This window comes from Streptomyces sp. NBC_01197, assembly GCF_036010505.1.
GTDB lineage: Bacteria > Actinomycetota > Actinomycetes > Streptomycetales > Streptomycetaceae > Streptomyces.
In genome coordinates this window covers 4,765,001-4,992,808 of record NZ_CP108569.1, presented here as the reverse complement: position 1 = coordinate 4,992,808, position 227,808 = coordinate 4,765,001, and the positions used below count along the sequence as shown (strand labels likewise).

The 227,808-nt window shown below is 69.4% G+C and carries 211 protein-coding genes, 4 tRNA genes, 2 rRNA genes, 1 other RNA gene, 3 pseudogenes and 1 riboswitch (2 of these 222 only partly in view); of the genes and pseudogenes, 94 read left to right on the top strand and 127 right to left on the bottom strand.

Going from position 1 to position 227,808, the window contains the following annotated elements; genetic code table 11:
- Window positions 1-514: the 3' portion of a hypothetical protein gene (locus OG452_RS22940; RefSeq protein WP_327297465.1), read on the top strand. 59 nt of this gene lie to the left of the window's left edge; 514 of the gene's 573 nt are visible here — the last part of the coding sequence; its start codon lies beyond the left edge, outside the window; it ends in the stop codon at window positions 512-514.
- A gap of 37 nt (window positions 515-551) precedes the next feature.
- Here OG452_RS22940 and OG452_RS22935 read toward each other — a convergent pair whose 3' ends face one another.
- Window positions 552-1,415, bottom strand: a complete 864-nt coding sequence (locus OG452_RS22935; protein ID WP_327297464.1) for a spermidine synthase — start codon at window positions 1,413-1,415, stop codon at window positions 552-554.
- Window positions 1,416-1,536: 121 nt separating this feature from the next.
- Window positions 1,537-1,953 (bottom strand): hypothetical protein, encoded by a 417-nt coding sequence (locus OG452_RS22930; protein ID WP_327299739.1) that lies wholly within the window; start codon window positions 1,951-1,953, stop codon window positions 1,537-1,539.
- 235 nt (window positions 1,954-2,188) lie between these two features.
- Between OG452_RS22930 and OG452_RS22925 the strand changes: the two genes are divergently transcribed.
- Complete coding sequence (locus OG452_RS22925) at window positions 2,189-3,559, top strand: hypothetical protein (protein ID WP_327297463.1); 1,371 nt, start codon at window positions 2,189-2,191, stop codon at window positions 3,557-3,559.
- Window positions 3,560-3,618: 59 nt separating this feature from the next.
- Here OG452_RS22925 and OG452_RS22920 read toward each other — a convergent pair whose 3' ends face one another.
- Window positions 3,619-4,215 carry a histidine phosphatase family protein gene (locus OG452_RS22920; protein ID WP_327297462.1) on the bottom strand — a complete coding sequence of 199 codons (597 nt, stop codon included), beginning with the start codon at window positions 4,213-4,215 and terminating at the stop codon, window positions 3,619-3,621.
- 195 nt (window positions 4,216-4,410) lie between these two features.
- Between OG452_RS22920 and OG452_RS22915 the strand changes: the two genes are divergently transcribed.
- From OG452_RS22915 to OG452_RS22885, 7 genes are all read left to right on the top strand, one after another.
- The gene (locus OG452_RS22915) at window positions 4,411-5,322 is read left to right on the top strand and encodes a phosphatase PAP2 family protein (RefSeq protein WP_442810074.1); all 912 of its coding nucleotides are present in this window, start codon (window positions 4,411-4,413) and stop codon (window positions 5,320-5,322) included.
- Window positions 5,219-6,547, top strand: coding sequence for a hypothetical protein (locus OG452_RS22910; protein ID WP_327297460.1), 1,329 nt, complete (start codon window positions 5,219-5,221; stop codon window positions 6,545-6,547). The genes OG452_RS22915 and OG452_RS22910 overlap by 104 nt, the downstream gene beginning before the upstream one ends.
- The gene (locus OG452_RS22905; RefSeq protein WP_442810073.1) at window positions 6,538-8,205 is read left to right on the top strand and encodes a hypothetical protein; all 1,668 of its coding nucleotides are present in this window, start codon (window positions 6,538-6,540) and stop codon (window positions 8,203-8,205) included. The genes OG452_RS22910 and OG452_RS22905 overlap by 10 nt, the downstream gene beginning before the upstream one ends.
- A complete protein-coding gene (locus OG452_RS22900) occupies window positions 8,202-9,533 on the top strand; it encodes an AAA family ATPase (protein ID WP_327297459.1) in 1,332 nt (443 codons plus the stop codon). Before OG452_RS22905 ends, OG452_RS22900 begins: the two co-directional genes overlap by 4 nt.
- Before the next feature lie 429 nt (window positions 9,534-9,962).
- Complete coding sequence (locus OG452_RS22895; protein WP_327297458.1) at window positions 9,963-10,301, top strand: hypothetical protein; 339 nt, start codon at window positions 9,963-9,965, stop codon at window positions 10,299-10,301.
- Between the two features lie 330 nt (window positions 10,302-10,631).
- Window positions 10,632-11,312, top strand: a complete 681-nt coding sequence (locus OG452_RS22890; protein ID WP_327297457.1) for a bifunctional DNA primase/polymerase — start codon at window positions 10,632-10,634, stop codon at window positions 11,310-11,312.
- Window positions 11,303-11,376, top strand: a tRNA-Lys gene (locus OG452_RS22885). Before OG452_RS22890 ends, OG452_RS22885 begins: the two co-directional genes overlap by 10 nt.
- A 64-nt stretch (window positions 11,377-11,440) precedes the next feature.
- Here the strand turns inward: OG452_RS22885 and OG452_RS22880 are convergent.
- Window positions 11,441-12,691 carry a M6 family metalloprotease domain-containing protein gene (locus OG452_RS22880; protein WP_327299738.1) on the bottom strand — a complete coding sequence of 417 codons (1,251 nt, stop codon included), beginning with the start codon at window positions 12,689-12,691 and terminating at the stop codon, window positions 11,441-11,443.
- 378 nt (window positions 12,692-13,069) lie between these two features.
- Here OG452_RS22880 and OG452_RS22875 point away from each other — a divergent pair, with 378 nt between their 5' ends.
- On the top strand, window positions 13,070-14,854 hold the full coding sequence (locus OG452_RS22875) for a putative bifunctional diguanylate cyclase/phosphodiesterase (RefSeq protein ID WP_327297456.1): 1,785 nt from the start codon (window positions 13,070-13,072) through the stop codon (window positions 14,852-14,854).
- 70 nt (window positions 14,855-14,924) lie between these two features.
- On the opposite strand, the gene OG452_RS22870 is transcribed toward OG452_RS22875, so the two are convergent.
- Window positions 14,925-15,683: an SDR family NAD(P)-dependent oxidoreductase gene (locus OG452_RS22870; protein WP_327297455.1), complete on the bottom strand. Its 759-nt coding sequence runs from the start codon at window positions 15,681-15,683 to the stop codon at window positions 14,925-14,927.
- A 53-nt stretch (window positions 15,684-15,736) separates the two neighbouring features.
- On the bottom strand, window positions 15,737-16,516 hold the full coding sequence (locus tag OG452_RS22865) for an SDR family NAD(P)-dependent oxidoreductase (RefSeq protein WP_327297454.1): 780 nt from the start codon (window positions 16,514-16,516) through the stop codon (window positions 15,737-15,739).
- 183 nt (window positions 16,517-16,699) lie between these two features.
- Between OG452_RS22865 and OG452_RS22860 the strand changes: the two genes are divergently transcribed.
- Window positions 16,700-17,548 (top strand): helix-turn-helix domain-containing protein, encoded by an 849-nt coding sequence (locus OG452_RS22860; RefSeq protein WP_327297453.1) that lies wholly within the window; start codon window positions 16,700-16,702, stop codon window positions 17,546-17,548.
- Window positions 17,549-17,574: 26 nt separating this feature from the next.
- On the opposite strand, the gene OG452_RS22855 is transcribed toward OG452_RS22860, so the two are convergent.
- The 3 genes from OG452_RS22855 to OG452_RS22845 form a co-directional block, all read right to left on the bottom strand.
- On the bottom strand, window positions 17,575-18,633 hold the full coding sequence (locus OG452_RS22855) for an LLM class flavin-dependent oxidoreductase (protein WP_327297452.1): 1,059 nt from the start codon (window positions 18,631-18,633) through the stop codon (window positions 17,575-17,577).
- Window positions 18,634-18,778: 145 nt separating this feature from the next.
- A complete protein-coding gene (locus tag OG452_RS22850; protein ID WP_327297451.1) occupies window positions 18,779-19,519 on the bottom strand; it encodes a maleate cis-trans isomerase family protein in 741 nt (246 codons plus the stop codon).
- Window positions 19,516-20,364 carry a maleate cis-trans isomerase family protein gene (locus OG452_RS22845; protein WP_327297450.1) on the bottom strand — a complete coding sequence of 283 codons (849 nt, stop codon included), beginning with the start codon at window positions 20,362-20,364 and terminating at the stop codon, window positions 19,516-19,518. The genes OG452_RS22850 and OG452_RS22845 overlap by 4 nt, the downstream gene beginning before the upstream one ends.
- A gap of 151 nt (window positions 20,365-20,515) precedes the next feature.
- On the opposite strand from OG452_RS22845, the gene OG452_RS22840 reads away from it, so the two are divergent.
- Both OG452_RS22840 and OG452_RS22835 read left to right on the top strand, forming a co-directional pair.
- Entirely contained in the window at window positions 20,516-21,487 is a 972-nt protein-coding gene (locus tag OG452_RS22840; protein WP_327297449.1) for a D-2-hydroxyacid dehydrogenase, read from the top strand.
- Window positions 21,480-22,883 (top strand): amidase, encoded by a 1,404-nt coding sequence (locus OG452_RS22835; protein ID WP_327297448.1) that lies wholly within the window; start codon window positions 21,480-21,482, stop codon window positions 22,881-22,883. The genes OG452_RS22840 and OG452_RS22835 overlap by 8 nt, the downstream gene beginning before the upstream one ends.
- 31 nt (window positions 22,884-22,914) lie before the next feature.
- Here the strand turns inward: OG452_RS22835 and OG452_RS22830 are convergent, their stop codons facing one another.
- Window positions 22,915-23,415, bottom strand: a complete 501-nt coding sequence (locus tag OG452_RS22830; protein ID WP_327297447.1) for a DUF3830 family protein — start codon at window positions 23,413-23,415, stop codon at window positions 22,915-22,917.
- A gap of 201 nt (window positions 23,416-23,616) precedes the next feature.
- Here OG452_RS22830 and ehuB point away from each other — a divergent pair, with 201 nt between their 5' ends.
- The 7 genes from ehuB (at window position 23,617) to OG452_RS22795 (ending at window position 29,496) form a co-directional block, all read left to right on the top strand.
- Complete coding sequence (gene ehuB, locus OG452_RS22825) at window positions 23,617-24,447, top strand: ectoine/hydroxyectoine ABC transporter substrate-binding protein EhuB (protein WP_327297446.1); 831 nt, start codon at window positions 23,617-23,619, stop codon at window positions 24,445-24,447.
- Entirely contained in the window at window positions 24,444-25,115 is a 672-nt protein-coding gene (gene ehuC, locus OG452_RS22820; protein ID WP_327297445.1) for an ectoine/hydroxyectoine ABC transporter permease subunit EhuC, read from the top strand. Before ehuB ends, ehuC begins: the two co-directional genes overlap by 4 nt.
- Window positions 25,112-25,765, top strand: a complete 654-nt coding sequence (gene ehuD / locus OG452_RS22815) for an ectoine/hydroxyectoine ABC transporter permease subunit EhuD (RefSeq protein WP_327297444.1) — start codon at window positions 25,112-25,114, stop codon at window positions 25,763-25,765. Before ehuC ends, ehuD begins: the two co-directional genes overlap by 4 nt.
- Window positions 25,766-25,880: 115 nt before the next feature.
- Window positions 25,881-26,648: an ectoine/hydroxyectoine ABC transporter ATP-binding protein EhuA gene (gene ehuA, locus OG452_RS22810; RefSeq protein WP_327299737.1), complete on the top strand. Its 768-nt coding sequence runs from the start codon at window positions 25,881-25,883 to the stop codon at window positions 26,646-26,648.
- 164 nt (window positions 26,649-26,812) lie between these two features.
- On the top strand, window positions 26,813-27,571 hold the full coding sequence (locus OG452_RS22805; protein WP_327297443.1) for an IclR family transcriptional regulator: 759 nt from the start codon (window positions 26,813-26,815) through the stop codon (window positions 27,569-27,571).
- 117 nt (window positions 27,572-27,688) lie between these two features.
- Window positions 27,689-27,762, top strand: a tRNA-Lys gene (locus OG452_RS22800).
- A gap of 174 nt (window positions 27,763-27,936) precedes the next feature.
- Window positions 27,937-29,496, top strand: coding sequence for an MFS transporter (locus OG452_RS22795; RefSeq protein ID WP_327297442.1), 1,560 nt, complete (start codon window positions 27,937-27,939; stop codon window positions 29,494-29,496).
- A 67-nt stretch (window positions 29,497-29,563) separates the two neighbouring features.
- Here the strand turns inward: OG452_RS22795 and OG452_RS22790 are convergent, their stop codons facing one another.
- From OG452_RS22790 to OG452_RS22775, 4 genes and pseudogenes are all read right to left on the bottom strand, one after another.
- Window positions 29,564-31,222: an AMP-binding protein gene (locus OG452_RS22790; protein WP_327297441.1), complete on the bottom strand. Its 1,659-nt coding sequence runs from the start codon at window positions 31,220-31,222 to the stop codon at window positions 29,564-29,566.
- Window positions 31,223-31,300: 78 nt separating this feature from the next.
- Entirely contained in the window at window positions 31,301-31,900 is a 600-nt protein-coding gene (locus tag OG452_RS22785; RefSeq protein ID WP_327297440.1) for a lytic polysaccharide monooxygenase auxiliary activity family 9 protein, read from the bottom strand.
- Window positions 31,901-32,103: 203 nt separating this feature from the next.
- A pseudogene (locus OG452_RS22780) lies at window positions 32,104-33,135 on the bottom strand (SPFH domain-containing protein); the annotation flags it as partial.
- Window positions 33,136-33,173: 38 nt separating this feature from the next.
- Window positions 33,174-34,697: a peptidoglycan-binding protein gene (locus tag OG452_RS22775; protein ID WP_327297439.1), complete on the bottom strand. Its 1,524-nt coding sequence runs from the start codon at window positions 34,695-34,697 to the stop codon at window positions 33,174-33,176.
- A gap of 181 nt (window positions 34,698-34,878) precedes the next feature.
- On the opposite strand from OG452_RS22775, the gene OG452_RS22770 reads away from it, so the two are divergent.
- Window positions 34,879-34,952: transfer RNA gene (locus OG452_RS22770), tRNA-Lys, on the top strand.
- Window positions 34,953-35,285: 333 nt separating this feature from the next.
- On the opposite strand, the gene OG452_RS22765 is transcribed toward OG452_RS22770, so the two are convergent.
- Together OG452_RS22765 and OG452_RS22760 are read right to left on the bottom strand one after the other, a co-directional pair.
- Window positions 35,286-35,954, bottom strand: a complete 669-nt coding sequence (locus OG452_RS22765; RefSeq protein ID WP_327297438.1) for a class F sortase — start codon at window positions 35,952-35,954, stop codon at window positions 35,286-35,288.
- A gap of 1 nt (window position 35,955) precedes the next feature.
- A complete protein-coding gene (locus tag OG452_RS22760) occupies window positions 35,956-36,498 on the bottom strand; it encodes a hypothetical protein (protein WP_327297437.1) in 543 nt (180 codons plus the stop codon).
- A gap of 182 nt (window positions 36,499-36,680) precedes the next feature.
- On the opposite strand from OG452_RS22760, the gene OG452_RS22755 reads away from it, so the two are divergent.
- Window positions 36,681-37,460: an HAD-IIA family hydrolase gene (locus OG452_RS22755; RefSeq protein ID WP_327297436.1), complete on the top strand. Its 780-nt coding sequence runs from the start codon at window positions 36,681-36,683 to the stop codon at window positions 37,458-37,460.
- A gap of 59 nt (window positions 37,461-37,519) precedes the next feature.
- Here OG452_RS22755 and OG452_RS22750 read toward each other — a convergent pair whose 3' ends face one another.
- The 10 genes from OG452_RS22750 to OG452_RS22705 form a co-directional block, all read right to left on the bottom strand.
- Entirely contained in the window at window positions 37,520-39,013 is a 1,494-nt protein-coding gene (locus tag OG452_RS22750; protein WP_327297435.1) for an alkaline phosphatase family protein, read from the bottom strand.
- Between the two features lie 211 nt (window positions 39,014-39,224).
- The gene (locus OG452_RS22745) at window positions 39,225-40,283 is read right to left on the bottom strand and encodes a 2-aminoethylphosphonate ABC transporter substrate-binding protein (protein ID WP_327297434.1); all 1,059 of its coding nucleotides are present in this window, start codon (window positions 40,281-40,283) and stop codon (window positions 39,225-39,227) included.
- Between the two features lie 96 nt (window positions 40,284-40,379).
- The gene (locus OG452_RS22740) at window positions 40,380-41,177 is read right to left on the bottom strand and encodes an ABC transporter permease (RefSeq protein ID WP_327297433.1); all 798 of its coding nucleotides are present in this window, start codon (window positions 41,175-41,177) and stop codon (window positions 40,380-40,382) included.
- Complete coding sequence (locus OG452_RS22735) at window positions 41,164-42,039, bottom strand: 2-aminoethylphosphonate ABC transporter permease subunit (protein WP_327297432.1); 876 nt, start codon at window positions 42,037-42,039, stop codon at window positions 41,164-41,166. Before OG452_RS22735 ends, OG452_RS22740 begins: the two co-directional genes overlap by 14 nt.
- A complete protein-coding gene (locus OG452_RS22730; protein WP_327297431.1) occupies window positions 42,032-43,285 on the bottom strand; it encodes an ABC transporter ATP-binding protein in 1,254 nt (417 codons plus the stop codon). The genes OG452_RS22735 and OG452_RS22730 overlap by 8 nt, the downstream gene beginning before the upstream one ends.
- The gene (locus tag OG452_RS22725; RefSeq protein ID WP_327299736.1) at window positions 43,282-44,004 is read right to left on the bottom strand and encodes a phosphonatase-like hydrolase; all 723 of its coding nucleotides are present in this window, start codon (window positions 44,002-44,004) and stop codon (window positions 43,282-43,284) included. Before OG452_RS22725 ends, OG452_RS22730 begins: the two co-directional genes overlap by 4 nt.
- A 23-nt stretch (window positions 44,005-44,027) precedes the next feature.
- A complete protein-coding gene (locus OG452_RS22720; RefSeq protein WP_327297430.1) occupies window positions 44,028-45,149 on the bottom strand; it encodes a TIGR03364 family FAD-dependent oxidoreductase in 1,122 nt (373 codons plus the stop codon).
- Window positions 45,150-45,284: 135 nt separating this feature from the next.
- Window positions 45,285-46,046: a GntR family transcriptional regulator gene (locus tag OG452_RS22715; RefSeq protein ID WP_327297429.1), complete on the bottom strand. Its 762-nt coding sequence runs from the start codon at window positions 46,044-46,046 to the stop codon at window positions 45,285-45,287.
- A gap of 77 nt (window positions 46,047-46,123) precedes the next feature.
- Entirely contained in the window at window positions 46,124-47,074 is a 951-nt protein-coding gene (locus OG452_RS22710) for a hypothetical protein (protein ID WP_327297428.1), read from the bottom strand.
- A gap of 202 nt (window positions 47,075-47,276) precedes the next feature.
- Window positions 47,277-48,443: an ROK family transcriptional regulator gene (locus OG452_RS22705; protein ID WP_327297427.1), complete on the bottom strand. Its 1,167-nt coding sequence runs from the start codon at window positions 48,441-48,443 to the stop codon at window positions 47,277-47,279.
- A 56-nt stretch (window positions 48,444-48,499) separates the two neighbouring features.
- Here OG452_RS22705 and OG452_RS22700 point away from each other — a divergent pair, with 56 nt between their 5' ends.
- Window positions 48,500-49,588, top strand: a complete 1,089-nt coding sequence (locus OG452_RS22700; RefSeq protein ID WP_327297426.1) for a Gfo/Idh/MocA family oxidoreductase — start codon at window positions 48,500-48,502, stop codon at window positions 49,586-49,588.
- Between the two features lie 33 nt (window positions 49,589-49,621).
- Here OG452_RS22700 and OG452_RS22695 read toward each other — a convergent pair whose 3' ends face one another.
- A complete protein-coding gene (locus tag OG452_RS22695) occupies window positions 49,622-50,299 on the bottom strand; it encodes a TetR/AcrR family transcriptional regulator (protein ID WP_327297425.1) in 678 nt (225 codons plus the stop codon).
- A 136-nt stretch (window positions 50,300-50,435) separates the two neighbouring features.
- Here OG452_RS22695 and OG452_RS22690 point away from each other — a divergent pair, with 136 nt between their 5' ends.
- Entirely contained in the window at window positions 50,436-51,158 is a 723-nt protein-coding gene (locus OG452_RS22690) for an NADPH-dependent FMN reductase (protein WP_327297424.1), read from the top strand.
- Window positions 51,159-51,208: 50 nt separating this feature from the next.
- Window positions 51,209-52,663, top strand: a complete 1,455-nt coding sequence (locus OG452_RS22685; RefSeq protein WP_327297423.1) for a DHA2 family efflux MFS transporter permease subunit — start codon at window positions 51,209-51,211, stop codon at window positions 52,661-52,663.
- A 78-nt stretch (window positions 52,664-52,741) separates the two neighbouring features.
- On the opposite strand, the gene OG452_RS22680 is transcribed toward OG452_RS22685, so the two are convergent.
- The 6 genes from OG452_RS22680 to OG452_RS22655 all read right to left on the bottom strand — a co-directional run bounded on the left by OG452_RS22680 (window position 52,742) and on the right by OG452_RS22655 (window position 58,012).
- Entirely contained in the window at window positions 52,742-53,599 is an 858-nt protein-coding gene (locus OG452_RS22680; protein WP_327297422.1) for a fumarylacetoacetate hydrolase family protein, read from the bottom strand.
- A gap of 213 nt (window positions 53,600-53,812) precedes the next feature.
- A complete protein-coding gene (locus OG452_RS22675) occupies window positions 53,813-54,622 on the bottom strand; it encodes a YidC/Oxa1 family membrane protein insertase (protein ID WP_327297421.1) in 810 nt (269 codons plus the stop codon).
- A gap of 55 nt (window positions 54,623-54,677) precedes the next feature.
- A complete protein-coding gene (locus OG452_RS22670; protein WP_327297420.1) occupies window positions 54,678-54,992 on the bottom strand; it encodes a DUF6412 domain-containing protein in 315 nt (104 codons plus the stop codon).
- A gap of 388 nt (window positions 54,993-55,380) precedes the next feature.
- Window positions 55,381-56,910: a sodium:solute symporter family protein gene (locus OG452_RS22665; RefSeq protein WP_327297419.1), complete on the bottom strand. Its 1,530-nt coding sequence runs from the start codon at window positions 56,908-56,910 to the stop codon at window positions 55,381-55,383.
- On the bottom strand, window positions 56,907-57,131 hold the full coding sequence (locus OG452_RS22660) for a DUF3311 domain-containing protein (protein ID WP_327297418.1): 225 nt from the start codon (window positions 57,129-57,131) through the stop codon (window positions 56,907-56,909). The genes OG452_RS22665 and OG452_RS22660 overlap by 4 nt, the downstream gene beginning before the upstream one ends.
- Window positions 57,132-57,187: 56 nt before the next feature.
- Entirely contained in the window at window positions 57,188-58,012 is an 825-nt protein-coding gene (locus tag OG452_RS22655; RefSeq protein WP_327299735.1) for a class E sortase, read from the bottom strand.
- A 77-nt stretch (window positions 58,013-58,089) separates the two neighbouring features.
- Here OG452_RS22655 and OG452_RS22650 point away from each other — a divergent pair, with 77 nt between their 5' ends.
- Complete coding sequence (locus OG452_RS22650) at window positions 58,090-59,085, top strand: SEC-C domain-containing protein (RefSeq protein ID WP_327297417.1); 996 nt, start codon at window positions 58,090-58,092, stop codon at window positions 59,083-59,085.
- Window positions 59,086-59,145: 60 nt separating this feature from the next.
- On the opposite strand, the gene OG452_RS22645 is transcribed toward OG452_RS22650, so the two are convergent.
- Together OG452_RS22645 and OG452_RS22640 are read right to left on the bottom strand one after the other, a co-directional pair.
- The gene (locus OG452_RS22645) at window positions 59,146-59,472 is read right to left on the bottom strand and encodes a YrhK family protein (protein WP_327297416.1); all 327 of its coding nucleotides are present in this window, start codon (window positions 59,470-59,472) and stop codon (window positions 59,146-59,148) included.
- Window positions 59,473-59,601: 129 nt separating this feature from the next.
- The gene (locus OG452_RS22640) at window positions 59,602-61,212 is read right to left on the bottom strand and encodes an APC family permease (RefSeq protein WP_327299734.1); all 1,611 of its coding nucleotides are present in this window, start codon (window positions 61,210-61,212) and stop codon (window positions 59,602-59,604) included.
- 599 nt (window positions 61,213-61,811) lie between these two features.
- Between OG452_RS22640 and OG452_RS22635 the strand changes: the two genes are divergently transcribed.
- The 4 genes from OG452_RS22635 (at window position 61,812) to OG452_RS22620 (ending at window position 64,465) form a co-directional block, all read left to right on the top strand.
- A complete protein-coding gene (locus OG452_RS22635) occupies window positions 61,812-62,144 on the top strand; it encodes an ATP-binding protein (RefSeq protein ID WP_327297415.1) in 333 nt (110 codons plus the stop codon).
- A gap of 193 nt (window positions 62,145-62,337) precedes the next feature.
- Window positions 62,338-63,222, top strand: a complete 885-nt coding sequence (locus OG452_RS22630) for a NaeI family type II restriction endonuclease (RefSeq protein ID WP_327297414.1) — start codon at window positions 62,338-62,340, stop codon at window positions 63,220-63,222.
- An 18-nt stretch (window positions 63,223-63,240) separates the two neighbouring features.
- Window positions 63,241-63,996 carry an NgoMIV family type II restriction endonuclease gene (locus OG452_RS22625; RefSeq protein WP_327297413.1) on the top strand — a complete coding sequence of 252 codons (756 nt, stop codon included), beginning with the start codon at window positions 63,241-63,243 and terminating at the stop codon, window positions 63,994-63,996.
- A gap of 7 nt (window positions 63,997-64,003) precedes the next feature.
- Window positions 64,004-64,465, top strand: coding sequence for a very short patch repair endonuclease (locus tag OG452_RS22620; RefSeq protein ID WP_442810072.1), 462 nt, complete (start codon window positions 64,004-64,006; stop codon window positions 64,463-64,465).
- On the opposite strand, the gene OG452_RS22615 is transcribed toward OG452_RS22620, so the two are convergent.
- Window positions 64,400-65,542 (bottom strand): DNA cytosine methyltransferase, encoded by a 1,143-nt coding sequence (locus OG452_RS22615; RefSeq protein ID WP_327297411.1) that lies wholly within the window; start codon window positions 65,540-65,542, stop codon window positions 64,400-64,402. The two genes, OG452_RS22620 and OG452_RS22615, sit on opposite strands and share 66 nt — an antisense overlap.
- 158 nt (window positions 65,543-65,700) lie before the next feature.
- Here OG452_RS22615 and OG452_RS22610 point away from each other — a divergent pair, with 158 nt between their 5' ends.
- Complete coding sequence (locus tag OG452_RS22610) at window positions 65,701-66,453, top strand: HNH endonuclease (RefSeq protein ID WP_327297410.1); 753 nt, start codon at window positions 65,701-65,703, stop codon at window positions 66,451-66,453.
- A gap of 32 nt (window positions 66,454-66,485) precedes the next feature.
- Here OG452_RS22610 and OG452_RS22605 read toward each other — a convergent pair whose 3' ends face one another.
- The gene (locus OG452_RS22605) at window positions 66,486-67,112 is read right to left on the bottom strand and encodes an ATP-binding protein (RefSeq protein ID WP_327297409.1); all 627 of its coding nucleotides are present in this window, start codon (window positions 67,110-67,112) and stop codon (window positions 66,486-66,488) included.
- A gap of 216 nt (window positions 67,113-67,328) precedes the next feature.
- On the opposite strand from OG452_RS22605, the gene OG452_RS22600 reads away from it, so the two are divergent.
- The 6 genes from OG452_RS22600 to OG452_RS22575 all read left to right on the top strand — a co-directional run bounded on the left by OG452_RS22600 (window position 67,329) and on the right by OG452_RS22575 (window position 71,907).
- Window positions 67,329-68,174, top strand: coding sequence for a helix-turn-helix domain-containing protein (locus OG452_RS22600; RefSeq protein ID WP_327297408.1), 846 nt, complete (start codon window positions 67,329-67,331; stop codon window positions 68,172-68,174).
- Window positions 68,174-68,419: a DUF397 domain-containing protein gene (locus OG452_RS22595; protein WP_327297407.1), complete on the top strand. Its 246-nt coding sequence runs from the start codon at window positions 68,174-68,176 to the stop codon at window positions 68,417-68,419. The genes OG452_RS22600 and OG452_RS22595 overlap by 1 nt, the downstream gene beginning before the upstream one ends.
- A gap of 136 nt (window positions 68,420-68,555) precedes the next feature.
- Entirely contained in the window at window positions 68,556-70,187 is a 1,632-nt protein-coding gene (locus OG452_RS22590; RefSeq protein ID WP_327297406.1) for a hypothetical protein, read from the top strand.
- A gap of 101 nt (window positions 70,188-70,288) precedes the next feature.
- Window positions 70,289-70,705, top strand: coding sequence for a hypothetical protein (locus OG452_RS22585; RefSeq protein WP_327297405.1), 417 nt, complete (start codon window positions 70,289-70,291; stop codon window positions 70,703-70,705).
- A gap of 20 nt (window positions 70,706-70,725) precedes the next feature.
- Window positions 70,726-71,238 (top strand): nucleoside deaminase, encoded by a 513-nt coding sequence (locus tag OG452_RS22580; RefSeq protein WP_327297404.1) that lies wholly within the window; start codon window positions 70,726-70,728, stop codon window positions 71,236-71,238.
- A gap of 156 nt (window positions 71,239-71,394) precedes the next feature.
- Window positions 71,395-71,907 carry a nucleoside deaminase gene (locus OG452_RS22575; protein WP_327297403.1) on the top strand — a complete coding sequence of 171 codons (513 nt, stop codon included), beginning with the start codon at window positions 71,395-71,397 and terminating at the stop codon, window positions 71,905-71,907.
- Between the two features lie 42 nt (window positions 71,908-71,949).
- On the opposite strand, the gene OG452_RS22570 is transcribed toward OG452_RS22575, so the two are convergent.
- The gene (locus tag OG452_RS22570) at window positions 71,950-73,227 is read right to left on the bottom strand and encodes a lanthionine synthetase LanC family protein (RefSeq protein WP_327297402.1); all 1,278 of its coding nucleotides are present in this window, start codon (window positions 73,225-73,227) and stop codon (window positions 71,950-71,952) included.
- Between the two features lie 80 nt (window positions 73,228-73,307).
- Between OG452_RS22570 and OG452_RS22565 the strand changes: the two genes are divergently transcribed.
- The 4 genes from OG452_RS22565 (at window position 73,308) to OG452_RS22550 (ending at window position 75,739) form a co-directional block, all read left to right on the top strand.
- The gene (locus OG452_RS22565) at window positions 73,308-73,634 is read left to right on the top strand and encodes a hypothetical protein (RefSeq protein WP_327297401.1); all 327 of its coding nucleotides are present in this window, start codon (window positions 73,308-73,310) and stop codon (window positions 73,632-73,634) included.
- A 74-nt stretch (window positions 73,635-73,708) separates the two neighbouring features.
- Complete coding sequence (locus tag OG452_RS22560) at window positions 73,709-74,335, top strand: GNAT family N-acetyltransferase (RefSeq protein WP_327297400.1); 627 nt, start codon at window positions 73,709-73,711, stop codon at window positions 74,333-74,335.
- A gap of 348 nt (window positions 74,336-74,683) precedes the next feature.
- Entirely contained in the window at window positions 74,684-75,070 is a 387-nt protein-coding gene (locus OG452_RS22555) for a nuclear transport factor 2 family protein (protein WP_327299733.1), read from the top strand.
- A 369-nt stretch (window positions 75,071-75,439) separates the two neighbouring features.
- On the top strand, window positions 75,440-75,739 hold the full coding sequence (locus OG452_RS22550) for a hypothetical protein (protein ID WP_266856642.1): 300 nt from the start codon (window positions 75,440-75,442) through the stop codon (window positions 75,737-75,739).
- Between the two features lie 52 nt (window positions 75,740-75,791).
- On the opposite strand, the gene OG452_RS22545 is transcribed toward OG452_RS22550, so the two are convergent.
- Window positions 75,792-77,132 (bottom strand): DUF445 domain-containing protein, encoded by a 1,341-nt coding sequence (locus OG452_RS22545; protein WP_327297399.1) that lies wholly within the window; start codon window positions 77,130-77,132, stop codon window positions 75,792-75,794.
- A gap of 110 nt (window positions 77,133-77,242) precedes the next feature.
- On the opposite strand from OG452_RS22545, the gene OG452_RS22540 reads away from it, so the two are divergent.
- On the top strand, window positions 77,243-78,460 hold the full coding sequence (locus OG452_RS22540) for an SGNH/GDSL hydrolase family protein (protein WP_327297398.1): 1,218 nt from the start codon (window positions 77,243-77,245) through the stop codon (window positions 78,458-78,460).
- Window positions 78,461-78,548: 88 nt separating this feature from the next.
- Here the strand turns inward: OG452_RS22540 and OG452_RS22535 are convergent, their stop codons facing one another.
- Window positions 78,549-79,523 (bottom strand): ABC transporter ATP-binding protein, encoded by a 975-nt coding sequence (locus OG452_RS22535; protein WP_327297397.1) that lies wholly within the window; start codon window positions 79,521-79,523, stop codon window positions 78,549-78,551.
- Window positions 79,524-79,829: 306 nt separating this feature from the next.
- Between OG452_RS22535 and OG452_RS22530 the strand changes: the two genes are divergently transcribed.
- A complete protein-coding gene (locus OG452_RS22530; protein WP_327297396.1) occupies window positions 79,830-80,543 on the top strand; it encodes a hypothetical protein in 714 nt (237 codons plus the stop codon).
- A gap of 186 nt (window positions 80,544-80,729) precedes the next feature.
- Here OG452_RS22530 and OG452_RS22525 read toward each other — a convergent pair whose 3' ends face one another.
- Together OG452_RS22525 and OG452_RS22520 are read right to left on the bottom strand one after the other, a co-directional pair.
- Window positions 80,730-81,533: an ABC transporter permease gene (locus OG452_RS22525; protein ID WP_327297395.1), complete on the bottom strand. Its 804-nt coding sequence runs from the start codon at window positions 81,531-81,533 to the stop codon at window positions 80,730-80,732.
- The gene (locus OG452_RS22520; protein WP_327297394.1) at window positions 81,526-82,326 is read right to left on the bottom strand and encodes an ABC transporter permease; all 801 of its coding nucleotides are present in this window, start codon (window positions 82,324-82,326) and stop codon (window positions 81,526-81,528) included. The genes OG452_RS22525 and OG452_RS22520 overlap by 8 nt, the downstream gene beginning before the upstream one ends.
- 261 nt (window positions 82,327-82,587) lie before the next feature.
- Here OG452_RS22520 and OG452_RS22515 point away from each other — a divergent pair, with 261 nt between their 5' ends.
- Window positions 82,588-84,906 carry a transglycosylase domain-containing protein gene (locus tag OG452_RS22515; RefSeq protein ID WP_327297393.1) on the top strand — a complete coding sequence of 773 codons (2,319 nt, stop codon included), beginning with the start codon at window positions 82,588-82,590 and terminating at the stop codon, window positions 84,904-84,906.
- A gap of 86 nt (window positions 84,907-84,992) precedes the next feature.
- Window positions 84,993-86,213 (top strand): GDSL-type esterase/lipase family protein, encoded by a 1,221-nt coding sequence (locus OG452_RS22510; RefSeq protein ID WP_327297392.1) that lies wholly within the window; start codon window positions 84,993-84,995, stop codon window positions 86,211-86,213.
- A gap of 24 nt (window positions 86,214-86,237) precedes the next feature.
- Here OG452_RS22510 and OG452_RS22505 read toward each other — a convergent pair whose 3' ends face one another.
- The 3 genes from OG452_RS22505 to OG452_RS22495 form a co-directional block, all read right to left on the bottom strand.
- Window positions 86,238-86,558, bottom strand: a complete 321-nt coding sequence (locus tag OG452_RS22505) for a DMT family transporter (RefSeq protein WP_327297391.1) — start codon at window positions 86,556-86,558, stop codon at window positions 86,238-86,240.
- Window positions 86,559-86,587: 29 nt separating this feature from the next.
- Window positions 86,588-86,655, bottom strand: a riboswitch (guanidine-III (ykkC-III) riboswitch).
- 53 nt (window positions 86,656-86,708) lie between these two features.
- Complete coding sequence (locus tag OG452_RS22500) at window positions 86,709-87,044, bottom strand: GroES family chaperonin (protein ID WP_327297390.1); 336 nt, start codon at window positions 87,042-87,044, stop codon at window positions 86,709-86,711.
- A gap of 85 nt (window positions 87,045-87,129) precedes the next feature.
- Window positions 87,130-87,459, bottom strand: coding sequence for a DUF3618 domain-containing protein (locus OG452_RS22495; protein ID WP_327297389.1), 330 nt, complete (start codon window positions 87,457-87,459; stop codon window positions 87,130-87,132).
- A 138-nt stretch (window positions 87,460-87,597) separates the two neighbouring features.
- On the opposite strand from OG452_RS22495, the gene bcp reads away from it, so the two are divergent.
- The 4 genes from bcp (at window position 87,598) to OG452_RS22475 (ending at window position 91,377) form a co-directional block, all read left to right on the top strand.
- A complete protein-coding gene (gene bcp / locus OG452_RS22490) occupies window positions 87,598-88,065 on the top strand; it encodes a thioredoxin-dependent thiol peroxidase (RefSeq protein WP_327297388.1) in 468 nt (155 codons plus the stop codon).
- Between the two features lie 192 nt (window positions 88,066-88,257).
- Window positions 88,258-89,754 (top strand): glycine betaine/L-proline transporter ProP, encoded by a 1,497-nt coding sequence (gene proP / locus OG452_RS22485; protein ID WP_327297387.1) that lies wholly within the window; start codon window positions 88,258-88,260, stop codon window positions 89,752-89,754.
- A 154-nt stretch (window positions 89,755-89,908) separates the two neighbouring features.
- Entirely contained in the window at window positions 89,909-90,535 is a 627-nt protein-coding gene (locus OG452_RS22480; protein WP_327297386.1) for an HNH endonuclease signature motif containing protein, read from the top strand.
- Complete coding sequence (locus OG452_RS22475) at window positions 90,532-91,377, top strand: HNH endonuclease signature motif containing protein (protein WP_327297385.1); 846 nt, start codon at window positions 90,532-90,534, stop codon at window positions 91,375-91,377. Before OG452_RS22480 ends, OG452_RS22475 begins: the two co-directional genes overlap by 4 nt.
- Before the next feature lie 136 nt (window positions 91,378-91,513).
- Here OG452_RS22475 and rdgB read toward each other — a convergent pair whose 3' ends face one another.
- The 3 genes and pseudogenes from rdgB to OG452_RS22460 form a co-directional block, all read right to left on the bottom strand.
- Window positions 91,514-92,116: an RdgB/HAM1 family non-canonical purine NTP pyrophosphatase gene (gene rdgB / locus OG452_RS22470; RefSeq protein WP_327297384.1), complete on the bottom strand. Its 603-nt coding sequence runs from the start codon at window positions 92,114-92,116 to the stop codon at window positions 91,514-91,516.
- A gap of 101 nt (window positions 92,117-92,217) precedes the next feature.
- Window positions 92,218-92,943, bottom strand: a complete 726-nt coding sequence (gene rph, locus OG452_RS22465) for a ribonuclease PH (RefSeq protein WP_327297383.1) — start codon at window positions 92,941-92,943, stop codon at window positions 92,218-92,220.
- Window positions 92,944-93,039: 96 nt separating this feature from the next.
- Window positions 93,040-93,315 (bottom strand): annotated as a pseudogene (locus tag OG452_RS22460) (glucose PTS transporter subunit EIIB); the annotation flags it as partial.
- Window positions 93,316-93,502: 187 nt separating this feature from the next.
- On the opposite strand from OG452_RS22460, the gene OG452_RS22455 reads away from it, so the two are divergent.
- A complete protein-coding gene (locus OG452_RS22455; RefSeq protein WP_327297382.1) occupies window positions 93,503-94,765 on the top strand; it encodes a PTS transporter subunit EIIC in 1,263 nt (420 codons plus the stop codon).
- Window positions 94,766-94,795: 30 nt separating this feature from the next.
- Here OG452_RS22455 and OG452_RS22450 read toward each other — a convergent pair whose 3' ends face one another.
- Entirely contained in the window at window positions 94,796-95,548 is a 753-nt protein-coding gene (locus OG452_RS22450) for an MBL fold metallo-hydrolase (RefSeq protein ID WP_327297381.1), read from the bottom strand.
- A gap of 223 nt (window positions 95,549-95,771) precedes the next feature.
- Here OG452_RS22450 and OG452_RS22445 point away from each other — a divergent pair, with 223 nt between their 5' ends.
- Window positions 95,772-96,269, top strand: coding sequence for a type II toxin-antitoxin system PemK/MazF family toxin (locus tag OG452_RS22445; RefSeq protein WP_327297380.1), 498 nt, complete (start codon window positions 95,772-95,774; stop codon window positions 96,267-96,269).
- Between the two features lie 83 nt (window positions 96,270-96,352).
- Here OG452_RS22445 and OG452_RS22440 read toward each other — a convergent pair whose 3' ends face one another.
- The 7 genes from OG452_RS22440 to clpS all read right to left on the bottom strand — a co-directional run bounded on the left by OG452_RS22440 (window position 96,353) and on the right by clpS (window position 101,315).
- Entirely contained in the window at window positions 96,353-97,303 is a 951-nt protein-coding gene (locus OG452_RS22440) for a PLP-dependent cysteine synthase family protein (protein ID WP_327297379.1), read from the bottom strand.
- Window positions 97,304-97,311: 8 nt separating this feature from the next.
- Window positions 97,312-97,590, bottom strand: coding sequence for a MoaD/ThiS family protein (locus tag OG452_RS22435; protein ID WP_327297378.1), 279 nt, complete (start codon window positions 97,588-97,590; stop codon window positions 97,312-97,314).
- Window positions 97,591-97,688: 98 nt separating this feature from the next.
- Entirely contained in the window at window positions 97,689-97,853 is a 165-nt protein-coding gene (locus OG452_RS22430) for a hypothetical protein (RefSeq protein WP_327297377.1), read from the bottom strand.
- Window positions 97,854-97,947: 94 nt separating this feature from the next.
- Window positions 97,948-98,364: a M67 family metallopeptidase gene (locus tag OG452_RS22425; RefSeq protein WP_327297376.1), complete on the bottom strand. Its 417-nt coding sequence runs from the start codon at window positions 98,362-98,364 to the stop codon at window positions 97,948-97,950.
- A gap of 209 nt (window positions 98,365-98,573) precedes the next feature.
- Window positions 98,574-100,010 (bottom strand): amino acid permease, encoded by a 1,437-nt coding sequence (locus tag OG452_RS22420; protein WP_327297375.1) that lies wholly within the window; start codon window positions 100,008-100,010, stop codon window positions 98,574-98,576.
- A gap of 331 nt (window positions 100,011-100,341) precedes the next feature.
- Complete coding sequence (locus OG452_RS22415; protein ID WP_327297374.1) at window positions 100,342-101,001, bottom strand: DUF2017 domain-containing protein; 660 nt, start codon at window positions 100,999-101,001, stop codon at window positions 100,342-100,344.
- The gene (clpS, locus tag OG452_RS22410; protein ID WP_327297373.1) at window positions 101,001-101,315 is read right to left on the bottom strand and encodes an ATP-dependent Clp protease adapter ClpS; all 315 of its coding nucleotides are present in this window, start codon (window positions 101,313-101,315) and stop codon (window positions 101,001-101,003) included. The genes OG452_RS22415 and clpS overlap by 1 nt, the downstream gene beginning before the upstream one ends.
- A 167-nt stretch (window positions 101,316-101,482) precedes the next feature.
- On the opposite strand from clpS, the gene OG452_RS22405 reads away from it, so the two are divergent.
- Window positions 101,483-102,811 (top strand): nicotinate phosphoribosyltransferase, encoded by a 1,329-nt coding sequence (locus OG452_RS22405; RefSeq protein WP_327297372.1) that lies wholly within the window; start codon window positions 101,483-101,485, stop codon window positions 102,809-102,811.
- 221 nt (window positions 102,812-103,032) lie between these two features.
- Window positions 103,033-103,617: an isochorismatase family protein gene (locus OG452_RS22400; RefSeq protein ID WP_327297371.1), complete on the top strand. Its 585-nt coding sequence runs from the start codon at window positions 103,033-103,035 to the stop codon at window positions 103,615-103,617.
- 96 nt (window positions 103,618-103,713) lie between these two features.
- Here OG452_RS22400 and OG452_RS22395 read toward each other — a convergent pair whose 3' ends face one another.
- Window positions 103,714-104,019: a hypothetical protein gene (locus OG452_RS22395; RefSeq protein ID WP_327297370.1), complete on the bottom strand. Its 306-nt coding sequence runs from the start codon at window positions 104,017-104,019 to the stop codon at window positions 103,714-103,716.
- Between the two features lie 123 nt (window positions 104,020-104,142).
- The gene (locus tag OG452_RS22390; RefSeq protein WP_327297369.1) at window positions 104,143-106,557 is read right to left on the bottom strand and encodes an immune inhibitor A domain-containing protein; all 2,415 of its coding nucleotides are present in this window, start codon (window positions 106,555-106,557) and stop codon (window positions 104,143-104,145) included.
- A 393-nt stretch (window positions 106,558-106,950) separates the two neighbouring features.
- Between OG452_RS22390 and OG452_RS22385 the strand changes: the two genes are divergently transcribed.
- Window positions 106,951-107,280, top strand: coding sequence for a hypothetical protein (locus tag OG452_RS22385; RefSeq protein WP_327297368.1), 330 nt, complete (start codon window positions 106,951-106,953; stop codon window positions 107,278-107,280).
- Between the two features lie 30 nt (window positions 107,281-107,310).
- Here OG452_RS22385 and OG452_RS22380 read toward each other — a convergent pair whose 3' ends face one another.
- Together OG452_RS22380 and OG452_RS22375 are read right to left on the bottom strand one after the other, a co-directional pair.
- On the bottom strand, window positions 107,311-108,000 hold the full coding sequence (locus tag OG452_RS22380) for an RDD family protein (protein WP_327297367.1): 690 nt from the start codon (window positions 107,998-108,000) through the stop codon (window positions 107,311-107,313).
- 64 nt (window positions 108,001-108,064) lie between these two features.
- Complete coding sequence (locus tag OG452_RS22375) at window positions 108,065-109,567, bottom strand: RDD family protein (protein WP_327297366.1); 1,503 nt, start codon at window positions 109,565-109,567, stop codon at window positions 108,065-108,067.
- Between the two features lie 210 nt (window positions 109,568-109,777).
- Between OG452_RS22375 and OG452_RS22370 the strand changes: the two genes are divergently transcribed.
- Window positions 109,778-110,254: an SsgA family sporulation/cell division regulator gene (locus tag OG452_RS22370; RefSeq protein WP_327297365.1), complete on the top strand. Its 477-nt coding sequence runs from the start codon at window positions 109,778-109,780 to the stop codon at window positions 110,252-110,254.
- Window positions 110,255-110,316: 62 nt separating this feature from the next.
- Here OG452_RS22370 and OG452_RS22365 read toward each other — a convergent pair whose 3' ends face one another.
- The 9 genes from OG452_RS22365 to OG452_RS22325 form a co-directional block, all read right to left on the bottom strand.
- Entirely contained in the window at window positions 110,317-111,684 is a 1,368-nt protein-coding gene (locus tag OG452_RS22365) for an FAD-binding oxidoreductase (RefSeq protein ID WP_327297364.1), read from the bottom strand.
- An 84-nt stretch (window positions 111,685-111,768) separates the two neighbouring features.
- The gene (locus tag OG452_RS22360; RefSeq protein WP_327297363.1) at window positions 111,769-112,053 is read right to left on the bottom strand and encodes a gas vesicle protein K; all 285 of its coding nucleotides are present in this window, start codon (window positions 112,051-112,053) and stop codon (window positions 111,769-111,771) included.
- Window positions 112,050-112,280: a gas vesicle protein gene (locus OG452_RS22355; RefSeq protein ID WP_327297362.1), complete on the bottom strand. Its 231-nt coding sequence runs from the start codon at window positions 112,278-112,280 to the stop codon at window positions 112,050-112,052. The genes OG452_RS22360 and OG452_RS22355 overlap by 4 nt, the downstream gene beginning before the upstream one ends.
- On the bottom strand, window positions 112,264-113,172 hold the full coding sequence (locus OG452_RS22350) for a GvpL/GvpF family gas vesicle protein (protein WP_327297361.1): 909 nt from the start codon (window positions 113,170-113,172) through the stop codon (window positions 112,264-112,266). The genes OG452_RS22355 and OG452_RS22350 overlap by 17 nt, the downstream gene beginning before the upstream one ends.
- Window positions 113,169-113,522 (bottom strand): gas vesicle protein, encoded by a 354-nt coding sequence (locus tag OG452_RS22345; protein WP_327297360.1) that lies wholly within the window; start codon window positions 113,520-113,522, stop codon window positions 113,169-113,171. Before OG452_RS22345 ends, OG452_RS22350 begins: the two co-directional genes overlap by 4 nt.
- The gene (locus OG452_RS22340; protein WP_327297359.1) at window positions 113,519-113,770 is read right to left on the bottom strand and encodes a gas vesicle protein GvpG; all 252 of its coding nucleotides are present in this window, start codon (window positions 113,768-113,770) and stop codon (window positions 113,519-113,521) included. The genes OG452_RS22345 and OG452_RS22340 overlap by 4 nt, the downstream gene beginning before the upstream one ends.
- 1 nt (window position 113,771) lies before the next feature.
- The gene (locus OG452_RS22335) at window positions 113,772-114,512 is read right to left on the bottom strand and encodes a GvpL/GvpF family gas vesicle protein (RefSeq protein WP_327297358.1); all 741 of its coding nucleotides are present in this window, start codon (window positions 114,510-114,512) and stop codon (window positions 113,772-113,774) included.
- Window positions 114,513-114,515: 3 nt separating this feature from the next.
- A complete protein-coding gene (gene gvpJ / locus OG452_RS22330; RefSeq protein ID WP_327297357.1) occupies window positions 114,516-115,016 on the bottom strand; it encodes a gas vesicle protein GvpJ in 501 nt (166 codons plus the stop codon).
- Window positions 115,013-115,336, bottom strand: coding sequence for a gas vesicle protein GvpO (locus OG452_RS22325; protein WP_327297356.1), 324 nt, complete (start codon window positions 115,334-115,336; stop codon window positions 115,013-115,015). The genes gvpJ and OG452_RS22325 overlap by 4 nt, the downstream gene beginning before the upstream one ends.
- Window positions 115,337-115,643: 307 nt before the next feature.
- Here OG452_RS22325 and OG452_RS22320 point away from each other — a divergent pair, with 307 nt between their 5' ends.
- From OG452_RS22320 to OG452_RS22310, 3 genes are all read left to right on the top strand, one after another.
- On the top strand, window positions 115,644-116,075 hold the full coding sequence (locus OG452_RS22320; protein ID WP_327297355.1) for an Asp23/Gls24 family envelope stress response protein: 432 nt from the start codon (window positions 115,644-115,646) through the stop codon (window positions 116,073-116,075).
- 80 nt (window positions 116,076-116,155) lie between these two features.
- Window positions 116,156-116,806: a hypothetical protein gene (locus tag OG452_RS22315; RefSeq protein WP_327297354.1), complete on the top strand. Its 651-nt coding sequence runs from the start codon at window positions 116,156-116,158 to the stop codon at window positions 116,804-116,806.
- Between the two features lie 5 nt (window positions 116,807-116,811).
- Window positions 116,812-117,801 (top strand): SRPBCC family protein, encoded by a 990-nt coding sequence (locus OG452_RS22310; RefSeq protein WP_327297353.1) that lies wholly within the window; start codon window positions 116,812-116,814, stop codon window positions 117,799-117,801.
- Between the two features lie 76 nt (window positions 117,802-117,877).
- Here the strand turns inward: OG452_RS22310 and hppD are convergent, their stop codons facing one another.
- On the bottom strand, window positions 117,878-119,023 hold the full coding sequence (gene hppD, locus OG452_RS22305) for a 4-hydroxyphenylpyruvate dioxygenase (protein WP_327297352.1): 1,146 nt from the start codon (window positions 119,021-119,023) through the stop codon (window positions 117,878-117,880).
- Window positions 119,024-119,167: 144 nt separating this feature from the next.
- Here hppD and OG452_RS22300 point away from each other — a divergent pair, with 144 nt between their 5' ends.
- The 5 genes from OG452_RS22300 to OG452_RS22280 are packed head-to-tail and all read left to right on the top strand — an operon-like array spanning window position 119,168 to window position 123,521.
- Window positions 119,168-119,650, top strand: a complete 483-nt coding sequence (locus OG452_RS22300) for an Lrp/AsnC family transcriptional regulator (RefSeq protein ID WP_327297351.1) — start codon at window positions 119,168-119,170, stop codon at window positions 119,648-119,650.
- Window positions 119,647-120,294, top strand: a complete 648-nt coding sequence (locus OG452_RS22295; RefSeq protein WP_327297350.1) for an ABC transporter permease — start codon at window positions 119,647-119,649, stop codon at window positions 120,292-120,294. The genes OG452_RS22300 and OG452_RS22295 overlap by 4 nt, the downstream gene beginning before the upstream one ends.
- Window positions 120,287-121,633 (top strand): ABC transporter ATP-binding protein, encoded by a 1,347-nt coding sequence (locus tag OG452_RS22290; RefSeq protein WP_442810071.1) that lies wholly within the window; start codon window positions 120,287-120,289, stop codon window positions 121,631-121,633. Before OG452_RS22295 ends, OG452_RS22290 begins: the two co-directional genes overlap by 8 nt.
- Window positions 121,630-122,538 (top strand): ABC transporter permease, encoded by a 909-nt coding sequence (locus OG452_RS22285; RefSeq protein ID WP_327297349.1) that lies wholly within the window; start codon window positions 121,630-121,632, stop codon window positions 122,536-122,538. The genes OG452_RS22290 and OG452_RS22285 overlap by 4 nt, the downstream gene beginning before the upstream one ends.
- A complete protein-coding gene (locus tag OG452_RS22280; RefSeq protein ID WP_327297348.1) occupies window positions 122,538-123,521 on the top strand; it encodes a glycine betaine ABC transporter substrate-binding protein in 984 nt (327 codons plus the stop codon). Before OG452_RS22285 ends, OG452_RS22280 begins: the two co-directional genes overlap by 1 nt.
- 114 nt (window positions 123,522-123,635) lie before the next feature.
- Here the strand turns inward: OG452_RS22280 and OG452_RS22275 are convergent, their stop codons facing one another.
- A complete protein-coding gene (locus OG452_RS22275) occupies window positions 123,636-124,424 on the bottom strand; it encodes a S16 family serine protease (RefSeq protein ID WP_327297347.1) in 789 nt (262 codons plus the stop codon).
- Window positions 124,425-124,528: 104 nt separating this feature from the next.
- Window positions 124,529-125,170, bottom strand: coding sequence for an IclR family transcriptional regulator (locus OG452_RS22270; RefSeq protein ID WP_266856555.1), 642 nt, complete (start codon window positions 125,168-125,170; stop codon window positions 124,529-124,531).
- Between the two features lie 508 nt (window positions 125,171-125,678).
- Here OG452_RS22270 and OG452_RS22265 point away from each other — a divergent pair.
- Together OG452_RS22265 and OG452_RS22260 are read left to right on the top strand one after the other, a co-directional pair.
- Complete coding sequence (locus OG452_RS22265; RefSeq protein WP_327297346.1) at window positions 125,679-126,590, top strand: helix-turn-helix domain-containing protein; 912 nt, start codon at window positions 125,679-125,681, stop codon at window positions 126,588-126,590.
- A gap of 52 nt (window positions 126,591-126,642) precedes the next feature.
- The gene (locus OG452_RS22260) at window positions 126,643-127,380 is read left to right on the top strand and encodes an alpha/beta fold hydrolase (protein ID WP_327297345.1); all 738 of its coding nucleotides are present in this window, start codon (window positions 126,643-126,645) and stop codon (window positions 127,378-127,380) included.
- A gap of 105 nt (window positions 127,381-127,485) precedes the next feature.
- Here the strand turns inward: OG452_RS22260 and OG452_RS22255 are convergent, their stop codons facing one another.
- On the bottom strand, window positions 127,486-127,854 hold the full coding sequence (locus tag OG452_RS22255; protein WP_327297344.1) for a VOC family protein: 369 nt from the start codon (window positions 127,852-127,854) through the stop codon (window positions 127,486-127,488).
- A 63-nt stretch (window positions 127,855-127,917) separates the two neighbouring features.
- Between OG452_RS22255 and OG452_RS22250 the strand changes: the two genes are divergently transcribed.
- The 5 genes from OG452_RS22250 (at window position 127,918) to OG452_RS22230 (ending at window position 131,455) form a co-directional block, all read left to right on the top strand.
- Window positions 127,918-128,376 carry a MarR family winged helix-turn-helix transcriptional regulator gene (locus OG452_RS22250; protein ID WP_327297343.1) on the top strand — a complete coding sequence of 153 codons (459 nt, stop codon included), beginning with the start codon at window positions 127,918-127,920 and terminating at the stop codon, window positions 128,374-128,376.
- 12 nt (window positions 128,377-128,388) lie between these two features.
- Window positions 128,389-128,703 carry a Scr1 family TA system antitoxin-like transcriptional regulator gene (locus OG452_RS22245; protein WP_327299731.1) on the top strand — a complete coding sequence of 105 codons (315 nt, stop codon included), beginning with the start codon at window positions 128,389-128,391 and terminating at the stop codon, window positions 128,701-128,703.
- 225 nt (window positions 128,704-128,928) lie between these two features.
- Complete coding sequence (locus tag OG452_RS22240; RefSeq protein ID WP_327297342.1) at window positions 128,929-130,095, top strand: RNase A-like domain-containing protein; 1,167 nt, start codon at window positions 128,929-128,931, stop codon at window positions 130,093-130,095.
- Window positions 130,096-130,155: 60 nt separating this feature from the next.
- Entirely contained in the window at window positions 130,156-130,917 is a 762-nt protein-coding gene (locus tag OG452_RS22235; protein WP_327297341.1) for a contact-dependent growth inhibition system immunity protein, read from the top strand.
- A gap of 34 nt (window positions 130,918-130,951) precedes the next feature.
- The gene (locus OG452_RS22230; RefSeq protein ID WP_327297340.1) at window positions 130,952-131,455 is read left to right on the top strand and encodes a hypothetical protein; all 504 of its coding nucleotides are present in this window, start codon (window positions 130,952-130,954) and stop codon (window positions 131,453-131,455) included.
- A gap of 38 nt (window positions 131,456-131,493) precedes the next feature.
- On the opposite strand, the gene OG452_RS22225 is transcribed toward OG452_RS22230, so the two are convergent.
- The 3 genes and pseudogenes from OG452_RS22225 to OG452_RS22215 form a co-directional block, all read right to left on the bottom strand.
- Window positions 131,494-133,275 (bottom strand): DEAD/DEAH box helicase, encoded by a 1,782-nt coding sequence (locus OG452_RS22225; RefSeq protein WP_327297339.1) that lies wholly within the window; start codon window positions 133,273-133,275, stop codon window positions 131,494-131,496.
- Window positions 133,276-133,429: 154 nt separating this feature from the next.
- Window positions 133,430-133,654 (bottom strand): annotated as a pseudogene (locus tag OG452_RS22220) (type II toxin-antitoxin system death-on-curing family toxin); the annotation flags it as partial.
- A 30-nt stretch (window positions 133,655-133,684) separates the two neighbouring features.
- Window positions 133,685-135,139: an MFS transporter gene (locus OG452_RS22215; RefSeq protein WP_327297338.1), complete on the bottom strand. Its 1,455-nt coding sequence runs from the start codon at window positions 135,137-135,139 to the stop codon at window positions 133,685-133,687.
- A 202-nt stretch (window positions 135,140-135,341) separates the two neighbouring features.
- On the opposite strand from OG452_RS22215, the gene OG452_RS22210 reads away from it, so the two are divergent.
- A tRNA-Cys gene (locus tag OG452_RS22210) sits at window positions 135,342-135,413 on the top strand.
- A 258-nt stretch (window positions 135,414-135,671) separates the two neighbouring features.
- Here the strand turns inward: OG452_RS22210 and OG452_RS22205 are convergent.
- Entirely contained in the window at window positions 135,672-136,382 is a 711-nt protein-coding gene (locus OG452_RS22205; RefSeq protein WP_327297337.1) for a DUF1990 family protein, read from the bottom strand.
- 80 nt (window positions 136,383-136,462) lie between these two features.
- Window positions 136,463-136,798, bottom strand: a complete 336-nt coding sequence (locus OG452_RS22200) for a hypothetical protein (RefSeq protein WP_327297336.1) — start codon at window positions 136,796-136,798, stop codon at window positions 136,463-136,465.
- Window positions 136,799-137,001: 203 nt separating this feature from the next.
- On the opposite strand from OG452_RS22200, the gene OG452_RS22195 reads away from it, so the two are divergent.
- On the top strand, window positions 137,002-137,658 hold the full coding sequence (locus OG452_RS22195) for a DUF1990 family protein (protein WP_327297335.1): 657 nt from the start codon (window positions 137,002-137,004) through the stop codon (window positions 137,656-137,658).
- Between the two features lie 81 nt (window positions 137,659-137,739).
- Here the strand turns inward: OG452_RS22195 and OG452_RS22190 are convergent, their stop codons facing one another.
- The 8 genes from OG452_RS22190 to OG452_RS22155 form a co-directional block, all read right to left on the bottom strand.
- Window positions 137,740-138,258 carry a DUF1269 domain-containing protein gene (locus tag OG452_RS22190; protein ID WP_327297334.1) on the bottom strand — a complete coding sequence of 173 codons (519 nt, stop codon included), beginning with the start codon at window positions 138,256-138,258 and terminating at the stop codon, window positions 137,740-137,742.
- A gap of 172 nt (window positions 138,259-138,430) precedes the next feature.
- Window positions 138,431-140,632 carry a terpene synthase family protein gene (locus OG452_RS22185; protein WP_327299730.1) on the bottom strand — a complete coding sequence of 734 codons (2,202 nt, stop codon included), beginning with the start codon at window positions 140,630-140,632 and terminating at the stop codon, window positions 138,431-138,433.
- Window positions 140,633-140,859: 227 nt separating this feature from the next.
- Window positions 140,860-143,175: a xanthine dehydrogenase family protein molybdopterin-binding subunit gene (locus tag OG452_RS22180; RefSeq protein WP_327297333.1), complete on the bottom strand. Its 2,316-nt coding sequence runs from the start codon at window positions 143,173-143,175 to the stop codon at window positions 140,860-140,862.
- Complete coding sequence (locus tag OG452_RS22175) at window positions 143,172-144,980, bottom strand: 2Fe-2S iron-sulfur cluster-binding protein (RefSeq protein ID WP_327297332.1); 1,809 nt, start codon at window positions 144,978-144,980, stop codon at window positions 143,172-143,174. Before OG452_RS22175 ends, OG452_RS22180 begins: the two co-directional genes overlap by 4 nt.
- Window positions 144,977-145,873 carry an FAD binding domain-containing protein gene (locus tag OG452_RS22170; protein ID WP_327297331.1) on the bottom strand — a complete coding sequence of 299 codons (897 nt, stop codon included), beginning with the start codon at window positions 145,871-145,873 and terminating at the stop codon, window positions 144,977-144,979. Before OG452_RS22170 ends, OG452_RS22175 begins: the two co-directional genes overlap by 4 nt.
- A gap of 288 nt (window positions 145,874-146,161) precedes the next feature.
- Window positions 146,162-147,880, bottom strand: a complete 1,719-nt coding sequence (locus OG452_RS22165) for a beta-N-acetylhexosaminidase (RefSeq protein WP_327297330.1) — start codon at window positions 147,878-147,880, stop codon at window positions 146,162-146,164.
- Window positions 147,881-148,085: 205 nt separating this feature from the next.
- Window positions 148,086-148,379: a DUF3039 domain-containing protein gene (locus tag OG452_RS22160; RefSeq protein WP_164266014.1), complete on the bottom strand. Its 294-nt coding sequence runs from the start codon at window positions 148,377-148,379 to the stop codon at window positions 148,086-148,088.
- A 30-nt stretch (window positions 148,380-148,409) separates the two neighbouring features.
- Complete coding sequence (locus OG452_RS22155; RefSeq protein ID WP_327299729.1) at window positions 148,410-149,078, bottom strand: YqgE/AlgH family protein; 669 nt, start codon at window positions 149,076-149,078, stop codon at window positions 148,410-148,412.
- 279 nt (window positions 149,079-149,357) lie between these two features.
- On the opposite strand from OG452_RS22155, the gene murA reads away from it, so the two are divergent.
- Entirely contained in the window at window positions 149,358-150,704 is a 1,347-nt protein-coding gene (gene murA / locus OG452_RS22150; protein ID WP_164266016.1) for a UDP-N-acetylglucosamine 1-carboxyvinyltransferase, read from the top strand.
- Between the two features lie 672 nt (window positions 150,705-151,376).
- Here the strand turns inward: murA and OG452_RS22145 are convergent.
- The 10 genes from OG452_RS22145 to OG452_RS22100 form a co-directional block, all read right to left on the bottom strand.
- Complete coding sequence (locus OG452_RS22145) at window positions 151,377-151,658, bottom strand: HU family DNA-binding protein (RefSeq protein WP_003968811.1); 282 nt, start codon at window positions 151,656-151,658, stop codon at window positions 151,377-151,379.
- A 301-nt stretch (window positions 151,659-151,959) separates the two neighbouring features.
- Window positions 151,960-153,393: an NAD-dependent malic enzyme gene (locus OG452_RS22140; RefSeq protein ID WP_327297329.1), complete on the bottom strand. Its 1,434-nt coding sequence runs from the start codon at window positions 153,391-153,393 to the stop codon at window positions 151,960-151,962.
- A 515-nt stretch (window positions 153,394-153,908) separates the two neighbouring features.
- A complete protein-coding gene (locus tag OG452_RS22135; RefSeq protein ID WP_327297328.1) occupies window positions 153,909-156,362 on the bottom strand; it encodes a HelD family protein in 2,454 nt (817 codons plus the stop codon).
- A 39-nt stretch (window positions 156,363-156,401) separates the two neighbouring features.
- Window positions 156,402-157,085 carry a CGNR zinc finger domain-containing protein gene (locus OG452_RS22130; RefSeq protein ID WP_327297327.1) on the bottom strand — a complete coding sequence of 228 codons (684 nt, stop codon included), beginning with the start codon at window positions 157,083-157,085 and terminating at the stop codon, window positions 156,402-156,404.
- A gap of 91 nt (window positions 157,086-157,176) precedes the next feature.
- A complete protein-coding gene (locus tag OG452_RS22125) occupies window positions 157,177-157,716 on the bottom strand; it encodes a GNAT family N-acetyltransferase (protein WP_327297326.1) in 540 nt (179 codons plus the stop codon).
- 68 nt (window positions 157,717-157,784) lie between these two features.
- The gene (locus OG452_RS22120) at window positions 157,785-158,936 is read right to left on the bottom strand and encodes a uroporphyrinogen-III synthase (RefSeq protein WP_327297325.1); all 1,152 of its coding nucleotides are present in this window, start codon (window positions 158,934-158,936) and stop codon (window positions 157,785-157,787) included.
- Window positions 158,937-159,116: 180 nt separating this feature from the next.
- Window positions 159,117-160,289: an acyltransferase family protein gene (locus OG452_RS22115; RefSeq protein ID WP_327297324.1), complete on the bottom strand. Its 1,173-nt coding sequence runs from the start codon at window positions 160,287-160,289 to the stop codon at window positions 159,117-159,119.
- Window positions 160,286-162,439, bottom strand: coding sequence for a glycosyltransferase (locus tag OG452_RS22110; RefSeq protein ID WP_327299728.1), 2,154 nt, complete (start codon window positions 162,437-162,439; stop codon window positions 160,286-160,288). Before OG452_RS22110 ends, OG452_RS22115 begins: the two co-directional genes overlap by 4 nt.
- A gap of 55 nt (window positions 162,440-162,494) precedes the next feature.
- Window positions 162,495-163,058 (bottom strand): hypothetical protein, encoded by a 564-nt coding sequence (locus OG452_RS22105; RefSeq protein WP_327297323.1) that lies wholly within the window; start codon window positions 163,056-163,058, stop codon window positions 162,495-162,497.
- Between the two features lie 421 nt (window positions 163,059-163,479).
- Entirely contained in the window at window positions 163,480-164,472 is a 993-nt protein-coding gene (locus tag OG452_RS22100) for a LysR family transcriptional regulator (protein WP_327297322.1), read from the bottom strand.
- Between the two features lie 84 nt (window positions 164,473-164,556).
- On the opposite strand from OG452_RS22100, the gene OG452_RS22095 reads away from it, so the two are divergent.
- Window positions 164,557-165,870 carry an MFS transporter gene (locus tag OG452_RS22095; protein ID WP_327297321.1) on the top strand — a complete coding sequence of 438 codons (1,314 nt, stop codon included), beginning with the start codon at window positions 164,557-164,559 and terminating at the stop codon, window positions 165,868-165,870.
- A 249-nt stretch (window positions 165,871-166,119) separates the two neighbouring features.
- On the opposite strand, the gene OG452_RS22090 is transcribed toward OG452_RS22095, so the two are convergent.
- From OG452_RS22090 to OG452_RS22070, 5 genes are all read right to left on the bottom strand, one after another.
- Window positions 166,120-167,145 carry a phosphotransferase family protein gene (locus tag OG452_RS22090; RefSeq protein ID WP_327297320.1) on the bottom strand — a complete coding sequence of 342 codons (1,026 nt, stop codon included), beginning with the start codon at window positions 167,143-167,145 and terminating at the stop codon, window positions 166,120-166,122.
- 82 nt (window positions 167,146-167,227) lie between these two features.
- Window positions 167,228-167,812, bottom strand: a complete 585-nt coding sequence (locus OG452_RS22085; RefSeq protein ID WP_327297319.1) for a Uma2 family endonuclease — start codon at window positions 167,810-167,812, stop codon at window positions 167,228-167,230.
- Window positions 167,813-167,868: 56 nt separating this feature from the next.
- Complete coding sequence (locus OG452_RS22080) at window positions 167,869-168,762, bottom strand: helix-turn-helix domain-containing protein (protein ID WP_327297318.1); 894 nt, start codon at window positions 168,760-168,762, stop codon at window positions 167,869-167,871.
- A gap of 314 nt (window positions 168,763-169,076) precedes the next feature.
- On the bottom strand, window positions 169,077-169,280 hold the full coding sequence (locus tag OG452_RS22075) for a DUF397 domain-containing protein (RefSeq protein ID WP_327297317.1): 204 nt from the start codon (window positions 169,278-169,280) through the stop codon (window positions 169,077-169,079).
- Complete coding sequence (locus OG452_RS22070) at window positions 169,280-170,101, bottom strand: helix-turn-helix domain-containing protein (protein ID WP_327297316.1); 822 nt, start codon at window positions 170,099-170,101, stop codon at window positions 169,280-169,282. Before OG452_RS22070 ends, OG452_RS22075 begins: the two co-directional genes overlap by 1 nt.
- A 113-nt stretch (window positions 170,102-170,214) precedes the next feature.
- Between OG452_RS22070 and OG452_RS22065 the strand changes: the two genes are divergently transcribed.
- The 4 genes from OG452_RS22065 to OG452_RS22050 all read left to right on the top strand — a co-directional run bounded on the left by OG452_RS22065 (window position 170,215) and on the right by OG452_RS22050 (window position 171,663).
- The gene (locus OG452_RS22065; RefSeq protein WP_327297315.1) at window positions 170,215-170,442 is read left to right on the top strand and encodes a hypothetical protein; all 228 of its coding nucleotides are present in this window, start codon (window positions 170,215-170,217) and stop codon (window positions 170,440-170,442) included.
- Window positions 170,439-170,588, top strand: a complete 150-nt coding sequence (locus tag OG452_RS22060; protein WP_327297314.1) for a hypothetical protein — start codon at window positions 170,439-170,441, stop codon at window positions 170,586-170,588. Before OG452_RS22065 ends, OG452_RS22060 begins: the two co-directional genes overlap by 4 nt.
- 164 nt (window positions 170,589-170,752) lie before the next feature.
- Complete coding sequence (locus OG452_RS22055) at window positions 170,753-171,175, top strand: hypothetical protein (RefSeq protein WP_327297313.1); 423 nt, start codon at window positions 170,753-170,755, stop codon at window positions 171,173-171,175.
- A gap of 170 nt (window positions 171,176-171,345) precedes the next feature.
- Window positions 171,346-171,663 carry a hypothetical protein gene (locus OG452_RS22050; protein WP_327297312.1) on the top strand — a complete coding sequence of 106 codons (318 nt, stop codon included), beginning with the start codon at window positions 171,346-171,348 and terminating at the stop codon, window positions 171,661-171,663.
- Between the two features lie 20 nt (window positions 171,664-171,683).
- Here OG452_RS22050 and OG452_RS22045 read toward each other — a convergent pair whose 3' ends face one another.
- Window positions 171,684-172,703, bottom strand: a complete 1,020-nt coding sequence (locus tag OG452_RS22045) for a hypothetical protein (protein ID WP_327297311.1) — start codon at window positions 172,701-172,703, stop codon at window positions 171,684-171,686.
- Window positions 172,704-172,747: 44 nt separating this feature from the next.
- Window positions 172,748-173,398, bottom strand: a complete 651-nt coding sequence (locus OG452_RS22040) for a hypothetical protein (RefSeq protein ID WP_327297310.1) — start codon at window positions 173,396-173,398, stop codon at window positions 172,748-172,750.
- 337 nt (window positions 173,399-173,735) lie between these two features.
- On the opposite strand from OG452_RS22040, the gene OG452_RS22035 reads away from it, so the two are divergent.
- The 4 genes from OG452_RS22035 to OG452_RS22020 all read left to right on the top strand — a co-directional run bounded on the left by OG452_RS22035 (window position 173,736) and on the right by OG452_RS22020 (window position 177,391).
- Window positions 173,736-174,068 (top strand): hypothetical protein, encoded by a 333-nt coding sequence (locus tag OG452_RS22035; RefSeq protein WP_327297309.1) that lies wholly within the window; start codon window positions 173,736-173,738, stop codon window positions 174,066-174,068.
- Window positions 174,069-174,353: 285 nt separating this feature from the next.
- The gene (locus OG452_RS22030; RefSeq protein WP_327297308.1) at window positions 174,354-176,117 is read left to right on the top strand and encodes a DUF6571 family protein; all 1,764 of its coding nucleotides are present in this window, start codon (window positions 174,354-174,356) and stop codon (window positions 176,115-176,117) included.
- Between the two features lie 25 nt (window positions 176,118-176,142).
- The gene (locus tag OG452_RS22025; protein WP_327297307.1) at window positions 176,143-176,790 is read left to right on the top strand and encodes a hypothetical protein; all 648 of its coding nucleotides are present in this window, start codon (window positions 176,143-176,145) and stop codon (window positions 176,788-176,790) included.
- Window positions 176,791-177,034: 244 nt separating this feature from the next.
- On the top strand, window positions 177,035-177,391 hold the full coding sequence (locus OG452_RS22020) for a hypothetical protein (protein ID WP_327297306.1): 357 nt from the start codon (window positions 177,035-177,037) through the stop codon (window positions 177,389-177,391).
- A 98-nt stretch (window positions 177,392-177,489) separates the two neighbouring features.
- Here OG452_RS22020 and ssrA read toward each other — a convergent pair.
- From ssrA to ftsE, 5 genes are all read right to left on the bottom strand, one after another.
- Window positions 177,490-177,878: a transfer-messenger RNA gene (gene ssrA, locus OG452_RS22015) on the bottom strand.
- Between the two features lie 100 nt (window positions 177,879-177,978).
- Window positions 177,979-178,458, bottom strand: a complete 480-nt coding sequence (gene smpB, locus OG452_RS22010) for an SsrA-binding protein SmpB (protein ID WP_164266070.1) — start codon at window positions 178,456-178,458, stop codon at window positions 177,979-177,981.
- Between the two features lie 18 nt (window positions 178,459-178,476).
- Window positions 178,477-179,646 carry a S41 family peptidase gene (locus tag OG452_RS22005; protein ID WP_327297305.1) on the bottom strand — a complete coding sequence of 390 codons (1,170 nt, stop codon included), beginning with the start codon at window positions 179,644-179,646 and terminating at the stop codon, window positions 178,477-178,479.
- Window positions 179,647-179,714: 68 nt separating this feature from the next.
- On the bottom strand, window positions 179,715-180,635 hold the full coding sequence (gene ftsX, locus OG452_RS22000) for a permease-like cell division protein FtsX (protein WP_327297304.1): 921 nt from the start codon (window positions 180,633-180,635) through the stop codon (window positions 179,715-179,717).
- A 9-nt stretch (window positions 180,636-180,644) separates the two neighbouring features.
- On the bottom strand, window positions 180,645-181,334 hold the full coding sequence (gene ftsE, locus OG452_RS21995) for a cell division ATP-binding protein FtsE (protein ID WP_164266073.1): 690 nt from the start codon (window positions 181,332-181,334) through the stop codon (window positions 180,645-180,647).
- Window positions 181,335-181,580: 246 nt separating this feature from the next.
- On the opposite strand from ftsE, the gene OG452_RS21990 reads away from it, so the two are divergent.
- On the top strand, window positions 181,581-181,775 hold the full coding sequence (locus tag OG452_RS21990) for a hypothetical protein (protein WP_327297303.1): 195 nt from the start codon (window positions 181,581-181,583) through the stop codon (window positions 181,773-181,775).
- A gap of 104 nt (window positions 181,776-181,879) precedes the next feature.
- On the opposite strand, the gene OG452_RS21985 is transcribed toward OG452_RS21990, so the two are convergent.
- From OG452_RS21985 to OG452_RS21970, 4 genes are all read right to left on the bottom strand, one after another.
- Complete coding sequence (locus OG452_RS21985) at window positions 181,880-182,785, bottom strand: hypothetical protein (protein WP_327297302.1); 906 nt, start codon at window positions 182,783-182,785, stop codon at window positions 181,880-181,882.
- A gap of 310 nt (window positions 182,786-183,095) precedes the next feature.
- Window positions 183,096-184,202 carry a peptide chain release factor 2 gene (gene prfB / locus OG452_RS21980; protein ID WP_327297301.1) on the bottom strand — a complete coding sequence of 369 codons (1,107 nt, stop codon included), beginning with the start codon at window positions 184,200-184,202 and terminating at the stop codon, window positions 183,096-183,098.
- 109 nt (window positions 184,203-184,311) lie between these two features.
- Window positions 184,312-185,592 carry a serine/threonine-protein kinase gene (locus OG452_RS21975; RefSeq protein ID WP_327297300.1) on the bottom strand — a complete coding sequence of 427 codons (1,281 nt, stop codon included), beginning with the start codon at window positions 185,590-185,592 and terminating at the stop codon, window positions 184,312-184,314.
- 211 nt (window positions 185,593-185,803) lie between these two features.
- Window positions 185,804-187,432, bottom strand: coding sequence for a serine/threonine-protein kinase (locus OG452_RS21970; RefSeq protein WP_327297299.1), 1,629 nt, complete (start codon window positions 187,430-187,432; stop codon window positions 185,804-185,806).
- Window positions 187,433-187,940: 508 nt separating this feature from the next.
- On the opposite strand from OG452_RS21970, the gene OG452_RS21965 reads away from it, so the two are divergent.
- The 5 genes from OG452_RS21965 to OG452_RS21945 all read left to right on the top strand — a co-directional run bounded on the left by OG452_RS21965 (window position 187,941) and on the right by OG452_RS21945 (window position 196,366).
- On the top strand, window positions 187,941-191,420 hold the full coding sequence (locus tag OG452_RS21965; RefSeq protein ID WP_327297298.1) for an FHA domain-containing protein: 3,480 nt from the start codon (window positions 187,941-187,943) through the stop codon (window positions 191,418-191,420).
- 234 nt (window positions 191,421-191,654) lie between these two features.
- Window positions 191,655-193,049 carry an ABC transporter substrate-binding protein gene (locus OG452_RS21960; RefSeq protein ID WP_327297297.1) on the top strand — a complete coding sequence of 465 codons (1,395 nt, stop codon included), beginning with the start codon at window positions 191,655-191,657 and terminating at the stop codon, window positions 193,047-193,049.
- A 7-nt stretch (window positions 193,050-193,056) separates the two neighbouring features.
- Window positions 193,057-194,406 (top strand): carbohydrate ABC transporter permease, encoded by a 1,350-nt coding sequence (locus OG452_RS21955; protein WP_327297296.1) that lies wholly within the window; start codon window positions 193,057-193,059, stop codon window positions 194,404-194,406.
- Entirely contained in the window at window positions 194,403-195,329 is a 927-nt protein-coding gene (locus OG452_RS21950; RefSeq protein WP_327297295.1) for a carbohydrate ABC transporter permease, read from the top strand. The genes OG452_RS21955 and OG452_RS21950 overlap by 4 nt, the downstream gene beginning before the upstream one ends.
- Window positions 195,330-195,568: 239 nt before the next feature.
- Window positions 195,569-196,366: a class I SAM-dependent methyltransferase gene (locus tag OG452_RS21945; RefSeq protein ID WP_327297294.1), complete on the top strand. Its 798-nt coding sequence runs from the start codon at window positions 195,569-195,571 to the stop codon at window positions 196,364-196,366.
- A 104-nt stretch (window positions 196,367-196,470) separates the two neighbouring features.
- On the opposite strand, the gene OG452_RS21940 is transcribed toward OG452_RS21945, so the two are convergent.
- On the bottom strand, window positions 196,471-198,471 hold the full coding sequence (locus OG452_RS21940; RefSeq protein ID WP_327297293.1) for a glycosyltransferase family 2 protein: 2,001 nt from the start codon (window positions 198,469-198,471) through the stop codon (window positions 196,471-196,473).
- A 177-nt stretch (window positions 198,472-198,648) separates the two neighbouring features.
- The gene (locus tag OG452_RS21935; RefSeq protein WP_327297292.1) at window positions 198,649-199,272 is read right to left on the bottom strand and encodes a TetR/AcrR family transcriptional regulator; all 624 of its coding nucleotides are present in this window, start codon (window positions 199,270-199,272) and stop codon (window positions 198,649-198,651) included.
- A 98-nt stretch (window positions 199,273-199,370) separates the two neighbouring features.
- Between OG452_RS21935 and OG452_RS21930 the strand changes: the two genes are divergently transcribed.
- Window positions 199,371-200,375: an ABC transporter permease gene (locus OG452_RS21930; protein ID WP_405561329.1), complete on the top strand. Its 1,005-nt coding sequence runs from the start codon at window positions 199,371-199,373 to the stop codon at window positions 200,373-200,375.
- A gap of 46 nt (window positions 200,376-200,421) precedes the next feature.
- Window positions 200,422-201,237, top strand: a complete 816-nt coding sequence (locus tag OG452_RS21925) for an ABC transporter ATP-binding protein (protein ID WP_327299726.1) — start codon at window positions 200,422-200,424, stop codon at window positions 201,235-201,237.
- A gap of 232 nt (window positions 201,238-201,469) precedes the next feature.
- On the opposite strand, the gene OG452_RS21920 is transcribed toward OG452_RS21925, so the two are convergent.
- From OG452_RS21920 to OG452_RS21910, 3 genes are all read right to left on the bottom strand, one after another.
- Window positions 201,470-206,446 carry an NAD-glutamate dehydrogenase gene (locus OG452_RS21920; RefSeq protein WP_327297291.1) on the bottom strand — a complete coding sequence of 1,659 codons (4,977 nt, stop codon included), beginning with the start codon at window positions 206,444-206,446 and terminating at the stop codon, window positions 201,470-201,472.
- Between the two features lie 389 nt (window positions 206,447-206,835).
- Window positions 206,836-207,537 (bottom strand): HAD family hydrolase, encoded by a 702-nt coding sequence (locus OG452_RS21915; protein WP_327297290.1) that lies wholly within the window; start codon window positions 207,535-207,537, stop codon window positions 206,836-206,838.
- A 102-nt stretch (window positions 207,538-207,639) separates the two neighbouring features.
- Complete coding sequence (locus OG452_RS21910; protein WP_327297289.1) at window positions 207,640-208,146, bottom strand: DUF6912 family protein; 507 nt, start codon at window positions 208,144-208,146, stop codon at window positions 207,640-207,642.
- 346 nt (window positions 208,147-208,492) lie between these two features.
- On the opposite strand from OG452_RS21910, the gene OG452_RS21905 reads away from it, so the two are divergent.
- Complete coding sequence (locus OG452_RS21905; RefSeq protein ID WP_327297288.1) at window positions 208,493-208,891, top strand: Rv3235 family protein; 399 nt, start codon at window positions 208,493-208,495, stop codon at window positions 208,889-208,891.
- A 93-nt stretch (window positions 208,892-208,984) separates the two neighbouring features.
- On the opposite strand, the gene secA is transcribed toward OG452_RS21905, so the two are convergent.
- The gene (gene secA, locus OG452_RS21900; RefSeq protein WP_327297287.1) at window positions 208,985-211,792 is read right to left on the bottom strand and encodes a preprotein translocase subunit SecA; all 2,808 of its coding nucleotides are present in this window, start codon (window positions 211,790-211,792) and stop codon (window positions 208,985-208,987) included.
- Window positions 211,793-212,072: 280 nt separating this feature from the next.
- On the opposite strand from secA, the gene OG452_RS21895 reads away from it, so the two are divergent.
- Both OG452_RS21895 and OG452_RS21890 read left to right on the top strand, forming a co-directional pair.
- A complete protein-coding gene (locus tag OG452_RS21895) occupies window positions 212,073-212,648 on the top strand; it encodes a GNAT family N-acetyltransferase (protein ID WP_327297286.1) in 576 nt (191 codons plus the stop codon).
- 80 nt (window positions 212,649-212,728) lie between these two features.
- Window positions 212,729-213,913 carry a winged helix-turn-helix domain-containing protein gene (locus tag OG452_RS21890; protein ID WP_327297285.1) on the top strand — a complete coding sequence of 395 codons (1,185 nt, stop codon included), beginning with the start codon at window positions 212,729-212,731 and terminating at the stop codon, window positions 213,911-213,913.
- A gap of 87 nt (window positions 213,914-214,000) precedes the next feature.
- Here OG452_RS21890 and OG452_RS21885 read toward each other — a convergent pair whose 3' ends face one another.
- The 7 genes from OG452_RS21885 to mtnA form a co-directional block, all read right to left on the bottom strand.
- A complete protein-coding gene (locus OG452_RS21885) occupies window positions 214,001-214,777 on the bottom strand; it encodes a response regulator transcription factor (protein WP_327297284.1) in 777 nt (258 codons plus the stop codon).
- Window positions 214,778-214,997: 220 nt separating this feature from the next.
- Window positions 214,998-215,687 carry a ribosome hibernation-promoting factor, HPF/YfiA family gene (hpf, locus tag OG452_RS21880; protein ID WP_327297283.1) on the bottom strand — a complete coding sequence of 230 codons (690 nt, stop codon included), beginning with the start codon at window positions 215,685-215,687 and terminating at the stop codon, window positions 214,998-215,000.
- Window positions 215,688-216,036: 349 nt separating this feature from the next.
- Window positions 216,037-216,759: a ComF family protein gene (locus OG452_RS21875; RefSeq protein ID WP_327297282.1), complete on the bottom strand. Its 723-nt coding sequence runs from the start codon at window positions 216,757-216,759 to the stop codon at window positions 216,037-216,039.
- A gap of 135 nt (window positions 216,760-216,894) precedes the next feature.
- Window positions 216,895-218,718 carry an LpqB family beta-propeller domain-containing protein gene (locus tag OG452_RS21870; RefSeq protein WP_327297281.1) on the bottom strand — a complete coding sequence of 608 codons (1,824 nt, stop codon included), beginning with the start codon at window positions 218,716-218,718 and terminating at the stop codon, window positions 216,895-216,897.
- Window positions 218,719-218,803: 85 nt separating this feature from the next.
- Window positions 218,804-220,936 carry an MtrAB system histidine kinase MtrB gene (gene mtrB, locus OG452_RS21865; protein WP_327297280.1) on the bottom strand — a complete coding sequence of 711 codons (2,133 nt, stop codon included), beginning with the start codon at window positions 220,934-220,936 and terminating at the stop codon, window positions 218,804-218,806.
- Window position 220,937: 1 nt separating this feature from the next.
- Window positions 220,938-221,615, bottom strand: a complete 678-nt coding sequence (mtrA, locus tag OG452_RS21860; protein WP_014046352.1) for a two-component system response regulator MtrA — start codon at window positions 221,613-221,615, stop codon at window positions 220,938-220,940.
- 15 nt (window positions 221,616-221,630) lie between these two features.
- Window positions 221,631-222,740 (bottom strand): S-methyl-5-thioribose-1-phosphate isomerase, encoded by a 1,110-nt coding sequence (gene mtnA, locus OG452_RS21855; RefSeq protein WP_327297279.1) that lies wholly within the window; start codon window positions 222,738-222,740, stop codon window positions 221,631-221,633.
- Between the two features lie 140 nt (window positions 222,741-222,880).
- Here mtnA and OG452_RS21850 point away from each other — a divergent pair, with 140 nt between their 5' ends.
- Window positions 222,881-224,122, top strand: coding sequence for a hypothetical protein (locus tag OG452_RS21850; protein ID WP_327297278.1), 1,242 nt, complete (start codon window positions 222,881-222,883; stop codon window positions 224,120-224,122).
- A 444-nt stretch (window positions 224,123-224,566) separates the two neighbouring features.
- On the opposite strand, the gene rrf is transcribed toward OG452_RS21850, so the two are convergent.
- Both rrf and OG452_RS21840 read right to left on the bottom strand, forming a co-directional pair.
- Window positions 224,567-224,683, bottom strand: a 5S ribosomal RNA gene (rrf, locus tag OG452_RS21845).
- Between the two features lie 78 nt (window positions 224,684-224,761).
- Window positions 224,762-227,808: ribosomal RNA gene (locus OG452_RS21840) — 23S ribosomal RNA — on the bottom strand; it runs 78 nt beyond the window's last position.

Here is a 227,808-nt window from a genome sequence, read left to right as displayed (position 1 = left end):
GCTGACCTGGTGGGGGGTCCATTCGGTGATGGCGGGCACGGCCTACGACCTGCCCCGGGCGCTTCCCGTGGCGGGGAGCCCGGAGCTGCTCTCGTCGGCGACCCAGCGGCCCGAGGAAGCGGATTCCGCGTCCCCGGGGGCGGGGCAGCCACCGGAGGGCGGGTCGTCCTCCCCCGCACATTCGTCCCGGAGCGCTTCCCCGCCGTCATCCGTACCGTCCCACTCGGCGCCGGGTCCCGCTTCGCCGCCCTCTTCGGGTTCTTCCGGTACGTCCGGTACATCAGGTTCATCCGGTGACGTACGGAGCTATACGTCCTCCGGTGGCCGGGTCGTCTTCGAGCTGGGCGCGACCTCGGCGGGTCTGGTGTCGGCGACGCCTGCGGACGGCTATCAGATGCAGGTCTGGAAGCAGCCGGAGTGGATCCGGGTGACGTTCACCCAGGGGCAGCGGTCGGTGTCGGTGTTCTGCACATGGAACGGGCACAAGCCGTCGGTCCAGGTGGACGACAGCTGAGGGGCACCGGGGGGCGCTGCGTCTGCCGGGCCGTCGGCTACCCGAAGACCGCAGGCGGCGGTGGAGGTGACGGCTCCGCGTCCGCGTCCCGTACCGGCTTCGCCCCGCCCGTGAAGTCCGTGAGGCCCCGGCCGTGTTCCAGCCGCCCCGCGTGCCCGTCCCCCGCCACCCGGCGGGTCAGCTCGGCGATGGGCAGCGGGAGCGCCGACCCCACCAGTACGGCGTTCCCGAATCTCCGGCCGCGCAGTACCGCAGGCTCGGCCGCCAGGGCCAGTTCGGGGAAGGTGGCTGCCGCGGTCGCGATCTGGCCGCGCAGATACGTCAGTGGCGGCCCGTCCGTGAGGTTCGCCGCGTACCAGCCCTCCGGCTTCAGCGCCCTGCGGACCTCGGTGAGGAACTCCGTACTGGTGAGATGCGCGGGGGTGCGCGCACCGCTGAAGACGTCGGCGACGACCAGATCGGCCCAGCCGTCGGGGATCTTCGCGAGTGCGGCGCGGGCGTCGGTGGAGCGGACGCGAATCCGGGCGCCGGGGTCCGGCGGCAGCACCCGGCGCACCAGCTGGACCAACAGGCCGTCGACCTCGGCGATCTGCTGGGTGGAGCGGGGACGGGTCGCCGCGACGTAACGGGCCAGGGTGAACGCCCCGCCGCCCAGATGCACGACGTGCAGCGGCTGCCTGGGCGGTCCCGCGAGGTCGATGACATGACCGAGCCTGCGCTGATACTCGAAGTCGAGGTAGGTGGGGTCGTCGAGGTCCACATGGGACTGCGGGGCGCCGTCGATCAGCAGGGTCCAGGCGCGCGGGCGGTCGCGGTCGGGCCTGAGTTCGGCGATCCCGCCGTCCACCTGCTCGACGACGGACTCCGGTGCGGAACGGCCCTGCCGCTTGTTCTTCGCCACTCCCCCAGTATCGCGTGCCCCTGTCGCGTCCTTCCGTACCGAGTTCCCGTACCGAGTTCCCGTACCGCGACAGCGCTCAGCGACAGCGCTCAGCGAGCCAGGCTGCTCACTGGCGGCTGCTTCACCGGCGGTTGTCCGCCGCCTCGATCAGCCGTGCCGCCTCGCCGAGCGCCGCCCTGAGCACCGAAGGGTCGGTGACCGGCGCCGACTCGGGCGGCAGCAGCCAGCCGGTGCCCCGGACCGGCGGCTCGTCGGGGATCCGCAGCCCGCGCCCGTTGGTCTGCGTACACGCGCTGCCCGGCAGGTCCCAGCCGTCGGCCGTGCCGGGCGGCACCAGGAAGCCGAGGGTGTCGCAGGCGCCGTCGTGCAGGACGGGGCCGACTCCGGCCGAGTCCGCTCCCCTGCGCAGGATGTCCACCGCCTCAAGTCCCTGCCGCGCGGGGACCGTCACCAGATCGCACGGTTCGCCCACACCGTCCGGCGGTGCGCTGAACTCCTGACTGGGTGTGTGCCGGGCGGTCGTTCTCGAACCGCTCATCTCGATACCGGTCTCCAACAAGGCAACCCCTCCTCGTTCTCCGCAAGGTTCAACGCCTGCGGACGTCAAGGGCTACGGCGCAGCACCGCCGTAAAGGATGGCAGTTCATGGCAAATCGCGGGTGAGATATCCCTTTTGTAGCTATACCGGCAGTGTGTGTCTCATCACAGACGGTACGTTTTGCGCGCCGGAGCGGTCCGGGCCGGCAGCACCATCCGCCAGAGAGGGCTCGGCCATGGCGACGTCACGGGAGGTACGCAACCCGGCTTTCCGGCAGTTGCGCGGACAGCGCTCGCCCGGTGAGTTCGCGTCGGCGATCCGCCGGGCCGCGCGCGAGATCGGCGAGCAAGTCGCCTGTGACGCACGGTACATCGGGCGCGTCGAGGCCGGCGAGATCCGCTGCCCCAATTACGCGTACGAGCGGGTCTTCCTGCACATGTTCCCCGGTTCGACCCTGAAGGACCTGGGGTTCTCGGACCGGGGAGCGGTACGTGGCCGGGGCCTGTGTCCCGGCGCCGAGCAGCCGTCCCAGTTCCACACCGGCCAGATCGACACCGGCCAGATCCACACCAGCCAGTCCCACACCAGCCAGAACAACGAGGAGAGCGACGTGCTGCGTCGCGCATTCATGGCCGGCGGTTCCGCCGCTCTGGCCGCCGTCTCACTGGGCCTCGGCCCGGCCCCCGTACCGTCCCAGCGCCGTGTCGGCGAGGCGGAGGTGAGCGCCGTCGAGGCGGCCGTACGGCAGATCCGGCTGCTCGACGACCGGCATGGCGCCGCCGGTCTCTACCAGCGGGCGGCGCAGCCGCTGGCAGCCGCGTACGCCCTGCTCGACGCGGGCACCGCCCGCCGGACCACGGCCAACCGGCTGCACGCGGGCGCCGGTGAACTGGCCATCTCCGTGGGATGGCTGGCGCACGACTCGGGCCGCTTCGACGACGCGCGGTCGCACTACGCGGAGGCCCTGGCGACCGCGCGGGTCTCCGGCGATCCCGCGCTGGAGGCGCACGCCTTCTGCAACACCGCGTTCCTGGCGCGGGACGCGGGGCGCCCGCGCGAGGCGGTGCGGGCCGCGCAGGCCGGGGAGCGCGCCGCGAAGCAGCTGTCGTCGCCCCGGCTGCTCTCGCTGCTGACCCTGCGGGAGGCGGGCGGCTGGGCGGGTCTTGGCGACCGTACGGCCTGTTCGGACACGCTGGTACGGGCCAAGTCCCTCTTCGCGCAGGGCACATCGGACGCCGATCCGGAGTGGATGAGCTTCTTCGTCGAGGCGGAGCTGGAGATGCTGGAGGCGCAGTGCTGGTCGGCGCTGAGCGACTGGCCGCGCGCGGCCCAGCACGCCGAGCGCGCGGCGGAGCTGCAGGATCCGCACTTCGCCCGCAACCTGGCGCTCTACCGCGCGCAGCTCGCCGACGACCTGGCCAGGGCCGGCGCTCCCGACCGGGCGGCGGCCGCCGGACACCAGGTGCTCGACCTGCTGGACCAGGTCCAGTCGTCCCGTATCCAGGCGATGCTCGCGGGCACGGCCCGCAGGCTGCTGCCGGAGCGCCGGGCGGCCGGGGTGCCGGCCTTCCTGGAGCGGCACGCGTCGACTCCGCGGCTGGTCTGATCGGTTCCGGAGGACCGGCCTGAGCGGTTCGTTCCGAAGGGCAGGCCTGAGCGGAGGCGTTACGGCTCCAGGTGCCCGGTGTCGTTCCACCGCTCGACCGCAGGGGCGTCGTACGCCCAGCCCAGCACCGAGAGCGACGCCGGGGCCAGCCGGATCCGGGCGCCGAACGTCAGGTCGTAGCCGAGCCAGCGTGCGGCGAGCGCCCGCAGGATGTGGCCGTGCGCGAAGACCAGGACGTCGCGGCCGCCGGTACGGATCCGGTCGACCGTCTCATCGGCGCGCGCGGTGACATCGGCCACGGACTCACCGCCGGGAGCGCCGTCGCGCCAGATGAACCAGCCGGGACTGACCGCCTGGATCTCGGCCGGGGTGAGTCCTTCGTACGCCCCGTAGTTCCACTCCAGGAGCGTGTCCCACTCCTCCGCGCGGTCGGCGAACCCGGCAAGTGCGCATGTCTCGCTCGCCCGTAGCAGTCTGCTGGTGAGCACCCTGGCGTCCGGCACCGCGTCCCACGGCGACCTGTGCAGCCGCTCGCCGAGCAGCTTGGCCCCCTCGCGTCCCTCGTCGAGCAGCGGGATGTCCGTCCTGCCGGTGTGTTTCCCGGACAGCGACCATGCGGTCTGTCCATGCCGGACCAGCAGCATGCGGGGTGCCATGACGGTCTCTCCTCCGTGCGGTGATGCTTCTCCCATCATCGCGTACCGGTTCCGGGAGCAACCCGGCGGACGGCTCCGGCGTCACTCCTACCGTGCCCCGGCAAAGAGGGGCCGCCTGAACTCGTCATTCCATACGCCCTATGGTGGTACGCCGGGTGACAGGCCCCGTTTGAACAGACGATGGAGAGCATTCGGATGCCGTACACCGCGAACCGTGACCGGCCACGCTGGTGGGCAGAGCTCCTAGTGATCGCTGTCGTCTACACCGCGTACTCGTCGGGCCGGCTGCTCGCACGCGGCAGCACCGAGGACGCGGTCCATCACGGTCTTTCGCTGCTGCGCGCCGAGAAGTTCCTGCACATCAACATCGAGCACCCGCTGAACAGGCTGTTCACGCACACCCCGGCCATCGGGATACCCGCCGACTTCGCCTATGCCTCGCTGCATTACCTGGTGACACCGGGCATCCTCATATGGCTCTTCCACCGCCGCCCCGCCCAGTACCGCATGGCGCGCACCTGGCTGATGGTCTCCACCCTGCTCGGCCTGATCGGCTTCACGCTGACCCCGACCTGTCCGCCGCGGCTGCTCGACCATGCCGAGGGTTTTGTCGACACGATGGCGCAGTACAGCTCGTACGGCTGGTGGGGCGACGACGCGAGTGCGCCGCGCGGACTCGGCGGGATGACCAACCAGTTCGCCGCGATGCCGAGCCTGCATGTGGGGTGGGCGCTGTGGTGCGGGGTGATGCTGTGGCGCCACGGCCGTACGCCGCTGGCCCGAATACTCGGGGTGGTCTACCCGTTGACCATCACTTTCGTGGTGCTGGGCACGGCCAACCACTATCTGCTCGACGCGATCGCGGGGGTCGCGGTGATGGGTGTGGGGCTGCTGCTCGCCCGGCCCGTGGTGCGCTCGGCCGACCGAATACGGGACCGGTTCTCCTCCCGTGCGGCTGTCGGTCCGTCCCCGATTGTCGGTGCCGGGTGCAAGACTTCCCCGGGTGAGCGATTCCCCGGGCAGCGGACCTCCTCCGCCTCTTCCGCGTCAGCAGGCGACACCGCAGGCGACACAGTCGACGACGGCACTCCGACAGCGGCTCGCTGAGCTGCGGGGCCCGTCTGTCGCGCCGCAGCCGCTGGACGCCCGCGCGCTGGCGGCCCTCGCGGCCAACCCCGGCTGCGAGCGGCGTGCGCTGCTCGACGGCGCCGGGGTGAACAAGACGGTTCTCGCACAGGCCCTCGGCTCCCCTTCGGCCTTCGGCCAGTCCCAGTTCGCCTTCATGCGGGGCAATGCCTTCGAGGCCAGGGTCAAGGCCGACGGCGGCGCCGACCTGATGCGGCTCCTCGCGGAGCACATGGGCACGGCCGAACCGGTGGACGTGGCGGTCCCCGATCTCACGGCGGCGGGCCCCGAGGGCCGCGCCGCCCGCACGGCGCTGGCACTGCGTGAGGCCACGGAGGCCGGCGGGTGGACCCTGTTCGACCACCCGATGCTGGCGCTGGAGGTGGCGGGCTCGCCCGCCTATCTGGAGCCGGACGCGGTGGTGGTGGATCCGGCCGGGCGCTGGACGGTGATCGAGATCAAGTCGTTCCCGATGATCGACGGGTCGGCGGACGCGGCGAAGGTGGGGGCGGCCGCCCGGCAGTCCGCGGTGTACGTGCTGGCGCTGGAGCGGATCGCGGCGCACGTCAACCGCGCGGACAGTTCGGACAGCTCAGAGACAAGGGCGGACAGCTCGGACAGCGCAGGCGAGGCCGGCAAGGCAGGCAGCGCAGGCACCGCATCGGTGCACGACCGGATCCTGCTGGTGTGCCCCAAGGACTTCTCCAACCTGCCGACAGGCTCGGCCGTCGACGTACGCAAGCAACTCGCGGTGACCCGGCGTCAGCTGGCCCGGCTGACCCGTATCGAGGACATCGCGGCGGCCCTGCCCGAAGGCACCACCTTCGACCCGGGTCTGCCGCCCGCCGAGCTCACGGCGGCGGTCGAATCGGTCGGCGCTGCGTACGCCCCGGAGTGCCTGGCCGCGTGCGAGCTGGCCTTCCACTGCCGAGGCCGGGCCCGTGACACCGGCGCGGTGGAGGCGCTGGGCCGGGGGGTCCGCGGCGAGCTGGGCGGGCTGACGACGGTCGACGCGGTGCTGGCCGCGGCGCACGGGGAGCAGGGCGATCCGTCGGACCCGACGGTGGCGGCGCTGCGCAGGGCCGCGGCGCTGCGGGCGGAGGCACTGGCAGAGGCGCCGCAGCCGGTTCTGCAGCAGACAGCCGGCCAGCAGCCGGTGCATCAGCAGCCAACGCCTCAGCAGGAAGGCTCGCCGGTATGTCGCTGATCAGTACGCTCGCCCGGCTGGAAGCCGTACGGTCCGGCCGTGCGGAGCCCACCGCGACCGTCCGGCACCGCCATCTCTCCGCGCGCCCACTGGTGTTCGTCCCCCTCACCACGGCGGGTGAGGCCGGCGCCCCGCTCGGGGCGCTCGTCGGGACGGACCCCGCGGAGCCGAGGCTGCTGGTCGTGGCCCAGCCGCGCGACCGGGATCTGCGGTTCGCGTTCCTGGCCGAGCTGGCCGAGGCCGTCCTGCCGTACATCGACGGGTACGCCGACGACGTGGAGGCCGCCGAGCGCTCCGAGACCGACCCGGAGACCAAGAAGAAGGTCAAGGTCGAGACCGAGCTGTGCGCGGACGCCCCGCAGTTGATCGTGCCGGGCCGGGCGGGCATCGACTTCGTCCGGCTCCTCGGACGGTCGATGCGCTTCCGGCGTACGGCTGACGAGGATCCGGAGACGCCCTACCCGGCGCCGCCCCGCGTCCCGCTGCTCGGCCGCTGGCTGACGCACTACGGTGAGCGCGCCCGGGTCCCCGGGTCCTCGCTGCTGCTCGCCGCGACCGACCTGCTGAACCGTCACTGGGCCACCGGCCAGAGCAGCCTGGAGGACCAGCACCTCGGCGCGCTGCTCGCCTGGATCGACCCGGCAGACGGGACGTCCGGGGCCGAGGCCGCGCTCCGGGCCGAGCTGGGCCGCGACCGGGACGGGCAGCTGCTCTGCCCGCCCGCCGGGCCCGCCACCGATCCGGCTTTCGACAACAGGCTGCTGGCCCCGGCGGTGGAACGGTACGACGCGGCGCGTTCGGCACTGGCCGCCGCCGAGGACGGGCCGGCGGCCGACGACCGGCTCGGTGAGCTGACAGCCGCCGAGCGGGAGATCCGCAGGCTGCTGGCCGGGCAGCTCCGGCCCACCTGGGACGCCGTGTGGCACGGGCTCGGGCTGCTGCGCGAGCTGCCCGAGGGGGCCAGGGCGGGCGAGCGGTGGACCCGGGACCGCTGGTCGTTCACCGGCCACCGGGACCGGGTGCGGGCGGGCGAGCCGCCGCAGCCGCGCCGGGACGACGCGGTGACGGCGGCGCAGAAGCTCGCCACCCGCGAGACCGCGCAGACGCAGCTGGAGGCACAGGAGGCCCTGGACGACCCGCTGGTGATGGCGGGGCGGCGGCTCGCCGGTGAGGCGTTCGCCGGTGAGGTGACGGAAGTGGTGATGGCGTGGAGCGAGTCGAAGCGCCCGAGCCCCCGCCCCCTGGTGACGCTCCGCACGGAAGACACACCGCACATCGGGGAGCGCGCCAAGGTCCACCGCGCGCTTCCGGGCGACCCGCCGAAGGCGCAGACGGCCGAGTTCGTGCGGTACGAGGAGGACGGCTCCGTGGTGCTGCGGCTGACCAACGGCATGGGCCGCGCCAGGGAACCGGCACCGGGGACCGTGCCGGAGAAGGGTGACCGGCTGTGCTGGACGCTGTTCGAGCACAGCTCGCGGGGCGGGCCCGAGCTGCCCGCGCAGGAGGACACCCCCTGGACACACGGCGGCCCACCGGGCGCCGCCGGCCCGTCGGACGGCTCGTCCACGGTGTCCGGCGCGGCTGCTGTGTCCGCGGCCTCCGCTGCATCCGGCCCTGAGACGAGCCCCGATCCCGTCACCCCGGAGGACCTGCTGTGACCTTCGACCCCGGCGCGGAGGCGGCCCGTGCGACGCGGGCGATCCTCGACGACACGCTGAACGGCACCGCTCGCGGAGTGGTGGTCGACTCCCCGCCGGGCGCGGGCAAATCGACGCTCGTGGTGCGCGCGGCCCGTGAGCTGGCCGCCGCCGGACGGCCGCTGATGGTGGTCGCGCAGACCAATGCCCAGGTGGACGACCTGGTCATCCGCCTTGCCGGGAAGGACCCCGAGCTGCCGGTCGGCCGGCTGCACAGCAGCGACCCCGACCCGTACGACAAGGCGCTGGACGACCTGCCGAACGTCCGCAAGTCCGCCAAGGCGGCGGATCTCGCCGGGCTCGACGTGGTGATCTCGACGGCCGCGAAGTGGGCGCATGTGAAGGGCGTCGAGCCCTGGCGGCACGCGATCGTGGACGAGGCGTACCAGATGCGCTCGGACGCCCTGCTGGCTGTGGCCGGGCTGTTCGAACGGGCTCTGTTCGTGGGCGACCCCGGCCAGCTCGACCCGTTCAGCGTGGTCGGCGCCGAGCAGTGGGCCGGGCTGGCGTACGACCCGTCGTCCAGCGCGGTCTCGACCCTGCTCGCGCACAATCCGGAGCTGCCGCAGCACCGGCTGCCGGTCTCCTGGCGGCTGCCCGCGTCGGCGGCGCCGCTGGTCTCGGACGCGTTCTACCCGTACACGCCGTTCCGCAGCGGTACGGACCATGGGGACCGGCGGCTGACCTTCGGGGTGGCGTCGGACGGTTCGGGCCCCGACCGGGTGCTGGACGAGGCGGCGGAAGCGGGCTGGGGTCTGCTCGAACTTCCCGCCCGGCACACACCGCGTACGGACCCGGAGGCGGTACGGGCGGTGGCCCTGGTGGTCCGGCGGCTGCTGGACCGCGGTGGCGCGGCGGTGAGTGAGCAGTCGCCGGATCCGGTGCCGTTGACGGCGGACCGTATCGCGGTCGGTACGGCCCACCGCGATCAGGCGGCCGCGGTCCGGTCGGCGCTCACCGAGCTCGGGGTGACGGGCGTGGCGGTCGACACGGCCAACCGCCTCCAGGGCCGGGAGTTCGACGTGACGGTGGTTCTGCATCCGCTGTCGGGCCGCCCGGACGCGACGGCGTTCCATCTGGAGACGGGCAGGCTCTGCGTCCTGGCGTCACGGCACCGGCACGCCTGCATCGTGGTGTGCCGGGAGGGGGTGGCCGGGCTGCTCGACGAGCACCCGTCGACGGAGCCGGTGCAGCTGGGAGTGACGGTGAAGTTCCCTGACGGCTGGGAGGCGAACCACGCGGTCCTCGCCCATCTCGCGGAACACCGGGTGACGTACCGGCCGCTGTGACCGCCGGACGGAGTCCGGCACGCCGCCGCAGGCGGCCGAAGACACAGCCCTGACGGCTGGGAGGCGAACCACGCGGTCCTCGCCCATCTCGCGGAACACCGGGTGACGTACCGGCCGCTGTGACCGCCGGACGGAGTCCGGCACGCCGCCGCAGGCGGCCGAAGACACAGCCCTGACGGCTGGGAGGCGAACCACGCGGTCCTCGCTCATCTCGCGGAACACCGGGTGGCGTACCGGCCGCTGTGACGTGGTGCGGGGCGCTGCCGGGACGGCCTCTTGCGCGGGGCGGGACAATGGACGGTGGCCGGAATCCCACGGCGAGGATCCGACCACCGCACCACCCGGAGACCGGACCCGCCGGACCTCCGGGGAAGACGCAGTACGGCACAGCCGAACAGCACAGGCAGCACGGCACAGCAGGAGGCACACATGGCGGAGCCCGAACAACGCGAGCGGAAGCTGCGGCCTGCGCCGCTGCTCTTCGAGCCTTCCGATGCCACCGCCGACCCCGAGCACTTCTTCGACCTGGAGTCGATCGACGATCCGGCGGCGCTGCTCACCCGCGCCACCGAGCTGACACTGGCCTTCCGCGCGGCGACGGACCGGGCGGTCGAGTTCCAGGCGGTCGCCGCCGCGCAGCTCGCCGATCCGCGCCGCTTCGACCGGCTGACGGTGGCGGACATCGCCGAGCGCGCGCAGTGGACCGAGGACTACGCGAAGAAGATGGTCGAGTTCGGCCGGGACCTGCTGCGCGGAATGCCGACCTGACCAGCCGGCCGGCACACACCCGCCCACCGTGCCCCAGCCCGCCCAGCCCCCCGGGCATATGCCGATGGTCAGGGCCCGTCGGCAAGGCCGATGGGCAAGATACGCCTCCCCGCCCCTGCCTGTCCCGGTTTCTGCCAACCCAGCGGAACGGCACCCTCACTCCGGGTAGACCTGCCCGGTATGAGCGCATGGCAGCGAGACGACGACAGCACAGGAATCCGGTCCGGCAGAGGCTCCGGTCCTCGGGGCTCCGACATCCAGGGCTCAGGCATCCGAGGGGCGGGCATCAGCGGCTCGGGCATCAGCGGCTCGGGCCTTACCGGCTCAGGCATGAGCAGCCCCGGCACCAGCGGCTCCACGGCCGTCCGTTTCCCGGCCGAAAGGCCCTCCGCGGGGCTCGCGGCGCTCAGCCGGATCCTCGACGAGCAGATCGAACAGGGCGGGCAGCACGCCACAGCGGTCACCCCGGCCGGTGCGGGTTGGCTCGCCTCCGCCGCCCCGTACCCGCGCAGTGCGCTCTCGCTCTGGGAGTCCCGGCCCACCGCCCCGACCGTGCTGGACTGCGGCTCGGTCTTCGACGTGGTCAACGTCCCCGCGATCTTCGGCCGCCGGATGCTGGACACCCTGTGGTCGGAGGGCCCCGGATCGGGCCCGGTCGCGGGTCACCGGGGCCGGATGCTGCTCTTCGCCGCCCCGGGCACGGCCCAGCGGCTGCCGTCCCTGCTGCACTGGGAGGAGTGGGGCGACGCGGTGCCGCCGCTGCTCTGCCACGGCACCGGCGACGCGGTGACCGTACCGTCGCTGACCTCCTCCGTTCCCGGGTCGGGCCCGCGCTGGCTGGTGGCCCCCGACACCCGTCATCCCTGGCTGCCGGGGCCGGAGGTCATGCTCTGGGCCTGTGTCCGCGCGGCGCGTGCGGCGGCGGCACCGGCGACGAAGGCGGACGCCTTATCGATTTTTCCCCGCGCCGATCAGGGTGCTAAGGTCTACGACGTCAGCAGGCGCCGCTAGCTCAGTTGGTTAGAGCAGCTGACTCTTAATCAGCGGGTCCGGGGTTCGAGTCCCTGGCGGCGCACCGACAGAAGAAGCCCCTCGCGGAAGCGGGGGGCTTCTTCGTTGCGCACATCACGCACACCACCTCACACGACCGGCGTGATCTTGACCGTCCAGGCTCCCGACGGCGTACGGTCCGCCACCTCCACCTTCGTCCCGTTGCCGGGAACCGTGAACGTCTCCCCGACCCCGAGCGGCGCGTCGGCCAGCGGCGGGTAGACCGACTGCCCCCAGCAGCCCGAGCTGTGCGGATGGGTGTCGACCACCCGGACCGGGCCGTCACCTGAGGCCTGCTCCGCCGTCACCCGGTAGATGAGGATGCCCTCCGAGCAGGTTGACGCGTCGTTGCCGGCCGCCGTGCGCGCCTCCATGACGAGGGCGCTCTCCAGCCCGGTCCGCAGGACGATGAGCCGGGTCCCGGCCGTGTCGGTGCCGGGCGGCGGGGTCTCCTCCAGCGGTTCCAGCGTGTACATCCGGGCCTCGGTGCCGCGCACACAGCCGATCTGCCGCCGGTCCAGCCAGCCCAGCTTCCACTTCTGCCAGCCGAAGAAGTCGGGGGCCAGCCCGAACTGGCTACCCATGACGTCCCAGTCGCCCACATACGTGTCCCAGTCGCCCTTGTCGTCGGACGGGCGGTGGTAGAGGTCCGGCAGGTCGAGGACGTGCCCGGTCTCGTGGGCCAGCACATCGCGGTCCGGCGGGTGCCGCTCGAAGCCGGTGACGAAGCGCCGGATCTCCGTACCGTCGGCGTGCAGCGGGGTTTCCAGGTTGACCACCTTCGTGGCGTCCGAGTCGACACCCGGTGCGTCCGGGTCTGCGATCAGATAGACGAGGTCGTACTTGCTGAAGTCCACCGCCGGATCGGCCGCGGCCACCGCGTCCTGCAGATACGCGTCGCGCTCGTCCGCACTCCAGTCCCGCCGTATCGCGTACGCGGAGGCCGGCTTCGGCATCATCGTCCACTGCCGCATCGGGTGCGGCCGCAGGGTGAACTTCCCGTACGAGGCCCGCCGGAAGAAGGTGGTGGTCGAGGGGAAGTAGTCGGCCGCCAGCTCCTGCGGGGTGGTGTCCGGCGCGGACCCCGGGAAGGACAGGAAGATCATGACCGCGTTGAGCGCTCCGACCGGCCGGGGGTAGGCGGAGTTCCAGCTGTCGAGACCGACCGAGTGGTGGACGTCGGTGCGCGGCAGCGCGCACGGCCCCGCGCCGCCCACGGTCGCGACCGCCGGCCCCGCCACCAGGGACGTCGCGGTGAACGCCATGAACGAGACCAGGATGGCGGCGGCCTGCCGCAGACGGCGCCGGTCCACTCGCCCGGGCGCCTGCGGACGCTGCACGTGGACCTCCGGGTTCGGGGTGCGGGACACCCCACCCACCCTGGTCCGTTTATATGTTTATGTCCTGTCCAGCTGCCCCAGGCGAGTGATCGACCCGACACCCCGGTCCTTTACGGAAAGTCACAACCGATCACGTCAGAAAGACCCCGGACCACAGCCGCGCAGAAACGATCACCCTCGGGCGCGGGAAGGATCACTGTGCGCCAACGAGGCTGGAACGGTCCTTGCTTCAACCTCTATGATCGGCACACTTTCCCATGTGGACACGCGCATCCGGCGGTCCTCCACCACTCGGCCGACGAACCCCGGCCCCACCTGTTCGAGACGACTGCACCGCGGGAGCCAGCCGTGAACGGAACCCCTGAAGGACCGTCTCCGGTGCCGGGAACCGTCCGGCCACCGGTCACGGAGCGTCAGACCGTCGGCCGTACCGCAGCCGAGCTGCACGACTACCGCGCCGCCTTCAACACCGCACGGCTCGGTATGGCCGTCGTCGACCGCGAGGGACTGGTCGTCTCCGCCAACGCCGCGCTCGGCGGACTGCTCGGCACCGAGCCCGCGGCGCTGGCCAGGCAGGCCGCGGCCTGCCTCGTGGACCTCGCGGCTGACACCCGCACCTGGTACGCGTACCGCGAAGTGCTCCGGGGCCGCCGCTCCAGCTTCCGCTGCACCCGCCGTCTCAAGCACGCCGACGGCCACTCGCTCTGGGCCGAGGTCAGTGTCGCTCCTTTCCCTGACAGCTCCCAGGTGCTGCTCTCGGTCGCCGACGTCAGCGACCGGCGCGAACTCCGGGCCAGGCTGCGCCATCTCCAGATGCACGACCCGGTGACCCGGCTGCCCAACCGCACCCTGTTCTTCGAGCGGCTGTCGGCGGCGCTCGACCCGTCGGCGTGCGATCAGCCGGGCACCGGCCGGATCGGGCTCTGCTATCTGGACCTCGACGGCTTCAAGGCCGTCAACGACACGCTCGGCCACCGCTTCGGCGACCGGCTGCTCGGTGTCGTCGCCGCCCGGCTGACCCACTGCGCCGACCAGTCCGGTTACGGATGCGGCAGCGGCCATCTGGTCGCCAGGCTCGGCGGCGACGAGTTCGCCCTGCTGGTCGAGAACTCCACCGGTACGGACCAGCTCGCCGATCTGGCGGCCTCCGTACTGGCCGCGCTCCAGGAGCCGTTCGACCTCGGCGGCCAGCGGCTCTCGGTGTCTGCGTCGATCGGGGTGGTGGAGCGGCTCACCGAAGGCACCACCGCCACCGGCCTGATGCAGGACGCCGACACCACGCTGTACTGGGCGAAGGCGGACGGCAAGGCGCGCTGGACGCTCTTCGACCCGGAGCGCAACGCGCACCGGATGACCCGGCAGGCGCTCTCGTCCACGCTGCGGCCCGCCGTGGACGACGGTGAATTCGTGCTGGAGTACCAGCCGTTGGTGGATCTGGCGGACGGCGAGCTCAAGGGGGTCGAGGCGCTGGTGCGCTGGGACCATCCGCAGTTCGGCCGGCTGACGCCGAACCGGTTCATCGGGCTGGCCGAGGAGGACGGCTCGATCGTCCAGCTCGGCGCGTGGGTGCTGCGTACCGCCTGCCGGCAGGCGAGAACGTGGCAGCTCGAACACCCCTCCCGCCCGCCGCTGTTCGTGAGCGTCAACATCGCCGTACGGCAGGTGTGGGACTCCGATCTGGTCGCCGACGTCGCCGGGATTCTCGCCGAGACCGGTCTCGCGCCCGACCTGCTCCAGCTGGAACTGACCGAGTCGGCGGTGATGGGGTCGGCCGGGCGTCCCCTCCAGGCGCTCCAGGACCTCAGCGACATGGGCGTGCAGATCGCGATCGACGACTTCGGCACCGGCTACTCGAACCTCGCGTATCTGAGCCGGCTGCCGGTGTCCGTACTGAAACTGGACGGGTCGTTCGTCCACGGATTCCGCTATGACGCGGGCGCGCACCCGAACCCGGCCGACGAGATGATCGTCGAGGCGCTGGTCCAGCTCGCGCACCGGCTGGGGCTCACGGTCACCGCGGAGTGCGTGGAGACCGCGGGGCAGGCGACGCGGCTGCGCAGGATCGGCTGCGACACCGGGCAGGGTTATCTGTACTCACGGGCGGTGGCCCCGGAGGAGATCGGCGCCCTGGTGGCGGGCGCCGCCGCGCGGCGCCTGAGCTGACGCACCTGCTCCTGTCCGCGCTGCGGAAAGGGCCCGGTTACGTGAAAGGAGCCACTTCCGCGGAAAGGGCTCAGTGGGCGGTGAGGCCACCGTCGACCACGAGTTCGGAGCCGGTGACGAACGAGGACTCGTCGCCGGCGAGGAAAAGCATGGCCGAGGCGATCTCCTCGGCGCGGCCCGCACGGCGCATGGGGGTGCGCACGATGTCCGGTTGCTGGTCGCCCTGCTCGTCCAGGAGCTCCTGGATCATGGGCGTGGCGATGACACCCGGATGGATGGAGTTGACCCGTACCCCCTGGCGGGCGTATTCGACGGCGGCGGTCTTGCTCAGCAGGCGCACGGCGCCCTTGGACGCCTGGTAGGCGGCGGCGGCTCCGCTGCCCACGATCCCCAGGACGGACGAGGTGTTGATCACCGAGGCATTACCGGTGGAGCGGAGCAGGGGCATGGCGGCCCTCATACCGAGCCAGGTCCCCTTCTGGTTGATGTCGATGACCCGGTCCCACATCTCTTCCCGGGTGTCCTCGACACCCGGCCAGTCCACGATGCCCGCGAGGTTGACGAGAACGTCCAGCGTGCCGAACCGCTCGCGTACGGTGCTGAGCACTGTGTCCCACTCCTGGGCGGAGGAGACGTCCAGCACCGCGATCGCCACCTCCCCGCCGGCCCCCTCGATGCGCTGTGCCAGCGCGCTGAGGGGTTCCACGGCCACATCGGTGATGACCAGGCGGGCGCCTTCGCGGGCGAACAGCTCAGCGGTCGCCGCGCCGATCCCGCCCGTAGCGCCGGTGATCAGTGCGACCTTGCCGTCAAGTCGTTGTCCAGTCATGGTGGTGCTCTTCCTCTTTGATCGTGGTCTCGGTACAGCGGGGGGATGTCCGGTCAGGCGGCGGTGAAGCCGCCGTCGGCGGTGACAACCGCGCCCGTCATGAAGCTGGAGCGCGCCGAGGCGAGGAACCCGATGATCTCGGCGATCTCCTCCGGCTGCGCGACGCGGCCCAGCGGGTGTGCGGCGGCGAAGGAGCGCAGGTAGGCACGGCTGTCGTCACGGATGTTGTCGAGCAGGTCGGTCTCGATCACGCCCGGTGCCACCACGTTGGCCCGGATGTTGTGGGGGCCGCCTTCCAGGGCGATGACCTTCGTCAGCTGGGACAGGGCTCCCTTCGACGCGGTGTAGGCCGAGCCCTCGGGCAGCCCGACGGTGCAGGTGTAGGAGCCGACGTTGACGATCGCCCCGCCTCGTCCGTTCTCGCGCATCGTGCGGAACGCCTCCCGCGCATGGAGGAACGCGCCGCGGGCGTTGACGGCCATCAGGGCGTCCCAGTCCTCCGCAGTGGTCTCGGTGAACGGCTTGTTCAGCGTCCGCCCCGCGTTGTTGACCAGAATGTCCAGCCCGCCGAAACGCTCCCGGGCCAGTTCCACCGCCCGCAGGGCCGTGTCCTCCCGGGAGACGTCACCGACCAGGGTGGCCACGCCGTCGTACTCCGCGGTTAGGTTCTCCACCTCGGGCCGGATGTCCTCGGCCAGCACCCGCACCCCACGGGTATGCAGCCACGCCACAGTGGCTCTGCCCACGCCACGTGCGGCACCGGTCACCACCGCCACCGTGTCGCGCAAGGCGTCGTCACCCGGCACGGTACGCCGTCCGGTGTCTGTCGCCATCTTTGTTCTCCCTGTCAGAGGCTCTGCTGAGGTCTGCGGGTGGACGGAAGCAGTGCCTTGGCGGCATCGCGCGCCGTCCCCTCACCCGAGTCTGGGCGTCCGGCCGGCCGCCAACCAGGACGTCCGCCGCCTGGGTGTGCGGCACCCAGGCAGCACCTCGCAGGTATCGCCTACGCTGGGGATATGTCTGACAACGCCCTGGGAGACTTCCTGCGCGCCCGGCGCTCCGGCCTGCGGCCCGAAGACGTCGGCATGGCGAGCTATGGCGTACGCAGAGTCGCCGGGCTGCGCCGCGAGGAAGTCGCGGTTCTGGCCGGAGTGAACGCCGACTACTACACCCGGCTCGAACAGGGCCGCGAGCGCCACCCCTCTGCCCAGGTCCTTGACGCCCTCAGCCGCGCCCTGCACCTCGACACCGACGCCCGCGCGCACGCCCACCAGCTGGCCGGCACCGCACCGGCCTACCGGCCGGCGCAGCAGCGGGACGTGGTCAGCGCGGCACTGCGCCAGCTCATGGACGGGTATCCGAACACCCCTGCGTTCGTCCTCAACAGCGCCTTGGACATCCTGGCCGGCAACGCTCTGGCCGACGCCCTGTACTCGCCTTTCGACCCCGCGGACAACCTCGCCCGTATGACCTTCCTCGACCCCGCAGGCCGGGACTTCTACGCCGACTGGGAACGGAGTTCACAGGCCACCGTGGCCAACCTGCGCCAGGCGGCCGGCCTCGATCCCGACAACCCCCGGCTGCGTGTGCTCATCGAGGTACTGACCGAGCAGAGCGCCGACTTCGCCGCCCTGTGGCGGGCGCACACCGTGCGCGGCAAAACCCGGGACGCCAAACAGCTCAATCACCCCGACGTCGGTCCGCTCACCCTCACCTACCAGGCCTTCGACGTCCGCGACGCACCCGGCCTGCAACTCGTCATCTACCACGCCGAACCCGGCAGCCCCAGCGCCCAGGCGCTCTCCCTGCTCGGCACCATCGGCGCCACGCGGCGGCAGACAGCGCAGGGCCCGCCGGCCCGGTAGACAGCCCCAGCCGGCCGGACAGGGCCTTACCCGGGCAGCCCGTACGCGTCCGCGATCAGCTCGTACGAGCGCAGCCGCGCCTCGCCGCCGTGCGCGTTGGCCGTGATCATCAACTCGTCGGCGCCCGTGCGCTTCTGGAGGTCGTCGAGACCGGAGCGGACCTCGTCGGCGGTCCCGGTGATGATGTTGCTGAGCCAGCCGTCCACGAACTCCCGCTCCATCGGGCTGAATTCGTACGCGGCCGCCTCTTCGGGCGTCGGCACGAGCCCCGGCCGACCGGTGCGCAGCCGGACCATCGACAGCGCGCCGGTGAGGATCTGCCGGTGGGCCTCCTTCTCGTCGTCGGCCGCGAGGGCGGCGACGCCGATCACCGCGTACGGGCTGTCCAGCACCGCCGACGGCCGGAAGGTCTCGCGGTAGAGGTCGAGCGCCGGGATGGTGTTCTGCGCCGAGAAGTGGTGCGCGAAGGCGAACGGCAGCCCGAGCGTGCCCGCGAGCCGTGCGCTGAAGCCGGACGAGCCGAGCAGCCACACCGGCGGCCGGCCCGCCGGGCCCTGGACCGGTCCCGGCACGGCGTGGATCCGGGCGTACCGGTGGCTGTCCGGGAAGCTGTCGTCCAGGAACCTGATCAACTCGGCCAGCTGCTGCGGGAATTCGTCGGCTCCCTCGTGCAGCCGGTCGGAGCGGCGGAGCGCGGCCGCGGTGGCCCCGTCGGTGCCCGGCGCCCGGCCGAGGCCCAGGTCGACCCGGCCCGGGGCCATCGCCTCCAGCGTGCCGAATTGCTCGGCGATCACCAGGGGCGCGTGGTTGGGCAGCATCACACCGCCTGAGCCGAGCCTGATGCGGTCGGTGTGGGCGGCGAGGTGCGCGAGCAGCACGGCGGGCGACGAGGAGGCGACCCCGGGCATGGAGTGGTGCTCGGCCACCCAGTACCGGTGGAAACCACGCCGCTCGGCGAGCTGCGCGATCTCCACTCCGGTACGGATGGCCTGGGTGGCGGTGCGCCCCTCACCCACGGTCACGAGGTCCAGTACGGAGAGGGGTACGGGGGCGGTTCCGGCCGCCTTGCCTTGAATCGAGTCCACCGCGCTGGGCCTTTCTGGTTGTCGGCCAGGTACAGCGGCAGCAACAGGGGACGGTCTCCGGTTATTCCCGCGCGCACCCACCTGGGGCACGCCTTTCCGGGTCACACTCGCGCGGGGCACGCCACCCGGGGCACGCCTTCCCGGGTCACACTCGCCCGGCCCGGGTCACATCCGGGCGGGCGAACAGCTTCCCGAGCCGCTCCCCGGGGACCTTCCGGTCCGCCAGCCGCAGCCCCTCCCACACGGACACCTGGTTCGCCGTGAGCACCGGCTTGCCCAGGACCTGCTCCAGCTCCTGCACGTAAGCCGCCGTGTGCAGTGCGGTGTCGGGCAGCAGCAGCAGCTCAGCGGAGGGGTGGTCCCCCGACAGCGCCAGTTCGATGACCTCGTCCCGGCCCCAGGTGCCGACCTCGGCCGCGGTGATGATGCCGCTGCCGCGGGTCGCCGTGACGTCCACGTCCGCCGCCTTGAGGAAGGCGGCGAAGTACGCCGCCACGTCCTCCGGATACGTCGCGGCGATGGCCACCTTCTTCGCCCCGAGGTACTGGATCGCGTGCGCGAAGGCGAAGGACGTACTGGAAGCGGGCATTCCGGCCGCGAGTGCCAGATCCCTGACCTGCTTCTGCGCGCCGTCCCAGCCGTAGACGAAGCTGCCGCTCGTGCACGCCCACACCACTGCCTCGGCCCCGGAGAGCCGCAGCTCCTCGACGCCTGCCGCGAGCCGGTCCGTCGCACCCATCTCGATGAGCGCGTCCACCCGGTGCGCGTCCTCGCCGATGTCGGTGTGGACGACGGACAGTCTCACGTCGGACGCCAGGAGCTGCTCGATGCGCTCGTAGTCGTCCTCCGCGGAATGCCCCGGGTAAAGGAACCCGACCGCTGTCATGTCCAGCCTCCCTGCTCTTCGGGCGGATCTTCTGCCAGTGCGGTGGCGGGCTCCGGCGCGGCCAGGGGTGCCGGTGCCGGTTCGGGCACCGCCTCGAGCACCGGCTCGGGCGCGGACTCGATCAGCAGCCGCTGGTACGGACCGACGGCGTGGGCACCGATACAGCGCAGCGCCGCCCACATCGTGACCTGGTTCGCCGAAAGCACCGGCATCCGCAGCTCCGCTTCGAGCTGCGGGATCACGTCGTACGTCGGAAGGTTGGTACAGCTGATGAAGAGCGCGTCCGCCGAACCGATCACCGCCTGCCGAGCCATGTCCACCACATCCCGGTACGGGACCTTCCAGATGTGCCTGGTCAGGCCGAGAAAGGCCCGCCCGGTGACGACTGTCCCCGCTTCGCCGAGGTATTCCTCCAGGGAGGACGTCACAGATTCAGTGTAGGGCGTGACCAGCGCGATCCGCCGGACACCGAGCTCCCGGAAAGCCTCCAGGAGAGCGCCCGACGTGGTGATCGACGGCAGGTCGCTCGCCGCGGTCATCGCCGTACACATCGCCCGTTCACCGGCCACTCCGCCGACGAAGCTGCCGCTGGTGCAGGCGTACGCCACGACCTGCGGGGCGACCGCGCCCAGCGCCCGGACCGCCTCGCGGAGCGTCTCGTGCTCACTGACCAGCCGGGCGAGATCCAGGGAGACTTCGACCGGTACGAAGGGGGTACGTGTCAGATGGAGCGAGACGTCGTCCGGCACCCACCGCCACAGCTCCCTGTCGAGAGCGAAGTCAAAAGGGGCGACGACACCCACACCGCGTTGTGGCTGTGGTCCGCCGAGAAAGGAGATGTCCATTACTGCCCCCCAAGTGATGTGGGTGAGGCCGTTGTGCTTCTGCTGTCGACGGTAGGGTCACGGCGCGAGCCCGGTCAATCAGTACATGTCAGACGTTGCAATCTGCTTACTCCGGCGAAACCCGGCCGCCCCCTGTCGAAGGACCGCGCAGATGCCCGAAATCGCTGAACAGAGCGCCGAACCGACCCTTCTCGTGCTGGACGCCGACCCGCCGCCGCGCCTCGGAAAACTTGCCGGCCGGGCGAACATCGTGCACGCCGACGCCCACACCATCGGCGGCCAACTCCCCTATGCGGACGTCCTGCTGGTCTGGGACTTCCTCTCCGACGCGGTCCGCAGAGCATGGCCGGGCGAGGGCCCGCGCCCCCGCTGGGTGCATACCGCGAGCGCCGGGGTGGACCACCTCCTCTGCCCCGAACTGGCTGCTTCGGACACCGTGGTGACCAACGCCCGCGGGATCTTCGACCAGCCGATCGCGGAGTATGTCGCGGGCCTCGTCCTCGCCTTCGCCAAGGACCTCCCCGGCACGCTGGAGCTCCAGCGCCGCCGGCGCTGGCAGCACCGCGAGACACGTCGCGTCGCCGGGACGCGGGCGGTGGTCGTCGGTTCGGGGCCCATCGGCCGGGCGATCGGCGCCACGCTGACGGCGCTCGGGGTCCGGGTGGCGCTGGTGGGCCGGACCGCGCGCGGCCGGGTGCACGGCACGGACGAGCTGGACCTGCTGCTGCCCCGCGCCGACTGGGTGGTCTGCGCCGCGCCACTCACGGACGCCACCCGCGGCATGTTCGACGCGCACGCCTTCGGCACCATGCAGCCGTCCGCGCGCTTCATCAATGTGGGGCGCGGAGCGCTCGTCGTCGAGGACGACCTGGCCGAGGCGCTCGGGAAGCGCTGGCTGGCCGGCGCGGCGCTCGATGTCTTCGCGGAGGAACCGCTGCCCCCCGGCAGCCCGCTCTGGGACGTCCCCGACCTGGTGATCTCGCCGCACATGAGCGGCGACACCGTCGGCTGGCGCGACGACCTCGGCGAGCAGTTCCTCGATCTTTACGACAAGTGGGCGAACGGAGAGCCCCTGCCGAACGTGGTCGACAAGAAACGTGGGTACGTCCACAGCCATGACTGACCTCTGCGACCTCACCGCCCGACAACTCCTGGCCGGCTACCGGAAGGGCACCTTCACCCCGGTCGACGCGGCCCGTGCCGTGCTGCACCGGGCCGAGGTGGTCCAGCCCGGGGTGAACGCCTTCGTCCGGATCGACTCGGCCGCGGCCCTGGAGCAGGCCGAGTCGTCGGCGGGGCGCTGGCGCGCCGGTGAGCCGCAGGGGCTCCTCGACGGCGTGCCGGTCACGGTCAAGGACATCCTGCTGCTGCGCGGGGAGCCGACGCTGCGCGGGTCGAAGACCGTACGGCCGGATGGGAACTGGGACGAGGACGCGCCGTCGGTGGCCCGGCTGCGGGAGCACGGCGCGGTCTTCATCGGCAAGACGACGACGCCCGAGTTCGGCTGGAAGGGCGTCACGGACTCCCCGCTCCACGGGGTGACCCGCAATCCGCACGACGCCAGCCGCACAGCGGGCGGCTCCAGCGGTGGTACGGCGGCGGCGGTGGCGCTGGGGGCAGGGCCGATGGGGCTGGGGACGGACGGCGGGGGTTCGGTCCGTATCCCGGCGTCGTTCTGCGGGATCTTCGGCCTGAAGCCGACGTACGGACGGGTCCCCCTGTATCCGGCGAGCGCCTTCGGGACGCTCGCGCACGTCGGGCCGATGACCCGGGACGCGGCGGACGCCGCACTGATGATGGATGTGATCGGCGGCCCCGATCCGCGCGACTGGTCGCAGCTGGCGCCGCCCGACGGCAGTCTGCGCACCGGTCTCGACGGCGGGGTGAAGGGGCTGCGGATCGCGTACTCACCGGCCTTCGGCGGCCAGGTCGCTGTCGACGCCGGGGTGGCGTCGGCGGTCCGGCACGCCGTCAGCCGCCTCGCCGAGCTGGGCGCGTACGTCGAGGAGGCCGATCCCGACCTCACCGATCCGGTGGCCGCCTTCCACACGCTGTGGTTCAGCGGGGCGGCCAGGGTGGCGGAGCATCTGAGCCGCGAGCAGCGCGAGCTGCTGGATCCGGGGCTGCGGGAGGTCGTCGAGGAGGGCGAGCGGTACTCGGCGCTGGACTATCTGGCGGCGGTGGACGTACGGATGGAACTGGGCCGCCGCATGGGCCTCTTCCACCAGCGGTACGACCTGCTGGTCACTCCGACCGTGCCGGTCACCGCCTTCGAGGCGGGACTTGAGGCTCCCCGGGACTCGGGGCACCGGCGCTGGACGGGGTGGACCCCGTTCACGTACCCGTTCAACCTGACCCAGCAGCCCGCGGCCTCGGTGCCCTGCGGGACGGACGCGGCGGGGCTGCCGGTCGGGGTGCAGCTGGTGGGCGCACGCCATGCGGACGCGGTGGTCCTGCGGGCCGCCCATGCGCTGTACGAGGCGGGGGTGGCTCAATCCAGCCCGTCCGGGGTTCGATGACCAAGGGCCCTGAGCAGCACCCCGAAGGCGCCTATGTCCGGCGGAAGTTGAGTGTTTCGCCGGTCGCGCCGGAGCGCCAGAGGTCCTGGCATGCCTCCGCCATCCGGTCGAGCCCTTCCACCACCGTGCCCCACACGATCCCCGGCACCCAGCCCGTGTCCCCGTTGATGAGCAGGTTGTTCCGCTCGTAGAACAGGGCCAGGTCGACCACCGTCGTGCGCCCGCGGTGGTCGGCCGCTGTCTCGTATCCGTACGAATCCGTGCCCAACACCGTCTCGGAGAAGGTGAAATAGCACAGATCCCCGGGAATGGGGGTAACCGTCGGGTTCTCCAGTGGCGGCTCCTGCGGCGCGAAGCCGGGGACCAGGGCGTAGATCTCGTTGCGTGCGTACTTCGCGTGATAGACGTCCCCGCCCAGCGGAAGCGCGTCCCACACCGCCGCACAGGTCACCGGCGCCTTGTCGTCGAGGAGCTTCGCCGTGCAGCTCACACCGCGCTTGTCGAGGGACAGTTCCACGAATCGATCGCTCATCCCCCCATGGTTTCCCCCTGGGCCCCCACGCGGTCAAGGCCGCCTCTCCGTAACACGGGGCTGAAATTGACCGGCATACCTCGGCGGGGGGCGGGTAGCCGCGCGCCCATGGCTTCACCACCAGGGAACGACTCAGGAAGCACCACAAGACGCCTCATTCGACCCATCGAGTCCATACGCCGCCGTTCACTTCTGCTCGGCATGGCCGGTCTGGGCGCCGCGGGGGCGCTCGGGGCAGCCGGCTGCGCCCGGGTACCGACCGGGGACACCCTCGCCAGGCTCAAGTCACAGGGCACGGTCAGGCTCGGCATCGCGGGTGAGGTGCCGTACGGGTACATCAATGAGCAGGGGGACTTCACCGGCGAGGCCGTGGAACTCGCGAAGATCATCTTCAAACGGCTCGGTGTCGGCCATGTTCAGCCGGTGGCAACGGACTTCGCCTCCCTCATACCCGGGCTCAACTCGCAGCAGTTCGACTGCGTATCGGCCGGGATGTACATCAACAAGGACCGCTGCCAGCAGGTCATCTTCGCCGATCCCGAGTACCAGATGCTGGATGCCTTCATCGTCCGCAAGGGCAACCCGAAGGACCTGCACACCTACGAGGACTGCGTGAAGGCCAAGGCGAAGTTCGCCACCGGTACCGCGTACGCCGAGATCGCCTACGCCGTGGCAGCCGGTTACAAGGAGAAGGACATCGTCATTCTCCAGGACCAGGTGGCGGGTCTGAACGCCGTCGAGTCAGGCCGGGTCGATGTCTTCGCCGGTACCGCGCTGACCGTCCGCGAGGTGGTGAAGAAGAGTCACAAGGCCGAGTCCACCAAGGCCTTCGCGACCACGATCGACGGCAAGAAGAAGGTCGACGGCGGCGGGTTCACCTTCCGCCGCACCGACACCTCGCTCCGTGACGCCTTCAACGTCGAGATCCACAAGATGAAGAAGAGCGGCGAACTCTTCCGGGTGCTGCGGCCGTTCGGCTTCACCAAGGACGAGATGACCACGCTGACGGCCAAGGAGCTGTGCGCATCATGACGTCCGGACTGTGGCAGCACTGGGTGCTTCCGGGCATCTGGATCACCATCCAACTCACCATATACAGCGCCGCTCTGGCCGTCGCAGTGGCCTTCGGCATCGGCATGGCACGCCACCACCGCTCCCGCCTGGTGCGCTTCCTGGCCGGCTTCTACACCGAGATCTTCCGCGGCACCTCGTCTCTCGTGCTGATGTTCTGGATCTTCTTCGTGCTGCCGAACCTGTTCGGCTGGGCGCTGGTGCCGATGTGGGCCGCGGTGCTCGCCCTGGGTCTCTCGTACGGGGCATACGGCGCCGAGATCGTCCGCGGCGGGCTGAACGCGGTCGCCCCCGCTCAGCGCGAGGCGGGTGTCGCGCTCAACTTCACCCCGTGGCAGCGGATGCGGCTGATCCTGCTGCCGCAGGCGATACCCGAGATGATGCCGCCGTTCTCGAACCTGCTGATCGAGCTGCTCAAGGGCACGGCCCTGGTCTCGCTGCTGGGTGTCGGGGATGTGTCGTTCGCCGCCTACCTGGTGCGGCTCGCCACGCAGGAGAGCTCCAAGATCTACTCCGTGGTCCTGGTCATCTACTTCGTCATCGCGTTCGTACTCACCCGTGGGATGCGGGCACTTGAGCGCAAGACCCGGGCCAATCTCGGCCTCACGGCCACCGGAGGTGCCCGATGAACAGCTGGGACTGGTCCGCCGTCGCGGACTTCATGCCACGTTTCTGGGACGGGCTGCTCACCACCCTCCGGATTCTGGTGCTCGGCTCGGTGCTCTCCTTCGCACTGGGTCTGGTCTGGGCGCTCGGCTACCGGGTGAAGACACGTTTCGTACGGTGGCCGGTGAACTTCATCACCGAGTTCATCCGCAACACCCCCCTGCTGGTGCAGCTGTTCTTCCTCTTCTTCGTGCTTCCCGAGTGGGGCGTCCAGTTCTCCGCGCTGACCACCGGCACCGTCGCGATCGGCGTGCACTACTCGACGTACACCGCCCAGGTCTACCGGGCCGGCATCGACGCGGTACCGGTCGGGCAGTGGGAGGCGGCCACCGCGCTCTCCCTGCCCCGCGCGCGCACCTGGACCGCGGTGATCCTGCCGCAGGCGATCCGCCGGGTGCTTCCCGCGCTCGGCAACTACGTCATCGCGATGTTGAAGGACACCCCGCTGGTCGTCGCGATCAGCGTGCTGGATCTGCTGGGTCAGGCCCGCCTGCAGGGCGGCATGACCTTCCAGTACAACGAGGCGCTCACCGTCGTCGGCGTCGCCTTCATCGTCATCGCCTATCCGGCATCTCTTCTTGTACGAGCCCTGGAGCGCCGCCTTGTCCGCTGACGCGAACGCCAACAGTCCCGAGCCCACCAACAACACCGACAACACCATCAATACTGGCAGCACCGGCAGCACCGGCAGCACCGACACTGCCGGGGCCGGCAAGGCGGCCGAGGCCATCAAGACCCCGGCGAAGCCGGTCACCACGAACGAGCTGATCCGCTTCACCAACGTCACGAAGCGGTTCGGCGAGAACACCGTCCTCGACAACCTCTGCTTCTCGGTCCAGCCGGGCAAGCACGTCACCCTGATCGGACCCTCCGGTTCCGGGAAGACGACGATTCTCAGACTTCTGATGACGTTGCTCAAGCCCGACGAAGGGGTGATCACCGTCAACGGCGATCAGCTCTACCCCTCGAAGGGCGAGAAGCAGATCCGGGAGGTGCGCAAGAACATCGGCATGGTGTTCCAGCAGTTCAACCTGTTCCCGAACATGTCGGTGCTGCGCAACATCACCGAGGCCCCGGTCCGGGTCCTCGGGATGTCCAAGGACGAGGCAGCCGAACGCGCCAAGGGCCTGCTCGACCTGGTCGGACTCGGTGACCGCGCGGACGCCAAGCCCAACCAGCTCTCCGGCGGCCAGCAGCAGCGCGTCGCCATCGCCCGCGCGCTGGCGATGCGTCCGCAGGTGCTGCTGCTCGACGAGGTCACATCCGCGCTCGACCCGGAGCTGGTGGCCGGGGTGCTCGACGTGCTGCGCGACATCGCCCGGACGACCGACATCACCATGCTGTGCGTCACGCACGAGATGAACTTCGCCAGGGACATCTCCGACGACGTGCTGATGTTCGACTCCGGGAAGGTGATCGAGTCCGGTTCTCCGGAAAAAATCTTCAGCGACCCGGAGCACGAACGTACGCGCGAGTTCCTCAGCGCAGTGCTCTGACCTGAGACTCCCGGACGGAACCAGGACTCTGGCATATGCCATGGTGGCGCGCCCCAGCTTGACGGCATGGGGCGCGCCGGTAAGTCATCAACAGGCCCCCCACAACGGGCCCTTGGCGGCTATCGTGGTACGCGAGCAAGCGGTCACAACCTGTAGGGGGAACCGTGGCGCTGAAGCCCGAGCCGACCGCGCCGTTCCATTCGGTGCAGTACGCGCTCCGCGTACTGGAGACCGTCTCCAGGTACGGCGGGGGCGTGACCGATGCCGACATCGCACGTGAGACCGGCCTGCCCACCTTCCACCTCTCCGCCCTGCTGCTGATGCTGCGCCGCGAGGGGTACGTCGAGCAGGTCAGCGACGGTGCGTACGTCATCGGCGACTCGCTCGTCCTTCTCGGCTCCGGCGCAACCCGCGAGACGGCGCTGCAGGCCAAGCTCCAGAACACCCTGGACCAGCTGCGGGACTCGGTCGGTGCCGCCATCTACATCAGCCGGTACATCGACGGCGAAATGAAGATCACCCAAGTTGCCGACGGGCCACTGACGCCCGCGGTCCAGGAGTGGGTGGACTTCCGCTCGTCGGCCCACGCCAGCGCGGCCGGCAAGTGCCTGCTGAACCAGCTCGACCAGAACGGCCGCCGCGACCACATCTCACGCCACAAGATCGCCCGCCTCACCTCGAAGACGATCACCAGCGAGCGGGTCCTCTTCTCCAAGCTGGACGCCCAGCCGGCCACGGTCCCGGTGCTGGACATCCAGGAGTACGCGGTGGGCACGGTCTGCGCCGCGGTGCCGCTCACCGCGGGCTCCACCGTCGGATGCCTGGCCCTTTCACTGCCGATCGAGCACGCCCACCGGCTGCGGGCGGCGGCGGACTCGCTGAACCGGCAGGCCGCTCCCGTAGTGCTCTCGCTCACCATCTGAGGCCGGTTCCGGGGGCGATGGCCCACCATCCGAGGCCGGTTGCCGGGGCGTCCCCGACGTGATCCCGACCTGGTTTGGAGCACCCCGCCGGACCAGCTACTATTTCCGAGTCAGCAGGCGCCGCTAGCTCAGTTGGTTAGAGCAGCTGACTCTTAATCAGCGGGTCCGGGGTTCGAGTCCCTGGCGGCGCACCGACAGAAGAAGCCCCTCGCGGAAGCGGGGGGCTTTTTCGTGTCCTTTTCCGCCCGGAGCACCCTCACCTTCCTGCCGGGACCACCTTCACCTCCCCGCCGCCCCGCGCGCCATACAACTGTATTACACACACGTACTAGACAAGTGTCTATGGCGCTCGTACAGTCGCCGCCATGAGTCAGCCGACGAACGACGCGAGTTCGACGAACCCAAGCCGCACCCCACGCCCACTGCCGACAGCCGGCGCCGGCCGCAAGGAGTGGACCGCCTTCGTCGTCCTGCTCCTGCCGCTACTGCTGGTTTCGATGGATGTGTCCGTCCTGTTCTTCGCCATCCCGTCCATCACCCGGGAGCTCGACCCGAGCAGCACCCAGCAGCTCTGGATCTTCGACATCTACGCCTTCGCCCTGGCCGGGCTGCTCATCACGATGGGCTCGCTGGGCGACCGGATCGGCCGCCGGAAACTGCTGTTGTTCGGAGCCGCGGCCTTCGGTGTGGCCTCCATCGGGGCCGCGTACGCACAGAGCGCCGAGATGCTCATCGCCGCACGGGCCCTGCTCGGTGTCGGCGGAGCGACGCTGATGCCCTCCACCATGGCGCTGATCCGGAACATGTTCACCGACACCAAGCAGCGCTCGAAGGCGGTCGGCATCTGGTCGGGCGCCATGGCCGGCGGGATCGCGCTCGGTTCGGTGATGAGCGGCATCATGCTGGAGCACTTCTGGTGGGGCTCGGTCTTCCTGATCAATGTGCCCGCGATGGTGCTGCTGCTGGCCCTGGTCCCCCTCCTGGTACCGGAGTTCAAGGACCCGGAGCCCGGCAGGTTCGATCTGCTGAGCGTGCCGCTGTCGATGGGGTCCGTGCTTCCGGTGATCTACGGCGTCAAGGAGACGGCCGCGCACGGAATCAGTGTTGCGATGCTGCTGTGCGTCCTGGCGGGACTGGCCGTGGGCACGGTCTTCGTACGGCGGCAGGGCTCCGGCCGCTCCACCATGATCAGCCGCGCGCTGTTCCAGGAGCGCGGCTTCGGCGCCGGGATCACGCTCAACGCGCTGGCCGCGTTCGCCATGATGGGGTCCTCGTACTTCACCACGCAGTACCTCCAGTCGGTCCTCGGGATGAGCACGATGGAGGCCGCGCTCTGGTCCCTGGCCCCGTCGGTCTCGGTGGGGATCGCCGCGCCGGCCGCCACCGCCGTCGCCCAGCGGGTGCGGCGGTCATCGGTGGTGGCCGCCGGGTTCGTCATCGCGGCGGCCGGGTTCGTCGTGCTGAACCTCACCGGTACGGACTCGCTGTGGCTGCTGCTGGCCGGTGCCGCCATCAGCAGCTGCGGCATCGTGACCGTAATGGCGCTGGTCGCCGACATGGCACTCGCATCGGCCCCCGTCGAGAAGGCGGGTTCGGCCGCGTCACTCCTGGAGACGGGGCAGGAGTTCGGCGGGGCGATGGGCATGGCGCTCCTCGGCTCGATCGGCACGGCGGTCTACCGCGCCGACATTCCGGCGTCGGCGCCCCACCAGGTACGGGAGACGCTGGGCGGGGCGCGGGCCGCCGGGGGCCCGGGCATGGTGGATCTGGCACGGGAGGCGTTCGTGCACGGGATGCACTTCGCGGCGGCGGGCGGCGCGGCGCTGCTGCTGGCGGGGGCGGTCCTGACCGTGGTGCTGCTGCGGGGACGGAAGAACCCGGTGGGACGGGAGGCGGCCGGTGCTTCGGCGGAGCTGGCGGCGTAGGCCCGGCGGGACGGGACTCGGGGTGGATGAGGGAGATGGGGCCCGTCTGCTGGAGGGGCCGGAACCGCTACCTGGTCAGCAGGTCGGCTCGGCCCTGCGCCCCGTACTCCGCCATCAGCCGTTCCACGTCCTCCGCTGTCAGCCGGCCGTATCCCCCGTCCGCCGCCCGCCACACCGGGTCCCCGCAGCGGATGCCCTCCCGGCGCAGCCCCACACGGTGCACCTTGTTCGTCGCCGTGACCGGCATCGCGGGAACGACGCGTATGTACGACGGCGCCATCTTCGTGCCCAGGTCGGGCTGTTCGCGCAGGAAGTCCGCGAAGGCCACCGGGTCGAAGGCGGCGCCCTCGCGCAGGGCGAGCGCCGCCATCACCTGGTCGCCGGCCACCGGGTCGGGTACCGCGTAGACCGCGACCGCCGCCGCGTCCTTCCAGCGGGCGAGGATGTTCTCGATCACGGCGGCGGCCAGGTTCTCGCTGTCGACGCGCAGCCGGTCGTCCGTACGGCCCGCGAAGTAGAGGAAGCCGTCGGCGTCGCGGTAGAAGAGGTCGCCGGTCCAGTACCAGCCACCGCGCCTGCGGTCCGCGTCGGCGGCCTCGTTGCGCCAGTACCCCTCGAAGGGGTTGGCGCCCCGGTTGACCAACTCCCCTATCGCATCAGTGCCGTTGGTGAGGCGGCCACGCTCGTCGAAGACGGCACGGGGGCGCTCGTCGAGCGTGTCAGGGTCGACCACCGCCAGATCGTCACCCGGTGCCGGACGGCCGATCGCACCCGGGGGTGTGCCGGGGGTGTGCTGGACGGCCGCGCCGCCCTCGGACGACCCGTAGCCCTCGATCAGCCGCACGCCGAACCGTTCGGCGAAGCGCGCAGCGTCCACCGCCCCCGCCTCCGTACCGAAACCGGTCCGCAGCGGGTGCGCGCGGTCGTCGGGGCGCTCGGGGGTGGCCAGCAGGTACTGCACCGCGCGGCCGACATAGGTGAAGTACGTGGCGCCGTGGGCCCGTACGTCGTCCAGGAAGCGGGAGGCCGAGAAGCGGGGGCGCAGCGCGACGGCGGCGCCGGCCGCCACGGCGGGGGCCCAGTTGGCGATCACCGCGTTGCCGTGGAAGAGCGGCATGCAGATGTAGTGGACGTCGTCCTGGCCGGTCCCGAAGTGCGTGACGAGCGACTGACCGGCCGCCGCCAGCCGCCCCTGGGTGCAGATCGCGGCCTTGGGGGCGCCCGTGGAACCCGATGTGAAATAGAGGAGCATCCGCGCGGACGGGGACACCGGCGCCGCGACCGCTTCGCCGGGGACGGCGTCCGCGTACGGGGCGAGCAGCTCGCGGTAGGCGTCGGAGTCGGTGACCAGCATCCGTACGCCCGGCAGTTCCAGGCCGTCGAGCAGCGGCAGCAACTCCCGTGAGGTGATCAGTACCCGGCAGTCGGTGTGCACGATGTCGCGGGCCAGTTCGGCCCCGCGCCGCGTCGGGTTGATCCCGGCGACGGCGGCCCCCGCGAGGGCCGCCGCGCTCAGCCAGAGCGGGAACTCCGGGGTGTTGTGGAGCAGCACCCCGATGTGGGGCTCGGCTCCGGCCGGGAGCAGATCCACGAGAAGCGCGGCCCGCGCGGCAGCGCCCGAGGCGACTTGATGGTGGCTCAGGACCAGTTCACCGGAGCTCAGGCCCGGCCGCCGGTCGCCCCATTGACGCTGTACGAGCTCCGCGAAGGTGTCTGCGCTCCTCATGGCGGAGCAGGGTAACTGACAGGCCGTCAGAACTGAATGGCCGACAGCGCACCGCATCGAGCCGCCGGCACCGCACCGTCAGAAGCTGACGTCCGAGCAGGCATAGAACGCGTTGCCCGTGTCGGCGATGTTCCACACGGCCAGGATCATGTGGTGGCCGGTTTTCTGGGTGGGGATGGTGCCCTGCTGCGAGACGGTTCCCGGCGGTTGCTGACCGCCGTACGGGACCGTCATGAACGGCTGCGGTTCGAGGTCGGCCCTGGTGAGCGGCCTGGAGTCGTCCCAGCCGTTCTTGGTGATGAAGTACTCGAAGTCGGTCGTGGCGTGCCGGGCGGTGAACTGCCAGCGAAATGTGTACCCCTGGCCGCCCGTGAGCTTGGTGGTGGGCCAGGCGCCGCCGCCCGGCGTCTTCGCCCCGTCCAGCTGGGCGAAGTCGTCATGCGCGCCGGAGCAGATCTTCCCGTCGGCGGGCCCGGCGCCGGGGAACCCCTTGGGGGCCTCGACGCTCTGCGGTTCGTACTGGATGGCACCGCAGTTGGTGACGGTGCCGTTGGCACAGAGCTTCTGGCGGCTGATGGGCTGGTCGGTGTATCCGTGACTGCTGGCGCTGCCGGTGGCGAACAGGGAGACACCCGCCACGGCAAGGCCGACCACGGCCGCGCCTAACTTCTTGCGCATGCTGCACTCCTCGGAACTTGGGGGAGTTCGATGTGCCGAGCTGCGGTCTAGACCAAGGCTCAGAGTATGGACGTCGGTTCGCCGTGTCCATATCAAACACGCGTCCCTATCAAACAGAGGCCTGCACCAATTCCGAGGGCAGGCAGTCCGGGGGAGTGGGGAAGTGCGGCGAGGCGCGAGGACGGCGGCCCCTTGGAGGAGGCTCAGGAAGGAGTGCCGCTGCGTCCCGAGTAGAAGGCGACCGTCAGATCCCTGACGAGCGCGTTGCGTTCATACGCGTCCAGCTCGACGAGCCCGCGCGCGGTCAGCCGGGTCACCGTGTCGTCCACCGCGTCCACCACCGAGGTCAGCACGGCGTCCCGGTGCCGGGCGTCGATCGCGGCGACCCGGCTCCGCTGCATCGCGCCCGCGACCTCCGGGGCGTACTCGATCCGGGTCGGCTGCGCCGAGAACACCTCGATGCCGACCGGGAACAGCTCCGCCCTCACCATCCGGGTCAGCGAGTCACCGACCGCCTCGCTGTCTCGCAGCGTCGGACCGTCCTCGTGGAAGGCGTCGGCCGGCAGCTGCGAGAGCACCCGGGCCGTCGCCGCCTCCATCTGCTCGCCCAGATACGCCTCGTGGTCCTCCACCGCGTACGCGGCCCGGGCCGTGTCCCTGATCCGCCACACCACCAGGACGACGGCGCGCAGGGCGGTGCCGTCGGCGTCGACGGCGGGCAGCGGCTCGCTGCGCCAGTGCCGCAGCCGTACGTCGACCCGGTGGCGCAGCACCAGCGGGCTCACCCACACCAGCCCGGTCCGGCGCACGCTCCCCCGGTAGTCGCCGAAGAGCGAGAGGACCCACGCGTGGCCGACCCGCCCGCGTCCGAGCCCGCCGAAAGCGAGAAGCGCCAGCGCACCCAGCACGGCGAGCACCGCGCCCGCGCCGGGCCCGATCCCGTCGTACGGCACCGTGTCCAGCCGCAGCAGTGCGGCCACCGGGGCCGGAACCGCCCCGGCCCTCCACAGCACGACCGCGAAACCGGCGAGTGCGAGGGCGCCGCCGAGCAGCGCGACTGGTCCGGGCAGCGAAGGGCCGGGGCGCTCGGCGAGCCGGGGGTCGACGGACGGTGCGGACCTGGCGGAGCTCTGGACGCGGTTGTCCGTCCGGGCCGGACGCCGTTTCGGCCCGGCGGGGCTCCCGGGATGCCCCGCGGGCCGGCCCGTCGGTCCGGCAGGATCGGCCTGCCTGCCGAGCCCGGTGCGCTCACCGGCTGCTGCTGTCGTCTCGGTCATGCGAAGAGTCGCCTCCATGTCTCGGGGCCGGGATATCCGTTGGCCGCCCTGCCGGTCCATCCCTGGGCCCGCTGGAACGCCTGGACATTGCGCCGGTCCGCCTCGGTCCACCGGGGCCCGGGACCTGCCGTGTAGTACTTGCCGAAGCCCTTCTTCACCAACTGCTTGCCGAGCTGCTCCACGTGGGGCCCGGACTGCCCCCGCTTGAAGAACCTGGCACCGGGAAAGGCCGCGCCAGGCGGTGCGCCGGCATGGCGGGCGGGGGTGCTGGAGTGACGGGCCGGGGTGGTGCCGGTATGAGCTGGGGTCTTGGGGCCGGCGGGGGCTTTGATGCCAGCGGGGTTGCTGGTGCTGGAGGGGGCCGCGGGGCTCGCGTGGTCGGCGGGGGCGGCAGAGGTGATGGTGCCGGCGGGACTGCTCGCAGTAGTGGGGCTGCTGGTGCCGGCAGAGCTGGTGGTACGAGCGGGACTGCTCGCACCGGTGGAGCTGCTGGTACCAGCAGGGTTCCCCTTCCCACCGGCCCCGGTGGTGGGACGGCTGCTGCCGGTGGTCCTGCTCTTCCCAGCGGCCGGCATGTTCTTGCCGCCGCCCTTCACCAGCAGGTTCCAGGTGGTTCGGCCGGGCAGCCCGTCCGCCTCGGAGCCGGTCCACCCCTGGGCCCGCTGGAACGCCTGGGTGGCCCGTCGGTCGGCCTCGCCCCACCTCGGGCCGGGACCCCGCCGGTAGAAACGGCCGCCACCGCGCGCGACGAGCATCCGGCCGAGCCGGGTGACGTTGGCGTTCTTCGCCCCCTTCCCGAAGGACTTCGCCCCGGGGTAGGCGGTGACCGGCCGGGAACCGCCGCCGCCGGTCCTGAGCCCCTTGTAGCGGTAGGGCACATAGCGGCCGGAGTGGGACCAGTAGGCGTACGGCGTGGACTGCGCGCGGGTGTGCGGCCGCGTCTGCTCGTACGCAAGGTAGGAGGTGTGGGCGGAGTTGGTCCAGCCGCCGAAGACGGTGACGTGGGAGCCCTTGTTCGGGTTCGCCGGGTTGTGGAACAGCAGGATGTCGCCGGGCCGGAGATCGCTCTTCTTTATCCGCCTCCCGTACTGGGCCAGGTTTCCCGTCCATTCGTTCCCGTCCAGCCCCCAGGCCATCGACACGAAGCCCGAGCAGTCCTGCCGGTACCCGTCCTTCCAGTTCTTGTCCATGCGGTACGGGACCTTGGCCGCCACCCACTTCGCGGCGCGGCTGATGATCGCCGACCTGGTGGTGGCGGGCAGCTTCGCGGGCTCGACGGGCGCCGCAGCCGGCTCCTGGCCCTGACCGCCGGGGCCGGGAGAGGCAGCCGCGACCGTCCCCCCGCCGAGTACCACTCCGGCGGCGGTCACCAGCACGAGCGCGCGCCGCGCGCCGTGGGCCGCCGGGTGTCCGCCCTCTCTCAGCGAGAGGGTGTGGGAAGCCGAGCGGCGCCACTCGGCGCACCCCGCACAGCCGCAGTCGCTCGGAGGTTCGTACTCCTCGAAGACCGGAACCGTCATACGTGTCCCCTCCGCGTTGTTGAAGTTGCGCAAAGGCGCATCTGCATGATCGTCAGCTTCTCAACTATGCGGATGAATCGCATTTTGACGGGATGAATGGGAGAAAACGAACATATGACCCGTCGCCGCCATGAGGTCCGGAGCACCTCCGCCGGTCCGGTAAAGTTCTCCAGGTCAGCAGGCGCCGCTAGCTCAGTTGGTTAGAGCAGCTGACTCTTAATCAGCGGGTCCGGGGTTCGAGTCCCTGGCGGCGCACGCGATACCGAAGCCCCCCACCTCACAGTGGGGGGCTTCGGTCGTTCATCTCCTCCCCTCCTCTCCTCCCCCCGGGCCCCGGTCCGCCCCAATGCCGCCTGGACCACATGGAGTTGGCGCCCGGCCGATGCGCTGACCCCACCACCCCACTTCGCTCCCCGCCGCCGCACACGGCAGACCGGAGGGGCGCCCGGCCGGGCGCCCCTCCGGTGAATCCCCACGGTGGACCTCAAGCGGATCAAGCGAAATAATTCGGCCGAGTAGATCAAACAGGTCACAGAGGCCGGGCAAGCAGGACAGGCCGGACGGAGACAGCCCCACGCACCCCGCCGCTCACTTCTTCGGCACACCCGTGAGGTAGGCCGAGACCACCACATTGGCGCTGTAAGCCCGCGTCGTACGGTCGAACGAGCCGCCGCAGGTGATCAGCCTCAGCTCCGCGCGGCCCTGCACCCGCTCCCCATAAGCCTTCTTCGCGTTGAAGTGGCTGCGCTGAAAGACCTGGACATCGTCGATGGTGAATTCGCTGACCGCGCCGTCGGAGCCCGTCACCCGCACCTTCTCGCCGGGACGGACCGCGCTCAGGCCGTAGAAGACAGCTTTCCTGGTGTTCGTGTCGACATGGCCGACCAGCAGCGCGGCCCCGACCGCGCCCGGACGGGTGCCGCCGCCGAACCAGCCGACCTCGTCCGGCGCCTCGAACGGCGGCGGGTCGATCGCACCATGGGCGTCGAGCCCGCGCGGCACGACCGGTGCGTTGATCCCCACTGATGGGATCTGCACCCGCCGCGGCCGCTCTCCCGCGAGCGGGGCATGGGCCGGGGGCAGCGTGACGCCGAGCGGACGTCCCACCGCTGCCACATCGCCGGTCTTCGGCCCCGAGCTCCCCTCGGGGCCTTCGGTGATCTGGCGGCCCCAGAGCCACAGCCCGAGCAGCAGTACGGCCCAGGCGACCCCGGTCAGCAGCCGACCGCTTCCCGATGACGAACCCTCGGACGTCATGTCAGCTGCTGCGCCGGCGCCGCAGGCTGCGCCCGGCCACTGCCGCGGCGGCGATCCCGGCGAGCGCCAGGCCGACAGCGGTGTGCCCGGTACCCGGAGCCGCTTCCTGGGCGGCGACCGTGGCCGTGGCCCCGCCGCCCGCGTGGACGGGGGCCGTGGGGCTGATCAGAGGCATGGGACGGTGGTGGCTGCCACCTTCCCGTACGACGGTGATCGTGCCGGTCACGACGGTGCGCCCGCACCTCACCTGGACCGTGTAGTCCTTGGACGCGGCGTCGGTGCGGATCCGCGCGGCGGCGTACATGGAGCCCCGGTCGGCGGCGGGCGAGAACTCGGCCTGCGAGTCGAAGGCGTCGGACCTGCCGAACGGTTTGCCGCTCCTGCAGCTCACTCTCAGGTCCACCTCCTCGCCGGGAGCAATGACGGACGGGCTGACCGTGACCGTCCCCGAAGACCCCTCGGCCGGGGCCGCGATCGCGGCGGCGGGGAACAGGGCAGCCGCGGCCGCCGTTGCGGCACAGAGAGTGACGGATATGAGACGCATGGTGAACCTCCTGTTACGAAGGTTGCCGCCTGGGGATCCGTCCCGCATCCCGGAAAGCCGTACGTACGTCCGATCGGGGTGCTTCCCGGCCGGCGTGACGTGAATAGGATGGCCGCCTCGGAGCCCCCGTACCTTTCGGATCTCCGGTGACCATCCCGCCGAGCCGCCAGGAGCCAGCCCGCATGACAGAGCGCAAGCCCATCGAATCGTGGCTCACGGACATGGATGGCGTACTGATGCACGAGGGCGTCCCCGTGCCGGGAGCCGACGCTTTCATCAAGAAGCTGCGGGACACCGGCAAGCCGTTCCTCGTGCTCACCAACAACTCGATCTACACCCCGCGTGACCTGCACGCGCGGCTCCAGCGGATCGGCCTGGAAGTGCCGGTGGAGAACATCTGGACCTCCGCCCTCGCGACCGCGAAGTTCCTCGACAACCAGCACCCCGGCGGCACCGCGTACGTCATCGGCGAGGCCGGGCTGACCACAGCCCTGCACGAGGCCGGATACGTCCTGACGGACTCGGACCCCGACTTCGTGATCCTCGGGGAGACCCGGACGTACTCGTTCGAGGCGCTGACGAGGGCGATCCGCCTGATCAACAATGGTGCGCGCTTCATCGCCACCAACCCCGACAACACCGGTCCCTCGCCGGAGGGCGCTCTGCCCGCGACGGGTTCCGTGGCCGCCCTGATCACCAAGGCGACCGGCAAGGACCCGTACTTCGTCGGCAAGCCCAACCCGCTGATGATGCGCACCGGACTCAACGCGATCGGTGCCCACTCCGAGACCTCGGCCATGATCGGCGACCGGATGGACACCGACGTACTGGCGGGGCTCGAGGCCGGGATGGAGACCTTCCTGGTCCTCACCGGGCTGACCAGCCGCAAGGACATCGGCCGCTACCCGTACCGGCCGACCACAGTCGTGGACTCCATCGCCGACCTGGTCGACCTCGTCTGATCGGACAGATCCCGGGGGCGCCGGCCGCACCGCTCGGTGCTTCCGGCGCCCCCGGCGCGTCACCCTGCGGTGATCCTGACCGCGTCGACCGTCCAGAACCAGTTGTTGCCCCCGGTGTAGCGGAACCGCACCTGGGCGCTGGTGGCCCCGGCCGGGACCTGGAGCGTGAGGTTCTCGACGCGGGACGAGGTGTCCGCGGTGTACGTCCGCACGCTCACCGGGGCCGCGCCGTCGTAGCTGACCAGCACCTCGCCGCGCTGCGGGGCCTCCTGACGGTAGTACGTCGTGTACGTGAGGGTCGCCGTGCGCCCGCCCCGCACCCGGTAGGCCGGGCTGATCAGGGTCGAGTCGCAGGTCCCCGTGAAGGTCTTGTCCGACCACTCGTCCCCGTCGGCGACCGCGAAGACACCGCGCGCCCGGACGTTGGACTCGCGCTGCTGGTTCGGCTCGGCCTTCGTCCAGAACTCGTCGGTGGTGAAGGACCAGCCGCGCCACTCGGTGACGCCGCCGGTACCCATCGCGGAGTTGTCGACCGACCAGCCCGGCGGCGGGGTGTGGGTGAAGCCGATGACGCCCGCCCCGATGCCGCTCTCGTCGACCGGCCCGGTCAGCCGGGGCCGCAGCACGTCGAACGCGTCGTCGCCCGGCTGCTGCAGCGGCCTGCCGTCGAGGCCCCAGGCGGGGTCGATGGCGATACCGAGGTGAGCGAGGGCGGAGGCGGCGACATCCGGCATCCGGATGTCGTACCGCGTCGAACCGGCGCCGATCCCGGCACCCCGCGCGATCAGGAAGGTCTGGCGCTCCTGCCAGCTGGAACCGCCGTGGCCGCCGGGGTCGGTGTGGCCGTGGTCCGCGGTGACCATGATCAGCCAGTTCTCCGACGCGTACGTCTTACGGGACTCGATCGCGGCGACGAACTGTCCGACCGAGGTGTCTACGGCGTGAATCGCGTCGAGGTACTCCTGGCTGGCGGCGCCGTGTTCGTGGCCCGCCTCGTCCACGCCGTCGAGCTGGACGAAGTGCGCGTCGGAGCTGCCGGTGGCGAGTTGGCTGACGAGCCGCGAGGTGGTCCCGGTGTCGTACTCGGCGCTCGGGGTGTTGACGCGGGTGTCCACCTTCGAGGAGAAGATCGTGGTGGTGATCGGGTTCCACGACGCGATGGCGTACGTGCCGAGCGCGGGCCTGGCGTTCTCGACGCGGGTCAGGAAGTCCGGGTACTGAGCGAAGTTCTGCCCGGCGAAGGTGTTGTCCATCACCTTGTGCTTGTCGGGCCAGACGCCGGTGATGATCGTCGACCAGCCGGGGCCGGACAGCGTGGGGGCGAAGGGTGCCGCGTACAGCGGGGAGGCCGCGGTCAGACCGGCGGCCCGCAGCGCCTTGAGGTGCGGTGCGTCCGCCACTTCGATCTTGCTGAGCAGGGTGCCGTCCAGGCCGATGACCAGGACCTTGGGCTTTCTGTCCGCGGCGCGGGCGACCTGGACGAGGGGGCCCGCCGCGACGGCGAGGGAAGCGGCGCCGATGAGGAGGGAGCGGCGCGACAGCTGCGAAGACACGTGATCCTCCGGTGAGGGGTGGGGTGAGCGAGCGGGCAGCCCAACGCCCCTGGCGAAGCAGGGGCGTTGGGCTTAGGACTAGACCCGTTATCTTTTCGCAATAGATCGCCGACGGCCAGAGGCGTGCGGTGAAGTTCTCCCCAACACACGGTTCCCCGACGGTGCTTCGGCGGTTCTTCGGCGGTCCAGGAGCTGGCGCCGGTGCCGGTGCTCAGCTGTGGGTGGCGGACTGCCAGTCCCCGACGTACGACGTGAGGTTCTTGGAGATGTCGTTCCAGTCGGGTGCGAAGACGTCGACGCCCTTCATCAGTGCGCTCAGCGCGGTCGCGTTGGCATCGCTGGCGTTGATGTCCTTGCGGGATGAGAAGCCGCCGCTGATCTCGCTGACCTGCTTCTGGGCCTGCTCGGCGAGCATGAAGTCCAGCAGCTTCCTGCCGTTCACCGAGTGCGGCGCCTTGCTGACCAGACCGGCCGCGTACGGCAGCGCGAAGGTGGTCGGCTTGCCACCCGCCTTCGCCGGGAACCAGATGCCCAGGTTCGGCATGGTCTTCGACTGCGCGTAGCTCATCTGGACATCGCCGTTGGCGGCCAGGATCTCGCCCTTGTCGACCTTGGGCGCGAGCTTGCCGGTCGAAGCGGACGGGCCGACGTTGTTCGCCTGGAGCCTGCCCAGGAATGTCATGGCCGCCTGCTTGGAGCCGAAGTCGTGCATCGCCTTGATGAGCACGGCGGTGCCGTCGCCCGCGACACCCGGCGTGGAGTACTGGAGCTTGTTCTTGTACTTACCGCCGAGCAGTTCGTCCCAGGTGGTGGGGGCGGTCTTGAGCTCCTTCTTGTTGTAGATGAAGCCGAAGTAGTTGTTGACGACCGAGGTCCAGGTCCCGTCGGCCCCCTTGTCGGCCGGGGCGACCTGGTCCGAGCCCTTGGGCGTGTACTTCTGGAGCAGCCCCTCGGCGTCGGCCTGCTGGATGAACGGCGGGAGCGTGACAAGGACGTCGGCCTGGGTGTTGGACTTCTCGCGGACCGTGCGCTGCACGACCTCGCCCGAACCGCCCTCCACGTAATTGACCTTGATGCCCGTCTGCTTCTGGAAGTCCTTGAAGACCCGGTCGTACCAGCCGTCGTTGTTCTCGCCCTTGAGGCCGTCGGCACTGTAGACGGTGACGACCTTGGCATCGGACGCCGCGGATGAACCACCGCAGGCGGAGAGGGAACTCGCGAGGACCAGGGCCCCGGCGACGGCGGCGAGCGGCTTGATGGAGTGGCGCATGACGTTCCGTGACTCCTGGGGTAGTTCGGGGTTCGGTGTTCGGGTTCGGTATTCAGCCTCGGAGTTCAGGTCAAGTCAGGTTGAGAGCAGGGGGGTTCAGCGGTACAACGCCCTGGTCCGGATACGGGAGACCCCGGACAGCACCAGCAGTGTCGCCGCCATGAGGACCACCGCGACCGCCGCGCCCGTGAAGAGCGAGCCCCGGTCGGTGGTCGCGAAGATCTGGACGGGAAGCGGTGTCCAGTCGGGCGGGTAGAGCATCATCGTGGCGCTCAGTTCCCCCATCGACAGGGCGAAGCAGAGCCCGGCCGCCGCTGTCAGGGACGGCAGCAGCAGCGGCAGCCTGACCCGCCACAGGACGTATGAGGGGCGGGCCCCCAGCGAGGCCGCGGCCTGCTCGTACACCGGGTCGAGACGCAGGATGGCAGCCGAGACCGACCGGTGGGCGAACGCCGTGACAAGAATGGTGTGCGCCAGGATCACGATCGTGGAGGTGCCGTTGAGCAGGACCGGCGGCTTGCTGAACGCCACCAGCACAGCGAGGCCCACGACCACCGGCGGCACCGCGACCGGCAGCATGAACAGGGCGTCCATGAACCGCCGTCCGCGCTTCTTCAGTGCGGCGCCGGCGAGCGCCGCCCACGTCCCGAGGGTCAGCGCGAGCACGCTCGCGCAGGCGGCGGTGATCAGGCTGGTGGTGAGGGCCTGAAGGGAGTCCCCGCTGGTGGCGGCAGCGTAATGGCTCACGGTCGCCCCCGAGGGGAGTGCCCCCGACCAGTTGGTGGCGAACGAGGCCAGCAGGATCACCAGGAGCGGCAGGGCGAACAGGGGCAGGAAGAGGGCGAAGAAGACGACCCAGGTGGTCCACTTGCCCGTACGGCTATGCACCAGCACGGCGCGCCACCATCCGGTAGAGGGAGTAGAGCCCGACGGAGATCGCCACATTGACGACGGCGACCACGCACGCGGCCGGGTAGTCGGATTCGAGGATCGCCTTGCTGTACACGAGCATCGGCAGGGTCGTCACGCCCTTGGCCCCGGTGAAGAGCACGATGCCGAACTCGTTGAGGCACATCACCAGCACCAGGCTGCCGCCGGCGGCGAGCGCGGGCAGCGCCTCGGGCAGGATGATCCGCCGTACGATCCGGGCCGGTCCCGCGCCCAGCGACGAGGCCACCTCCAGCTGCGCGGTGTCGAGCTGGGAGAAGGCCGCGAGCAGCGGCCGCATCACGAACGGCGTGAAGTAGGTGATCTCCGCGAGGAGTACGCCCCACGGAGTGGTGAGGAACTGGAACGGCCCCTGGTGCGCGCCGGTCAGGTCCGTCCAGGCGCCGTTGGCCATGCCGACCGAGCCGTAGACGAAGAGCAGCGCGAGCGTGATCAGGAAGGACGGGAAGGAGAGGAAGACATCGATGAACCGGGCGACCGCCTTCCCGCCGGGGAACGGCACGAAAGCGATCACCACGGCGAGCACGAACCCGAGGACGAGGCAGCCGACGGTGGAGCCGACGGCCAGCCAGACGGTCGTCGTCAGTGCCCGGCGGAAGGCGTCGGACGCGAAGACCTGGGTGTACGGGGCGACGGACGTGCCGCCGGTGTCGAGGGTGAAGGACTGCTGGACGACGAGCGCCAGCGGGTAGAGGAAGACCAGCGCCAGCACGACGACGGGCGGCAGCGCCCAGACACAGCGGGGCAGTGAACGGGGCGCGGCCGGCGCGGTCCGGGCGGTCGCCACGACAGCGGTGGTGCTAGCCATCGGACGCTCCCGCCCCGGCGGACGCTCCCGCTCCGCTGTTCGCCGGTGCCACGCCGTCCGCTGTCACACCCGGAGCCCCGTCCGCCGTCACATCCGGAGCCCCGTCCGCCGTCACATCCGGCGTCCCGTCCGCCGTCACGCCCGCTGTCAGCAGCACCGCGTCGTCGGCGGCGAAGTGCAGCGTCGCCGTGTCGCCCAGCGCCGGGGTGTCGCGCAATTCGCGCACATCGGCCTTGACCCGGTGGCCGTCCACGTCGACCAGCAGCCGGTGGGTGGAGCCGCGCCACTGGACCTCGGCGATCCTGCCGCGCAGGACGTTCGGGCCCTCGCCGAGTGCGACCAGATGCGGGCGTACGCACAGGGTGGCCGTGGCGCCGTCGGCGGCGCCGTCCGCGCCGGTCACGGTCAGTTCCGTACCGGCGAAGGAGACCACGGCGCCGCCGGAGCCCGCTGCCGCGCTCCGTACCGTGACCGGCAGGAGGTTGGCGTTGCCGACGAAGGATGCGGTGAACTCGGTGCGGGGGCGCCGGTACAGCTCCTGCGGGGTCCCGCAGTCCTGGAGCCGGGCGCGGTCCATCACGGCGATACGGTCCGCCAGAGTGAGCGCCTCGACCTGGTCGTGCGTGACGTACAGGATCGATACATCGGGCAACTCACGGTGCAGCCGGGCCAGTTCGGCCAGCATCCCGGATCTCAGCTGGGCGTCGAGTGCGGAGAGCGGCTCGTCGAGCAGCAGCACCCCGGGCCGGATGGCCAGGGCCCGCGCGATGGCCACGCGCTGCTGCTGGCCGCCGGAGAGTTCGCGCGGGTAGCGCTTGGCGTAGGAGGCCATGCCCGTCATCCCGAGCGCTTCGGCGACGCGCTCCGGGATCTCGCCCTTGGGCACCTTCTGCGCCCGCAGCCCGAAGGCGACGTTGTCCTCGACGCGCATATGCGGGAAGAGCGCGTACTGCTGGACGACCATGCCGACGCCCCGCCGGTGCGGGGGCAGTCGTGTCACGTCGCGGCCGTCGATGAGGACCCGCCCGGCGAAGGGCTGGACGAAGCCGGCGACGGCGCGCAGAGCGGTGGTTTTGCCCGAACCCGAGGGGCCGAGCAGGGCCATCACCTCACCGGGCTCGACGGTCAGGTCCAGCGAGTCCAGGACGGTGGTCCCGCCGCTCCTGCCCTTGGCGCCGTACGCGACCGAGACCCCGTCGAAGCGGATGCCGCTGGTGGCTCTGGTGCTACTGGCGCCGCTGGTCATATCTCCACCGGCGGGACCAACCGGGCCAGCAGGTCCGGCAGTTCGGCGACCGAATCCAGGACGTGGGTGGCGCCGTGCCGCTCCAGCTGCCCCCGGTCGTGGGCGCCGGTGAGGACACCGGCCACGACACGGGCCCCGGACCGTACGCCGCTGAGCATGTCGTACGAGGTGTCGCCCGCGATCGCGAGCTGGTCCACTCCGTCCACGGCCCGGGTCCGGAGGAACGCGGCGAGCACCATGTCCGGGTAGGGCCGCCCGCGACCGCCCGCGTCGGCCGGGCAGAGCGTCAGCTCGACCAGGTCCTGCCAGCCGAGGACGGCGAGGATCGCGTCCTGGGTGGTCCGGGCGAAACCGGTGCTCAGGACCACCGTCCGGCCCTCGTCCCGCATCCGCTCGATGGCTTCGCGCGCGCCGGGGACGGGGGCGACGTGTCCGGCGCCGACCAGCTCGCCGTACGCCTCCTCGAAGGCGGTGTTGGCCTGCCGGGCCTTCTCCTCGTCGCCGAAGAGGTGCCGGAAGACGGAGATCTTGGACTCGCCCATGGTGGCCCGGACATGGCCGAGCATGGCGTCGGGCTCGGCGCCCATCCGCCGCGCCGCAGCGGCGAACGCCCGCTCGACGAGACCGCCGTCGACGACGGTGGTGCCCGCCATGTCCAGCACCACGAGGTTGATCGGTTTGTTTGAGTTCGCAGAGTTCGCAGTGTTCGCAGCGGTCACTTCGGTCACTTCGGTCACTTCGGTCACCAGCCCAGGTCGTTCGCGGTCTTTTCGGCTATCGCCGGGGAACAGGTCATGCCGCGCCCGCCGGGCCCGGTGACCAGCCACACGCCGTCGCGCACCTGCTCGCGGTGGACGACGCGGGTGGTGTCGGTGCACTGCGCGTACACCCCGGCCCAGCGGTGGCGGATCTTCGGCAGCGGGCGCCCGAGGAAGGACTCGGCGACGCGGGCGACGTGCTCGTACGGCTCTTCGCGCACGTCGAAGGCGAAGGGGTGCTCGTACTCATGCGTGTCGCCGATGGTCAGCCCGCCGTCCGCGCGCTGCACCATCAGCAGCTGCATCCGGTGCTCGGCGGCCACCGGGTCCTGGGCCTGCCGCGCGTTGAGCGCGTCGAGGGCCTCGGAGGCGTACGCCGGGTAGTAGCGGAAGGAGTCGGCGTCGGCCACGGACGTGGTGAGGCGCTCGCCGAGCGACTCGGTCTGCATCATCTGGAGGCGGACCCGCCGGACCGGCAGCTCGGGGGCGAGTTCGCGTACCAGACCGCCGAGCCAGGCGCCGGTGCACAGGACGACGAGGTCGCCGGTGTGCACATCGCCGTGGTCGTCGCGCACCGAGCCGGTCCCGACAACCGCACGGACCTCCCGTCCGCCGAGGTAGGTGTACCTCCCGGACGCCGGCAGGGCCTTCTTCAGCTCCAGCTGGGCGGTGCGCGGCTCCACGGCCGCGTCCTGCCCGCACCACAGGGCCGCCTCGAACTCACCCCGGAGGGCCGGGTTGATCTCGCGGGCCTCCTGCGGGGTCAGCATCCGGTACCCGCGGGCCGCCGCGTCGTCCCGCTTCAACGCGGCCTCAGCGACGTCCCGTTCCAGGGCGTTCCGCACGGGGGTGAGCGACCCGGTGGCGCGGAAGCCGATGCCCGGCACCCGCTCGCCGATCTCCTCCCACAGCTCCCGGGCACGCAGCGCGGTCGCCAGCTCCTCCCCGCCGGCCCGCCCGCTGACCCACACCTGCCCGAAGTTACGGAGCGAGGCGCCCCGCGCCTCGGTCTCGCGCTCGATCTGTACGACCTCGTGGCCGCGTTCCACTGCGTGCCAGGCGTGCATGGTTCCCACCACGCCAGCTCCTACGACGATGACTCTCACGACGGCAACGCTGCTGGGGGCTGGTGTCCCGGCGCCGACCCGGGGGCAACGGCACGGTGAACAGCCCCGCAAGACTGGACTAGACCCGTTATCTTTCTGTTATGAAAATGGTCTCCGGTCCGACCCCCTCCCGGGTCAGCCCGAGGCGAGGCGGGTGGTGAAGCTGAACCGGTCGCCCCGGTAGAGCGTCCGTACGCGCTCCAGGGGCAACCCCTCCGTGTCACGGGAGATCCGGTGGATCAGCAGCATCGGCAGCGCGGGCGGTGTCCCGATGAGCAGCGCCTCGCGCGGGGTGGCCAGGACCGTCTCGATCCGCTCGTCGGCGTCACCGAAGCCGATGCCCAGCCGGTCGCGGAGGAAGCCGTAGAAGGAGGAGTCGGGGTCGAACTCACTGTCCAGAGAAGGAACTCGGGCCACCGCGACATAGGTGCTCTCCAGTCCGACCCGTTCGTCGTCCGCGAGCAGCACCCGCTCCAGATGCCAGACCGGTTCGCCCCGGCCGAGCCCGGTCTCGGCGGCGAGCGCGTCGGGGCAGGGGAAACGGTCCAGCGAGATGAGATGGCGCCCGGGGGTCCGGCCCTGGCGGCGCACGCCCTCGGTGTAACTCGCGAGCGACAGCGGCTGTTCGAGCTTGGGCCCCGCGATGACGGTCCCCCGCCCCTGCCGCCGTAGCCGCCCCTCCAGGACCAGTTCGCGCAGCGCCTGCCGTACGGTCTCGCGGGACACCTCGTACCGTACGGCCAGATCGCGCTCGGTGGGCAGCGCTTCGCCCTCGCCCAACTCCTCCATGAGCAGCGAGACATGGGCCTTGACCGCGTAGTACTTGGGGATGCGGCCGTGCTCCGGGATGCCGGAGCGGATCGGTGCGCCAGGTGCCTGGCCGTGCGGGTAGTCCACGGGGCGATGGTCCCAGATCCGGGTGAACGGGCACGCCACGGCGGTGGTGGCGGCTGCCGCTGCCGGGAGTGGTGCTGCTACCGGCGGCGTTGGATCCTCGGACGCCGTGATCCCACGACCAGGGCCGCGCCCAGCAGGACACAGGTGCAGGCGATGGTGCCCAGTGTGCGCAGCCGGTGCGAGCCGGTCCTGGCGAGCTCACCGACGAAACGGTGGGCGCCGTTACGGGGGCCGACTTCGGGGCCGACACCGATCCGGCCTCCGATGTCCCCGTTGTGGTCACGGCCCGGAATGCGCTCGCCGGGGACGCGCTCGCCGGGGACGTCCGTCCTGGTGGGGTCGGCGGGCGGGGCGCCGGTGATGGTGAAGCGGTAGTCGCTGGACTCCCCGACCCAGTCACCGTCGTCGCCGTGCCGCCGGACGACGGCGGCGTTGGCGGTGACGTCGTCCGGGGTGGTGCCATCGGCGAACGCGAGCCGGACCGGGACGGAGACCGTCCGGCCCGCCGGAACGTCGAACCCGCCGGCCCCGTCTGCCTTGTCGGTCCCGTCGGCCCCGGCAGCCTTGTCGACCGCGTCGGCCCCGTCCCCGAACGGGCCGATGTGCTCGTCCTCGTCGGTGGTCGTGAAGGGCACGGGCCGCCAGCGGTGTGCGGCGGGGTCGTTGAACTCCAGCTGGATCTGGGGGTCCCGCAGTTTCCTGCCCCGGTCGACGAGGACCACGACCGGGTGGATGTCCCGGCAGTCGCCGTCGGAGGTGTTGGTCAGTTCGAGCGACCAGGTGTCGTACGCGCCACCGGGCACGTATGAGGTCGGACCGCCGTGGATCCTGGCCTCGACGGGGAAGGCGGAACCGTCCCGGTCGGCGCAGGCGGGCGCGGAGGCGGCTCCGTCCCGGACGGCTCCGTCCCGGACAGCCGGGGCCTGCGCGGTGGCCGGCTGTGCGGCCGCGAGCAGCAGCAGCGAGGCCAGAGCAGAGGTGGCGGCGGCCGGGGCCGCTCCGGTGCAGAGCGCACTGCGCAGTCGCATGGGGGACGCCTTTGCTGATCGCGTAGGTCCGGGCTCGTACACCGAACCGCACCGCCCCGTCCGGCCTGGTCCGCCACGACCGCGTACCGCCGAATGCCCCGTACCCTCCCGCCCGATCAGCCCATTGTCATCAGGTCCGACGTCCTCAGGTCCGACGTCCTCAGGTCCGACGTCCTCCAGTTCGGCGCAGGTCCGGGCCTCCTCAGGTCCGGCGGGCGTTGAACGGCACCGCCGCCCGCCCGAAGTGCCCGAACACCGGGGCCAGCGCCAGTTGCGCCGCCCCCTCGGCGACGAGCCGCCGCCCACCACCCGCCACCTCCACCGGGACCGCCTCCCCGCCGCCCGCGTGCCGGGCCCGCTCGGCGAGTACCGCGCCCACACCCCGTACGAAGACGTCCGGGGCGGCGTCCACCGTACGGCCGCCGAGCAGCACCCGGTCGACGTCGAGCAGCCGTACGAGATTGGCCGTGCCGACGCCGAGGAAGCGGGCGGCGGCGGCGTGGTCGCCCCCGGCGACGGCGGCCAGGCAGAGCGCCTCGACACAGCCCCGGCCGCCGCAACCGCACGGCGGGCCGTCGAGCTGCACGGTCTGGTGTCCGAACTCCCCGGCGCCGGTGCGCGGCCCCCGGTAGAGCGCGCCCCCGAGCACCAGACCGGCGCCGAGCCCGGTCCCGAGATGCAGATAGGCGAACGAGTCGCCGGGTCCGCGCAACGCCAGGCCGAGGGCGGCCGCGTTGGTGTCCTTGTCGAGGACGACGGGCAGGCCGAGCCGTTCCGCGAGCGCGTCGCGCAGCGGATAGCCGTCCCACTGCGGGAATCCGGTGACCCGGCGCAGCACCCCGGTGTCGTGGTCGAGGGGGCCGGGGGCGGCGGCCCCGACGCCGAGGACCGGGGCCCGGTGACCGCCGACGGGGTCCGCACCGCCCGCGCCCGCCACCCCGTCGGCCACCACCCGGGACACCACATCGGCCGCCGCCCCGGCCACCGCGTCGGCGCCCGCCCCGAAGTCCAGTTCCGCACTCCGGTCGGCGACGACCGCCCCCGCCAGGTCCACCAGCACCGCGCTCACCCGGTCCCGGTCCAGATGCAGCCCGACCGCGTACGCGGCGCCCGGCACCAGCCTCAGTACCGTGCGCGGCTTGCCCCCCGTGGAGGCACGGCGGCCCGCCTCCGCCGCGAAACCGTCCGCCCGCAGCCGGGCGGTGATCTTGCTGACGGCCTGCGGGGTGAGGCCGGTCCGCTCGGCGAGTTCCAGGCGGCTGATTCCGGCCTGCCCCGCCGTACGCAGCAGTTCGAGCACGAGCGCCGCGTTGTGGCTGCGCAGCGCGGGCAGATTGGCGCCGGACCCGGCGGTTTCACTCCTGTTCACGCCCCCATTGTGCGGCACACTTGCACTTTGGAAACACCGTTGCTTAAGTGGTTCGCATGACTGCAGCCCCGCTCCGCGTCGGACTCGTCGGCTACGGCCTCGCGGGTTCCGTCTTCCACGCACCGCTGATCTCGGCCACCGACGGCCTGGTTCTCGACACGATCGTCACCTCGGACGAGGAGCGCCGGGAGCAGGCGCGCGCCGAGTTCCCCGGCGTCCGGTTCGCCGGCGCCCCGGGCGAACTCCGGCCGTACGCGGACGAGCTGGATCTGGTCGTGATCGCGTCCCCGAACCGGACGCATGTGCCGCTCGCGACCGCCGCGATCGAGGCCGGGCTGCCGGTCGTCGTGGACAAGCCGCTCGCGGGCACGGCCGCCGAGGCCCGCGAGCTGGCCGCGCTCGCCGATGAACGCGGGCTGCTGCTCTCCGTCTTCCAGAACCGCCGCTGGGACAACGACTTCCTGACTCTGCGGGGGCTGATCGCCGACGGAAGACTGGGCGACGTTCAGCGCTTCGAGTCCCGCTTCGAGCGGTGGCGCCCGCAGCTCAAGGGCGGCTGGCGCGAATCCGGCGACCCGGCGGAGATCGGCGGGCTCCTCTACGACCTCGGCAGCCACATCGTCGACCAGGCGCTGGTCCTCTTCGGCCCGGCGGTCCGGGTGTACGCGGAGTCGGACGTCCGCCGCCCCGGCGCACGCGCCGACGACGACACGTTCATCGCCATCACCCATGCGAACGGCGTCCGTTCCCATCTGTACGCCTCCGCCACCACCGCGCAGCTCGGCCCGCGCTTCCGGGTACTCGGCTCGGCCGCCGGCTATGTGAAGCACGGGCTCGACCCCCAGGAGGCGGCGCTGCGCGAGGGCGCGCGACCCGCGACCACGGAGCACTGGGGCGAGGAGCCCGAGTCGCTGTGGGGCCGCATCGGCGCCGGTGAGTCCCCGCTGACCGGCGGCGGTTCGCCCGTACCGACCGTGCCCGGCGATTACCCGGCGTACTACGCGGGTGTCGCGAAGGCCCTGCGCGACGGCGGCCGGCCGCCGGTCACGGCAGACGAGGCGGCGGCGACGCTGGCCGTCATCGAGGCCGCGCGGACTTCCGCACGCGACGGCGTCACGGTGGAGGTGGTCACAGCGGACCTGTGAGCGCCGTACGGACCGAGCCGCCCCCGCACCGGATCAGCGGCCGTACGCCCGCAGGAAGACCTGTACCCCGACTGCCGTGATCCGGTCGGTCTCCTCCGGAGGCAGCGGACTGACACCCCAGTACGAGCGGTGCACGACGTCGGTCGACGTCAGCGTCATGAAGTGCGCGGCGGCCTGGGCCGGGTCGCCGCGTACGTCGACCAGCTCCGCCGCGTCCAGCGCGGCCATCGCGACGGCGAACTGCCGCCCCACCGCGCGTGGTCCCGCCTCCTGCCAGGCATCCAGGACCTCGGCTGGGACATGCCCGGCCTCCGCGTAGATGTGCCGCACCAGCGAGAAGTGGTTACGGAACTCCGCCATCAGGCCGACCCACGCACGGGCGAGGGCCAGCAGGTCCCGCTCCAGATCCGCCGGGCGCGGCAGCCGGTCCATGTCCAGATACCGTTTCAGCAGGGCCAGTTGAGCGTCCCGCACCTGTCCCGAGCTCCACTGCACCACCGTACGGAAGAGCTCCTCCTTCCCGCCCGGGAAGTGGTTGTACAGAGTGCGGGTGGAGGCGCCGGCCTCGGCGGCGATCGTGTCGATGCTCGCGCGCGAGTAGCCGTCCCGCCCGAACACCTCGCAGGCGGCGTGCGAGATCGACGCCGCCTTGTTCGTCCTGGCGCGGCGCGGCGCGGCCGCCGCCTTCTTTTCGGCACCCGTGCTGGTCATCGGCGCTCCTCCGTCATGGACATCACCATATCTACAACGCCCGTTGCACTTCCTACAACGCACGTTGTAGCTTACTGGATGTGGCCGCACACCGCGGCCCGCCACGAGAACCACCCGACGAACCAAGGGGACTCCCATGCCCGAGACCGATATCGAGACTGCGCACGCTTCCAGGGCCGGGACCGCTGCCGAGGCCGCTCCCGGGACCGCCGGCGAGGCCGGCGGTCCCGGGAGCGGCGGCGAGGCCGGCGGCGCCACCCGCCGGGACTCCGCCCTCCGGGTCGCCGTCATCGTCGGGAGCGTCCGGGGCGGCCGGCTGGGGCCGACGGTCACCGACTGGTTCACCGGCGCCGTCAGCAACCGTACGGACATCGAGCTGGACGTCATCGATATCGCGGAGCTGGAACTCCCGGTGCACATGCCCGGCTGGGACGGCCTGCCCGCCGCAACCGCGGAAACCCAGGCTGCGCTGGCCGGTGTCAGCCCGAGGCTGGCCGGGGCGGACGCGTTCGTCGTCGTCACGCCCGAGTACAACCACAGCTTCCCGGCCTCGCTCAAGAACCTCATCGACTGGCACGCCACCCAGTGGCAGGCCAAGCCGGTCGGCTTCGTCTCGTACGGCGGTCTCGGCGGCGGGCTGCGCGCGGTCGAGCAGCTGCGGCAGGTCTTCGCCGAGCTGCACGCGATGACCGTGCGGGACTCCGTGAGCCTGCACGGGCCGTGGTCCGGGCTCGGCGCGGACGGCAAGCCGCTCGACGAGGCGGTCTGCACGGGCGCCGCCAAGGGCATGGTCGACCAGCTGGTCTGGTGGGGCCGCGCGCTGCGCGCCGCCCGTACCGACCACCCGTACGGCAGCTGACCGGGCCTGCCGTGCCTACCGCAGACATGCCAGGCCCAGCCACGCCCGGCGTGGGGGTACCTGACGCAGAGGTGGCCGACGCGCAGGTGCCCGCCGCCGGGGCGGCTCACGGGCTGACGGGCATCCTCGCCGTCGTCATCGTCGGCTCGGTCATGGCCGTGCTCGACGTGACCATCGTCAACGTCGCCCTGCACCCGCTCGCCGTGGCGTTCGGCGCCCCGGTCAGCACCGTCCAGTGGGTGTCGACCGGCTACACGCTGGCCCTCACCGCCGTCATCCCGCTCGCCGCCTGGGCCATGCGCCGCTTCGGCGCCAAACGCACCTATCTCACCGCCATCACGCTCTTCGCATTCGCCTCCGGGCTGGCCGCGCTCTCCTGGAACATCGAAACGCTGGTGTTCTTCCGGGTCGTCCAGGGGCTCGGCGGCGGGCTGCTGATGCCCGTCGGCATGGCGATGGTCGTTCGCGCCGCCGACCGCGAACGGATGGGCCGCCCGATGGCGCTGCTCGGCATCCCGGTCCTGATCGGGCCGGTGAGCGGTCCGGTACTCGGCGGCTGGCTGATCGACACCGCGTCCTGGCACTGGATCTTCCTGGTCAACCTGCCGATCGGCGCGGTGGCCCTGGTGCTCGCGGCGCGGCTGCTGCGCCGCGACGAGCCGCAGCCTGCGCAGCCGCTGGACGTACCCGGACTGCTGATGCTCTCGCCGGGTCTCGCCCTGCTGATCTACGGTCTCTCCACCGGCGGCGCGCACGGCGACTTCACCGCACCGGGGGCGCTGCTGCCGGCCGTCGCGGGGCTGCTGCTGACCGCGGGTTTCGTCGCACGCGGGCTGACCGCCCGGTATCCGCTGCTGAGGCTGCGCCTGTTCCGCGACCGTACGTTCGCCGCCGGCATCGCCACGATGGCCCTGTTCCCCTGCGGCTACTTCGGCTCGATGCTGCTCACGCCGATGTACTACCAGACGGCTCGCGGTCTGAGCGCCACCCGGGCCGGGCTGCTCGGCATTCCGCTCGCGGTCACCGTCGGCATCTCGATGCAGATCGCGACCCGGCGGACCGACCGGGTGTCCCCTCGGCTGATCGTGGTCTCCGGCATCGCTGTGTCCGCTCTCGGCCTGTCACTGTTCGCTGTGCAGGTCGGTCCTGACACGCCGTACTGGCGGCTGTGCGCGGCGATGCTGGTGATGGGGTCGGGCGTCGGCATGGTGATGATGCCCGTCAACACGGTGGCGACCCGCGGGCTGGCGCCCGACGACGTTCCGTCGGGGAGCACGGTGCTGAACATCGTCTCCCAGGTCGGCACATCGGCCGGGACGGCGCTGGTCTCGGTGCTGCTGGCGTCCCACCCGTCCGGTCCGCCGGGGGCCGGCGCAGGACGGGCGGACGCCTTCCAGTTCAGCTACTGGTGGGCGGTCGGGCTGCTGGCCCTGGCAGCCGTACCGGCACTGCTGCTGCCGAAGGGCCGCCGCACCCCCGCGAAGGCCCGGCGGGCCAGTGGGTGACCACCGGCCCGCGGCCGGCCCCACAACAGGGACGACAGGAACGGCAGGGACAACAGGACAGAGCGGCCGGACCGCCCGCTACGCGTCCTTGAGCGGCTGCCGCTGCCGTCCGAGCCCCTCGATCTCCAGCTCCACGACGTCCCCGGCCCGCAGATACGGCTTGGGTTCGGGCTGTCCCATCGCGACCCCTGCAGGCGTACCGGTGTTGATGACATCGCCCGGGTACAGGGTCATGAACTGGCTCAGGTACCGCACCACTTCACCGACCGGGAAGATCTGGTCGGCGGTCGTGCCGTCCTGCTTCAGCTCGCCGTTCACCCACAGCTTCAGCGGGAGCGCCTGCGGTTCGGCCACCTCGTCGGCGGTCACCAGCCAGGGGCCGAGCGGATTGAACGTCTCGCAGTTCTTGCCCTTGTCCCACTGGCCGCCGCGCTCGATCTGGAAGGCACGCTCCGATACGTCGTGCGCGATCGTGTACCCGGCGACATGGCCGAGCGCCTCCTCCGCCGACCCGAGGTAACGGGCCGTACGCCCGATGACGACGGCCAGCTCGACCTCCCAGTCGGTCTTCTCGCTGCCGCGCGGTACGAGCACGGTGTCGTCGGGGCCGACCACGGTGTCCGGCGCCTTCATGAAGACGATCGGTTCGGCGGGGATGGCCGCGCCCGTCTCCGTCGCGTGGTCGTGGTAGTTCAGCCCGATGCAGACGACCTTGCCGATCCGGCCGACCGGCGGCCCGATCCGCGGCGCCTCGCCTTCGATGGCGGGCAGCACACGGGCCGCGGCGGCAGCCCGTATCCGGTCGAGCGTCGCCTCGTCGGCGAGCAGCCCGCCGTCGATGTCCGCAACCAGCGCGGAGAGGTCACGGAGGGTTCCGTCGGCGTCGAGCAGTGCGGGGCGCTCGGCCCCGGCCGTTCCGACACGCAGCAGCTTCATGGTCAGTCTCCCAACGATTGGACCGGTCCGGCCGATGGGTTGCGGCCATCGGGGGATTGGCTGATCCTCCAAGTTCGAGGTCCAGGCCGCAAGACCCCGTTCACAAGCTGGACCACCCGGCTTCCCGAAGGCACCCGGACGAGCCGCAGCTCAGGCCGCTGGACCGGTCAGATCGCCGCACCGTCCGTCATGGTGCTGGATCACGCGGGGCGACTAGACCGGGCTGGCGACGGCTGCCGCGGCGGGCAGCGTGTCCCGGTACAGGAAGGCGCGCTCGACGGCGGTCCAGGTGGTGCTGGTGACGACGTACAGCGCGGCCGCGAGCGGCACGTACGACACCGTGAGGAGCGTCGCGAACGACATCAGCGGCATCACCTTGGTCATCGCGCCCATCGCCCCGGCCGCGGGCCCCTCGGGGGCGGGGGTCGGAGCGGCGGCCATCATCCGCTTGGTGCGGCCGTAGTTGAAGGTGGCCACGGCGGCGACAATCACATAGAGCACCAGGTAGATGACGCCCTGCTCACCGAGGAGCCCGCCGTGCCCGATCGCGTCCCTCAGCCGGCCGCCGAGAGGGCTGCCCATGAGGGTGTGTCCGAGCAGGGAGTTGGACGAGCCGCCGATCCGCGGGCTGGAGAACAGGTGGTACGTCACAAAGAACGCGGGCATCTGCAGGAGGCTCGGGAGGCAGCCGCCGAGCGGGGAGATCTTCTCCTCGGCGTGCAGCTCCATGATGGCCTTCTGCATCTTCTGCGGGTCCTTGGCGTGCTTCTTCCGCAGTTCGGCCACGCGTGGGGCGAGCTTGGTGCGGGCTTTCTGGCCACGGGCCGTGGCCCGCGAGAGGGGGTGCACTGCGAGCCGTACGCAGACGGTGAAGAGAATGATCGCGACGGCGGTCGCCGAACCGTGGAAGAGCGGCTGGAGCAGGTCGGCGATATGCGTGACCAGGCTGGCGAAGGCTGTGAAGAAGGAAGAGAACACGGGAAAACCCTCCGGGGGTCTCGTCGCGGCCGGACAGGAAGACATGTCGGCGTGACGGACCGCAGCGGAAACCGGGGTGGTACGTGGGGCGGAGGGTGTCCTACGCGGCCGTCGGGACGGGACGGCCGGGCGCTCGGGGCCTGGGCCTGCCCGAGGCGTCGGGATCGCGTTGCGGCAGGAAGGCCGTACGACGCTCACGGTCGCGGATGGCCGTACGGATCCGGGTGCGCGGCACGGCGGGCACACTGCGCGAGGTGAGGAGCGCGCAGGCGGCGAGCGCGGACCCGACCGCGGCGGTGGCGGCCAGTGCGACGGCGGACGAGAGCGTGCCGCCCTCGACGAGCAGTGCTTCGGCGAGCAGGAAGAAGAACAGTGCCACGGCGGGGCGGGACAGACGCATGGGCCGTGCGGCCATGTCTCCCACCCTCTTCCGGTCGGCGCAGTCGCTGATCAATGCATTCGGATCAATGAATTCTGATCGCTGAATTGTGATCGCTGCATGCTGATGCTGAAAAACGTATCTTCAGCCGTTATACACGACTCGCTTCGATGGGCTCCAGCAGCCGCCGCGGCTCAAGGAGCGCACGGCTGACCGGATTGCCCGGGTCCGGATCAAGCCCCGCGGCAGGTCGCATCTCCACATCCCCCTGGCGGTACGGCCACAGCGCAGGCCGGGCATTCGCCGTACGCGCCGAGCTCCGTACCGTGGTGGAGGGTGCGCATGGGGCGGGTGCCCGGGACGTGGTCGCGCCCCCACGCGCCGAGGGAGCGCAGGACAGGCCAGCGGGCGACCCCGTCCTCGGTCAGTACCCACCACCGCCTGGGCCGGCAACGGCCCCATCGCCCGCTCCCCCGATCGGGTCGCGAGCCAGCAGCTCTCCGTCCGGCCGTCGATCGTGGTCGCGCGGCCCCGCGTACGTCACGGCCAGCGCGACCACGAGATTGACGCCGAGCGCGACGATCCCCGCGTTCACACCCCACACCGGATCGTGGTCGCTGAACACGAAGGCGCAGACCACCCCCACCCCGACGACCAGCCCGCTGCACGCGCCGAGCAGTGTCATCCGGCGCCACACAAGACCGAGCAGCAGCATCGGCAGAAGCTGCGCCATCCCCTCGTACGAGATGAGCGAAAGGCGCACCAGTGTGTTGGGCGCGGTGTACGTCAGCACCAGCGCCAGCGTGCCCGCGACGACCACCACGCACTGCGACGCGCCCTTCTGCCGCTCCCGCCAGCGCGGCACGAGCGAGAGCACGCTGCGCCCCCACATCGTGCCGATCACCAGCATGAAGATGGCCATCGGCACGATCGAGGAGAGCGCCGCGGCGACCCCGATGACGCCGACGGCCCAGGCGGGCAGCGAGTCCACCACCAGCTTGAAGAGCGCCAGATTGGAGCCGGCGCCGGTCAGGTGCGGCACCACGAACAGGGCGGCCAGGCCGAGGAACATCGGGACGAAGAGCAGGATGTTGTACGCGGGCAGCCAGACCGCGTTCTTGCGCAGTACGTCGGCGCTGCGCGCCCCGAGGTATCCGGCGACGGTGGTCGGGAAGATCACCACGGTCAGCGAGTTGAGCAGCGAGGTCGTCACGTACCAGGCCTGCCCGAGGCCGCTGCCGCCCGGTCCGGATCCTCCGTGGCCGGGGAAGGTCAGCCAGTCGCCCTTCTCGGTGACGAGGCGGTGCAGGAAATCCCCGTACCCGTCGAAGTAGTGCAGCGGCACATAGAACGCGAGGAAGGCGAGGGTGCCGATGACGAGCGCGTCCTTGAGGACGGAGACCCAGGCGCTCCCCCGGAGTCCGCTGATCACGACGAACCCGGTGGTGACGGCGAAGGCCACGAAATAGGCCCAGTTGAGGCTGATCGCCCCGTACGAGATGGTCGAGACGACGACACCCATGCCGGTGATCTGGAGCTGGATGTACGGCAGCAGGAAGACGGTCGCGAGGACGGCGACGGCCGCGCCGAGCCAGGGCCTGCCGTACCGGTGCGCGATCATGTCCGTGACCGAGACGAGGCCGTGCCGTCTGGCGTACGCCCAGAGCGTCGGCCCGACGACGTAACCGAGGGCGTATCCGCAGGACATGTACGCGACCACGTACAGCACCGGGGCCCCGTAGTTGTAGCCCCAGCCGGCCGCGCCGAGATAGCTGAAGCTGGTGTAGCCCTCGCCGGCCATCAGGACCCAGATGAAGACCGGGCCGAGGCTGCGCCCGCCGACGGACCACTCGGCGAGCCCGCCGGTCCGGCCGCCGCGGACGGCGACCAGGCCGAGGACGACGGTCGCGACCATGAATACCGCGAAGATGGAGGTGGCGACGGCCGCGTTCACGGGCGACCGCCCCGCTGGTCCGCGCGCTGCTCCGCACGCCGGTCCGCGCGGTGGGTGAGCCGGACGGCGAGCGGTGTGAGGAGCGTCGCAGCGATCAACCAGAGGAAGAGGAAGGGCAGTCCGAGCAGAACGGGCCGCACGCGATTGACGAACGGTACTGCCCCCAGGAACAGCACAAAGGGGACAAGCAGCCACAACAACTGAGGACGACGTCTGAGCACGTCAGCGACCTTAGCCCCACCGGCAATCGGGCGGCGGCGAGCCCGTCGCCGTGCGCTCAACGAGGCCGCATGGACCGCAGGGTGGCCCAGACGGCGAGCCGGTAGCGGGAGGTGTACTCGGGGGTGCAGGTGGTCAGGGTCAGGTAGTAACCGGGCGTGCTGTAGCCGTACTGCGGCTTGACGGTGCTGCGCGGCACGGCGGCGATCACCCCGCTGTCGCGCGCGGAGGTCTGCGGGATGCCCTTGTCGACGACGTAGGTGTACACGGCGCTGCCGGTCTCGATGGTGACGGTGTCGCCGTGCCGCAGCCGGTTGATGTAACGGAAGGGCTCACCATGGGTGTTGCGGTGCCCGGCGAGCGCGAAGTTCCCGGCCTGGCCGGGCCCGGCGGTCTGTACGTAATGCCCCACATAACCCTTGTTGAGAATATTCTGCTTGCTGACCCCCTGAGCGATCGGCGCGGTGATCCCGATGCGCGGGATCCGGATCACCGCGTACGCCTTGTCCCAGACGGGCGCCCGGGCCACCTGCCGGACGGCCGTACCGCCCCCGCCCCCGGGCGCGGACCGCGACCGGCCACCCGGACCGGCGCCGGGACTTGCCGCAGGACCGGGCGCCGGAGTGGCGGGGGTCACATCCCCGTCCCCCGCACCGCTTCCGCGCCCCTGGCCGCCGTCCCACTGCCGCTCCAGCGCCTGCACTTGACGGGCGGCGCCCTGCCGCGCCTCCCGGTTGGTCCACCACAGCTGCTGCACGACGAACAGCAGCACGATCAGCCCGAGCGTCACGGTCACTTCGGCACCGGTCCACAGCCCGCGCGCGAGGACGGTACGGCGCCGTGAGGCCGCCCGCCGCACCACTACCGGAATCGTGTCCCGCATCGGCTGCTGCACGGGCGGCACCATAAGCGCTGGATCCAGAAGTCTCCAGAGCCCCGCACGGCAGTACGGTGGGCATCATGCGCCCCGACACTCCCGCTGATCACCACGCCGAAGCCGAGCGGCTGCTGCGCACCGCCGAGCAGTACCCGGAGGACCAGGAGCCGCTGCTGCTCCAGGCCGCGGCCCACCTGGAACTGGCCGGCGACCGCGCCCGCGCCACGACGCTCTACGACCGGCTGCTGGCAGGCCCGGCCGAGAACCTCGCCCTGATCAAGGCCCTGCAGGCGGCCAACCTGTGGGAGTACGGCCACGAGGCGGAAGCCCGCGCCATGATCGACGGCATCCGCGCCTCCACACCGCAGGACCCGGCCCCCTGGGCGATCGTCGCGGAGACCCTGGAGGCCCACGACGAACCGGACGCGGCCCACGCCACCTTCACCAAGGCCCTGACGCTGCTGGTCGATCCGGCGGAAGAGGTCCCGTACGCGGCCCAGGCCCTCCTCACGGGCCGCCACCGCGTGAGCAGGGCCCTGGGCAACGAGCACGACGCGTGGGACGCCCTGGCGGACTCCCTGCACATGGGCGACATCAGCCTGGACGAACTCCACGACCCGAACCGCCTGTGGGCGCTCGGTTCGAATGACCCGGCCGTCCTGCGAGCGGAAATCGCCCGCCTCCAGTCGGAGTTGGGCACCTACCGGGCTGCGCTGTCCCGCCCGTTCCCGGTGGCGGTACTGCACTGGCAGGCCCGGGAACTCGCCGAACTCCTGGCGGCGTACCCGGCCCTGGGGTCGGAGTACCCCTCGCACACGACCCACCTGATCGAAATCGAATCGGCGCTGCGGGAACTGTCGGCGGCGGGCACGACGAACCTGGGCATCGTGACGGGAAGCATCCCGTCGTACGAGGCTTTCGCCGCCTCGGAGTCAGCGTCCCCATCAGAAACGGAACTGCTCCCCCTGTACGCCACGACACTGGCGGCGCGCGGCCGTGCCGTGCCCTGGCCGCCGGCCCGGAACACAGCTTGCTGGTGCGGGTCGGGGGTGGCGTATCGGGGGTGCCATGGGGCATAGGCCGCCACCGGGCGTTACCGGTGACGCTACGGGCGGGGAGACGCCGGCCAGGCCGTGACCCTAGTAGTCCTGCGTGGAGTCAGCGGCCTGCCCGTTCTCACGGGAGGAGCGGACGCGCTGGATGTGCAGGTGCCTGGAGAGCCGGATGACCGGGCGGATCAGCAGTTCGATACTGCCGATGAGGAAGCACCACGTCCCGGTCACGGTCCAGCGCTCGGAGAAGAACATCACGCTGCCGACGATGAACCAGACGGCGACGAGGATGTCGTTGAGGATGCTGGCAACCTCGTAGCGCCGCCGGATGGCCAGTTCCTCGTGCCCGATATGCAGCGTCAACGTGCCTGGTGGCGTTGCCGGTGGTGTGGCTGGTGGCGTGCCTGTACTCATACAGGCACGGTACGCGTGGCGCCCTGCCTCCACTGACCTCGCCTGGGCCGGGCGACCCCTTCGCAGTCGGCCGGGTGGTGTGAGCGGCACACGTTCGGCAACGCTCACACCACCGCAGGCGGACGCCCGTTACGCCGGCAGCCCGAGCTCCTCTTCCTCGACCCGGGCCTCATGACGGGCTTCCTCGATGTGCTGCTCCACCCGCACCGTGGGCAGCTTGGACCGCAGGGCCAGTACATAGACGATCGCGGCGAGTGCCAGGTTGACCAGGAAGCCCCAGCCGAGCCCGATGTAACCGAGGCCGCCGTCGTAATCGCCCACCCAGCTGATGAGGGCCAGACCCACCAGCCACGGCGCCACCCACGGCAGGCCCGACGCCCAGTCCAGCTTCGGGGCACGGCCCTTGCCGGTGATCTCGAAGATCGCCAGAAGGACGAAGCCGATACCGATGGTCGCGAACAGCTTCCAGTTGGTGTTCCAGCCGGCCCAGTAGACGATCAGGTTCGCCGAGTACAGCCCGAGGAACGGAATCACATCACCGCCGGGCACCCGGAACGGCCGGTTCCAGTCCGGTATCTGGCGCCGCATCGCAGCCAGCACGACCGGACCGGAACCGAAGGACAGCACCGTCGCGGAGGTGATGAATCCGACCAGCTGCTGCCAGCTCGGGAAGGGCAGAAAGACGATCAGCCCCAGCACGAACGTGACGATCAGACTGATCATCGGCGCTCCAGGCGAGGTCGTCTTCGTCAGCGCTTCCGGCGCGTTCCCGTTCCGCCCCATGGCGTACGAGATACGGGCCGTAACCGTGGTGTAGACCAGACCGGTGTCCGCAGGAGAGATCACGGCGTCGATATACAGGATGTACGCCAGCCAGCCGAGCCCGATAGCGCCGGCGATCGCGGCGAGTGGACCGAAGTCGTTGGCGAACGCCAGGTTGAGCCAGCCGCCGGAAGACTTCAGATCGTGGCCGGGGACCGAGGCGATGAAGGCGATCTCCAGCAGGATGTAGATCACTCCGGTGAGCAGCACCGAACCGATGATCGCGAACGGGACGTTGCGCTTGGGGTTGTCCGTCTCTCCCGCCAGCTCGACACCTTGGCGGAAACCGAGGAAGGAGAAGGTGATCCCAGCGGTGGAGATGGCAGTGAAGATGCCTTTCATCCCACCCGGCGCGAACCCGCCGTACGCCGCGGCGGTGAAGTTCCGGCCATGGAACGCCGTGATGGCGAAGGCGACGATCACCATGATGATGACTGCCAGCTTCCACCACACCAGTACGTTGTTGACCCGCGCGAACCAGCGGATACCGAAGTAGTTCAGCGCCACGAAGAACGCCATCGCGATGACCGCGATGACATAACCGAGTGACGTCAGCGTATGAGTCCCGGTTTTCGGATGGAATTGGGTGAAGTCTGCCCATTTAGTGGCGTATTGCAGGGCGCCTTCCACCTCAATGGGGGCGACGGTCGCCGCGGCGATCCAGTTGATCCACCCCATGGTGTAACTGGCGAACGACCCGAAGGAGATATGCGGAAAACGCACCACACCACCGGATACCGGAAACATGGTCCCCAGCTCGGCGAAACACAGCCCAATGAGCAGGATCATCACGGCGGCGATCGCCCAGGAGAAGATCGAGGCGGGCCCAGCCAGCTTGGCCGCATTGAGCGCACCGAAGAGCCAGCCCGAGCCAATGATCGACCCCACACCAGCGAACAACAGACCGACCCGGCCCATGTCCCGCCGGAGTCTTGGTTGCTCCGAGGATCCACTCGGAGAGTTGGATATATCGGCCATGCGACATCCCCTTGTCACTGCGCCCCGGCTTCGCCAGCCGTCGGCCTGTGACTTCTCCCATACCGCCACTTGGTCGGGGCCGGGGACTACTCCCGGGGGCAACTCGACGGGAGGCCATACAGCCGCACCGCACGCCGCTCACCGAGAGAGATCGGCATTCCTGTAACCCGCAGCTACCCAGAAAGCGGCGCGCAAGCCCGGTCGGTCGAGCACGCAACCATGCTGTGACCTGCGACCACCGCCTCCTTGCCAGTCCGCACAACTCACGATGATCAACATGGCCGGACTGTCCCACACCGCCCTGCCAAACAAGATCACGGTCCGCATCTGAAGCAAGGGCTGGCCAACTCTTTGACGGGCGGTCCCACTCGGGTTGTTGCGTAGTCCGCCCCCGAACGACGAAGGACGGGCGGACCCTTGCCTCTTTCGGCCAACATGACGAGTACACATGCCAGCCAGTAGCCCATTGCAGTATCTTCACATCTGGTAATCCTGACTCGACTGGCCGCCCTATCCCCCACGCAGGCCCAGTCCTCTGTGTGCGCGAGGAACACATGCCCTGTGAGCCCACCGTTGACTGGCAGTTCGAGGTCCCTACCTCCGGCAGCAAACAGCTGCTCCCTTCTGCAGCGCGCTACGTCGACTCTCTGACCCACCAGGGCTACAGCTTTGCGGCAGCCATCGCCGACCTCATCGACAACTCAGTGGACGCCCGTTCCCAGAACGTAGTCGTCAGCTTCCTGCGGGAAGACGACCGTCTCGCCAGCCTGCTCGTCATCGACGACGGCATGGGGACGGATGATGAGGATCTGGATGTCGCCATGACGGTGGGCGGGCGTCAGAACTATCCTCCTGAAGCTCTCGGACACTGACGCCTTGTCCGTTTCCGGACAAAGAGCTCACTTTATGAGAGTAAAGCGAACGTGGATGTGAACCCATAAGATCCGCCTCGATAAAAATTTCCTCAACAGCCAGAAGGACGACCTCTTGCTACCATGCGACCTGAACGCAGCTACCGGCATCTCTGGCGCCCCCCAATGGGCTGAGGATTACGCACTACTCGCCGTGCGTGATGAAATCCAGCGCCTTGACCCGACGGGCCTGCGCTTCGCCACCGTACTGCGGGACACCATCGATCAGCTATTGAATGGCGAGGCCACAGGACGATACGACTGGAAGACTCTGTTCAAGACGGAGAAGACCCACGCGGGAACGGTCGTTGAGATCAACCTGCAAAGGGAATTCAAATTTGCCGATGGAACCGACATGGACTACAAGATCGCGGGTTCGGACGTCGACTGCAAGTACTCGCAGCAGTTCGGGGGCTGGATGATCCCTCCCGAAGCCATGGGGCACATTTGTCTCCTCGTATGGGCAGACGACTCCAAGAGCCGCTGGAGTGCGGGTCTTCTCCGCATCCGGGAAGAGTGGCTCAACGGCGGGAGCAACCGTGACATGAAACTCACGGTCAAAGCGGCTCACAGGGAGAAGATTCTCTGGCTATGGCGCGATGCGGAACTGCCAGAGAACATCCTTCTCCACATGGATCCCGTAGACCGCGCGACTGTTTTCGCGCACTCATCTGGCCAGGCCCGCCTTATTGAGCTGTTTCGCCTTGTCCAGAAACGTCGCATCGGACGCAACGTGGTTCGCGCAGTGGCCCAGCAGAAGGACTACATGAAGCGAGTCCGCGGCAACGGTGGGGCGCGATCAGCCCTCCAGAGCGAAGGGATACTGATCATGGGCGACTACGAGAGTCATCGCAGGATCGCTGAGGGCCTGGGCGTTCTTTCGCCACGTGAAGGCGAGTTCGTCAGCGTGCGAGTCACACGTTCTTCTGGCCATCAGCCTGACCGGCCCAGCGCTACCCTTGATGGCACCAAGTGGTGCTGCGCACAGCCAGAAGATGCCATCGAACCGGGCCCTTCGCTCCCTTCCCACACCAAATAGATATTGGATTTTGTATTCATGAGCGCTACCTTTGCGACTGACCTGTTGGGCTGGAAGAAGGCCGATAAAACCGGGAGAATCGTCCCGAATAGCGCCGATTCCGATAATGAGCAGTCAATCGCTCTAGCCGGATCAGTTCTTGATTCCCTAGGCGCCCTGCGGGTAGTAACGCCAGACACACCACCTAAACCCGGCCCCGTCCTGGAACAGAAGGTGATGTCCGATCTCTCACGTATCCTTCCTGAGGCAGACCCAACGCGCACCTGGAAGCTCGACCGAAAAGAACTTGTCACCTCATTCGCCCAGTACTCACACCTGCGCCGCGTTGATGAACTCGTGAAGGAGAGCCCCGAACTCCGTGTCGCGATTGGGCGCGACTATCTGATTAAGCCTGATGTCACCGTGGGCCTCAGCGACCCTTCATTAGCTCACAGCCCTGACCCATTTCTGCATGCTGCAGTCTCCTGTAAGTGGACCATCCGTTCGGATCGAGTCCAGAACATCCGGCACGAATTCATTCAGATGATCCGGCATCGTCGCGGCCGTCAGCCTCACCTTGTAACAGTCACTGCAGAGCCTCTGCCGAGTAGAATCGCGGCTATCGCCCGGGGCACGGGCGAGGTCGATGCCGTGTACCACATTGCCTTCGATGCGATGGCGCATGCTGTGTCAGTCGTCGGAAACAGACAGCAACAGGACGACTGGCATGAGTGCGTAGAACAGCGGCGGGTACTGCCGTACGAAGAGCTCGCACCCACTCTGATCCGCTGGTAATGGAACGATGCACGTGACATCCAACGACGACTGGGAACCTCCGCAGGGTTCCTGGGCATCCTCAGCCGCGCGGCGCAGAAACATGCAGGCAATCCGGAGCCGCGATACGAAACCAGAACGGCTGATCCGTCGGCTCGTGCACGCGCAGGGACTTCGCTACCGCGTGGCAGCTAAGCCCCTGCCTGACCTCCGGCGGACAGCAGACCTGGTCTTCCGCCGGGCGAAGGTCGCCGTCTTTGTTGACGGCTGTTACTGGCACGGATGCCCGGATCACTACATCTCACCCAAGACCAACCCCGGGTACTGGTCGGACAAGATTGCCCGGAACATGGCGCGCGACCGGGATACCGATCACCAGCTCACAGAGGCCGGCTGGACCGTGCTCCGGTTCTGGGAGCATGAATCACCGGACGCCTGCGCGTTCAAGATCGCCTCTACGGTTGAGAGGCTTCGTCCTGACGGGCGCTGACGGAGCTGGCACATCGAAGAGGGTCTCGGCTTTACCCTTCGCTTCAAGGGCCGCGATGATCTGCTCTCCAACCGCCTGCGCGACGGGTGGCGGAAAGGCATTTCCCACCTGCCGATATGCCGCAGTTTTACGGCCGCTGAAATTCCACGTCTCAGGAAATCCCTGAATGATAGCCGCTTGGCTCACGGTGAGTTTCGGGCCCGCAGCAGCAAAGAGGTCACGTTCCGGGTCCTTCATCTCAAGCGGATCATTCGCGACACCCAGGCCGCATACACCGAGCAATTTCCATGCCTTCTTCGCCCGAGTTGGACCAAGATCGGCACCACCATGCTTCTTTGATCCGCCCACTAGCGTCGGCGCCACTCCCTTCGAAGCCATTTCCCGCCAATCAGCGAGCGCGGCCTCAGCACGAGGATCGTCAACGGCATCAAACCGGTGCTGCATGGAACGACCGAGCGCTTCCCCAACCGTCACAACGGGGCGCATCTCAGGCGCAGACCACAGGAAGTGCTTCTTGTACTCGGCCTTCATCGCAACGAGGATGGCACGCGGCCTGAGTTGCGGCACGCCGTAGTCCTTTGCTTCCAGAAGCCGCCAGTAGCACTTCTGGTACCCCCACTCTTCCAGCTGCTTCAAGATGCTGTCCCGGTAGCCTTCAAACTTCCGGTCCAGCAGGCCCTTGACGTTTTCGATCATCACAGCTTTGGGCTGGAGTTCTTCCACAAGCTTGAGCATGACGGGAAACAGATCCCGCTCGTCATTCTCCCCCAGCTGCTTCCCGGCAACAGAGAACGGCGGGCACGGAACGCCCCCTGCCAGGAGATCCAGGTCCCCCCTGTTCAGTTTGAGATGACGCCGCAGCTCCACTGGTTTGAGCTGGGTGAGGTCCTCCTCCATGACCTCACACCCGCCCCATTCCTTGTTGCCGACCACGTTCTTCCGGAGGGTTTCGCACGCATGCGGATCTACTTCGATCAACGCGAGGTGTCGGAACAGCGCGTTGTGAAGGCCGACAGCCTGCCCTCCCGCCCCAGCGCAGATCTCAACTGAGGTGAACTTCCTCTCAGTGCTGGTCATGCACCCTCCTTACCAACATGCACGGCAGGCACTCTTTGCGACCCGCCCTCACAGAGGGTGACATGACCCACTGACAATCGTGCTCCATAGTGTGCAGCACTCCCCACCCTGCTCAGAATGGCAGCCACGCCACAGTGGACACTCATACGATATGGCCCATGCGTAGCCCTGACTGGACCTGGGACGAGTTGTTGCTGATCTGCTCTCGCGTGGTGAACGACGGATGGCGGCAGCTCAGGGCCTACCAGGCGTCCACACAGGAGCTTGCCGAGCTGCTCCGCTCTCTGCCGCTGCACGGGGACGCCGCCGGTCAGGTGCCCGAGTTCCGCTCGGCTGCCAGCATCAGCCGCAAGAGCGCGGACCTGCTTACAAGCCGGCCGGACTACGCGGGCCCGGCTACCAGAGGCGGGAGGCTGACCGCGCTCGTCACTCAGGCATTCATCGAGCGCGAGGCCGAGATGCTTCTCGCGGCCCAGGCAATCGAAGACGGTATCTCGTCCGGCGAACTCTTCCTCATCCCGGAACAGCCGGACGAAGTGGCCGAGGACGGAGTCCCCGCCGCCGAGGGCCGACTGCTGGCCCGGTGGGCGATCTCCCGTGAGCGCAACCCTGCCTTGCGCAGGCGCAAGATCGGCCAAGCCCGCAGGCTCGGGCACCCCCTCCAGTGCACGGTGTGCACGTTCAACTTCGGAGAGAGATACGGGGCGCTCGGCGAGGGGTACATCGAGGTCCACCACACGCTCCCCCTCCATATTTCCGGACCCCGGGAAACGAAGCTGGAAGACCTCGCCTTCCTCTGTGCCAACTGTCACCGCATGTGCCACAGAAACCATCGCGGGGCATCCTGGCGTACCCCGGCTGCCCTTCGGGCCGAGATTGCGGAGCTCACCCGCTCTCCCAGAACCGCATAGCTGCTGGAGCCTTGGTCCATGTCCCCAGTGCATTACGCGGCCTCCGCTTCAAAGTGCGTCTGTGCCCGGTCCAGGATCTCGTCCGGGTCTCCACCCTGCGCCGCATGCCAGTGCAGGAGATCAGCAATGAGGTCCGTCGCTGACTCTTCAAGGGCTGACCGTCGGCCGCCGCCGGCCAGCGTCGGCGCTCCTGTCATACGGCCGTAGCCGTCAAGCACAGCCGACGCCCGCTGAATGCGACGGCAGCGCCGATCGGCTGGCAGCGCCAGCTCACACCAGACCGCTTTTCCTGTGGCTGTGACGAGGGTTCCCCAGCCCACCGCCAGTGCGGCCAGCAGATGCAGCCCCCGGCCGCACTCGTCACCGCACTGCGGGTCCGCCAGAGCCGGCACCACGTGGCTCGTGTCGTGAAGCTCGACACGGAGATGGCCATAGGCAGACTCCAGCACAAGCGTCGCCGCCACCCCCGGGCCAACATGTTTGATCACATTCGTCGCCAGCTCCGTGACCACGAGCTGCACCTCATCCGTGAGAGCGGGAACGCCCCAATAAGAGAGCCGCTCCCACACGGCCCTTCTCAGCGGGCGCAGTTGAGTCGGCTCTGCCGCGAACGGCAGGACGCAGCGGAGCCGGGGTTCAGTGACATCGAAGCCATACATGGCCACACTCCCTCCCGCGCCACGTCAGCCTGCGCCGAGCCGTATCCGTACGACTGCGCTGCGTAGCGCTACGGCAGCGAGTATGGCAGTTAGAAATCTCGTTGTGTAACTTCTCATGAAAACCGTCCGGGTGAATCTGGCGGACCAGGGGCGTCGCGGCGTCATAGCCTGTTGCCGGCCGGGCCGTCGGCCTAAACGCAGCGGAGGGCTGTTCCCATGCCAGTGAGGACCACTACGAGGCGACGCCAACTCGGTTCGATGATGCGCAAGTTGCGTGCACGCAAGGGCATGACTCTGGAGGAGGCCGGGCGGCTGGTCGCGGTCTCAAAGGCGACCATCAGCCGGTATGAGACTCAGGAAGGGCCAGTGAAGTGGCCCGTCGTGGACGCTCTCTGCCGCGAGTACGGAGCCAGCGACGCCGAACGCAACGCCCTCGTGTCGCTCGCCAAAGACGCCAAGAAGCAGGGTTGGTGGAACACTTACTCCGACTCCATTCCGGAGACCATGAACCTCCTGCTCACCCTTGAAGACGAAGCACTCCGCGAAGACCACTTCAACTGCCTCTACGTGCCCGGGCTTCTCCAGACCCGTCAGTACACAGAAGCCGTACAGCACGCGTCCGAGATGCGGCTGCCAGCCGAAGAGACCAAGCGGCTCGTGGACATCCGCATGAGGCGCCAGGAGATCCTCTCCCGGGACAAGCCGCTGCACCTCTGGGCGATCCTCGACGAGTCAGTGGTCCGCCGGGTAGTCGGCTCGCGCGAGGTGATGAAGGGGCAGCTCAGCCAACTGCTTCAGGCCAATGAGTCTCCCGGCATCACCCTCCAGATCCTGCCGTTCTCAAAGGGCGCCCACTCGGCGGCCATGGGCAGTTTCGTGATCCTCGGCGGCGTGGAACCGAGCCTGGACGTCGTCTACGTCGATATCCACCTCGGCTCCCTCTTCATGGAGAAGGACGACGAACTGGACCGGTACAGACTTGCGTTTGATTACCTCAGGGCCCAAGCGTTGGACATGGCAGCGTCATCCGCCATGATCGAGCGAGTCCTTGAGGAGATGTGATGCAGAGCCCCACCGGCAACCCGTTCATACCGCCCGGCACCTGGTTCAAGTCCTCTTACAGTGGGGCCAATACCAGCGAGTGCGTCGAAGCCGCGGTGGTGTCCGGAGTGACCGCCCTGCGGGACAGCAAGAACCCCCTGGGCCCCCAGCTCATGTTCGACGGTCCCGCCTGGACCAGTTTCGTAGCCGGCCTGCAAGGCGGGGGGATTCCGCTGAGCGCCCTTGGCAACCACCCAGCCCCCTGACACAGTTGATCGACAACGGGTGAGTCTCAGGGGGGGCAGACGCGGCATGGGTCACTTACGGCGGCAGACTGCGCTTCTCGTCTGTTCACTTGGCCTCGTCTGGCTGGCATGGAGCGTCCCCGTCGACAAGGACAGAGTGGTTGACGCTTCCCAGTTCTCCGTAGCGTTCTTCGCCACACTACTGACCGGCGAAGCCGTAATCTTCGCGCTCACCTTCTCCGCCGAGAGCTCCTGGCCGTCGCTCCGCGCCATCGACAGCCACATCGCCTTCCGGGAATGGGTGTTCATCGGGTGGGTCGCCGCGATGTTCACTGGGTGCGGTCTGCTCTGGAAGAACGAGACCAGCGCGACCTACGGCGCACTGCTCTTCCTCCTCGCGAACGTCTTCGGGGTCTTCTCCTTCATACGGCTCTTCGGCCTGGCCAGCGTAGGCGGCCGAAATCGCCTGCTGATGGGCGCCCTTGCCCACGGCCTCACGGAGCTGCACGGCCAAGAGATCGACTTCGACGAGGAGCTGAGTGACGATCCCGTCGTCGCCGCGTATCTCGGCGCTCTCGACCAGACCATCAGCAAGAACGATCCGGCCGGCATACGCAACCTGGTGGGCCAGCTCATCGTGGTCCGAGTCCCGGCTCCCGCGAACGGGAACTCCGTCGCTCTCCACCTTGAGGTACTGCACCGGCTATGCCGGGCCGCTCTCGTACGGGGCGCAGACCCCGTCGTCGTTACCGGGAGTGCAGAGGCCCTCATCAGCTCCGTTCTCGCCCAGGCCCGTGATCTGCCGGACGCGGCAGCGGCGCTGGGTGCGACCAGCCGATACCTCGCTTGGCTCGCCAGCACCTCATTGCTCATGTCCGTGCGTGGTATCGCCTCCAGCAGGGCCGCACGAGAGCTCGTCGCCATGTCGGTCGACTGTCGGCTGCGCATCCTCCTCTCAGTCGACCCGGACCCCAAGACTGTGGGCCGCCCGGACGAGGTCGCCTCGGTACTGAGCGATCCTGTGGGCGTACTGCTCTGGGTACGGGACTACACCGAGTTCCACGGAGCGCACCAGGCCAACGCCTTCTACGGCGTCTACCAGTTCCTCACCGGTCGTAAATTCATGGGCAATTACTGGGACGGTGCTTCCGTCCTGACCCAGATGCGAGAAACCCTGTACGGCACGGAGGGCCACGCTGCCGGTGAAGCCCCCGACGCCGCACGGCAAGCCTTCGGCTCAGTCGTCGGCTTCGACCGTTTCTGGTGTCTCGCCTCGGTAGGAGCTATCGCAACCTTCCGTGACGCCCGGATCACCCACCCGCCGGAGCTCATCCGTCCGGAGTTCGCACCGGATCCACAGTTGCTTGGCGCGTACCTGCGTACCTTCGCCTCGCACCGCTGGTTTACGACCGCCGCGCAGGCCCAACATGAGCTCCTCACCCTCATGGCCCGCACAGATCACGCGAATTCACCATGGCGCAAGGTACGGGACCGTACCGCCGAGAGCCCAGTTCCGAGCCCGTCGCCACGCGCCGAACCCGAGGAGCGGCCGGCTGCCATGGTGCTCGCCATCGCCTGCCGTCTGGCGCCGCTCGCCGTCGGGGACCCGGATACTGAATTGCGGGCATTTCTTGCCCGGCTGCCCTCAGCCGTACTGAAGTCGGCTTCCGCTCTCGCCGCGCGCGTGCTCCCCATCCCGGCCGATACCTCCGACGACCGGACAGAGATCATCGTCGCGGGGTTCCAGGTTCTGCAGCTCGTGGGCACCCAGGCTCCGGCGGCCTCATGAACGCCGCTCACTGGCCACAGCTCATGGCCCGGCTGCTGGACCCCGCTGTCGAGCGTGCCCTCATCGTCCAATGCGGAATCGATTGGTTACGGCCCCAGCACGTGAGCCTTCGCAACGATATAGATCAGTCCGTCCTGGCAGCGCAGTTGAGGCGCGGGGCGTCACTCGCGGTCACTCGTGTAATCCTGCACAACCTTCCGGCGGCGGTCAGCCAGGCTCCCGACGCCGACACCGTACGGAGAGCGTTCGACGAGTGGAACTACCGGCTCGCCGCAACCGGTGCGCTGCTCTCCGGCCCTGCTCCCGGCATACACCGGTTGATCATCGCTGGCGATCAGGCGGACGCCCCAGTAACGGATATGGTCGATCTGTTTGCGGACGGCCAGTGGTCCGATCCGCAGAACACAGCTCTTGCACTGAGCACCATCGGTGCCCGCGGCGCCACCACGCCCCTGACTGGTTACGACGTGGATCTCGAAGGCCCCTTCAGTGATGGGGACCCCTCAGTCCACATGTGAGAAGGAAGAGGGAGATCCTGTTGCCTTACGCCCCGCAGAACTCACAGGACCGAGCGTTCCTGGAGCAGGCCATCGCCATCTCGCGGCATGCTCTGGCCGACGAGGGCAAAACGCCCTTCGGCGCCCTCGTCATCGTGGACGGCAAGCCAGTGGGAACTGGCACCAGTTCCGTCGTGGAACTCAATGACCCGACGGCGCACGCCGAGGTCATGGCGTTGCGCTCGGCAGGCAGGGAACTGGGCCGTCACCTCATGGAGGACGGCGTCATGTATGCCAGCAGCGAGCCTTGCCCGATGTGCCTGGTCGCCTGCTACTGGGCACGGATCCCGCGTCTGGTGTACGCGGCCAACAGCCACGATGTCGCTGTCAACGGCTTTGAGGACCTGCAGTTCTACCGGGAGCTGACGCTGCCGAACAACGAGCGGACGCTCATGGCCGAGGTCTCGGTCGGGGGAGATCTGCGCGACAGCGCGGCCGGGGCCCTCACCGAGTGGGCAGCGCAGCTGCCGGTTGCTGTCGTCCCCAAGCTCTGACCGGGGGACCGTCTCCCGCTTACCCAGCTCGGCCGTGGTTGGAGCTCGCTCGGGGTGGCCCGGTGAGCGACGAGGTGGATCCGCAAAACTAATTCAGTGACGGGTCCGTCGGCCCTTTGCCCCAGTCCACACAAGAGATGAAGGAGAGGAACTCAGTTGCCCTTCTCCCAGGAGGAACCACAGGACCGGGCATTCCTTGAGCAGGCCATCGCGCTCTCACGGCGTGCGCTGGACGACGGAGGGAAAGGTCCCTTCGGTGCGGTCGTCGTCGTTGACGGCGAGGTGGTGGGAGCCGGTGCCAACTCCGTCGTGGAACGCAATGATCCGACAGCGCACGCTGAAGTCATGGCACTGCGGTCCGCAGGCGAGACGCTCGGTCGTCATCTGATGGAGGATGCCGTCCTCTACGCGAGCAGCGAGCCCTGCCCGATGTGCCTGGTTGCCTGCTACTGGGCAGGCATTCCGCGCGTGGTGTACGCGGCAAACAGCCGGGATGCCGCCGTGAACGGCTTCGAGGACCTGCAGTTCTACCGGGAGTTGACCCTGCCGAACGCGGAACGCACGCTCCTGGACGAAGTCCCGGTCGGGGGAGATCTGCACGCGGACGCGGCCGGCACCCTCGCCCAGTGGGCTGCTCAATTGCCAGAGACCGTCGTGCCCAAGCTCTGACCCGAGCACCGGGCGCCGGACACTCGGGCCCAGGCCCCCCGCTCAGAGCTGCCCGGCCCCGCGCCCCGGAGAAGGTTCCGCAGCCAGATGGTCCGGCCAGTCGACCGCGTACGCGCCGTCCCGGCCTGTCGTGAGCCGGGCGAAGCGGAGCAGTTCGCGGACGATGCCGGCGTTGCCCATGGCCCAGCCCGGTCGTGGTGCGAGTTCGGTCGGGGTGGCTCGGTGATCGGCGTTCGACCAGCGCACTCCGTCGGCGTCCTCGGTCGCCCGGGACGCGAGGTCCGCGACGAGAGTGTTCGCGAAGTCCAGTCCCTCGCGGCCCTCGACGTGACGGTCGCATGCCAGCGCCAGGACCCCCGCCGTCCCGCAGCACCGGCCGTTGTTGTCCCAGAAGCCGGGGCGTAGCCGCTGCGGGAGTCCGGAGTGGGTCACCGTATGCCAGCACCGGTCCGCGAGAGCCGGCCAGGCCGGGTCCTCGACAACCGATCCCAGCAGCCTGAACGCCTGAGCGTCGCCAGTGGGGCCGTGGCACCAGCCGTAGCTGTAGCGCTCGGTGAGAGCCGGTGAGTGCTGCGGGTCGGAGTGCGGGGCCAGGAAGCCCGCGGGTCCCGCCTCGTTACGGGCCACCACGTCCGATGCGCCGGCCACTGCCAGCTCGGTCAGGTCGGGGCGGTCGGCCGCCCGGCCGACTGCGGCCAGCGCGTACGCGATGCCCAGCGTGCCGTGCGAGACGTGGTGGAAGCGGGCCGGGGCGCCGGACAGCACCTCCCACTGCACGCCTCCAGCGGTCCGTTCCGCCGTACGGAGGTAGGGCGTCGCCGCGAGTACGGCCAGCTCGATGTCGCCCACGCCGAGCGCGCCCAGGGCGATGCCCGCGTTGCCGGCGAGCAGGTCGAACCACCGGTCGTCCCATCGCGTCCCGTCGAACCGGGATCGCACCCGCTCCACCGCGCGGTCCGCGGCGGCACCGGCGGCCTCGTCCCCCAGCAGTTCGTGGACCGCGCGCAGGGCGACGGCCATTCCCGTCAGGCCGAGATAGAGCGAGCAGTTGTCCCACTCCTCGACGGTCGCCGCCAGGATCCGGGCGCCCCGTGAGGCGGCGTCTGCGTAACGGTCGTCGCCGAAGTGGTTCCGGCCTTCGAGCAGGGCCAGCACGATTCCCGCAGCACCGCCGTAGAGGTCGGGGTCGGGCTCCTCGTCCGTCGGGGTGCCCTTCCAGGCCAGGCCGGGCCCGGTCTCCTGTGCCGAGCCGACGAGCCAGTCCAGGCCTCCCCTGCCCAGAGCCTCGGCGTCAACGGGTAGCCCACGCTCTGCGATCACGGGCCCAGCGTCCCATGGCCGTACCGGGCCGCCAAGGGGCTTTCTTGCCTGCTGGGCGGGGAGGAGGACATGCTGGGCCCGTGCCAGGACAGCAGCGCAAGCGGAGGAATCAGCAGCGGGGCGGCCCGTTGCGGGGTGCCGGTGCGGGGCGGTGGGAAGTGGTTTTCGAGACCCAGGACGCGGCGGAGTGGCAGAGCTCGGTGCCGCGGATCCGGAGCGAGCTCGGGCTTACCGATGCGTCAATGCTGCGCGTGGAAACGCTGGGGAGCCGCGGTCATGGTCCCGGTCGCGGTCACGCGGAGCAGCCGGTCACCTATCGCCTGAGCATGTTCGTCCCGTATCCGCAGGCAGAACGGCAGACGGCTCCGGGCCCGGCGATCGAACCGCCGGGCGAACCGAACGGCTGAGTGTGCCGGGCCGTCCGATGCCTCGGTGACGTCGCCGCCTTCGTCGCGGTTCCGGTCGTGGGACCATCGGCACCATGCAGTACCGCTATGCCACCAAGGCCGATGTGCCCGCCATGGCGAAGCTCTTCGCCGCCAACCGCCGTGATGCCCTCACTGAGCAGCAACGCTCCGTGCAGGGATTTGTGCAGGGCAAATTCGATGATGCCGCCTTGCGTGCGATGGTCCGGGGCAGAAGTCTCCTCGTCGCGGATGGCGCGGATGACGCGGATGGCGCGGATGACGCGGATGGCGCGGATGGCGCCGAGGGCCCGGGTGGCGCGGGCCGTGTGGCGGGGCTTCTTGCTCTGTCCTCGCCCGAGCAGGTGCCCAACCCGCCGCCGCCCGTACGCGCCCTGCTCGACGCCCAGGATTCCTTGCGCTGGCAGGGGCAGCCACTGAGCGCCTTGCGCTGGCTGATGTACGGGCCGGTGGTGGTCGACGCCGCCTTCCGGGGGCGTGGAGTGGCCAGGGGGCTGTTCGACCTGGCGGTCGAGGCCGCCCAGGGACGGGCCGACGCCGTGGTCGCCTTCATCGAGGCCGAGAACCAGGCGTCGTGGCGCGTCCATGTGGACGGCTTCGGCATGTGTCCGCTCGGTGACTTCGTCGCGGGTGGACGTACGTACAGTGCGGTGGCCGCACCGGCTCGGCAGACGCCCCGGTAGGGCCTACCGATTCCCACTGGCAGGGATTACCGGGGCCGGTCCGGCCACAACCGCCCAGCCGGCGCTCCACCCCCTGCGGCTGCGTGCCCGCCTCGATCGGTTCGAGTCCGGCGTCGCGGGCCGCCGAGCGGCCACGGCACCGGACGCCCCGAACGATTTCACCCCTTCGTCACGGGCTGCCGCGACCACCGTCCGGCCGACGCGATGTCCGATGGCCGCCAGCGCTGCGCGCCCCCGGCCGCCAGGCTCGGATTCATGACAGAGACCGCAGACACCGCAGAGCCCGCAGAGCCTGCAGACACCGCAGAGCCCGCATCAGAACGTGAACCGCTGGCCGTTCTCCAGGGCATGTACGCGGCCGAGGCCCGCTACCTCGCTGTCGGCGGCCCGGACGCGGTCGGCTTCGACATCCTGGCGCCGTTCTTCGCCCCCGATGTCGTACTGCATCAGGCGGCCGGACTTCCGTACGGAGGGACCTGGCGCGGTCACGACGGCATGGCCCGCTTCTTCCGTGCCATGAGCCGGACTTGGGAGTCCTTCCGGATGACCGAGCAGGAGATCCTCGCCACGGGCAAGGCCCTCGTGGTGCTCCACCGTATCCAGGCGACCTCCCGCGCCACCGGCCGGGAGATCGCCTTCCCGATCCTTCAGACGATCGCGGTACGGGACGGTCGTATCAGCGAGGTCCGGCCGTTCTACTGGGACACTGCGGCCATCGCGGAGGTGTGCGCGTAGCCGTGGGCGCGGTCGGACGGGACCCGGTTCGTCACCACCTGGGTGGACCAGGTGTCATCGAAAGCGTCGAAGTGCCTGCGCCCGCGCGGTCAGTGGGCCGAGGATCACCGGCAGCTGCGCCGGGCGGCGGGTCCGTAAGAAGTCGGCCAACTCCACTGCGGCCAGGGCGAATGCCGCGGGGGCGGGGTCGGCGGGGTCCACGCGCGGACGGTACCAGCGGGGGCGGGTCGGCCGCCGAAGGTTTTCCGCCCATGCCCCAGCGGTGCCCCGCGCCCGACGCCCACACCTCCTCCCTCCGGCTGCCTTCCTCCGGCCTGGCGGCCCCACCCCGCCACCACCCCCCGAATCCGCGCCGTTAGCCTCGTCCTCATGGCAAAGATTCCCGCAGCAGCCGTAGCAGCCACCGGTCTCGTCGGCGGTTTCGCCGTGGCCCGCTGGACCAGGAAGCGTCCTCTCGGGGGCGTGGCGCTCGCCGCCGCCGGTGCGGTCGCCGCCCGGCAGTGGCAGCAGGAGGCCGGTACGGCCAAGGCCGCCGCCCTCACCGGTGTCTACCTCGCCGCGTTCGGCGGGTCCCACCCGCTCGCGAAGAAGATCGGCGCCTGGCCCGCCGTGTTCTCCGTGGCGGGCGCGGTGGCCGTGGCCTCGACCGTGGTCGCACGCCGGGCGTAGACACGCCAAGCGCCGGGCGGCCGGGTGGGAGGGGGGACCCCCCGCCGCGCCCCTACGCCCCGAACGCGTGCGACACCGCGTAGATCGCCAGGCCCGCGAGCGCGCCGACGACCGTGCCGTTGATCCTGATGAACTGCAGGTCACGGCCGATGTGTGCCTCGATCTTGCGGGACGTCTGCTCGCCGTCCCAGCCTGCCACCGTGTCCGAGATCAGGGATGTGATCTCGCCGCGGTACGTCGTCACGACGTACGCCGCCGCGTCCTCCAGCCACCCTTCCAGCTTCCGCTGGAGGCGGGCGTCGGTCGCCAGCCGGGCGCCCAGGGAGAGTAGCGAGGCGCGGGCGCGCAGCCGCAGTTCGCTCTGCTCATCCTCCGCCGCCGAGATGATCATGGCGCGCACCGAGGCCCACGCCGAGGCGATGACGTCCTGCACCTCCGAGCGGCCCACCAGCTCCGACTTGAGGCGCTCCACCCGCGCCCGGGTGTCGGTGTCCGACTGGAGGTCGGAAGCGAAGTCCGCCAGGAAGCGGTCGAGGGCGCCGCGCGCCGGGTGCTCGGGCATGTCGCGCATCTCCGTGATGAAGCGCAGCAGTTCCTTGTGGACGCGGTCGCCGATCCTCTTGTCGACGAACCGCGGCGTCCACCCCGGCGCCCCGCCCTGCACCGCGTCCATCACCGAGTCGGAGTGGACGGTCAGCCAGTCGTGGGCCCGGACGCAGACCAGGTCGACGACCCGCCGGTGGCCCCCGTCGGCGACGACCTTCTCCAGCATCTTCCCGAGACCGGGTGCCACCTCGGCGGCCTCCGCACGCCGGGTGATCGCCTCACCGACCACCGCCTGGACGTCCGAGTCGCGCAGCACGGTCAGCGCACCGCGCAGCGCCGTCGACAGCTCCGCCGTCACCCGGTCGGCGTGTTCCGGCTCCGCGAGCCAGGATCCGAGCCGTCCGCCGATGCCGACGGCCCGCAATCTTGCCCGTACGACAGATTCCGACAGAAAATTTTCCCCGACAAAGGAACCAAGTGACTCCCCAAGCTGGTCTTTCTTGTTGGGGATGATTGCGGTATGGGGAATGGGGAGACCGAGTGGCCGGCGGAACAGTGCCGTTACCGCGAACCAGTCGGCCAGCGCACCTACCATGCCCGCCTCAGCCGCCGCGGCGACATACCCGGCCCACGACCCGGCCCCGGTGTGCGAAGCCCAAGTGGCGAGTACGAAAATGAGAGCGACCAGAAGGAGAAGTCCGGTGGCCGTCGTCTTCATGAGGCGGACCCCGCGGCGCTTCTCCTCATCGGCCGCGCTGTAGGCAACGGAGCCCAGTGGCGCGGTGCCTGTGACGCCTTCCGTCCCAGGTCCGGCTCCGGCTTCCGTTTCCCTGCCCGTACGTTCCATCAGCTCCGCCTGCTCCGCCCGTTTCCGCACCTGTTCCGCCCCCGTACGTATTGTCCCTGCCTGAGCTACTCCTGGGACGCACGTCGAGTTCCCGAGGAGACCGACCGCTCATGACCAGGCGCCGTGGTTACGCCCTGCTCGCCACGCTGGCGGCAGTGGTGACGCTCGTTTCCGTTGGCATCTTCGCCATGGTGAAATCGCCGGCCACCACGGTCTCCGCCGGGGCCCCCTCGCGGGTCTCGTCGGGGGTGCCCGCGTCCGGCAACTGGACGGGCACCTGGTCGGCGGCGCCCGTAGGGCCCGAACCCGGTACGCCGAACGGCCTCCCCGGGAGCACCATCCGTAACGTCGTACACACCAGCATCGGCGGCTCGCTGGCCCGGATCACCCTCTCCAACCTCTTCGGCACCCAGCCGCTGACGGTCACCGAGGCGTCCGTATCGGCGGACGGCTCGATCCAGGCGGTGACGTTCGACGGGCGCCACTACGTCACGATCCCGGCCGGCGGGCAGACCATCAGCGACGCCGCCCGCATCCCGATCCCCAGCAACGGCGATGTGACGGTCTCCTTCACCACCCCGACGCCGAGCGGCCCGGTCACGTACCACCCGCACGCCCGGCAGGTCTCGTACGCCAGCCTCGGCGGCCACACCGTCGAGACGCCCTACTGGCGCTACCTCACCGCCGTGGACGTCCTCACCCATGAGGCCCGCGGCTCGGTCGTGGTCTTCGGCGACTCGATCACCGACGGCATCACCTCCACCGCGGACACCAACCAGCGCTGGACGGACGTACTCGGCGCCCGGCTCGATGGCCACTACGGCGTACTGAACGAAGGCATCAGCGGCAACCGCGTCCTGCGCGCGGGCAAGGGGCAGAGCGGCCTCGACCGCTTCGACCGGGATGTGCTGGCACGCTCCGGTGTGAAGTCGGTCGTCATCGAACTCGGCGTCAACGACATCCTGCGGCTGCCGCACAACCTGAGCGCGGCGCAGATCACCGACGGGCTGCGCAAGCTGGCCCAGGAGGCGCGGGCGCGGGGGCTGCACGTGGTCGGGGCGACGCTGATGCCGTTCGGCGGCCACATCGGGGTGACTCCGCAGTTGGAGGCCGTACGCCAACAGGTCAACGCGACCATCAGGGCGGGCGGTGTCTTCGACTCGGTGGTCGACTTCGACAAGGCCATGCGCGACCCGTACGCCCCGGGCAGGCTCCGGCCCGGGTACGACTCCGGCGACCACCTGCACCCGAGCGACGCCGGTTACCGCCGGATGGCGATGACCCTGGACCTGGACGCCCTGAGCAAGTCCGCCCCGGCCAGCGCCTGAGCACCGTCCGACCCCGCCGCTGGCCCCGCCGTCCGGTCCAGTCCATGTCCTGCCGGAAACTCCCGGCGCAAACGTCTCCCGGAGGCGCCTACCGGAAGTCCCGGTCCGCGTACATCTTCGCGATGACGGCCTCGATGTCCGGCTCCCGTACCGCGAGGTCGACCAGTGGGTACTCGGCGGCGACGGCCGCGACGAGCGGGGCGGCGGACGCCGACGCCGGGAACGCCAGCCACTGCCGGGGCCCCTCCACCCGGACATTGCGTGCCGACGGGATGTCGATCGGCGGCAGCTCCCGCTCCAGATCCACCACCAGGGTCCGTTCGCTCTCGCCCACCTCGTGCAGCCCCGCCAGCGCGCCGTCGTACATCAGCCGGCCGTGGTCGATCACCATCACCCGCTTGCAGAGCTGCTCGATGTCGGTCAGGTCATGTGTGGTGAGCAGGACGGTGGTGCCGAGCTCGGCGTTCAGGTCCCGCAGAAAGCCGCGGACCTTGGCCTTGGAGATGACGTCGAGGCCGATGGTCGGCTCGTCCAGGTAGAGGACCTCCGGATCGTGCAGCAGGGCCGCCGCGATGTCGCCGCGCATCCGCTGGCCGAGCGAGAGCTGGCGTACCGGGACCTCCAACAGCTCCGCGAGGTCGAGCAGTTCGACACAGCGGTCCATGTTCTCGCGGAACCGGTCGTCGGGGATGCGGTACATCCGGTGGGCCAGCCGGTACGAGTCACGCAGCGGCAGGTCCCACCAGAGGGTGGTTCGCTGGCCGAAGACCACGCCGATGCGCTGCGCGAGCTTCGTCCGCTCGCGGGAGGGGTCGAGGCCCGCGACGCGGATACGGCCGGCGCTGGGGGTGAGGATGCCGGTGAGCATCTTGATGGTGGTGGACTTGCCCGCGCCGTTCGGACCGATGTAGCCGACCATCTCGCCCCGGGGGACCCGGAAGCTGATGCCGTCGACGGCGCGCACCTGGTGTCTCTCCCGGCGCAGGAAGCCGGACTTGCGGCGTACGTCGAAGACCTTTTCCAGGGCTTCGAGTTCGATGAAGTCGGTGGCCGTACCGGTCACAGTGGTTCAACTCCCGTTGTGCGCTCCCGTACCGACTCCGGGTGGTGTGGAGGCGGAAGAGCCATCATGCCCGGGGAGACGGGCGCGGGCACGGGACTTTTCAGGCACCGCACGCCGCGCACCGCTGCCCCGCCGTACAGGGGAAAGTCCTGGGGCGTGCGACTCGCCTGAGCGCCAACTCCCCTGTCGCCTGATATGACATTTCCCCATCGGTGCGCTCTTGCTCCCGGAGCCGGCGACCGGATGGCCTTCCCGCTTTCGAACCCCGCGCCACGACGGCGCCCGACACGACAGTCGAGGTACACCATGGGCTGGACACTCACGCGTCGGGCGACCGCTTCAGCGGCAGTGGCCGGAGCGATCGCCATCGTCACGACGGTGCTGCCACCGGCCCAGGCCGGGACACGGACCCCGGCCGCCCGGACGGCCACCACCATGACGGCGGAACGGCCCGGTTCGCCGACGCCCCGCCCTCCTCATCTCCCCCGTGACTTCCGCGGGAAGGGGAAGTGGGTCGTCCGGGACCTGGGTGTCACGGTCCCGTTCACCTGGGAGGGGAGGAACGGCGACAGCCAGATGGTCGCGGGCGGGCCGCAGTACCCGATCTGGTTCACCAACCTGATCCACCACGGCACGCTCTACACGCTGACCTACAAGTGGCCCGGCCTGACCGACCACTCATGCTCACGGATCCCGGGCTTCGGCCTCGACCAGCTGAACCAGGCCTTCCGGGGCTCACGGTTCGTCGGGCGGGAGATCCTCCAGGGGAGCCCGGACCGTCACGTGAACCACTGGAGGGTCGGCGTCGTTCTGCCGAAGCGGCCTCCGGGGAAGTTTCTGCGCTTCCCCCTTGCGCTGGGCGACATCTACGTCGACCAGAACGACCGGAGTACGTTCTGGCAGGTGCTGCAATTCGGCGTCCAGAACCTCTTCGACCCCGAGTTGGACGAGTGGCTCATGATGGACACGTTCCGGCACAGGCCCGGTACGGTCACGCTCCCCCGGCGCTGCGCACGCTGATCGAACAGGCAGCACGGCATCCCGCTCCCCCGGCCCAAACAGCCAAGGTGGAACGGCCCATCACAGCACGTCAGGGCGGGCCTCAAGGGCTGCAACGCCGCCCTCGACACCGACACCGGCGGGGTCGGGACTCACCGCGAGGGTTCACCGCAGTCCGCCGGCCCGCCACCGGGGTCCGCCGGAGGGTCAGCTCCCCGTACTCCGGTACGACCTCAGCCCCACCCGCCAGGCCGCCCCCGCCAGGGCGCAGCACACCCCCGCCACCAGCGGCGGGAGGAACGCCAGCCACTCCGGCAGGTCCAGCGGGTACGGCCGCCCCAGCACATACAGCGCGGGCAGCCAGTTCACGAAGGCCAGCGGGATCACGAAGGTCACCCCGCGCAGCAGGTCCTTCGCGAAGACCGTCGGCGGATACTGAAGCAGCGTCACCCCTCCGTACGTGAAGGAGTTCTGCACCTCCGAGGCGTCCTGCGCCCAGAACTGGAACGCCGCCCCCGCCACGAACACCGCGGCGAAGAACACCGCACCGCTGATCACCATCATCGGCACCATCAGGACCTTCAGCGGCGTCCAGTGGACATCGACGACCGCCAGCGCGTACCCGAGGACCAGCAGGCCCTGGGTGATCCGGCCCAGTCTGCGCAGGGCGAAGCGGTCCGCGGCGATCTGGGCGATGACCGGGACGGGGCGCACAAGGAGCGTGTCCAGCGTTCCGTCGCGCACCCGGCGGCCCAGCCGGTCCATCGAGCCCATCACCATGTCGGAGAGGCCGAAGGCCGTCGAAGCGGTCCCGTACAGAAAGGCGATCTCGCCCAGCGAGTAGCCGCCGAGCCGGTTGACGTGCGAGAACATCAGCAGGATCGCGGCGAAGTCGAGCCCGGTCACGGCGAAGTTGCCGAGGGCCGTCATCACGAACGACGTCCGGTACGCCATCGTCGAGCGGATCCACATCCCGGCGATCAGCCAGTACGCGCGCAGCCCCTCAACCACCCTGCACCACCACCCTCCGCGTCGCGGCGGACTGCAGCAGCCGCCCGGCGCCGAGCAGCACCACGGCCCAGCCGAGCTGGAAGGCGTACGCCGCCGCCAGGTCCCAGCCGGTCCGCCGGCCCAGGATGATGTCGGCCGGCACCTGAAGCAGCACCGACCAGGGCAGCACCCGGGCCAGCTCGCCCAGCGCCCCGGGGAAGAGGTTCAGCGGCAGCAGCATTCCGGAGAAGAACATTCCGGCGATCCCCGCGATCTGCGTGACGCCCGCCCCGTCCATCAGCCAGAACGCGGAGAGCGCCACGAGATACCGGATCGCGAAGCTGACAATCACCCCGAAGAGCAGCGCGACCAGGAACGCGAGCCACACGAAAGGGTCGGTCGGCAGCGCCAGGTGGAACGCGAGCGCCCCCAGCGCCATGGGCGCCACCCCGCGTCCGATCAGCTGGAACCCGGCCCGCCCCAAGTCACTCGCCATCCACCACAGTTGCAGATCCGCGGGGCGGTAGAGGTCGATCGCGATGTCGCCCGTGCGGATACGCTCGATGAGTTCGTCCTCCAGGCCGCCGCCCATCAGCGCCATCGTCGTCAGCATCGCCTGGCCGAGCCACACATAGGTGAGGGCCTGCGGCTGGTCGTAGCCGCCCAGGTGCGGGCGTTCGTCCCAGAGCGCGATGTACGTGTACGCCATGATGAAGCCGAAGACGGTGTTGGTGAACACCCCGGCCGCCGTCGCCACCCGGTAGGTCGCGAAGCGCCGGAACCCCCCTGCGGCCACGACCGCGTACAGCCGCATACGAGCCTCCTCCCCCGGTCCGTTCCGCCCTGTCCGGCCCGCCGGGGGCCGCTCTCCCCCGCGCAAGCACCAAAGCGCAAGACCCTAGTCCAGCGGGAGCACACGCCGCGACCGAATAATCCGCCCAGTTCGAACCGGGCGCCCCAACAGTGTTTTATGGGCGTAGAACACGATTCAGCCCATACAGCACCCTTAAAGCACCGTTTACGACGCCCCATACGCCACCCTCACGACACCCTTGTGCCGGACGCTGGAGAGACAGTGAGCGACGAGCAGCCACAGCACGGCCGGCGCAGCGAGCACGGCGGCGCCGGCGCTTCCGCGAACGCCTGGGCCTCCGCAAACGCAGGTGCCTCCGCGAGCCCCGGGAAAGCGGCCAAGAAGCGCAAGCGCCCCAAGCGCAAGGGCTGGCGCCGGCTGATCCCCACCTGGCGGATGGTCCTGGGCACCGTTCTGGTGATCCTCGTGCTGGTCATCGGAGGGCTCATCGCCGGCTACAACCTCGTCGACATCCCCACCGCCAACACCGCGGCCACCGCGCAGAGCAACGTCTACCTCTACTCCGACGGCACCGAACTGGCCCGCGACGGCCAGGTCAACCGCGAGAGCGTGCAGCTCTCCCAGATCCCCATCGGCGTCCAGCACGCCACGCTCTCCGCCGAGGACCGCAACTTCTACTCCGAGAGCGCCGTCGACCCCGAGGCCATGGTCCGCGCCGCATGGAACACCGTGACCGGCAAGGGCACCCAGGGCGGCTCGACCATCACCCAGCAGTACGTCAAGAACTACTACCTCGGCCAGGAACAGACCATCAGCCGCAAGGTCAAGGAGTTCTTCATCTCGATCAAGCTCGACCGCGAGGAGAGCAAGAACGACATCCTCGCGGGCTACCTGAACACCAGTTACTTCGGACGCAACGCCTACGGCATCCAGGCCGCCGCCCAGGCGTACTACGGCAAGAACATCCAGGACATCGACATCGCCCAGGGCGCCTACCTCGCGTCCCTGCTCAACGCCCCCAGCGCGTACGACGTCGTGGTGCACCCCGCCAACACGGGCCGGGCCGAGGCCCGCTGGAACTACGTGCTCGACGGCATGGTCAAGAAGAAGTGGCTCACCCCCGGGGCGCGCGCCGCGGAGAAGTTCCCGGTGCCCGGAAAGGTCAGGCCCTCGTCCGGCCTCTCCGGTCAGCGCGGGTACATCGTCCAGGCCGTCAAGGACGACCTCACCAGCAACAAGGTCATCGACGAGGACACGCTCGCCACCGGCGGCTACCGCATCACCACCACACTCCAGCGCAGCAAGCAGAAGGCGCTCGCCACCGCGGTGAACGACCAGGTGAACAGCAAGCTCAGCAAGAGCCGCAGCGCCGACCGCAACGTCCGCGTCGGCGGCGCGTCCGTGGAACCCGACTCGGGCAAGGTCGTCGCGATGTACGGCGGCGTCGACTACACGAAGCAGTACGTCAACAACGCCACCCGCCGGGACTACCAGGTCGGTTCGACCTTCAAACCGTACGTATTCGCCTCGGCCGTGGAGAACGACTCGACCACCCAGGACGGGCGGAGGATCACCCCGAGCACCATCTACGACGGCACCAACCACCGCACGGTGCAGGGCCCGAACGGATCGACCGGCTACGCGCCCGGCAACGAGGACGACGTGTCGTACGGCCACATCACCGTCGCCACCGCCACCGACAAGTCCGTCAACGCGGTGTACGCGCAGATGGCCGAGGACGTCGGCCCGTCCAAGGTCGAGCAGACCGCAGTCGACCTCGGCATCCCGAAGAACACCCCCGACCTCAACCCGTACCCCTCCATCGCACTCGGCCCCTCCACCGCCAGCGTGCTGGACATGAGCGAGGCGTACGCGACACTCGCGGGCCACGGCAGGCACGGGAGGTACACCATCGTCGAGAAGGCCACCAAGAACGGCAAGAAGCTCTCCCTGCCGAAGAAGCACACCGTCCAGGGCATCAGCCGCCAGGCCGCGGACACCACCACGTCGATCCTGAAGAGCGTCGTCGCGAACGGCACCGGCACCGCGGCCAAGTCCGCCGGACGGCCCGCGGCCGGCAAGACCGGCACCGCCGAGAACGACAAGGCCGCCTGGTTCGCCGGATACACGCCCGACCTGTCGACCGTCATCTCCGTGATGGGCCAGGACCCGGCCACCGGCGTGCAGAAGCCGCTGTACGGGGCGCTCGGCCTGCCCCGCGTCAACGGCGGCGGCGCCCCCGCGCAGATCTGGGGCCAGTACACGGGGGCCGCGCTCGCCGGCACCCCGCGCACACCCTTCCGCCTCGACCTCCAGTCCGGTGCGCACCAGGAAACGCTGCCCACTCCGGCCAAGAGCTCCGCCTCCCCGTCGGCATCGGCCTCGTCCTCCTCGCCGAGCGAGGCACCGACCGGACCGTCGTCCGCGCCGCCCAGCACCACACCCACCTCATCGTCCCCGGAGCCGTCGGAGACTCCCAGCAGCGAGAGCCCCGGCGTGATCGGCGGGCTGACAGACGGCGGCACGGACACGGGCGGAGGCACGGACGGCGGCCCGGGGGGCGGAACCACGGGCGGCTGAACCCACTGCGGCCGGTGGCACACCCGCCGGCGTCACGGGCGGCTGAAAAGGATGCGGATCAGCAACCCGGTTGACAGGCTGGGACCATGAACTCCCAGCACAACGAAGCGCACAGCGACGCCGCACGGATCAACACGCCCATCAGCACGCTCGTCACCACGCCGATCACCGCGGACCTGATACGAGGCGCCCTCGACCTGGAACGTACCGAGCACGGCCTCCTGCCGCACCGGCTGCCCGCCCGGGCCCGAGCCCAGTACTCCGACGGGCAACTGGCCATGGCGGAGGCCCAGCCGTCGGGTGTGCGGCTGGTCATCCGTACCCGGGCCGCCACCGTCGAACTGGACACGCTCCGCACCAAGATGGCCTACCAGGGCGCCCCGCCCCGCCCCGACGGGCTGTACGACCTGCTCGTCGACGGCCGCCTGACCGACCGGGCGAGCGTGACGGGCGGCAACGTACGGCTGGTCGACCTGGTCACCGGTGCCGCGGAGACCCACCCCGGGCCGGCCGGCACCGTCCGGTTCACCGGTCTGCCGACCGGGCTCAAGGACATCGAGATCTGGCTGCCGTACAACGAGGTCACCGAACTTGTCGCGCTGCGCACCGATGCCCCCGTCGGGCCCGTACCGGCCGGCGGCCGCAAGGTGTGGCTGCACCACGGCAGTTCGATCAGCCACGGCTCCAACGCCGAGAGCTCCACCACGACATGGCCCGCGCTGGCCGCCTCACTCGGCGACGCGGAGCTCATCAACATCGGGCTCGGCGGCAGCGCCCTGCTCGACCCGTTCACGGCCCGCGCCCTGCGGGACACCCCGGCGGACCTCATCAGCGTCAAGATCGGGATCAACATCGTCAACGCCGACCTGATGCGGCTGCGCGCCTTCACCCCCGCCGTGCACGGCTTCCTCGACACGATCCGCGAGGGACACCCGACCACACCGCTGCTGGTCGTCTCACCGATCCACTGCCCCATCCACGAGGACACCCCGGGGCCCTCCGCCCCCGACTTCAGCAACGGGACGCTGGGCTTCCGGGCCACCGGCGACCCGGCGGAGCGCGCCGCCGGAAAGCTGACGCTCACCATCATCCGTGCGGAGCTCTCCCGCATCGTGGAGCAGCGGGCCGCCGACGACCCCCATCTGCACTACCTGGACGGCAACGAGCTGTACGGCGAGGCGGACTCCGCCGAACTGCCGCTGCCCGACCAGCTCCACCCCGACGCCGCGGCCCACCGTCGCATCGGCGAACGCTTCGCCGAGCTGGCCTTCGGAACGGACGGACCGTTCACGGCCCGCCGCACCTGAGACCCCGGCCCTGCGGAACGGGCCCTAATGCCCGGACGTCGCCTTCAGGCCGACGACCGCGACCAGCAGCAGGCAGACGAAGAAGATCCGGGCGGCGGTGGCCGGCTCCCCCAGCACGACCATGCCCAGCACCGCCGCACCTGCCGCGCCGATGCCCACCCAGACGCCGTACGCCGTACCGATCGGCAGGGTCTTGGCCGCCTGCGACAGCAGCAGCATGGACGCGACAATGCCCACGCCGGTGAAGAGGCTGGGCCACAGCCTCGTAAAACCTTCGGTGTACTTCATCCCGATCGACCAGGCCACTTCGAGCAGACCGGCGACGACGAGCAGAATCCAGGCCATGACGGCACCTCCGCGAGACGGATCAGCAGGGTGCGTCGTCTTTACAGTCGATCTGCCCGGTACGGCGCGTCTCGTCGGGGTCCGTCCCACGATAGCAAAACCGTGCGGGACACCACGGGCGGAGCAGCAGGCGGAAAGCGGCGGGCCGCGCTACAGATACAGCCCGGTGGAATCGTCGGACACCCGCTCCGAAGCCACCGCGTGCAGATCGCGCTCCCGCATCAGGACGTACGCCACCCCCCGGACCTCCACCTCGGCCCGGTCCTCCGGGTCGTACAGCACCCGGTCCCCCGGCACCACGGTCCGCACGTTCTGCCCGACGGCCACCACCTCGGCCCAGGCCAGCCGCTTGCCTACAGCGGCGGTGGCCGGGATCAGGATGCCGCCGCCGGAGCGCCGCTCGCCCTCCGGGCTGTCGGACTTGACCAGCACGCGGTCGTGCAGCATCCGGATGGGCAGCTTGTCGTCGTGGGTGTTCTCGCTCACAGGCTCGAACCTACCTGGCCCGGAGCGCCGCGTTCACCGAAGGGTCCGCACCGCGGGCCACCCGCCGGCCACCGGGCCGGACGGGTCAGCAGCTCCGCCGCCGCTTCGCCGTTACGCAGAGACCCACCACACCCACCGTGAGGAGCGCCACCGGGATCACGCGTTCCAGCCGCGGTGCGCCGTCCGCCGTCACGAACTGCGCCCGCACACCGTTCGCCGCCCGGTTCAGCGCGACGAACGCGCGCCCCGCGGTCTGGTCGACGGCCGATGTGACCTTGGCCCTGGCGTCTCCGATGATCGTGCTGGGGTGCAGCCGCACACCGATCTCGTCCAGCGTGTCCGCGAGATCCGCACGCCGGGTCTCGATGTCCGCCTCGATCTGCGCCGGGGTCCTGGCATCCGTGGCATCCGACACTGCGCTGCCTCCGTGGTCGTGTCCGGTAGTCGTTGCTCGACAGTCTGTCAGCTCCAGCGGGAACGCACCCCGCGGCACCCCTATTACGCTCTGCCCCATCCGTACCTCACGGTCACCGATCCTCCCGAGGAGAGCCTGATGAGCGAGCGACTGCAGCCCGGCGACACCGCCCCCGACTTCACCCTGCCCGACGCGGACGGCAACGAGATCTCACTCGCCGCGCACCGGGGCCGCAAAGTCATCGTGTACTTCTACCCGGCGGCGCTCACCCCTGGATGCACCAAGCAGGCCTGCGACTTCACGGACAATCTGGAATTTCTGGCCGGTGCCGGGTACGACGTCATCGGGATCTCACCGGACAAGCCGGAGAAGCTCGCGAAATTCCGCGAGCAGGAATCCCTCAAGGTCACACTGGTCGGCGACCCGTCCAAGGAGACCCTCGCCGCGTACGGCGCATTCGGAGAGAAGAAGCTCTACGGCAAAACGGTGACCGGGGTCATCCGGTCGACGCTCGTCGTCGACGAGAACGGCAAGGTCGCACACGCTTTCTACAACGTCAAGGCCACCGGCCACGTAGCCAAAATCATCAAGGATCTCGGCATCTGAGACCCCCCGACGGGCCCGGCGACCCGGCGGTCCCGGCAGCCCGCCGGGACCGACAAGTTGCCGAAGCGGCCGGTATCCGCGGAAAATACGTGACCAAGGTCCCATTTCTACGGAGCCCTGGTTTGCGATCGCCATCGCTGTGCAGAAGAGCCTCCTGCGTGTTTTTGTATGCCCACAGAGAGGACGACAACCATGGCGGACACTGGCCACCAGCCCGCCGCCGACCCCGCGGCGGTCAGACGCCACCGCGATCTCTTCCGCGTCATCGACCGGCGGAAGAACCCGCGACTGCGCCGCACCGACATCACGGTGACGGACGAGGCAGCGATCAAGCGGGCGGTGAAGGCGGCCAGCCTGGGTAATGCCATGGAGTGGTTCGACTTCGGCATCTACAGCTACCTCGCGGCCACGATCGGCCGGGTCTTCTTCCCCGGGGGAAGCAGTACGGTCCAGCTGCTCGCGTCGTTCGCCACCTTCGCGGTCGCGTTCCTGATCCGGCCGGTCGGCGGCATGGTCTTCGGCCCGATGGGCGACAAGATCGGCCGCAAGAAGGTCCTCGCCATGACCATGATCATGATGGCGATCGGAACCTTTGCGATCGGGGTGCTTCCCTCGTACGCGGCGGTCGGCTTCTGGTCACCGGTCCTGCTGATCTTCTTCCGCCTGGTGCAGGGCTTCTCTACCGGCGGCGAGTACGGCGGCGCGTCGACCTTCATCGCGGAGTACGCACCGGACAAGCGCCGTGGGTACTTCGGCAGCTTCCTGGAGTTCGGCACGCTGGCCGGATATGTGGGCGCGGCCGGCCTGGTCACCCTGATGACCACGCTCGTCGGCTCCGGCGGGATGGACAGCTGGGGCTGGCGCGTCCCGTTCCTGGTCGCGGGCCCGCTGGGCATGGTCGGGCTCTATCTGCGGCTCAGACTGGACGAGACGCCCGCCTTCCAGCGGCTGACCGGCGAGAACGTGGGCGCCGGGGAGGCCGCCGACGCCGTCGAGACCACCGCCAAGGGCGACCTCAAGGCGATCTTCCGGGACCACTGGCGCGCCCTCGTCCTCTGCATCTGCCTGGTCGGCGCGTACAACATCACGGACTACATGCTGCTGTCGTACATGCCGACCTACCTCTCGGACGAGCTCGGCTACGGCGACACACACGGCCTGCTGATCCTGCTGGGCGTCATGGTCGCCCTGATGCTGATCATCAACCGGGTCGGCAAACTGAACGACCGCTTCGGCCGGAAACCGCTCCTGATGGCGGGGATGCTCGGCTTCCTGGTCCTGTCGCTCCCGGCCTTCCTGCTGATCCGCCAGGGCTCCGTCCCGGCGATCATCATCGGCATGGCGATGCTGGGCCTCTCGCTGGTGTGCATGCTGGGCACGATGTCGGCGGCGCTCCCGGCGCTGTTCCCGACGCAGGTCAGGTACGGGTCGCTGTCGGTGGGCTACAACCTCTCGACGTCCCTGTTCGGCGGCACGACGCCGTTCGTGATCACCGCACTGATCAGCCTGGCGGGCACGAACCTGATGCCCGCGTTCTACGCCATGGGGGCCGCGCTGGTGGGTGTGATCGCGGTGCTCTGCATGAAGGAAACCGCCCAGCAGCCCCTGGAGGGCTCGCCTCCCTCGGTGGAGACGAAGGAGGAGGCGGCGGAGATGGTCGAGGCCCAGGCCCCGGAACCCCGCTTCTGACCCACCCCCGGAAGCCACACCCCCGGCTCCCCCGACGGCCCGTACCGGCCCCCAGCCGGTACGGGCCGCTCCGCTTCCCGTACGTGACGGTCGGGCAAGCGGTTCGTTACTCCGTACGAGGTCACGAACGCGTGACCGGGAACGGAGTGGAGCCATGGCGGCGAGGTACACCCGCAAACTGCTGGAGGAAGCGGCTCGCGAGGCAGACAACTGGGACGACGCGGTGCGCTGGTGCGGCGGCACAGCGACGCCGGGCAGCAGACGCTATCTGCGCAGGAAGATGGCAGAGGCCGGGGTGGATACCTCCCACTTCCCGGACCGGTGGGTGCGCCACACCGAGGAGAAGCTACGGACGGCAGTCGCCGCCTCCACCAGCATCCGGGAGGTGCTCTGCCGTCTCGGCATCAGCCCCGTCGGCGGGAACCATACCCATATCGGGCGCCGGATCAAGGCGTACGGAATCGACATCTCGCACTTCGCGAAGCGCCGGAGCGGAGGCCCTCAGCGCCCGCGAGACCAGGTCCTGACGGTCCGGCCCCCCGACGAAGGCAGAGTCCCAGGTGAACGCCTGCGCCGCGAACTGTTGCGGATGGGGATACCAGAGCGCTGCGCGCGATGCGGCACCGGCCCGGAATGGAACAACCGCCCGCTCCGTCTCGAAGTCGACCACATCAATGGCGAATGGTGGAACAACGATCCCGGGAACCTGCGGCTCATGTGTCCTAACTGCCATGCGGTTACGGACACTTATCGCGGACGCAGGCGGGGAGCAGCAACATGAGCACGTCGAGGTACTCGCGAGATCTGCTGGCCAGGACCGCGGCCGTCTCCACGGGCCTCGTTGATCTGATGCGCCGGTTGGGCTCCCCCATGGACGCCCGCACCCTGCGTTACCTGCGCGTCCGGCTGGAGTACTACGGCATCGGCACCCCGCACTTCACCGACGAGCCGCTCCCTGCACGCGAAAGACGCAGCTACTCACGGCAATTGCTCGAAGACGCGGCCGCACACTCGTACAGCATCCGGGAGATGATGGAGTACCTGGGCTATCCGCCGAGCGACAGCCCGTACGGACTTATCAGCACCAAACTCGAACGCTACGGCATCGACACATCGCACTTCCGCAGCGGGCGCAAACACGGCCCGCCCGTGCTTCCCCGTGAGCCACTCGCCACAGTGGTCGCCCAGTCCGTCAGTCTGGCCGGCGTCCTCAGAGGGCTCGGGCAGGAGAACTCGGGCGCAGCCAGGACCCGCGTCAGCAGAAGCCTTGCCGCGCACGAAATCTCCACTGAGCACTTCACCGGCCAGGGGCACGCGCGTGGCACAGTCTCGCCCTTCCGGGGATCGGCCGACGAAATCCTGCGACAGCAGGCCCCCGGTTCGCCCCGGACGAAGACCGTGAAACTACGCCGCGCGCTCGACGACCTGGACGTCCCGCACATCTGCGCCGAGTGCGGGATCGGTGACATCTGGCAGGGCAGACGACTGGTGCTGGAGATCGACCACACCAACGGCGACCGGCTGGACAATCGCCGCGAGAACCTCCGGTACTTGTGCCCGTCATGTCACAGCCAGACGGTTACGTTCGCGAACCGCTCCGCATCACTCCGCGGAACGAAGTAAAGTTCTTCTGGTCTGCGCCCGTACGCCACCCGGTGAGCGACGATTTTTAGGTGATCGTGTATATCGGTTCGAATCCGATCGGGCGCACCGGACAGAAGGGTGTGACCTCCCCCGTGGAGGTCACACCCTTCTGCCGTCAGCCCAGCAGCTCCCGAACCGCCGGTACCAAAGCGCGGAACGCCTGGCCCCGGTGGCTGATCGCGTTCTTCTCCGCTGCCGTGAGTTCCGCGCAGGTGCGGGTGTCCCCCGACGGCTGGAGGATCGGGTCGTAGCCGAAGCCGCCGCTGCCCGCCGGGGTGGTGCGGAGGGTGCCCGGGAGGCGGCCCTCGACCACTCGTTCCGTGCCGTCGGGGAGGGCCAGGGCCGCCGCGCAGGCGAAGTGGGCGCCCCGGTGCGGGTCGTCGATGTCCGAGAGCTGGGCCAGCAGCAGGCGGAGGTTGGCCTCGTCGTCGCCGTGGGTGCCCGACCAGCGGGCCGAGAAGATGCCGGGGGCGCCGTTCAGTACGTCCACGCAGAGGCCCGAGTCGTCGGCCACGGCGGGCAGGCCGGTGGCCTGTGCCATGGCGTGGGCCTTCAGCAGGGCGTTCTCGGCGAAGGTGACGCCCGTTTCCTTGACGTCTGGGACTTCGGGGTACGCGTCCGTGCCGACCAGTTCGTGAGGCAGGCCCGCGTCGGCGAGGATCGCTTCGAGTTCGGTGATTTTCCCGGCGTTGCGGGTGGCGAGGATCAGACGGGTCATACGTCCAGTATCAGGGGGCGGACAGGGCGGCATACCGCGCGCCCCGTCCGTCCCCCCTTCCGTCTCCTCATGGCGCCGGAGGCGCGGAACGGGGTGCTCCGTTACTTGCCGAGCGCCTCGGTCTGGAGCGCGGTGAGGTCGGCGCAGCCGCCGGTGGCGAGGTCGAGCAGGGCGTTGAGCTCCTTGCGGTCGAAGGGCTCGGCCTCGGCCGTCCCCTGGACCTCGACGAAACGGCCGTCGCCGGTGCAGACGACGTTCATGTCGGTCTCGGCGCGTACGTCCTCCTCGTAACGGAGGTCGAGGAGCGGCGTTCCGTCGACGATGCCGACGCTGATCGCGGAGACCGTGTCGGTCAGCGGCTTGCGGCCGGACCTGATGAGCTTCTTGGACTGTGCCCAGGTGACCGCGTCGGACAGGGCGACATAAGCGCCGGTGATCGCGGCGGTGCGGGTGCCGCCGTCGGCCTGGAGGACGTCGCAGTCGAGCACGATCGTGTTCTCGCCGAGCGCCTTGTAGTCGATGACCGCGCGCAGCGAGCGGCCGATGAGGCGGGAGATCTCGTGGGTGCGGCCGCCGATCTTGCCGCGGACGGACTCGCGGTCGCCCCGGGTGTTGGTGGAGCGCGGGAGCATCGAGTACTCGGCGGTGACCCAGCCCTCTCCGCTGCCCTTGCGCCAGCGCGGTACGCCTTCGGTGAAGGAGGCGGTGCAGAAGACTTTGGTGTCGCCGAAGGAGATGAGGACGGAGCCCTCGGCGTGTTTGCTCCAGGCGCGCTCAATGGTGACCGGGCGGAGTTCTTCGGGGGTGCGGCCGTCGATACGAGACATGGGGCCGAGCCTATCGGCCGCGGTGGGGAGGGACGCCCGGGACCGGCGACGGGGCGGGGGCCCGCCACCGGTCCCGGACGGCGGCGCCTCATCCGTTCACATCATGTCCTCGATGTCCGCCGCGATGGGGTCGGCGTCGGTGCCGACGACGACCTGGATCGCGGTGCCCATCTTGACGACGCCGTGGGCGCCTGCGGCCTTGAGCGCGGCATCGTCCACGAGGGAGGCGTCTTTCACCTCGGTGCGCAGCCGGGTGATGCAGCCCTCGATCTCTTCGATGTTGTCGAGGCCGCCGAGCCCCGCGACGATCTTCTCAGCCTTAGTGGCCATGTCTGACTCCTGAGTGTTCTTGGCGGCAGTGTTCCTGGCGGCCCGTCTCTCCGGTCCGTTTCGTCAAGGTAACGCACGATTGGCCCACTTATACGGGCGGGCAACCGTGCCGACTCGGAAGATGGCGATCACTGGTGCAGCGCCCGGAGCACAGCATCTGATCGCGCCGTAGGTGGTCCGTAGCCATGTACGGGGACCACCAGCAGGGCCGACGCCAGGAGGACGCCGAATGAGCACCAGCAGCGCGGCCGTGCCACAGACACCACCGGCGAAGAAGTGGTGGAACGGCCTCTTCCAGGGCCTGCAGAAGGTCGGCCGCAGTCTGCAGCTGCCCGTCGCGGTACTGCCTGCGGCCGGTCTGCTCGTCAGTCTCGGCAACCTCTTCACCGCGTATCTGCACGGCGCCTTCTGGGACAAGACCGCGAAGGTCTTCACGGCGGGCGGCACCGCGATCCTTGACGGGGCGTTCGGTCTGCCGCTGCTCTTCTGTATCGGTGTCGCGATCGGCTTCGCGAAGAAGTCGGACGGCTCGACGGCGCTGGCCGCGGTCGCCGGCTTCCTCGTCTACCACGGCGTCCTGAGCGCGTTCCCGATCGGCGGGACGGTGACGAAGGCGCTTCCGGCCGGTTTGCCGCAGAATCCGGGTGTTCTGGGCGGCATCCTCATCGGACTGCTGACCGCGATCGTCTGGCAGCGGTTCCACCGCACCCGGCTGGTCGACTGGCTGGGCTTTTTCAACGGCCGCCGGCTTGTGCCGATCCTGATGGCCTTCATCTGTGCCGCGCTCGGTGTGGTGTTCGGTCTGCTCTGGCAGCCGGTGGGGGACGCGCTGACCTGGTTCGCCAAGCATCTGATCGATCTGGGCGCCTGGGGGGCGGCGCTCTTCGGTGTGGCCAACCGGCTGCTCATTCCGATCGGTATGCACCAGTTCCTGAACACGTTCTTCTGGTTCCAGGCGGGCAGTTTCACGAAGGCAGACGGTTCGGTGGTGCAGGGCGACCTGACCCGCTTCTTCGCGGGCGACCCGCACGCCGGGCAGTTCATGTCGGGCTTCTTCCCGATCATGATGTTCGGTCTGCCGGCGGCGGCCCTGGCCATCGCGCACTGTGCGCGCCCGGAGCGGCGCAAGCAGGTCATGGGTCTGATGATCTCGGTCGCGCTGACGTCGTTCGTGACGGGGGTGACCGAGCCGCTGGAGTTCTCGTTCATGTTCGCCGCGCCGCTGCTGTACGGACTGCACGCGCTGCTGACCGGTGCGTCGATGGGGATCACCTGGGCCCTGGGGGTCCATGCGGGGTTCAGCTTCTCGGCCGGTCTGATCGACTACGTCATCAACTGGCACCTCGATACGAAACCCTGGCTGATCATCCCGATCGGCCTGTGCTTCGCGGTGGTGTACTACGTGGTCTTCCGGTTCGTGATCACCAAGTTCAACGTGCTGACGCCGGGGCGCGAGCCGGAGGAGGACGTCGAGGACGTCACCAAGGCGTGAGCGCGCGCCGCGGGTCAGTTCTCGTACGCCTCAGATCTCGTACACCGCGCCGGGCTTGGCCAGCTCCACCGGCCCGTCGAACACCGCCCGCGCGTCCGCCAGATTTCGTTTGGCGTCCGTCCACGGCGGGATGTGGGTCAGCACCATGCGGCCCACCCCGGCGCGCGCCGCGTGTGCGCCGGCCTCGCGGCCGTTGAGGTGGAGGTCGGCGACGTCCTCCTTGCCGTGCGTGAAGGACGCCTCGCAGAGGAACAGGTCGGCGCCCACGGCCAGTTCGTGCAGCGGGTCGCAGACGCCCGTGTCCCCGGAGTACGTGAGTGAGCTGCCGCCGTGTTCGATCCGGATGGCGTAGGCCTCGACCGGGTGGCGGACCTTCTCGGTGCGTACCGAGAACGGGCCGATGTCGAACGAGGCGGACTTCAGGGTGCGGAAGTCGAAGACCTCGCCCATCGACGAGGAGGACGGGGTGTCCGCGTACGCCGTGGTCAGGCGTTCCGCCGCGCCCTCGGGCGCGTACACGGGGATCGCGGGGCAGCGACCGCCATCGTGCCGGTAGTAGCGCGCGACGAAGTACGCACACATGTCGATGCAGTGGTCCGAGTGGAGATGGCTGAGGAAGACGGCGTCGAGGTCGTAGAGACCGCAGTAGTGCTGCAGCTCGCCGAGGGCGCCATTGCCCATGTCGAGGAGCAGCCTGAAGCCGTCGGCCTCTACGAGGTAGCTCGAACAGGCCGATTCCGCGGATGGGAACGACCCCGAGCAGCCGACGACGGTGAGCTTCATGGAGTGGGAACCTCCGTGGACGGGCCGGGCCCCGCACGCCCGGCAGGACGCCGAAGCGGTCCGTCGAGCCTAAGGCGCGGGAGCGGTGGCCGCTCCTCCACAGGACCCTGTTGTGGGGGAACTCACCTGCGCTGTCACCGGTTCGGGTGGGCGGCGCGGCACTGCGCGGCCCTGTTACGGCGGTGCGCAGGGGGCTGGGGACCGCACCGGTACGGTCCTGGGTATGGATACGACGTGGTTGCTGGCGCTGATAGCTGTGGTGGTGGTTGCCCTGGTCGCCTCGGTCGTCGACGGGCGGGCGCGCGGCGGGCGCCGGACGCGGGGGCGGCAGCGGCCGCCGGGGCGTACCGGCGGCCTGGAGCCGCGGGCACCGGCGGGGCGGCCGTCGAAGCGGGCCGGGCGGCCGGGGCGGGTGCCGCGGGCGGGCGAGATCTGGTGGGCCCTCGTGCCGTACGAGGACGGGCCCGGCGGCAAGGACCGGCCGTGTCTGGTGCTCTCGGTACGGGGTGACGCGGCCCTGGTCGCCAAGATCACCAGTAAGCACCACGAGGAGCGGCCCGGGGTGATCGCGCTGCCGGCGGGGGCCGTGGGCGACGCGCGGGACCGGCGGAGCTTTCTGGAGACGGACGAGCTGCGGGATGTCGGGGTGCGGGAGTTCCGCCGATGGGCGGGCGAGGTGGACCCGGCGGTGTGGAACCGGGTGCGGCATCTGGCTGGGTAGGTACGGCGCCGGGTACGGCGGGGTGTGACAACGGGCGGCGGCCGGACCTGAGTGGTCCGGCCGCCGCCCGGACAGCCGACAGCTCAGGCCCAGAGCTGACCCTGGAGCGTTTCGATGGCCGCTTCCGTCGTAGGGGCGGTGTAGACGCCGGTCGACAGGTACTTCCAGCCGCCGTCCGCCACGACGAAGACGATGTCCGCCGGGGTTCCCGCCTTGACGGCCTTCTTCCCGACGCCGATCGCCGCGTGGAGGGCCGCGCCGGTCGATACGCCCGCGAAGATGCCTTCCTGCTGGAGCAGTTCACGGGTGCGGGTCACCGCGTCCGCGCTGCCCACCGAGAAGCGGGTGGTGAGCACCGATGCGTCGTACAGCTCGGGGACGAAGCCCTCGTCCAGGTTCCGCAGACCGTAGACCAGGTCGTCGTAGCGCGGCTCGGCGGCGACGATGTTGATGTCCGGGACGTTCTCGCGCAGATAGCGGCCGACGCCCATGAGGGTGCCGGTGGTGCCGAGACCTGCCACGAAGTGGGTGATGGACGGCAGGTCGGTGAGGATCTCCGGGCCGGTGGTCGCGTAGTGCGCGCCCGCGTTGTCCGGGTTTCCGTACTGGTAGAGCATCACCCAGTCGGGGTGCTCGGCTGCGAGTTCCTTGGCGACGCGTACGGCCGTGTTGGAGCCGCCGGCCGCCGGTGAGGAGATGATCTCCGCGCCCCACATGGTGAGCAGGTCGCGGCGTTCCTGCGAGGTGTTCTCCGGCATGACGCAGACGATGCGGTAGCCCTTGAGCCTGGCCGCCATGGCGAGCGAGATGCCGGTGTTGCCGGACGTGGGCTCCAGGACGGTGCAGCCGGGGGTCAACCGGCCGTCCTTCTCGGCCTGTTCGACCATGTGGAGTGCGGGGCGGTCCTTGATCGAGCCGGTCGGGTTGCGGTCCTCCAGCTTGGCCCAGATCCGGACGTCGTCTGAGGGGGACAGGCGCGGGAGCCGTACGAGCGGGGTATTGCCCACCGCTGCGAGCGGGGAGTCGTATCGCATCAGGGGGCTCAGACCATGCCGCCGGCCACGGCCGGAAGGATCGTGACGCTGTCGCCGTCGGCCAGCTTGGTGGAGATGCCGTCGAGGAAACGTACGTCCTCGTCGTTGAGGTAGACGTTGACGAAGCGGCGGAGCTGCTCGCCTTCGACGATGCGCTCGCGGATGCCGTTGTGCCGGGTTTCGAGGTCGGCGAGCAGGGCGGCGAGGGTGTCACCGCTGCCTTCGACGGCCTTGGCGCCGTCGGTGTAGGTGCGGAGGATGGTCGGGATGCGGACCTCGATGGCCATGGCTGGGCTCCTGTCGGGTGGTGAGGCGGAGGGCGCGGCAGCGCGCGTGGTGCCGGTAATGCCGGTGGTGGGGCGGGGTGCTTACGCGGGGCCGCGGCTCAGACGGCAGCGCGGCGCGGACAGATTGCGCTGTCGAGGCGGCACAGGTCGACGTGCAGCCGGGCGGCTCCCCATCCGAAGGCTCCCAGCAAGAGCGTGGACGCGGAGCGCAGCGTGACGGGCGTCGCGCCCGGCGTCTTTTCGCTCACGTCATGGGAAACCATGCGCTCATCGTATCGATTCCCGGCCCCCGATCCGAGGTGCGGTCTCGGTATGCGGGATCAATGTGTCCGGCTGCCGGACAGGAGGGCGGGCCGGCTACGGAACGACGGTCACTTCCTCCTCGGTGACCACGCCGTCGGCGATGCGGTACGAGCGGAACTGGAAGGGTCCGGCCCCGTCCGTGTCGGCCGTGGAGACGAGGACGTAGTGGGCGCCGGGCTCGTTCGCATAGGTGATGTCCGTGCGGGACGGGTACGCCTCGGTCGCGGTGTGCGAGTGGTAGACGATCACCGGTTCCTCGTCGCGGTCGTCCAGGTCGCGGTAGAGCTTCAGCAGGTCCACCGAGTCGAACTCGTAGAACGTGGGCGAGCGGGCGGCGTTGAGCATCGGGATGAACCGCTCGGGGCGGCCGGAGCCCTCCGGGCCCGCGACCATGCCGCACGCCTCGTCGGGGTGGTCGGCGCGGGCGTGCGCCACGATCTGGTCGTACAGGGCCTGGGTAAGGGTCAGCATGCCGTTCAGGATAAGCAGGAGGGCCGAGGGGGCCGCACGCAGCGCGTCAGGCAGGGCTGCGGTGGGCGACGGGTGGGCCGCCTCGTACCGGAGTGCGGTACGGGGCGGCCCACATGCTGAGATCTCGGCTGGGAATGTGCCGGGAACGCGCCCGGTCAGCGCTTCGTCAGCACCTGTTCAGTGCTTGATCAGCACTCGTCGGCGCTTCATCAGCTCTTGATCCGCTTGGCGAAGGCGGCACCCTCCGGGTTGCGGGCCCTCAGCACCAGGTATGTGACGCCGAGGAGCACAGCCCAGAAGGGAGCCGCGTACAGCGAGACGCGGGTGTCCTTGTCGATGCCCATCATCACGATGACCAGGGCGATGAAGGCGAGCGAGAACCAGCTGGTCCAGGGGGCGCCGGGCGCCCGGAAGCTGGACTCCGGGAGTTCGCCGCGGTCCGACTTGGCTCGGTAGCGGATCTGGCAGACGAGGATCACGATCCAGGCCCACATGCCGGAGATGGTGGCGAAGGAGACGACGTAGTTGAACGCCTGGCCCGGCCACTGGTAGTTGATCCAGACCCCGACGAGCATGAGCGCTGCGGAGACGCTGGTGCCAAGGAGCGGGGTGCCGCTCTTCGTCAGGGACGTGAACGCCTTCGGGCCCTGGCCGTTGAGTGCCAGGTCGCGCAGCATCCGGCCGGTGGAGTACATGCCGGAGTTGCAGGAGGAAAGGGCCGCGGTCAGCACGACGAAGTTGACGATGCCCGCGCCCACACCCAGGCCCATCTTCTGGAAGGCGGCGACGAAGGGGCTGACACCGGGGCTGAAGTCGGTCCACGGGACGACCGAGAGGATCATGATCAGCGCGCCGATGTAGAAGACCGCGATACGCCAGGGCACGGTGTTGATGGCCTTGGGCAGGACCTTCCTGGGGTTCTTGGACTCCCCCGCGGTGACGCCGACCAGCTCGACGGCGAGGAAGGCGAACATCACGATCTGCAGGGTCATCAGGGTGCCGGTGATCCCCTTGGGGAAGAAGCCGCCCTGGTCCCAGAGGTGGGTGACGCTCGCGGTGTCGCCGGCGTCGGAGAAGCCGACGGTGAGGATCCCGGCGCAGATCAGGATCATGCCGATGATCGCGGTGACCTTCACCATCGAGAACCAGAACTCCAGCTCACCGAAGAGCTTCACGGAGATCAGGTTCACGCCGTAGAGGATGATCGTGAAGACCAGTGCGGAGAGCCACTGCGGGATGTTCCACCAGTAGGTCATATAGGTGGCGGCGGCGGTGACTTCGGTGATGCCGGTGACGACCCAGAAGAGCCAGTACGTCCAGCCGGTGACATAGCCCGCGAAGGGACCGATGAACTCTCGCGCGTACTCCGAGAAGGAGCCCGAGACCGGGCGGTACATGAGCAGCTCGCCCAGGGCCCGCATGATGAAGAAGATGACCAGGCCCGCGACGGCGTAGGCGAGGATGAGGCTCGGCCCGGCCTTCGAGATGGCCTTGCCCGCGCCGAGGAAGAGCCCGGTGCCGATGGCACCGCCGATCGCGATCATCTGGATCTGGCGGGCTCCGAGGCCACGCTTGTATCCCTCGCCCGATCCGGCGTCCTCGGCCTCACTGCCGTCGTATTCCTGATCGACCTGCACTGAGGTCATGGTGTTGCGCCTTTCTCCATGCCGATCCGGCCTGACGAGGCTCGGATCGACTGTGACGATCCTGGAGGGCAGAACCCGCGGATGGTGGAGTGCTGTCGGCGGTCGGCCTGACTGGCGGCCCCGGGGACGGGGGTGGTGTCCCCGGGCGGTCGTGAAGATTTATCACGGCGGCATCAGAGATCATCCCGGCCGAATGTGACTCACGCCACTGGGAGAACCGGACGAAAAACACCAGGAGGGGCAAAATAGGCCACCACGGTGACGTCATCGTTATCCGGATTTGAGCGTCCTTTGAGCGGACGGTGATCCGGTCGAGCCCGAGGAGGGCCCGTTACGGCATCAGGGTCTCGACCAGGGTTTCCTGGAGGGCGCCGAGCCAGAGATAGGCCATCACCATCGGCTTGCGGGGGTCGTCGTCCGGGAGCCGGTACAGCCCACCGTCCTCCCTCTCGTCCTCCGATGAGACGTCGAGGCGGGTGCCGATGGTCAGCCGGAGGTCGTTGAGCGCGCCGAGCCAGTGGCGCGAGTCGTCGGCCGAGAGCGTGAGCTGCACGGTGCCATCGGGGAGGGGGGCGCGCTTGCGGCGGCCCTTGCGGTGCGCACCGTCGGCGCCCGCCTCGCCTGCCGCACCTGTTGCACCGGCCTCACCCGCCGCACCCGCTTCATCGAGCGTCCGTACGAGCGCCAGCGCGTCCTCACGTTTGCGGGCGCGCAGGTCGTTCTCGGTGAAGCGGCGGAACTCCGACGAGAAGTCGGGCTCCTCGTCGCCGTACGCGTCGGGGAAGAGGCGGGCCAGCGCCGGGTCGTCCGGCGGCTTGCTCGGCCCCTCGGCGAACAGTGAGGCCAGCGGATCCTCGCCGTCGACCGGCTCCTCACCGGGTCCGACCAGCTCCAGGAGCTGTACGGCGAGCGAGCGCAGGATGGACATCTCGACCTCGTCGAGCGTCACGGCGGCGCCCCCGCCCGGGACAGCCTCGAACTGTCCGGCCATCAGTTGCGGTCCTGGGTGAGAGTGGCCCACAGGCCGTAACCATGCATCGCCTGCACGTCGCGTTCCATTTCCTCGCGGCTGCCGCTGGAGACCACGGCCCGCCCCTTCTGGTGCACATCGAGCATCAGCTTGTGCGCCTTCGCCTTCGAGTAACCGAAGTAGCTCTGGAAGACATAGGCCACATAGCTCATCAGGTTGACCGGGTCGTTGTGGACGAGCGTCACCCATGGCACGTCGGGCTCGGGGACCGCGAAGGTCTCCTCGGCCGATTCGGGACGTTCGATCTCTACAGGGGCGACACTCACGCGACCCATGCTGCCACCCGCGGAGTGGCTGCGCACACACCGGCCCACAGATCTCGTCACTCTGACGAAATAGGGGGTAGCATCATTCGTACGCCCCATCGAGCGGGGGACAGCCCCGGAAGGCCCGGCCGGCGGAGCCGGACCGGCCCGGACGAAAAAGTGCGAGGTTGACCGTTGTGAACGTTGCGGACCTTGGCCTGCCGGTACATGTGCCGTCGACAGCGCTCTTCACGGACCAGTACGAGCTCACGATGCTCCAGGCCGCCCTGAAGGCGGGCACCGCCGACCGCAGGTCGGTCTTCGAGGTCTTCACCCGGCGGCTGCCCGAGGGGCGCCGGTACGGCGTCGTGGCGGGCACCGGGCGCGTCCTGGACGCGGTCGAGAACTTCCGTTTCGACGAGGACCAGCTCCGCTTCCTGCGGGAGCAGAAGATCGTCGACGGGCCCACCGCCGAATGGCTCGCCTCCTACCGTTTCAGCGGCGACATCTGGGGCTACCCGGAGGGCGAGGTGTACTTCCCGGGCTCGCCCGTCCTGCGGGTCGAGGGCTCCTTCGCCGAGTGCGTGCTCCTGGAGACGGTGATCCTCTCGATCCTCAACCACGACTCGGCCATCGCGGCGGCGGCCTCCCGGATGAACGCGGCGGCCGGCGGCCGGCCGCTGATCGAGATGGGCGCCCGGCGTACCCACGAGCTGGCGGCCGTCGCGTCGGCCCGCGCCGCGTACGTCGGCGGTTTCTCCACCACCTCGGACCTGGCGGCCGGATTCCGGTACGGCATCCCCACCGTCGGCACCAGCGCCCACGCCTTCACCCTGCTCCACGACGACGAGCGGCAGGCGTTCACCGCCCAGGTCGCTTCGCTGGGCGGGGACACCACCCTGCTGGTCGACACCTACGACGTGGCCGAAGCGGTCCGTACCGCCGTCGAGGTGGCCGGTCCCGGTCTCGGCGCGGTGCGTATCGACTCCGGGGACCTGCTGCTCGTCGCGCACAAGGTCCGCCAGCAGCTGGACGCGATGGGGGCCACCGAGACGAAGATCGTGGTCACGTCAGACCTGGACGAGTACGCCATCGCCTCGCTGGCCGCCGCGCCCGTCGACGCGTACGGGGTCGGCACCCAGCTCGTCACCGGCAGCGGGCACCCCACCTGTTCCATGGTCTACAAGCTGGTGGCCCGCGCCACGTCCGCCGACCCGCAGGCCCCACTCCAGCCGGTGGCGAAGAAGTCGCTGGGCGCCAAGACGTCACGCGGCGGCCGCAAGTGGGCGGCGCGCAGGGCCGACGCCGACGGGATCGCCGCGGCCGAGGTGATCGGCACCGGCCAGGTGCCGCCGGAGCTGACGGACCAGGAGCTCCTGGTGAAGCTGATCAAGGGCGGCGAGGTCATCGAACGTGAATCGCTGGACACGGTGCGCGAGCGTCATCTGGCCGTCCGGGCCACCCTGCCCATGTCGGCCTTCCAGCTCTCCCGGGGCGAGCCGGTCATCCCCACCGAGTACATCTGAGCCGTCCGGCCGGGACGGGCCGTGAGTTCGCGGCCGGGACGGGCCGTGACTTCGCGTCCGCAGGGACCACCCGTGCCCGGAGACGCTCCCGTACGCACGACCCCGTCCCGTACGCATGAACCACAGGTGAGCGGGAATGGAACGGCTGCCGGGGCGCCCTCGCGCACCGGCGCACGCCGTCCTTCCGCCACCCCTTCTCCCACCAGGACAAGGATCCCGCCATGCACCGCGCCCTGATCGTCGTCGATGTGCAGAACGACTTCTGCGAAGGCGGAAGCCTCGCCGTCGAGGGGGGCGCCGATGTCGCTGCCGCCGTCACCGACCTGATCGGCCAGTCCACGGCCTGCTACCGGCATGTGGTGGCCACCCGTGACCACCATGTGAACCCGGGCAACCACTTCTCCCGGAACCCGGACTACGTCCACTCCTGGCCGCCGCACTGCGTCGCCGGTACGGAGGGGGTGGGGTTCCACCCGCACTTCGCCCCGGCTGTGGCGTCCGGTGCGATCAGCGCCGTCTTCGACAAGGGCGCCTACGCGGCGGCGTACAGCGGTTTCGAGGGCCTCGACGAGAACGGGGTACGGCTGGCCGACTGGCTGCGGGCCCGCGAGGTCGAAGAGGTCGACGTGGTCGGTATCGCCACCGACCACTGCGTGCGGGCGACGGCGCTCGACGCGGTACGGGCCGGGTTCGGGACGCATGTGCTGCTGGGCCTGACGGCCGGGGTGGCCGAGGCGACGACGGACTGGGCGCTGGAGGAGATGCGGGCGGCCGGCGTGGAGCTGACGGGCAAGCCGGTGGTGTAGGGCGCTCCGAGCAGCGTAGGCACCTGCACCGCCCCTTCCCGGCGCCGGCCCGGACGCCTCAGACGCCCTCGCCCAGCAGCGCTCTGCCCGGACGCCTCAGACGCCCTCGCCCAGCAGCGCTCTGATCGGATGCCAGAGCTCCGCCTCCTCCTGCGGCGCCGCGCGCCACAGCAGCCCGTCCGGATGGTGCAGGACGGCCGTGACCTCGTCCGGTGTCGGTGGCTGCGTGTTACCGCGCAGATACACCGCCCGCATCCCCAGATTGCGCACCCGGGTCAGGGCGCGCGCTCGGTTCGCGGCGTGGACGAGGATCCGGACATGGGTCATCCGGTCCGGGCTCGGCAGGGTGAGTGCGACCACCACACTGCCGTTCGGAAGTCTGCTGAATCCGCCACCAGGCATACCGTTCATCTCCCCCGTGAGACGTTGTGTCAATAAGGACTGTGCAAGAGGCACCTAAACACGATCGGCCGCCGCCCGCTAGAGGGCGACGGCCGATCACGCTCTGACCTGCGAAAATGTGACTCAGTGGTGCGAGGCGCCGACCTGGACCGTGATCGTCGAGCCGTCCCGCGGCTGGTGGATGATCGAGATCCGGGTGTTGGTGTCAGTTACCTTGACGCTTCCGGTCTCATTGTCCTTGTACCAGTACGTACCCTGGTGATCATCGAAAACCGGCCGGCCGAGCTGCGGCAGGACCCGCTTGGCGACATCCCCGCTGTGCAGCGTGAAGCCGTCCGTCGGGTACCGGCTGAACGGCGCGTCGAAGGGCTGGATCTTGTTCCGCATGACCGTGCCGTCCGCCCACTTGAGCGGCTTGGCGTGCGAGTCGACCGGCAGGATCAGGCCCTGGCCCGGGTGGGCGCTGACATTGTTGTCGGGCTGCGAGGTGTCCCACTGCCAGATCATCAGGCCGCGCTGGTACGGGTAGTACTCCACCCAGTCCGGACGGGACTTCGAGAAGCCGAAGTTGTACGGGCCCGTCTTCAGCGTCCGGTCGTACGACACGTACTGGCGGTTCTCCGCGATGTAGTACTGCGGGTACTCCTTGGTGAAGGACTCACCGATGCGCGAGAAGCCCTTCGCGGTCCAACCGGCGTCGTCCGTCTCGGCGTTGTCCGTGAAGAGCGGGGCCCCGTCGGCGTTCACCGAGATCGCGTCGGCCGCGAAGCCCTTGCCGGAGACACCGCCGTCGGACGAGTAGCGGAAGCGGAGGTCGATCTTCTTGCCCGCGTAGGCGTCCAGCGGGTACGAGAGCGTCTTGTACGCGGCGGACGATCCGGTCAGCGCGGGCTTGTCGCCGCCGTCGCGCGGGATCTGCGCACCGTCGGCCTTGCCGTCGATGGCCGTCCAGTTGGCGCCGCCGTCCGTCGAGACCTCGGCGTAGAGGAAGTCGTAGTCCTTCTCGATGTCCCACCAGCCCGAAAGGTCGAGCGAGGCCTTGGTCTTGCCGGTCAGGTCGACCGAGCGGGTCAGGGTGTTGGAGAGGTCGTCACCCATCCCGCTCCACCACTGCTTGCTGCCCTCGGCCGGTTTGGTGATCGTCGTGGTGACGGGCTTGTCCGGCAGTGAGACGACCAGCGCCTGCTTGTTCTTGGTGTTGTACTCCGAGACGCCGAGCTTGTGGGTCGACTTCTTCGCGGCCTTGGCCGTGTCGTAGTCGAGCCAGCCGAGTTGGAGCTTGTCCCACGCGGACATGTCCCCCGGCTTGTTGCCGATGGCGTTGTCACCGGTGCTCAGCCAGGAGCCCGCCGACATCAGCGACCAGAACCCCACACCGTTCTCAGCGGTGTTGGTGGTGTCGTACTCGTCCGGCAGCCCCAGGTCGTGGGCGTACTCGTGGGCGAAGACTCCGAGGCCGCCGTTCTCGGGCTGCATGGTGTAGTCGCCGACCCAGATGCCGGTGTCACCGATCGGCGTGCCGCCGGCCTTGTTGTCGGCCGGGCCGGTCTTGCCGGTGTCCGTGCCGTACACGTAGGAGCGGTGCGCCCAGAGCGCGTCGGCGCCCTCGGCGCCGCCGCCGGCGGACTCGTCCTCGCCGGCGTGCACGATCTGGAAGTGGTCGATGTAGCCGTCGGGCTCGTTGAAGTTGCCGTCGCCGTCGTAGTCGTAGCGGTCCCACTGGTCATAACTGGCCAGGGTCGCCTTGATCTCGGCGTCGGTCTTGCCGGCCGCCTTCTGGGCCTTGGCCCACGCGGTGACGCCGTCGCGGACCAGGTCACCGGCGTTGGCGCAGATGCTGGAGCCGCAGTAGTTGGAGCCGTAACGTGCCTCGTTGTACGGGACGGTGACCCAGTCGGCGACCTCTCCGTCGACGGAGTAGCGGCCGGACGAGGTCTTCTCGTAGTACGACTTGAGCGAGTCCTTGCCCTTGCCGGTACCGAAGTAGAGGTCCTGGAAGTGCTGGCGGTTGTAGTCCGCCTGCCAGGCGGTGCTGTTGTCCTTCGTGCGGTCCGGCTGGGCGATCTTGTTGTGCGCGGGACCGGGAGTGCCGCCGTACTTCTTCACCGGCGGCTTCGGCCCGTCGGGGCCGTCCGGGTCGTACATCGTGGTGTTGTCGACCGTGTCGCCGAACTGCACCAGGATCGTGAATATCTTGTCGGTCTTCTCGCGGCCGAGCTCGACGTACTTCTTGTCGTCGAGGCGCACCACCTTGGAACCGCCGTGCGACTGCACCTTCTTGTGGCCGGATATGACCTGTTGCAGCGCCGACTGGCGTTCCTTGTTCTGCTGCTTACTGAACGGGCCGTCCAGATTGTGCTTCTGGCCCTTGAGCTGCGTCGCCGGGTCGCGGCGGTCGATCTTCTTCGAAGTCGCGCTGCCCGCAGGGGCCTTGGTGTCGGCCTGGGCGGTGGCGTAGGCCGAAGCGGTGGCGGTGGTCGCGGCGATGGCCACGAGCACTGCGGCCACCCGGGTCGTTGCCCGTCTCTTGATATCCACTTGGTGCTGTCCTCCCCGAACGCGTCGCAAGTGACGACATTCGACCGGAGGTGCAAGAGAAAAGACAGATCTTGACTTGAACATAGCAACTGCATTATGTAGAGCACCGTTTCCGATATCCGGACGGCTCACAGCGGCCGCACAGCCGGCTCCGACACTCTGCGGTGAACCTCACGGAGGGTCAACGGGCGCGTCGGTCCGGCCGACTGGTTGCGGGCATGACTCCGTGCGCCCCCCGTGCACCGGCACTGTGGGTTAGGCGACGCTTACTAATGGTTCCGCTCGGGCATCCGTCGGATTAGAGTCGCGCTCGACGTACGTGCCACTCGATGTATGTACCGACATGCTCCGCCGAGTCGACCACCCACCGCTGTCCCTAGGACGGATACCGCCATGACGCGTCCGACTGCCGCACAGCTCTCGTATGGTTCGGCCACCGTCGTCTTCTCGACCCTTGCGATGCTGCTGCTCTCGCGCACCTCATCGGGCGTCGGAGTCGCGGTCATCGTCGTGGCGGCGCTGGTCCTCGGTCTCCTGGTCGCGGTGACCGTACCCATGCCGAAACGGTCCCGCCAGGCCGCCCCGGCCGGAGGCGAGAATGCCGGTGCGGACCGTACCACCGCCGACGACGCGACGGCCACGTCATCGGGCCTGCGGATGTCCGCTCCGCCCAGCCGGACCGCCGCCGGCGAACGGGTCGGCGGCCACTCACTGCGCGGCTGAACGACCCGCGGGGAGCGGCCCGCTGCGGATCTACGACGGTGCCGTGACCACCACCACGGTCTTCGCCGCCTTGTCGTGCAGCCCCTGCTTGTACGGCCTGTCGAAGAAGCTCCAGCCACCGCAGATCGCGGTCCACACACAGGCGCAGCAGAACACCGCGGGCAGCCACAGCACGGCCGCCCTGACGAGGGCCGCCTGTGTGGTCGGGGTGGTGCCGTCGTTCAGATTGGCTGCCCGGAGGTTGAACAGCCCCTTGCCCACGGTCTGCCCGTTGCGCCTGACCGTCATGAGGGTGTCGTAGCCGATGTAGAGGATCGCCGCGATCACGCTCTGGCCGAGCGACCGGCCGTAGTTCATGTGGTCCGTGTTGTACCGCAGCCCGCCGAAGATCAGTGAGATCAGCCAGACGACTACGGCGACGATCAGGATGTCGATGATGCGGGCCAGCACCCGCTTGCCGCTGGGCGCGAGCGGCGGCATCCCGGCGAGCGGCTGTTCACCGCCGTACGCGCTGCCGCTGCCGTAGGCGTTCGGGTCGTACGGCGGGGGTGTGCTGCCACCATACGGACCGCCGCCACCCCGGGGCGGGGGCGGCGGGGGCGGCGCACTGTCGTACGGACTGCCGCCGCCCGGTGGGGGCGGCGGCGATCCGCCCTGCGGCTTCTTGAGGAAGGGGTCGTCCTCCGGGGGCTGTCCGGGCGGCGGCTGATCGGTGCTCATGGCCCGAGTCGACCGCGCCCGGCGGGGCCCCGCATCCGGTCAGGACCGTACGAGTGAGGCCGCGTCAGCCCGCTGCCACGAACGTCCGTGCGGCCTTGTCGTGCAGACACTGCCGCCAGGGCCGGTCGAACAGACACCAGAGGACGTTGACGACGCCCACCACCAGCATCCCGAGCACCCCGTACAGCAGCCAGCGGACGGCCGCACCGCCGAAGGAGGGCGGCTCGTAGGACTCCATGTCGCGGACCTGGACCCGGCAGAGCTTCTTGCCGAGGGTGCGGCCCCACTTGGCGGTCGGCAGGGCCTCGTACAGCAGCCCCAGGACCAGGAAGGCCCCGATGACGGCCGCCAGACAGCCGGCCGTGGTCCCGTCGAGCAGCCAGACCGTGACGGTGGTCCCGGAGAGCCTGGCCTCGTCGATCTTGCTGTTGATGTGGTCGGCGGCCTCCGTCAGGAACGGTACGGCCACCGCACCGGCCACCGCGCCCAGCACGACGGTGTCGATCAGCCGGGCGGCGAACCGCTTGCCGAGGCCCGCCGGCCGGGCGGAAGCCTGGGCGCGGGCGGCTGCCTGGAACGGGTCCTCGACGGGGGGCTTCCACGGCGGCAGCCGCTCCTGGTCGGTCCCCTCGCCGGACCTGGCGAGCTGCTGCACCTGCTGCGGCCAGGAAGGTGCCTGCGGACTGCCCGCTTCCGAATACGGCTGCTGGGGCGGGACGGGCTGAGGCTGCGACTGGACGGGCTGCGACTGGGCAGGCAGGGGCCGGCCCTGCTGCGGGACGTACGGCGGAGGCTGGAACTGCGGCTGGGGCTGGGGCTGCACGGGTTGTTGCGGCGGCACGGATTGCTGAGATTGCTGGGGCTGCTGAGCCTGCGGGCGTACGGCGCGGATGGACATGGTGCCGTCCGTCCTGCTCGTACGGCCCGCGTCGTCGCCCGCGCTTCCACCCGCACCGGGACCCGCATCGCCGGGACCGCTTCCTGTCCCGCTTCCGGGGCGCAGCGCGCGCAGGGTGACCGTGCCGTCCGGCGGCGGGGCCTGACTGCCGGTGGGGAGGGCGGGCCGGGAGGCCTCCGGTCCGGCGGGCAGCTCGGCGCGGCGCGGCTCGGGGACCGGGCGGCCGGGCTCGGGCTGTGCGGCGTCGCCGGACCGGGCGGGGGCCTCCGCGGGTGTACGGGGGTCCGGCCCGCCCCAGGAGACCCGGCGGTCGCGCTCGCCGCCGAAGCCGCCCTGGCGGGAGGCGTCGGCCTGCCAGACGGAGGAGGGTTCCTGCCGACTGTCGTACTCCGGCTCCTCGTCGAAGAAGACCGGCCCGGTCTCCTCCGCCTGCGGCACCACGGGCGCCTCGGCCGGTCTGCGCACGGCGGGCAGCGGTGCGGCCGGCGCGGCTGCCGCGCCGCCCGGGGGTACCGGCAGGGCCTGGCTGTCGTCGGCGGGAGCCGGACGGCTCGTGCCCGGTACCCACGAAGCACCGTTCCAGTACCGCACATATCCGGGAATCGATGGATCTGGGTAGTAGCCAGGCGTGGGGCTGCCGTCGCCGGTTGCCGGGGTTGGGGCGCTCATCACCGTGGTCCCGTATCTCCTTGAGAGCCGCAATTCAAGGCTCCACATCTATCAGACCGCCGTGGGGCCACGGACCGGTCCTGCCGCATCGACCACTTTCCGGTCATCGCCAAATCATCCTCGAAACCCGCGTAATGAATGCCGGGCAGGGTGCTCTCACCCTGTACGGCCCGCCGTTGGGCGTACGTACGAGGAGAGGAACCGCTCGCCATGAACACCGTGGTGGAACGTGAACTGGAGCTCAAGCTGGTGCTGTCGCCCGAGCGCAGCATCCCTGTCCCGGCCCGGCTTTCCTACAGCACGGCCGACCCCTACGCCGTGCACGTCAGTTTCCACATCTGTTCGGACACCCCCGTGAACTGGTCGTTCGCCCGTGAACTGATGGTCGAGGGGGTGTTCAGGCCCTGCGGCCACGGCGACGTACGGATCTGGCCCACCAAGGTGGACTCGAAGAGCGTCGTCTGCATCGCGCTCTCCTCGCCCGACGGGAACGCCCTCCTTGAGGCGCCGACCGCTCAGATCTCCGCCTGGCTGGAGCGGACCCTGCGGGCCGTGCCGCCCGGCTCGGAGAGCACGCATCTGGGCATCGACGAGGGTCTGGCCGCGCTGCTCACCCCGCTGCCGGCGGACGATCTGTGGATGCGCGACCCCTGGCCCGCGGACGAGTCCGACGACGACGGCCGGTGACCAGGAGGACGGCGACCACGAGGACGGCCGGTGCCCACCGGGCGTACCGGAGCGGGAGGTCCTCAGAAGAGTTTGCCCGGGTTGAGCAGGCCCAGCGGGTCGAAAGCCCGCTTGACACCGCGCTGCATCTCGACGCCCACCGGGCCCAGTTCGCGCGCCAGCCACTCCTTCTTGAGTACGCCCACGCCGTGTTCGCCGGTGATCGTGCCGCCCAGCTCAAGGCCGAGCGCCATGATCTCGTCGAAGGACTCACGCGCCCGCCGCGACTCCTCGGGGTCGGCGTGGTCGAAGCAGACGACGGGGTGCGTGTTGCCGTCGCCGGCGTGGGCGCAGACGCCGATGGTGAGGTCGTGCTTCTCGGCGATGGCCGCAGTGCCTTCGAGCATGGCGCCGAGCTTCGAACGCGGTACGCACACGTCGTCGATCATCGTCGCCGGCTTGACCGTCTCCAGCGCGGTGAGGGACAGCCTGCGGGCCTGGAGGAGCAGTTCGGACTCGGCCTCGTCCTCGGCGGGCACGATCTCGGTGGCGCCCGCCGCCGCACACAGCTCGCCGACCGCCGCCAGGTCGGCCGCGGGGTCCGCGGTGTCGAACGCGGCGAGCAGCAGAGCTTCCGTGGTTTCCGGGAGGCCCATCTGCGCCATCGAGTTGACCGCGCGGATGGTCGTACGGTCCATGAGTTCGAGGAGTGAGGGTGTGTGACCGCGCTCCATGATCGCGCAGATGGCGTCGCAGGCGGCAGCGGCCGATGAGAACTCGGCGGCCAGGGCGAGCTGGCGCGGCGGGGCGGGCTTCAGTGCGAGTACGGCCTTCACGACCACCCCGAGGCTGCCCTCGGAGCCGACGAAGAGCCGGGTCAGGTCATATCCGGCGACACCCTTGGCGGTGCGGCGGCCGGTGGTCAGGAGCCGCCCGTCGGCGAGTACGACCTCCAGGCCGAGTACGTACTCGGCTGTCACCCCGTACTTCACACAGCACAGGCCGCCCGCCGCCGTGCCGATGTTCCCGCCGATGGTGCAGGTCTCCCAGCTGGACGGGTCCGGCGGGTAGTACAAGCCCTGGTCGGCGGCGGCCCGGGAGAGCACGGCGTTGACGACGCCCGGTTCGACGACGGCGATCCGGTCGACGGGGCTGATCTCCAGGATCCGGTCCATCCTGACGAGGGACAGCACGATGCAGCCGTCGATGGCGTTGGCCGCGCCGGAGAGGCCAGTGCGGGCCCCCTGCGGTACGACGGGCGTACGGAGGGCTGTCGCCGTGCGCATGACGTGCTGGACCTGCTCGGTGGTGCGCGGCAGGACGACGGCGGCGGGGGCCCCGGCGTCGCAGAAGCCGGCCGTGTCCCTGGCGTACGAGGCCATCACGTCCGGGTCGCTGATCAGGGCTTCGGCCGGGAGTCCGGTGCGCAGGTGTTCGAGCAGATCATTCATGATCCCAGCCTGGCATCGGTGGACGGCTGCTGGGAAGGGGCGGACCTCGGTGGGCGCGGAGAGGGCGGCGCCGGGGGTGGCCGGTCAGCGGGACTCGTGGGAGAGCAGGGTGCCGAGCGGCCCGAGGTCCAGGTTGAGGTCCTCGCGGCGCAGACCGTGCTGTGCGCAGAGTTCCGTCATCCGCTCGTCGAGGAGCATCAGTGTGGTTCCCACGCGCTCTTCCTGCTCCTCGGTGAGGTCTCCGCTGTCGAACCGCCGGATCGCCTGGCGCTCCATGAGCTGTCTGAGCAGTTCGACGACGGTGAGGACGAGCGACGCCAGATCGCGGCCCGCACTGTGCGGGTCGATGTCCACTCGGGTGTCGCTCACAGCGGCCCTCCGTCGGCCCACGGGGCGGGCACCCGCTCGCTGACCGATGCGAGCAGGGCGTGCAGGGAGAGCCGGACCAGGGGGACCTCGGCGATGGCGATCACCAGGTCTCCGCTGATGACGACGCCGGTACCGAGGACTCGGTCGAGGAGGTCGACCAGGGGGACACCGATCGGAGCGGCGGCCTCCGGGCCCTGCCAGGGGACGGGACTACGGGTGCCCGGCAAGGTTCGCTCCGTCCGTGAACGAGTACGGGGCCCAGGGGCCCGAGATCTCGATGTCGATGCCGTGGAAACCCGGAGAGCCGCGGAGCAGCCCCAGCGTGGTTGCCAACTCCTCGCTCCTTTCCTGAGCGATCAGATAGGCGGCGTTCATGACCTGGGCGCGGCCTTCGCCGGTCGCCTCGGGGCCGTGCGGACGGCGTCGGACCGAGCCGACCGCCAACTCCCGTACGGCGGCGTCCACCTGCTCGGCTGCGGCCAAGGCGTGATCCTGGCGCTCCTCGCGCAGCCGGCGGATGCCGCGCAGCCGGTTCAGGTACGCACGGCCCGCGCCCTCCCCGGGCACGGACGGCGGGGGCGGCGCGGGCGGCGCGGGCGTCTCGGACGGTGCGGCCCCATCCCCGCTGTGAGCGGCCCCGTCCCCCGCCCCGGACTGCGTCAGATAGACCTTGACGGCCCATTCGGCCCGTCCCGCGATGCGGTCGAGCGCCGCCCGGAAGCGTTCCTGCTCCGCGCCGAGGGCGGCGGCGGCGCGCTCGTCCCCGAGATAGAGCGTCGCCAGGGGAAGCGGCACAGTGGGGCCCCCGGTGGCGGCGGCGGTGACGACGTCGTGGTGGGTCCGCGCACAGCGTTCGAGTTCGGCGGGATCGGCGAGCCGCTCACGCAGGGAGGCCTCCGAGAAGGCTTCCGCCGGTACGTCCTGGACCACGGCCCGCAGCGAGCCCACGGGCAGGAAGCGCAGCGGCCCGCCCCCGGGATGTCCGTGGGCGGGGTCCACCCGCGCGGGGCGGTCCGGCCCGCAGACGGCGAAGACGTACGTGGCCGGGGCGGCGCCGGGGCTGTCGGCCTGACCGAGCGGGTGGCGCGGGGCCGGCGGGTGTTCCGGGGTGGACGTCATCGGCGGCGTACCTCCCTCGGGCGACCCGATTCCCCAGCGTCGTCGCCCTCCAGCGCCTCAAGGCGTTCACGCAGCTTCTTGTTCTCCTCGGCCAGGGCGTCGTGCGCGGCCCGGGAGGAGAGGGCGGGGTCGGTCTCCCACCAGTCGATACCGGCCTTCTTCGCCGTCTCCACGGACGAGATGAACAGGCGCAGCCGGATGGTCAGGAGTTCGATGTCGAGCAGATCGATCTTGATGTCGCCCGCGATGACGATGCCCTTGTCAAGGACGCGTTCGAGGATCTCGGCCAGGTTGGCCGTCGCGGGTGCGTGCGACGGGGGTGCCGAGCCCCAACTGTCGACTTCTGTCACGGTGATCCCCCTGCTCTCGCCAGCGGCTTCCGGTCGAGGAGGTCCAGCAGCCGCTCCTCCTCGCGTTCGAACTGGGCCAGGGTGATCTCGCCGTCGTCCAGGCAGCGGTTGAGTTCGGCGAGCTGGGCGCGGATCACCCCTGGGTCGTGGAGTTCCTGCTCGGCCGCGTCGATGAGCCGGTCGGAGATCCAGACCACGCCCCGTACCGGCGCCAGCGGAAGGAGCAGGACACCTGAGAGCAGGCCCATGTCAGACCGTGGCCGGGGCGGGGACCGGGCCTACGAAGCTGTAGCAGGGCAGTGGCCCGGTCAGCCGCAGTTCGAGGCGGTCCGGGTGAGCCGCGGCGAAACGCTCGGCGACGGTACGGAAGAGCGCTTCGCTGTCCCGCGGGACGAGGAACGAGGCGTTGAGTACACAGCCCTCGACTTCCGGCCCCGGACACATCTCGTCGGCGACATCCGTGAACTCGACCGGCAGCCGGGCCGCGGCCACCGCTGCTCTGCGCCGGAGGCCGGCCGCCACCGCCTCGCCCAGCCGGATGTTGGCCTCGTAACCGGGCCTGCGGCGGGTTTCCTCGCGGATCTTCCGGACCACGGGGTCCTCCCGGACCAGCGCCGCCAGACCGTCCTGCGCCGGCGTGATCTTCACGTTCATCTCGACGCGGCCGCCCAGCCGTTCCAGTACCGCGGCGTGCTCATTCCGGCGCGCTTCGACGTCGGCCAGCACCGTGGCCTCGTCCGGTGCGACCATTCCGAAGCGCATCGGCAGCACCGGCCCGGTCTCGGCCAGCGCCAGGAGCAGGTCCTGGTGTGCCAGCAGGTCGCGGCGCCGGGCCCTGAGCTCCGGGTACGTCTCGCTGACCACGACGGCGAGATCCCCGGCCGGCAACAGCCGGATCTCGGCGGGCGGTTCGCCGACGCCCCTGGCATCAGCGGGGAGCTGGTGTGAGCCGCCCACGATGCCGTACACATAGATGCCTGATGCGGCCATCGGTCAGCTCTCCTCCTCGTGACGGCGCGAACGTCCGCCGCCGCTGCTGCTCTTGGAATGGGATGCCTTGCGCCGGCGCGGGGCTTCCTCCCGTTCCTCGTCGTCGTCACCGTCGTCATCGCCGGCGCCGACGGCCTTCTTCACCTTGTCGCCCACGGAGTGCGCTGCCTTCTTCGCACCTGCCTTGCCGGCGCTCTTGGACATGCTGCCGCCGAAGAGCTCGGGGACCGTTCTGCTGGTCACGTCGTGCTCCAGGTCGAGCCTGTTGCACGCCTCGGCGAACCGCAGATAGGTATCGACGCTGGCGACCACGATCCGGGCGTCGATCTTCAGGATCTCGATGCCGACCAGCGATACACGCACAAAGATGTCGATGACCATGCCACGGTCGAGAATGAGTTCCAGGACGTCGTAGAGGCTGCCGGCGCGCGGGACGCGGACGACCTCCTCGCTGTATGTACTCAAAGGGATGACCGTCTCTCCGTAGGGGCCGCGGGCGCTCATGTGTCCGCCTGACCGCGGCGATAGCGACGGGCCCGGCGATACTGCACCAGGGAGCCGCCCTCATCGAGATCCACTTCGTATGTAGCGAGAATGCTGGTCGTATCCGGGATGCGCGGGAGTTCCAGCACATCCACGTCGACATGCCAGCCGTCCTCGGTCCGTGAGACAGCGGAAACGCCTTCAGTACGGTGGTTGATCAGCCTGTTCAGGCTCCCGCAGGCGCGCTCGGCAGCCTCTTCCGCTCCCTTTACGTGCTTCTTTCCCGAGGAGGTGCCGGCGGACTGGGAAGTCCCGCTTTGCCGGGTTCGCTGCTCTGCCATGTCCGTCATTCTGTTGACCGCCGGACGATCACGCATTCTGGGTGGACCGAACGGCTGATGACGGCGCCGACCGGGACGGAACGACGTCTTTCACCCGCTGTATCCCGCGCATTCGCCGCCCGGCGCACCGCATATCCGCGTCCGGCGCACCCGTCGAAAACCACGCGAATGGCGGCATGCCGGAGGCGGGAGGACATTGGAAGGAGAGATGCGCAGCACGATGCGCGGAACAGCCGGGGGCCGACCTCCGCTGAGCATCCTGGTGCCGCTCGCCGACAAAAGTCTTCTTCGGACTGGAGGGTCTCCGATGGCCAGCACCGAAAGCACCACCGACCCCGGTACACGGGGCACCACCACCATCGCCGACACGGTCGTCGCGACCATCGCGGGTATCGCCGTACGCGAGACCGACGGAATCTACGCCGTGGGCGGCAGCACCTCACGGGCCCTGGGGTCGGTTCGCGACCGGGTCTCCAAGTCGCCGTCGCCGAGCAGGGGAATCAAGGTCGAGGTCGGCGAGAAGCAGGCCGCGATCGACCTGGAAATCATCGTGGAGTACGGCGAACCCATCGCGGACGCGGCAAAGGAGATACGCAGCCGGGTCACGGACGCGGTGGAGACGATGACGGGCCTGGAAGTCGTCGAGATCAACATCAAGGTGCTCGACGTCCACCTGGCCGGCTCGGACGAGGACGAGGACGAGGACGAGGACCGCGGTGGCGGCGCACGGGTCCGCTGACCCGTGCCGGAGAAGGAGACAGGCGCCCGGCCCCGCCGGGGCGTGCCCGGACCGCTTTTCTCTCGCTCTGAGAGGCACTCATGGAAAGCAGTAAGAAAGTTTCGCTCGCTGCCGCTGTCGCGGCCGGATACATCCTGGGACGGACCAAGAAGGGGAAGCTGGCCCTCGGCGTCGCCTCCGTGGTGGCCGGCCAGCAACTGCCGCTGAATCCGCGCGAAATCGTCACCGTGTGCGTCCGCAAGCTGGCAGAGAGCCCGCAGGTCGCACCCCTGATAGAGCAAGCGCGCGGTGAAGTGCTGAATGCGGGACGCACGGCGCTGACCGCAACGGCCAACCGCCGCCTCGAATCCCTCGCCGACGCCCTCCAGCAGCGGACCAACGCTCTGCGGGAACCGCCGGGTGACGAGGACGAGGACGAGGACGAGCAGCACGCGGCAGAAGAGGAAGAGGAGGAAGACGAGGAAGACGAAGGGGAACCTGAGGACGAAGGCGAGGAGGAGGGCGAGGACGAGGAGGAAGAGGAAGAGCCGCCTCGCCGTCGTCGTCCCGCGAAGCGGTCGGCGGCGAAGAAGCCGCCCGCCAAAAAGGCACCGGCCAAGAAGTCCGCGTCCCCGCCTGCCAAGAAAAAGCCAGCGAAGAAGACAGCAGCGAAGAAGACAGCGGCGAAGAAGTCTCCGCCGAAGAAGGCTGCCGCCAAAAAGGCTTCGAGCCGTAACAGCCGTAGGAGGTAGCTCTCATGGCCAAGCAGGAGGACGACGCAGCGGACAAGAGCCCGTCCGCCCTCGACAAGGTCAAGGACGAGCTTTCCGCCTATCTCGGGGCCCGGGGAGAGCGGTTGGTCGAATCAGCCACGGGGAAACTCTCGGATCTGGCTGAGGGCCTTGGAGACTCCGATGGAGATGGCGGCGGGGATATCCTCGACGTCGGGAAAAGGGTCATCGGCGGAGAGAATCCCGTCAAGGCTTTCGTGGGCGAGAAGGCCGGCGAAATGAAGGACAAGGCCGTGGATACGGTGAAGGGCGCCTTTGGCGGCGGTGGCGGCAAGTCCGGTAACGTCAAGGTCACCAATATCATCGAGATCATAGACGTCGGCAAGCCCTTGCGCACCGTGTACGACCGATGGGCCGAGATCGAGGAGTTCAGCTCCTTCACCAAGGGCGTCACCAGCGTGAAGGCGTCGGATGAGATCGAGAGCGACTGGAAGCTCAAGATCGCTTTTTCCAACCGCAGTTGGAAGGCCACCGTGCAGGAGCAGGTGCCGGATGACCGCATCATCTGGACGTCCGAGGGCGGCAAGGGGACGACCCATGGCGCCATCACCTTCCACGAGCTGGCCCCCAGCCTGACGCGTGTCATCGCAGTCGTCGAGTACACACCGTCCGGCTTCTTCGAGAAGACCGGCAACATATGGCGTGCGCAAGGACGCCGACTGCGGCTGGACCTCAAGCACTTCCAGCGGTTCGTCACCCTCACCGGGGACGACGACGAAGTAGAAGGCTGGCGCGGTGAGATCCGCGACGGGGAGGTCGTCCGCAGCCACGAAGAGGGCCTGAAGGACGACGAGGACCAGGACGAAGGCACCGACGAAGAAGAGGACGGTGAGGAAGAGGAGGAGGGTGACGAGGAGTACGAGGACGAAGAGGAGGGCGAAGACGGCGAGGAGGGTGAAGAAGAGGGGTACGAAGAAGACGACGAGGAAGACAACGAGGAAGAGGACGAACGTTGATGCGGCCGGATGTGGGCGGGAGCGGCGTCGCCGCTCCCGCCCACATCCATTGCGTCCCTACAGGGCCATTGCGTCCCTACAGGTTCCCGCGCCGCTCCTGCTCCCGCTCGATCGCCTCGAACAGCGCCTTGAAGTTCCCCTTGCCGAAGCCCATCGACCCGTGCCGCTCGATCATCTCGAAGAAGACCGTCGGCCGGTCCTGGACCGGCTTGGTGAAGATCTGCAGCAGATAGCCGTCCTCGTCACGGTCGACGAGGATCTTCTCCTGCCGGAGGGTCTCGACGGGGACGCGGGTCTCGCCCGCCCACTCCCCCAGCGTGTCGTAGTACGAGTCGGGCGTGTCCAGGAACTGGACGCCCGCCGCCCGCATGGCGCGGACTGAGGCGACGATGTCGTTCGTCGCGAGCGCGATGTGCTGGACGCCCGCGCCGCCGTAGAACTCCAGGTACTCGTCGATCTGCGACTTCTTCTTCGCGACCGCCGGCTCGTTGATCGGGAACTTCACCTTCAGCGTGCCGTCGGCGACGACCTTAGACATCAGGGCGGAGTACTCGGTGGCGATGTCGTCGCCCACGAACTCCTTCATGTTGGTGAAGCCCATGACCTTGTTGTAGAAGGCGACCCACTCGTTCATCTTGCCGAGCTCGACGTTGCCGACGCAGTGGTCGATGGCCTGGAACGTGCGCCGGGCCGGCGGCTCGACGATCGGGTCGGCAGCGGCGTACCCGGGCAGGTACGGGCCGTCGTACCCGGTGCGCTCGACCAGGGTGTGGCGGGTGGTGCCGTACGTGGCGATGGCCGCCAGGACCACCGTGCCGTGGTCGTCCTTGACCTCGTACGGCTCCTGGAGGCCGGTGGCGCCGTGCGCGGTCGCGTAGGCGTACGCGGCACGGGCGTCCGGCACCTCGATGGCGAGGTCCACCACGCCGTCTCCGTGCTCGGCGACATGGCCGGCGAGGAACCGGCCGTGGTCGGTCGCGGGCTTGATGACGGAGGTGAACACGAAGCGGGCCGAGCCGTTCGTCAGGACGTAACTCGCGGTCTCGCGGGTGCCGTTCTCCGGTCCGGAGTAGGCGACGAGCTTCATGCCGAAGGCGGTCGCGTAGTAGTGCGCGGCCTGCTTGGCGTTGCCGACGGCGAAGACGACCGCGTCCATTCCCTTCACCGGGAAGGGGTCGGCCTCACGCGCGGTGTCCGGGGTGTGCTGGGTGGTCTCAGTCATGGGGGAAGCGTCCCGCCGTATCGCAAGGTGCGCAATAGTTCGCCGCATCGCTGGGCAATCTGTGCAGTGCGGGACCAGGATGGGCGGTCCATCTGTACAGGGTGACCACAGAGAGGTGGCATCCGTGAGCGGCGGGAGCGAAGCGTGGGGATCGACGCACTGGACGGCCGGCTGATCGTGCTGCTGGCCCGTGAGCCCAGGATCGGGGTGCTGGAGGCGTCACGGCGGCTCGGCGTGGCGCGCGGGACCGTACAGGCCCGGCTCGACCGGCTCCAGTCGCATGGAGTAATCCGGGGATTCGGGCCCGAGGTCGATCCGGCCGCCCTCGGCTACCCGGTGACCGCCTTCGCGACGCTGGAGATCAAACAGGGCCAGGGGGCCGATGTGCGGGCGCACTTGGACGGGGTGCCCGAGGTGCTCGAACTGCACACCACGACCGGCCACGGCGACATGCTCTGCCGTCTGGTGGCCCGGTCGAACGCGGACCTTCAACGGGTGATCGACCTGGTGGTGGGTTTCGATGGCATCGTGCGCGCCTCCACGGCGATCGTCATGGAAAACCCTGTCCCTCTGCGGATCATCCCGCTGGTGGAGCAGGCGAGCCGAGGAAGGGGCCCCGAGGGATGAATTTCTGGGATTACCTCGGCAACCGCTACCAGCAGTTACTGGCCGACGCGGGCCAGCACGCGAGTGCCGTGTTCCAGGCGATGGTCATCGCGACAGCGGTGGGGGTGCTGATCGGCGTTCTGTCGTACCGCAGGGAGTGGGCGGCCAACGTCTCCGTCGCGACGACCTCGTCGATCCTGACCATCCCCTCGCTGGCCATGATCGGCCTGCTGATCCCGATCGTGGGCCTCGGTGTCGCGCCGACGATGATCGCCCTGGTGCTGTACGGGCTGCTGCCGATCGTCCGCAACACCATCGTCGGGCTGCGCGGGGTGGACGAGGACCTGGTGGACGCGGCCACCGGGATCGGGATGTCCCGGATCAGCCGGCTGCTGCGGGTGGAGCTGCCGCTGGCCTGGCCGCCGATTCTCACCGGCATCCGGGTCGCCACGCAGATGCTGATGGGGATCGCCGCCATCGCCGCCTTCGCGTCGGGCCCCGGCCTCGGCAACCAGATCTTCCGCGGGATCTCCAGCCTCGGCAGCGCCAACGCGCTCAACGAGGTGCTGTCCGGAACGCTCGGGATCATCATCCTGGCGCTGCTGTTCGACGCCGCGTACGTCCTGATCGGACGCCTGACCATCTCGAGGGGTATCCGTGACTGATCACGCACCGTACGGAGGTCCAGGGCCCGGGCCGGAGCGAGCCGGGCAGCCCGCGGCGGCAGCAGAGACGGCCAGGACGCCCGAGACACAGAACGCCGTCACCGGCGCCACCATCCAGCTGGAGAACCTCAGCAAGCACTACTCGGGCACCCCGTTGCCCGCCGTGGACAGCGTCAGCATGGACATCGCGGCCGGGGAGATCGTGATCCTGGTGGGTCCTTCGGGGTGCGGGAAGTCCACCACCCTGCGGATGATCAACCGGCTGATCGAGCCCTCGTCCGGCGTGATCAGGATCGGGGGCGAGGACGTCACCGGCATCGACCCGGTGAAGCTGCGCCGCAAGGTCGGTTACGCGATCCAGTCGTCCGGCCTCTTCCCGCACATGACGGTCGCCGACAACATCGCCCTTGTGCCGAAGATGATCGGCTGGTCCAAGCAGCGGGTGAAGGACCGGGTCGAGGAGATGCTCGATCTCGTCGGGCTCGACCCGCGCGAGTACCACGGCCGCTATCCGCGCCAGCTCTCCGGCGGCCAGCAGCAACGGGTGGGTGTGGCAAGGGCGTTGGCCGCCGATCCACCGGTGCTGCTGATGGACGAGCCGTTCGGCGCGGTGGACCCCATCACCCGCGACCACCTCCAGGACGAGCTGATCAGGCTCCAGCAGGAGCTGCACAAGACGATCGTCTTCGTCACCCACGACTTCGACGAGGCGATCAAACTCGGCGACCGGATCGCGGTGCTGCGCGAGCAGTCGCACATCGCCCAGTTCGACACCCCCGAGGCGATCCTCACCAACCCGTCCGACGACTTCGTCTCGGGTTTCGTGGGGGCGGGGGCGGCGCTCAAGCGGCTGAACCTGACCCGGGTACGGGAGGTGGAGATCGCCGACTTCCCGACGGCGACGATCGACGATCCGCTGGAGTCCATCTTCACGATGCTGCGCACCGGCAGTACGAACGAGGTGCTGCTGCTCGACAAGCACAACCGGCCCTACAAGTGGCTGCGGCGCGGCGATCTGGCGCGGGCCCGCGGCTCGCTGGCGCGGGCCGGGACGCTCGTACACGACCATGTGACCCGCGACGCGACGCTGCGCGACGCGCTGGAGGCGGTGCTGACCGACAGCGGCGGGCGGGCCGCGGTGACCGGCCGCCGGGGCGAGTTCATCGGTGTGGTCACCATGGAGACGCTGATGAACTCGGTGCACGAGATGCTGGAGGCCGACCGGCTCGCGGCACTGGAGCACCAGCACGACCTGGCGGATCTGCGGGCGCAGCAGACCCACGCGGCGCAGGAGGGTGTGACCGGCGGTGTGTCCGGCGTACGGGAGGACCCGTCGTGAGCTCCGACCGATGGCGCCCGCCGCAGCGGCCCGATGGCGAACACGAGGTCCGTGGGCTGGCGTTCCGCGACGAACAGGCCGAGCAGAACGAGCAGGACGAACGAGCCGAGGCCGGGGCCGAGGAGACCGATCGGGGGCTGACCGCCGCCCGGCGGCCACCCGGGCCGCCGGTGCGCCGGCTGACCTGGCTCAAGCTGCTCTTCATGCCGGTGCTGCTCGCCGTCGTGGTGGGCGCCACCCTGATCTGGATCACCAACACGAACCTGGACTCGATCTCACGGAACTCGCTGGCCCACAACGCCACCCGGACGGCCCTGTGGCAGCACATCCAGCTCACCGCCATCTCCACCTTCTTCGTGCTGATCATCGCGATCCCGCTGGGGATCGCGCTGACCCGCAGCGCGCTGCGCAGGGCCTCGCCGTACGTGGTGGCGCTGGCCAACATCGGCCAGGCGACCCCCGCGATCGGCCTGCTCGCCCTGCTGGTGATCGGGCTCGGTACGGGGCGGGAGCCGGCCCTGATCGGTATCACCGTCTACGCCGTGCTGCCGGTGCTCAGCAACACCATCGCGGGGCTGCGCGCCACCGACCCGGGCCTGATCGACGCGGCGCGGGGCATCGGGATGTCGGCGCCCGGCGTGCTGTTCCGGGTGGAACTGCCGCTGGCCGTACCGCTGATCCTGGCGGGGGTGCGGACGGCGCTGGTGCTCAATGTCGGCACGGCGACGCTGGCCACGTTCGGCGGGGGCGGCGGCCTCGGGGACCTGATCAACGCCGGGATCACCAACCAGCGGATGCCGGTGCTGATCCTGGGCTCCGTACTGACCGTGGCGCTGGCGCTGCTGGTGGACTGGCTCGCGTCGATCGCCGAAGTGCTGCTGCGGCCGCGCGGACTGGAGACGTGATGCGGGTACGTACGACACTCGCGGCGGCCGGGGCCGGGGTCCTGGTGGGGTCGGCCGCGCTGTCGGGGTGCGGACTCACCAGCGGCAGCCCGATGGTCGACAACGTGAAACCGGGGACCGTCGGCCGCGGGCTGCCGCTGAAGGGCGCGAGCCTCACGGTCACGTCGAAGCAGTTCACCGAGCAGATCATCCTGGGCCAGATGATGGGCCTCGCCTTCAAGGCGGCCGGTGCGTCGGTCCTGGACCGGACGGACATCCAGGGGTCGATCGGGGCGCGCGAGGCGGTCAAGTCCGGTTCGGCGGACGGGATGTACGAGTACACGGGCACGGCCTGGATCACCTATCTCGGCCACACGAAGCCCATCCCCAGCCCGCAGAAGCAGTGGCAGGCGGTGCGCGACGCGGACCTCGCAAACGGCATCACCTGGCTGCCGCCCGCGCGGCTCAACAACACGTACGCGCTGGCGGCGAACAAGCAGAACGCCGCGGAGTACCACCTCAAGGACCTGTCCGACGTGGCACGGCTGGCGAAGCAGAACCCGTCGGCCGCGACGGTCTGCGTCGAGGCGGAGTTCGCGGTGCGCAACGACGGGCTGCCCGGGGTGGAGAAGTCGTACGGCTTCTCGATCCCGCCGTCGCACATCAGGAAGATGGACAGCGGCGTGGTCTACACCCAGGTCTCCCGCGGCAGCACCTGCACGCTGGGCGAGGTGTTCACGACGGACGGCCGCATCCCCCATCTGGGACTCAAGGTCCTCACGGACGACAAGAAGTTCTTCCCCAACTACAACGCGGCGCCCGAGATGTACACGAAGGCGATGAAGAAACACCCCGCCATCGCGGACGTGCTCAACCCGATCACGAAGAAGCTGACGACGCAGATCGCGCAGCAGCTGAACGCGAAGGTGGACGTGGAGGGGCAGGACCCGCACGAGGTGGCGAAGGCGTGGCTGATCAAGGAGGGGTTCATCAGGAAGGGGTGAACCGGGGCGGGACCGGGAGGCAGTCCGGAAACGGGGCGTCGCCGGAACCGGGGCGGGACCGGGACCTGGGCCGCGAACTGGGCCGGGAGGTACCGGAACAACAACCCGGGCCGGTCAGCAGCTCGGGACCGGGCCGCCCTTCTGCAGCGTCTGCAGGACCGACACCGTACCCTTGAGCGTGGTGACCGGGATCAGCCGCAGCCCGTGCGGAAGCCCGGACTTGGCGTCCGAGCACTCGGCCTTCGGTACGAGGAAGACGGTGGCCCCGTCCCGGGCGGCGGACTGCGTCTTGAGCGCCACTCCCCCGACCGCGCCGACCTTCCCGGAGGCGTCGATCGTCCCCGTACCCGCGATGGTCCGGCCGCCGGTGAGGTCGCCGCCCGCACCGTCGCCGTCCAGCTTGTCGACGATGCCGAGCGAGAAGAGCAGCCCCGCGCTGGGCCCGCCGACGTCCGCGAGGTGCAGGGTCACTTTGACCTTGTCGGAGCTGTCGCCGAGGTAGGAGAGTGCGGCCTCGGTCGCGGAGTCCTGCGAGCCCTTCATCTCGGCGAGGTTGTGCTTCTCGATCTGGGCGTCGCTGCCGCCGCCCGGGTAGACGGCGTCGCGCGGCATGACGGCCCGGTCGGTACGGAACCAGCCGTCGATCGCCTGCCCCAGATCCACGTCGGTGGACGGCCCGGTCGCCTCGATGGTCACCATCCGCAACTCGCCGGAGGGCTTCCGTACGGCTGCGCCCGTGATGCTGATCACCGGCTGCCCCTTGTTGTCGCCGAGCACATTGGCGGTCAGCCCCGGCTGCGCCACCGAGAACGGCAGCGGCGCGAAGGCGGCCGTACCGAGCAGGGCAAGCGCCAGAACGGCACAGACGGCGAGGACGCGGGAGCGCGGATTGCGGAGGAGCACGGAGCCAATCTACCGGGCGGGGCAAATCAGTCCCGCCCGGCACTTGGGGCGGCACCCGCACCTCACCGCGACCGCGTCACCTCGGCCGTGTCACCTCGGCCGTGTCATCGCAGTGCCTCCGCGACCTCCCGCGCCGCGTCGACCACACGTGGCCCCACCCGCTCGGGTATGGAGTCGGCGAGCATCACCACGCCCACGCTCCCCTCGACCCCGGTCACCCCGACCAGCGGCGCGGCGGCGCCACTCGCGCCGGCCTCCAGTTCGCCGTGGGTGAGCGTGTAGCCGGGCCCGTCGGGCAGGCCCTGCCGGGAGGCGAGGATCGCGCGCCCGGCCGCGCCCCGGTCCAGCGGGTGGCGGAAGCCCGCCCGGTACGCCACGTGGTAGTCCGTCCACGTCGGTTCGACCACCGCGACGGCGAGCGCGTCCGAACCGTCGACAAGGGTGAGGTGTGCCGTCGCGCCGATGTCCTCGGCGAGCGAGCGGAGCGCGGGCAGCGCCGCTTCCCTGACGAGCGGGTGCACCTGGCGGCCCAGGCGCAGCACACCGAGCCCGACCCGGGCACGGCCCCCCAGGTCGCGGCGGACCAGGGTGTGCTGTTCCAATGTGGCGAGCAGTCGGTAGACCACGGTGCGGTTGACCCCGAGTTTGTTGGACAATTCGGTGACGGTCAGGCCATGGTCGGTGTCTGCAAGCAGTTTGAGGACGCGGAGTCCCCTGTCGAGCGTCTGAGAAGTCTCGGCGGTCACGACGCCCACTCCTTACGTGGTAGTCGCGGCGGCTCACCACGGACGTCACGACGCCGGTTCCCGTCGGCGACGCGCGCGCAGCGGCCGCCGGCAGGCCAGGGCACCGGCTGCGCTCCGCGGCGGCTCTGCCACGGGGCGTATGCGTTGCCGGGACAGTAGCGAGCTGGTCCGCTCAGCGGAAGGGTAAGTCCAGAATCCGGGCAGTCTGTGCGAAGTTTGCACCCTTTATGGCGAAATGACCGAAGTTTGCGACCGGACCGCCTTCCTTTACCTTCAATCTCTTTATGCCGACCTTTTACCTTCGGGCTACCGGCCCGCTTCCGTGCTCACCCCCGGCCAGGACACGGCGGTAGATACGCGTGAGCTCGGCGTCGCCAGTTCCCGGTTCCGCGGTGCGGGCCAGAAGCCAGACCCCCCGTTGCCTATCCACAACTGGGTCAGGCCAGGAACTGCGAGGCCGCCGATACTCGGAGCCATGGATGGAAAGAGGCCGCCGATACTCGGAGCCATGTACGGAAAAACGCAGCTCGGGAGCTTTCTGCGGGCACGGCGCTCCCAGCTGGCTCCGGAGGAGGTCGGGGTACCCACCTACGGGGAACACCGGCGGGTGCCGGGGCTTCGGCGCGAGGAGCTGGCGATGCTGGCGGGTGTGAGTGCCTCGTATTACACCCGGCTCGAACAGGGGCAGTCCCTGAGCGCATCACCCGAGGTCCTGGATGCGATCGCCGGGGCTCTGCGGCTGGACGAGTCCGGACGGCGACACCTGCACGACCTGGGCCGGGTGGACAAGCAGCGCACCCGGGGCCGGCGGCCGGCGCCGGAACGGGTGACGGAGGCGATGCGCCAATTGCTGGAAGCAGTGGGTGACGTTCCCGCGATGGTGCTCGGCCGGCGCAGCGACGCACTGGCGTGGAACCGCCTTGGCCATGCGTTGTTCGCCGGGCATCTGGCCCCTGGCGCCCCTGACCTGCCGGCGCGACGTCCCAACATGGCCGGGCTGCTGTTCCTCGACCCCCATGTCCGTGACCTGTACGCGGACTGGCCGAGCAGAGCCAGGGCAGTGGTCGCGAATCTGCGCCTTGTGGCGGTCCAGCATCCGGAGGACGTGACGCTGCACGCGCTCCTGGGTGAACTGTCCGCGAAGAGCGGTGAGTTCGCCTCGATGTGGGCCGAACACCGTGTCCAACCCTGCACCGTTGCCAGCTATGAGATGCGCCATCCGCTGGTCGGTCCCCTGACCGTCGTCCTGCAGACCTTGAGCAGCGGGCCGGGGCCCAACGTGGTGGTCGCCACCACAGAAGCGGGCTCGCCCTCGCGGGCCGCGCTCGCCCTGCTCGCCCAGGCCACCAGCGAGCCCACCACGCGACCGGGCCTCTCCTCCGGCACATCACGGAAACGCCCCCGCGCCGACAAGGGCTGACCCCACGTAAGAGTCATCCGCAAGCAACACACAACAGAAGGAGAGGTCGGCCATGGCCACCTACGTACTGATCCATGGTGCTGGACACGGCGGCTGGTGCTATCAGAAGGTCGCTCGTCTGCTGGAGGCTGAGGGCCACACCGTGTACTCCCCCACCCTGACGGGGCTGGGCGACAAATCACACCTCGTGAGCCCCGATGTCGATCTGAACATGCACATCACCGAAGTGGCCAACCTCCTTTTCTACGAGGACCTGAGAGATGTGGTGCTCGTTGGTCACAGCTACGGCGGCACAGTGATGCAGGGAGCCGCCGACCGCGTCAGCGACCGGGTCGGGCAGCTCGTGTTTCTCGATGCCCCCGAGGGCCGGTCGCAGATCGAGGCATTCCCGGTCCTCCTCGAGGAGAGGGGAAACGGCCAAGTCATCGACGGTGTCGAGCTCATACTCTTTCCCAGCGAGGATCTGGTGAGGTTTTTTGGGGTTACGGACGCCAAGGACATCGAGTGGACGCTGCCACGCCTCACCCCTCACCCCTGGAAGACTCTTGAGCAGCCGCTCGTCCTGAACAATGAGCCGGCACTGGACGCGATACCGCAGTACCGGATCGTCTCCACCGCAAGTCTGGGTCTTGGTTTCCATGACCAGGGCCTGGTAGCCAAGGCGCGTACCGAAGGCCGATTCTGGGAGATCGACAGTGGCCACGATCTCATGATCAGCGAGCCTGAGGCCGTCGCCGGCCTGCTGACGGAGATCGCGTCCGAAGCGGTCCTGACCACGGGCGGGGCGTAGGCCTCACCGAGGAGGGGCCACCACGCCCTGGCCATCCGGCTCCGGCTCTGCTCAGCGCGACCGGCTGTCTTCGGGGGAACAGTGATCGTCGGTGGCGTTCGACTGTCAGGTGCGGTCGTGGAGAGTGACTTGGTAGCCGTCGGGGTCGGCGAAGGTGAATGTCCGGCCGAAGGGGCCGTCAATCGGTGCGGAGACGATGGCGTGGCCGTCGGCGACGAGAGCGTCGTGGATGGCCTGGACGTCGGTGGCGTGGAGCCAGATCGCGGCACCGATACCGGGCTGGGCAACGGATGCGAGATCGGTGCCGGGAACGACGTCGCGGAGTGCGAACGCGATCGGCTTCGTCTCGAAGACGACGGCGTGCGGAGGTCCGGACTGCGAGCGGACGAGGCCGAGGTACTGCTCGTAGAACGCCTGCGAGACGACGAGGTCGCGCGCCTGGAGCGAGATGAAGTCGGGGCCTGTGGCGGGCATGATGCTGCTCCTTCTCTTCGTGTCAGGATCCTGACACGGAGGAATGTATGTCAGAATCCTGACATGAGTCAAAACGATGTCGGCGTCGACCTGGACAAATCACTGGGCTACCTGCTGAAAGAGGCTTCGAGCGCCCTGCGCGCAGCCATGGAGGAGGTACTGCGGCCACTCGGGATGAGCGTGACGCACTACTCCTGCCTCGAACTGCTGGCTCAACGCCCGGGCTTGTCGAACTCCGAGCTCGCGCGCGGCGCGTTCGTGACACGGCAGTCGATGAACGTGCTGCTCCAGACACTGGAACGAGAGGGCTACGTGACCAGGCCTGCGGAGGCGCCCGTCGGGAAGGTCCTTCCCGCGCGGCTCACATCTCGCGGCCGACGGAGCCTGGAGAAGGCGACCGTAGCGGTGCGGTCCGTCGAGGTCAGAATGCTGGCCGGCATGACCGAGGCCGAGCAGTCAGGCGCCTTCCGGATCCTGCGGAGCATGATTCATTCCCTGCACGATGGCCACGCCGGCGCATAGCTCGTTCTTGAGCTGCCGGATGGCACCGAGATCGCACACACGGAGGGCGCCCACCACGGCCGGCTGATCGAGGAACCGGAAGAAGTCCGGCGCATTGCGGTGACCTACGATCAACTGCGGGCAGTGGCACAGCCCCCGCAGCGAAGTCTCTGCCGCGCACGACTCTTTCCTGGGGCTCGAGCCTCAAGATTGCGCGCGATACGCATCCGCTCCTACGCAGGGAGACAGCATGGGGGAATCAGAAACGGCGGCCGAGTTGAGGGGTCGCGCCGAGACACTCCGTTCAGCAGCGCGGCGTGCGCGTACCGCCGCGCACGGCCTTGGTAGCTATCTCGACAACGAGGTGAAGCAGGCTGCAGGCACTGGAAAGGGGCGAATAGCGATATGGAAAGGACCCTACGCGGAATCCACCACTGCGAAGCTGCAGCTTCACAGTCGCACGCTGCGCAGGATGGCGAGTGACCTCGTCGCCGACGCCCGGCGCTGGGACAGCGAAGCGCGGAATCTCGACGAGCGCGCCAAGCACGCCGCCAAGCGCAAGAGCGGCCACTGATGGGGTTCAGAGGGTTCGATGAGAGCGAAGTAGCGAAGCTCGCGGCTGATCTGGAGAAAGCGGGTGCCGGTGCAGGTGCTCTGCACCGCAGCATAGGCTCGATCCTGACCGACGCGCAGCAGGCACTCGACCCGGGACAGCAGGCCACCCACAACCCGGAACTTCAACGCGTCCAGGAAACCTCTGCCGGGAGCGGGGTACTCGTACCGACCGCACCAGTCCCCACCTTCGCGGGCTTGCCCGGATCGCTCGGCGCGGAACTGCACATCATGTCCGTGGAAATCAAGCTGCGCCTGCGCATGTTCGACGATGCCAAAGGCCCCCACGGTTTCGGCGACGGAATTTCTCCGGTCGACGCGTTCAATGGAATCACCACGCGCGCCAAGCCGGAACCGAAGTCAAAACCGAAGAAGCGCTCCTGGTGGAAGAAGTGGGTGGTCGACCCTCTCGAAGACACCGGCACCGACGTCGCCAACGTCATGCAGGTGGCGTTCAGCCCTGATTCTCTCACCGGCGTCTTCGAAACTGCGGCCGGCGTCTGGCTGATGTCTGTTGGCGTTGGCGGCGAGTTCGGCGGCGCAGCCCTCGACGCCACCGGCGTCGGTGCTTTTGCCGGTGTCCCCGTGAATGTCGTCAGTGGCGCAGCCATCACGGGTGGCGGCGCTCTGACCTACAAGGGCTTCGACGACTTCATAACGGCGATGTCCGAGGGTGACTACAACGCCTGGAATCGCGCCAGCCGCAAGGGAGCAAAGCCACCCCAGCCGCGAGAAGCCGACCCACTCAAGGACGAAGGGTACGGGGGCCACGGAGTAACCAAGCATGTAGGCCGCAGCGACCAGCAGATGGGTGATCGCCTCGCCCAGGAGAAGGGAACCAAGGGGGTTTCGACATACCGGACCGTCGGTGATGCACAGCGGTTCTCTCAGCGAACCATCGACGCCAATAAACAGCGGGTCAGCAACTGGCTGAAGGGCGCCAAGAACGGCAGTTCCAAGGAGTTCGACATGTCGGACACCGGCGAGGTCACCGGACGGTCGTTGTCCCGGGAGGACTGGCGGGATGGCACAGGATCGCGGGATGTCCACGGCGCCCGGGTAGTGCTGCGAGCCGACCCTGATGCCCCCGGCGGCTACTACGTGCTCACCACCCACCCCATAGGCTGACCAAAACGTGATGGACAACGTCCACAGCATCGAAAGCGGAGAGGTTTTGAGACAAAGGCGATGACGCAGCCGGATATCTTTGACGATGACGCGCCGTGGGCCGAGTGGCTGCCGGAGCTGCGCCTCCTGCTGGAGGCATACTCGTCGGTGGTCCGCGAGGAGCGGTTCACCGACACTGACGAGATCACATCAAAGGCGATGCGCAGCTATCTGCGGATGGCGACGTACTACCCAGGTCGTGCGTTCCGGGTGACTCGCGAGATTCTGGACGTGCTCAAGTACGGTCTCGACGAGGTCGATGTGGCATCCAACCTGGCTTCCATGCCGCCAATGATCACTCCGCCCGGCCGCACCCGCGAGGACTGCCTGATTGCGATGCTTCCTCACCTCGCCGCGTTCACCGAGCGTGGCGAGGTGGCCGAGCCCGCAATCCCGGAAACCAGCTGGGAGTGGTGCGAGCGCCTGCCGAATCTCAACAACCTGCTCGGTGGCTACTTCCACCAGGACGCCGAACTCCCGACTGACGCTCTGCTGGACGAGTACACGGCTGCCGGAGCCGGGGGGCCGGAGCACGAGGTCGCCGCTGCGGCCAAGGAGATCGGCGAACTGCTCGAAATCTGTCCCGCCGAGGAGTGTGTAGAAGAAGCCGTCGAGGGGCTCGCTTGTTCGCTCATGCCACCTGAGGGCCAGACCTACACACAGTGGATGGATCACATGGCCAAGCGGCTCAACGCCCACCTGGAAGCGGTGGGATACCAGCCTCCAGTAGGGCGGAACCCCGCATATCCGCCGCACGACAAGCGGGCGGTCGTTCAACAGTGAGTTGCCGGTCCCGAAAGCACGAGGGAGGTACGTCATGACGAAGAAGCGCTCGCCGCTGAAGAACCGGCTGGCGCGGTTCGAGACTTCCGGCGATCACGGAGTACGGGTCGCGGTGCTGCGAGCGGAGGCGTCCGGCCTGTCCATCGGCGAAGTGTGCTGGCAACTGCTCCAGCCAGTCTGTCCCCTTGAGGTCACGGATGCCTCGGAGCTGACGGAGCATCTGGAGCGACGGCCTCCGTTCACCTCGGCGGAGGCGACCGGGTGGGTCCTGGGCGCGCTGGGCGGCGATCTGGCGGACAGTCGCGCTGATCACGCCCTCATGGAAGACCCCAAGCTCCGTTCGATCGAGGATGATGTGATCGTGGCCTTGGGCCCGGACGCGCGCTGGTACACCAACAGCGACCACCCGCTGCAGCGGTTCCGCCGCGTCGGAAGCGGCAGGTCCTGGGAAGGTGTCACGCGTGCGACGTACGACTTGGTGGTGGCCGCCCGGGGGAACGGCCTGGACTTGGTACTGGTCCGGACGGAGGAGGACTGAACCGACGGCCCGTACCCCGTCGCCGACAGCCCCGGACCTCACCGCATCCGCGTGGCCCACTCCTGGACCTTCGCGATGCGCTCCTTCAGCTGGCCCGCCGTCGCCTCCGCGCTCGGCGGGCCCCCGCAGGTGCGGCGCAGTTCCGTGTGGATCACGCCGTGCGGTTTGCCGCTCTGGTGGGTGTAGGCCGAGACCATCGTGTTGAGCTGCTTGCGCAGTTCGAGCAGCTGCTTGTGCGTGACGACCGGGCGTGCTTCGGCGGCCTTCTCCAGGAGGTCGGCCTCCTCGGCCGGCTTCTGGCGGCTGTGAGCGATCTGCCGGGTCTGCCGCTTCTGGAGGAGCAGCTGCACCTGGTCCGGTTCCAGCAGGCCGGGGATGCCGAGGTAGTCCTGCTCCTCCTCGCTGCCCGGGTGGGCCTGCATCCCGAACTCGGCGCCGTCGTACAGCACCCGGTCGAAGACAGCGTCGGATTCCAGCGCCTCGAAGGGCAGCTGCTCCTCGGTCTCCTCGTCCTCCAGCTTCTCCGCGTCGGCGAGGAGCTTGTCCTCCTCCGCGAACGGGTTCTCCTCGTCACTGCCCTTCTTCGGCTTGTCGAGTACGTGGTCCCGTTCGACCTCCATCTCGTTCGCGAAGTCGAGGAGCATCGGGATCGTCGGCACGAAGACGGACGCGGTCTCGCCGCGCCTGCGGGAGCGTACGAAACGGCCCACGGCCTGGGCGAAGAAGAGCGGTGTCGAGATGGTGGTGGCGTACACGCCGACGGCGAGGCGCGGTACGTCGACGCCTTCCGACACCATCCGGACCGCGACCATCCAACGGGACTCGTCGGCGGCGAACTGGTCGATCTTCTTCGACGCGGCCTTCTCGTCGGAGAGCACGACTGCGGGCCGGTCGCCGGTGATCTTCCGGAGGATCTTGGCGTACTCGCGGGCGGTGTCCTGGTCGGAGGCGATGACCAGACCGCCGGCGTCCGGAATGCCCTTGCGGACCTCGGTGAGCCGCTGGTCGGCGGCGCGCAGCACGTTCGGGATCCACTCACCGGTCGGCGCGAGCGCGGTGCGCCAGGCCTGGCCGATCGCGTCCTTGGTCATCGGTTCGCCGAGCCGGGCGGCGATCTCGTCGCCGGCCTTGGTGCGCCAGCGCATGTTTCCGCTGTAGCTGAGGAAGATGACGGGACGGACGACGCCGTCGGCGAGCGCGTTGCCGTAGCCGTACGTGTAGTCGGCGGAGGAGCGCCGGATACCGTCGTTGCCCTCCTCGTACGCGACGAAGGGGATCGGGTTGGTGTCCGAGCGGAACGGCGTACCGGTCAGCGCGAGCCGCCGGGTCGCCGGGTCGAACGCCTCCTGGCACGCCTCGCCCCAGGACTTGCTGTCGCCCGCGTGGTGGATCTCGTCCAGGATCACGAGCGTCTTGCGCTGCTCGCAGCGGTTGCGGTGCAGCATCGGGCGCACGCCGACACCGGCGTAGGTGACCGCGATGCCGTCGTACTCCTTGCTCAGCGGGCCCGCGCTGTAGTCCGGGTCGAGCTTGATCCCTATCCGGGCCGCGGCCTCCGCCCACTGCTTCTTCAGATGCTCCGTCGGCGCGACGACGGTGATCTGCTGCACGACATGGTGGTGCAGCAGCCAGGACGCGAGGGTCAGCGCGAAGGTGGTCTTCCCGGCGCCGGGGGTCGCGACCGCGAGGAAGTCGCGGGGCTGCTCATGGAGGTAACGCTCCAGGGCGCCTTCCTGCCAGGCACGCAGCTTGCTGGCGGTGCCCCAGGGGGCGCGGCCGGGGAAGGCGGGTGAGAGGTGGTGGGAGGCGGTAGTAGTCACGGTCTCCGAATCGGTTCTCAGGGGTGCGGTTCTCAGAGGTGCACGGGGCGGCGGTACGACAACCGGGCCACCCTACCTGTGGCCGGGTTGGGCCCCGGTGCGAACGGCACCACCCGTGCACGATGAGACCCGGCTCACGCCCCTGCGGACCGGCTCACTCCGCCAGGGCGCGCAGCTCCTGGGAGATCTCCTTGACTTCTTCCGTACGCCCGGCGGCCACCGCGACCACGAGTCGCTCGGCCGCGTCGATGTCGGGCCGTAGCTGCACGCCGTTCATGGCCAGGAAGACGGCACAGGAGACCCAGGCCGTGCGCTTGTTCCCGTGGATGAAGGGGTGGTTGACGGCCAGCGACTGGAGCAGCGAAGCCGCCTTGTCGAAGTACCAAGGGCGGGGTCAATCCGGTACCACTCAAGTGGTCCGCACCCGCGTAGCCACCCAGCCCCCCACCAGTGCCACCGCAGCCATCGGCAGGAACACCGCCGCGTACGCCGCCGGGTGCGGCGCCGACGCCCCGTCGTGCAGGGCGCCCACCGCTCCCCCGCCCAGCGCCGCGAAGGCCGCGCCACCCGCCGCGAGCATCAGGACGTTCGAGAGGCCGTCGGAGATCTGGAGGGCGGCCGAGTTCGCGCCCGCCTCCTCCGGGGCCGACAGCTTCAGCATCATCACGCTCGTCGAGGCGATGACCGTGCCCATGCCGTAGCAGCCGAACGCCCAAGCCACCGCGACCGTCCAGGCCGGGACGGAGTGGATCAGGACACTCGGCGCGGCCAGGATGGCCGCCGCCACGAGGATCATGCCGATGACCATCAGACGCTCCCGGTACGGCTCCATGCGCGGCCGGGACTGTACGAACGAGCCGAGCGCCCAGGTCCCGCCGCCGGCCGCCAGCGAGAGCCCGGCCAGCGTCGGCGAGAGTCCGCGCTGGGTGACCAGCATCAACGGTACGAAGCTCTCGGCCGCGATGAACGACCCGGCGGCGACCCCGCGCAGCAGCACCACGGAAGGCAGCCCGCGCGCCGCCCGGCAGGTGCCGCGCGGCAGCAGCCCGAGCACGGCGGGGACCAGCAGTGCCGCTCCCCCCACTGCCGGGACCAGCGAAAGCCACCGCAGGTCCTGGCCCGCGTACTGGAGCAGACCGGCCCCCACTGAGATCCCGAGCGCGAGGCGGACGCGCCGCCGGTCGAAGGCGGGCGGCGGCCCTGAGAGGTCGGCCGGGCCTGCCGCCGTCCGGCGGATCGCAGGCAGCGCGAGGGCGAGCGGCGGCACCACCAGGACCGGGATGGCGATGAAGACCCAGCGCCAGCCGAGGTGTTCGGTGACCGCGCCGGCCGCGAGCGGCCCGACGACGGAGGGGACCACCCAGCTCGCTGCGAAGGCCGCCATGATCGAGGGTCGCAGCCGCTCCGGGTAGGCGCGGCTGACGACGACGTACAGCGCGACGATGACCAGCCCGCCGCCGAGCCCCTGTACCGCACGCCCGGACACGAAGATCCACATCGAGGACGCCGTACCGGAGAGCAGCAGCCCGGCCGCGAAGGCGGCGATCCCGGTGGCGAGCGGCCGCAACGGCCCGTTCCGGTCGGCCCACTGGCCGGAGAGGACCATCGCGAAGAGCGAGGTGGTGAAGTAGGCGGAGAACGCGAAGGCGTAGAGCGCGACGCCGTGCAACTCCCGTGCGGCGACGGGCATCGCGGTGCCGACGGCGGTCGCCTCGAAGGCGATGAGCAGGACGACGGTGACGATGCCGATACTGAGCGCCCGGTGCGCGCTGCCGAGGATCCCGCCGGTCAAAGGGGTGGAAATACCGTCGTCGGGCAGGTCGGGGGCTGCGAGCTCGGCGTCGCGGGGTTCCAGGGCGGTCATGGGTACACAGTAAGGGGTGAACTGCCGGATGGACCCTGTCGGAGGACGGGGCCGGGCTGGTCCGTTGGTCGTACGACCATGAACGGGGTGTGGCAGTCACGTTGCGGGACCGCCCGCGGCCTTGAGGCAGGGCGCGTGGGGAGCCTACGGTCGGCGTACTGGATCGGTTCCGAGCGGGCGAACGGGGCGGTTCCGGTGACTTGGCCGTGTGCCCGAGTGGTTTAGGGGCTCGCCTGCAAAGCGAGTTACGTGGGTTCGATTCCCGCCACGGCCTCTGCGTACCTCAGCGTACGGAAGCCCCCCGCCCTGGCGGTTCCGGCTGGGGGCCCGAGGGTCACCCCCCGAAAGACACAGCACGCGGGTTCGATTCCCGCCACGGCCTCTGCGTACCTCAGCGTACGGAAGCCCCCGCCCTGGCGGTTCCAGCTGGGGGCCCGGGGGTCACCCCCCGAAAGACACAGCACGTGGGTTCGATTCCCGCCACAGCCTCTGCGTACCTCTGCCTACGGAAGCTCCGCACGCCGCCGTGCCGCTACGCGGTGCCCGCGGTGCCCGGGACCACGACCAGGCTGTCGCCGGCCGGGGACGGCTGCGGTTCATCCGGCGGGGCGCCGAGCAGTTCGGCCCGGGTCAGGCTGTGGAGCCGGGCCGCGCTGGCGCGGTAGAAGCGGCGCTGTGTCATACGGCCGAACAGGATGAAGCCGGCGCGGACGACGAGGTTGCTGATCGCCGCCCGCCGGGAGTAACCGGTGATCAGGAACTCGACAGCACCCGTGTGCGGGTACTTGATCACCTGGTAGTGGAGCTCCCCCTCCTCCAAATGTCCGTCGAGCGTCCGGTAGCCCCAGCCCCAGACCCGTTCCGCGGAGTCACCCGTACCGCGCAGCTCGTCGGTGACCGATGTGATCCTGACTCCCATGTCGAAGCGGAGGCCGAGGAAGTGCCCCTCCAGAAGGATGTTCCGCCCGAGCAACGCGTCGTCGCGGCGGTAGAGCGCCCGGAGGATGCCCGGTTCGGGGAACTGGTAGTCGCGCACGAGCCGACAGGCGATGTCCCAGGTTCCGCCCGGCTCCGGGTCGCCCGGCTGCTCATGGCCGAGCGGCTGACGGAACGAGTCCACGTGCCAGCCCTCCTCCCGCGTGGGCGTATGGCCGGGCGGGAGCGAGTAGTTGACCTGAAGCCCTTTCAGGGAGTGCAGCGCAGAGGCAGCGCCCTCGCCGTGGAGCCGCCTTTCACGCAGCATGGACGCCTCTCAGTGAAGATCTCCGCGACGCCGACCGCACCGCCACCGCCACCGCCACCGCCACCGCCACCGCACCCGGGCTACCCGCACTTCCCCATCCGCCCGAGCCTGCCCATCGGCCCGACACCTGTCCGCCCGACACCCGTCCGCCCGAGTCGCCCGAGCCGGCTGAGCCTGCCGAGCCGCCCGAGGTCCATCCGCCCGAGCCCGCCCAGATGCCGGGGTTGCTCCATGCGGTCGATCTCGCAGATGGACTGGCCGACCAGCCACAACATGGGAGGCCAGAGGCCGACGAACAGCGCACGCCGCTCCGCATTGCCCCGTTCATCCTGGTCGTAGCCCTTGGCGCGCAGCCAGAACCCGATACAGAGCCCCACCGCGGCCATCGAGGCCGCCTCCATGTATGCACCACGCACACCTGTGCGTTGCAGCGCCCGTGAGATCCGCACCGTACCTCCAACATCCCGCCGCAGCGGCGTAAAAGCACTGAATAATATGAACTGCCAGCTTTTGATCTTATTGTGACGTTATGACATCAGTTCACACCGAGCAACCGTGGCAAATGTCCCGTCGGCGCCGACTCGGGGTTCTTCTGCGGTTCCCCGCCGGGGTGGCGATCATGTCCTGGAACTACCTCTGGCGGATCAGCGCGCTGCACCGCAGCGAGACGGCCGGCGACAGCAGCGATCTGCCGCCCGTCGTACCGGCCGAGTTCATCGACGGGCGTAGCAAGCGCCTGGAGGACGGCGTCGGCCCGATGCTCCACCGGCGCTTCTCCGTCCTGATCGAAGGCAGCGAAGTGGGCCCGCGGGAGCTGATGCGTTCCGTCATGGCCGACTTGAACCAGGCGGCTCCGCACGGTGCCGCGGTGTTCGACAAGACGGCCGGCCACAGGGGAACCGTGCGCCCCGGCGACGAGTACCGCGTGCGGATGCCCGGCCCGTGGGACGGACCCGTACGCGTGCTTCACCGGGGCGAGGCGTCGTTCAGATTCGGGACACTGCAGGGCCATCTCGAAGCCGGCCAGATCGAGTTCCGGGCCAGGGAGGAGGGCGGGCTGCTCTCCTTCGAGGTCGAGGCGTGGTGCCGGGCGGGCGACCGGCTGGCGGATCTGCTGTACTGCCGGCTCCGGGTGTCCAAGGAGATCCAGTTCAACATGTGGGTGCACTTCTGCCTGCGGGCGGCGGACATCGCCGGAGGGCGGCCGCGTGGCGGCATCACCATCGACACTCGGATCGTGCAGGCAGCGGCCTGCCGGGAGGTGCCGGTCGGCTGACCGACCGCGCGCCCCTTCCCGGCGTACCGGCTGCGCCACGCCGGGCCCCGACGCCCAGGCATCCGCTACCGCACCCGCCCCCTACCCCGCCGGCTGCTCCGTGTTCCCCGCCCGAGCCGCCTGGACCATCGCCTTCAGGTGCTCCTCGTCCTCCGACGAGAGCGACGTCTGGACCAACTGGCCGCCGAACGGTGCCAGTTCGTGCACGACCTTGTCGACCGCATCCGACTTGGCAAGGGCGAACAGCGCCGCGGCTCCCGGGCGGAGGTTCGAGCTGACCTCGCGCATGAAGTCGTCGTTCACGCCGGTGTCGCTGACTGCGCCGCCCGCCGCACCCGCCGCGGCTCCGACGGCCGCGCCGAGCAGTGGCGCGAGGAAGAGCAGCCCGATGAGCCCGCCCCAGAGCGCACCCCCGGTCGTTCCTGCCGCGGTGAGGTTGACGGCCTGGTGCAGCTTGATCTTGCCGTCGGACTCGCGCCGCTCGACCACGACCACGTCCTCCAGGTCGATGAGGTGCTGGCGGCTCAGCATCACGACCTTGTCGCGGACCTGGCTGGCAGTGGCGACGTCGTCGTAGGCGATGACGAACAGATTGCTCATACGGCTGACTCCTCATCAGGGTGCAGGACTCAGCCCACTATAGGAAATATGCCGCAAAGGCGACATGCGGTAGCGGCGTCCGGGTACCGGCCGACAGCCCCGGACGCCCCCTCCGGATGCCTGGGCGTCCGGGCGCCCGGACGGCCGGGCATCCGGGCGCCCAGCCCCCGCCTCACCCCCGGCTGACCAGCTCCGCCAGCCCCAGCGCCGCCATGCCGAGCCCCGACGGGGCAGACGGCAGAAAGCGGGAGCCCGGCCCGCCCGCGAGCAGATCGGCCTCCGTGTACCTGCGGGTCCTGCGGTGCCAGTTCAGGATGGCCGCCATCCAGTCCTCCAGCTCCCGCACATAGCTCCCCAGCGCCTCGCGGGCCGCGTCGTCGAGCCCGAAGTCCTCGCAGACGACCGGGATCTCGTGCTCTGCCACATGCCGGAACTGCCGCATACGCGACACCATCAGGTCGTCGACCATGGCCAGCGCGGTCGGGTAGTCGACGTTGAAGAAGGCCTGGACGACCAGGACGGCGTTGTGCACCTCCCCCTCGAACTCGATCTCCTTCTGGTACGAGAAGACGTCGTTCATCAGGCAGGCGTAGTCGGCGGCCGAACTCTCCAGGGACCTCACCGGGCCGCTGCGGAAGACCTCGTCCGGGATCCGGTGCCCGTGGCCGAGCCTGGCCAGGGCCATCGTCAGATCGGAGCCGAAGGTCATCCGGCGCATCTCGATGTAGTCGACCGGTTCCGGGATGCGGTGCTGCGCCTGATTGGCGAGCTCCCAGAGCCAGCTGGCCGTCATGTCCTCCACCGTCGTACGGAAAGTGCGGCGCGCCGCCTGGTCCATCGGGGCCGCCGTGCGCGCCCACAGGTCGGCCAGCGCCCGCTCCATGGCGTTCTCCGGCGGGGGCGCCTCCCCCTCCAGCGGCATGAGGAGCGAGAACCTCTCTGTCTGCGCCTTCGCGCCCGTGAGGTCGCGGGTCCGCCCGTACACCAGCGGGAAGTAGTCGTCGGCGTACGTCCCCCAGGCCAGCCAGCCGGACGCCAGGTCCAGTTCGTCCGCGGTGGCGTCCGGGTCGATGCCGGCCGCACACAGCGGCAGGTCGTACCCGGTGAGCAGCCGCTCGTCCCAGATGTCGTCGAGCATCCGCATCCGGTGCGCCCACGCGACGAGATGGCGCCGTGAGGTCTCCAGATGCGGCGACAGAGAGAGCTCGAACGGCATGTCGAACTCCGGGAGCCGGGACGGTCCGACGTGCTGGTGCGGCACGTGCATATGGTTGCGCAGCCGGGCCGCGCCGGTCCTCCCCATGAGCCGCTTGATGTCCGCGGCGGACGTACCGAGCCCCAGCGGCGCGAGCGGCAGAACCGGCCCCGATTCCGCCGCCGCGCCGCCGTCGTTCATATAGCGGCTGGAGCGCAGGTGCCACTCATGGCCGCCGGACTGCCAGTCCTGGAGTCCCTTCACATAGGTGAGCGTGTCGGCCACGCCCTCCGGTCCGACGCCGAACTCCGCGAAAAGCGGGCCCAGTTCGGTGAAGAAGGTGTTCTCGAACTGGTGTAGCCGCGCGGTGAGCAGATCGTTGACCGCGTCCGCCGCCTCCTGGGTGGTGCAGCCGAGGAAGGTCTCAAGGACCAGGACGCCGTTGCTGAGTTCGCCCTCCTCCTGGATCTCCCGCTCGTACGAGAAGAGGTCGTTGCGCAGATGCACGCCGTCCGAGAACGTGTCCTTCAGTACACGCAGCGGGCGTGAACCCGCGATGACCGCGGGCACCTCCGCGCCCGTCGCGTACTCGATGAGCCCGGCCGACCAGGGCGCGCCGCCGACCTTGCGCCGCATCTCGATGTACTCGACGGGGTTGGAGACGCGCCCCGCGTTGATGTTGGAGAGTTCCCAGAGGGATTCGTTGAGCAGATTCTCGGTGCTCACGGCGAAACGTTCCCGCCACTCCATGGACATACCGGGGACGGTGCGCGCCCAGAGGTCGGCCAGGCCCGCTTCCACCTGGTTCTGCGGCTCGGGGAACCCGTCGGCCAGATCCATCGGCATGAACGCGGGCAGCCGGTCCAGGTACGCCTTGCCGCCCTGCCGGTCCTGCGACCGTTTGAACAACTCCAGGAAGTGGTCGTCGAAGAAGAACACCCACACGTACCAGTCGGTCACGAGCGACAGTTCGGGTCCGCCGCAGTCCGGGTGGGTGTAGGCGCAGAGCAGGGCGTAGTCGTGGGAGTCGAGGTCGCGCTCGTCCCAGACCCCCGATCCCTCCAGCATTCCCATGTCCCTGGCCCACTGCTTGGTGTGGGCTCTGGCCTCTTCGAGATGGGGATTCAGCCTGGCCGGATGCGGCAGGTAGAACTCCGGCAATTCAAAAGGCTTTGACACTGACATTCGGCCTTTCCCACGAGGTCGCTGATCAGAGCAGCACTACCCCTGCGCGGGAACGGGCATCCTCCGGAAAGCGCGCTATGCCCATATGTGTGACGTGGGCGCGAACCGGGAGCGGAACGGGGATTTGTGTGCTGCGGACAACAGCGGGACACCAACCGCCGTAAGGCGGTTGAGACCGGGGGCCCGGCCGACGGGGCCCCCGAAGCACCTCGGTTCGACCCTCAGCCCGTGACCACCGCGGCCTGCGGCCGGATCGGGAGCCGGCTCACCGGTCGGCCGGTCGCCGCCCGTACCGCCGCCGCCACCGCGGCCGGGGACGTGACCACCGGCACCGCGCTCGCCGCCTTCGCGCCGAACGGGGCCACCACGTCGCGCTCCTCGATGAGTTTCACGATGCGGATGTCCGGCGTGTCCAGGGACGTGGGGAGCGCGTAACCGGTCAGGTCCGGGTGGCGGACCACGCCCCGCGTCGTACGGAGGTTCTCGGTGAGGGCCGCGCCGACGCCCTGCGTGACGCCCGCTTCGATACGGGAAGTCAGCAGCCGCGGGTTGAGGATCCGGCCGACGTCCTGGGCGACGGCCATCTCCACGACCCGGACCGAGCCCAGTTCGATGTCGACGTCCACCACCGCGCGGATCGCGCAGAAGGCGAGGCCGACGAAGGCGTCGCCCTGGCCCGATTCGTCGAGCGGCTCGGTCGGATGCGGACGGCACTGCGCCGTCGCCCAGAGTTCCTTGCCGTCCATGGCCTCGGTGACCGTCGTGGAGAGCACCCCGTCGTACGAGGTGATCTTGCCGTCGGCGATCTGGAGCAGCTCGGTGGACATCCCGAACTGGTGGGCCAGCGGCTGGAGCAGCTGGGTGCGGACCATCTTCGCCGCCCGCTCGACCGCGCCGCCGGAGACCCAGGTGTGCCTGCCGTGCGTGGCGGGGCCGGCCGGGGGCTGGTCGGTGTCGACGGACGCGACATGGACCTCCTCGATACCGAGGGTGTCCTGCACGATCTGCCGGGCCAGCGTGGAGAAGCCCTGCCCGGTCTCGACCGCGGCGCAGATGACCGTGGCGACCCCGTCGTGGACCTTGACCGTGGCCGTGGAGACCTCGTCGGCGCCCTCGGCGCCGAGCATGTGGACCATGCCCAGCGCGTAGCCGACGCCTCGGCGCACCGCGCCCGGCTCGCCCGCGCCCTCCGGCCCTCCGGGCAGCAGCCAGTCGCCTTCGGGGGTGTCCTTGGGCAGCGCGGGCAGCGGGAAGTCCTTGACGGAGCGCAGGAGTTCGGCGACCGGGGCCGGGCAGGTGATGGTCTGTCCGGTGGGCAGCAGATCGCCGGTGGCCAGTACGTTGCGCAGCCGCAGTTCGGCCGGATCGAGGGAGAGCCTGGCCGCGAGCTTGTCCATCTGGCCCTCGTACGCGGCGCAGACCTGGAGCGCGCCCTCGCCGCGGACATGGCCGGACGGCGGGTTGTTCGTACGGACCGCCCAGCCCTCGATGAAGGCGTGCGGGACGACATACGGGCCGCAGGCGAACGAGACGGCCGCCGCCAGCGATTCGGACGAGGCGTCGGCGTACGCGCCCGCGTCCAGCAGGATCTGCGCCTCGACCTTCACCAGATGTCCTTCGGCGTCCGCGTGGTGGCGGTAGCGCAGCAGGGTCGGGTGGCGGTGGGCGTGGCCGAGGAAGGACTCCTCGCGGGTCGCGGCCAGCTTCACCGGGCAGCCGGTCTTCAGCGCGAGCAGGCCGAGCGGGAGCTGGAAGCTGGTGTCCTCGCGGTCGCCGGTCGCGCCGGGCACCCCGGTCACCACGACCTTGACCCGGTCGGGCTCCAGTCCGAAGCAGGCGGCGGCCAGGTCGCGGTCGGTGTGCGGGTCGGTGGACGCGGTGTAGATCTCGACACCGCCGTCGGGCCGGGGCACGGCGAGCCCGGCCTCGGCGCCGATGGGGGCCGGGTCCTGGCGACCGATCCGGTAGAGGCCCTCGACGATGACCTCGCCGGTGACCTCCGGATCGCCGAACCGCAGCGGGATGTGGCGGATCAGATTGCCGTCGGGGTGCAGCGGTTCGGCCTCGAACGCCTGCTCCGGGTCGGTGACCGGCTCCAGCACCTCGTACTCGACCGCGATGGCGGCCGCGGCGAGCCGGGCGGTGTCGGGGTGGTCGGCGGCGACGGCGGCGATGGCCTCGCCGTGGTGGCGGACCAGTTCGGAGGCGAAGACGGGGCGGTCGGCGACCACGCGGCCGTGCGCGGCGTCGCCGGGGACGTCGGCGTGCGTGACCACCGCGCGGACGCCCGGCATCGCGGACGCCTCGGACGTGTCGATGGAGAGGATCCGCGCGTGCGGGTGCGCGGAGCGCAGCACGGCGGCCCAGAGGAGGCCCTCGGCCCACAGGTCGGACGCGTAGGGGAAGGTGCCCTCGGTCTTCGCGCGGGTGTCGGCGGGCGGGAGGGACGCGCCGAGCCCGTGCGCGGGCGGCGCCTCCTCCGGGCCGTCCGCCTCCGGGGACTTCGCGGTGGCCGCGGTGGCCGCGTCGCTGCTCACGCCATGCCTCCGTCATGCTGCTGCGGGTTGTCCGGCTGCATACTGCCGGAGCCGGGTGCTGCCTGGTGCGGGATACGGGCCTCGTCGGACGCGGCGCCCGCCTCCGCTCGCCCGGCCACCACCTCGCCCACCGCGTCCAGCACGCCCCGGTAACCGGAGCAGCGGCAGAGGTTGCCGCTCAGGGCTTGTCTGGTTTCGAGTTCGGTGGGGGCGTGATTGCCCTCCAGGAGGTCATGGACCGTCATGGCCATGCCCGGGATGCAGAAACCGCACTGGACGGCGCCGCACTCGGCGAGCGCGCGCTGCACGTCGGAGGGTTCGCCGTTGACGGCAAGGCCCTCGACCGTACGGACCTCGGAGCCGGCGGCTGTGGCGGCGGGGACCAGGCAGGAGGCGACGAGCCGGCCGTCCACCTGGACGTTGCAGGCACCGCACTCGCCCTGCGAGCAGCCGTCCTTGGCGCCCGCGAGACCGAGGCGCTCGCGCAGGACGTAGAGCAGCGACTCACCGATCCAGGCGTCGGTGACGGGGCGGTCGGTGCCGTTCACGCGCAGGACGTACGAGGCAGGGGTGTGCTCGCCCCAGACGGCGGGGGCCACGGCGGCGGCGGGCGGCGCGGCGGCGCCTTCCGCACCGGCGGCTTCCGTGCCGGGGTCTTCCGTGCCGGGGTCTTCCGTGCCGGGGTCTTCCGTACTGGGCTCGGAGGCCACGGTGTCGGAGTGCGCGGTGTCCGAGTGCACGGCAGCGGGGTCCACTGCGTCGGGATGCGCACTATCGGGACCGGCTACGGGAGGAGCGGCCTCCGGGCCTGCCCCGGGCGCCGCGTCGAACTCGGCCTCGCGGGGCGCCGGGACGTCCTGCCGGTCCGGCGCGGGGTGCGGGGCCTGGGCCTGGGTGGGGGCCTGGGTCTCTCGCGGGTCGCGAACGTCGCCCTCGCCACCGTGCCCGGCGGATCCGCCTTGGTCGCGGCCGTGGTCGGTTTCGTAACCGCCCCCCGGAACGTCCGGCTCACCGGCGGCAGTTCCGTGTCCGCTCTCCGCGGGTGCGGGCGGCTCGACGCCCGTCCCGTGCTCGCCCTGCGGTACGGGGGTGCCATCGGCCGGAGTGCCGTGGTCCGGCTCGGGCTCCACCGGTACGGCCCACGGCGCACGCGCACCGCCGGGCAGCGTGGCCGGACGCGTCAGCGAGGAGGCGGCGTACTCGCCGGACTCCTCGGGGACGTCCCCCTCGGCGACCGGGATCGTCCACTGGCCGGTGAGGTCCCCGCCGTGCTGCTGGTGCGGCTGATGCTGATGCTGCTCGTGCTGCTGTTGGTGCGGCTGTTCGGGGACGGGCGAGTCCTGCGCGTCCCCGAACGTCCACTGGCCCGTGACCATCGGCTCCTGCGGGTACCCCGGACCGGCGTGCGGATCCTGCACGGGCTCCGGCCAGTACGGCGTCTCCGGCACGTGCTGGGTCTCGTAGGGCTGGTGGGACTGATCGACCGGGTAGGGCGGGCCGGACGCGTAGGGCTGGCCGGACTGGTGTGTCTGGTACGGCTGGTGGGACGGATCCGCCTGCTGCGCCTGCTCCGGTGCCTGCGGCGGCTGCGGCACCGTCCACTGGCCCATGGCGGCCGGGTCCGTGCCCGCCGCCGGGGTCAGCGGCAGAATCATCGGCGGTACGTAGCCGTGCCCGGGCGCGGCCAGCGGGGCGCTGGACAGGTCCATGCCCTCCGGGAGCTGTACGAACGCCGTCGCCTCGGCGTCGTACTCGCCGCCCTGCGGGACCGGCTGCCAGCCGCCCCGGTCGTCGTTGGTGGTCACGACAGTGCCCTCCCCAGTGCTCGCCGGGCCAGTGCGGCGACGGTCCGCCGCAAGTGCAGTACGGCCGGGGGCAGCGGCTGCGCCTCTCCGCCTTCGGGGGGCGGCGCCGCGTCGGGAATGCAGGCGGCGGCGACGTACTCGCCGAATGCGGTGAGCGCCTCCTGCGCCAGCCCGCGTTCACCGTCCCAGTCGATGAGTGAGGCGATCCACTGCTCGGCCTCCATCGGCCGCAGCGGCATCGGCGCGACGGCTCCCACCGCGCAGCGCACCCCGCGCCTGGCCGGATCGAGGACCACCGCGACCGAAGCGGTGGCGCGGCCGGGGCCGGTACGCCCCGTGGCCTTGAGGAAGACCTGGGGTGCGTGCAGCAGCGGTACCCGTACGAAGCCCACGAGTTCGGCGGGCTGGAGCATGTCCCGGCCCGCGAGCAGATGCGACACCGGGGTCTCACGGCGGGAGCCGTCCGGTCCCGCGACGACCAGGGTGGCCTCCAGGGCGGCCAGGACGGGCAGGGCGTCGCCGGTCGGTGCCGCGGTGACGATGTTGCCGCCGAGCGTGCCCGCGTTACGGATCTGCGGCGGACCCGCGGCGCGCGCGGCCGCGGCCAGCGCGGGGATGAGCGCGGCGAAGTCGGGCCGCCCCATCCGGGCGTGCGTGAGGCCGGCGCCGAGCAGCGCGTGGCCGTCCTGGTAGTGCCAGCCGCGGATCTCGCTGATCCTGCCGAGTCCGACAAGTCCCGTGGGCCGCAGCAGCCCGGAGTTCACGGCCGCCATCAGATCGGTGCCGCCCGCGACGGGGACGGCTGCAGGCATGGCCGTCAGTGCCGCCACAGCCTCGTCGAGCGACGTCGGCAGCGTCACGGACTGCGCCGCCTGCGGTGCGTGCGTGGTCAACCCAGCTGCCCCTTCCCGGTGTCCCGGTGTCCCGGCTGTCCCGCCTGTTGCGCCGTACGGTACGTGCTCATAGCCCGGACGTGGCAACTCTGGCACATCTTCCGGACTGCCCGACGGGAGGGTCCGCGAAGGGCAGATCCATCCCTTCCCAGACTGAACGTCCGCATTCACGCACGATTGCCGCGAAGTGCCGATTACCGCTCTTCTGCACCTGTTGCCTGAGTTGTTCGGCCCGGCGGTACATGGTTGCGGAGAGCCGGGAACCCGGTACACACCTTGCCCGCACGCTCACACGTTTGGGGGCGCCCCCTCGATCGGGCGTCCGAGAGCCGCGGGCGTCATCCCGTCGGGAGCCGGCCGCTGCTGTGAGGGCAACGGGCCGCCGGGCGGGCGGTACTGGACACCGAGCGCGTCAAGTCGGGCGTAGTGCGCGGCCATCCGCCGGCCGAAGTCCGCGAAGTCGCGGGCCGCTGGTTCCGGCAGCGCCGACCAGGCGACCTCCGCGAAGGCGGCGAGTCTCGGGAACACCTGGTAGTCCACCCGGCTCTGGTTCTCCATCACCTCGGTCCAGACGTTGGCCTGGGTGCCGAGTACATGGGCGGCGGCCTCGGGGCTCAGCTGTGGCGGTACGGGCTCGAAGCGGTAGACGTCCTCCAGGGTGCGGACGTAACCGATGGGCATCGGCTCGGCATCGCCGCCGTCCTGCCGGTGGTCCAGATACACCTGCTGCTCGGGGCACATGACCACGTCGTGACCTGCCTCGGCTGCGGCGATCCCGGCCGCGTAGCCGCGCCAGGACGAGACGGCCGCACCGGGGGCGAGGCCGCCCTCCAGAATCTCGTCCCAGCCGATGAGCCGCCGGCCGCGCTCGGCGAGCCAGCGGTCGAAGTGCAGGATGAACCAGGACTGGAGTTCGTCCTCGTTGCCGAGTCCCAGTCCTTCGATGTTCGCCTGCGCGGCCGCGGACTCCTTCCACTGGTCCTTGGGGCACTCGTCGCCCCCGAGGTGGATGAAGTCCGAAGGGAAGAGGGCGAGTACCTCCTCCAGGACGCCTTCGTAGAAGCGCAGCGAACTCTCCGTCGGGGCGAGCACATTGGGGTTGATGCCCCAGGTGTCCCAGACGGTGAGGGCGGCCGTGTCGATGACGTCGGTGTTGCCGAGCTCCGGATAGGCGGCGATGGCGGCCTGCGAGTGGCCCGGGATGTCGATCTCGGGGACGACGGTGATGTGCCGCTCGGCGGCGTACGCGACGATCTCGCGGATGTCGTCCTGAGTGTAGTAACCGCCGTGCGGCTTCTCGTCCCAGAGCGGTGACGCGCGGTGGCCCCACTTCGTGCGGGAGCGCCAGGCGCCGACCTCGGTCAGCCGCGGGAAGCGCTTGATCTCGATGCGCCAGCCCTGGTCGTCGGTGAGGTGGAAGTGGAAGACGTTCAGCTTGTGGGCTGCGAGGAGGTCGAGGTAGCGCAGGACACCGTCCTTGGGCATGAAGTGCCGTGCCACGTCGAGCATCATGCCGCGCCAGGCGAACCGGGGGCTGTCCTCGATGGCGCAGGCGGGGATCAGCCACGGGGCGCCGGGCCGCAGCGGCGCCCGCCGGAAGGCGTCGGGGCCGAGCAGTTGACGGAGCGTCTGCGCACCCCAGAAGACACCGGCCGCACTGCCACCGTGCAGGCGGACGCCGTCACTGTCGACGGACAGCGTGTACGCCTCGGGGCCGGCGGCGGTCGCGGGGTCGATCCCCAGCTGTACGGTGCCGCCGTCTCCGCCCTCTCCCGAACCGGAACCGGAACCGGAACCGGAACCGGAACCGGAACCGGAATCCGCACTCGAACCGGGCCCGGAACCGGGGCCCAGCGGCAGTCCGGTCGCGTCGCCGAGCACCTGCCGCAGCCACCGCGCGACCCCCTCCGTGCCGGGTCCGGCGTCGATGACCGTGCCGGCGTCCAGGGTGAACGCGCCGCCGTTCTGCGTCTCCTGTGCGCCGAGGGGCGCGGGAATCAGATCCATGCACCCATCCTGCCGGACCCACCGCAAGTGGCATAGACCAATCCCGGGAAGGAAAGGGAGTGCGGAAGGGCCGCGAGAGATGGGCGGCACAGACGTACAGGCGCACCGGCGGCCGGCCTCCCGGAGGAGGGCCCGGCCGTTCCGTGCGCCTGCGGAGGAGCGGGACAGCGTGGACGAGCTGGAGGCGGTGGAGCGGGGCGGGACGCTACTTCTTGCCGCCGTCCTTGCCGCCCTTGTCCTTGTCGCCACCGGCGCCCATGGACTCGTAGATCTCCTTGCACATGGGGCAGACCGGATACTTCTTCGGGTCGCGGCCCGGCACCCAGACCTTGCCGCAGAGTGCGACAACAGGCGTGCCTTCCAGCGCGCTCGCCATGATCTTGTCCTTCTGGACATAGTGGGCGAAGCGCTCGTGGTCGCCGTCGCCGTTCGACACCTGGGGCGTCGGCTCTACGAGGGTTCCCGTACCTGCCCCGCGCTCGGGCTCAAGAGTGCTCATGAGGGCCAAGGGTACTGACTCATTTCACCTTCAGTTCAGCGAAGGGTCCTCCGGATACGTGGCGATCATCGCCAGACCGCTCCGCTGGCGCCTCAGCACCGACCGCCACAGCCCTTCCGGCTGGGGCGACGACACGTCACCGGGCTCCGAATCCACCACGTACCAGGCACCCGCCGCCACTTCCCCGGCCAGCTGTCCGGGGCTCCAGCCCGCGTAACCGGCGAAGATCCGCAGCGAGCCGAGCGACGCCGCGAGCAGTTCGGGCGGGGTCTCCAGATCGACCAGGCCGATCGCGCCGTAGACCCGCCGCCAGCCGATGGGATCGTTACGGTCGGCGCGGCGCCGCAGCCCCGTGGCCGCGTCGCCCCACGGCCTGCGCCGGGGGGTGGGCTCGTCGATGCCAGGGAGCTCGAAAGCCCTGCCGCCGCTCCTGGCGCCGCCGGGGATGACCGCGATGCCCAGCGCCGAGTCCAGCGAGACCGGGCCGCCCTGGAAGACGACGCCGGGCTCACCGGTGAGCTGCTCCCAGTCCGCCAGGATCTCACCGACGCCGACCGGGGTCGGGCGGTTCAGGACCACCCCGAGCGAGCCCTCCCCGTCATGGTCGAGGACGAGCACCACGGCACGGTCGAAATTCGGGTCCGCAAGGGCGGGAGAGGCCACGAGCAGCCGCCCTGTGAGCGAGGACACCTCCGTCATGGCAGACATGATCCCGCACTTTCGCGCTCCGTGGGGCACGGGGCAGGGAGCGCGTACCCGGCGCAGCTCAGCGCGGGAGGAGCGCGCTCCCGCGGGCAGCCGGGGCGATTCAGCGGACAGCCGGGGGCCGCAGCCCGCCGTGACCGATTCCGTACGGAGCGTGTTGTAGCGAAGTCATGACGCACGACAGCCCCCCGTTGCCTTATGGAAGGGGGGTGTCCGCCCCTTACTCTTTGAGACTGCCCCTCTGTCCACCCCCTCCACCGGAACGCGAGATTCATGACCGGCACTGGCACCGACGATGTCCTGCTCGTCCACGGCGGCAACCCGCTCGAGGGCGAGATCCGCGTCCGCGGCGCGAAGAACCTCGTGCCCAAGGCGATGGTCGCCGCCCTGCTCGGCAGCGGTCCGAGCCGACTGCGCAATGTGCCCGACATCCGGGACGTACGCGTCGTGCGCGGGCTGCTCCAGCTGCACGGTGTGACCGTCCGCCCCGGTGAGGAACCGGGCGAGCTGATCCTCGACCCGTCGCACGTCGAGAGCGCCAACGTCGCGGACATCGACGCCCACGCGGGCTCCTCGCGTATCCCGATCCTCTTCTGCGGCCCGCTGCTGCACCGGCTGGGTCACGCGTTCATCCCCGGCCTCGGCGGCTGCGACATCGGCGGTCGGCCGATCGACTTCCACTTCGAGGTGCTGCGCCAGTTCGGCGCGACGATCGAGAAGCGGGCGGACGGCCAGTACCTGGAGGCCCCGCAGCGGCTGCGCGGCTGCAAGATCCGGCTGCCGTACCCGTCGGTCGGCTCGACCGAGCAGGTGCTGCTGACGGCCGTGCTCGCCGAGGGCGTCACCGAGCTGTCGAACGCCGCTGTGGAGCCGGAGATCGAGGACCTCATCTGCGTACTGCAGAAGATGGGCGCGATCATCTCGATGGACACCGACCGGACGATCCGGATCACCGGCGTCGACCAGCTCGGCGGCTACAACCACCGGGCGCTGCCGGACCGTCTGGAGGCCGCGTCCTGGGCGTCGGCCGCGCTGGCGACCGAGGGCAACATCTATGTGCGCGGCGCCCAGCAGCGCTCGATGATGACGTTCCTCAACACGTTCCGCCGGGTCGGCGGCGCCTTCGAGATCGACGACGAGGGCATCCGCTTCTGGCACCCGGGCGGCCCGCTCAACGCCATCGCGCTGGAGACGGACGTCCACCCCGGCTTCCAGACCGACTGGCAGCAGCCGCTGGTGGTGGCGCTGACGCAGGCGAGCGGCCTGTCCATCGTCCACGAGACGGTGTACGAGTCCCGGCTCGGCTTCACGTCCGCGCTGAACCAGATGGGCGCGCACATCCAGCTCTACCGCGAGTGCCTGGGCGGTTCGGACTGCCGCTTCGGCCAGCGCAACTTCCTGCACTCGGCGGTCGTCAGCGGCCCCACCAAGCTGCAGGGCGCCGACCTGGTCATTCCCGACCTGCGCGGCGGCTTCTCGTACCTGATCGCCGCGCTGGCGGCCCAGGGCACCTCACGGGTGCACGGGATCGACCTGATCAACCGCGGCTACGAGAACTTCCTCGACAAGCTGATCGAACTGGGCGCGAAGGTGGAACTGCCGGGAGCGGCGCTGGTCTGAGCGCGGACGGGGCCGAAGTCCCTCCGCCGGTTCCTGAGTTGTACGGGACAGCGGCCCCCAGCTGATCAGAGGCTCAACCCCGATGCGGCTACGAAGAGTTGGGTTGAGCCCTCGCTGTCGCCGATCCGCACCATCCGGACGGCGAACGGCGTGAAGCCGAGTGCGGAGGCGGCCGGGCCGACGGCGCGCAGACCCGCGTCCGGCGACCGCTACCGCCGCCCCCGCTCGGCCGTCTTCCCGTATCCGGCGGCAGCCGCGCCGCTTGGCGTGCACCCGGCCGTCGCCTGGCCGTGGAGGACACACCGGCCGGGCCACAGCGGCCCTGACGGCCGGATGCCGCCTGCTGGCGGCCCCACGGTCCCTGGCATCGCCACGGGGCCACGCACCCTCCTCGTGGCGTCCCTGACGGCCGTGGACCCGACGCTGACGTCCCACGCGGACGCAGCCAGGGAACCCGAGGTGGCCATCACAAGGCCGGTCGGCCTGCCGTCGTACGGGCCCACGAGGCTGTCGGCCCGGCCCGGGAAGCCGCTCCGGCCCGGTCCGGGACCGCGCCCGTCCGAGCTGAGACCGCGCTGCCCGGCCCGAGCAGCCGCGCGGGTCCGGACATGCCGGAGGGCGGCCCACCCTGACCGGGTGGCCGCCCTCCGTTCCGTGCTCTGCGCTTGGGGACTACTTGCCCTTCGCGGCTTCCTTGAGCTTCGAGCCCGCGGAGACCTTCACGCTGTAGCCGGCCGGGATGTTGATCGGGTCGCCGGTCTGCGGGTTACGCGCGGTGCGAGCGGCACGGTGGGTGCGCTCGAAGGTCAGGAAGCCGGGGATGGTGACCTTCTCGTCGCCCTTGGCGACGATCTCGCCGACCGTCTCGGCGAGAGCGGCCAGAACGGCGTCGGCGTCCTTACGAGTCACCTCGGCACGATCGGCCAGGGCGGCCACCAGCTCACTGCGGTTCATGTTGTTACTCCCGTGTTCTTCTTGCCTGTAAGGCGTGAGATCGAAGCCGATGCTGCCAGGGCCCTAGGACAGTCCCCGGACCCGGGTCTGACGTCAGACCCTCGCGCCCGAATATGCATCCTGCCCCCACCAACGGCGGGAAAGCCAATCCGGCACTCACCGGAGTCACACGAACGCGTCACCGTCCCGGGATGGTGACGCTCCGTCGACTCCGTGAAACCCGGCTGTGGGCGCCCAGGGGCTCATTTCCCGCCACCCTAGAGGGGCGTTTGGGGCCGCGAGTCCCGCGACGCGCCGGGCGTCAGGCGGACGTGGGCGACGACACAGCCGCACCGGCCGACTTAGCAGCCGACCTGACCGCGTCCGCGACCGCCCCGGCGACCTTGTCGTTGAAGACCGAGGGGATGATGTAGTTCGCGTTCAGCTCGTCCGCGCCGACCACATCGGCGAGCGCGCCCGCCGCGGCCAGCATCATCTCGGTGTTGACCGTACGGGACTGGGCGTCCAGCAGACCGCGGAAGACACCCGGGAAGACCAGCACGTTGTTGATCTGGTTCGGGAAGTCCGACCGGCCGGTGGCCACAACTGCCGCCGACTGACGGGCGATCGCCGGGTCGACCTCGGGGTCGGGGTTCGCGAGCGCGAAGACGATCGCGCCGTCCGCCATGGCCGCGACGTCGTCGCCGTCCAGCACGTCGGGAGCCGAGACGCCGATGAAGATGTCGGCGCCGACCACGGCCTGCTTCAACGTGCCCGTCACGCCTTCGGGGTTGGTGTTGTCGGCGATCCAGCGCAGCGGCGACTCGGGCTTGGCGTCGACCAGGTCCTCGCGGCCGGCGTGCACCACACCGTGGATGTCGGCGACGACCGCGTGCTTGACGCCCGCGGCCAGGAGCAGCTTCAGAATGGCCGTACCGGCCGCTCCGGCGCCGGACATGACCACCCGGACCTCGCTGAACTGCTTGTCCACCACGCGCAGTGCGTTGGTCAGGGCGGCGAGCACGACGATCGCGGTGCCGTGCTGGTCGTCGTGGAAGACCGGGATGTCGAGGGCCTCGCGCAGCCGGGCCTCGATCTCGAAGCAGCGGGGCGCCGAGATGTCCTCCAGGTTGATGCCGGCGAAGCCGGGCGCGATGGCTTTGACGATCTCCACGATCGCGTCGGAGTCCTGGGTGTCGAGGCAGATCGGCCAGGCGTCGATCCCGGCGAAGCGCTTGAAGAGGGCCGCCTTGCCCTCCATGACCGGCAGCGCGGCCATCGGGCCGATGTTGCCGAGCCCCAGTACCGCGGAGCCGTCCGTCACCACTGCAACGGAGTTGCGCTTGATGGTGAGCCTGCGGGCGTCCTCGGGGTTGTCCGCGATCGCCATGCAGACGCGGGCCACACCCGGGGTGTAGATCATCGAGAGGTCGTCACGGTTGCGGATGGGGTGCTTGGACGCCATCTCGATCTTGCCGCCGAGGTGCATCAGGAAGGTACGGTCGGAGACCTTCCCGAGCTCGACCCCCTCGATGCCCTTGAGCTGCTGCACGATCTGGTCGGCGTGGTCGGTGGAGGAGGCGGCGATGGTGACGTCGATCCGCAGCTTCTCGTGGCCGGAAGCGGTGACGTCGAGACCGGTGACCGAGCCACCGGAGGACTCGACGGCCGTGGTGAGCTGGCTGACCGCGGTCCCGCTCGCGGGAACCTCCAGACGCGCCGTGATCGAGTACGAGACGCTGGGCGCCGTTGCCATGGCCGACTTCCTTTGCTTTTCCCTGGTTGTTCAGTAAAACGCATCCGATGGTCGCACCTACCAGCCGGTAGCTGGTAATGAGACCTCCGATTCGGAAAGTGTTTTCCACCATACGAGAAAGTGCCTGGTCGGGGAAGCCCCGCAGGAGGGCGGTTCGCAGAAAGATGCGTTCCCGGGTGGTTACGGCACGTCACAACAGGTGGTCACGGAGCGTCATATCACCCACCGTACGGACCCCCGAACAGGACCGTACGGACCAGGAGACCGAACCGGACGCACCACCCAACAGAAAAGGTCCGCACCGCCCGGGGGCGGTACGGACCTTTTTCAACTGAGTGACACCGGCCCGCCATGCTCGCCTCGCGGCAAGTGGTCGCTCGAAGCGACGAAGGTTGGGCCCGGGGGCTTGGATCGAGCCGGTGCCACGACCAGGTTAACAAACCACCCGGGAAAGTGATTCCCCTGCGGGGGATTGACTCCTGGCCCACCGTCGGGACCCGCGCGGACCAGGCACGTCAGTCCCGCAGCAGGTCCGGTACGCCGTCACCGTCGGGCGCGTCGACCGCCGCCGAGACCACCGTGAGCTGCTGCGTGGCACGGGTCAGCGCCACGTACAGCACCCGCAGCCCGGCCGGCGACTCGTCCGCGATCTCCGCGGGCGACACCACGACCGTCGCGTCGTACTCAAGACCCTTCGCCTCCAGGCTGCCCAGCGCCACCACCCGGTCCCCGAGACCGGCCAGCCACTTCCTGGCCTGCTCACGCCGGTTCATGGCGACCACCACACCGACCGTGCCGTCGACCCGGTCGAGCAGCAGCCGGGCCTCCTCCCGCACCGTGCCGGCCAGGTCCCCGTCCGGCACGCCCGCGAAGCGCGGCTCGACCCCGGTGGAGCGGACCGCCGACGGCGACTCCATGCCCGGCATGGCCAGGGCGAGCACCTTCGCCGCCAGCTGGGCGATCTCCGCGGGGTTGCGGTAGTTGACGGTCAGTGTGAAGCGGCGGCGCGGGCGGGCGCCGAGCGCCTCGTCGCGTGCCTCGGCCGCCTCGTCCGGGGCCGACCACGACGACTGGGCCGCGTCGCCCACGACCGTCCACGTCGCCTGGCGGCCGCGGCGACCGACCATCCGCCACTGCATGGGCGTCAGATCCTGCGCCTCGTCGACGATGACATGCGCGTACTCGGTGCGCTCCTGGGCCAGCCGCTCGGCCCGCTCCCACTGGGTCTCCTCGCGGTGCGGCATCAGCTCCTCCAGACCGGTGAGCTGGTCCAGCGGGTCGTACTCGCGCTTCTTCCTGGGCCGGTGCGGGGTGCCCAGCAGCGCCTGGAGCTCGTCCAGGAGTGCCACGTCGTGCACCGAGAGCGCCTCGCGCCGGAGCGAACGCGCCAGCTTGCGCACCTCGCCCTGGTTGAGCACCCGGCGCGCCCAGCGGCCGAGCCTGCGCTCATCGGCCATCGCGGCGAGCACCCCGCGCGGGGTCAGCTCGGGCCACCAGGCGTCCAGGAAGTCGGTGAAGCTGTCCTCGTTCGACACGTCGTCATCGAAGGACGACCGCAGCTCGGCGGCCAGCTCCGGGTCACCCGCGTACGAGGACGAGCCCCTGGCCCGGCCGCCCGACTTCGCCCACAGCGCGTCGAGCAGCAGCCGACGGGCGCGCGGGCGCAGCAGGTTGACGGGCGCGGTGCCGCTGAGGACGTTGTGGCGGATGCGCTGGAGCTCATCGGATTCGAGTTCGAGCCGGCCGCCGAAGACGACCACCCGCAGCCGGTCCGGGGTGACGGGGGACGAGTACGCTTCCTGCGGGTCCTGCGTCCGGCCCTGCTCCTCCGGCCCGTCCGCCTCACCGAAGGACAGCTGGTCGCCGCCGAAGGACAGCTGCCCGCCTCCTCCCTGGCCACCGGCACCGCCCCGGGTCCGCTGCCGCGCCGGCCGCTGCGCCGGGTTCTCCAGCGCCCCGCGCGCCGCCTTGCGCAGCACCTGGAGCATCCGCGACGAGCCCTTGACGCGGGCGACGGCCGGATCGTCGTACGCCGTCGCCTCCGCGCCGTCCACCAGCGAGCCGACCGCGCGGATCGCGACCTGGCCCTCCTCACCGAGCGACGGCAGCACGCCCTCGGTGTACGCCACGAGCAGCGGCGTCGGCGAGACGATCAGGATGCCGCCCGCGTACTTGCGGCGGTCCTGATAGAGCAGGTACGCGGCGCGGTGCAGGGCCACGGCCGTCTTGCCGGTGCCGGGCCCGCCCGACACCTCGGTGACGGACGCGGCGGGCGCCCGGATCACCAGGTCCTGCTCGGCCTGGATGGACGAGACGATGTCGCGCATGGTGTGGCTGCGGGCCTGCCCGAGCGCTGCCATCAGCGCGCCGTCCCCGACGACGGCCAGCGGGGCACCGTCCAGCGCCGCCGTCAGCTCGGGACGCATCAGGTCGTCCTCGACCCCGAGGACCTTGCGGCCCTTGGAGCGGATGACCCGGCGGCGTACGACCCGGCCGGGGTCGACCGGGGTCGAGCGGTAGAAGGGCGCGGCGGCCGGGGCCCGCCAGTCGATGACCAGCGGCGAGTAGTCGGAGTCCAGGACCCCGATCCGGCCGATGTGCAGGGTCTCGGCCACATCGGCGGTGTCGTCGGGGCGTACGGCGTCATCGGCCGGTTCCACGGCGGTGTACGCGCCGTCCGGGCCCTTCTTGCCGTCCTTGCCCTGAAGCAGGTCGATACGTCCGAAGAGGAAGTCCTCGAACTCGTTGTTGAGGCGGTTGAGGTGGATACCGGCCCGGAAGACCTGGGCGTCCCGCTCGGCGAGTGCGCCAGGCGTGCCGACCTGGCCGCGCTGGGCGGCGTCGTTCATGAGGAATTCAGCCTCGTGAATCTTCTCCTCAAGGCGTCGGTACACCTGATCGAGGTGCTCCTGCTCGGTCGCGATCTCGCGGTCTCTGACCGAGTCGACAGCGGCGTCCTGCGCGGCCACTGAGGCCCCCTTCTTGCATGCATTGGGCGACCGTCAACCCTATGCGAACGGGGAGCGTATGTCAGGCGCCGTTCCGTCGGCGTTCCTGCGGCCTTCGCTCGGGCTTGCCCCGCGCTTCCTGCGGCCTTTCCCCGGGCTTCCCTCGGACGCCGGCGCGACGGCCGCCCTGCGGCGGTGCCTGGCGACCCGCTCGCGGTTGCCGCAGACCTCGCTGGAGCACCAGCGGCGGCGGTGCCCCCTGGAGGTGTCGAGATACAGCCGCCGGCAGTTGTCGCCCTCGCACTGGCGCAGCAGCGCGCGGGCCCCGGGATCGGTGAGCAGTTCGACGGCGTCGCGGGCGACGACGGCGAGCAGGGCGTCGCGCTCGGGGGCCGCGGCCAGCTCCCTGACGAGGCGGCCGCCCTGGTCGCGTACCGCCCGCAGCCCCGGAGGCGGGCCCGCCGCCCGGACGTTGACCTCGGCCAGCGCCCGTTCCGCCCGGCGGCCCGCGACTTCGGCTCTTACCAACTCGGCCACGTAGGACCGGAGTTCGGTGAAGGCCCGCAGCCAGTCGGCGCCGGGCACCGGGAGCGGGGTGCCGGCCGGGACGAGCCCGGCACCGGTCAGCCAGGCGGCCAGCCGCCGCCCGCAGTCGAGTTGTTCAACGGAATCCGTCCCTGTCGCCACCAGGTCCAGGCAGATGCGCCCGGAGTCGAACCGCAGCTCGTACGCGTGCGAACCCATACCTCTTACAGTGCCCGGCGAGGTGCCGTGCCGTAACCCCCGCCGCCGGCGCGCTTGATGCGTACTCCTGATCGGGACCGGGATACCGGGCTCAGGTCCGGTCGTGCAGGATCCGCTGGAAGAGCCGGTGGTCGCGCCACTCGCCGTTGATGAGCAGATAGCGGGGCGCCACCCCGTAGGTCTCGAAGCCGCACTTGGTGAGCACCCGCTGCGAGGCAACGTTGTCGAGCATCGTCCCGGCCTCGACGCGGTGCATCCCGAGCTCGTCGCGGGCGATCCGGCAGACCTCCTCGACCGCACCTGACGCCACGCCCCGTCCGGTGAAGCCTGCGTCGACCCAGTAGCCGACGGCCCCGCTGCAGAGCGGCCCCATGACGATGTTGTTGAGGGTGATGGTCCCCACGATATTCCCGGTGCCGGTCTCCTCCAGCACCCAGGGCACCGTCCGCCCGGCTTCCCGGTCGGCCAGCGAGACCCTGAGGCGCTCCAGCTGGCCGTCGACGGTGTAGAAGGACTCGGGCCTGGCCGGCTCCCTGGGCCGCATGTACTCACGGTTGCGGCTGAGGACGGTGGCGAGGGCTTCGGCATCGGAGAGCTCGACCAGGCGCAGCCGGATTCCTTCGGTCATCATTCCGGCACGGTAACTCCAGGGGTCCGCCGCTCGACCGGCGGGCCACAGTGCCCCGGACGTGCCCTGCCTCAGCCTTCGTCGCCGTACGTCGTGTCCGCCGCCGGGTCGACGGCCAGCCGGTACCCCCGCTCGGCCACCTCCTGGATCGGAACCGCCGGTCCCAGCGCCCTCCGCAGCCGGTCCATCGCCGCCTCCACTGCGTGCTCGTCGCCGCCCGCGCCGGGGAGTGCCGGCACCAGTTCCGCGCGGGACATCACCCGGCCGGGGTGGCGCGCGAGGGCCCGCAGCAAGGCCGTTCCAGCCAGGGGTACGGGGCGGAGCGCACCGTCCACCAGGACCGCCTGGCCCCGGATCTCGACCCGGTGGCCCGCAACGGACAACTTGGGCGCCCGCGACGGGAGTTCCTCACAGAGAACCTGGACGAGCGGCCCGAGCCGGAAGCGTTCCGGCTGGAGCGTGCCGATGCCCTGCGCTTCGAAGGGCAGCGCCGTGACCGGCCCCACACAGACCGCCGGCACATCGTGGCGGAGCACGGCGAGCAGCTCCTCACGCAGCCCGCGCGTCTCCGCGCGGGCCAGCAGTGAGGTGGCGGCGGGAGCGCTGGTGAAGGTCAGGGCGTCGACCGCCCCGGCGAGCGTCGCGTCGAGCAGCCGGTCGAGCGGGCCGATGTCCTCGGGCGGCATCCACCGGTACACCGGCACGCCGACCACGTCCGCGCCCGCACCCCGCAGCGCCTCCACGAAGCCGGTCAGCGGGTCACCGTGCAGCTGCACCGCGACCCGGCGGCCCGCCACTCCCTGCGCGAGCAGCCGGTCGAGCACTTCGGCCATCGACTCGGAGGCGGGCGACCACTCCTCGCGCAGGCCGGCAGCCCTGACCGCGCCCTTGACCTTGGGTCCGCGGGCGAGCAGTTCCGCCCCACGCAGCCGTTCGACCAGAGCCTCGCCGAGGCCCCAGCCGTCAGCGGCCTCGATCCAGCCGCGGAAGCCGACCGCGGTGGTCGCGATCACGATGTCCGGCGTGACACCGATCAATTCTTCGGTGGCAGAACGGAGTTCGCTGTCGTCGGCGAGCGGCACGGTGCGCAGGGCGGGCGCGTGACGGACCACGGCACCCCGCCGTTGGAGCAGCGCGATGAACTCTTCCGCGCGCCGGGCTGCGGTGACGCCGACGGTGAACCCGGCGAGTGGACCCTGCTCGGGTGGTGCGGTGTCGTGCATGGTGCGCGAGCCTCCCAGGAGCGCGTGACGGCCCAACTTGGCGGGGTGGAACTGCGGCGTTGCCGGGACCGGAGCCGTATGGCGACGGTATACCGGTGGGGCCACGGCGCACCAAGCCCGCGGCGGCCGGCGCAACAGGCGGCGCAGCAGGCGGGCAGCGCAACCGGCCCGACGCGCCCGTCAGCGGTCCGGAGCCGTACGGCTCCGGCCGTCCGGCCAGAGCCGTGGGCGGCGGCCGGCCGCCAGGTCCTCGATCCAGCCGACGGCCGGCACGGTCAGCCCGATCAGCGGCCACACCGCGAGGAACATCCACACGTTGTACGTAGCGGTCAGCGCCGAGTCGAAGTGGCCCTCGATGAACGGCACGTTGTACAGCTGGTCGACGACCGGCACGGTGGCCATGATGAGGGCGTTGTGCCAGAGGTAGATGGTCACCGCGCGGTTGTTGGTGAGCGTGATCACCCTGTCGAACCGGGCCAGCCGGGGAGGCAGTTGGCGCCAGGACGGCGAGTACGCGAGAAGCAGCGCACAGGCCCCGAACGACCAGGTGGCCTGGGCGAGCGGGATGTCGTTGAGGTCCCAGCCGTCGGGCCCGAGATGGCCGTGCGCCCACCAGAGGCCGAAGGCCATGACGGGGACTGCACAGGACACCAGGAAGTAGCGCGGCACCTTCTTGAGCAGCCCGTCCTGGTGGGCGAAGCCCAGGACCCAGCAGGAGCCGTAGACCGCGAAGTCGGTGAGGGCGAGGCCCGGTTCGCCGGGCACGGTCACCATGCCGGTACCGACGACCGCGGTCAGCGCGAGCGGGGCGAGAAGTGTCGGCCAGGGCAGCCTGCGGAAGGCCTTCAGCAGCAGCGGCGAGAGCAGTACGAACCAGAGGTAGGCCCGCAGGTACCAGAGCGGGCCCACCGCCTGGTCGGGCCAGTCCTGATCCAGCCAGCCGGACGCGGAGCCGAGCGAGTCGGGGTAGGGCGGGGCGCCGACCGGTACGAGATAGAGCAGCACCTTGGTGACGGATGGCCGCCACCCGGCGTACGCCATCATTCCGACCATCAGCGCGCCGAACGCCCACATCGGCGGGAGCAGCCGACGGACCCGGCCACGGATCACCGCCAGGGCGGGGCGGCTCAGGGAGCGGGCCATCAGGGAGCCCGCGAGAGCGAACATGACGCCCATCGAGGGGAAGACGATCGACAGCCAGGCCCAGCCGAACAGGTGGTAGAAGACGACTCGGACCAGGGCGGTGGTCCGGAGCAGATCGAGGTAGCGGTCGCGGCCGGGGGGAGGGGCGAGTACGGGACCGGGACCGGGACCGGCAGCAGCGGGGACGGACGCCGGTGTGGTGGCGGTCATGCGACGGGCCTCGGGTTCTCGCTGGAGCGGTTCCAGCTGGGGCGGTTCTCACTGGAGCGCCTATCGCCGGGAGCCTCGCCCGGAGCCGCGACCACCCCCGTACGGCGCAGCTTCTGCCAGCGCAGCCGGCCGCCGGTGAGAGCGGTGATCCACGACTGGAGCAGCACCACGTACATCAACTGCCGGTACAGGATCTGCTGGAGCGGCAGCGAGACGAGATGGCGCGGCCGTTCTCGGTCGAGCCGGAACGCGTACGCGGCGCACACGGCCTGGACGGAGAGCACGGCGAGCCACGCGAGCACGGTCCGCTCCGTCGGGCCGAAGATCAGCCCGTACAGCAGGAAGACGTCGATGAGCGGGGCCAGCAGCGGCGCCAGCACCATGAAGAGCGCGACCAGCGGCAGGCCGACCCGCCCGAACCGCCCCGAAGGCCCGCGCTCGACCAGGGCGCGGCGGTGCTTCCAGATCGCCTGCATGGTGCCGTACGACCAGCGGTAGCGCTGCGACCAGAGCTGCTGGACACTCTCCGGGGCCTCGGTCCAGGCGCGGGCGTTCTCCGCGTAGACCACGCGCCAGCCGTCGCGGTGCAGGGCCATCGTGATGTCGGTGTCCTCGGCGAGGGTGTCCTCGCTCAACCCGCCGACGCGGGCGAGAGCGGTACGGCGGAAGGCGCCGACGGCCCCGGGAATGGTGGGCATACAGCCCAGGACGTCGTACATCCGGCGGTCCAGGTTGAAGCCCATCACGTACTCGATGTGCTGCCAGGCGCCGATGAGGCTGTCCCTGTTGCCGACCTTGGCGTTCCCGGCGACCGCGCCGACCGTCGGATCACCGAAGGGCTGCACCAGTTCGCGCACGGTGACCGCTTCGAAGACGGTGTCGCCGTCCATCATCACGACGAGGTCGTGCCGGGCGTGCGCGATGCCGCTGTTGAGGGCCGCGGCCTTGCCCGCGTTGCGCTGTCGCACGACCCGGACGCCGGGCAGCCGCAACGATTCCACCAGGTCCGCCGTACCGTCCGACGAGCCGTCGTCGATGACGACGACCTCGACGGGGTGGTCGCTCTCGGCGAGCGAGCGGACCGTACTGACGATGCAGGCGCGTTCGTTGTACGCGGGGACCAGCACCGATACGGGTTCGGTGACCGGCGGCCCCCAGCGGAAGCCCGGTGCGCGGACCGTGCGGGCGTGGACGAAGGAGAGCACCAGCATCAGCCCGAAGCGGGCGAACACCAGCACACCGACGACGGCGAGGCAGCCGATCAGCACGCCGGAGACGTCGTCGGAGAGCCCGACGGCGAAGACGAACGCCTTGCCTCGCCACAGTTCGGCCCCGCTCACCGGGGTCTGCGCGGACGGCGCGCCGAGCGCGTCGGTGAGGCTGGCGAACCGGTAGCCCCTGTGCTGGAGTTCGGGAAGATAGCGGCCGAGCGCGGCGACGGTCTGGGCGCGGTTGCCGCCCGAGTCGTGCATGAGGACGATCGCGCCCTGACCGCCCCCGGGGGTGGCGTTGCGCAGGATGGTGGGGACGCCGGGCCGCTGCCAGTCCTCGCTGTCGACGGAGTCGAGCACGGTGATGTAGCCGCGGCTGCCGATGTACTTCACGACCGGCCAGTTCTTGTCGTCGAGCGCGTCGGCGAACGACGAGTAGGGCGGACGGAAGAGCGAGGACCGGATACCGGCGGCGCCCGCGAGGGCCAGCTGCGTCTGGGAGAGCTCCCGGTCGATACGGCTCTTCGACTGGTACGAGAGGTCGGGGTGGTTGAAGGTGTGCACGCCGACCTCGTGGCCCTCGTCGACCATGCGCCTGACCAGGGCCGGATAGCGGGAAGCCATGGTTCCGGTGACGAAGAAGACGGCGTGCGCGTGGTACTTCTTCAGCTCGTCGAGGACCTTCGGGGTCCATTCCGGGTCGGGCCCGTCGTCAAAGGTCAGGACGATGCGGTGGTCGGGGATGCGCAGGCTCGTGGGTTCGCCCTTGCCCCGGGCGTCGATGACCGGGCCGCCGTCGAGGATGTGGCCGGGGACGTCGTCGGTCGCGGCCGGCGGGCGGACCCGGTGGTCGGCGACGATCTCGCTGTGGACGTAGCCGCGCATCACGAGCATGCCGAAGAGCGCGACGAGCACGAGCAGCGGCAGGAGGTACCGCATGGGCGGCCTGCGGCGACGGACGGTCCGCTTGAGCCCTCGGGCTGTTCTCATTTTCTTACGGTGCGCTCTCTGGGGATGTGGACTGTTCGGTTCCGGGTCCGGTCGGCGCGGTCGCGCTGCCCGAAGGGGCCGGTGCGGACGGGGACGATGAGTGACCACCACCCGGCGGGGCGGACACCACGGGCGCCGGCTGCGTGGCGCCGCCCCCGGGGCCCCGGACGGGCGGCGCGAGCTTGCCCGACTTGCCGGACTTCCCGGACTTGGCAGCCTTGCCGGGCGGGGCGCTGCGGGCGCCGGGGGGCCCGGGCGTGGCCCGCACCCCGTGGGAGACGACGGTGGCCGGTTCTGGCGCCCCGGTGGACCCGACGGTTACCGGTACCGGTGCCGACGTCACTCCCGGGAGCCCCTTCCCCGGTGCCGGGGAGGCCACGGGTCCGGCCGGGATCCTGACCGTGTCCGCCTTCTTCCCGGTGGCGGGTCCGGGGATCAGCAGCCAGGGGGCGGTGGAACTCCCGCCGACGACGGTGGACACCAGCAGCACCGCGTAGGAGGCGCAGGCGAAGGCGAGCACCCAGCCGATACGGCGGTACTTACGGCCCCGGCGGCCACTGGCGTCCACGAAGACGGGGCTGTCCGTGACCGAGGGAACATCCGCACCGTCGGATGGGGCGGCCCCGCCCGCTCCAGGGAACTCACCTGATCCGGAGGGCTCTCCAGAGCCGGAACCGGAGCCAGGACCTGAGCCGGAGCAGGAGCCTCGGCCTGAGCCGGAGCAGGGCTCGGGACCGGGGCCGGGCAACTCCCTCCCCAGCCCATCGAGTTGAACCGTCACATCATGCGGTTCATTGATCTGACCGAAACGGGCGCCTTCTCGCCATTTTTCCACCGCTGTCCACACATCCCCCCAAGGTCGATTCACTGCGCGTAGTTGACCGGACGGATGCGGCCGGACCGAGTCCCCACTCAGGCCCGAGCGCCCTCTACCCTGCTCGTCCGGGGGGCGAATCTAGCGCAGCTTCAAGCCACTTCAGGACGATTGTTCACAGTTGCTCATATAGACCCCTGATCTGCCCGCACATCGCCATGTCCACGGCAGGTAGCCAGGACCCGGCAGGCATGTCCAGCCAGCCCTGGGCGGCCACACCCTCATCGATCGCCTGGTGAAGGGCACTGAGTCCCGGGTGTCGCAAGGATTTTCGCCATACGAGCGAGACCGGTGACAGCGGTACGGGATATACCAGAGGGCGCAGCACCATTCCGGGGACCCCGATGAACACCGTGCTCGCCAGTACCGACCAGCGGCGTTTGCGAATCACACGCGCGAACTCCTCCTCGCCGTCGATCTCCGGGAAGGACTCCGCCAGCCCGATCCCCCGCCCGGCGAACAGCCGGGCCGCCAGATCGGTCCACTCCGCGGTGGCCGGATTTCCCGCCGCCGCATAGAGCGTCTCCCCCGCCAGCGCGTCCAGCGGCACCTCGTCGAGGGCGGCGAGACGGTGCTCTTCGGGCAGCAGGACCGCCATCCGTTCGAACCGGACCGGCCGGTGGTCGAGCAGATCGAGCACCTCCGGGGCGAGACCGGCGATCCGGCCGGCCGAGACGTCGAGGCGGCCCGCCACGATCTCCGCCGCTCCCCCCGTCAGACCACTGTGAAAACGCGCCACGAACTCGACATCGGGCGCCAGCTCACGGGCCCGCGCCAGCAGCTGGGAGGCAGTGCCGACCGGGGCTCCCACATCGACAAGCAGGGGGCGCTGGTCATGCGTCCAGGCCGCCGCCAGCTCGTCGTACGCGGCGAGCACCCGCCGGGCGTACGGCAGCAGCCGCACGCCCTCGGCGGTGAGCGAGACCTGCCGGGTGGTCCGTACGAACAGCTCGGCCCCCAACTCCCGCTCCACCCGCCGCACATCACGGCTCAACGCCTGCTGCGCCACATAGAGCCGGGCGGCGGCTCGGGTGAAATGCAGATCCTCCGCGACGGCGACAAAGGCACGCAGCAGACGGGGCTCGATATCCGGGGGGCGCTGAGGCATCCGCCGAACTTACAACGGAACCGCGTCAATCGGCCCCGAACAGGTGTTGGACCGCGCAAGGGACTCCCCGGGAGTCTGACGTACATGGACCCGCAACCCACCCGCACAGAACCCAGACCCGCCAGGCCGACCCCCCATACCGAAACCCGGGACGCCGACCCCACCCCCCGTACCGCAGGCGGCCGGGCCCTCGCCCCGTACCGCCGGCTGCTGGCCACCCCCGGCGCGCGCGCCTTCACCGCGGGCAATCTGCTCGCCCGGCTCCCCATGGGGATGTTCAGTGTCAGCGCCGTGATCATGATCGCCGGATCACGGGGCTCGTACGGGCTCGCCGGGAGCGTCACCGCCACCGGACTAGCCGCGACAGCGGTCGTCGGCCCGTGGACGGCACGCCTGGTCGACCGTTACGGCCAGGCCAGGATCGCCGTACCCGCCACGCTGCTCGCGGCGCTCGGCTCGCTGGCCCTGCTGCTCTGCGTGCGATACGGGGCGCCCGACTGGACGCTGTTCGCCGCCTACGCGGCCACCGCCACCACCCCCAACACCGGCGGGATGTCCCGGGCCCGCTGGTCGCATCTGCACCGCGGCGACCCGGACACCCTGCACACCGCCAACTCCTTCGAACAGGCCGTGGACGAGCTCTGCTTCATGCTCGGCCCGGTGGCGGCGGCGTTCCTCTGCACGTCGCTCTTCCCGGAGGCGGGCACCCTGGTGGGCGCGGTGCTCCTGGTCACCGGCGTGCTGATCTTCGCCGCCCAACGCGCCACGGAACCGCCCCCCGCACCCCGTACGACCACGACGCGCTCCCCGCTCCGCGCCCCCGGGTACCCGTCCCTGATCGCGGTGTTCCTCGCGACCGGCGCGGTCTTCGGCGCCATGGAGGTGACCACGATCGCCTTCGCCGACGCGCAGGGGCACCGTTCGGCGGCGGGCGCGGTCCTCGCACTCCAGGCAGCGGGCTCGTGCGCCGCGGGCCTGCTGTACGGGTCGGCGCGCCCGGCCCGCAACGTGCGGCGGCGCCTGCTCGGTTGCCTCGCCGCCATGACCGTACTGATGACGGGCCCGCTCATCGCGGCCTCGGCGACCGGCTCCCTGCTCGCCCTGTCGGCGGCCCTGCTCCTGGCGGGCGCGGCCACCGCCCCGACGATGGTCACCGGCATGACGGTAATCCAACGCATCACTCCTCAGGGCCAGTTGAACGAGGGAATGACACTGGCCGTCACGGCACTCCTGGGCGGCATAGCGACGGGCTCGGCAACGGCGGGCTGGGTGGTGGAACGCCTGAGCCCAACCACCGGCTACGCGGTCCCCACGTCGGCGGCAGCCACAGCCCTGCTGCTGGGCGCGGCCACGCACCGGAGCGGGACCCGGACCGCGGAATCCGGGGCGAGTAGCTGAAGAAGGCGGCCCGGGCGCCGGGGGCCGGCACTGACCTGCGGTGTCGGAATTGAGGAAATCTTCGGCGACAGCGTCGCTGTAAGCCTTCTCGCTCTGGACCCCGCACACCAGCAGGACCACTGAGCAGACCCCGCCGTCGACGGATCGGACGCGCAGCACACTGCCACCAGTCACCCAGTCACCCAGTCACCCAGTCACCCAGTCACCCAGTCACCCAGTCACCAGGATTCAGGGTTCAGGATTCAGGATTCAGCGGTCACCCGAAGACAAGAAGGCAAGCGCCTGCTGGAGATTGTGCTCGGCGATGCCCATCATCGCGTCGCGGTCGGGGAAGTCGCCGTCCAGGAGTCGCAGAGGCCCGGCGACGAGCGACAGCCGCATCGCCAATGTGTAGAAGGTAAGCCGCTGTTCATCGAGATCCCGAGTGTCGAACCATCGGTAGTGCTCCCCGAAACGGATACGCAGGAACGCGTGCTCCCATTCGACGTCGAAGAACATCAGGCCCTCGATGTCGATGAGGACGGGCTGCCCGAGCCGGTCCACGAGCACGTGGTCAGGTCCCAGCTCGCCATGGACGAGCCCGTACTCCGAGCGTGGGCGTACGGCGGCGGCCAGCCCTCGAACCTCTTCCTCCAGGTGCCGGCGGACACGCCCGATCCGGCTGTCGCGCGAGGCGGCCTCGGCGAGGTCGTCGAGCGCGCGGTCGAGGACGCCCTGCTCACACGACCGGCCCCGGGCGACACCGCCGCCGTCGATCAGGGCGACCTTGCCGAACCCCGGTCCTGTGTGCCGCCGCATCACAGCGAGCGTCTCGGCGAGCACCGCCAAGGTCGCCTCCATACGGTGCGGTTCGCGACGGAGGAGCGCCTCAAAGTTCTCACCGGGAACGTCCTCGACGACCGCGATGTCCGCTGGGTAGTGGCACCTGCTCCGATCCGCCAGAAGTATCCGGGGCGTGCGGATCCCGAGGGCGTCGAGACGCCTGTTGGCAGCCTGGAACAGATCGATGCCGGAGGCGTGCGAAAACGTGTCCGTATGGTCGTCGGCGGTGTGGCCGTCGGCGTCACCGGCATCCGTGGCGGGCCAGAAGTTCTCGGCGTCGTCCCAGATATAGACGATCGCAGTGGAGCCGTCGTCGAAGGTGAGGCGGTACACCCCCTTCTTGCTGCCACCTCGGAGCCGTGCCACGCCGTCGAGGCGGCGTCCGTCCCCCAGAGCCGCGCGCGCGACCCCTTCCAAGTGATCACGGGTGACCACCTTGCGTGTTACGTCCACGACCTGCGTCCCCCTCGTCGCCGGCACAGCCCCACTCCGGCGGGGCGTGCCCGGATCGCCGGCGTGTTCTTGGAACCGGTCCCTAGTGGGGGCCGTACCGGGAGAGCCCACCGGTGCCGAGATCTCCGCCGAGCTCTGCGGGCAGCGGTACCGGCTCGCCGTACAAACCATGGACGACCCCCTGGTACGTATCCACACGAGGCCGGGTGAACAGGGACCACGTCCCCGTACGCGGATCGATCTGCAGCAGCCGCGCGACACCTGCGGCGGCGTACCAAGCGGTCTTCTCGTGGATGCCCTTGAGCCGTTCACTCGGCGAGATGACCTCCACCGCCAGCTCGACCGCGTCCGCGTCCAGCAGCCACCCGTCGGCGTCCTTGAACGCGCGCGGGCCGATGGTCAGATCCGGAGTCGCGTAGTCGTCGGGGTCATCGACCATCGGAACGGACACATTCTCGAACGCTTCACTCGCGGCAGCCAGACCGGGCCTGATCGCGTCCCGAAGATCGATGACGATCCCCGCGTGCTTGCCGCTGGGGCTCGGGGACATCACGAGAGTCCCCCCGATGATCTCGACTCGCATGCCTGTGGCCTGCTCGATACTCTCGGCGGCCTCACGCAGATGCCCCCGGCGAACGGGGATGGAGGGGTGGGCCTGACCTGCCAAGGTGTCTCCTCCTTGCATGCGGAGCTCATGCGGTATTCCTCACTTTAGGGCAGCCGTCAGGCCGCGGCACGGCCTGTTGCACGGGCTGCCGGACGGCAGTCGGCGCACAGCCCGGCCGGGTCATGGGTGCGGTGTGCGCGTTCGCAGCCGTCGCAGGTGTGGAGCGGGGCGAGGGTGTGCGGCACGGGGCCGGCCGGAAGCGGTGGTGGGAGAAGCGTGGCGAGGCGGTGTTCCAGGAAGCGGGCCGGGTGCCGGATGGGCTCGGGCTCGCGCGGCAGGTTCGCGGTAAGAGTGCGCGTGACCTGGGCGGGCGCGGCATCGCGGGCGAACCAGTTCTCTACAGCCGGGGCGAGGCGCTGGATGTCACGGGCGGAAAGAAGGAGCCGAGGGTCGGCCACCCGAAGCCGGGCCAGAAGATCAGCGGCGGGGCCGGTCGCGGGCGGTGACGCTGGAAGTGACGGCGGCCGGGGCTGTACGGGGGTGCCGGGACGCCGCACCGAACCGGTGGCGGGCAGCGGACTACCGGCCCGCACGACCATCGGCGGCGACGGGGGCGAGGGCGAGGGCGGCGGGTCCTGGTCCGGCTCATACGCACACCCCGGCTTGTCATAGACGAAGGTACGAGTGGCGACCCGCCCGCCGCCCAACGGAACCCGCCGACGCTCCAAGTATCCAGCTGCTTCAAGCTCGTTGAGGGACCGGCGGATGGTCGTCTCGCCCTCAGGGAAACGCAAGGTCAGCGCCTTGACTGTCACAGAGGCGCCATCGGGGAGCGACAGGATGTGCAGGGCAAGACCCATCGCGGTCGCGGAGAGACGCGGATGCTGGGCGAGGTGGTTGCCGATCACCGTGAACCGGTCGGTGTGACGGTGACGTACGTGGAGGACTCCGGCACGCGGAACGCCCTCGGGGAGCGCGGACATGCCAGCGCTAAACTGCGGATCAGCCATCGGGAAGCTCTTTCTTCCTGGGTGGTCAGGCCCTCGGCCAGGATTGCCGTCCTGTCGGGGGCCGTCTGTTTTCGGTTGTGGTGGTGCATGGGTCTTGGCGCTGCTGCGGCCGACCGTACCGCACCGATCCGACAATCCACTGCGCCATCACCCGTACGTGTGACGGGGGCAGTTGGGGGGGGTTGGTTGGGTAGTGGTTCTCTCCCGTTGCTTTAAAGGGAAGCGTGCCCCACCGGGACGCGGAATCTCGGGCCCCGGCGCCGAACTGCGCGAACGCGGGTGTACAGCACCAGCCTTGGCGGATTGCAGACGGCTCAATCCCGACGTACGGCCTCTATGAACGCGGTCCACGCCGCCCTTGGGAAGACCAGCGCGGGGCCGGTCTGGTTCTTGCTGTCACGGACGGGGACCACACCCCACACGCCCTCGGCGACTTCCAGGCAGTCGCCGCCCTGGCCGTTGCTGTACGTGCTCTTGCGCCACCGGGCTTCGGCCAGGTCGATTCGTGCAGCGCGCATCAGCTGTACTCCTCCATCACTGAACGGATTACGGCCAGGGACTCGTCCGGGGGTAGCGCCTTGGCCTGCAGCAGATCGTCCAAAGCATTTTCAGCCACCTCGTCCGGAGCCTCCAGCAGCTCCCCGGAGTGCGAACTCTCGGTGTAAGCCACATCCTGTCCGCGCTCAAAACTCAGCAGTGTCAATGATCCACCCATGACCGGGTGTTCCCCCTGACTGAAGGGAAGTACCTGAAGCACCACGTGCGGTGTCCGGGCCATGTGGAGCAAGTGGGCCAACTGCCCGCGCATGCCCGCCTGCCCACTCACGGGGCGGCGGATCACCGCCTCGTCCAGGATGCACCACAGCAGAGGGGGAGCACCGCCGCTGAGGATTACCTGCCGTTCCCTTCGGGCAGCGACCAGCCGCTCGATCTCGGCATCAGTGTCCCGCGGCCGACTGATACGCAGCAGGGCACGCGCGTACGCCTCGGTCTGAAGCAGGCCCGGCACAGCATGCCCCACGTACTTGAGCATTTTGATCGCCTTGGCCTCGTAGGTCACAAACTTCTGAACCCAGTCCGGGAACGGAGTCCGTCTGACGTGAATCCACAAGTCCACGAGATCGCCATCCGCACCCAGCAGCGCGTCCAGCTTCCTGCTGACGTCCTCCGGCGGGGTCTCGTTGCCCAGCTCGAACTGCGCGATCCGGCTGTGCGCAATGGGAATCCTGTCGCCCAGCTCGCGCTGCGACCATCCCGCACGGATCCGGAGCTTGCGCAGCTTCGAGCCGTACAACGCGGCGAGCGATGCGGACGGGTCGAGTTCTTTCGGCGCAGGCACTGTCGCTCCCGTTTTCGTTCCAGCACTCCGAAAACCGCTACCCCTGGTGACCGAAGCTCTACACACCGATGCTTTGAGGGAAAGGTACAGGCAGAGCGAAAGGCACGGCGGACATGGGAACTGCACATCGCAGCACGGCAGTTGCACAGCTACGCGACGCGGAATCGGCCCGGGACGAACTGCGTGAGGCGCTGACGGAGGCGGACGTCCTCCTGCCATCGCTGGGGCTCGACCCGGTTTCGCTCGCCAGCGACTATCTGCCACCGCTCGTGGAACTCGGACGGTGCAACCCGGATGTGGCCCGGCGACTGGCGGAGGTCCTGCGGCGGCGTGCCACATGACCAGTGGGCCCGAGCAACGAGAAGAGGAGACCGAGAAGGAGGAGAAGGCGGAGGAGAAATTCGCAGCACAGCGCCGCCATCGCCGCGAGGAACTGCTCGCCAGGGTCCGTGAGGCAAACAAGCGGAGCCGCTTCCGCCCCCGATAGCCCGAAAGTACGGCCGTTCCGGGCAGCCAACCATGCAGCTGACGGCGAGAGTTGCACGAGCGCGAGGGTTCGCAGAGGATGCGCGCCCCCGGCCACCCCGCCCGGAGGCCCCCCCGCTCTCCCCCGTTACTCTGCATCGTTCATCACAACAGGGGGAGGGCCTCATGGCCATACGTAAGGCGACCATCCAAGAACAGATCAACGCGGCCATCGCTCAGGCCAACCCGAGCGACCGCCCGCACGTCTCCATCCAGGCCATCGCGGGCCCGAACCCGGTACTGATGAGCTTGCTGGGCGTGATCGGCCAGTCGTTCCTCACGTATTACTTCGTCACCGTGACCGACCAGGCCGTCCTGATCCACAAGGCCAGCCGTATGAGCAACCGCCCGCATGAGATCGTCCACGCCCTCCAGCCGGCCGAGGCCATGAGTGCGGTCAGCCACATCAAGCGCGGCTGGCTGTGGAGCTCGTTCCGCCTCCAACTGCCGGGCCAGCCCAAGCCCACCAAGATGAACGTGCACCGCATCTGGCGCCCGGAGATGGACCACATGCTCGGCATGTTGACCGGCTACCAGCCGACACCGTGACTGCGCCCAGAACGGCCGCCCGCCTCCTGCGGACAGGCTGCTGCCTCCTCGGGACCGTCATCCTCGCGACCGGATGCGCGGACGGTAGTTCGGAAGGCAGGCACCGGCCGGCGACGAGCACATCCCCAGCGCCCCGGGAAACCAGCGTCGCGCAGTTGCGGGCGGCGGCAGTGAAGGCGCTGCCGCCGCCGGGTTCCGAGCGGCTGATCGAAAGCAACTGGCTTCGCGTCACCAAATCAGAGGTGCTCGTTCCGATCCCTGCCACCACCGCGAAGAGAGTGAAATTCGTCGTGGCCTGCGCAGGCGAAGGAAGTTTCGACGTGATGCGGACAACCAAGAGGCCACACGCGGGCGACATCCCCACGGTGGAATGCGGAGAGAAGCCGACAGAATTCAGCTTCCAGAGAGGAAACCTGACGGAGCTCACTCTGCAACCGTACGGAAAGACCTCGGCGGTGGCCGCCTACAGCTTCACCCGGCAACCGTAGCGAGGCGTCCCTGCCGCGGGTCAGCGGTTGACGGACTGGATCTCCTGAACATTCATGTCCTGCGTGGATTCGAAGGTCCCGTCCGGGAGATCCCCGTTCGCCCCGCCGGACCCCGTCCACGAGATCTGCCACGTCACCGACGCCTTCAACTGATACGGCTTGCCGTCGGTCGCCCGCAGATACGTGATGCCGCACGGGGGCGTCTTATCCGCGTCCCCCTTGCTGTACGGGGCGCCGATCGACTCATCCGCGTTGATCAGGCAATCGCCCGATGAAGGGGAGACCTGGGCATCCTCGGTACCCGGTTCCAGATGCAGGCTGACCGGCTTGGCCGTGGTTTCCGCCCACAATCCAGTACCAGGCAACACGGCGCGTACCTTGACCTGCTTGAACGTTCCCTTGTCCAGCCACACCCACGTAGGGAGATTTACTGTCGACTTCACGGCTGGCTTCAACTTGACATGCGTGTCCGGCACTCGGATCTTGTCGTATGCATAGGCCGCCAGGACATCCGGTGTCGGCGCATTCACATCGTCGGGGACAGTGCCAGCATCCTGCCAGAACATGATCTTACTGCAATCCCATGCCCTGATGTCCATCTCAAAACCCTTGCGGACGACGCTGCGCCAGAACATGCCTTTCTTGCCCAGGTTGTAGTTCTTGTAGCCTTCAGCCTCCTTACCCTTCATGTACTGGTCGACGAATAGACCCGCAGACCAGAAGAGCTTGGCATTGACCGCACCCAAGCCACCATCTGTCTTCAACCTGTCCACGCCGGATTTGAGCTGTTCTGGCGTCATAGCCGGTTCATACCAGCAGGTTGGAGGCACCCAGTTGGGATCCACAGGGGTGAGTTTCCCAGCAGAGGCCCCCGACACGGCGCCAGCGGTTGGCTTGACGACGATCTTCGACTGGGAGACGTTCGCCATCAGATCCTTGCCGCTGGCTCCACCACCGGAATGACCTGTGGGGCGCCCAGCTGACTCACCATTGTCATCACCAAAGGCAAAGGCCGAGCCAGGTGCGAGCAGAGTCGCCATCAACGCCGCTGTGGTCAGGCCAAGAACGGAACGGTTGCGCCTCATCACCCGCAACCGCCCTGCGTCGTCGTGACCGATGTGGTCTTCCAGATGCCCTCATTGGTCTTGGCCAATTTGGTTTGGTACAACACGTGCGCCTTGTCGGCCGGCGTGCTTGTGCCTTCCCCAGTCTTCCTGTTCTTCGTGGAACCCTTGCTCTCATCAACACAGTAGAAGAGCGTGCCCGATCCGTCCGGGCTGATACGGACTTGCGGATGGGACACCCGAGCTTCACCGACGAGCGTCAAGTCCTTGTCTGCGAAACCACTGATCCACTTCTTCTCCGTGCTCAGGGCACTGCCCAAGTTATAGAAGGCGGCGTACTTCGCTCGCGGATCGCCTTCGATGACTGCGGCGTAGGTCCCGCGGAGTCGCTCCTTGCCGTCATCCATGACCGCCTGGAGCTTCGGGTCGTTGTTCGTCCAGCCCTCGAATTCCACCTGGAAGTCGCTCGGGAACGTGATCACCGGACGCTTGGCCCCACTGGGCGCCGCCGATGTCGCATCGCCGGCCGGCGCCGACGCCTTCCCGCCTCCGTCAGCCCCCTTGATCTTGTCCGAGGTCGAGTCACTACCGCCCTCTGGGCCGCAGGCAGCCAGCAACAGGGCAGCGGACACGGTGAGCGCGGCTGTCACGAGCCGGGTCGGGCGGTTCACGCGAGGACTCCCAGAGGGGTGGAGGGTAAAGGCCGAGTAAGATCCCAACGCTATCCGTAACCGAGGGGTGACACCACCACGGGTGGCACGGTCCCGAGCGGGCGTGGTCGCAAACAAGCCGAAGTCCTGTGCTCCCGCGGCGGGAAGCCCATCGCGCCCTGGACGCAGCGAGATCACCAAAGCCACCCGCCGGACCGATCGCTCCACGAACCAAGCTGGTCAGCGACCTCAGCACTCCCTCAGGACAGTCGAAGCAGCAACGCCACGCCAGGAATGGAAGACCAGTTTCATCGTTCCAACACCCATGCGACGATTGGCCGTTGCGAATGGGGAGGGCATGGGAGACGACAGTAAAACCACAAAGGTGGACAACCCGGACCGAGAGCGCCTGATGGGCATCAAGAAGCAGCTCACAAAGGAGCGGGCCGACCTTGTAGGCGCGTTGAAGCGGGCGGCAGCAGACATCGGGAATGGTGGCCGGGACTCTAAAAAATCCTGGGTCGGCAAAAACGCCGACAAATGGCATAGCGACGTCACTGGCCGTCGCAAAACGGTACATACGCGAATCGACAAGGTGATCGCGGACATTCAGCGAGAACTCGACCGGATGCCGGAGAAGGTCACACCCGAGGAAGCCCAGGCAATGAATCGCAACAGGCACCTACCATGAGGGCATCTCGGCATTACCTGCACATCTGACACGGGGGAAGCAATCTCGCATGGCCAGGACAAATGAGGGTACCCAGAGTGTCTTCTCCGGAATAGATCCGGGCCCCTCAAGGCAACAATCGATTCCATACAGCGGGATCAGGAGAACCTCTCGAACCGGGCGTCCTACTACAAGTCGCAGCTCGCCTACTACGGCCTGGGGACGAAGGACCTCTCCGATGTCGTACACGTAGCGAACTGGGCCAGGGACGAACTCCCCCTGTTGAAGCAGCGTTACCACTTGAGCATGAACACGGACAACGAACCCTATCCCCACTTCAACGGAATGGTCCAGATATCCGAGTCGCAGGTCTCGCGAGCCGCTATCGCGGCGGCAGCGAGAGAAGCCAAGCGCGGCGCGGAGCTCGCCAAAAAGGACCCCAAGGATCTGTCTCCCGCAGAGTTCGATGAACTGAACGCTATCCTCGCGTTGAACAACGACCAGTACCCGTTCGCAGAGAAGTTCGCAGCGGCCCTCGGACCGAAGGGGACGCTGCAGTTCTGGGAGAAAATGAGCGGGCTCAGTGATGCCCCCGCATACCGCCCGGATTTTGAGCGCAAGCGCGATCTCGACGAGCTACAGAAGAACCTCAGCCTTACCATCGCCCAGGCCACGAACTCCGACACCCCGACCATGAAGGCCTGGAAGAAGGAAATGGTCGAGATCGGCGACAAACCGATCAGGGAGCCAGGCCCCCCTCCGCATGGAGATTCCGGCGGCCCCCATGGGTTCCTCGTCATGAGCAACCTGATGCGCTACGGGGACTACGACGACAAGTTCCTCACTGACTACGGGAAGGCTCTCATCACGGAGGACAAACGGGTGCTGGAAAAGTCCAAGCAGCTCCGCGGCTCGGGCTGGGGCGGAGGAGGCATCGGAGAGGGCACGCTCAACCAACTGGGGAACGACCAGGGCTACGATCCGATGACCGGGTACATGAAGGCACTCTCCAACAGCCCGGCTGCGGCTACCAAGTTCTTCACTGCCAAGCACAAGGGAAGCGACGGAAAACCCGAGTCCGACTTCACGTACCTCTTCGAGAACCGTAAGTGGCCAAATGACAGCCAACCTGGCAAGGAGAGCGTGACCGGCCGCAACTCGATGGCATGGGCAATCGAAGCAGCCACCACCGGCCACCGCCCTGGCGAACAGGCCACCGCCGACGACGTGAAGCACTCCAAGGCGCAGGCCGGCCTGTTCTCGGATCTCGTCAAGTCGGTTTCAGCAGACTCGGATCGCCTACGCAAGTACCCGTTCATGTCGGACAGCTTCGCCGACGCGGCTGCGGAGTACATGCCGGATCTGCACCGCAGCTTGAGCTCTGACATCGAAAATGGCGACCAGCTGTTCCCCACTCCTGGCGATACCGCCAAAATCGATAAATACGATGCCGCTCGATTTCTGCACACAGTAGCCCGCAACAAAGAGGGCTACGACACACTTAATGTCTCCCAGCATGTCTACGCCGCCGCTCTGACGGAGCAGCATGTGAAGCACCCCGACGCCTATCCAGAAAGCACCCAGAATACTGTCAACTCCATTTCCTACGAAACCGGCCTCTTCCAAGGCGTCATCGGAGAGGCCCGGCTGTCCCAGGCCAACAAAAATGATGCTGACGCGTCCACACGAGGCGATGCGTGGAAGGGACAAGCGAGCACGTGGGGCGGTTCCGTCGTCGGCAGCGTGACGACCCTCGCGACAGCACCATTCACCGGACCAGTAGGCGTCGTAGCCGGCGGCCTTGCCGGAGTAGCCTCGGGCAAGGTGTTCGACGGCCTCATCAATGGGTTCGGCGACGACGGCGGGACAGAAGCCAAGCAGCAGGTCTACAAGAACGTGAAAGAGCTGGATGACGTGGAACACTCAACAATCGTGACCGCCCAGGAAGCGGCAAAGGATGCCACAGGCTCCGAAAACTCCGAGTCACAGGCTGGAGACCAGGCGGGCCAAGGCTTTCGCGATGCCCACAGTCTGATCCACCAGACCGAAGCAGACGGTTCTACAAACTAGTTCGAGAGCGATCAGGTGACCTACTGTGACTCAACCACGCAACCACAAGCCTCTCGTCTACGGCTCCGCTGCGACCATTGCCGCTGCCGCCATCGGCCTCCTTCTGGCCTACCTTCTCGGAGCATTCGACGGGGCGCGCGGCCATATACAAGCTGCCGATGTCTGCAGCAATACACACAATGATCAAGCTGTGGCCGATCTTCTTAACTCCACTCTCCCAAGGGCCAGTCACTACGACTTCAGCACGACATCGTCCCCCAGTGCGAACCACCGCTACAGCATCAGCTGCACAGTGCACGGCGATGACAACAAAGAACTCCTTCTGGAAACCGCCAAAATTGGCTACGAGAGGCCTTGGCGTAAGTGGGCAGCCGAAGAGGTGCCGCCAACCTCTGGGGGTAAGATCACCCACTTCAACGCAGGCATCAAGGGCGTATCAGCCCCGACTCTGGCAGTGATAGATGTCCCCTGCTACGCCCACCAGGGGGCAACCGGAACTCCGTACAACCTGACTGTCATCGCTATGGCCCTCAAACCCATGCAAGGCTCAGACAACCAAATCCGCCAGAACTTCGTTGACCTGGCCCTCGACTTCGCCAAGGCCTCCCACAAAGACGCCAAATGCGACCGCCCCTCAGTGCTCCCCGCCAAGGCGACTGCCCCAAGCTTGTGAAGGCTCCGTATCACCACACCGGACTCAGCACCGGACCGCTCGGCTCGGCCGGTAGCAGCCAGAAAGGCTGGCCGGAAGCGGGGCGTGACACCCTGGGCATTGCCGCAGAGCACACCAGAACCGGCTCCGCGATCCGACTTGGTTCAGCCTGATCCAACCCCCCAGGAGATCCTGAGCAAATCCGTCACCGCCGCTGAGTACAGAAGCTCATGTTCTCGGACCAGTGGTGGGGTTGAGTGACCGTATGTCCGATACCAACGCCAAGCAGAACGCCCGCTCCAAACCGGCGTGGATCGCGCCGCTGGTCTCTACGTTCGTCACACTGCCGTGTGGCCTGGTCGCCTTCACCGTGGCCGCGCTGTCCGGCATGGCCTGCGACTCCTGCAGTGAAGCTGAACTCAACCGGTTCAGCCCCAGCTACTCCACCGGCTTCGACGTATTCATTTTCGGGCTCCTGCTCCCTCTGGGCTTTCTGCTCGCGAGCTGGTCCCTGCCGCGGCAGCAGCGCAACAACGACCGCCGACTGCTCCTCGCCCTGGCCGCCCCCGTTTCCCTGCTCCTTGTCTTCCTGCTGTTCCGTGGACTGGTCGACTGGCCCTGAATCCCGCTTCTGGCGCGGCACCCTCACTGCAGCCCGGACCACAAAAAAAGCTCATGCCCCACCGGAAAATTCCGGCAGGGCATGAGCCACACATGGGGTGGTGGAGATGGCGGGAATCGAACCCGCGTCCAACGGTGCAGAACCAGGGCTTCTCCGAGCGCAGTTCGCTGCGATTTTCTCGGCCCCGGAGATCTCGCGAACAAGTCTCCGACAGGCCCAGTCACTGTTTGATTTCCCACCGATCCCCGTGACCGGGACCGGTGGTTTAGTTCCCTAGCTTATGCCAGGATCCGGGTCGGGAACTTCCCCGGGCTGACACCCATTTAGGGTCCTTCAGTCACTGCTTATTAGGCAGCGAGGGCGAAGGACTGGGAATCGCGCTTAGAATTGGCGATTATTTTTTGCGACATATGGTTTACGAGATCATTGCCGCTTCCTCGGCTCGCTTCACCTGCTTCAACAGCCGCTGTCGAAACCGATCATCCCCATGTTGTTTTTTCAAGGTGGTACCGCGCCCCGTGGGGTGCAGTGCCATCGTACGTGACCAACGCACGACGGTGCCACTGTATTCCCCCGTGGCACGTCGGTCAGGCGCGCTGCTTCCTGCGGACCGCCGAGATCGCGCGGTCCGTCTCGCGGCGATCCTGCTTCTCGCGCAGGGTCTGCCGCTTGTCGTACTCCTTCTTGCCCTTGGCCAGCGCGATCTCGACCTTGGCCCGGCCGTCCTTGAAGTACAGCGCCAGGGGCACGATCGTGTGGCCCGACTCCTGTGCCTTCGACTCCAGCTTGTCGATCTCCATGCGGTGCATCAGCAGCTTCCGCTTCCGGCGCGCGCTGTGGTTGGTCCAGGTGCCCTGGGTGTACTCCGGGACGTGGACGTTGTGCAGCCACGCCTCGTGGTTGTCGATCTGGACGAAGCCGTCGACCAGGGACGCCCGGCCCATCCTCAGCGACTTCACCTCGGTCCCCGTCAGGACAAGCCCGCACTCGTACGTGTCGAGGATGAGGTAGTCGTGCCGTGCCTTTTTGTGCTGGGCGATCATTTTCCGCCCGGTTTCCTTAGCCATAGTGCGTCCATTTTCGCACTAAGCCCCTCCCCCGAGGCCACTCAATACTGTCTCGGCCCGCGACTCGGCCCTCTCGCCCGCCGTCACGTCCGGTGTGATGCCCCGCCCGTCGACGCTGCGGCCCGCAGGAGTGCGGTAATGGCCGACGGTGAGTTCCGCCACGGATCCGCCGGGCAGCGCGCTCGGCATCTGCACCGAGCCCTTGCCGAAGGTGGGGGAACCGACCGTAATCGCCCGGCCACGGTCCTGGAGGGCCCCCGTGAGCAGCTCCGCCGCGCTCATCGTGCCGCCGTCGATCAGGACGACCAGCGGGCGGTCCGTGTCACCGCCCCGCTGCGCGTAGAGGGCGCGCTGTGCGCCGTGCACGTCGTACGTGGCGACCAGGCCGCCGTCCAGCAGCGCGGAGGCCGCCGTGGTGGCCTCCGCGACCAGGCCGCCGCTGTTGCCCCGGAGGTCCAGCAGGATGCCGCCGCCCGCCGGAGCGGTCCGGACGGCCTCGCCCACCCGGGCGCCTGAGCCCTTGGTGAAGGCGGTGACCTTGATCAGCGTCGCCCGTCCCGGCAGTCGCGCCACGGTGACCGGGTTCGTGGTGAGCCTGGCTCGGCGCAGGGTCCTCGTCACGGTGTCGCCGCCGCGCCGTACCCCGACGACCACCGGCGTACCCGGGACGGACGCGGTGTCGCCGCCCCGCAGCTGCGAGACGACGTCGGTCACCGGGCGAGTGCCGACCTGGCGGCCGTCGATCGTACGGAGCAGGTCGCCGGCCCGGAGACCGGCCCGTGCAGCCGGGCCGCCCGGCTGGACCCGGGCCACCTCGATCCGGCCGTCGCGGGCGCGCCTGGCCCACAGCCCGACGCCGGTGTACTCGCCGTCGAGCGCGTCCGCGAACTGCTCGTAGTCGGTCCGGTCGTAGACGGCGCCCCAGCGGTCGCCACTGCGGCTGACTATCCCCTCGGCGGCCTTCGTACCGGACTTGCCGTCGGCGTCCGCGTCCGATGCCGCCCTGGCGAGTTCCGCGCCGTCGACGGTGGACGCGGCACTGCGGGTTCGCGCCGGCCGGGGTGTCCGCTCGTCTCCCGGCAGGGAGTTGGTGGCCGCCGCCGTGGCGAGAACGCTCACGAAGACCAAAGTCAGAGCCGCCCCGCGGCGAAGGCTGCGGGGCGGCGCAACGAATTCCGGGCCTGACATGGCGACCACTGTAGACCGACGCCCTTGCGCCGTAGGGGGCGTTCAGCCCACGGCGCACGGGGCGTGTCTCACACCTTCAGGTACTTGCGCAACGCGAAGAGCGCGGCGAGCGCGGGCATCAGCAGCCCAATCGCCAGTACCAGCGGCAGTTTCGACAGGACGGCGTCCCAGCCGATGAAGTCGATCAGGTTCAGCTTCTCGTGCAGGGCGAGTCCGTGGTCGATCAGGAAGTAGCGGCCGACGAGCAGCATCCCGCAGGCCACAAGTCCGCCCAGCAGACCGGCGAACGCGGCCTCCATGATGAACGGCATCTGGATGTAGAAGCTGGACGCGCCCACCAGGCGCATGATCCCGGTTTCGCGTCTGCGGCTGAACGCCGATACGCGCACGGTGTTCACGATCAGCATCAGCGCGATCACCAGCATCAGGGCCATCACGCAGAGCGCGGCCACGTTCATCCCGTTGAGGAGCGCGAAGAGGTTCTCCAGGATGCCGCGCTGGTCCTGGACGGTCATGACGCCGTCCCGGCCGGCGAACGCGGTGGCGATCACCTTGTACTTGGTGGGGTCCTTGAGCTTGACGCGGAACGACGACTGGAGCTGGTCCGGCGTGATGGAGCCCGTCATCGGGGCGCCCTTGAACTCCTGCTGGTAGTGCTTGTACGCCTCGTCGGTGCTCTCGTAACTCACCTTCTGGACAAGGTCGGTCATCTTGTTCAGATCGGTCTCGATCGACTTCTTCTGCTCCTCGGTCACCGGACCCTTGGCGCACTTCGGGGTGGATTCCACATCACCCTTGGAGCAGAGGAAGATCGAGACGTTGACCTTGTCGTACCAGTAGCCCTTCATCGTGTTCACCTGGTCGCGCATGAGCAGCGAGCCACCGAACAGGGCGAGGGACAGGGCGACGGAGACGATGACCGCGAAGGTCATCGTGAGATTGCGGCGGAGACCCACGCCGATCTCCGACAGGACGAACTGGGCGCGCATGGCGTCCTTTCAGTGCTGGTAGCCGTAGACGCCGCGCGACTGGTCGCGTACGAGACGGCCCTTCTCAAGTTCAATGACGCGCTTGCGCATCTGGTCGACGATCTGCTGGTCGTGGGTGGCCATCACCACAGTGGTTCCGGTCCGGTTGATCCGGTCCAGCAGCTTCATGATGCCGACGGAGGTCTGCGGGTCGAGGTTGCCGGTCGGCTCGTCGGCGATCAGCAGCATGGGACGGTTGACGAAGGCCCGCGCGATGGCGACGCGCTGCTGCTCACCACCGGAGAGCTCACCGGGCATCCGGTCCTCCTTGCCGCCGAGGCCCACCAGATCGAGGACCTGGGGCACGGCCTTGCGGATCTCACCGCGCGGCTTGCCGATGACCTCCTGCGCGAACGCGACGTTCTCCGCGACGGTCTTGTTGGGCAGCAGCCGGAAGTCCTGGAAGACGGTGCCGAGCTGGCGGCGCATCTGCGGCACCTTCCAGTTCGACAGGCGCGCGAGGTCCTTGCCGAGTACGTGCACCATGCCGTGGCTGGTGCGCTCCTCGCGCAGGACGAGCCTCAGGAAGGTCGACTTGCCCGAACCGGATGAACCCACCAGGAAGACGAACTCCCCCTTCTCGATCTCAAGGGAGACATCCCGCAGGGCGGGGCGGTTCTGCTTGGGGTAGGTCTTGGAGACGTTGTCGAATCGGATCACGAGTGCACCACGTCGGCCGGGAATAGGTGAGCGTGACATTACGCGAAGCCGCAGTGCGCCCGCATGCAGCATCCGTCGATGCGTGGTATGTCCGCGTTGAGCCCTGGTACGGACCGGGTGGAATCCGGCGGGGCGCGCCGAAACGCGCGGGAGCTGGCAGAGTGGTAAGGGGAACAGTTGCGGTTCGCCGGGCGTTGTCGGGAGTGACAGCGCGTGGAACGGCTCCGCCGCATGGGAGGAGTGCGCATGACCTACGACCGATTGGTGTGCGCCAATTGCGCGTCCCCTGTCAGCGAGGGCCGCTGCCGGGTCTGCCGGGCCAGCAGAGAGCGTCTTCAGCAGGAAGAGGGCTCCTTCGGCGGACTGAGCCCGCTGGTGCTGGTGAGCGTGCTGATAGTGCTGTTGGCCGCGCTGGCCCTGCTGGCGCAGCAGACCGTCTGACAGCACCGTCCATCGATTCAGCGTCCGACAGTCAGCATGGGGGAAGGGCCCCGGGTTCCGATCGGAACCCGGGGCCCTTCCTCGTACCTGCTGAACCCTCACCCTCAGGCGAGGTTCCCGCCGCGGCCGGCGAGACGCGGCAGCATACGGAAGCCGATGCCACCGGCGATCATCGTCGCGGCACCGATGATCAGGAACGTGGTCTCACCCGCACCGGTCTCGGCGAGCTCCTGCTTGGGCTTGCCCTGCTCAACCGGCTGGGAGCCGACGTTGTCGGGCTGGGTGATGGTGCCGGCGGAACCGCCGGTCGTGGACGAACCGCCGGTCGTGGACGAACCGCCGCCCGTGGTGGACGAGTGGGAACCGCCGGTGGAACCGGAGGTGCCGCCGTTGTCGCCACCACCGCTCGTGTGACCACCAGTTGAGCCGGACGTGCCGCCGGACTGGTCACCACTGGTGCCGCCGGACTGGTCACCACTGGTGCCGCCGGACTGGTCACCGCTCGTACCACCCGACTGGTCACCACTGGTGCCGCCGGACTGGTCACCGCTCGTACCACCCGACTGGTCACCACTGGTGCCGCCGGACTGGTCACCGCTCGTACCACCCGACTGGTCACCACTGGTGCCGCCGGACTGGTCACCGCTCGTACCACCCGACTGGTCACCACTGGTGCCGCCGGACTGATCACCGCTCGTACCACCCGACTGGTCACCACTGGTGCCGCCGGACTGGTCACCGCTCGTACCACCGGACTGGTCACCGCTCGTACCACCCGACTGGTCACCGCTCGAACCACCGGGCGTGCAGGTCGGGTCAAGCGGGGAGCACGGGTCGCCAGTCGAGCCGCCGTCGTCGTCCCCCGCCTGGATCGACAGGCCGCTGCCGCCGGGAAGAGAAACATTAATGCCCGCGGCCTGTGCCGCGCCCGCGGCGGTCAGCGAGGCGCCTGCGGCGATCACTGCGCCTGCAGCTATGCGCGCTACGCGAATCCGCGTCTTCTTGGTCATCTGGCTGCTACCCCCAGTAGCTCATTGTCAATGGTGCAGCGCACGGGGCAGGCAGGCCGTAGGGATCATGTGGTCCGTCCCCCCGATCACACGCGCCCCAGAATTACGCATGCAGCGTGTCACTTTTCCCACTTTTAAGAACCGCGTCAAGGCCGTTGCGAGCGCAATGCCTGAATTGCAATGACTTGCCCGGCGTACGGGAATACGACTGTGACGCAGTAGAGGAACTGCCGCCCCCAGGACGGCAGTTCCTCTACTGACTAAGTCGATAAACCGAGATGAAGCGCTGGTTCGACGCCCGAAAGGCGATCTACTTCTCCTGCTGCTTGCGCCAGCGAATTCCGGCTTCCAGGAAGCCGTCGATCTCGCCGTCGAGCACCGACTGCGGGTTGCCGACTTCGTACTCCGTACGCAGGTCCTTGACCATCTGGTACGGGTGCAGGACGTACGAACGCATCTGGTTCCCCCAGGAGTTGCCGCCGTCGCCCTTGAGCGAGTCCATCAGCGCCTGCTCCTCCTGGCGGCGGCGCTCAAGGAGCTTCGCCTGCAGCACGTTCATCGCGCTGGCCTTGTTCTGGATCTGCGAGCGCTCGTTCTGGCAGGAGACGACGATGCCGGTGGGGATGTGCGTCAGCCGGACCGCCGAGTCCGTGGTGTTGACGCCCTGGCCGCCGGGGCCCGACGCACGGTAGACGTCCACGCGCAGCTCGGTCTCGTCGATCTCGATGTGGTCGGTCTTCTCCACCACCGGAAGCACCTCGACACCCGCGAAGGAGGTCTGACGGCGTCCCTGGTTGTCGAAGGGCGAGATACGGACCAGCCGGTGGGTGCCCTGCTCGACGGAGAGCGTGCCGTACGCGTACGGCGCCTTCACCACGAAGGTGGTCGACTTGATGCCGGCCTCCTCCGCGTACGACGTCTCGTAGACCTCGGTGCCGTAGCCGTGCCGCTCGGACCAGCGGAGGTACATGCGCTGGAGCTGTTCGGCGAAGTCGGCCGCGTCGACGCCGCCGGCCTCCGCGCGGATGTTGACGAGCGCCTCACGGGCGTCGTACTCACCGGAGAGGAGGGTGCGGACCTCCATCTCTTCGAGCGCCTTGCGCACGGCGAGCAGCTCCGACTCGGCCTCGGCGAGGGTGTCGGCGTCGTCCTCGGCCTCGGCGAGCTCGAAGAGCACAGCCAGGTCGTCGATCCGCCCGCGCAGCGTCGCCGTCTTGCGGACCTCGGCCTGCAGGTGCGACAGCTTGCTGGTGACCTTCTGGGCCTCTTCCGGGTCGTCCCACAGGGACGGCGCCGCGGCCTGGTCCTCAAGCACGGCGATATCGGCCCTCAGCTTGTCGAGGTCCAGGACGGCCTCGATCGACCCCATGGTCGAGGAGAGGGACTTCAGCTCTTCGGATACATCGACGACTGCCACGCCACCAGCGTAACGGCTTGGCGAGGGGGCAGGCCCCGGCCCTTCCGATCGGGTCGGGAGGACGGGGCCGGGCGGAGCGCCGGGCGGGCCGGACGGGCCCGCCGTACCCCTACGGTCCGGACGGCGCCGACCGGTGGCTGTCCTGCGGGGCCGGTCCGCCGCCGTCGCCCGACGACGTGGCCAGCCAGCCGCCGACGCCCACCACGATGGCGACGCCCAGCGCGGCGGCGCCCAGCTTGATACGGCGTCTGCGCACCACCTCGGCCGTGGAGCGGTGGCGGGCGGAGCCAGGTCTGCTCGGGGAGCGGGGAGCGCGGGCCGTGCCCAGCGGGCCGCCCGCCAGCTCGTCGGGGCCCGGAACGCGCATGCTCGTGTGGGTGTCGCGGTTGGAGTCGGCCGAGGAGCCGGGGACGAGCGGGACCGCGCCGCGGCGGCGGGTCCCGGTGGGCGTGACCGGTTCGTAGGAGGTCTCCTCGTACGACTGCTCCCCCGGCTCCGATTCGTCGGGCTCGTCCACGTCGAGCGGCGGGATGCCCGCGAGATGCGGGAGCTGTTCGCGCAGCCGCTCGCCGAGCTCCGACGCGCGCAGCCGGGAGGCGGGGGCCTTCGCCAGGCACTGGACCAGCAGCTGCCAGAGGTCGTCCGGGATGCCGGGGAGCGGTACGACGGTCTCGGTGACATGGCGGCGCAGGACCGCGCCCGGATGTCCGCCGCCGAAGGGTGTGAAGCCCGCGAGGAGCTCGTAGAGGACCGTCGCCAGCGCGTAGATGTCGACGGACGCGCGCGGCGGCAGGCCCTCGATGATCTCGGGGGCGAGGTAGTCGGGCGTACCGATGATCTTCGACGCCTGCGGGCGGCCGGGGCCTGCCGGGCCCGCGGGCAGGGCCCGGCGCGGGGCGTCGATCAGCTTGGCGACGCCGAAGTCCGTGAGCAGCGCCGGGTGGGAGCCGCCCGGGCCGAGCGGGCCCTGCATGTCCAGGAGGATGTTCTCGGGCTTGACGTCGCGGTGCACGACGCCCGCGGAGTGCGCGGCGGCGAGGCCGTCCGCGATGTCCGCGACGATGGCCACGGCGGCCTCGGGGCTGAGGCGGCGCTCGCGGTCGAGCCTGGTGCGCAGATCGGTGCCGCGGACCAGGTCCATCACGAGGGCGAGGTCGTTGCCGTCCACGACGAGGTCGCGTACGGAGACGACGTGCGGATGGTCGAGGCCGAGCAGCGCGGTGCGCTCCTGTACGAAGCGGCCGACGAGCTCCTGGTCGGCGGCGAGGTCCTCACGCAGCAGCTTGACGGCGACGGGCCCCGACGGGCCCTCGCCCAGCCACACCGTGCCGGCGCTCCCGCGCCCCAGGATCTGGTGCGCGGTGTACCGGCTGCCGATCTTCCGTGCCAAGACTGCTCCCTCAGCGGCTGGGCGCTGTGCCGTGCCCGGGGGCGCGTCCCTGGACAGGCGCAGGGTTCCGGGCGGTCCCCGGCCCCCAAAATACGCGGGCGTCGGGGTGTTCAGTGCCCCGGATGGCAGGAACCCTCACTTCTGCGGGGGTAATTCATTGCGCAGAAGTCGACATGTATACAGACCGGCTGCCGGGGCCGGGGCTCCCCCGTCAGTTTCCGCTTCCCCCGGATCCGCTTCCGCTTCCGCCGAGGCCCTGGACGAAGTCCTTGACCGAGTTGAAGCCGGAGGAGATCTCCGAGATGAAGCTCCTGGAGGTGCCGATCCACTCCTGCAGCGGGGTCAGCTCCCAGATCAGCCAGGAACCGACGAAGAGGATCACGACCATAACGAGGCAGCCCTTGAGGCAGCCGAGGCCGGGGATCTTCACCGGGTTGGCGCTGCGCCGCCTCGGCTCCCGGGGCTCGCGCGCGGCGGGCGCCTGGGGCTGCTGCGGGGGCGCGTACTGCTGCTGCGGGCGCTGCTGGGGCCGGCGCTGCGGTGAGTACTGCTGGGGCTGCTGCTGGGGCGCGTACTGCTGCGGCTGCTGCTGCGGTGGGTACTGCCGCGGCTGCTGGGGCCGCTGCGGCCGGTGGCGCAGGGGGTCCTGCTCCGGCGCCAGGTACTGCACCTGGGTCTGCTCATTGCGGTCGCGGGCCGCGCTGAGCTGGCTCTGCCAGGGGTGCGGCTGCTCGGGCGCCCGGCCGGGCACGGGGGGAAGCACAGCGGTCGGGTCCGCGGCGCCGGGGCCGGGACGGCCGTCCGGACCAGGAGCGCCGGTGCTCGGCAGCACGCTGGTGCGCGCGCTGGGGTCGTACGCCCCCGCGTTGTTCGGCAGGACCTGGGTGGGGTCGGCGGCGCCGGGCGTCCCGGGGACCTCGGCGGGCGCGGGGTCCGGTGCGAGCAGCGCGGCCACCCCGAGGGCGGCGGCGACCTGCGCGGGCGTGGCGTGGACGCCGATCCCGTCGGCGGCGGTGCGCAGCCCGCGGGCCAGGTTCTCGGCACTGGGGCGGCGGTCCGGGTCCTTGCTGAGGCAGCGCTCTATGACCGTCCAGAGCGCCTCGGGGACGGTGGTGGGCCTGCGCGGTTCCTCGCTGAGGTGCCGCTGGAGGACTTCCAGGGCCGTGCCGCCCGCGAACGGGGGCCGCCCGGTGACCAGTTCGTACAGCAGGATGCCCGCGCCGTAGATGTCGACCGCTGAGGTCTGCGGGCGGCCCTCGGCGGACTCCGGTGCGACATAGGCGGGCGTGCCGACGAACTCGTGGGTACGGGTCAGGCCCGGCGAGTCCGCGAGGCGGGCGATGCCGAAGTCGGTGAGCATCGGGTGCATCTGGCCGTCGGCGTCCTGCTTGACCAGCACGTTCGCCGGCTTCAGGTCGCGGTGGACGACGCCGTCGGCATGGCTGGCGGCGAGTGCGTCGGCGATCTGGGCGGTGAGCAGCGCGGCGGCGACCGGGCTGAAGGGGCCGTTGTCCCGGAGGTAGTGGTGCAGGTCCGGGCCGTCGACCAGGTCCATGACGAGCGCGAGGAGATCGCCCTCGACGACGAGGTCCCGGGTCCGCACGATGTTGGGGTGGGTCAGCCGCAGCAGGACGGAGCGCTCCCGCAGGAACCGCATCACCACGTCCGGGTCCTCGGCCAGCTCTTCCTTGAGGACCTTGATCGCCACGGTCTCGCCGGGCTGACCCGCGACGGCCGCCTCGGCGCCCGCGGTCTCGCGCTGGCTAGCACGCCAGACGGTGCCCGTGGCGCCGCGTCCCAGCGGCTCCTCGAGCAGGTACTTGCTGCCTACGGGCCGCACGTCATGCGCTCCCTGTGATCGTCGTCCCTTGCCTGGTCCACCGGCCCCCCGTCCGGATGTCCGCCCCACTCTAGTGCCGCCCGCGGGGGCACTGGCCGACGATCTTCCGGAGCGGCTTTCCCTATGTGCGGCCGGTGTGACGGCCCGTGCCCGGGATCAGGTTCCGGCCGGCCGGCCGCCGACTGTGTTCCAGCCAGGGGCCAGTCGTGTTCCAGCTGTGTTCGAAGGGAAGACGCGAACACCGACCCGTTGGTTGCCACGGCACGCCTGCCGACACCTCCTGGCAGGTCAGGTGCGATCCCAACCAGGCACTTTTACGTCCAGAGCCGACCATTCAAGATCACTTAGCGGTGACCCCCGGGCGTGTTGTCAGTGGCAGATGCGAGGATGCCTTCAGCACGGAGTTGTGGGGTCGGGAGTCCCGTGAAGCCGTGCCGACCTGCCGGGTGGGGGAGATCACAGGGCGGCTCCTGCCAGGCACCCTCCGCAGAAGGGACCGCTGACGGCTATGCAGATCCGGCTGACCGTCCTCGCGCCGCCTGGCGGCCGCTCCGCATCCGAGGCGCGCTCCTGCGACGTGCTCGTCACCGCACCCGCCGGGGCCGCGCTGGCCACGGTCGCGTCCGGCCTCGCCACGGCGGCCGCGGGTCCGGAGGGCACGGGGTCCGGGAGCGTGGTGCTGTACGCGGGCGGGCACCGCCTCGACCTGCAGCGCTCCCCGCTTGGCGAGCCCCCGCTGGTGGACGGAGCGGTGCTCTCGCTCCAGGTTCCCGCCGAGGAGGACGACCGGGGCGACGGATCGGCGACCCAGCTCCATGTGGTCGCCGGACCGGACGCGGGCGGTGTCCATCTGCTGCACGGCGGCCGGATCCGTATCGGCCGCTCCGCCGAAGCGGACGTCCCGCTGGACGACCCGGACGTCTCACGGATGCACTGCACGGTGACGGTGGAGCAGGACGGCCGGGTGACGGTCGCCGATCTCGGCTCGACGAACGGCACGACTCTTGACGGTTCCGGTGTCGGCGATGCCCCGGTCCGTATGACGCCCGGGTCCCTGCTCCGGGTCGGCGAGTCGGCGCTGCGGATCACCACGGCGACCGGCGGCGCGCAGGGCGGCATGCAAGGCCAAGTGCTTGCGGCGGTCCCGGACGGCGAGGGCCATCTGCGGGTGGCCCGCGGCGCCGACCCGGACGCCGCTCCGGGGATCTCGGCCGGTTCCCGTACCGGTCCCGGTTCCGGCTTCATCGCTGGTACGTCACCGGGGGCGGGCGCCGGTGCGGCGGATCACGGGGCGGGCGAGCCCCGTTACGCCTCCGTGCCAGCTCAGGCCACCGGGTCCGCCGGGGCCCGCCCGGCCGGTGCCGTTCCCGGGACGCGCCCGGCCCCGGCTGTCGCCACCGAGGCCCGGATACCCGAGCAGGGCGGCAGCCCTGACGGCGGCCCGAGCGCCGGATCCGGCGGCGGACCGAGCTCGCGGCGCGTCAGCGCGGTCGGGGCCCAGCGGCCGCACGACCCCTACAGCAATCTGTACGACGAGGCCGCAGCGGCCTACGCCCAGGACCCCGGGTTCACTTCACGCGGCCGCCAGGGCACGCCCCCGCGCGGCACCAGGCTGCGGTCCGACCGGGGCACGGAGACCCGGGGCACGGAGACCCACGAACGGACACCGGACGGCGTCGGCACCGGCCGTACCCGTAGCAACGCCGACGACGGCAGCGGCGTGGACGGCGCCCCCGCCCCCCGTTACAGCGCCGATGCCGCCTCCGAGACGGACGACAACGCCCGCAGACGCGGCGGTATAGGGGCCTGGGCGAGGCGGCTCGCGGGCAGCCGGCCCGACGCCGTACGCGACAGGCCGGCGGAGCAGTACACCGATCCGTCCGAAACACCGCCGGTCCCGGCTGCCGGGACCCCCGGCGCGGACATCTGGCCCGATCCGGCCGCTCTGCTGCTCACCGCGCTGGGACCGGGGCCCCGGCTCTGGGAGCGCGGCCCCGGCCACCGTGAGGCGCTCGTCATCCGGCTCGGCACCGCCGACCGGCCCGGCCCGGGCGGGGCAGGCGTGGTGCCCGCGGTGCCGGTGACGGTCTCGCTGCGCGAGGCCGGCTCGCTCGGGCTCGCGGGCCCCCGCGAGCGGCTGGCCGGTCTGGCCCGTTCGGCGGTCGCCCAGCTCGCCGCGCTGCACCCGCCGACCGACCTGGAGATCGTGCTGGTCAGTACGGACCGGGCCCGCCCGCTGGAAGCACGCAGGTCCGACTGGGGCTGGCTCGGCTGGCTGCCGCACGTGCGGCCCGCGCACGGCCAGGACTGCCGGCTCCTGCTGGCGTACGACAGGGACCAGGCGACCTCCCGCACCGCCGAGCTGGTGCGGCGGCTGGACGACAGTCCGCTCGGCACCAGCTGGGCCTCTGCCGACCCGGGGGCGGTCTCGGCGGCGGCCGGGCGGTACGACGGCCCCGCCACCCTGCTGATCGTGGACGGCGACCCCGGATCGGCCGCCCTGCGCGAGACCACCGCGCGGCTGGCATCGGCGGGCGCCGCCTGCGGGGTCCACGTCCTCTGTCTCGCCGAGACGGCTGCGGCCTCGCCCGCATCGCCGCTCGAAGCGACCTACGAGGCGGCCTGCGCCGCCTCGCTCGCCTTCCGCGAGTGCGGCGCCGCCGCCCTGCTGAGCGGCGATGTGGCCACCTCGCTGCGGTTGCTGCGCACCGCGCGCGGAATTCATCCGGCGGCCGGCGGGCAGTCCGCGAGCCGTGGCACGTTCGCCGTGGTCGACGCGGTGTCGGCGGCCTGGGCCGAGCGGTTCGGCCGGGCGCTCGCACCGCTGCGAGCCGACGCCTCGGCGACCGGCACCCCCACCCGGCAGGCCGCGGCGCTGCCCGCGTCGTCCCGGCTGCTCGACGAGCTGGGGCTCGCCCGTGCCACCCCCGCCTCGCTGATGGCCCGCTGGGCGGCGGCGGCCGAGACGACCGCGGTGCTCGGCGCGGGCCCTCGCGGCCCCGTCACCGTGGACCTGGCGACCGAGGGTCCGCATCTGCTGGTCGAGGGCCCGGCGGGCAGCGGTCGTACGGAGCTGCTGCGCGCCGCGGCGGCCTCGCTGGCGGCAGCAGCCCGGCCGGACCGGCTCGGACTGATCCTGGTCGACGGTGCGGGCGGTGAGCGCGGCGAGGGGCTGCGGGCCTGCACGGAGCTGCCGCACATCTCGACCCATCTGGTGGCGAACGACCCGGTCCGGATGCGGGAGTTCGCGCAGGCACTCGGCGGCGAGCTGAAGCGCCGGGCCGAGCTGCTGGGCACCGGCAGCTACGCCGAGTGGCACCGGACCCGTGAGGTGGCGGAGCGGCTGGTCGGCCGGCGGCAGCCCGGCGGCCCGGCCGAGCAGAGCGGCGACATCGAGTCGCCGACCAGCGGCACCCTGCGACTGCGCCCGGCCGGAGCGCGTACGGACCCGATGCCGGGCCCCACCCCGCTCCCCCGGCTCGTGGTGATCGTCGACGACTTCGACGCGCTGGTCGCACCGGCGCTCGGCAGCCCCGGGCGCCCCACCGCGGGGTCGGTCGTCCGGGCGCTGGAGGCGGTGGCCAGGGACGGAGAGCGGCTCGGCGTCCATCTGATCGCCACTTCGGCCCGGCCGGACCGTACGGCCGACACCGAGCTGGCCAGGGTCAGCAGACTGCGGGTGGTGCTCGACGCTCCGCCGGCCTCCCCCGCGCCGGACGCTCCGGCGCCGGGGCGGGGCAGGCTGGGCCGCCCGGACGGCGAGGTGACACCGTTCCAGGGCGGCAGGGTGACCGGCCGCATTCCGCGTACGGCGACGCTGCGCCCCACCGTCGTACCCCTGGAGTGGGAGCGGATGGGCGACCCGCCCGACCGCCGCCCCGTCCGCGAACTCGGCAACGGGCCAACGGACTTGGCCCTGCTGGCCAGCGCCCTGGAACGGGCCGCCAGGTCCGTCGACGCGATGTCCATACCCGCCCTGAATGCCTGACGTGAATGGCGGACGTGAATGGCTGGCGAGCGCCCGGCAGGTGCCTGATGACTGCTGATGACCGCCTGGTGACTGCCTGACTTAACGTCACAGGCCCATCACAACCGAATGGTTGGACCAAGGCCCGGTATTGCGGCGCCGGAGTCACTCGGCGTAGGACTGTGCTCACGGGACAACGGCGTCGCCGACGTCATGGGCGCGCCGACCGCACGCGCATGAGAGAGGTCGGGGCAAATGCGCACAACAGGTACAGCTCTACGTTCACGCAGGACCGTTCTGGCACACCGGACCGTTCTGGCGGTGGTGGCCGCGGGCTCGCTCGTCCTGGCCGCCGGATGCAGCGGCGGCAACGACAGCAAGAAGGACAGCGGGAGCGGCAAGCCCGCAGGGAAGAGCAGTGCTTCCGGGGTCGAACTGCCCAAGCTGAGCGGTACGAAGCTCGAAGTGGCCGCGGTCTGGACCGGTCCCGAGCAGGCGAACTTCGTCAAGGTGCTGAAGGAGTTCGAGAAGCGGACTGGAGCGTCGGTCACCTTCGTGCCCGCGCAGGACCCGATCGTCAACTTCCTCGGTACGAAGATCGCCGGCGGCGCCCCGCCGGACGTGGCGATGATGCCGCAGGTGGGCGCGATCACCCAGGCCGTGGCCAAGAAGTGGGCCAAGCCGGTGGGCCCGGCCGCGAAGGCGCAGCTGGACAAGAACTACTCGCAGGTCTGGAAGGACCTCGGCGCGGTCGGCGGCAAGCAGTACGGCGTGTACTTCAAGGCCGCCAACAAGTCCCTGGTCTGGTACAACGCCAAGGTGCTGCAGAACGCGGGAGCCAGCGAGCCCAAGACCTGGCCGGAGTTCCTCAAGACCGCGGAGACAGTGTCGGCGTCGGGTATCACCCCGGTCTCGGTTGGCGGCGCGGACGGCTGGACCCTGACCGACTGGTTCGAGAACGTCTATCTCTCCCAGGCGGGCCCGGACAAGTACGACCAGCTGGCCCAGCACAAGATCAAGTGGACGGACCCGTCGGTCAAGGCCGCGCTGACCACGCTCGCGCAGCTCTTCGGCAAGCCGTCGCTCATCTCGGGCGGTGCGGACGGTGCGCTCCAGACCGAGTTCCCGGCGTCGGTCACCCAGACCTTCACCGGCGGTGACCAGCCCAAGGGTGCGATGGTCTTCGAGGGCGACTTCGCGCAGACCAACATCGCGCAGACCAAGGCGAAAGTGGGCACCGACGCAAAGGTCTTCCCGTTCCCCGCGGTGGGCGCCAAGGCGCCGGTGGTGACCGGCGGCGACGCCGCGGTGATCCTCAAGGACTCCAAAGGCGCGCAGGCGCTGCTGACCTGGCTGGCCTCCACGGACGCGGCGAAGATCGCCGCCGGGTCGGGCGGCTTCGTCTCACCCAACAAGGGCCTGGACCTGTCGGCCTACCCCAACGGCGTGCAGCGCACCATCGCCAAGGCGCTGGTCGCGGCGGGCGACAACATCCGCTTCGACATGTCGGACCAGGCACCGCAGTCCTTCGGCGGCACACCGGGCAAGGGTGAGTGGAAGGACCTCCAGGACTTCCTGAAGAACCCGAAGGACATCGCGGGGGCCCAGCAGAAGCTGGAGTCCGACGCGGCCAAGGCGTACAAGAACTGACGCCGCGATGACCTCCGCTGTCGCGGGGGGCGTCCTCAACGGGGCGCCCCCCGCCGGAAAGCCGCACAAGAGTGTGACAGGCACACGCAAAGTGCTGGCGGCCGCTTTCCTGCTGCCCGCTCTGGTGCTGCTCGGCGCGCTCGTGGTCTACCCGATCGGGTACTCGGTCTACCGGTCCTTCTTCGACCAGGCAGGCTCCAGCTTCATCGGCATCGACAACTACAAGACCCTCTTCACCGACGACGCGATCCGCACCGCGATCAAGAACACCGCGATCTGGGTCGTGGTCGCTCCGACCGTCGCCACCGTACTCGGCCTGATCTTCGCCGTACTCACCGAACGGGTGCGCTGGGGAACGGCGTTCAAGCTGGTCGTCTTCATGCCGATGGCTATCTCGATGCTGGCGGCCGGCATCATTTTCCGGCTGGTGTACGAGCAGGATCCGGGGCGCGGGGTGGCCAACGCCGTCTGGGTGGGCGTGCATGACACGTTTGCCGAGTCGGCGGGATACCCGGGGGCGCACCCGCTGCCGGTGGCCCCGCTGAAATCCGGCGGTGGCGGCTCGTTCGTCACCAGGCAGCCGGTGCACGCGGGCACCCCGGTCCGGCTGCCGCTCGTCGGCGTACTGCCGACGAAGATGCCCTCGTCGGCGAAGCCCGCCAAAGCCCCGAAGACCGCAGCCGGTTCGGTGACCGGCACGGCCTGGCTGGACTTCACCCTGGGCGGCGGTGGCAGGCCGAACGTCATCGACCCCAAGGAGCTGGGGCTCAGGGGCGTCACGGTCCAAGCGGTCAAGGGCGGCAAGGTGGTGGCGAGCGCCAAGGCGGCACCAGACGGTACGTTCACCCTGCCCGCGAAGGCGGACGGGGCGCTGCTCCGGCTCCCCGACTCGAACTTCCGCGAGCCGTACAACGGCGTCAACTGGCTCGGGCCGACCCTGGTCACCCCGTCGATCATCGGCAGTTACGTATGGATGTGGGCCGGATTCGCCATGGTCCTGATCGCGGCGGGCCTGGCCGGGCTCCCGCGTGAACTCCTCGAACAGGCCCGGGTGGACGGGGCTGGTGAGTGGCAGGTCTTCCGCCGGATCACCGTCCCGCTGCTCGCTCCGGTCCTCGCGGTGGTGCTGGTCACGCTGATGATCAACGTACTGAAGATCTTCGACCTGGTCTTCATCGTGGCGCCGGGATCGTCCCAGGACGACGCGAACGTCCTGGCGCTCCAGCTCTACCGCTCGTCGTTCGGTACGGACGCGGATCTGGGTACCGGCAGCGCCATCGCCGTACTGCTGCTGCTCCTGGTCGTCCCGATCATGCTCGTCAACATCCGCAGGATGCGGAAGGAGGGGCACCGATGACCACCGAAGCCCAGGTGCCCGCACCACGGGCCCCCGGCGAGCGGCTGTCCGCAGCCCCGGCGGCGAAGCCGAAGGAGCCGCTGGCCTCCCGGATCGCCGCCCGCGCGGGCGGCAGCGTGATGCGGGTCTTCCTCGTCCTGGTCGGCCTGTTCTGGCTGATGCCGACGATCGGCCTGCTGCTCTCCTCGCTGCGCGGCTCGTCCGACATCGCGGCGTCCGGCTGGTGGAAGGTCTTCACCGCGCCCTCGCAGCTGACCTTCGACAACTACTCCAAGATCCTCGACAACAAGGTCATCACCGACTCGCTGCTCAGCACGGTCATGATCACCGTCCCGGCGACCCTCCTGGTGGTGGTCATCGGCTCGCTGGCCGCGTACGCCTTCGCCTGGATGGACTTCCCGGGCCGGGACTGGTGGTTCCTGATCGTGGTCGGCCTGCTGGTCGTGCCGGTCCAGGTGGCCCTGATCCCGGTCTCCAAGCTCTTCGGCGAGATCGGGCTCTTCGAGACCACGGCGGGGGTGGTCCTCTTCCATGTGGCGTTCGGGCTGCCGTTCGCGATCTTCCTGCTGCGCAACTTCTTCGCGGAGATCCCGAGGGAGCTGCTTGAGGCGGCGCGGCTGGACGGGGCCGGGGAGATCCGGCTGTTCACCCGGGTCGTGATGCCGCTCGGCGGTCCGGCCATCGCCTCGCTGGGGATCTTCCAGTTCCTCTGGGTGTGGAACGACATGCTGGTCGCCCTGATCTTCGCGGACTCCAAGCACCCGCCGATCACGGTCGCGCTCCAGGAGCAGGTCAGGCAGTTCGGCAACAACATCGACGTGCTGGCACCCGGCGCGTTCATCTCGATGGTGATCCCGCTGGCGGTGTTCTTCGCGTTCCAGCGGCAGTTCGTCAACGGCGTCATGGCGGGCGCGGTGAAGTAGGCCGTCGAGGTGGGACGCCGGCAGGTAGGCAGACAGGCAGCGGGCGGGCGGGCCCGTTTCCCAGAGGTACGGGGCGGGCCCGCCCGTCCGCCACGTACAGGGCCGGGGCGGGCGGCTGCCCGAAAGGGTGGTTCGGGCAGCCGTGATGTGCTCCGGCGCAACTGCGTCAGGGCGCCTTCGTTAAGCCCGACATGGCCTTTTGATCACGATGTGCCATCCCCCCACGTGAGAGAGCCCTCATGCACAGGCACGAATTCCTGCAGCGGCTGCACGCGGTGCTGAAGCCGCGCACCTATCTGGAGATCGGGACCAACGACGGGCGGAGCCTCGCCCTCTCCCGCGTCCCCAGCATCGCGGTCGACCCGGCCCCGAAGATCCGGACGCGGCTGCACTGCGACCTCCAGCTCATCACGGCGACCAGCGACGCCTTCTTCGCCGGCCGGCAGCCGATGGGCCATCTGATGAGCTGCCGCAACCCGCTGCGCAACATGCGCAAGGGCCGTCCGCTGCTCGGCGCGTACACCGGCGCCAACCAGGTCGACCTGGCGTTCATCGACGGGATGCACCTCTTCGAGTACGTGCTGCGGGACTTCATCAACACCGAGCGGTTCACCGGCTGGTCGAGCGTGGTGGTGCTCGACGACATGCTGCCGCGCAACAACGCGGAGGCCGTCCGCGACCGGGTCGCGCCGTCCGGCCCCTGGACCGGGGACGTCTACAAGTTCATCCCGGTGGTGGCCAGACACCGGCCGGATCTGATCACCGTCCAGGTCGACACCCAGCCGACGGGTGTCTTCCTGGTGTTCGGCATGGACCGGTCGAACACGGCCCTCAAGGACGGGTACGAGGGGATCATCCAGGAGTGGCTGACCCCGGACCCGCAGAAGGTCCCGGAGGCGCTGCTCGAACGGGTCGAGGCCGTCGAGCCCGAGGCCCTGCTCGGCTCCCGGATCTGGCCGACGCTGGCCCGCAGGCGGGGCCGGACCGCCGGCCTGCGGACGGTACGCCGGGAACTGGCGGCCCTGCGCGGCTACTGAAGCCGCGTCGGCCGCACCGCACGAGAAGAGAAGAGCACGGCGTGAGGGGGCGCGGAGGATGACCTCCGCGCCCCCTCGTGAACCACGCGCCCACTGCCGCGCCTCTATCGCGTCGCGGCCATCCGTCGCATCTTGCGCACCACTCGCCCCAGCACACTGCGCCGGAGTGTCCGCCTCAGCCGGGCCCGCCGGTGCGCCAGGCTCTCGCGCGGGCGCCGCACCGTCAGCGCGCCGGAGGCGCCGGAAGCGACGAGCACCAGCGGCAGCGGCGTGCGCTCCGCGTCCTCACCACCGACGCTCACCGCCATCTCCCAGGTACCTGCGGGCAGTTGTCCGGCGGGCCGCTCGGCGCACAGAACCGTTCCCGCGCGCCCCTTGGACGTGGTCAGCGTCGCCGCCACCCGTACGGTGTCGCCGGAGCCCCTCCGGTCGGTGAGGTGGAGCTCGGCGGGTGCTCCGTCGGCGGTCTCGGTGTGCAGCGGCAGCAGCATCTCGAGCAGCAGCGGTTCGTCCATCACCCGGACCTCCCGCACGCCGAGCTTCCGGTACTCCCCGCGGAGGATGCTGGTCGTCGCGCCGACATCGAGCGAGAGGTTGCCGTGCGACGCCGTCCAGTACGGCACGACGACCTGGGCGGGCTCGCCCACCACGGCCGCCTCCCGGCCGGCCGTGACCTCCTCGGTCCGTACCGAGCCGAGCCTGACGTTCTTGTTCCATCCGCTCTGGTGGACACGCACCAGTACGTCCCAGATACCGGCGCCCAGCGGTGCGCCACCGGCCGCTGTGCCGGGGGTGACCGCCGCCGTGCCGCGCAGCACCAGCCGGAACTCGGCCCGCGGGCCGTCCACCCGCTCCCGGGTGAACTCGACGGGCTGGTAGAACTCGGCGGCGCTCGACCGCTCCCGTACCACCAGTTCGATCTTGGCCCGGTCAGCGGCCGCCAGGGGCTTCACCCCGAGCTGTTCGAGAGTCTCGGGGCTGCCCAGTCCTTCGGGCAGGCCGATCAGCTCGTCGCCGCCCTCCCTGACGTAGTGCACCGGCTCGTCGCCCGCCTTGAGTCCGGCGGTGAACGCCAGCTTCAGCGTGCCGTCCTCCCAGGCGAGCCCGGTGAGTTCGGCGTGCGCGGCGATGCCGCGCTCCCAGCGGGCGAAGTGCTCGACGTCCTGGTAGCGGTCGGCCTTGAGGAGCGCGCCGACGAGCTGCTGGGTGGGCAGCAGGGACGCGGAGACGCCGGGGGCGAACCGCTCCACGGCGAGCTTGTGCATCTCCTGGAACATGTCCTGCCGGTAGCCGTCGTCCGGCGTGGCCAGCAGCCGGGCGCCGCGCATCCGCTCGATCATCTCGTTGCGGAACCAGCGGCGGTGCAGCTTGTCGCGCAGCGGCCCCGGTTCGGTGTACTTGTCCACGACGTCGAGCGCCTCGCTGAGGTTGTGGAAGTAGCCCACCGGCTCAATACGCCGGAAGCCGGCGTTCGAGGCGTCGTCCCGCTTGACGTGGTAGTAGCAGACATAGTCGCTGACCACGGCGACGCTCTTCGCCCGCAGGTACGCCTCGGTGACGAAGACGTGGTCCTCCAGACGGCGGCGCCCTTCCAGGAAGCGCAGCCCCGTCTCGTCCAGGAAGGACCTGCGGAACATCTTGTGCGGGGTGAGGCTGTCGATCAGCGGGGCGTTCCTGACCGTGGCGCGTGGCCGGTTGACGCGGAAGAGCTCACGCGGCACGGGCCGCCCCTTGCCGGCCATCTTGCCCACGACGACGTCGGCGCCGTTCTTGACGCCGTAGTCGTACATGCGCTCCAGCGCTTCGTCGCCCAGCCAGTCGTCGTTGTCGACGAACATCACGAACTCGCCCCGCGCTGCGGCGATCCCGACGTTGCGCGGCTTGCCCGACCAGCCGGAGTTCTCCTGGTGGACGACGTGGATCAGCGGGTGCTCCTCGGCGAGCCGGTCCAGCCGCTCGCCGGTACCGTCAGTGGAGCCGTCGTCCACGAAGATCGCCTCGTAGGCGTCGTCAGGAAGTGACTGTCTCAGCAGCGATGCGATGCAGTCCTCGATGTAGGGCCCCGGATTATAGACCGGAATGATCACGCTGACTTTGATCGTCATGCTGTGCACTCGTTTCCCACTGCTCTGCGCCGGCGATCTCTCGTTGCGGGTGCACAGTACTATCGCCGGGAACATCCGCTCCATCGGGTCGGGCTGGCGTTCGGGGGGATCCGCCCGGTTTCACCGCTGCTCAGCGGCCGGTCCCGGTCTGATACCCGTCCGGCCGCCACCCCGCCGTCACGCCTTGAGCGCCGCCACCGCCGCCGCCGCGAGCCCGTCCAGGTAGCCCTTGGGCAGGCCGTCCCTGACCACCGCGAGCCGCCAGTAGAGCGGCCCCACGATCAGTTCGAGCGCCCGCGCGGGGTCGGCGCCGGCGGGGAGCTCGCCGCGGGCCACCGCGTCGCGGACCACCGCGGCGGCGACGCCTTTCTGGTTGTCGAGCAGCGCCGCCTTGATCGCGTCGGCGATCTCCGGCTGGCGTGCGGCCTCGACCAGCAGATCGGGGATGACCTGCGAGGCGACCGGGTGCCGCAGCGCCGTCGACGCCACAGCGAGGAGAGCGCGCACATCGCCGTACAGCGAACCGGTCGCGGGCGCGGGCAGGCCCTGCGCTGCGAACGCCGTGACCAGGTCGAGGACGAGGTACAGCTTCGACTTCCAGCGGCGGTAGACCGCGGTCTTGCCGACGCCTGCCCGGCGGGCGATGGCCTCGATGGACATCCGCGCGTATCCGACGGACGCCAGTTCCTCGAAGACGGCGGCGCGGATCGCCTCCGTCACGTCCTCGCGGAGCACGGCGGCCCCGGCGGGGGCCCGGCGGTTCGTACGGGGATCAGTCGTACGGGGATCAGGGGATGCCATGGGCAGAAGTTTACCTATTCGTCGCGACGATACGGTTGCGTTTCGACGTCGTTCGGTCCTAACCTCGACGTTACGACGATACGGATCCGTTGCGACGTATGTCGGGGGCGTTCACTCCGCCCCTCCCGTGTGAATCCCGTCGAACTCCGTCGAAAGCGAATGCTGTGATCCCCACGACAGCCCGGAACGCGCCCGCCACGGAGGCGGCTGTTCCGAGGGTCTCCCCGCAGCCCCGGCAGGATCTGGCCGCGCTGGCCGCCGCACACGGGCTGACCATCAGCGGTGCCCGCCCCCCGCTGTTCACGTACATCCGGCAGACCTGGGGGCGCAGGCACTTCATCACCGCCTTCGCCACCGCCCGGCTGACCGCGCAGTACAGCCAGGCGAAGCTGGGCCAGGTCTGGCAGATCATGACGCCGCTGCTGAACGCGGCGGTCTACTACTTCATCTTCGGCGTCCTGCTCGGCACCAGCCACGGCGTTCCCGACTTCATCCCGTTCCTGGTGACCGGCGTCTTCATCTGGACGTTCACCAGCAACTCGATCCAGACGGGCACCCGCGCCATCAGCGGCAGCCTGGGCCTGGTGCGGGCCCTGCACTTCCCGCGGGCCTCGCTCCCCATCGCATACGCCGTCCAGCAGCTCCAGCAGCTGCTGTTCTCGATGGGCGCGCTGATCGTCATCCTGGTCTGCTTCGGCGAGTACCCGAAGATGAGCTGGCTGCTCGCGATCCCCGCCCTGGTGCTCCAGGCGCTGTTCAACACCGGGCTCTCGATGGTCATGGCCAGGCTCGCCGCCAAGACCCCGGACGTCTCGCAGCTGATGCCGTTCATCCTGCGCACCTGGATGTACGTCTCGGGCGTGATGTGGAGCATCAAGAAGGTGCTGGCGCACGACAACCTGCCGCACCTCGTCCTGCTGGCGCTTCAGTCCAACCCGGCCGCGGTCTACATCGACCTGATGCGCTACGCGCTCATCGACAGCTACAAGGCGAACCAGCTCCCCCCGCACGTCTGGGCGCTGGCCATCGGCTGGGCGGTCGTCGCGGGTGCGGGCGGCTTCATCTACTTCTGGAAGGCAGAGGAGCAGTACGGACGTGGCTGAGAACCCGGTGAACGCCCTGACCCCGACGGACACCCTGCCCCCGACCATGACGCCCTTCACCGTGCGAGGGGCCCCGGCGGCCCCGGCGGCCCCGGTGGACCTCGGTGCCCCGACCGTCATCGCCGACGACCTCCACATCGTCTACAAGATCCAGGGCACCGGATCCGGCAAGGGCAGCGCGACCTCCGCCCTCAACCGGATCGTCTCCCGCAAGCCCCGGCCCGGCACCCGCGAGGTGCACGCCGTCAAGGGGGTGACCTTCGTCGCGCACAAGGGCGAGGCCATCGGCCTGATCGGCTCCAACGGGTCCGGCAAGTCGACCCTGCTGAAGGCCGTCGCCGGGCTGCTGCCGGCCGCGTCGGGCCGGGTCTACACCCAGGGCCAGCCGTCGCTGCTCGGCGTCAACGCCGCCCTGATGAGCGATCTGACCGGCGAACGCAATGTGATCCTCGGCGGCCTGGCCATGGGGATGACCCGCGAGGAGGTCCGCGAGCGCTACCAGGGGATCGTCGACTTCTCCGGCATCAACGAGAAGGGCGACTTCATCTCGCTGCCGATGCGGACGTACTCATCGGGCATGGGCGCACGGCTGCGCTTCTCCATCGCCGCGGCCAAGAGCCATGACGTGCTGATGATCGACGAGGCGCTCTCCACCGGCGATGCGAGGTTCCAGCGCCGCAGCCAGGACCGGATCGCCGAACTGCGCGAGTCGGCGGGCACCGTCTTCCTGGTCAGCCACAGCAACAAGTCGATCCTGGAGACCTGCGAGCGGGCCATCTGGCTGGAGTCGGGGACGATGCGGATGGACGGCCCGGCGGATGAAGTAGTCGCCGCCTACGAGGAGTTCACTTCGAAGAAGTGACCCCCGGCAACCGCGACCCAAGGGGCGGCGCTCAGTAGCTCCCCAGCAGCCGCATGGCGTCCAGCGCCGCATGGCGTCCGGCGCCGCGCGCCGCCGGGAGACGCAACGGCCCCGGCCCGCCTGATGACAACAGGTGGGCCGGGGCCAGAGCTGCGGCGGGGGCAGCACATGTGCGTGCCCCCGAGTCACACTGGCACGCACACGGCGTGCCCCCGCATCACACTTCGACGCCTCAGACGTGCGTCCGCAGGAGCGAGCGCATCGTCCGCATCGCGACCGACAGGTTCGCCAGGTCGAAGGCGTCCGAGGACTGGATCTCGTCGAGCGTGGTGCGCGCACGGCTCAGGATCGACGCGTTCTTCTCCTCCCAGCTCCGGAAGCGCTCCTCCGGCGTCGAGGCGCCGTTCCCCGCCGAGAGCACGTCGAGGGTGAGCCCGGCGTGCGCCGCGTACAGGTCCGCGCGGATGGAGGCGCGGGCCATGGACTGCCAGCGGTCGGCCCGCGGCAGCTCGATGATCCGGTCCATCAGCTGGGAGATCGCCAGCCGGTCGCCGAGGTCGTAGTACACCTCGGCGACGGCCATCGGGTCCTTGTCCGTACGGTCCGCGATCGCCACGATGTCCAGCGCGGGGAAGGCGCCCGAGAACCCGGCGACCTGCCCGGCCAGCTCCTCCGGCACGCCCGCAGCGGTCAGCTCGTCCAGGATGCCCTGGTACCACTCCAGGTCGTCGCCCTTGAGCAGGTTCGGCAGCTCCCCCCAGACCTTCGACACACCCTCGGTGAAGAAGGCGATGGTCTCGCTGAGGTCGAGCGGCTGCGGACGGTTGCCGAGCAGCCAGCGCGCACCGCGCTCCACGAGCCGGCGCGAGTGCAGCCTGATGCGGGTCTGGACATCGGCCGCGACCTTGTTGTCCAGCTCCTCGACGGCGTCCCACACCTCGGCCAGGCCGAAGATCTCACGGGCCGCCGCCTGCGCCCGTACGATCTCCTCGATCGAGGCGCCCGTCTCCTCCCGGAGCCGGTGCAGGAAGGTCGAACCACCGGTGTTCACCGTGTCGTTGACCAGGACCGTCGTGATGATCTCGCGACGCAGGGCGTGCCCCTCGATCGCCTCGGGGTAGCGCTCGCGCAGCGGCTTGGGGAAGTACGCGTGCACCAGCTTCTGCAGGTACGGGTCGTCCGGCAGGTCGGTGCTGATCAGCTCCTGAGCAGCGGTGATCTTGGTGTACGCGAGGAGCACGGCCAGCTCGGGCTGGCTCAGCCCCCTGCCCGTGTTGAGCAGTTCACGGATCTGGCGGTCGGTCGGCAGGAACTCCAGCGCCCGGTTCAGATGTCCGTCTCGGGCCAGCCTGCGCATGAAGCGCTGGTGGGCGTGGAGCAGCGACGGAGCCTGGGACTCGGCGTTGGCGAGCGCGATGTTCTGCGCGTAGTTGTTGCGCAGGACCAGGGCACCGACCTCGTCGGTCATCGACGCGAGGATCTTGTTGCGCTGCTTGACGGTCAGATCGCCCTCGGTGACCATCCCGTTGAGCAGGATCTTGATGTTCACCTCGTGGTCGGAGGTGTCCACGCCCGCGCTGTTGTCGATCGCGTCGGTGTTGATCTTGCCGCCGGTGCCGTCGCCGCCCGACCTGGCGTACTCGATACGGCCGAGCTGGGTCAGACCCAGGTTGCCGCCCTCGCCGACGACCTTGGCGCGCAGGTCCTCGCCGTTGATCCGGATGGCGTCGTTGGCCTTGTCGCCGACGTCCGCGTTGGACTCGGCGGAGGACTTCACGTACGTCCCGATGCCGCCGTTCCACACCAGGTCGACCGGGGCCTTGAGGATCGCCCTCATCAGGTCGGCCGGGGTCATCTTGGCCACACCCGACTCGATGCCGAGCGCCTCACGGACATGGGCGTTGAGCGGGATCGACTTGGCGCTGCGCGGGTGGATGCCGCCGCCGGGGGAGAGCAGTGCGGTGTTGTACTCGGCCCACGAGGAGCGCGGCATCTCGAACAGCCTGCGCCGCTCGGCGTAGGACGTCGCCGCGTCCGGGGTCGGGTCGATGAAGATGTGCCGGTGGTCGAAGGCGGCCACCAGGCGGATGTGCTCGGAGAGCAGCATGCCGTTGCCGAAGACGTCACCGGACATGTCGCCGACGCCGACCGTGGTGAAGTCCTGGGTCTGGGTGTCGTGGCCGAGCTCCCGGAAGTGCCGTTTGACGGACTCCCAGGCACCGCGGGCCGTGATTCCCATGCCCTTGTGGTCGTAACCGGCGGAGCCGCCAGAAGCGAAGGCGTCCCCGAGCCAGAAGTTGTACGACTCGGCGACCGCGTTGGCGATGTCGGAGAAGGTCGCGGTGCCCTTGTCGGCGGCGACGACGAGGTAGGTGTCGTCCCCGTCGTGGCGCACGACCCCGGTGGGCGGCACGACCTCGCCGGCCACCAGGTTGTCGGTGATGTCGAGCAGCGCGGAGATGAAGGTCTTGTACGCCGCGATGCCCTCGGCCATCCAGGCGTCCCGGTCCACGGACGGGTCGGGCAGCTGCTTGGCGACGAAGCCGCCCTTGGCGCCGACCGGCACGATCACCGTGTTCTTGACCATCTGCGCCTTGACCAGGCCGAGCACCTCCGTACGGAAGTCCTCACGCCGGTCGGACCAGCGCAGCCCGCCTCGGGCGACCTTCCCGAACCGCAGGTGCACGCCCTCGACGCGCGGCGAGTACACCCAGATCTCGTACGCCGGGCGCGGAGCGGGCAGGTCGGGGATGGCCTGCGGGTCGAACTTCATGGAGACGTACGGGTGGTAAGCGCTGTGCTCGGTGCCCCGGCCCTTGCGGTCGCCGCTCTCGTCGGCGCTCTGGAAGAAGTTGGTCCTGAGCGTCCCCTTGATGACGGTGAGGAAGGAGCGCAGGATGCGGTCCTCGTCCAGGCTCGCCACCTGGTCGAGCGCCCCGTCGAGCTCTTCGAGCAGCCCGTCGGTCAGCTCGGTGCCGGCCCGCTGGCGGCCCGGCGACATCCGGGCCTCGAACAGCGAGACGAGCAGCCGGGTGGTGTGGACGTTGTTGCGGAGGGTGTCCTCCATGTAGTCCTGGCTGAAGGTCGATCCGGCCTGGCGCAGGTACTTGGCGTACGCGCGCAGCACCATCGCCTGTCGCCAGGTCAGTCCGGCGCCGAGCACCAGCGCGTTGAAGCCGTCGTTCTCGGCCTCGCCCGTCCAGGAAGCGGCGAACGCGTCCTGGATTCGCTCCCGGGCGTCATCGGCGAGGTGGTCGCCGCCCTCGATCTGCGGGATCCGCAGTCCGAAGTCGTAGATCCAGGCGTGCGTACGGTCGGCGCAGCGCAGCTCGTACGGGCGCTCGTCGGTGACCTCGACGCCCAGCTTCTGCAGGACCGGGAGCACTGCGGAGAGGGAGACCTGCGAGCCGATCCGGTAGATCTTGAAGCGGCGCTCGCCGGGAGCCGCGCCCACCGGCTCGTACAGCGAGAGCGCGAAGTCCTTCTCGCCCGGCTGGAGGTTTTCCAGGTGGCCGAGATCCGCGACGGCGGCACGCGGCGAGTGGTCCGCCTTGTAGCCCTCGGGGAAGGACTGGCCGTAGCGGCGCAGCAGTTCGGCGGCGCGCTCCTCACCGTACTCGGCGGTCAGCGCCTCGCCGAACCCGTCGGCCCAGGAACGGGCGGCCTCGACGAGCTTGGCCTCGATCCGGTCCGCTTCGGCGTCGGTGAGCTCGGTCAGCTCGGTGCCGGCGGGGACCCGCACGACGAAGTGCAGCCGGGAGAGGATGGACTCGGTGTTGCGCGCGGTGAAGTCGACGCTGGTGCCGCCGAGTTCCTCCTTGAGGATGTCGATGAGGCGCAGCCGCACCGCGGTCGTGTAGCGGTCGCGCGGCAGGTAGATGAGCGCCGAGTAGTAGCGCCCGTACTCGTCCTGGCGCAGGTAGAGCCGGAGCCGGCGCCGCTCCTGCAGGTACAGCACGCTGGTGACGATGGAGCGCAGCTGGTCGACGGGCGTCTGGAACAGCTCGTCGCGCGGGTACGTCTCCAGAATCTGCATCAGGTCGCGGCCGTCGTGGCTGTTGGGCGTGAAGCCCGCGCCTTCGAGGACCTCGGCGACCTTGCGGCGGATGACGGGGACTCGGCGTACGGACTCGGTGTACGCGGCGGATGAGAACAGGCCGAGGAAGCGCCGCTCGCCGATGACATTGCCCTCGGCGTCGAACTTCTTCACGCCGACGTAGTCGAGGTAGCTGGGGCGGTGCACCGTCGAGCGGCTGTTTGCCTTGGTGAGTACGAGGATCTTGTGCTCACGGGCCTTGGCGCGGGCGTCGGCGGGCAGCCTGCCGAACGACGGCGAGACCGGGTGCTCCTCGTCGACGCTGTGGTGCGGGTCGGAGCGGAGGATGCCGAGCCCGGTGCCGGGCACCGCGGTCAGGGAGTCCTCGTCCGTCAGCCGGTACTCGCGGTAGCCGAGGAAGGTGAAGTGGTCGGCGGCGAGCCAGCGCAGCAGCTCGCGGGACTCCTCCACCTCGCGCACCGGCAGATCGGCCGCGGTCGGCTCGGCGGGCAGCTCGTCGGCGATGCGCACGGCGGCGTCACGCATCTTGTCCCAGTCCTCGACGGTCTCCCGTACGTCGGAGAGCACCCGCAGGAGGTCCGTGCTGATCTGCTTCAGATCGCCGCGCTCGGTCTCGCGGTCGATCTCCACATGGATCCAGGACTCGACCAGGGCGTCGTGGACGCCCTCGCCGGTCTCGTCCTTGCCGAGCACCTCGATGAGCTTGCCGGTCAGGTCACGGCGTACCAGGAGCTGCGGGTGGATCACGACGTGGATGCCGCGGCCCTGGCGGGTCAGCTCGTTGGTGACCGAGTCGACCAGGAACGGCATGTCGTCGGTGACGACCTCGACGACTGTGTGGCTGCAGGTCCAGCCGTTCTCCTCGACGGTCGGGGTGTGCACCCGGACGTTCGCGGTGCCCTGCGGGCGCTTCTCGGCCAGCCGGTAGTGCGAGAGTGCCGCCCCGAAGGCGTCCTCGGGGTCGCGGTTCTCAATGTCCTCCGGAGCCGTATGCAGGTAGTAGCGCTGAAGGTACGCAAGGACCGTGGCCCGGTCCGGACTCCCCCCGCTCGTGGACCCGCCCGGAAGTTGTCCTCCCGCCGGGCTGTTCTCAGCCACCTGGGCCGCGCGTGCGAGCAGTTCGTCCTTGGGTTCGTCCAGCTTGGTCTGCATGTCCTCTGGCTCCTGTCGCGCGCCGTTGCGTGACGTAGGTGAAAGAAGCGGCACAGCGCCACGACCACGACGCGAGGTATCCGGTCGAAGTCGACGTTATGCCGCGATGAGAGATACCCGTGACGTTATTGGCCATTTCCGGAGGCCGGTCCGGGTGAGGGGTGCCAGCGATGACCCGGACACCGTAGTGCTCCGGGCGCAGGGCGGAGGCGTCAATGCCCCCGCGAGATATCGCGCTGATCACGGACCTAGGCTATCTCGCCCGGACCGGTGGACGTCACCGGCCGCATCTGTACAAGTCGGCATACCTCACTTCGACACTTCGGCCAGGTGCGAACCGGCCGGAGGACCCACTCGCGTGCGGTTCGGAGTACCGGCCCGCGTGCGGCTCAGAGTGCCCACTCGCGTGCGGTACCGACCGCCTCCGCCAGCGAGTCCACCACCGGCACCCCGGCGGTCTCCAGGCTGGCCCGGCTGTGAGATCCGCCCGTGTACAGCACGGCCCGTGCCCCGGCGTACGCGGCCGCCACCGCGTCGTCGACCGCGTCACCGATCACCACGACGCGCTCCGGAACGACACCGTCGAGCCCGGCGAGGTGGCGCACCATGTGCTCCGCCTTCCCCTCGTTCGACGGGCCGGTCCTGCCGTCCACGCGCAGGAAGTGCCGCTCGATCCCATGCGTCCGCACGATCGGTATCAACTGGTCGTGCGGCGCCAGCGAACAGAGCGACTGGGTCAGCCCGGACGCCTGCCACTCCCTGAGCAGCTGCGCCGCCCCCGGCGCGAGTCCGGCCCCTTCGGCCAGCGCCCAGTAGTGCCGGTGGAAGGCCTCGTCCATGACCGCCCACTCGGCGTCCGTCGGCAGCCGGCCCATCAGCCGCTCGTAGAACCGAGGAACGGGCACGCAGTACAGATCCCGGTACAGATCCAGCGTGATCGGTGCCAGACCGACCTCGCCGAACGAGGCGTTGGTCGCCGCTATCACCGCGTCGATGTCGTGGAAGAGAGTCCCGTTCCAGTCCCAGACGATGTGCGTCCCCGTGTGCGTCCCCACCGGTGCATCCGGCCCCGTGCCCGTTTCCGTGCTCATGTCCAGCCCCCCGTTCGAACCTCTCCCGGACCAGGCGGGGCACCGCCCGCCCCCGCTCTCCCCACTTCGACAACCGTACGCGGGGGGTCTGACAACGGCCCCTCAGGCGATCAGGTGCGGGATCTCCTGCACACCGAACCAGAGCAGTTCATGGTCATCGGCGCCGTCCACCGTGAACTGCGCGTCGTCGTCACCATGGTCGGCCGCGCCCAGTGCACCGGCCGCGGCCGCGACATCCGGCTCGGCGTCGTCCGCGTCGGCGTGGACGGCCGCCGCCTTCGACAGCGGCACAGCGGAGGCGATCCGCACCTCACCGAGCGAGCTCGCGTCAAGACCGCGGTCCGGGTCGGCCACCGCGTCCTGGTCCGGTACGTCGACAGCGACGACCACCCGGCGGCGGGCGATGCCCGGGTCCCCGGCCAGCAGCCGCAGCGAGGCCGATGCGGCCCGGTTGAGCGCCGCGTACTCCAGCTCCTCGATGTCGTCGGAGACGTACCACTCCCGCAGGCCGGGCGTGACGGCGTAAGCCGTCAGCGGTCCTGGGCCCAGTTCGCCCGCCGCGTGCGCCGCTGCGAGACCGGGGAGGGTCAGTGGGACGTACACACGCATGGCCGGCCGCTTTCGTCGTCGGATGGGCGCCGCGGGATCCGTCCGGAGGACCGGAAGGCGGCCCGGCGGAGCCCGGTGATGCCTGATGAAGAAGGTCCCAGGATACGTATCGGGTCCCCCTTCGTGGCGCCGGGAGCAGCCCGGGACGGCGTCCACCCGGCGGTGTCCGGGAACGCGCCGCATCCGCCCGTGGCTCCGGCCCGTCACCCGGATAGGTGAACCCGGACGGCACCGCCCGCACGCCGCCGGCTCCCTTGCCACGGCTCCGCCGCCCCCCGTAGAAGAGGCGCAGCAGAAGCTACCGCCCGGTATCGACCGGGCCCGGCAGAGCGGGGGCTCTCACCACATGCAGCGGACCAGGCCGGCGGGCCGGCACGACCAGCACAGGCCAGGCACCACCACGATCCAGCGCCGACGGCTCAAGCCGCACTACTGGTTCGCCGAACGGCTCCTCGCCGTACTCAGCGGGCAGCGGCCCGTCCACTGGATGCTCGGGCACACCATCGGTGAGGCCTACGACCAGTTGGTGCTGCTGGCACCGGGCACACCACTGCGGGCCACGGGGGTGCGGCCCGTCGTACGCCACTGCGGCGAGTTCGTCCCGGCGCCCGGCGTGATCGAGGCATTCGCCAGGATCGGCTCGGGCGAGCAGGTACAGGCGATGGCGTTCCGGCTCGAACAGGGCGCCGATCTGCGCTGGCGGTGCGCCGCGGTGGAGCTGGGCGGCGAACGCGTCGGCGTATGACCGGTCAGCCATACGGAAAGGACCGGGCCGTACACCGCGGAAACAGCGGTGTACGGCCCGGCCCTTACGACATGCGGCTCGCGGCCGCTGCCGTTACTTCTTGCGGCGCCGGCCGCCCTTCTGTGCCTTGCGGCGCTCGGCGCGCGTCATCCCGTCCGCCTCGGAGCGGGGGCCGTCCTCGTTCTCGAAGTCGCCCTCGACGACACCGCCCTCACCGTCCACGGTCGGGGCCGAGAAGTGCAGCCTGTCGGGCCGCTGCGGGGCCTCCAGGCCCTTGGCCCGGATCTCCGGACGCGCACCAGCGGGCACCGCTTCCTTCTCCAGCGACGTCTTCTCCGCCTCGTCCTGGACCGGAACCTCCTCGACCTGCTGCTCGACCTGGACCTCCAGATTGAACAGATAGCCGACGGACTCCTCCTTGATGCCCTCCATCATGGCGTTGAACATGTCGAAGCCCTCGCGCTGGTACTCGACCAGCGGGTCCTTCTGCGCCATCGCACGGAGGCCGATGCCCTCCTGGAGGTAGTCCATCTCGTAGAGGTGCTCACGCCACTTGCGGTCCAGCACCGACAGGACCACACGGCGCTCCAGCTCACGCATAATCTCGGAGCCGAGCTGCTCCTCGCGGCCCGCGTACTGCTCGTGGATGTCGTCCTTGATCGACTCACCGATGAACTCGGCGGTGATACCGGCCCGGTCGCCCGCCGCGTCCTCCAGCTCCTCGACGGTGACCTTCACCGGGTAGAGCTGCTTGAACGCGTTCCACAGGCGGTCCAGGTCCCACTCCTCGGCGAACCCTTCGACCGTCTCCGCCTGGATGTACGCGTCGATGGTGTCGTCCATGAAGTGCTGCACCTGCTCGTGCAGGTCCTCGCCCTCCAGGACCCGGCGGCGCTCGCCGTAGATGACCTCGCGCTGGCGGTTCAGCACCTCGTCGTACTTCAGGACGTTCTTACGCGTCTCGAAGTTCTGCTGCTCGACCTGCGACTGCGCAGACGCGATGGCCCGCGTCACCATCTTGTTCTCGATGGGCACGTCGTCGGGCACGTTGGCCATCGCCATGACGCGCTCGACCATCTGGGCCTTGAACAGCCGCATCAGGTCGTCACCGAGCGAGAGGTAGAACCGGGACTCGCCCGGGTCGCCCTGACGTCCGGAACGGCCGCGCAGCTGGTTGTCGATACGGCGCGACTCGTGGCGCTCGGTGCCCAGCACGTACAGCCCGCCGAGCTCCTTGACCTCGTCGTGCTCGGCCTTGACCGCGTGCTCGGCCTTCTCCAGCGCGGCGGGCAGCGCGGCGGCCCACTCCTCGACGTTCTCGTCGGGGTCCAGTCCCCGCTGGCGCAGCTCCGCCTCGGCGAGGTCGTCCGGATTGCCGCCGAGCTTGATGTCGGTACCACGTCCGGCCATGTTCGTCGCGACGGTGACAGCGCCCTTGCGGCCGGCCTGCGCGATGATCGGCGCCTCCCGGTCGTGCTGCTTCGCGTTGAGCACCTCGTGCTGCACTCCGCGCTTGGAGAGCTGCTGCGAGAGGTACTCGGACTTCTCGACCGAGGTGGTGCCGACCAGGATCGGCTGGCCCTTCTCGTGCTTCTCCGCGATGTCCTCGACGACCGCGTCGAACTTGGCCACCTCGGTGCGGTAGATCAGGTCGGACTGGTCCATGCGGACCATTGGCCGGTTCGTCGGGATCGGCACGACACCGAGCTTGTAGATCTGGTGGAACTCGGCGGCCTCGGTCATGGCCGTACCGGTCATGCCGGAGAGCTTGCCGTACAGACGGAAGAAGTTCTGCAGGGTGATCGTGGCGAGCGTCTGGTTCTCGTCCTTGATGTCCACCCCTTCCTTCGCCTCGATGGCCTGGTGCATGCCCTCGTTGTAGCGGCGGCCGGCGAGGATACGGCCGGTGTGCTCGTCGACGATCATGACTTCGCCGTCGATGACGACGTAGTCCTTGTCGTTCTTGAAGAGCTCCTTGGCCTTGATCGCGTTGTTGAGGTAACCGACGAGCGGGGTGTTCACCGACTCGTAGAGGTTCTCGATGCCGAGCCAGTCCTCGACCTTGGCGACACCGGGCTCGTGGATGGCGACCGTGCGCTTCTTCTCGTCGACCTCGTAGTCGCCGGTCTCCTCGATGCCCTTGAGCTGGTTGCCCGCCTCGCCCTTCGTCAGCCGTGTGACGAGCTTCGCGAAGTCGCCGTACCACTTGGTGGCCTGGTCGGCCGGGCCGGAGATGATCAGCGGCGTACGGGCCTCGTCCACCAGGATCGAGTCGACCTCGTCGACGATGGCGTAGTTGTGGCCGCGCTGGACGAGCTCGTCCTGGGCCCACGCCATGTTGTCGCGGAGGTAGTCGAAGCCGAACTCGTTGTTCGTGCCGTACGTGATGTCGCAGGCGTACTGCTCACGGCGCTGCGCCGGGGTCATGTTGGCGATGATGCAGCCGACTTCGAGCCCCAGGAACTTGTGGACCCGGCCCATCATCTCCGAGTCGCGCTCGGCCAGGTAGTCGTTCACCGTGATCAGGTGGACGCCCTTGCCGGACAGCGCGTTCAGATAGGCGGGGAGCGTGCCGACCAGGGTCTTGCCCTCGCCGGTCTTCATCTCGGCCACATAGCCGAGGTGCAGGGCGGCGCCGCCCAGCAGCTGTACGTCGTAGTGACGCTGGCCGAGGACGCGCTTGGCGGCCTCACGGACCGTCGCGAAGGCCTCGGGCAGCAGGTCGTCGAGGCTTTCGCCGTCGGCGAACCGCTCCTTGTACTCGTCGGTGAGGGCCCGCAGCTCGGCGTCGGAGAGGTTGATGAAATCCTCTTCGATGGAGTTGACCTGGTCCGCGATGCGGTGCAGCTTGCGCAGGATCTTTCCTTCGCCTGCACGCATGAGCTTGTTGAAGACGGACACGGGGGTTGGTCTCCTTGCCGGTCGGGCCTGGCGCGGTCGAGTTCATGGTCTGAACCTCCCGGGGTGCTACCCCCGGACCCGGGCCGGAGAAACAGACCGACCAGGGAGCCCGGCTTACTTTCACGCGGCAAACCGGGGTAGAGCAACGGCCATCGTAAGCGAGGACCCCGCCGCGCCGGGAGGCCTGCCGTTCAGGACAACGGTCGGGGTGTCCGGAAGGTGCCGGGACAACCCTGAAAAAGCCATGGCCCCTGCTCGGCACGGGCAGCAGAATCAACCGATGGACCCCGTGACACTGACCTCGGAGCGACTGCTGCTGCGCCCCTTCACCGCCGCTGACACCGAGCCCGTGTTCCGGGCCTGTCAGGACCCCGACATCCAGCGCTGGACGATCGTCCCCTCCCCTTACCGGCGCGAGGACGCGGAGAGTTTCACCGGACAGGTCGTTCCGGACGGCTGGCGGGCGGGCACCAGCCTGGCCTTCGCCGTGCTGGCCCGCGCGGACGCCCGGCTGATCGGTGCGATCTCCGTGTTCCAGCGCGGACAGGCAGGCACCTGGGAGATCGGCTACTGGATGGCGAAGGAGCACCGGGGCAACGGATACATGGCCGAGGCCGTGACCGTACTCACGCACTGGTCGCTTACCAAGCTGGGCGCGGAGCGTCTGGAGTGGCGGGCCGAGGTCGGCAACGCCGCGTCGCGGGCGGTGGCGGAGAAGGCCGGATTCCGCGTCGAGGGCCTGCTGCGCGCGGACCTCCTGAACAAAGGCACCCGCAGAGACTGCTGGCTGGGCGCGATACTCCCATCCGATCTGGGACTGCCCACGGAACACGCGTACCTCCCGGCCGGTCAGTGACCCTCCCACCTGCGCCCGCCCCCGCATCCGGATCCACCGGCGCCCCCCGGTTGTCAGTGCTGCCGCCTATCGTTCGGGGCATGACTCCTGTGCCGCCCCCAGCCGTCGAACTCTCCGCCGACGAGGCCCGCCGGACAGCGCTGCGGGCCCAGGGATTCCTGGGCGCGCCCGACCGGCGGGGCGGGGTGCGCAGAGTGCTGCGCCACCTCGGGGCGGTGCAGCTGGACACCATCTCGGTCCTGGCGCGCTCGCACGAACTCATCCCCTACGCCAGGCTGGGCGCCGTCGGACGCAGGACCGTCGAGGACGCGTACTGGTCCGGGGGCCGCTCCTTCGAGTACTGGTCGCACGCGGCCTGCATCCTGCCCATCGAGGAGTGGCCGCACTTCGCCTTCCGCCGCCGCGCCTACCGCGACCGCCCGCACTGGAATCACGAGCTGCCCGAGTCGGCGTACGAGACCGTGATCAAGCAGCTGCGCGCGGAGGGCCCGCTGACGGCCACCGAACTGGGCGGCGCGAAGAACGGCGGCGAGTGGTGGGACTGGTCGGCGTCGAAGGTCGCGGTCGAGCGGGCGCTGATGTACGGAGAGGTGGTGTGCACGGAGCGGCGCGGCTGGAAGCGGGTGTACGACCTGGCCGAGCGCGCGATCCCCGGCCCGCTGCTCCATGACGAGCTGGACGACCGGGAGTGTGTCCGGCGCCTGGTCGCGCTCGCGGGAAAGTCCCTGGGGGTGGGCACCCGTACGGACATCGCGGACTACCACCGCCTCAAGGCCGAGCAGTTCGACGCGGTCGTCGCGGACTCGGGACTGGTCCCCGTCAGGGTGGAGGGCTGGTCCAAACCGGCCTGGGCGGACCCGGATGCACTGTCGTCCCCGCTCCGCGGCCGGCACCGTACGACGCTGCTCTCGCCGTTCGACTCACTGGTCTGGGAGCGCGCCCGTACGGAGCGGATCTTCGGCTTCGCCCACCGGCTGGAGGCGTATGTCCCCAAGCCCAAGCGGATCCACGGCTACTTCTCCATGCCCCTGCTGGCCGGCGGGAAGCTGGTGGGGCGGGTCGACCCCGCGCGGGAGGGCAGCACCCTGGTGGCCAGGCAGATCTCCCTGGCCGGCCGGAAGGCGGTGGGCCCGATGGCCGAGGCCCTGGCCGAGGCGGCGGCCTGGGTGGGGTGCACGGACGTGCGAGTGGAGCGCATCAACGAACCGGAGCTGCGGGCCCCGCTGGCGGCGTCCCTGACCGGGGCGTTGGACGCGGCCCGGTAGCGGCCCCCGGACCACCCGCTCGTCAGCGGCTGGCCCCGGCGTCTGTTCGCGGCCTTTGATCGCAGCCTGTGATCCCAGCATTCGGCATCAGCGGATTTCGAGGATCTTCTCGCGCATCGCGTAGACCACGGCCTCCATCCTGGAGTGCAGCTGCAGTTTCTCCAGGATGTTGCGGACGTGGTTCTTCACGGTGTTCTCGGAGATGAACAACTCCTTGGCGATGTCCCGGTTGTTCATCCCGGTGGCCACCAGCTTCAGAACCTCCAGCTCACGCTCGGTGAGCCGGGGGGCCGGTACGAGCCTGCGCTCGTCGGTGCGCTGGATCATCGACTTGAACTCGGTGAGCAGTTTCGACGCCATGGAGGGGCTGATCTGGGACTGCCCGTCGGCCACCGCCCGGATCGCCGTCGCCACTTCGTCGGTCGAGATCTCCTTCAGGAGATAGCCGGTGGCCCCCGCCTTGATCGCGTCGTAGAGGTCGGCCTCCTCATCGCTGATCGTCAACATGATGATCTTCGCGCTGGGTGCCACCTCCTTGATGGAGGTGCAGGCCTCGATGCCACCGCGCTTGGGCATCCGTACGTCCATCAGCACGATGTCGGGCAGCAGATCGGCGGCCTTGTCCACCGCCTCCGCGCCGTCTCCCGCCTCGCCGATGACCTGGATGTCCTCCTCCGCGGCGAGGACGATCTCCAGACCGCGCCGGAAGAGGGCGTGATCGTCCACCACCAGGACGCGGATCGGCTCCTTGCAGGAGGCCCCACCGTGGTCCACCCCGCCGAGGTCCACGCCACCATGGTCCGCCGCACCGTGGTCCATGGGGTCCTCGTCCCGGTCGCGCGCGGGACCGAAGCGGTCCGCCATCGTTCCTCCCCCTGAAGCATGGGCCCGAAGTTCATGTACGACGTCATCCACCACACCAACCGAAGCTCACAGAAGCCCGATTGGCGCGCGCCGCCATGATTTCATGCCGGAACGACGGAACGGCGATCCCCAGCCCCGATCCCCGATCCCGATCCCCACCGCACGGCGGCGCCCCCGGTGCGCGTGTACACGTCCGGGGGCACCGCGACGGGTAATGAAGTCATCCGCCGAGCGCACCGCCGGCGCCCGCCGCCTCCATGTCGGCGAGCGGGTCGGTCGTCAGGTGGATGACACCGTAGTCGTAGGCGTGCCGCCGGTAGACGACACTGGGCTCCTTTGTCTCCGCGTCGACGAACAGATAGAAGTCGTGCCCCACCAGCTCCATCTCGTAGAGCGCCTGGTCGAGCGACATCGCTGCTGCGATATGCGTCTTCTCGCGGACCACCAGCGGGCCTTCGCCCTGGACTTCGAGCGAACCAATCCTGGTGGTCGGAATGGTCTGGGTCGCCACATCGGCGGTGAACTCACCGTTACCGTTGACCGACGCCGCATCCGGCACCGCCTCGACGGCTTCGGCCGCCGAAATGCGGCCCGCGCCCCTCCTGTTGTGGCGCTTCTCGTTCTGCTTCCGCAGCCGCGCCTCCAACTTGCCCGTGGCCAGATCCAGCGCTGCGTACGGGTCGCCTGCCGCTGCCTCCGCCCGGATCACCGGGCCTCGGGAGTGCAACGTGATTTCCACACGGTCCGAACGGTCGGCCTGCCTCGGATTGGGTTCCTTGGACACCTCGACGTCAAGGCTGATCACCTTGGCGTCCAGCTTCTGGATCTTCTCAATCTTCAGCTTCTCGGCGACGTGCTTGCGGAACCGCTCGGGTACTTCGGTTTTGCGGCCCTTGACGACGATGTCCACGCAGAACTCCGTTCCCGGATCGCTCCGCTCAGCGGCGGAGCAACTCCCTCTTGCACCAGACCCCGGTGAGCACCGGAGTCTCGGACTTGGTGACTTTCACCTCCTCCTCCCCCGTCGGGAAGATCCCCACCCACACCAGCCTCCGGCCTCGCAAGCATCCGGGTTTCCACGGAACCAGCGGAAACCGGAAAGTGCCATGCACGTCCGTGTAGTCAAGTGAGCCACAGCTTTCGCCATTCCTCATAACCGAACATAGCTCGCTGGGACGGGTATCGGCACCCGCTACTGACGCGTACCCCCGTTCAGGTGGTTTTTACCGCTCGCTACCTGCAACGATGCAAGTTAGCTGTCAGTTCCGGTTTATTTCGAAAGACAACGGCGGTGCGGCGACGACCGCGGCCACCGGTTCCCCTGCTCCGGGGAATCTCCGGCCTGCCGCTGCCCGTACAGCACGCGCCGCCTCCACGAGTGATGCTCCGGTCGTCATGAGATCGTCCACCAACACCACCCTGCCCCCGTCCAGCAGCCCTACGCCCCCAGGCGCCACTTCGAGTGCCCCCGAGAGATTCGCCAGCCGCTGCGCGGCGTCCAGGCCCGCCTGATCGGCCACCGCCCGCCGCTGCCGGAGCAACCCCAGCATCCGCGCCGGTGTCCCGGTCCTGCGCAGCTCGGCCGAGGCGGCGCAGGCGATCCGGCGGCCCGCGTCATGCCCCCGGGCCCGCACCGCACCGCGCGACGAAGGCACCGGAACGAGCAGCAGCGGCTCCCCGCCCGCGCTACGCCGTGCCGCGGCCCGCACCGCCGCGGCGAGCGCACGACCGAGCACCCCCGCCAGCCCCAGCGCGCCCCGCTCCTTGTGCGCGAGCAGCACCGCCCGCACCGCGTCCTCGTACGCCGCGGCGCCCCACACCGCCGGCAGTCCCGTCGGCTCGGGATCCGGCCTGGCCCGGCGCACCGGACCGCCGCAGAGAGCCTCGGCGCATTCCGCGCAGAGCGCCGTACGAGATCTGCCGCAGCCTCCGCACGCGCTCGGCAGCACCACTTCGGAGATTTCCCGCCACCACCCCCTCATGGCTTCCACTCTCCCAAGCTGCGGAGCTTCCGGCCACCCCTGTGGATAACCACCTGTGGACAACCAGGGAGGTCACGGACGACTACCGGATGCAACCACCCGCCAGATATCCGGAAGCTGCCTCCGGACAGCCGCTTATCCAGGATAGACCGGCGACTTCCCTTCCTCCACCACGGTTTTCCAATTCGCACGCGGAGGCAGCCGCACAATCCCGTCCTCGTCCGAGAGCGCCATCAGCGGCAGCCTGTCGTCGTCCGAAGCGGCGACGGCGGTGATCCGGTTGGCTCCCGGCAGCGAGTTCGCACCGGAAACCGAACCGTCCGCCTGCATATAGCGCACCTGCTGCACCCCGCCGGCCTCCTTGCCGACCACCACGAGCCGGCTGCGGCCCGCCCAGGACACCGCCGTCACATCCGCCATCTGCGGTGCGGCCGGGCGCAGTTCGTCCACGACGGGGACCGTCGGGCTGTCCGCGCTCCCCTGCTGGACCACCCGGCCCACCTTCAGCGTCGTATGCCCGTCCTTCGTCAGCAGCAGCGCGATCCGTACCCCGTCGGACGACATCCGCAGCCCGGCGATACGCGCGCCGTCCAGTCCGAGTACCGGGACCGACTGCGGCTCGCCCGAACCGCCGGGGAACCGCAGCAGCTGCGGATTCGCCGGGTTCCGGTCAGCCACCCAGAGATCTCCGCAGCCGTCCCAACTCGGGGCCGACAGACGGTCCTTCTCCTGCTTCGCGTGGCTGGTGTACAGCTGCTCGGCCGTTTCGTCGCCGGAGACGATCGACGACGTGGACAGCGTGCTGCTGTCCTTCGACACACCCGCCGCGCGGCGTTCGTCGCGGGCCACCGCCACTGTGCTCAGCGGCTTGGCGCCCGTGCCGAGCGGACCGGCGACAGGCTCGGGATCCGCCTTCCCCGAGGTGTCACCGCCGATGGCCTGCATCCGTACGAGCCGGCCCTTGGCATCCACGAAGTACTCGCCGGCCGGGCTGCCCGATGTGTGGTCCGGCGCGTACTCCTGCGACTGGTCCGCGCTGAGCACACACAGCTGAGAGCCGTCCGCACGCTCCAGCTCCACCTGTCCGGCCCGCATGGACGTCACATCGCGCAGGGTGAAGAGCAGTTGAGCCGCCATCTGCCGGCACTGACCCTGACCGACGCCCGACGCCTTCTCGTTGAGCGGAACCTTCAGGCCGTTCTGGTCATCGAGCGTCAGGGACCGGACGCCCTTCTTGAGCGCCGTTCCGGCCGGGAAGCGCGAATCCGCCACCGGCCGCAGCCAGTTGGTCGGCCCGTCCAGCAGGGAGGCGACCGTCTGCGTCAGCGGGTCCATCCTCGTCTCGGGGTCGATGCCCTGACGGAGATAGACCGGGTCGGCGACAAGCCAGTTCCGGCCTGGCGAGCCGTTCGCTCCCGCCCCTCCCGAAGCTCCCAACCCTCCGGACGTCCCGGACGTGGGCGCGGAGGCGAAGTAGTACTTGTTGACGGAGTGATAGTTGCGCTGGAAGTCGGAGAGGCTGAGGAGCAGACCGGCGGGCAGATCGTCGATACGCCACCCGTTGCCGTTCTGATGCACCAGGTGGATGGAGTTGCGGTACGTGCCCTTGTCGGGCTGGTACGCGTGCTGCTTGTCGACCACGGCCACTTCCGCGCCGCTCAGTTCGAACGTCGAGGAGACCTGCGGCGCGTCCCGGTCGTTGGCCGGATTCGCCCGGCGCGTGGGCCCGTCGGCGAGCACCGTGGTCCGCGCATCCGGGTCCCACTTGCGGGACGCCTCCTTGGTCAGGTACTTCCTGGCCGTGGCGAACTGCAGATCGTCGCTGGTCATCGCCTCCAGGAAACCGTCCACGATCTCGGCGGGCGCGGCTCCCTCGCGCGGCGGCACCGCGTACACCTTGACCTGCGAGTCGCTGCGCTGCGAAGGGTCGACGGCTTCGATGTCCCCGCTGTTCGGCATCGACGCACAGCCGGCCAGCAGTATGCCGCCGCAGCCGAGCCAGACGTATGCCCGAAGTGCCCGTATACCCCGGCTGCCCCCACGATCATCGCCCACGGGCGGTGTCCTCCCGGTCCGAAGCTTGTGTTGCGGAGTCACCGGCGCGTGCTGCCGAATCACCGGCGTGCGTCGCGGAGTCACCGGCCCTCGATACCACCCGTGCGCCACTGCCCGGCAGCGCCGTCGGATCGGCCGGTATCGCACGAGGCAGCGGCGGGAGCGGCGAACGGTCCGCACCTGGCTGGGCCGGCACCGCGACCAGCCGCCCCGCCTCGGCCTGCGAGGCGCGGGCGCGCCGCGAGTCGTCGGGCTCCAGCGGTATCGGGGAGCCGCGCAGCGGTTCGTCCGCCGTACGCGGCAGGGTCAGCCGGAACTGCGAACCGCCACCCGGCTCACCCCACGCCTGGAGCCAGCCGCCGTGCAGCCGCGCGTCCTCGACGGCGATCGACAGGCCGAGCCCCGTGCCGCCGGTCGTACGGGCCCGCGCGGGGTCGGCCCGCCAGAAGCGGCTGAAGACCCGTGTCGCCTCGCCCGGCTTCAGCCCCACACCGTAGTCACGCACGACGATCGCGACGGCGCCCCCCGCGACACCGAACCGGACCACCACGTCGTTGCCCTCGCCGTGTTCCACGGCATTGACGACGAGATTGCGCAGCACGCGCTCGACCCGCCGCGCGTCGACCTCGGCGACCACGGGCTGCTCGTCGCCGACGACCCGGATCCGGCTGCCCTTGCGCTCCGCGAGCGGCTCGGCACCGGATATCACCCGGCGCACGGTCTCCCGCAGATCGATCGGCTCCGCCTCCAGCGCGGCGGCGCCCGCGTCGAACCGGCTGATCTCCAGCAGATCCGCGAGCAGCGACTCAAAACGGTCGAGCTGATCGCCGAGCAGCTCGGCGGAGCGCGCGGTCACCGGGTCGAAGTCGCTGCGCGCGTCATGGATGACATCGGCGGCCATCCGTACGGTCGTCAACGGGGTGCGCAGCTCGTGCGACACGTCGGAGACGAAGCGGCGCTGCATCCGGGAGAGGTCCTCCAGCTGCTGGATCTTCAACTGAAGGCTCTGCGCCATCTTGTTGAAGGCCTCGCCGAGCCTGGCGATGTCGTCCTCGCCGGTGACCTTCATCCGCTCCTGGAGACGCCCGGCCGAGAGCCGCTCGGCGATCCCGGCGGCCATCCGCACGGGCGTGACCACCTGCCGCACCAGGAACCAGGCGATCGCCCCGAGCAGCACCACCACGAACAGCCCGGCGGTGGCCAGGGTGCGCTTGACCAGGCTGAGGGTCTTCTCCTCCTGCGAGAGCGGGAAGAGGTAGTAGAGCTGGTACGGCTTGTGGTCGATGTCCTCAAGACGCTGCCCCACGACCAGACCGGGCTCCGGCGCCCGCCCGTCGACGTACCTGATGTCCGTGTACGTCTTGTACGGCGCCGTGCCCTGGTCGACGCTCGTGCGCAGCTTCTCGGAGACACTGTCGGGGCTCACCTGGCCGGATGTACGCTCCCCGCCGTGGCCCGCACCCGTCTCCTCGGAGGCCGGTGCGAGGGTGACCACGTTGTACGCGCCCTGGCCGCCGCTGGCGAGCTGGGCGACGAGGTCGGTGCGCCACTGGCGGGAGTTGCTGGCCGCCCCGGTGTCGGCGGAGTCGCTGTCGGACACCGTCGTCGCGTCGGCCTTGTCCTTGGCGACCGTGAAACCGCCCGCGGCCTGGCTGACCGCGGCCTTCCCCTTGGCGTCCAGCAGACCGTTGCGCACCTGGCCGATGACGACGAATCCGAGCACCAGGACCACGGCGAGCGACATCAGAAGCGTGCCCGCGACCACCCTGAGCTGGATGTTCCGCCGCCAGAGGCGCACAGCGGGCAGCAGCGGACGGCGTACCCACCGGGCGAAGAGCCGCAGCACGGGACCGCCGGGCGCTCCGTCCTTGAGTAGCCGGCCACCTCGCAGGAAACGGTCGCCGAGCCTGCGCAGCGCGGCCCCTCCGAGCGACGGGCCGAACGGGCCGGATGCACCGGCTGAACCAGCCGTATCAGCTGAACTGGCTGAACCGGCCGTATCAGCCGTATCAGCCGAACCGGTCGGCGCGGTGGACCGGGCCCCGTTCACCGCGGGCCCGGCAGCCCGCTCCGGCCGTACTCCCGGCTCCCCGGGCGTCGGAGCGGCACTGCTGGGAGCCATGTCAGCTTGGTCCAGCCTTGTATCCGACACCGCGGACGGTCACCACGATCTCCGGCCGCTCGGGGTCCTTCTCGACCTTCGAGCGCAACCGCTGAACGTGCACATTGACCAGCCGGGTGTCCGCAGCGTGGCGGTACCCCCACACCTGCTCCAGCAGCACCTCGCGGGTGAACACCTGCCACGGCTTACGGGCCAGCGCGACCAGCAGATCGAACTCCAGCGGGGTCAGGGCGATCGACTGCCCCTCCCGCTTCACGGAGTGACCTGCCACATCGATGACCAGATCACCGATCGCCAGTTGTTCCGGCGCGGGCTCCTCCGACCTCCTCAGCCTCGCCCTGATACGGGCGACGAGTTCCTTGGGCTTGAACGGCTTGACGATGTAGTCGTCGGCCCCTGATTCGAGCCCCACCACCACATCGACGGTGTCGCTCTTCGCCGTGAGCATCACGATCGGCACACCTGACTCGGCCCTGATCAGCCTGCAGACCTCGATGCCGTCCCGTCCGGGCAGCATGAGATCGAGCAGCACCAGGTCCGGCTTGGCGTCACGGAATGCAGCCAGTGCCTTGTCGCCGTCCGCTACAAATGACGGCTCAAAACCTTCACCACGCAGCACAATGCCGAGCATCTCGGCCAGTGCGGTGTCGTCATCGACGACAAGGACGCGTCCCTTCATACCGACATCATCCCATTAGCTAATCGTTACCTGGCGTGACCTGTCACACAATGCGGTGAGTGCGCCCCTGGTGACAGGGGATGCGACCCCCGATTCCGTGACGACGGCCGTCACGAGGTCGGGGGGTGTGACATCGAACGCGGGGTTGTACGCCTGCGTCCCCAGCGGCGCCACCGGCACCCCGCCGCACTCCATGACCTCCCCGCCCGCACGCTGCTCCACCTCGATGGACGCACCGTCCGGAGTGGACAGGTCGACCGTGGTCGTCGGAGCGACGACCACGAACGGCACATGGTGGTACTTGGCCAGCACGGCCAGCGGATAGCTGCCCACCTTGTTGGCCACGGAGCCGTCCGCGGCGATCCGGTCGGCACCGATCAGTACGGCGTCCACCTCGCCCGCCGCGAAGAGCGACCCGGCCGCGCTGTCGGTGAGCAGTGTGTACGCCATCCCGTTGCGGGCCGCCTCGTACGCCGTCAGACGCGCCCCCTGCAGCAGTGGCCGCGTCTCGTCCACCCACAGACGCCGCAGACTGCCCGCACGGTGCGCCGCCAGCGCCACGGCGAAAGCGGTGCCCTCACCGGCCGAGACCAGTGCCCCGGTGTTGCAGTGTGTCAGAATCCGGTGCCCGCCGCCCGGCAGCAGCTCGTCGAGGAGCGCCAGACCCCTGACCCCCATCTGCCGGCTGGCCTCGATGTCCTCCTGGTGAAGCGCCCTGGCTTCGGTGAGCGCCGCTGCCGCTGCCGCACCGCTGTCCGCACCTCGCCGGACAGCTGCCCGGTACGCCTCGGCCACCCTGTGCACCCCGTAACCGAGATTCACCGCGGTGGGCCGCGCGCCCGCGAGGAGCGCCGCCGCCTCCTCCACGTCGTATCCCCGTACGGCAGCGAGCACGACCCCGTAGCCTCCGGCGACCCCGAGCAGCGGCGCACCCCGGACAGCGAGCGTCTGGATGGCCCTGACCAGCGCGGGAACATCCGTGCACACCAGCTCGACCTCTTCGCCGGGCAATCGAGTCTGGTCGAGCAGAACGACGACCGGCCCCTCCGGCGGCTCGTCCCAGCGCATCGAAGGAAGCATGGGCGGCCCCGCACGCAGCGGGATTTGCTCGTCCTGATCAGCCATCCGCCCAGTCTGCCCCGTGTGGCACCGACAATTGAAGGTGCAATGGAGATACAGCAGCGGCTCCGCTGCTGTATCTCCCATGACACGATGGCTGTCGACCTGCTGCCTTGACGCGCGGACAGGCATGTGAAGGAGCGACAATGAACGACTCTCCGGGCTGGGCCTCGCCCGGATCCGCCCCCTCCGACGGCCAGGAGCCGGGCGTCCCCCGGCCCGCCGAGCCGACCGGCCAGGGGGGAGCCGCTCCGAAGTGGTCCAGCGACCAGCCGCCGGCCGCACAGTGGTCCCCGCCGAGCGCGCCCCCCGTGCCCTCGCAGCAGGCGTCCGGCCGGGGCCCGCGCGCGCGGGCCGGTAACGGCCGGGAGAACACCGGCTGGAGCGGACCGCCGCAGGGCGGATGGGGGTACCAGCAGCCCGTCGTGGCCAAGCCGGGTGTCATCCCGCTCAGGCCGCTCGGCGTCGGGGAGATCCTCGACGGCGCGGTGTCGACGATGCGCGCCCACTGGCGCACGGCACTCGGCCTCACGATCGGCGTGGCAGCCGTCGTCCAGCTCTGTTCCGTCCTGATCCAGCACTATCTCCTCCCCGAGCCCACGCAGATCGACAGCGGGGCCAGCCCCTCGGAGCAGCTGCACCAGAGCGTGGACTCGCTGCGGACGACCCTGCTCAGCCTGGGGCCGGTGTACGCGATCACGCTGATCGGGACGATCTTCACGACCGCGGTACTGACCATGGTCGTCAGCCGCTCCGTGCTGGGCCGCCCAGTGACGCTCGCCGACGCCTGGCGCGAAGCCAGGCCGCAGCTCCCCCGGCTGCTGGGGCTGAGTCTGCTGCTGCCCGTCACCTACGCCGCGGTGATGACGATCGGGCTGCTTCCCGGCGTCCTGGTCGGTGGCTCGGAGGGTGCCGGGCTCGCAGCCCTCGGCGGGCTCGCCGCGGTCGTCGTGGTCCTCTGGCTGTGGATCTGCTTCAGCCTGGCCGGACCGGCCCTGATGCTGGAGCGGCAGGGCATCGCGGCGGCACTGCGCCGCTCGGCGAAGCTGGTGAAGGGCGTCTGGTGGCGCATCTTCGGGATCACGCTGCTGGCCCTGTTGCTGACCGCCCTCGTGTCGGGACTCATCGACCTGCCGTTCAATGCGGCCGCCATGATGGCCGACGGCAAGGGCATCAGTGACCTCGTCTCCAGCAAGACTCCGGAGTTCGGCTGGCCGTACCTGATCATCAGCGGCATCGGCGCGATGCTCACGTCGGCGCTCACCTACCCATTCACCGCCGGTGTGACGGTGCTCCTCTATGTCGACCAGCGCATCCGCCGCGAGGCGCTCGACATCGATCTCGCACGATCTGCGGGCCTACCGGGCTACGAGACCTCCGCGAGCTAATACGCCGCACGACCCGAACCCCACAGCGGCCTTCGATCCACCAACCACATCCGGTGATGGATCGAAGGCCGCTGTCGCGCGTCGGGGGCGCCCAGCCCCTCGGGAAGCTTGCCTACTTGGGCCTCGCCGCCGACGAGCCGGCGTATCTGCGTCCCAGCGTCCGGCCAGGAGGAGCGGCCCAACGGCAGCCCCACCGACCTTCCCCGCCGGAGCTGCCGTACTCGCCCGCCATGCGCTCTCCTGACAGCAGCACCGGAAGACCGGTCACCCCCGGCCCATCGGCTGGCGGGCCCACCGCACGACTCAGCCGTCGTAGCCAGGCGCCATGTGGCCTCCTGAACGCGTCCGCCGCGCCCTTTATCAACCTAAATATTAAAACCGCAGGTGGACGCAGAAATGCCTCAGCCCCGGACCATAACGGTTCCGGGGCTGAGGCTAAAAATTGTTCGGCGGCGTCCTACTCTCCCACAGGGTCCCCCCTGCAGTACCATCGGCGCTGAAAGGCTTAGCTTCCGGGTTCGGAATGTAACCGGGCGTTTCCCTAACGCAATGACCACCGAAACACTATGAAATTAACCAACACCGGTAACTACACGGTCGTTCGTTATTTCAGAACTAACACAGTGGACGCGAGCAACTGAGGACAAGCCCTCGGCCTATTAGTACCAGTCAGCTCCACCCGTTACCGGGCTTCCACATCTGGCCTATCAACCCAGTCGTCTACTGGGAGCCTTAACCCCTCAAAGGGGGTGGGAATACTCATCTCGAAGCAGGCTTCCCGCTTAGATGCTTTCAGCGGTTATCCTTTCCGAACGTAGCCAACCAGCCATGCCCTTGGCAGGACAACTGGCACACCAGAGGTTCGTCCGTCCCGGTCCTCTCGTACTAGGGACAGCCCTTCTCAATATTCCTACGCGCGCAGAGGATAGGGACCGAACTGTCTCACGACGTTCTAAACCCAGCTCGCGTACCGCTTTAATGGGCGAACAGCCCAACCCTTGGGACCGACTCCAGCCCCAGGATGCGACGAGCCGACATCGAGGTGCCAAACCATCCCGTCGATATGGACTCTTGGGGAAGATCAGCCTGTTATCCCCGGGGTACCTTTTATCCGTTGAGCGACAGCGCTTCCACAAGCCACTGCCGGATCACTAGTCCCGACTTTCGTCCCTGCTCGACCCGTCGGTCTCACAGTCAAGCTCCCTTGTGCACTTACACTCAACACCTGATTGCCAACCAGGCTGAGGGAACCTTTGGGCGCCTCCGTTACTCTTTAGGAGGCAACCGCCCCAGTTAAACTACCCATCAGACACTGTCCCTGATCCGGATCACGGACCGAGGTTAGACATCCAGCACGACCAGAGTGGTATTTCAACGACGACTCCACAACCACTGGCGTGGCCGCTTCACAGTCTCCCACCTATCCTACACAAGCCGAACCGAACACCAATATCAAACTGTAGTAAAGGTCCCGGGGTCTTTCCGTCCTTCTGCGCGAAACGAGCATCTTTACTCGTAGTGCAATTTCACCGGGCCTATGGTTGAGACAGTCGAGAAGTCGTTACGCCATTCGTGCAGGTCGGAACTTACCCGACAAGGAATTTCGCTACCTTAGGATGGTTATAGTTACCACCGCCGTTTACTGGCGCTTAAGTTCTCAGCTTCGCAACCCCGAAAGATCACTAACCGGTCCCCTTAACGTTCCAGCACCGGGCAGGCGTCAGTCCGTATACATCGCCTTACGGCTTCGCACGGACCTGTGTTTTTAGTAAACAGTCGCTTCTCGCTGGTCTCTGCGGCCACCCCCAGCTCACCAAGTAAATCGGATCACCAGGAATGGCCCCCCTTCTCCCGAAGTTACGGGGGCATTTTGCCGAGTTCCTTAACCATAGTTCACCCGAACGCCTCGGTATTCTCTACCTGACCACCTGAGTCGGTTTAGGGTACGGGCCGCCATGAAACTCGCTAGAGGCTTTTCTCGACAGCATAGGATCATCCACTTCACCACAATCGGCTCGGCATCAGGTCTCACCCTCCATGCCATCCGGATTTACCTGGATGACGGGCTACACCCTTACCCCGGGACAACCACCGCCCGGGCTGGACTACCTTCCTGCGTCACCCCATCGCTTACCTACTACCACCTTGGTTCAGCGGCTCCACCACTCCCCTTTGCCCGAAGGCTCCAGGACGGCTTCACGGCCTTAGCATCAATGGGCTCAGTACTGGGCGTTTCAAAGCGGGTACCGGAATATCAACCGGTTGTCCATCGACTACGCCTGTCGGCCTCGCCTTAGGTCCCGACTTACCCTGGGCAGATCAGCTTGACCCAGGAACCCTTAGTCAATCGGCGCACACGTTTCTCACGTGTGTATCGCTACTCATGCCTGCATTCTCACTCGTGAACCGTCCACAACTCGCTTCCGCGGCTGCTTCACCCGGCACACGACGCTCCCCTACCCATCCCAGCCCCCGTTAGGGGTACATGCTGGAATGACACGACTTCGGCGGTACGCTTGAGCCCCGCTACATTGTCGGCGCGGAATCACTTGACCAGTGAGCTATTACGCACTCTTTCAAGGATGGCTGCTTCTAAGCCAACCTCCTGGTTGTCTCTGCGACTCCACATCCTTTTCCACTTAGCGTACGCTTAGGGGCCTTAGTCGATGCTCTGGGCTGTTTCCCTCTCGACCATGGAGCTTATCCCCCACAGTCTCACTGCCGCGCTCTCACTTACCGGCATTCGGAGTTTGGCTAAGGTCAGTAACCCGGTAGGGCCCATCGCCTATCCAGTGCTCTACCTCCGGCAAGAAACACACGACGCTGCACCTAAATGCATTTCGGGGAGAACCAGCTATCACGGAGTTTGATTGGCCTTTCACCCCTAACCACAGGTCATCCCCCAGGTTTTCAACCCTGGTGGGTTCGGTCCTCCACGACCTCTTACAGCCGCTTCAACCTGCCCATGGCTAGATCACTCCGCTTCGGGTCTAGAGCGTGCAACTCAAACGCCCTATTAGGACTCGCTTTCGCTACGGCTTCCCCACACGGGTTAACCTCGCTACACACCGCTAACTCGCAGGCTCATTCTTCAAAAGGCACGCAGTCACGACTGACAGTACAAGTACCGCCAGCGACGCTCCCACGGCTTGTAGGCACACGGTTTCAGGTACTATTTCACTCCGCTCCCGCGGTACTTTTCACCATTCCCTCACGGTACTATCCGCTATCGGTCACCAGGGAATATTTAGGCTTAGCGGGTGGTCCCGCCAGATTCACACGGGATTTCTCGGGCCCCGTGCTACTTGGGAGTCACACAAGCAAGCCGTTGATGTTTCAGCTACGGGGGTCTTACCCTCTACGCCGGACCTTTCGCATGTCCTTCGCCTACACCAACGGTTTCTGACTTGCCCAACAGCCGGCAGACTATTGAAGTGCAATCCCACAACCCCGCATGCGCAACCCCTGCCGGGTATCACACACATACGGTTTGGCCTCATCCGGTTTCGCTCGCCACTACTCCCGGAATCACGGTTGTTTTCTCTTCCTGAGGGTACTGAGATGTTTCACTTCCCCTCGTTCCCTCCACATGCCCTATGTGTTCAGGCATGGGTGACAGCCCATGACGACTGCCGGGTTTCCCCATTCGGAAACCCCCGGATCAAAGCCTGGTTGACGGCTCCCCG

Coding starts and splice junctions, on each gene's coding strand:
- OG452_RS22930 (WP_327299739.1), bottom strand. CDS start 1,953: ATGAGCGGTTCGAGAACGACCGCCCGGCACACACCCAGTCAGGAGTTC.
- OG452_RS22925 (WP_327297463.1), top strand. CDS start 2,189: ATGGCGACGTCACGGGAGGTACGCAACCCGGCTTTCCGGCAGTTGCGC.
- OG452_RS22920 (WP_327297462.1), bottom strand. CDS start 4,215: ATGGCACCCCGCATGCTGCTGGTCCGGCATGGACAGACCGCATGGTCG.
- OG452_RS22915 (WP_442810074.1), top strand. CDS start 4,411: ATGCCGTACACCGCGAACCGTGACCGGCCACGCTGGTGGGCAGAGCTC.
- OG452_RS22905 (WP_442810073.1), top strand. CDS start 6,538: ATGTCGCTGATCAGTACGCTCGCCCGGCTGGAAGCCGTACGGTCCGGC.
- OG452_RS22895 (WP_327297458.1), top strand. CDS start 9,963: ATGGCGGAGCCCGAACAACGCGAGCGGAAGCTGCGGCCTGCGCCGCTG.
- OG452_RS22890 (WP_327297457.1), top strand. CDS start 10,632: ATGAGCAGCCCCGGCACCAGCGGCTCCACGGCCGTCCGTTTCCCGGCC.
- OG452_RS22870 (WP_327297455.1), bottom strand. CDS start 15,683: ATGACTGGACAACGACTTGACGGCAAGGTCGCACTGATCACCGGCGCT.
- OG452_RS22865 (WP_327297454.1), bottom strand. CDS start 16,516: ATGGCGACAGACACCGGACGGCGTACCGTGCCGGGTGACGACGCCTTG.
- OG452_RS22860 (WP_327297453.1), top strand. CDS start 16,700: ATGTCTGACAACGCCCTGGGAGACTTCCTGCGCGCCCGGCGCTCCGGC.
- OG452_RS22850 (WP_327297451.1), bottom strand. CDS start 19,519: ATGACAGCGGTCGGGTTCCTTTACCCGGGGCATTCCGCGGAGGACGAC.
- OG452_RS22845 (WP_327297450.1), bottom strand. CDS start 20,364: ATGGACATCTCCTTTCTCGGCGGACCACAGCCACAACGCGGTGTGGGT.
- OG452_RS22840 (WP_327297449.1), top strand. CDS start 20,516: ATGCCCGAAATCGCTGAACAGAGCGCCGAACCGACCCTTCTCGTGCTG.
- OG452_RS22835 (WP_327297448.1), top strand. CDS start 21,480: ATGACTGACCTCTGCGACCTCACCGCCCGACAACTCCTGGCCGGCTAC.
- OG452_RS22830 (WP_327297447.1), bottom strand. CDS start 23,415: ATGAGCGATCGATTCGTGGAACTGTCCCTCGACAAGCGCGGTGTGAGC.
- ehuB (WP_327297446.1), top strand. CDS start 23,617: ATGGCCGGTCTGGGCGCCGCGGGGGCGCTCGGGGCAGCCGGCTGCGCC.
- ehuC (WP_327297445.1), top strand. CDS start 24,444: ATGACGTCCGGACTGTGGCAGCACTGGGTGCTTCCGGGCATCTGGATC.
- ehuD (WP_327297444.1), top strand. CDS start 25,112: ATGAACAGCTGGGACTGGTCCGCCGTCGCGGACTTCATGCCACGTTTC.
- OG452_RS22795 (WP_327297442.1), top strand. CDS start 27,937: ATGAGTCAGCCGACGAACGACGCGAGTTCGACGAACCCAAGCCGCACC.
- OG452_RS22790 (WP_327297441.1), bottom strand. CDS start 31,222: ATGAGGAGCGCAGACACCTTCGCGGAGCTCGTACAGCGTCAATGGGGC.
- OG452_RS22785 (WP_327297440.1), bottom strand. CDS start 31,900: ATGCGCAAGAAGTTAGGCGCGGCCGTGGTCGGCCTTGCCGTGGCGGGT.
- OG452_RS22775 (WP_327297439.1), bottom strand. CDS start 34,697: ATGACGGTTCCGGTCTTCGAGGAGTACGAACCTCCGAGCGACTGCGGC.
- OG452_RS22765 (WP_327297438.1), bottom strand. CDS start 35,954: ATGACGTCCGAGGGTTCGTCATCGGGAAGCGGTCGGCTGCTGACCGGG.
- OG452_RS22760 (WP_327297437.1), bottom strand. CDS start 36,498: ATGCGTCTCATATCCGTCACTCTCTGTGCCGCAACGGCGGCCGCGGCT.
- OG452_RS22755 (WP_327297436.1), top strand. CDS start 36,681: ATGACAGAGCGCAAGCCCATCGAATCGTGGCTCACGGACATGGATGGC.
- OG452_RS22745 (WP_327297434.1), bottom strand. CDS start 40,283: ATGCGCCACTCCATCAAGCCGCTCGCCGCCGTCGCCGGGGCCCTGGTC.
- OG452_RS22735 (WP_327297432.1), bottom strand. CDS start 42,039: ATGGCTAGCACCACCGCTGTCGTGGCGACCGCCCGGACCGCGCCGGCC.
- OG452_RS22730 (WP_327297431.1), bottom strand. CDS start 43,285: ATGACCAGCGGCGCCAGTAGCACCAGAGCCACCAGCGGCATCCGCTTC.
- OG452_RS22710 (WP_327297428.1), bottom strand. CDS start 47,074: ATGCGACTGCGCAGTGCGCTCTGCACCGGAGCGGCCCCGGCCGCCGCC.
- OG452_RS22700 (WP_327297426.1), top strand. CDS start 48,500: ATGACTGCAGCCCCGCTCCGCGTCGGACTCGTCGGCTACGGCCTCGCG.
- OG452_RS22695 (WP_327297425.1), bottom strand. CDS start 50,299: ATGACCAGCACGGGTGCCGAAAAGAAGGCGGCGGCCGCGCCGCGCCGC.
- OG452_RS22690 (WP_327297424.1), top strand. CDS start 50,436: ATGCCCGAGACCGATATCGAGACTGCGCACGCTTCCAGGGCCGGGACC.
- OG452_RS22680 (WP_327297422.1), bottom strand. CDS start 53,599: ATGAAGCTGCTGCGTGTCGGAACGGCCGGGGCCGAGCGCCCCGCACTG.
- OG452_RS22675 (WP_327297421.1), bottom strand. CDS start 54,622: ATGTCTTCCTGTCCGGCCGCGACGAGACCCCCGGAGGGTTTTCCCGTG.
- OG452_RS22670 (WP_327297420.1), bottom strand. CDS start 54,992: ATGGCCGCACGGCCCATGCGTCTGTCCCGCCCCGCCGTGGCACTGTTC.
- OG452_RS22655 (WP_327299735.1), bottom strand. CDS start 58,012: ATGCGGGACACGATTCCGGTAGTGGTGCGGCGGGCGGCCTCACGGCGC.
- OG452_RS22650 (WP_327297417.1), top strand. CDS start 58,090: ATGCGCCCCGACACTCCCGCTGATCACCACGCCGAAGCCGAGCGGCTG.
- OG452_RS22645 (WP_327297416.1), bottom strand. CDS start 59,472: ATGAGTACAGGCACGCCACCAGCCACACCACCGGCAACGCCACCAGGC.
- OG452_RS22640 (WP_327299734.1), bottom strand. CDS start 61,212: ATGGGCCGGGTCGGTCTGTTGTTCGCTGGTGTGGGGTCGATCATTGGC.
- OG452_RS22625 (WP_327297413.1), top strand. CDS start 63,241: ATGAGCGCTACCTTTGCGACTGACCTGTTGGGCTGGAAGAAGGCCGAT.
- OG452_RS22620 (WP_442810072.1), top strand. CDS start 64,004: ATGCACGTGACATCCAACGACGACTGGGAACCTCCGCAGGGTTCCTGG.
- OG452_RS22615 (WP_327297411.1), bottom strand. CDS start 65,542: ATGACCAGCACTGAGAGGAAGTTCACCTCAGTTGAGATCTGCGCTGGG.
- OG452_RS22610 (WP_327297410.1), top strand. CDS start 65,701: ATGCGTAGCCCTGACTGGACCTGGGACGAGTTGTTGCTGATCTGCTCT.
- OG452_RS22605 (WP_327297409.1), bottom strand. CDS start 67,112: ATGTATGGCTTCGATGTCACTGAACCCCGGCTCCGCTGCGTCCTGCCG.
- OG452_RS22600 (WP_327297408.1), top strand. CDS start 67,329: ATGCCAGTGAGGACCACTACGAGGCGACGCCAACTCGGTTCGATGATG.
- OG452_RS22595 (WP_327297407.1), top strand. CDS start 68,174: ATGCAGAGCCCCACCGGCAACCCGTTCATACCGCCCGGCACCTGGTTC.
- OG452_RS22560 (WP_327297400.1), top strand. CDS start 73,709: ATGCAGTACCGCTATGCCACCAAGGCCGATGTGCCCGCCATGGCGAAG.
- OG452_RS22555 (WP_327299733.1), top strand. CDS start 74,684: ATGTACGCGGCCGAGGCCCGCTACCTCGCTGTCGGCGGCCCGGACGCG.
- OG452_RS22550 (WP_266856642.1), top strand. CDS start 75,440: ATGGCAAAGATTCCCGCAGCAGCCGTAGCAGCCACCGGTCTCGTCGGC.
- OG452_RS22545 (WP_327297399.1), bottom strand. CDS start 77,132: ATGGAACGTACGGGCAGGGAAACGGAAGCCGGAGCCGGACCTGGGACG.
- OG452_RS22540 (WP_327297398.1), top strand. CDS start 77,243: ATGACCAGGCGCCGTGGTTACGCCCTGCTCGCCACGCTGGCGGCAGTG.
- OG452_RS22530 (WP_327297396.1), top strand. CDS start 79,830: ATGGGCTGGACACTCACGCGTCGGGCGACCGCTTCAGCGGCAGTGGCC.
- OG452_RS22520 (WP_327297394.1), bottom strand. CDS start 82,326: ATGCGGCTGTACGCGGTCGTGGCCGCAGGGGGGTTCCGGCGCTTCGCG.
- OG452_RS22510 (WP_327297392.1), top strand. CDS start 84,993: ATGAACTCCCAGCACAACGAAGCGCACAGCGACGCCGCACGGATCAAC.
- OG452_RS22505 (WP_327297391.1), bottom strand. CDS start 86,558: ATGGCCTGGATTCTGCTCGTCGTCGCCGGTCTGCTCGAAGTGGCCTGG.
- bcp (WP_327297388.1), top strand. CDS start 87,598: ATGAGCGAGCGACTGCAGCCCGGCGACACCGCCCCCGACTTCACCCTG.
- proP (WP_327297387.1), top strand. CDS start 88,258: ATGGCGGACACTGGCCACCAGCCCGCCGCCGACCCCGCGGCGGTCAGA.
- OG452_RS22480 (WP_327297386.1), top strand. CDS start 89,909: ATGGCGGCGAGGTACACCCGCAAACTGCTGGAGGAAGCGGCTCGCGAG.
- OG452_RS22475 (WP_327297385.1), top strand. CDS start 90,532: ATGAGCACGTCGAGGTACTCGCGAGATCTGCTGGCCAGGACCGCGGCC.
- rdgB (WP_327297384.1), bottom strand. CDS start 92,116: ATGACCCGTCTGATCCTCGCCACCCGCAACGCCGGGAAAATCACCGAA.
- rph (WP_327297383.1), bottom strand. CDS start 92,943: ATGTCTCGTATCGACGGCCGCACCCCCGAAGAACTCCGCCCGGTCACC.
- OG452_RS22455 (WP_327297382.1), top strand. CDS start 93,503: ATGAGCACCAGCAGCGCGGCCGTGCCACAGACACCACCGGCGAAGAAG.
- OG452_RS22450 (WP_327297381.1), bottom strand. CDS start 95,548: ATGAAGCTCACCGTCGTCGGCTGCTCGGGGTCGTTCCCATCCGCGGAA.
- OG452_RS22445 (WP_327297380.1), top strand. CDS start 95,772: ATGGATACGACGTGGTTGCTGGCGCTGATAGCTGTGGTGGTGGTTGCC.
- OG452_RS22440 (WP_327297379.1), bottom strand. CDS start 97,303: ATGCGATACGACTCCCCGCTCGCAGCGGTGGGCAATACCCCGCTCGTA.
- OG452_RS22435 (WP_327297378.1), bottom strand. CDS start 97,590: ATGGCCATCGAGGTCCGCATCCCGACCATCCTCCGCACCTACACCGAC.
- OG452_RS22430 (WP_327297377.1), bottom strand. CDS start 97,853: ATGGTTTCCCATGACGTGAGCGAAAAGACGCCGGGCGCGACGCCCGTC.
- OG452_RS22425 (WP_327297376.1), bottom strand. CDS start 98,364: ATGCTGACCCTTACCCAGGCCCTGTACGACCAGATCGTGGCGCACGCC.
- OG452_RS22420 (WP_327297375.1), bottom strand. CDS start 100,010: ATGACCTCAGTGCAGGTCGATCAGGAATACGACGGCAGTGAGGCCGAG.
- OG452_RS22415 (WP_327297374.1), bottom strand. CDS start 101,001: ATGGCCGGACAGTTCGAGGCTGTCCCGGGCGGGGGCGCCGCCGTGACG.
- clpS (WP_327297373.1), bottom strand. CDS start 101,315: ATGGGTCGCGTGAGTGTCGCCCCTGTAGAGATCGAACGTCCCGAATCG.
- OG452_RS22400 (WP_327297371.1), top strand. CDS start 103,033: ATGCACCGCGCCCTGATCGTCGTCGATGTGCAGAACGACTTCTGCGAA.
- OG452_RS22395 (WP_327297370.1), bottom strand. CDS start 104,019: ATGCCTGGTGGCGGATTCAGCAGACTTCCGAACGGCAGTGTGGTGGTC.
- OG452_RS22385 (WP_327297368.1), top strand. CDS start 106,951: ATGACGCGTCCGACTGCCGCACAGCTCTCGTATGGTTCGGCCACCGTC.
- OG452_RS22380 (WP_327297367.1), bottom strand. CDS start 108,000: ATGAGCACCGATCAGCCGCCGCCCGGACAGCCCCCGGAGGACGACCCC.
- OG452_RS22375 (WP_327297366.1), bottom strand. CDS start 109,567: ATGAGCGCCCCAACCCCGGCAACCGGCGACGGCAGCCCCACGCCTGGC.
- OG452_RS22370 (WP_327297365.1), top strand. CDS start 109,778: ATGAACACCGTGGTGGAACGTGAACTGGAGCTCAAGCTGGTGCTGTCG.
- OG452_RS22365 (WP_327297364.1), bottom strand. CDS start 111,684: ATGAATGATCTGCTCGAACACCTGCGCACCGGACTCCCGGCCGAAGCC.
- OG452_RS22350 (WP_327297361.1), bottom strand. CDS start 113,172: ATGACGTCCACCCCGGAACACCCGCCGGCCCCGCGCCACCCGCTCGGT.
- OG452_RS22340 (WP_327297359.1), bottom strand. CDS start 113,770: ATGGGCCTGCTCTCAGGTGTCCTGCTCCTTCCGCTGGCGCCGGTACGG.
- OG452_RS22335 (WP_327297358.1), bottom strand. CDS start 114,512: ATGGCCGCATCAGGCATCTATGTGTACGGCATCGTGGGCGGCTCACAC.
- gvpJ (WP_327297357.1), bottom strand. CDS start 115,016: ATGAGCGCCCGCGGCCCCTACGGAGAGACGGTCATCCCTTTGAGTACA.
- OG452_RS22325 (WP_327297356.1), bottom strand. CDS start 115,336: ATGGCAGAGCAGCGAACCCGGCAAAGCGGGACTTCCCAGTCCGCCGGC.
- OG452_RS22320 (WP_327297355.1), top strand. CDS start 115,644: ATGGCCAGCACCGAAAGCACCACCGACCCCGGTACACGGGGCACCACC.
- OG452_RS22315 (WP_327297354.1), top strand. CDS start 116,156: ATGGAAAGCAGTAAGAAAGTTTCGCTCGCTGCCGCTGTCGCGGCCGGA.
- OG452_RS22310 (WP_327297353.1), top strand. CDS start 116,812: ATGGCCAAGCAGGAGGACGACGCAGCGGACAAGAGCCCGTCCGCCCTC.
- hppD (WP_327297352.1), bottom strand. CDS start 119,023: ATGACTGAGACCACCCAGCACACCCCGGACACCGCGCGTGAGGCCGAC.
- OG452_RS22295 (WP_327297350.1), top strand. CDS start 119,647: ATGAATTTCTGGGATTACCTCGGCAACCGCTACCAGCAGTTACTGGCC.
- OG452_RS22280 (WP_327297348.1), top strand. CDS start 122,538: ATGCGGGTACGTACGACACTCGCGGCGGCCGGGGCCGGGGTCCTGGTG.
- OG452_RS22265 (WP_327297346.1), top strand. CDS start 125,679: ATGTACGGAAAAACGCAGCTCGGGAGCTTTCTGCGGGCACGGCGCTCC.
- OG452_RS22260 (WP_327297345.1), top strand. CDS start 126,643: ATGGCCACCTACGTACTGATCCATGGTGCTGGACACGGCGGCTGGTGC.
- OG452_RS22255 (WP_327297344.1), bottom strand. CDS start 127,854: ATGCCCGCCACAGGCCCCGACTTCATCTCGCTCCAGGCGCGCGACCTC.
- OG452_RS22250 (WP_327297343.1), top strand. CDS start 127,918: ATGAGTCAAAACGATGTCGGCGTCGACCTGGACAAATCACTGGGCTAC.
- OG452_RS22240 (WP_327297342.1), top strand. CDS start 128,929: ATGGGGTTCAGAGGGTTCGATGAGAGCGAAGTAGCGAAGCTCGCGGCT.
- OG452_RS22235 (WP_327297341.1), top strand. CDS start 130,156: ATGACGCAGCCGGATATCTTTGACGATGACGCGCCGTGGGCCGAGTGG.
- OG452_RS22230 (WP_327297340.1), top strand. CDS start 130,952: ATGACGAAGAAGCGCTCGCCGCTGAAGAACCGGCTGGCGCGGTTCGAG.
- OG452_RS22215 (WP_327297338.1), bottom strand. CDS start 135,139: ATGACCGCCCTGGAACCCCGCGACGCCGAGCTCGCAGCCCCCGACCTG.
- OG452_RS22205 (WP_327297337.1), bottom strand. CDS start 136,382: ATGCTGCGTGAAAGGCGGCTCCACGGCGAGGGCGCTGCCTCTGCGCTG.
- OG452_RS22195 (WP_327297335.1), top strand. CDS start 137,002: ATGTCCTGGAACTACCTCTGGCGGATCAGCGCGCTGCACCGCAGCGAG.
- OG452_RS22190 (WP_327297334.1), bottom strand. CDS start 138,258: ATGAGCAATCTGTTCGTCATCGCCTACGACGACGTCGCCACTGCCAGC.
- OG452_RS22165 (WP_327297330.1), bottom strand. CDS start 147,880: ATGGATCTGATTCCCGCGCCCCTCGGCGCACAGGAGACGCAGAACGGC.
- OG452_RS22160 (WP_164266014.1), bottom strand. CDS start 148,379: ATGAGCACTCTTGAGCCCGAGCGCGGGGCAGGTACGGGAACCCTCGTA.
- OG452_RS22155 (WP_327299729.1), bottom strand. CDS start 149,078: ATGACGGAGGTGTCCTCGCTCACAGGGCGGCTGCTCGTGGCCTCTCCC.
- murA (WP_164266016.1), top strand. CDS start 149,358: ATGACCGGCACTGGCACCGACGATGTCCTGCTCGTCCACGGCGGCAAC.
- OG452_RS22145 (WP_003968811.1), bottom strand. CDS start 151,658: ATGAACCGCAGTGAGCTGGTGGCCGCCCTGGCCGATCGTGCCGAGGTG.
- OG452_RS22140 (WP_327297329.1), bottom strand. CDS start 153,393: ATGGCAACGGCGCCCAGCGTCTCGTACTCGATCACGGCGCGTCTGGAG.
- OG452_RS22130 (WP_327297327.1), bottom strand. CDS start 157,085: ATGGGTTCGCACGCGTACGAGCTGCGGTTCGACTCCGGGCGCATCTGC.
- OG452_RS22125 (WP_327297326.1), bottom strand. CDS start 157,716: ATGATGACCGAAGGAATCCGGCTGCGCCTGGTCGAGCTCTCCGATGCC.
- OG452_RS22120 (WP_327297325.1), bottom strand. CDS start 158,936: ATGCACGACACCGCACCACCCGAGCAGGGTCCACTCGCCGGGTTCACC.
- OG452_RS22115 (WP_327297324.1), bottom strand. CDS start 160,289: ATGACCGCCACCACACCGGCGTCCGTCCCCGCTGCTGCCGGTCCCGGT.
- OG452_RS22110 (WP_327299728.1), bottom strand. CDS start 162,439: ATGCGGTACCTCCTGCCGCTGCTCGTGCTCGTCGCGCTCTTCGGCATG.
- OG452_RS22100 (WP_327297322.1), bottom strand. CDS start 164,472: ATGCCTCAGCGCCCCCCGGATATCGAGCCCCGTCTGCTGCGTGCCTTT.
- OG452_RS22095 (WP_327297321.1), top strand. CDS start 164,557: ATGGACCCGCAACCCACCCGCACAGAACCCAGACCCGCCAGGCCGACC.
- OG452_RS22080 (WP_327297318.1), bottom strand. CDS start 168,762: ATGGCTGATCCGCAGTTTAGCGCTGGCATGTCCGCGCTCCCCGAGGGC.
- OG452_RS22075 (WP_327297317.1), bottom strand. CDS start 169,280: ATGCGCGCTGCACGAATCGACCTGGCCGAAGCCCGGTGGCGCAAGAGC.
- OG452_RS22065 (WP_327297315.1), top strand. CDS start 170,215: ATGGGAACTGCACATCGCAGCACGGCAGTTGCACAGCTACGCGACGCG.
- OG452_RS22060 (WP_327297314.1), top strand. CDS start 170,439: ATGACCAGTGGGCCCGAGCAACGAGAAGAGGAGACCGAGAAGGAGGAG.
- OG452_RS22055 (WP_327297313.1), top strand. CDS start 170,753: ATGGCCATACGTAAGGCGACCATCCAAGAACAGATCAACGCGGCCATC.
- OG452_RS22045 (WP_327297311.1), bottom strand. CDS start 172,703: ATGGCGACTCTGCTCGCACCTGGCTCGGCCTTTGCCTTTGGTGATGAC.
- OG452_RS22035 (WP_327297309.1), top strand. CDS start 173,736: ATGGGAGACGACAGTAAAACCACAAAGGTGGACAACCCGGACCGAGAG.
- OG452_RS22030 (WP_327297308.1), top strand. CDS start 174,354: ATGAACACGGACAACGAACCCTATCCCCACTTCAACGGAATGGTCCAG.
- OG452_RS22020 (WP_327297306.1), top strand. CDS start 177,035: ATGTCCGATACCAACGCCAAGCAGAACGCCCGCTCCAAACCGGCGTGG.
- smpB (WP_164266070.1), bottom strand. CDS start 178,458: ATGGCTAAGGAAACCGGGCGGAAAATGATCGCCCAGCACAAAAAGGCA.
- OG452_RS22005 (WP_327297305.1), bottom strand. CDS start 179,646: ATGTCAGGCCCGGAATTCGTTGCGCCGCCCCGCAGCCTTCGCCGCGGG.
- ftsX (WP_327297304.1), bottom strand. CDS start 180,635: ATGCGCGCCCAGTTCGTCCTGTCGGAGATCGGCGTGGGTCTCCGCCGC.
- OG452_RS21990 (WP_327297303.1), top strand. CDS start 181,581: ATGACCTACGACCGATTGGTGTGCGCCAATTGCGCGTCCCCTGTCAGC.
- OG452_RS21985 (WP_327297302.1), bottom strand. CDS start 182,785: ATGACCAAGAAGACGCGGATTCGCGTAGCGCGCATAGCTGCAGGCGCA.
- OG452_RS21965 (WP_327297298.1), top strand. CDS start 187,941: ATGCAGATCCGGCTGACCGTCCTCGCGCCGCCTGGCGGCCGCTCCGCA.
- OG452_RS21960 (WP_327297297.1), top strand. CDS start 191,655: ATGCGCACAACAGGTACAGCTCTACGTTCACGCAGGACCGTTCTGGCA.
- OG452_RS21955 (WP_327297296.1), top strand. CDS start 193,057: ATGACCTCCGCTGTCGCGGGGGGCGTCCTCAACGGGGCGCCCCCCGCC.
- OG452_RS21950 (WP_327297295.1), top strand. CDS start 194,403: ATGACCACCGAAGCCCAGGTGCCCGCACCACGGGCCCCCGGCGAGCGG.
- OG452_RS21945 (WP_327297294.1), top strand. CDS start 195,569: ATGCACAGGCACGAATTCCTGCAGCGGCTGCACGCGGTGCTGAAGCCG.
- OG452_RS21940 (WP_327297293.1), bottom strand. CDS start 198,471: ATGACGATCAAAGTCAGCGTGATCATTCCGGTCTATAATCCGGGGCCC.
- OG452_RS21935 (WP_327297292.1), bottom strand. CDS start 199,272: ATGGCATCCCCTGATCCCCGTACGACTGATCCCCGTACGAACCGCCGG.
- OG452_RS21930 (WP_405561329.1), top strand. CDS start 199,371: ATGTCGGGGGCGTTCACTCCGCCCCTCCCGTGTGAATCCCGTCGAACT.
- OG452_RS21925 (WP_327299726.1), top strand. CDS start 200,422: ATGACGCCCTTCACCGTGCGAGGGGCCCCGGCGGCCCCGGCGGCCCCG.
- OG452_RS21920 (WP_327297291.1), bottom strand. CDS start 206,446: ATGCAGACCAAGCTGGACGAACCCAAGGACGAACTGCTCGCACGCGCG.
- OG452_RS21915 (WP_327297290.1), bottom strand. CDS start 207,537: ATGAGCACGGAAACGGGCACGGGGCCGGATGCACCGGTGGGGACGCAC.
- OG452_RS21910 (WP_327297289.1), bottom strand. CDS start 208,146: ATGCGTGTGTACGTCCCACTGACCCTCCCCGGTCTCGCAGCGGCGCAC.
- OG452_RS21905 (WP_327297288.1), top strand. CDS start 208,493: ATGCAGCGGACCAGGCCGGCGGGCCGGCACGACCAGCACAGGCCAGGC.
- OG452_RS21895 (WP_327297286.1), top strand. CDS start 212,073: ATGGACCCCGTGACACTGACCTCGGAGCGACTGCTGCTGCGCCCCTTC.
- OG452_RS21890 (WP_327297285.1), top strand. CDS start 212,729: ATGACTCCTGTGCCGCCCCCAGCCGTCGAACTCTCCGCCGACGAGGCC.
- OG452_RS21885 (WP_327297284.1), bottom strand. CDS start 214,777: ATGGCGGACCGCTTCGGTCCCGCGCGCGACCGGGACGAGGACCCCATG.
- OG452_RS21875 (WP_327297282.1), bottom strand. CDS start 216,759: ATGAGGGGGTGGTGGCGGGAAATCTCCGAAGTGGTGCTGCCGAGCGCG.
- OG452_RS21870 (WP_327297281.1), bottom strand. CDS start 218,718: ATGCCGAACAGCGGGGACATCGAAGCCGTCGACCCTTCGCAGCGCAGC.
- mtrB (WP_327297280.1), bottom strand. CDS start 220,936: ATGGCTCCCAGCAGTGCCGCTCCGACGCCCGGGGAGCCGGGAGTACGG.
- mtrA (WP_014046352.1), bottom strand. CDS start 221,615: ATGAAGGGACGCGTCCTTGTCGTCGATGACGACACCGCACTGGCCGAG.
- mtnA (WP_327297279.1), bottom strand. CDS start 222,740: ATGGCTGATCAGGACGAGCAAATCCCGCTGCGTGCGGGGCCGCCCATG.
- OG452_RS21850 (WP_327297278.1), top strand. CDS start 222,881: ATGAACGACTCTCCGGGCTGGGCCTCGCCCGGATCCGCCCCCTCCGAC.